We start from the raw sequence: 230686 nt of genomic DNA, 5'->3' as shown, positions 1-230686 counted from the left end.
CAATACCTCAACGCAGGAATATCCTTTGTATACCCCTGCGCCCGATGTTGCCGAACAGGACCCTGAAGAGATTGTGCAAGCAGCCCTCCGCTCTGTGCGAGGAGTCATGGATCAGAGTGGTGTTGCTGCCGAGCAGATTCTGTTCGTATCCTGTAGCTCGGCCATGCACAGTGTCATTGCCATGGATCAGGACGACAAACCCTTAACTCGGTGCATCACCTGGGCGGATAACCGAAGTGCAGCATGGTCTGCCCAGCTGCAAGAGAATGGATTGGGCCATCGCATCTATCTGCGCACAGGTACGCCCATCCATCCCATGTCACCGCTGACCAAATTAATGTGGCTGCGCCACGATGAACCTGAACTTTTTGAGCGCACCGCCAAATTTATTTCGATTAAAGAATATCTGTTCTTCCGTCTATTCGGACAATATGTCGTCGACCATTCCATCGCTTCTTGCACAGGTTTGCTCAATCTGGAACAACTGGACTGGGACGCAGAGGCCCTTGAGATTGCAGGCATTACACCCGACCATCTCTCGAAGCTCGTACCTACAACATATATATTAGAAGGAATGAATCACGAATCGGCTGAAAAAATGGCTCTCTCCCCCTCCACGCCCTTTGTTATTGGCGCAAGTGACGGGGTTTTATCCAATCTCGGCGTAAACGCCATTGAACCTGGTGTTGTCGCAGCAACCATCGGAACCAGCGGGGCCATTCGCACTGTCGTGGACCATCCGGTCACCGATCCCAAAGGTCGAACCTTCTGTTATGCCCTCACAGAGAATCTTTGGGTCATTGGTGGACCTGTGAATAACGGTGGCATGCTGTTTCGTTGGGTACGGGATGAATTCGCTGCGTCTGAAGTGGAGACAGCGAAGCGACTTGGCATCAATTCCTATGATGTGCTGACCAAAATTGCCGAACGTGTCCGGCCGGGATCGGAAGGACTTCTGTTTCATCCGTACCTTTCGGGCGAACGTGCCCCTTTATGGAATCCGGATGCCCGTGGTTCCTTTTTTGGCTTAACCCTCCATCACCAGAAAGAGCATATGATCCGTGCTGTCCTGGAAGGGGTTATTTTTAACCTATACACGGTACTGCTGGCTATGGAAGAACAGATTGGGCAACCTACCTCTATTCAAGCCACAGGTGGGTTTGCGCGTTCTCCTCTCTGGCGCCAAATGATGTCCGATATCTTCAATCAGGAAGTGGTTGTACCCGAGAGCTTCGAAAGTTCCTGTCTGGGTGCAGTTGTGCTTGGTTTGTACGCTACAGGGCGGATCCAATCGCTTCATGCCGTTTCTTCCATGGTGGGTACAACGCATCGGCATACCCCTGTCAAAGAGAATGCTGTACTCTACCAGGAGCTGCTGCCCATCTTTATTCGGATCTCTCGCAAACTGGAAGAGGAATACGCAGATATCGCTGAATTCCAGCGTAAGATGTCCCTTCCCCGTCTCTAAATCATCAATCCATACTTCGTCTCTGCACCAAAAAAAGAGGTTGTCGCCCAAAACTAAAAGTCGGTTTTAGGGGACAACCTCTTTTGCTATACACGCATAATCTATCCTTTGAGATTCATATTATACATTCATACACTTCAACCTCCATATTCGAGCATCAGCTTACCTCTTGATCCTAATAATTCACATACATATGTCTCAAAATGAAGTCATCTATGTCCATTATTCTTATACATTGCCGTCACAGAATTACCATCTGCTCAGAAAATACACCACTGATCTTGTTCAATTAAAAGCATTGAGTTTACTCCCCTTTCCGTCTCCCATCCAGACACTGAATTCGTCGCTTTCATTATCGCCCATTGGCAAGAAAACACGAGGGTGAGGGGTCAGACTTTTTCCGATCGTGATCATGCTCTATTTTCACTTCGCGGTTATCCACAGACAGGTTATTCACAAACGAAGAATACTTTTACACACAATTTGGCATCATTTGACGGATAACCTGTGTATAAAACATTTTTGGTTTTTGGGTCATTCTGTCGAAAATTAAACAGTTTATAAACAATATATTGTGTTGTGACTAAAAATTATACACAAGTTATTGAATTTGTGGATAAAATCACGCGATACGTTGAAATGCGGGGTTTCTTTTGCTATGATTGTATTACTTTTGGATGTGAATATGTGATCTGACCCATAATATTATCAACAGCCTGTGGATAAAGTTGTGAACAATTTTCCGTTGTTCATACTTTTTTTGTTTTCGACCTGCGGGGGTTTGGGGATAAATTCAACAATATATCTCGTATTTCGACACTGCATCATGGCTTAAGCCACACTTGGAACATGTAAAAGGAGTGACAGTCTGTGGACAGCCATACTTCTGATTTATGGCAGCAAATTTTATCAATCATACAAAACAAACTCAGCAAACCCAGCTTTGACACCTGGTTCAAAGCAACCAAAGCCACCAAGCTTAATGATCGTTCAATCGTCATTTCCGCACCAACCACGTTTGCCGTCGAATGGCTGGAGAGCCGTTACACCAAATTGGTTGGCTCGACGGTATACGAGCTGCTTGGCAAGCAAGTCGATGTGAAATTTGTCATCGAAGAGAACAAGCCTGCTGAACCGGACCCGCAACTGCCGGCACCAACGCCTACAGTTGTACAGGAAGAAGCGGTACTCAGCATGCTGAATCCGAAATACACGTTCGATACATTTGTCATCGGGCCGGGCAACCGTTTTGCCCATGCCGCATCGCTGGCGGTCGCTGAAGCGCCCGCCAAAGCTTACAACCCTCTCTTTCTGTATGGGGGTGTAGGTCTCGGTAAAACTCACTTGATGCATGCGATCGGACATTACGTTCTGGAGCATGATCCGGGCAGCAAAGTCGTTTATTTGTCGTCTGAGAAATTCACGAACGAATTCATTAACTCTATCCGTGACAACCGCGGGGAGAGCTTCCGTAACAAATACCGGAGCGTCGACATTTTGCTCATTGATGATATTCAGTTTTTGGCGGGAAAAGAATCAACACAAGAGGAATTTTTCCATACGTTTAATGCGCTGCATGAGGAACGGAAGCAGATTATCATCTCCAGCGATAGACCACCGAAGGAAATTCCGACACTGGAAGAACGGCTTCGTTCTCGCTTTGAATGGGGGTTAATTACGGATATCCAGCCTCCAGATTTGGAGACAAGGATCGCAATTTTGCGGAAAAAGGCACGTGCGGAAAACTTGGATATTCCGAATGAAGCGATGATGTACATTGCCAACCAGATTGACACCAACATCCGTGAACTGGAAGGTGCCCTGATTCGGGTCGTTGCTTATTCTTCACTGACTAATCAAGATGTAACCACTCATCTGGCAGCTGAAGCACTGAAGGATATTATTCCTTCCAGTCGTCCCAAAATGATCACTATTCATGACATCCAACAAAAGGTCGGCGAGTATTATAGCCTTAAGCTTGAAGATTTCAAAGCACGGAAACGGACCAAGGCAGTTGCTTTTCCAAGACAGATTGCCATGTATCTCTCTCGTGAACTGACAGACTTTTCTCTGCCCAAAATCGGGGAAGCATTCGGAGGACGAGATCACACCACTGTCATACATGCTCACGAAAAAATCTCCCAAGCGATTAAAAACGATCAGGATCTCTATAAAGTTATCAACAACTTAACCGAAAAAATTAAGAATCCAACCTGAACAAGTCCCAAGCCTATGCACAACGTATACACATGTGGATAGGCTTGGGTGTACGGGTTTATACCCACTTATCCACATATTCAGTGCCCCTATTACTATTATTACTAAAAAGATCTTAAAGATATCATCTCCAAAATAGCCATTTCGGAGCTTAGCCTACGGCCTTTGAAAAACACCTTTTAACACCCCAACACCCAAAAAATCAGCTAGGAGTGAAACCATGAAAATCAGCATAATGAAAAACTACTTAAACGATTCCATACAGCAAGTATCCAAAGCGATCTCCAGCCGTACGACAATTCCGATTCTGAGCGGTATCAAATTCGACGTGAATCATCAAGGTGTAACATTGACAGCAAGTGACACCGATATATCCATTCAATCCTTCATCCCGCTTGAAGATGGAGATAAAAGCGTAGTTCAGGTAGATCAACCCGGCAGTGTAGTTTTGCCAGCCAAGTTTTTCGTGGAGATCATCAAGAAGCTGCCATCACAGGAAGTACACATGGAAGTCAAAGAGAACTTCAACACCTTTATCTCCGCAGGTGCTACCGAGATTCAACTGGTAGGTCTTGATCCGGAAGAATTCCCGGTACTGCCAAGCATCGAAGAAAATCAAACGGTCTCCATTCCAGGAGATTTGTTGAAAAATATGATCAAACAAACGGTCTTCTCCATTTCCACACATGAGACTACTCCAATCCTGACAGGTGTACTCTGGAGTTTGGGTGACAACGAATTGAAATTTGTGGCAACAGACCGTCACCGTCTTGCTACTCGATCAGCAATGCTGGATAATGCAGAAGGTATCCGCTTCAACAACGTGGTTATTTCCGGTAAAACGCTGAACGAGCTCAGCAAAATTGTTCCGGATCAAAATACCCTTGTGGATATCGTTGTTGCAGATAACCAGGTCCTGTTCAAAATCGACCGTGTATTGTTTTACTCCCGTATTTTGGACGGAACATATCCGGATACTTCTAGAATTATTCCAACGTCATACAAAACAGAACTTGTTTTAGATACAAAAAAATTAAGTGAATCCATTGACCGGGCTTATTTGCTGTCGCGTGAAGAGAAAACAAACATCGTGCGTATGCAAACGATGGATTCTGGATCCGTTGAAATTTCTTCAAGCTCTTCCGAGCTAGGTAAAGTAAGAGAAGAAATCGAACCTGCCGAGTTTACAGGAGATCCGTTAAAAATCTCGTTCAACTCCAAATACATGCTGGATGTGCTGAAAGTTGTTGAAAGTGAGCAGCTGATGATCGCTTTTACAGGAGTCATGAGTCCAATCATCTTGAAACCGCTGGATGACAGTCACAGCCTTTACGTGATATTGCCATATCGGACGACCAACTAACGAAAGGAAGATCACAGTGAACCAAGTTACGATTCGTACGGAATATATTAAGCTTGATCAATTTTTGAAACTGGCTGATTGCATCCCAACTGGAGGTATGGCCAAAGCTCTGCTTCAGGAAGGACTTGTACGTGTGAATAAAGAGCCTGAGGAACGACGGGGACGTAAGTTATACCCTGGGGATATCGTTGAAGTGAACGGAGAAGGCACATTCGAAGTTGCTGCAGAATAAGAAGACCAGTTCGATCCTGCTGCCTCCTGACGGACGGGATAAAAGGGAGGTTACCGCGTGTTTGTGAACAGCATTGATCTGCAGAATTTCCGCAATTATGAACATCTGAGACTGGACTCTTTTGGTCCCGTAAACTTGTTGATTGGGCAAAATGCCCAAGGCAAGACCAATCTTGCAGAGGCTATTTTTGTACTTGCACTCACCAAGAGCCACCGCACATCCCGTGACAAGGAGCTGATTCGTTTCGGTGAGGAACGTGCCAGACTTGCAGCAGAGGTCGACAAAAAGTACGGATCGGTCAAGCTTGAGCTATCTTTGTCGCAACAAGGCAAAAAAGCAAAGATTAACGGCCTGGAGCAGCGCAAGTTAAGCGATTTTGTCGGAGCGCTCAATGTCGTGATGTTTGCTCCGGAGGATCTGGAGATTGTAAAAGGCACACCGGGGGTCCGCCGCCGGTTTCTTGACATGGAGATCGGACAGGTTGCACCAGGTTACCTTTATCACCTGCAGCAATACCAAAAAGTGCTGGTCCAACGAAACAATTTGCTTAAGCAACTTTGGGGACAAGGGGCATCAGCCCAGACCATGCTTGAGGTATGGAATGAACAACTGGTTGAGCATGGTGTTAAGATCGTCAAAAAAAGGAAACAATTCATAAAGAAACTGCAAAAGTGGGCAGAAACGATTCATCAGGGGATCACCGGAGGCGGAGAAGTCTTGCGCCTGGCCTATCTTCCGTCCTTCAGCGAAGCCGCTGAGGAAGATGAAGCTGTCTTAATGGACCAATTTATGATAAAATTATCACAAATGAAAGAGCAGGAGATTCGCCGAGGCACAACCCTTAGTGGGCCGCATCGGGATGACCTGTCCTTTTTCATTAACGATCGGGAAGTACAAACATATGGCTCGCAGGGGCAGCAGCGCACAACGGCGTTGTCCCTTAAACTTGCGGAAATCGAACTGATTCACGAAGAAATCGGAGAATATCCGGTCCTGCTGCTGGATGATGTTCTGTCAGAGCTGGACCCTTTTCGCCAGACGCAGCTGATCGAAACGTTCCAGAGCAAGGTGCAAACCTTTATTACAGCTACGGGGGTCGAGAGCCTGAACGTTGACAAGCTCAAAGATGCCAGTATTTATCACGTTCATGCCGGACAGGTTGAACGCTAAGGAGTGAGGGCTTATGTACATTCATCTGGGCGGTGAGAAGATCATCCGTTCTTCCGAATTGGTCGCTATTTTTGATATATCGATTGAAAAATCCTCAAAGATCTCCAAGCAGTATGTGACGCATGCCGAGCAGGAAAAAACCGTGGAACACATTGGGGAAGAGGAAGCCAAGTCCATTGTGGTGACCAAAAACATTGTGTACTACTCGCCGATCTCCTCAGCCACGCTGAAGAAGCGGGCTCACATTTTTCCTGATCTCTAGCGGTTGTGTGGCATAAAAGGTGTGTCTTTTGCTGCTTGTCTTTAATTTGGACAGCTGGCTGGAATGAAGTACATTGCCTTTTTCAGTAAACATTCTTAGTTAACGCATAATTACGATATTGAATCTTATAGAAGTAGGTGAAAGCATGTCTATGAATCAACCGTCATATGGTGCAGATGAAATTCAGGTTCTTGAAGGACTGGAAGCCGTACGGAAACGTCCGGGGATGTATATCGGTTCCACCAGTTCCAAAGGTCTGCATCATCTGGTCTGGGAAGTAGTGGACAACAGTATCGATGAAGCGCTCGCAGGTTATTGTGACCATATCGAGGTTACTATCCATGAAGACAACAGTGTCACTGTTGTCGATAACGGACGTGGGATTCCTGTCGGTGAACATGCCAAAATGAAACGTCCTGCGCTTGAGGTCGTTATGACCGTCCTCCATGCAGGAGGTAAGTTTGGTGGCGGCGGGTACAAAGTATCCGGTGGTCTGCACGGTGTAGGTGTATCTGTAGTTAACGCACTATCCGAAAAAGTTGTTGTCACAGTTAAGGTTGACGGGCATGTCTATCAACAGGAATACCGTCGTGGTACTCCGCAGTATGACCTGAGAACGATCGGTACAACCGACGAAACCGGAACAACGGTTAGGTTCCACCCGGATCCTGAAATTTTCACGGAAACGAGAGTTTACGACTATGACATCTTGCTTGCCCGTATTCGTGAGCTGGCGTTCCTGAACAAGGGTATTGGTCTTACACTGACCGATGAGCGTACAGGTGCAACCAACTCATTCCTGTACGAAGGCGGCATTATCGAATACGTCTCCTTCCTCAACCAGAAGCGCGAAGTATTGCATGAGAATCCAATTTACGTTGAAGGTTCCAGAGATAACATCCAGGTGGAAGTTGCTCTGCAATACAATGACAACTACACCGAGAACATCTATTCCTTCGCCAACAATATCAATACGCATGAGGGCGGAACGCATGAATCAGGTTTCAAGAGTGCCCTTACGCGGATTATCAATGACTATGCCCGTAAGGCAGGGGTAATCAAGGACAGCACGGGGAACCTTTCCGGGGATGACGTGCGTGAAGGCTTGACAGCTATTATTTCGGTCAAGATTCCGGAACCGCAATTTGAAGGACAGACAAAGACCAAGCTGGGCAACAGCGAAGTGCGTGGGATTGTCGAATCCTTGTTTGCCGAGAAGCTGCAGGAGTTCCTGGAAGAGAATCCTTCCGTATCCCGTCGCATTTTGGAAAAAGGGCTGCAAGCAGCACGTGCGCGTGAAGCTGCCCGTAAAGCCCGTGAACTGACACGTCGTAAAGGTGCACTCGAAGTAAGCTCACTTCCAGGTAAACTGGCAGACTGTTCATCCAAGGATGCTTCAATCAGCGAATTGTACATCGTCGAAGGTGACTCCGCCGGCGGATCAGCGAAGCAAGGCCGGGATCGTCATTTCCAAGCGATTTTGCCGCTGCGTGGTAAGATTTTGAACGTGGAAAAAGCTCGTCTCGACCGGATCTTGGGGAATGCGGAGATTAGAGCAATTATTACAGCAATGGGTACAGGTATTGGTGATGACTTCGATATTGCCAAAGCCCGCTATCACAAAATCATTTTGATGACCGATGCCGACGTCGATGGTGCTCATATCCGAACACTATTGCTGACATTCCTGTATCGGTACATGCGCAAAATCATTGAGGCAGGTTATGTATATATTGCACAACCGCCATTGTTCAAGATTGAGCGTAACAAAGTGATTCGTTATGCCGGTTCCGAGAAAGAGCGCGATGAAATTATTGCAACGCTCGGCGAAAATGCAAAATTCAACGTTCAGCGTTACAAAGGTCTTGGCGAGATGAATGCCGGACAATTGTGGGAAACGACGATGGATCCGGAGAGTCGGACCATGATGCAAGTATCGATTAATGATGCCATCCTTGCTGATGCCATGTTTGACACCCTGATGGGGGACAATGTTGAACCGCGTCGTGACTTTATCCAGGAAAATGCAAAATACGTGAAAAACCTCGACATTTAACTTATTCGAAGAGGCGCCTGCGAGGGCGCCTTTTTATATTAGGGGAAGTATGGAATAGGGAAGGCAGTAGACATAGACTTCCGTATCCCTTTGTTATCTGCGAACACGTTTTTTGGCAGATGAGGCCTGTGCTTTAGGGGATGTACGAGAGCTCTTACTCTTTTTGGAGGGCAAACGACCGTATGCAATCGCATAACGTTTGATCTTCCGGTATGCCTCCTTGTCCGGTAATAAGCCAAAGGCATAAATGCCTGGCAGTGTGTTGACTTCAAGAATCCAGGGACGCCCTGCTTCGTCTAGCGCAATATCAATACCAATCTCTTTGAGCCTTGGAAATGATGTTTGCAATTGCACAGCGGTATGAATACCTAAGCGGTACAGCTCTGTGCGAAGTTTTTTGAAGCCATCCTGGTGAAGATGGGGGAGTACGAGTTCTTCAAAGGTGGCCAATCGTCCGCCACCATGAATGTTGGTGATAATTTTGCCCGGCGCAGCAACACGTCCCAGAATACCTGTTGTTTCCCAGTTGTGTTGCAGATTTTTCTGAGTTAACACACGCAAGTCAAAAGGCAAATCTCCATGCTTCATCAGCGATATTCCCTGTTGAATGATATAATCACGTTCCTGAATGCGATCATTCAGTGCTCGTTCGAGTTCGTCCAGGGAATGAAATGATCTCTCCTCTGTACCGTATTGGAGTTGATATGTTGTTGTGAGATAGGTATCTCTGGAGATAACAGCACTTGCTTCGGGTTCATCAGGCAGGTTCCGATCAGTAGGTTCTTCCGGAACCTCCGCATCTGTGGTGGAATCTTCGGAATGAACGACAGGTTCGTATAAACGGGTTGTTTTTACTCGCATAACGCCATTACCGTAAGTACCACGGTCCGGTTTGATATAGTTTGACTCAAATAATTCAGTCATTCGTTCGAGAGTTTGACGGCTATATTTTCGGGTCACTGGGATATATTCATTCACAATGCGACTGCGTTGTAACACAGCTGTTTTGGCCCATTTGCTGGAGACGCGTTGGATACCCAAGATCCATCAGTCCTTTCATGTTTTGCTCAGTTCTAAAGAGGGACAGACACGGAGAAATCAAAGGACAAGAGACGATTTCAGTGGTATAATAGAGAAATATGGCGTTTTGTGCGATGAGCTGCGTAATTTGCAGTTTAATCGTAGGACGGGAATGGCTTTAGCCTCTGTAGGCACAGTACATATGCCGTTTTTCTAGCATTGTATGTGCAATTGGGGAGGAAGGCAGGGCGTATCCCCAGACACGCAGAAGTTCCCGGAAGAAAGGCTATTGCCCAGCGGACGTTTAATTGTGTAACTTTTGTGAAAGTAATATAATAAAGAGTAACGTTCTTGCGCGGTTTTAGCCTTGTTAGGCTTTTCACATATAATCAATTTTTTGCATGACGGAATGGAACGTTTGTTGAAGGACAAGAAGGAGGTCCAGCATGGCGGAAGAAATGAACTCTCAGATTACAGATCGGGATATAGGCGTCGAGATGCGTGAATCGTTTATGGATTATGCGATGAGCATCATCGTTAGCCGTGCCTTACCTGACGTGCGTGATGGATTGAAGCCGGTTCACCGGCGTATTCTGTACGCGATGTCAGAGCTCGGCATGACACCCGATAAACCACATAAAAAATCAGCCAGAATCGTCGGCGAAGTTATCGGTAAGTATCACCCACACGGTGACTCTGCTGTTTACGAGACGATGGTACGGATGGCACAGGATTTCTCCCTGCGATATATGCATGTAGATGGACATGGTAACTTTGGATCGGTCGATGGTGATATGGCAGCAGCTATGCGTTACACCGAAGCACGTTTGTCCAAGATTGCTATGGAAATGCTCAGAGACATCAACAAGGATACGATTGATTTCCAGCCGAACTATGACGGTGAAGAACATGAGCCAATCGTTCTGCCTGCTCGTTTTCCTAACTTGCTTGTCAATGGGGTCGGCGGGATCGCGGTAGGTATGGCCACCAATATTCCTCCTCATAATCTGGGCGAGGTCATTGATGGTGTACAGGCCATGATTCAAAATCCGGACATTACATCCATGGAGCTCATGGATTACATTCAAGGACCAGACTTCCCTACGTCCGGCTACATTTTGGGCCGTTCAGGTATTCGCCAGGCGTATCAGACTGGACGTGGTTCAGTAACGATGCGGGCCAAAACCAACATCGAAGAGAATAACAACAAGGCGCGAATTATCGTTACGGAACTGCCTTATCAGGTAAACAAGGCGAGACTCGTTGAGAAAATCGCCGAGTTGGTACGTGATAAAAAGATTGATGGCATTACTGACCTTCGTGATGAGTCTGACCGTAATGGTATGCGGGTTGTAATTGAGCTTCGCAGAGACGTGAATCCGGGGGTTGTCCTGAACAACCTGTACAAACATACATCGATGCAATCCACTTTCGGGATTAACATGCTTGCGATTGTTAATAAAGAACCTAAAATCCTGAACTTGCGCGAAGTGTTGTATCACTACCTGCAGCATCAGATTGAGGTTATTCGCAGACGTACGCAGTTTGAACTGAAAAAGGCTGAAGCTCGTGCACACATTCTAGAAGGTTTACGTATTGCGCTGGATCATATCGACGAGATTATTACGTTGATTCGTTCATCCAGTAATGCGGATGCAGCCAGAGAAGGTTTGATTGAGCGCTTCTCACTCAGTCATGATCAGGCTCAAGCTATTCTCGATATGCGTTTGCAACGCCTCACAGGTCTGGAACGCGAACGTATTGAAAATGAATATAACGAACTGATGGTCAAAATCAGAGAGTATCGCGAAATTCTGGCCAATGAGCATCTGGTGCTTGAGATTATCAGTACGGAGCTGCAAGAGATCCGCGACCGCTTCAGCGATGATCGTCGTACGGAGATCACTGTAGGTGAAGAGAGCATTCTGGATGAGGACCTGATTCCACGTGAAGAGGTTATCATTACGATTACTCATACAGGCTACGTGAAACGTCTGCCGGTATCCACATACCGCAGCCAGAAACGTGGTGGACGTGGGGTCGTGGGTATGGATACGAAAGATACCGACTTTGTCGAGCATCTGTTTGTGACCAACTCCCACAATTACCTCATGTTCTTCACTGACAAAGGTAAAGTGTACCGTCTCAAAGCTTACGAGATTCCAGAGCTTGGACGTACAGCACGGGGAACGCCGATTATCAACCTGATCCAGATCGAGCAGGGCGAATCGGTCAATGCCGTAATTCCGGTCCAGGAATTCGAAAGTGACAGATACTTGTTCTTTGCTACCCGCCAAGGGGTTGTGAAGAAGACGCCACTTGAGGATTACACCAATATTCGCAAAGGCGGCTTGATCGGTATTTCCTTACGTGATGATGACGTTCTGATCGATGTTAAGCTGACCGATGGATTGCAAGAGATCATCATGGGTACAGCTCACGGAATGTCTATTCGATTCTCGGAAGGCAACGTACGTTCCATGGGACGTAGCGCAACCGGGGTCAAAGGGATTACATTGGATGAACAGGATGCTGTTATCGGCATGGATGTAGTTGATAAAGAGCTTGATGTTCTGATCGTTACAGCCAAAGGTTACGGTAAACGTACACCTGTCAGTGATTATCGGATGCAGACTCGTGGCGGTAAAGGGATCAAGACTATTAATGTCACAGAGAAGAACGGCTCAGTAGTCAGCCTCAAAATGGTTAAAACCGAAGAGGATCTGATGATTATCACGTCTAGCGGTACGTTGATCCGGATGAGCATGGAAGGCATATCCACTATGGGTCGATACACGCAGGGTGTGAAGCTGATTCATATTCGTGACGAGGATTCAGTAGCTACAGTCAGCCGAATTGACAAAAATGAAGAGGAACCAGACGATGAGTCGCTTGAAGGCTTGGAAGGCGAGGAGTCCCAAGCTCCGGTAGTAAGCTTGGAAGAAGGCACCGTTTCTGACGCTGAGGTTAATGAAGTTGAGGGCGACGACGATTCCGGTTCGGAAGCATAAAATAGAATTTTATAAAGACTGATCTCTTTGAGATTGAAAGAAAATTGCGAGGGCTCCCACGGGGAGCCCTTTTGTTTGTATAAAGGAATCTCTTCTTTTATTCTTCCGAATCTGGGATGTACAGCCTGATTCCTGAGTAATATAATGGGAAATATCATGAAAAACCGGGACTATGGTCTTGTTTGTATTAACATAGAAGAACGATGAGTGAGGGGAATACACATGGGATTAATCACCCTGTCAGAAGTCAAACCAGGACTCAAACTTGGGAGTGATGTGCAAACACTTCGCGGCAACGTTCTGCTTCAGAAGGGGAAGGTCATTTTACCCAAGGATATGGAAGTGCTCAGAGCCTTTATGATTCAACAGGTAGATATTGAACAAGAAAGAATGGTGTCGAGTAGTACAGGGACCAAAGGTGCATCTGTGTCCGCAGGAAGTTCTGCCAATGATAACAATGGTGAACGGGCAGGGAAGACAGGGAACGTCACCACAGCTCCTGTAGTAACGTCTTTGCAGGATGAGTATGAGAAGATGGTCGGACTAACGAAAAATGCTTTCCTGTCCTCTCTGGCGGCTGAATTACCGGTCTATGAGTTACGTACACAGTTGGAGGCTGTGTTTGCACATCTCAAACAATATAATGTGCTTACTTTCAGTCCACGAGTAATGCAAGAACATGATTATGTATATCACCATGCCGTACTGAGTGCGATCACATCCTATCAACTGGCTCAATGGATTGATCTTCCCTCCAAGGATTGGATGCAAGTGGCTTTTGCAGGCTTGTTCCATGATATTGGTAACAACAAGGTAGATCCGCAGATTCTCCATAAACCATCCACGTTGACGGCTACAGAGCAGGAAGAGATTCGTCAGCATACGAAATATGGTTATCAGATCCTTAAACAGGCAAAGGCCATTAATGAGGGAGCCAGACTTGCAGCTTTGCAGCATCATGAAAAAGTGGATGGATCAGGCTACCCGTTGCAGCTTAGTGGGACGCAGATTCATATTTATGCCAAGATTGTAGCTATCGCTGATATTTTCCACGCCATGACGCTGGAGAAGATCTACCGCAAGGCACAATCACCATACCTAGTCCTAGAACAGATCCAAAGTGAGGCATTTGGGAAATTGGATCCTGCAATCGTAAGGGTATTTGTTCAACGGTCGACCCAGATCCATAATGGCATCCGAGTGAAACTCAGCAATAACCAAATTGGAGAGATTGTATTCTCTGATCGAGATCATCCTACACGGCCTATGGTGTCAGTAGAAGGAAACATCATTAACCTGATGCAGCAACGGCAACTTCACATCCAAGAGGTTATCGGATAACAATAAATATTAAAGTAACTTGATGAGGGGGCCTTTCTTTTATAGAGAGGCTTTTTACGTGAGATAAATGTGGAAATGTAGAGAAAACAGAAAGATTATAGAAATATATATAATTACTCAAAAAAAGACTTGCATTCAAAATCTGTACATGGTATATTCTAAGTCCGGCCAAGAAAACACTGTTTACACGGTGCGGCAAGCAAACGAAATAAGCTTCGAAAGAAACTTGAAAAAAGAGCTTGCAAAGTTGGTGCGGATGTGATAAGATATAAAAGTTGCTGAAGAGAACGACATTCGGTAACAAAACAAGTTTGATCTTTGAAAACTGAACAACGAGTGAGTAAACATTCTGCTTGCAGAATGAACGCGAAAGTTTGAAACGAGCCTTGGCTTGGATCAACTGGAGCACAAATGAGATTTTTAATCTCGTCAGATTCAAAATGAGCTTATCGCTCTTTTCAATACTTTATTGGAGAGTTTGATCCTGGCTCAGGACGAACGCTGGCGGCATGCCTAATACATGCAAGTCGAGCGGAGTTGATAGGAAGCTTGCTTCCTTGACACTTAGCGGCGGACGGGTGAGTAACACGTAGGCAACCTGCCCTCAAGTTTGGGACAACTACCGGAAACGGTAGCTAATACCGAATAGTTGTTTTCTTCGCCTGAAGGAAACTGGAAAGACGGAGCAATCTGTCACTTGGGGATGGGCCTGCGGCGCATTAGCTAGTTGGTGGGGTAACGGCTCACCAAGGCGACGATGCGTAGCCGACCTGAGAGGGTGATCGGCCACACTGGGACTGAGACACGGCCCAGACTCCTACGGGAGGCAGCAGTAGGGAATCTTCCGCAATGGGCGAAAGCCTGACGGAGCAATGCCGCGTGAGTGATGAAGGTTTTCGGATCGTAAAGCTCTGTTGCCAGGGAAGAACGCTTGGGAGAGTAACTGCTCTCAAGGTGACGGTACCTGAGAAGAAAGCCCCGGCTAACTACGTGCCAGCAGCCGCGGTAATACGTAGGGGGCAAGCGTTGTCCGGAATTATTGGGCGTAAAGCGCGCGCAGGCGGTCATTTAAGTCTGGTGTTTAATCCCGGGGCTCAACCCCGGATCGCACTGGAAACTGGGTGACTTGAGTGCAGAAGAGGAGAGTGGAATTCCACGTGTAGCGGTGAAATGCGTAGATATGTGGAGGAACACCAGTGGCGAAGGCGACTCTCTGGGCTGTAACTGACGCTGAGGCGCGAAAGCGTGGGGAGCAAACAGGATTAGATACCCTGGTAGTCCACGCCGTAAACGATGAGTGCTAGGTGTTAGGGGTTTCGATACCCTTGGTGCCGAAGTTAACACATTAAGCACTCCGCCTGGGGAGTACGGTCGCAAGACTGAAACTCAAAGGAATTGACGGGGACCCGCACAAGCAGTGGAGTATGTGGTTTAATTCGAAGCAACGCGAAGAACCTTACCAGGTCTTGACATCCCTCTGATCGGTACAGAGATGTATCTTTCCTTCGGGACAGAGGAGACAGGTGGTGCATGGTTGTCGTCAGCTCGTGTCGTGAGATGTTGGGTTAAGTCCCGCAACGAGCGCAACCCTTATATTTAGTTGCCAGCACTTCGGGTGGGCACTCTAGATAGACTGCCGGTGACAAACCGGAGGAAGGTGGGGATGACGTCAAATCATCATGCCCCTTATGACCTGGGCTACACACGTACTACAATGGCCGGTACAACGGGCTGCGAAATCGCGAGATGGAGCCAATCCCAACAAAGCCGGTCTCAGTTCGGATTGCAGGCTGCAACTCGCCTGCATGAAGTCGGAATTGCTAGTAATCGCGGATCAGCATGCCGCGGTGAATACGTTCCCGGGTCTTGTACACACCGCCCGTCACACCACGAGAGTTTATAACACCCGAAGTCGGTGGGGTAACCGCAAGGAGCCAGCCGCCGAAGGTGGGATAGATGATTGGGGTGAAGTCGTAACAAGGTAGCCGTATCGGAAGGTGCGGCTGGATCACCTCCTTTCTATGGAGAATCGTTTCCTGCAACGGAAACATTCAAATATAAAATCTAGCCAGGTCGGCTAGTTACTCACTCGTTGCTCAGTTTTGAGAGCTCAAACTCTCAAAACAGCTTGCTTTTGCATGGAGCTTGTTCTTTGAAAACTAGATATCGAAACGAAACAAACGCGAATTAGAACATTCCTTTTTAGCTGAACTTGTGTTAAACAAGTTTAAATAAAAACGGTAGATTGCACGTACGATGGTATCGAATGGGAGCGACTTTTGGCTTTGCGCAAGCAAAACAAGGGAAGCGAGCAGTCGAAACCGGAGCACGAGGTTAAGCTACTAAGAGCACACGGAGGATGCCTAGGCGCTAGGAGCCGATGAAGGACGTGGCGAACAACGAAACTGCCTCGGGGAGCTGTAAGCAAGCTTTGATCCGGGGGTGTCCGAATGGGGAAACCCAGCTGGGGTAATTTCCAGTTACTCATAACTGAATACATAGGTTATGTAGAGGCATACCAGGGGAACTGAAACATCTAAGTACCCTGAGGAAGAGAAAACAATAGTGATTCCGTCAGTAGCGGCGAGCGAACGCGGAGAAGCCCAAACCAGAGAGCTTGCTCTTTGGGGTTGTGGGACGTCTCACATGGAGTTACAAAGGAACCGGTTAAGCGAAGAGGTCTGGAAAGGCCCGCCAAAGAAGGTAAAAGCCCTGTAGTTGAAAGTTGGTTCCCTCCGAGACGGATCCCGAGTAGTGCGGGGCACGTGAAACCCCGTATGAATCCGGCAGGACCATCTGCCAAGGCTAAATACTTCCTAGCGACCGATAGTGAAGCAGTACCGTGAGGGAAAGGTGAAAAGCACCCCGGAAGGGGAGTGAAATAGAACCTGAAACCGTGTGCTTACAAAAAGTCAGAGCCCGTTTTAGGGGTGATGGCGTGCCTTTTGTAGAATGAACCGGCGAGTTACGTTCCCGTGCAAGGTTAAGGTGAAGAGCCGGAGCCGCAGCGAAAGCGAGTCTGAATAGGGCGATTGAGTACGTGGACGTAGACCCGAAACCGGGTGATCTACCCCTGTCCAGGGTGAAGGTGCGGTAACACGCACTGGAGGCCCGAACCCACGCATGTTGAAAAATGCGGGGATGAGGTGGGGGTAGCGGAGAAATTCCAATCGAACTCGGAGATAGCTGGTTCTCCCCGAAATAGCTTTAGGGCTAGCCTCGGAAAACAGAGTCGTGGAGGTAGAGCACTGATTGGGTGCGGGGCCCGCAAGGGTTACCAAGCTCAGTCAAACTCCGAATGCCATAGACTTACTTCCGGGAGTCAGACAGTGAGTGCTAAGATCCATTGTCAAAAGGGAAACAGCCCAGACCATCAGCTAAGGTCCCCAAGTGTGTGTTAAGTGGGAAAGGATGTGGAGTTGCACAGACAACCAGGATGTTGGCTTAGAAGCAGCCACCATTGAAAGAGTGCGTAATAGCTCACTGGTCGAGTGACTCTGCGCCGAAAATGTAACGGGGCTAAACACACCACCGAAGCTATGGCTTGATGCTTTGCATCAGGGGTAGGGGAGCGTTGTATAAGGGTTGAAGGTGTACCGTAAGGAGCGCTGGACATTATACAAGTGAGAATGCCGGTATGAGTAACGAAAAGATCAGTGAGAATCTGATCCGCCGAAAGCCTAAGGGTTCCTGAGGAAGGTTCGTCCGCTCAGGGTAAGTCGGGACCTAAGGCGAGGCCGAAAGGCGTAGTCGAAGGACAACAGGTCGAAATTCCTGTACCACCGTAAGCCGTTATGAGCAATGGGGGGACGCAGTAGGGTAGTGACGCGGACTGATGGATGTCCGTCTAAGCAGTGAGGCTGATGTGTAGGCAAATCCGCACATTGTAAGGCTGAGCTGTGATGGGGAGCGAAAATTATAGTAGCGAAGGTCATGATCTCACACTGCCAAGAAAAGCCTCTAGCCAGGTGAAGGTGCCCGTACCGCAAACCGACACAGGTAGGCGAGAAGAGTATTCTAAGGCGCGCGGAAGAACTCTCGTTAAGGAACTCGGCAAAATGACCCCGTAACTTCGGGAGAAGGGGTGCCCCGGTAGTGTGAATAGCACGAGGGGGCCGCAGTGAAAAGGCCCAAGCGACTGTTTAGCAAAAACACAGGTCTGTGCGAAGCCGTAAGGCGAAGTATACGGGCTGACGCCTGCCCGGTGCTGGAAGGTTAAGGGGAGTGGTTAGGGAGCAATCCCGAAGCTGTGAACCGAAGCCCCAGTAAACGGCGGCCGTAACTATAACGGTCCTAAGGTAGCGAAATTCCTTGTCAGGTAAATTCTGACCCGCACGAATGGCGTAACGACTTGGGCGCTGTCTCAACGAGAGATCCGGTGAAATTTTAATACCTGTGAAGATGCAGGTTACCCGCGACAAGACGGAAAGACCCCATGGAGCTTTACTGCAGCTTGATATTGAATTTGGGTACGATCTGTACAGGATAGGTGGGAGCCTTTGAAACGTGAGCGCCAGCTTGCGTGGAGGCAACGTTGGGATACCACCCTGATCGTATCTAGGTTCTAACCTGGTACCGTAATCCGGTGCGGGGACAGTGTCAGGTGGGCAGTTTGACTGGGGCGGTCGCCTCCTAAAGAGTAACGGAGGCGCCCAAAGGTTCCCTCAGAATGGTTGGAAATCATTCGAAGAGTGCAAAGGCATAAGGGAGCTTGACTGCGAGACCTACAAGTCGAGCAGGGACGAAAGTCGGGCTTAGTGATCCGGTGGTACCGCATGGAAGGGCCATCGCTCAACGGATAAAAGCTACCCTGGGGATAACAGGCTTATCTCCCCCAAGAGTCCACATCGACGGGGAGGTTTGGCACCTCGATGTCGGCTCATCGCATCCTGGGGCTGAAGTAGGTCCCAAGGGTTGGGCTGTTCGCCCATTAAAGCGGTACGCGAGCTGGGTTCAGAACGTCGTGAGACAGTTCGGTCCCTATCTGTCGTGGGCGTAGGAAATTTGAGAGGAGCTGTCCTTAGTACGAGAGGACCGGGATGGACGTACCGCTGGTGTACCAGTTGTTCCGCCAGGAGCACCGCTGGGTAGCTATGTACGGACGGGATAAACGCTGAAAGCATCTAAGCGTGAAGCCCCCCTCAAGATGAGATTTCCCAGTATGTAAGACCCCTTGAAGACGACGAGGTAGATAGGCTGGGGGTGGAAGTGCAGCAATGCATGGAGCTGACCAGTACTAATCGGTCGAGGGCTTATCCAATTAGCAAGTTGTAATTCGCGTGTTTCGTTTCGAATCTAGTTTTCAGAGAACGATCTCTGAAATGTAAGCTACGCGTTTGGTGGCGATGGCGGAGGGGTTCCACACGTACCCATCCCGAACACGACCGTTAAGCCCTCTAGCGCCGATGGTACTTGGACCGCAGGGTCCTGGGAGAGTAGGACGCCGCCAAGCAAAGAACCACTGCCGATGTTATTCGGTGGTGGTTTTTATTTGTTTATAAGGATTAAATATGATAAGTGGAAGCTCTGACATGATCGATACTGGAAGGTAACATTTTTGTTACGGATAACAGCAGCAAAACCAGTATAATAGGACTATGTTAAATATGCTAAAAGTACCTGACCACAGAGCTGGAATGTGCAGCTGTGAAAAGGAGGGTGTGTGTGTTAAGTTGGCGGAGACTTGGACTACAATCATTTCTGTTGCTTTGTTTGACCGTTGTTCTGGCAGGATGCGGTGAAGCATCAGGATCTGTATGGACTTCATATGAAGGTGCGGTGAACGAGAAGAGTTTTCCGGTGCCTAAAGTAGCGAATAAATCTGACCAGTCTGAAAATAATTCGGATATGGATTATGTTCGATATACGCTGTCTGGTATTAGTGAGAGTACTAGCTTGCCTGAGGTATATCTAGACGAGATTAAAAGCTGGGGTTGGACAGAGAGGCAAGCCAAGGGTACATCCAATGAATCCAGTACCTTGCGTGTATTTGCAAAGGAAGGACATACTGTGCATTTAGCAGTACATGATGGTTCCTTTACACTAATGGTTCCTAGAAATGATGCTACTCAAACGACAGTTAAATCATTGGCTGAAGACGATTGAGCTGCTGTGTGTAGGCTTGGATATGAAAATTAACGCTGTGATGTTCCTTATAATATAGTAAAGCTCCCGTGTACTTGAACGGGGGCTTTTTGTTATTTAGCGAAGTAGGCTTAGTAATGATGGGAGAAGCTATCACGTATGGTGGATCAGAGGTCATAAAGGTACAGAAGGGATGGAGTAGTTTCTTTCGTACATGTATAGGTGGTATGTGTGCTTGAAGCATAGGGAAGTGTAGAGCGCTAAAAGTAGAGGGGGAGAGATATATGTTGGATAAAGGTATTGAGGTAATGAGTGGCTGATGGAAAGCAGCTAGAAGACAGATAGAGCTCAGAGTGAGCAATAGATTTGCTCAAAGGTGTAAGATCTGCGAGATATCTGGAGTTGTGAGGATATGGAACGCCGGAGGAAAAGAGGAGAAGAATGGGGCCTCGAGTGGGGATAACTCATTTTACTATACCCATACTGTGGATAAGGGATAAGACGGGGACGACAAATAAAGGTTATCCACTGTGGATAACCTTTATTTGAGCATGTGAGGCTGAGTCAACTGAACGATACAACGATCATGTTTTTGTATCAGATTATTCGAAGGGCTTAGCGGTTATGTATTACAGTTAAGTGAGGTACATTGAGTATTGCATAAATGAGGGAGCGTTATTGCAGATAGTATGAGACATCTTGTTCATTCAATTTGATGAGTCCATCTTTGCGCTCACGGGAGAGAACCATTACAACATACAAGCGAGGACCCAGCAACCACAAATGCCAGAAGATCAGCGAGAGGGTGAAGGACAATGGCGACCATATCAAACATACTGTAATGATACACAGTCCAATCCAGCTCATGTTAAGGTGTACCCGGACAAACATACGGAAGCTAAAATGCTGATCAGGGATATAACCTAACCAGGGCATACGCATATTCCAGCGCCAGCGTTTGGCGTAAGAGGTACGGACCAGCAGTAATATCGTTCTGGCGATGACATAATGAATCCAGATGGTGATTGGACCTGCCAGTACAAAAAAGAAGAGGCCAGTCCAGGAGAATGCGAGTAGATTGAATAAGAGCATGATGACCGGCAGACACAGATAGCTGTAAATGACACTGCGGGCGATAGCCTTTTTTTTCAGGAGCCGGTATTGATAAAATGTTGCTTTATTCTCCGGTTCGGCGATCATACGATTATATATCCTCCTTCGGATTCACGTTTGTGTGGGGTAGGTATTCGTTTTTCTTACACGATTAAAAGGGAATGAATCATGCATGTATGTATATGAACCTTGTATCTCACGCCATGACGATTGTACAAGATATTGAGATTCGACGGAGCTTATCTCAGTATACTCCCGAATACACGGACTGTCAGGCTTTGATATCGTTATCATGTATTATATATCGGCTGGGATTCCATGTTTTTTTAAGGAAATTGAATATAAGTTTGAGTCAGACCAAGAGATACGTGATGTAGAGGTAAATACGATGGAATGCAGGATAACTGTACATACATAAGCAGGTGAATGTTCTTGTAGGGAGAATGAATGTATTTTTCGGTACAGACACCCAAGAGGGGGTGGGCGAATATATATATTTTATAGAAAGAAAGCACTATGAAAATGTTTAAAATAATAGAAACTGTGCAATACTGATAGTAAACGTAAAACAAGGTGGGATGGTTCATGGAAGAACATGCCGAACACACATGTATTATCTGCGAGCAAAGAAAAAGAGAAGGCATTTTTATTGTATCTGAATTCATATGTGACACTTGTGAAGCAGAAATGGTTCATACCGATGCGCAGGATGCCAAGTACAATTATTTTATTCATCAAATGAAGCAAATTTGGGTACAAAAAAACGCATGAATGTTGCTAATAGAAGTAGAAGCGAAACATCACATTGCAATGATGCTGATGTGTATAGAGGCCCAATGGGCCTTTTTCTGTTTTTAAGAGAGAGATTGTCTTGTTTGCCATCTTGGGAAGGCGTATGCTGATATAATGGTATAGATCATTTGCAGTAGAGCGTGTAGAGATGGGGAAGAAGGGCGTTCCTTGGATTAGGAAGCTTTTGGAGCGCATAGGGCGCACATTATATATGTACAGGATGGTTATTTCATGGAACATAAAAATAAATCAAGTAGAGCCCCTTTATATGAAGCGTTGCTTTCGTATCGTGATTCGAAGCAGCGTTCTTTTCATGTGCCTGGGCATAAGAATGGACAAGCTTACCGACATTTGCTGGAACAAGCAGAAGCAGGGCAATCTCCAGCTAAGGATATCGTTAATGAGGAACAACAGCACGGAGTGATTCAGAGCGATGCAGGAGGGAACGTTAACCGAAGGATAGAGCAATTCAGTTCAGTGGAGAAACATGGGGCTGATCTGAAGAGTGGGGAGCGTTGTGGCGATGAAGGGGTTCCTTCGGAAGTAGGATTGGTACCGGATCGTTCATTCCTGGAGATGATGGAGATGGATGTTACGGAAATTACGGGCACCGACGATTTGCATCATCCAGAAGGTGTGATCCAGGAAGCACAGGAGCTTGCGGCAGATTGTTTTGGAGCGGAGGAGAGTTTTTTCCTTGTGGGAGGCAGTACTGCAGGTAATCTGTCCTTATTGCTCACCGTGTGTGATGAGCCGAACAGTATTGTGCTGGTGCAACGGAATATACACAAATCCGTTATTCACGGGTTAATGCTGGCCGGCGCAAGAGCTGTATTTCTGGAGCCGTGGGTCGATCCTGCGTCTGGACTTGCGGTCATGCCGTCGGTGGAGACGGTGCAGGCTGCTGTCCAGGCCTATCCTGAGGCAAAGGGCGTGTTGGTCACTTTGCCCAATTATTACGGCATGGGCGCAGATCTGACGCCCATAACCGAGGTATGCCACGCCGCTGGCATGCCATTGCTCGTGGATGAAGCGCATGGCGCGCATTATGGGCAGCATCCGGAGCTGCCTGTCTCTGCACTGTCATGCGGAGCAGACGGTGTCGTGCAGTCAACACATAAGATGCTGACGGCCTTCACCATGGGTGCCATGCTGCACATTCAGGGAACACGGTTAAACCGTTCCCTGTTAAGGCAGCGCCTGGCCATGGTGCAAAGCTCAAGCCCATCATACCCGGTGATGGCTTCGCTTGATCTGGCGCGCCGGCTGCTGCACGTGCAGGGCGCGAACACATTCACGGCGGGGCTCACCGCCGTGAATGCCTTTAAGCGCGGCCTCGCGGAGCTGCCGCGCTTCCAGTTGCTGCAGCCTGCACAGCCGCTGCAGCCAGAACCGCCAGCCGGAACAGCGAAGCCGGCTGGCATGTCCGTGTCCGCTGCGCAGCAGACACGGGAGGGCCTGACCGCGGCGGCGATGCCATCTGCCGCGGGGTATACCGCTCAGGACCCATTCAAGGCCGTCATCTATGACGGCACAGGGGTGCTGAGCGGTTATGGGCTACAGCAGCAGCTGGAAGCATGCGGCTGTGTGCCCGAGATGAGCGACGAACGGTACGTCGTCTTGCTCTTCAGCCTGGGCTCAACGGTGCAAGATGCTCAGCACCTGTTGCAAGCTTTACACCATATCAGCTCTGCCGATGGGCATGAGCAGGTCCAATCCAATGCAGCGCCATCACATCAGCTCGTGAAAGGTTCTGCACATTATATTTCCACGTGGAACAATTTACAAGAAAATACTTGCTACTCGGAACCGATCTCCTTTACACTGCAACCGATTGTGGAGACGGATACGATCAATGTCCCGATAGTAGAAAGTGCAGGTTGTCGATCAGCTGAGATGGTAGTCCCGTATCCTCCAGGGATTCCGCTTGTCTATCCGGGTGAACGCCTAAGTCCATCGATGGTGACACGTATACAACTCCTGCGGGATGAAGGAGCAAAGTTTCACGGGGTATCAGATGCATCTCTACAAGTATTGAAGGTTATGAAGGATTGAAAGGAACATATGAAATCTCTGAATGCGTTCACCAATAGGTAGTCTATATGACCAATACGATACCGGACCCTACACATGTGAGGGTCTCTTGGTCATTAATCTAGTTGCTAGGGTGTGTCTTCAAACTCAGGCATGCAATACGTTGAAGGATGTCAGGGTCCAACATCTTGAAGTCAAGGATTGCTTATCCTGGCGAATTGTCCAGACGATTTTCTAAGGAACCGAGGACGTCTTATTTAGCCTTCGAGTCCTCCTTTTATTTTGTAAGGAACCTGAGATACGTTATTAACCAAATTCACCTAACAAACACGCTGTAAACGGCTGGTTATTCCAATATAGCGTGTTTCAGATTCCTTAGATTGCTGCGGGCGCTTCAAATCGCTGAATAAGGCGCGTGACAGGGTCGTTAGCGCTCCCGCTCCGTGCCCTACTCCAGACATGTTCAGTTTGAAGACACGCTCTAGTTCAACTTATAGAGATAGACATAAGAAAGAAGGGAACACTTTGGGTATTCCGCTAAAAAAATATACAGGAATAGTCCTGCAAGTTTTGTTGATGTACGGTTTTTACTGGATTGGCAACTTCATTCAAACTCTATTGCATCTGCCGTTAACAGGAAGTATTGTGGGTATGCTGGTTTTGTTTATTGCCATTCAACTGGGATGGGTCAAAATGAGCTGGGGAGAAGAAGGGTCAACTTGGCTTCAATCCCATTTGCAATTATTGTTCATTCCACCTACTGTGGGCATCATTAATCATTTTGATTTTTTTAGAGCCAACACCTTGTTATTGGTTCTTGGTTTGATCGTTAGCACATTAATCACATGTCTGATATCTGCCAAATTAAGTGAGTGGCTTATGGCATGGAGATCGTCTCATTCAGGCAAAAAGGAGGCGATCACTTGTCAGCATTCATCCTCGGAATTGGAATGATCGCGCTAACCATCGCTGTATACATTCCAGCCACTAGTCTATATAAAAGGCTGAGATGGCCAATACTTATGCCTGTACTTACAACGACTGCCATACTGATCCTGATTTTGGTGATTTCCGGTATAAAGCTGGATACGTACATGCTGGGTGGCAAATGGATACAGGAGCTCTTGGGTCCAGCAGTTGTATCTCTCGCTTTTCCCTTGTCCAGACATCTGCATGTGCTGAAGCAAAATATCATTCCAATTGTGGGTGGAACAATCGGAGGCAGTATTACAGGTGTCTCCACAGGGGCTTTGATCGCCATTCTGCTTGGCTATCCTCAAGAGATGGTCATCGCTTTATTGCCAAAATCAGTGACAACTCCTGTGGCTATTCAACTCGCTAATCAGGTTGGAGGGAATGCCTCATTCACATCGCTGTTTGTGATGATTGCAGGATTCTCAGGGATATTATTGGGGCCGATGCTCTTGAAATGGGCCAAAGTCCGCAGTAAACATGCCTATGGGATTGGACTGGGTTCAGCATCTCATGCCCTCGGCATGGCAAGGTCTTTTGAATATGGAGAGAATGCGGTAGCCCTTAGTTCAGTTTCCATGATTGTCAGTGCCATTGCCGGATCAATGATGCTTCCATTATGGGTGTGGATTATCTACGGTTGAACGCTTTACTTTGTTGTTCATGTTGGAGTAACCGCTGACCTATAGTATTATAGAAAGAAACAAGCTTGTATGATCTTGGTGTTATTAATACGTACCGATATAGCTGTAGCTATACACCTCTGGGCGGGGGATATCATATCTTGTAGCAAGAGGGTCTAAGCATATTCAATTACAGCAGCAATAGATGCAATTATCGACATAGAAAGCAGGGAAGCATATGCAGGGCAGAGGTAAATTCATTACGCTGGAAGGGGGAGAGGGTTCCGGTAAAACAACGATGATCGGTAGAATAGGTTCTTATTTTGAAGAACGGGGTATACCTTACGTAGTTACGCGAGAGCCTGGCGGAATTGAGATTGCGGAGAAAATACGTTCAATTATTCTGGACCCTCTTCATACGGCAATGGATGCTCGAACAGAAGCGCTATTGTATGCAGCTGCACGCAGCCAGCATCTGGCGGAGAAAGTAGAGCCTGCGCTGAGAGCTGGAAAAGCGGTCATCTGTGACCGATTTGTCGATAGCAGTCTGGTCTATCAAGGATACGCCCGTGGACTCGGGATAGAGAATGTATGGGCCATAAATCGTTTTGCGATTGGTGATCTCATGCCGGATGTGACCTTATATCTGGACATTGAGCCTGAAGTGGGGCTTGCCCGGATCGATTCTCATGATGGCCGTGAAGTGAACCGTCTGGATCTGGAAAATCTGGAGTTTCACCGTAAAGTGCGAGAGGGTTACTTCCTATTAAAAGAGCAGTTCCCGGAACGAATCAGAGTTATCGATGCTTCCATGAAGCAGGAGGATGTCTTGGCAGCAATGATTTTGTCGCTGGAGACAGGGATTTTGAAGGATTTTGACGAGTAATTGTCTAATATATAGACAGGGCATTTGATAAAGGTGCTTATTCTAAAGGAGGTTATGCAGGATGAAACTGATTGTTGCGATTATACAGGATAAAGACAGCAACCGATTATCCAGCGCATTGGTCAAAGCAAACTTTCGGGCAACGAAGTTGGCCAGTACGGGCGGATTTTTGAAGGCAGGCAACACGACGTTTATGATCGGTGTCGATGATGGTCAAGTCGAGTCCGTAATGAACGTCATTCGCAGCAGCTGTAAGGTTCGTGAACAGCTCGTGACTCCGGTCACACCGATGAGTGGAACAACCGACTCTTACCTGCCGCTACCTGTTGAAGTTCAAGTAGGTGGAGCTACTGTATTTGTTCTCCCGGTAGATCGCTTCGAACATTTCTAATTTAAACGTTTTGCATGGAACCCATGAGGGTCTTTCATGATCAATAGCATGTTGGAAACGATGGATGCAAGCAGATTTAAAAGAAGTTCGTGTGTGCCACTTATGGAACCGCCTTTCTTGATCAGAAGAATTGGCACACTCTTTCCGAATGAACATTTTCTAGCTGGGGAATGCTCATTCGGAAAGAGGTTGACTACAAACAACAAGTCCTTAATGGTGATGTATATCTACCATTTATATAGAGTGTGATCAGCATATATAGAAGCCTCATCCTCACGCACAGGCGCAACGCGCACTGTGCTGATGGGCGATTAGCTAACTTTGATAGAAAGCGGGCGTACCCATGAAAATCAATCCTGGATTCAGACCGATTCAGAGCGGGATCAGTTCAACTGATTCAGGTTCCAAACCGGTTCAATCCAAAAATTTCTCTGATATGATGAATCACCAGGGGGAACGGGCCTCACAAGCTGAACTGAATCGCCGGTTTAGTGAAATCCAGCTTCAGGGCGATCGCTTGGCACGTTCCATGACGATTCGTGAACTGAAGGCGTATAAGCAACTTGTTAAAAGGTTCCTGGAAGAGACCGTTCGTCGCGGTGTATCCATGAAAGAGACAAGGGGTTGGGATCGTCGTGGCAGAGGCAAGCGTTATAAGCTGATTGATGAAATTGACTCCGCTCTGTTATCCATGGCTGATGAACTGCTGGATACAGAAGAAGGAAAAATCTCTCTATTACAACAAGTAGGGGAAATTCGGGGGATGCTTATTAATTTAAGCTTCTGAGGAGGAAGTATGTCCTTTCAACAGATTATGGGTCAACAAGCGGCCAAGCAAATGTTACAAAGCAGTTTGAGACGTCATGCAATAAGCCATGCGTATTTGTTTAGCGGTCCAGCTGGTAGTGGGCAACGGAAGACGGCAATTACCTTTGCCAAGGCAATATTCTGTACAGAGCTTGAAGATGACGCTTGTGGGCAGTGTCTTGAATGCCGTAAGGTAGATCATGGTAACCATCCGGATCTAACCATGCTTGCGCCAGATGGAAACAACATTAAAATAGATCAAATCCGGGATCTGCAGCGTATTTTTTCATACCGATCAGAGGCAGGACATCCCAAAGTATATATTATAGAACAAGCCGAGAAAATGACGGTGCAGGCAGCAAACAGTTTGCTCAAATTTCTGGAGGAACCGCAGGTACCAGCAGTCGGCATCCTGATTACAGATAATGGACAGGCCATGTTGCCAACGATCCGCTCACGCTCCCAATTGGTGCCGTTCAGCGCACTGAATCCGGAAGAGATGCTGCAATCCCTGATCGAGGAAGGGCACCCTGCCAATCTGGCTCGCTCTGCCGTCCATTTAGCGTCAGGATTGGAAGCATGTAGAGAAATTCTCCAGCAGAATTGGTTTGCAGAAATTAGAAACGTAATGTTACAATTAGGGAAGGAGTCCCTGGGTAGAGGAAGTACATCATTAATCTCTGCACAGCAGAAGCTTTTTAAAACCGGACTCTCTGAACATCTGGACATGTTGCTTAGTTTGTTCCATCTATGGTTTAGGGACATGCTGTATGTTCAGTACGATAGGCATGAACATATCGTTTTTATAGATCAGTTAGACATGTTATCTCAGTTGGCACATACCCGCAGCACAGAGCAGTGGGTCTCCTATATGGATATGGCCGCAGCATGCAGAAAAAAATTGCGTTTCAACGTCAATGGCCAGCTTTGTCTGGAGCAATTTTTGATCGGTTTGGCATAAGACTGGGAGAGGGCAGAGTAAGCTCCAATCATATGCAAACGGTTATAACTTCGGCCGGTTCCCTAAGAAGACGGGGCTTCAGACGAAGTGGGGTTGGCTTACAAGGGGGTTAATTTTTTGTACAGTGTAGTGGGTGTCCGTTTCAAAAAAGCGGGCAAAATTTATTACTTCGATCCCCTGGACCTTCCCATTGAGAAAGAAAACTGCGTTATCGTGGAGACAGCGCGGGGGGTTGAGTACGGTAAGGTTGTCGTAGGTAAGAAGGAAGTGGGCGAGTCCGATGTGGTGTTGCCGCTGAAGAAAGTCATCCGCGTTGCGGGCGAGACAGATGCCCGTGTGGTTGATGAGAACAAGCGTGCAGCCAAAGAAGCATTCGGTACTTGTTTAAATAAAATCAAAGACCATGGCCTCAAAATGAAGCTGGTCGATGTGGAATTTACGTTTGATCGCAATAAAATTATATTTTATTTTACAGCTGAAGGAAGAGTTGATTTCCGGGAGCTGGTCAAGGATCTGGCAAGCATATTCCGGACACGAATCGAGCTGAGACAGATTGGTGTACGTGATGAAGCGAAGATGCTTGGCGGAATCGGACCTTGCGGCCGTGTGTTGTGTTGTTCTTCCTGGCTGGGAGACTTTGAGCCAGTATCAATCAAGATGGCTAAAGATCAGAGCCTGTCACTGAATCCGACGAAAATTTCAGGGTTGTGCGGAAGACTCATGTGCTGTCTGAAATTTGAGCATGATAACTATGAAAGTGTGAGAGAAGAACTGCCAGCTGTAGGCAAATTGGTCGTCACCTCATTGGGTGAAGGAAAAGTTGTCGGAATTAATGCCGGTAGCCGCACAGTCCATGTTCAACTGTTCGACATCAGTAAAGTCAAAGAACTTCCGCTGGATGACGTCGTTATCAAGTAAACCATAAAGGTTGCTTCGGGGTGGAAACTTGGAAAAGAAAAATCTGTTTACGCACATTCATGAAATGGAAACCCAACTGGGTCAGTTGCACGGTGATTTAGGAGAGTTAAAAATGATTGTGAAGGAGCTGCTTGAGGATAATCAGCGGCTTACCATCGAGAATGAGCAGTTGCGCAAACTGCTCAAACGTGAGGCTCCGGCAGATCTGCCGATCTCCTCAGCACTCGCTCCTGTAGCAAGGCCAGCAGGTCCGGCTACAGGCGAGGATGTTGTGGGTGAAGGGTATGATAATCTGGCTCGGTTGTATCACGAAGGCTTCCATATCTGCAACGTCTATTATGGACATTTGCGGACGGAAGGCGATTGTCTGTTCTGCCTGTCTTTTTTGAATAAATGAAGTGACCGTAGGGATCCCCTACGGTTTTTTTTCAAGGTTATAAACCTAAACTAAACGAACATGAGATATAGAGTACCGGAGGATGAGCGTAACATATGAAAGCAAATGAAGTTGTGTTACATGAGTCAGAGCGGATTGATGATCTGCTCTCTCATGATCTGAGAATTATTCAAAGTGATGAAGTGTTTAGTTTTTCGATGGATGCCGTATTATTAGCCCGGTTTGCTTCCGTACCTAAACGGGGTCGTGTACTTGATTTGTGTACAGGTAACGGGGTAGTTCCCATTTTGCTTACAACGCGTACGCAGGCTAGGTTGGAAGGGATCGAGATTCAACCACGTTTGGCTGATATGGCGCGTCGCAGTGTGCAATTAAATACACTGAATGAGTCGATTATGATTCGTGAAGGTGATTTGCGAGAACTGGTGAAAGAAACAGGACATGCTGTATACGATGCAATAACGGTTAATCCTCCATATATGCCTCTGAATGGCAGTGTTCTTAAAATGAACACACATCAGGCAATGGCACGTCATGAGATCGGATGTACTCTGGAAGAAGTGATACAAGCTTGCAGTCGACTTGTACGTAATGGCGGCAAAGTATCGATGGTTCATCGTCCACAGCGCCTTGCAGAGATTATCTCGCTCATGCGCGAATATAAGCTGGAACCTAAACGGATTCGGATGGTACATCCCCGTGCTCATCTGGAAGCCAACATGGTGTTAATTGAAGGAATGAAAGATGGTAAACCGGAAGTTAGGATGCTTCCTCCACTCATTGTCTACAATGAAGAGGGGAAATACTGCGAAGAGATTATGGATATTTACTATGGTCAGCAACATGCTGAGCGTACTACGAAAGGAGGGCTTTAGATGACTTTGCATATTCAAAAAAGCTATGCGGAGCAGCCTGAAGGATCAGGCAAGCTCTATCTGGTTGGAACACCCATTGGTAATCTGGAGGATATGACCTTCCGGGCCATCAAGACATTGCAGAGTTGTGACATCATTGCAGCAGAAGATACACGCCAGACCCGAAAGCTGCTTACCCATTTTGAAATTACACCTTCGATGCTGTTTAGTTATCATGAGCATAATAAGGGGGCGAGTGGACCTGAACTGATACGCTATATAATAGAAGGAAAAAATTTGGCACTTGTCAGCGATGCTGGTTTGCCAGCTATTTCGGACCCTGGTTCTGACCTTGTACAGCTTGCACTGGAGGCCGGAATAACGGTCATTCCCATCCCTGGACCCAACGCTGCGTTGTCTGCTCTGATCGTGTCCGGATTACCGACCGAGCGTTTTACATTCGGCGGTTTTTTGCCGCGGGAGAAAAAGGATATGCGAAAAGTGCTGGAGGCTTTTGACGAATCCAACGGGACTTTGTTATTTTATGAATCGCCTCACCGTATTCGGAAAACATTAGTCCACCTCGAAGAAATTCTGGGTGATCGCTCGATTGTCCTGGCTCGTGAACTAACCAAGCGTCATGAGGAATTCGCAAGGGGCACCGTGAAGGAATGTATAGACTGGCTTGAAGAACATCCGCCTCTTGGCGAGTACTGTTTGCTGGTAGAAGGCATTAAGGAAGAGGAGCGTAAGGCTGAGCGCGAAGCATGGTGGCAGCTCATGTCACTCGCGGACCATGTCAGCCATTATGAGGGTGAAGGACATAACCGCAAAGATGCAATGAAAAAAACGGCTACCGATCGCGGTCTGACGAAACGGGATGTATATAATGCATTAATCGAGTAGTAATCTAACCAAATATCTTCTGTTGAATAACCTGAAAAGAAGCTTATATCCAACCTTAGTGGAATATTAAAAAGAGCAGAGTGGCTCAAAAAAAATTCCAAACAAATTTCATTCTCTTCCGGGCAAAAAAATACCTTCCGCGGTGGGGTTCACACCGGGAAGGTCATTAAGGAATATTAAAAAGGTTAGAAATAACAATTTAGATAAGTCCAGTATACCTGGTTTTTCTTATTTTGTCACAGGTGCAGGGATTTCGGAAATACATTCGTTACAAACAATTTTACCTTTGAAGTAAGTAACGTTCTCTGCATTACCACAGAAGATACAAGCAGGCTCGTATTTTTTCAACATGATGCGCTCGCCGTCAACGTAGATTTCCAGAGCATCTTTTTCACCAATACCGAGCGTACGGCGCAATTCAATTGGAATAACTACCCGTCCCAGTTCGTCCACTTTTCTTACAATACCTGTTGATTTCATCATTATAATCAGTGCTCCTCTCAGCTAACTATCATTGTCATTATTCGACATTATTTTATGTTTTATGATACCCATCATACCAACGATTCCCAAATCAGTCAACCTTAAAATTAGCTTAAAATTAAGGCTGTTTTTCACAAGGTTACTGGTGGTAAGGGATTGGCAGCCGTTTTTCGCATTTAAACCTCAATGTCAGCTTTGTCGATTTGGAAAACGACAAAACTACTTAATTCGACAAAGTTCGTCATATAGTGTCGAATCTTAGGTGAATCGCAGAGCTCAAAGCGTTAATATAAAAGAGATTAAAGGAGTGAGTCGACATGGAACAACGTTTAACGGAAGAGAAAGTATTCAAAGATCCGGTACATAATTATATCCACGTGCAAGATCCGGTTATATGGCAGTTAATTAACACCCCGGAATTTCAGCGTTTACGCCGGATTCGTCAGCTGGGCACATCTTACCTTACCTTTCACGGAGCAGAGCATAGTCGGTTCTCACATTCACTAGGTGTTTATGAGATCACACGCAAGATCATTTCTCAATTTGAAAGAAGTCATTATTCGGATTGGCCGAAGGAAGAAAAGATTGTAGCTCTGTGTGCAGCTCTACTTCATGATCTCGGGCATGGGCCATTCTCTCACTCCATCGAGGAAGCTTTTGACATGAATCACGAAGAATGGACTTGTCGCATTATTACAGGTGATACCGAAGTAGGGGCGATCTTAAGACGGTATGCTCCTGATTTTCCTGAGAAAGTAGCGTCTGTCATTCAAAAAACGTATGAAAAGCCGATTGTGGTGAACTTGGTGACCAGTCCGCTTGATGCAGACCGAATGGACTATTTGCTCAGGGATGCCTATTTTACAGGTGTAAATTACGGCACGATTGACCTTGATCGTATCCTTCGGATGCTGCGTCCTTATCATGGGCGGATTGTAGTCAAGGAGTCAGGCATGCATGCTGTGGAGGATTACCTCATGTCTCGGTATCAGATGTATTGGCAGATTTACTTCCATCCGGTAACTCGTAGTTCTGAAATTATATTGCGGCAAATATTCAAGCGAGCAAAAACACTCATACAGCATGGTTTTAAATTTCGCTTCATGATTGATCCACTCCCTCAATTATTTGCAGGAGAATTATCCGTAGATGAATATTTGCAGTTGGATGAAGCCTTAATTCAGACGGCATTTACGCAGTGGCGCAAGGAGGACGATACTGTTCTAAGTGAGTTATGCGAACGTTTTATGGATCGCAAGTTATATAAGTATGTAGAGCTTGAACAGGTCGACTTGACAATGATGGAAGAGATTCGGGAAGCTTTTGTACAGGCTGGTCTCGATCCCGAATATGATCTTGAAATTGATTTTCCCTCGGATAATCCGTATGATGTGTTTCGTCCGGATGAATCTACAGATAAGCAGATTCTTCTTCTGGATCGACAGGACAATTTACGTGAGTTGTCAGAAGTATCTGACATTGTCCGTTCCATCAGTGGGCTTCACCGAGGGAAACATCATTTGTATTACCCGCAAAACAAGGTGGATGCGATTATTCACGAATTACCGTCACATATACGCCCCTATTTCTTGTAATCGTGTGGGTATAATCCGATGAAGAATTTCGATATCAAAACACTTTCTAAAAGAGCTATTTTTCATGATACAGTAATCTGCTTTAATGGGGCGTATATGTAGATCGACATAATTTTGTAAATGCAAGCAGGAAGAATGAGCACAATTAGCAATATATAGATCAGAATATCCGTATATCTTCTATATATTGTAGTTGTGAAGAAACAAACGTAATGATGTAATACACAGATACCCAAAATGTTTTATGTATGAGTCATTGAATTATTGAATTTTACAAATTTGATTTTGAAAAAGAAGATAGTCGTTATTTCGACATGAAGGGAGATACAGACATGATGCTGTTCGACACACATACACATCTGGATGCACCACAATTCGACGAGGACCGCGAGGACATGATTCAGCGTGCTGTGGATGCAGGAGTTGGTCGCATGATCAACATTGGTTTTAACCGGGAGACAATTCCAACCACAATGAAACTCGCTGAAACATATGACTTTATATATGCAGCTGTAGGGTGGCATCCCGTAGATGCGATCACAATGCAGGAGGGCGATTTGGAGTGGATTGCATCTTTATGCAAACATGAAAAAGTGGTTGCGATCGGTGAGATTGGATTGGATTATCATTGGGATACTTCACCAAAAGAAATACAGCATCGCGTATTACGACAACAAATTGCTTTGGCGCGTGAAGTAAACATGCCGATTGTCATCCATAATCGGGATGCACATGAGGATATCATAAGAATTTTGCGTGAAGAGAAAGCGGGTGAAGTTGGTGGTGTGATGCACTCGTTCTCGGGCAGCTGGGAAACAGCCAAAAGTTGTCTCGATATGGGCTTCCATCTCTCCTTCGGAGGACCGATCACATTCAAAAATGCAAAGCAGCCAAAAGAGGTGCTGGCGAAGGTTCCTATGGACCGGTTTTTCATTGAAACAGATGCTCCATATTTGACACCTCACCCTTATCGTGGAAAGCGAAATGAGACAGCGCATGTACGTCTGGTTGCAGAGGCTGCTGCGGAAATTAAAGGCATTTCGGTGGAGGAAATTGCTGCAATAACAACCAAAAATGCCATGGAACGATTTGGAATTCGTTAAAAAAACGAGCAAATGAGGTGAAAAAGGCAGGTAAGCGGAGGTAATTTGCCCTTTGATCCAAATAAATCAAGAATATTACAATATTTTAACCAAATATTCAGAAAAACGTACTTGATCAACGCTTTACAACATGCATCAAAACAGGATATCATCTTTTCAGTGAATTGTTGTGCGGAAAATTGGACAGATGTTCGGGGGATGAACAAAGGGACACTTTCCGATGAAACAACATTACTTTCATGAATCAGTCTCGCTGAGTCTCCGTTAACGGAGAGCGGGGGAACCAATAGGGCTTAAACATCGGTGTATTTGGCCGATGCGCAACGTTCGCTGACCCAAAAGCAGCGAAGGGAACTGCGAAGTCGTATTTGATTTCTTCTTTGGGTCTCGGGGTGAATTCAAGGGCGTCCGCCATGAGCGGGTGACCCAAGATAGGGCGGCTCTCTTTCGCCCGAACCCGACAGCTAACCTCGCAAGCGGAAAAAGAGAGGCAACCTCGTGCATGAATTTCCGATATTCAAAATCATTCGGAAGCCACGAAAGAGTTCCTCTTACACTCTTTCTTTGGCTTTTTTGTTTTTGAATAAAAGAAATATTGTCATCATACGGTAGGTATTCAGGAGGATGACATCATGTTGCGAAGATTGATTCATGGTGCAGAACCGGATTATGTTGGTCCAATCTGTGTTCTGTAGAAAATTTGGTATAGTCACGTCAAAGACATCATGCATTACTTTAGACGGCGAGGCTATGAAGGAGGACGGAGAAGTGGGCACATTCCAACCAGAAGAGACCCATGAGTCACGATCATCCAGTAAGTCTTTCGCGTTGCGGTGGAAGCATGAGAACATGCGTCAAATGGCATTGATCGCGATTTTCTCAATTGCGCTTACAATCATGATCTTGTTAGTCGTTTACGGTCAGGCCGGGAAACAAATTTCACTGGTTATTGATGGCAAAGCTCAGGTGGTAGAGACTCGTACAGGAATGCTTCAGGAAATGCTGGAGGAGCAGTCGATCACAGTCAGCCCTCACGATAAGGTATCCATGTCCATGAATGGGGCGATTACAGATGGAGACCGAATCGTTATTGAGCGGGCCGTTCCAGTTAACATTACGGCAGACGGAGACACCAAGACTCTGTATACAACCGATTCATCGGTAGAAGATGCAATTCAAAAATCAGGTATTCAAGTTGAAAGTAATGATAAAGTGTATCCGGCGCTTGGAACTTCGATCAAAGCGGATATGAAGATTCGTGTAGTGCGCGTAACAAAGCGTACAGTGGATGTAGAACATCCGATCGCTTACAAAGTAATTAAAACGGCTGACCCTAGCTTGTACAAAGGGGATAACCGTGTCGTTGTGAACGGCAAAGAAGGCAAACTTGTACAGCACATCGAAAAGGTATTTCAGGATGGAGAATTGGTCTCCAAAAAAATGGTCGGCAAATCTGTCGCGAATAATCGTGTAGATAAAGTGATTGCTGTCGGCACCAAAGCAAAACCGGTCGTGAAAGAACCAGAGATTCAGACCGTATCAGCTCAGACTTCAACAACCAAAAAGGCTACAACAACGAACTCGAAGAAAACATCTGCCTCGGGCAGCAAAGTAATTACCGTATCCGGGACTTCTTTTAAATACTCCAAAGTACTTAAAAATGTATCCATGACTGCCTACTCTTCCGAAGAGCCTGGCATTGGAACTAAAACAGCTTCCGGTACTCGTGTAACGGAAGGACGCACCATTGCGGTTGATCCCAAAGTCATTCCAATTGGCTGGTGGGTATATATCGAAGGTCTGGGATTCCGTCGTGCGGAAGATACAGGCGGTGCCATTAAAGGCAACAAAATTGATGTGTATTATGACAGTGTGAAGCATGCCCTGAATTTTGGACGTAAGAAAGGCAAGACGGTCTACGTGATCGGTCCGGTGAAGCCGGAAGCGAACTAAAATCGTTTTACTTTGAAATGGGAATGCTATAAAATAGTTGCATGAATGATTCATGCGGAATATGCGGCGGAGGAGTCTGAATTCAGTCTCCCCCGCCGTTTGGCAGAGAAGAGGATATTCCTCTTCTTTTTGCGTTAGAAAGGAAGAAATGGAACATGATAAAAGAAGTCATTGTGGTGGAAGGCCGTGACGATACGGTAGCCATCCGTCGGGCCGTTGAAGCCGATACAATAGAAACAGGTGGATCAGCCATCAACCAACGCATTCTGAAGCGGATTGCGCTTGCTCAGGAGAGACGGGGAGTCATTGTACTGACAGATCCGGATCATGCTGGCGAACGCATTCGTAAAATTATTGCGAATAAGGTCCCTGGCTGCAAACATGCCTTCATTCCGGAAGCCGATGCAACGCGCAAAGGAGACATTGGAGTGGAGAATGCCTCACCAGAGGCGATCCGTCATGCTCTGGCGCGTGTACATACTTCATACGAAGGTGCTCCGAGCCTGATCGATTGGGAGGACCTGATAGCGGCAGGACTTATTGTGCATCCGCAGGCTGCTGCACGTCGCATGGAGATGGGCAATCTGCTGGGCATCGGATATTGTAACGGTAAGCAGTTCCACAAACGTCTCAGTGTATTTCAGATTACACGGGAAGAGTTCTCTACAGCATTAGCGCAAATTGAACGTGAAGGGTTGTGAGCATATGAAGGACATGGAAGAGACGATAGAAATTGCAACGCCCAAGCGAACCAAAGAAATTATTCAAAGACACGGATTCTCATTTAAGAAAAGCCTGGGTCAGAACTTTCTGATCGATCAAAATATACTGAATAAAATCGTTAATGCGGCCGATTTGGACGAGTCCAAGGGCGCATTGGAGATCGGGCCGGGTATTGGAGCCCTTACAGAGCGGCTGGCTCGGGTAGCCGGTCCTGTCACAGCCGTAGAGATTGATCAGCGCTTGATCCCCATCCTGGGAGAAGTGATGCAGCCTTATTCGAATGTACGTGTTCATCATGGGGACGTGCTGAAGCTTGATCTGGCTGAGTTGTTTAATACGGATTTTGCATCCGTGGACAAAGTCAGTGTCGTGGCTAACCTGCCTTATTATGTAACGACTCCAATCATGATGAAACTGTTGGAAGAGAAGCTGCCGGTAGACAGCATTGTTGTCATGATCCAAAAAGAAGTGGCTGAACGCATGGCTGCTGCACCGGGATCAAAAGACTACGGCAGTCTGAGCATCGCAGTTCAGTACTACAGTATGCCGGAGCTTGTGTGTATTGTGCCTCCTACAGTCTTCATTCCGCAACCTAATGTGGAATCAGCTGTTATTAAGCTGAAAGTGCGTGAGCAACCGCCAGTGGAGATTCCGGATGAAGCACACTACTTCGAAGTGGTACAGGCTTCTTTTGCCCAGCGGAGAAAAACAATCTCAAACAACTTGAAGGCACGCTTCTTCACAAAGGAGAACCGGGAACAGGCAGACATTCTGCTGGAGCAGGCAGGTATTCAACCGTCTCGACGCGGAGAGACATTGAGTCTGCAGGAGTACGCTACACTCAGCACCGTAATGTGGGAAGCAGGGGTACGTGCAGCGCTGTAAAATTTGAATGAACCAAACCGGGTCTTTGCCCATACGATGGGGTAGAGGTGATTACGTTGATGAATATCGGAGACTTGGTCGTTCGGAAGTCATACGGTGGCGATGTGACTTTTCGGGTGGAAGGCCTCCAGTTGGATGCTGCGGTCATTAAAGGGACTGAGTTCCGGCTGCTTGCCGATTCCCCAGTGGACGATTTGATACAGGTTCCCTATGAACCGCAAAGCGCCAAGACCAGACAGGCGCATGTTAAAGCACATCAGACCCTGTCCCGCCTGCAGCAGAATCGTATGGAACAGGCTGAGCGGAATCGTGAAGGTCTGGTACAGGATTGGTCTGCTCAGCAGGAACCGGCTTATTTTGAAATGCCTGGAAAGGTGCTTCATCTGGATGGAGATCCGAACTATTTGAAAAAAAGTATGGATCTCTATGAGCAACTTCGTGTGCCCGCAGAGGGACAATATGTCCATGAATCGGCAATGGCAGATACCTTATACCGTTTATTACCCAAAGTACGTCCAGATATCGTGGTCATTACGGGTCATGATGGGGTGCTAAAGACACGTCAGCCCTATGACTTATATAGTCTTGGTAGCTACAAGAACTCGCAAAATTTTGTGTCGGCCATTCAGGTGGCCAGACAATATGAACGCCATTTGGACGCTCTCACTATTGTGGCAGGGGCCTGTCAGTCCCATTTTGAGGCACTGCTGCGCGCTGGAGCGAACTTTGCCAGTTCTCCAGGCAGAATTCTCATTCATGCACTTGACCCGGTCTATGTGGCAGCCAAGGCCTCCTTCACATCTGTGCGTGATACGGTCAATATGAGTGATGTTCTGCACAATACCATCAGTGGTAGCCAGGGTGTGGGTGGTGTCGAGACACGGGGGAGTTACCGGGTAGGTCTGCCTGGGCTGAATGATTTATCTACGTTAAAAGTGAACCCGTCGGCAGTCTGATGTAGGCCATTTAAAGTCCCAATTTGGGGCTTTTTTTGTTTGCAAAAAAATTCATTGACAACAACTTTTTGATGCTGATATAATAATTAGTTTTGATTTGACAATGACTGTAAAATCCGGTATAATGGACAAGAAAAGAGGTGGTCGTCGACAATGGCTAAAAACACGCTGTTGGATATCAAACGCAATCTCGATGCACATATTGGTCAGAAAATTATGTTGCGGGCTAATGGTGGCCGCCGTAAGACCATTGAGCGTACGGGTGTATTGGAAGAAACGTACCCTTCTGTTTTTATTGTTAAGCTTGATGAGGAGCAAGAAACCTTCAAGCGAGTATCTTATAGTTATGCGGATATACTTACGGAGTCGGTGGAAGTCATGGTTTATGACCCGGGCAGCCAGACGCATAGCTCCTATATGGAGACGTAAGTATCGATTTACAGGCGATTCGCCCCACAAGGCGGATCGCTTTTTTGTTTTTTTAAACACCAATTCGTCCTCTAACGTAACCCATACATACTCAGGAATGAGCGAGGAACGGTCGCGGCATACTATATGGACAGGTGAAGGGACAGTTTCTTAAAGCAATGCAGGAAACTGAATATAGCCTGATGACAAGATGTCCAAAACGTGAACGAACTCATCACATTATGAAGGATACTTTGGAGGAGGATGATTCATGAGTCGCAGAAGAAGAAGTGTCATGTCAGAGGATCTGAAGAATGAGCTTGCGAAAGACCTTGGCTTCTATGATACGGTCCAACAGGAAGGCTGGGGTGGAATCAAAGCCAAGGATGCAGGAAACATGGTGAAAAGAGCCATTCAACTTGCTGAGCAGGCTGCCCGCAAATCTTAATCCGGTTCAAGCAGACTGAAAAGCGGGGAAATCCGTCAGGAACAACCCCGCTTTTTCCCCTTAGATGCGGAATAGAAATGACTTGACAGCCCCATTTTGATATAATATGTTAAGTTGTCTTAGGGAAAAGGTGAGGACGGGTGAACGCCTTGAAAATTTACGAAAAAGCGCCTGCTAAAATTAATTTGATGCTGGACGTTTTACATAAAAGAAGCGATGGATTCCATGAAGTTGAAATGATCATGACCATGGTCGATCTGGCTGATCGGTTGGAAATGTCGGAGCTGCCGCGAGATACCATTTTCATCTCCAGTCAGGCGGGTTATATTCCGCTGGACGAGAAGAATCTGGCTTTCCAGGCAGCCAGACTCATTAAGGAGCGCTATAACGTGCGTACGGGCGTCCATATTCATCTGGATAAAAAGATTCCAGTTGCAGCCGGACTTGCCGGGGGCAGCAGTGATGCAGCAGCAGCGCTGCGTGGATTAAACCGTCTGTGGCGGTTGAATATACCGGATCACGAACTGCAGGAGCTTGGAGCTGAACTTGGGGTCGGATGTTCCATTCTGTATCACAGGAGGGACTGCACTTGCTACAGGCCGTGGTGAGAAGTTAACTCCCATTCCTAATCCGCCGCAATGCTGGGTGATTCTGGCCAAACCTCCGATCAATGTGTCTACAGCTGATGTGTACGGACGGTTCCGCAGTGACAAGATTGTTCGTCATCCGAGTGCGGCTAAAATGGAGCAGGCTATTCGTAACCAATCATTTACGGAAGTATGTAACCAGATGGGCAATGTACTTGAAGATGTAACGTTGAAACTGTATCCGGAAGTTCAGCATCTGAAGGATACCATGATTCGATTGGGTGCAGACGGCGTGTTAATGTCCGGTAGCGGTCCAACGGTATTTGGTCTGGTCTCCAAAGAATCAAAGGTTGCCCGGATATACAATGGTCTGCGTGGTTTCTGTAAAGAAGTGTACGCTGTACGTATGTTGACGTGAAATTCGCTTTTATAATGTACAAACACGTATAAAGGTGGTATATTTTTAAATAATTATTCGGATTTGGATGTTTCCGTGATCGTGAGGATGGATCTCTGTGAAGAAGTTAAAACGAAGCGCAAGGCTGGTTGAAATGACGCAATACTTATTGTCCAGACCGCATACGGTTATTCCGTTGACCACATTTGCCGAACGTTATGGTGCCGCAAAGTCTTCAATTAGTGAAGATTTGGCGATTATCAAAGAAGTGTTCGAAGAAGGTGGGTCAGGAGAACTGCATACACTGGCTGGAGCAGCCGGGGGAGTAAGATGGATTCCGAAGGTATCCCGAGAACTGGCACTGGCATTTGCGGAGCGGCTCTCGACCCAGCTCGCGCAACCTGATCGGATCTTGCCTGGAGAATACCTGTACATGTCCGACTTGCTTGGTCAGCCCGCATTGATGAATGAAGCCGGCAAGATTTTTGCAACGGCCTTTGGCAATATGAATATTGATGTGGTTATGACGGTAGAAACCAAAGGAATTCCACTGGCTTATGCGACTGGAGCCCAGCTCAACCTGCCTGTCGTGCTCGTACGCAGGGACCATCAGGCTACAGAAGGATCGGCCGTAAGTATCAACTATGTATCCGGGTCCCATAAAAGTCTGCATACCATGTCCCTGTCCCGCAGGGCGATGCGTGAGCATTCCAGAGTACTTATTGTGGATGACTTCATGAAGGCCGGGGGTACGGTGCAAGGAATGATCGATCTTTTGGCCGAGTTTAATGCTACAGTTGCGGGGGTAGGGGTACTGGTGGAATCTGGTTCTGTAGATTCAGAAGAACGCCTGCTAACAGATTACGTATCTCTGGCGAAACTGACAGCGGTTGATGCCAAGAGCAGACAGATTTCCGTCAAGCCTGGCAACTATTTTGACCTGTAGAAAGATGACGAATGTTATGTCGGTAAAAGGTCTTTTCCATCGACCTGGCATGAACGATGTCGAATTGTGTATTAAATAAAAAAATTCCTGAAATTAGGAAATTTTTGTGGTTATAAAAAGAAGGAGTTCGTATATGCTGTGTGGAATTATACACCAAGTTCTGATGGAAAAAGGTGGTGAACACACACATGCAAATTACGGATGTCAGACTCCGCCGTGTTAACTCGGAGGGGAGAATGAAGGCTATCGCATCCATTACCATCGATAACGAATTCGTCGTTCATGACATTCGTGTCATTGATGGTAACAACGGAATGTTTGTTGCTATGCCGAGCAAGCGTACTCCTGATGGAGAGTTCCGTGATATCGCCCACCCGATCTCTTCCGGTACGCGTGAGAAGATTCAGGCAGCAGTTTTGACTGAATACGATCGTGCGGCAACTGAGGAAGAAGTCATTGAAGAAGGTGCCTGAGAACATTATTGGGGTTCGAAGGAAAAGAGAGCCATGTCTTATGGCTCTCTTTTCTTTTTGACCGGAATAAGATATATTCAGTATTGAGTTTATTAGCAGAGAACAAAAAGCACATCGTGCGCTTGGTGGCAGGGCGGCATCTTAGGAATCATTGGGATTCGGTTAAGCTCGCAGGTACACGGCGTATACATATAGGTCACGATTCGTTAGTGTCCGCGTTGTTACGTGTGATTACAGAGACAGCAGGCGATGAACAGGACCGGCTTGAAGTCGGCTGAACGATACTCATTGGATATAGATAAGCAATGCATTTCAATGGGATTTTCAGAACAGGAGGTCGTTAATTTTGAAACGAATGGCAATCGTTCTTGCCGCAGGGCAAGGCAAACGAATGAAATCAAAATTGTACAAAGTACTGCATCCCGTATGCGGTAAACCTATGGTTGGACATGTGCTGGATGCAGCACTCAATGCAGGCGTTGAACGCAGTGTAGTTGTCGTCGGCCATGGTGCCGAAGCGGTGCAGTCATTTTTGGGTTCCAAAGCGGAGTATGCACTCCAGGCGGAACAACTGGGCACAGGTCACGCAGTACAGCAGGTTAAATCCTTGCTTGGCGGCGAAGCAGGATCCACAATTGTGGTCTGTGGGGATACTCCGCTCGTGACTCGTGAGACATTGGAAGGTCTGATGAATCACAATGAGAGTCGCGGGGCAGCAGCTACCGTACTTACGGCTCAGTTGGACAATCCCAAAGGTTACGGCCGAGTAATACGTGGAGAAGATGGTTCCGTACAGCGGATCGTAGAACAGAAGGATTGCAACGAACAGGAAGATGCTGTGAATGAGATTAACACAGGCACATACTGTTTCGATAATGCAAAATTGTTCGCTGCGCTGGATAAAGTAACGAACCAGAACGCTCAGGGAGAATATTATCTCACAGACGTAATCGGCATTTTGCGTAATGATGGAGATGTGGTAGAGGCTTATATGTCGGATGACATCGCGGAATCCATCGGGGTTAACGACCGACTTGCACTTTCGCAAGCCGAAGCCTTCATGCGTGAACGTCTTGCCGTACGCCATATGTTGAACGGTGTGACAATCATTGATCCGTCATCGACATATATCGGAGCGGATGTTACGATTGGATCAGATACAGTTTTGTATCCGGGGACGATCCTCAAAGGCACAACTTCCATCGGTGAAGCATGTCATATTGGTCCTCAGGCAGATGTGGAAGACAGCGTTATTCAGGACGGAGTTACGATTAAACATTCGGTAGTATCCAATGCCGAGGTTGGTTCTGATGCAACGGTAGGTCCATTTGCTAATTTGCGTCCAGGGACCAAACTGGGTCGCAACGTAAAAATTGGTGACTTTGTTGAAGTGAAAAATGCTACAATTGATGAAGGTTCCAAAGTATCTCATCTCAGCTATATTGGAGATGCCAAAGTAGGGAAAAACGTAAATGTTGGATGCGGGGCAATAACTGTCAATTATGATGGTTATAATAAAGCTGTGACAACGATTGAAGATGATGCTTTTGTAGGCAGCAACGTCAATCTGATTGCACCGATTACGGTAGGAAAAGGCGCTTATGTGGTTGCTGGTTCCACCGTTACCCATTCCGTTCCCGAGAATGATCTGGCCATTGCTCGTCCACGTCAGGAGAATAAACCTGGTTATGCGGAGAAGATTCGCGGACGTGCCAAAGCCAAGAAACAAAATGCCAAACCCCAATAAGGGGTTTTGATAACAAGATTGCCTCCCGAAGATCGGGGAGGTGCCGACATGTCGCAGACGCTTATTGATTCCAATGAACCAGCACGGAGGGTTTTTATTTTATGACTTATTTTGATTCGAAATTAAAAATATTTACTTGCAATTCTAACCCCAAGCTTGCCCATCAAATTGCTGATTATATCGGGATCCCTATGGGTGAATCTCACACAACCAGCTTTAGTGATGGCGAGATTCAAGTGAAACTCTCCGAGAGTGTTCGGGGTTGTCACGTTTATATCGTGCAGTCCACTTGCTTGCCGGTTAATGATAACCTGATGGAAATGCTCGTTATGATTGATGCACTCAAACGGGCATCTGCCAAGACGATTAACGTCGTTATTCCTTACTATGGCTATGCAAGACAGGATCGCAAGGCACGTTCGCGTGACCCGATTACAGCGAAACTGGTTGCTAACCTTATTGAAAAAGCGGGTGCAACCCGTGTCATCGCGATGGACTTGCATGCAATGCAAATTCAGGGATTCTTCGACATTCCGGTTGACCATTTGCTCGGCGTGCCAATTCTGGCTCAATATTTCCGGTCGAAACAGATCGAAAATCCAGTTGTCGTGTCGCCTGACCACGGTGGCGTAGTGCGCGCACGTAAACTGGCTGATTTCCTGAATGCACCCCTGGCGATTATCGATAAACGTCGTCCTGAGCCAAATGTGAGCGAAGTGATGAACATTATCGGTAACATCGAGGGTAAAACAGCCATCCTGATCGATGACATTATTGACACGGCGGGAACGATTGTACTGGGAGCGAATGCTCTGATGGAAGGCGGCGTAAAAGAAGTATACGCGTGCTGTACTCACCCGGTATTGTCCGGACCTGCGATGGAACGTTTGGAGAATGCACCATTGAAGGAAGTCATCGTAACGGATACTATTCCAATTACGCATGCTAATCCGACAAGCAAACTCAAAGTGTTGTCTGTAGCGCCTTTGCTCGGAGAAGCGATTATCCGGGTTCATGAGGAATTGTCAATCAGCAAGCTGTTTGAAATTGAATAAGGATGTCTGCATAAAGTAGTAGAGGGGTTACGTTTTCCGGTTCAATGGAAAATGTAACCCCTGTCGGCGTGCCGTTTTATTAAAAGTGAAACAGACGCTGGTCAGTCCATATAAGTTTGAACTACTAATTTACACCGGAAGATGTTTCTGCACGCGCAGTGATCCAGTGTAAAATGGTTCGTTCATCTTATATGGTTAATACCCGGGGCGGGAGATAAATCGGAAACGACGCCGATGAAAAAGCGTGTCGGCAATTTCGACGAATTGATTATCGAAACGTGTGATTAGACCAATCTCAATATGGGTGTCGCGGTCGTATACCTGTACAGGTACGTGATATTCGAGATGATAGATAAAATCGCTATGTTGAGTCAGTTGTCCATTGTCTTCGCGCAAAACCCGCTCACCTTCCTGGGTCGATAAAATATGAACTGTACATACTACAGTAAATCGATCTTTACTTTCCTGATATTATATGAAATATAAGATTCGAAGTCTATGCCTCACCTCAGGCTAATCCGAAGGAGGGAACGAGATGAAGTGGATTGTCGGACTTGGAAATCCAGGCTCGAACTATGCCAAAACCCGTCATAATATCGGTTTTATGGCACTGGATCGGTTGGCTGATCGTCATAATATCTCCATTACTCAGAATAAATGTAAAGCGTTGATTGGAGAAGGCAATATTGGCGGTGTGAAAACCGTACTGATCAAACCAATGACCTATATGAACTTGTCTGGTGAATCGGTTCGAGCATATATGGATTTTTATAAAGTTAGTCTTGAAGATCTGATTGTTGTGTATGACGACATGGATACAGAGATTGGCAAAGTCAGATTGCGTTACCAAGGTAGTGCAGGCGGACATAATGGAATCAAGTCCATTATTCAGCATACCGGTACACAGCAGTTTAACCGGGTGCGCATGGGAATATCCCGACCTGAACCAGGACATGCCATTGTTGATTATGTACTGTCGACATTCATGAAGAAAGAAAAAGAAGCCCTTGATCAGACCATTGAGCAAACATGTGATGCTCTGGAGCATAGCTTGACTCACACGTTTGAACAAACAATGGCGAAGTTTAACGGTTAATTTTGTTAGACATACTGATAAAATGATCATTAAAGACGGGTTCGATTCAGCCATACTGGACATACTGGATGTATAAACCATGTTCAGGAGGCATAAACATGTCAGTGAATTACGTATGTAGGCATTGCCGTACCTTTATTGGACGAATCGATTCTGCCCAGATAACGGAAGTAGAGCTCGGCTTTCATTTCTTGACCCCCGACGAGCGGAGGGATATAATAGCGTATAATTCCGGTGGTGACATTACCGTTCGGATTACATGTGATTACTGTAAGGAAGCCCTGGAGCACAATCCGGAGCTCAGCCTGCTCGCGAGTCCGCTTCAGTAGACATCGCCTGTAACAGGATCGAATGACAGTTGAGGGCGGTTGCGTAATAACGCTCCACCTTTTATAGCCTTGGCAGCCTGCTGAGGCTTCTTTTCAGTTGGCATGAAAGCCATGGCTATCTCGAAATCAGGCTCAGCCGCATCAACAGATGTGGCAATGTTGCGAGTAATCCGATATGATGAAACAGGACAAAAAGGAATTTGTATCCATTTTAATAGTGATGCTACGCGTATGCGTGAGATAATCAAGTAAGTTATAAGAGAGGTGCCCCTTTTGTTACAAGCACTTATACAGGCTTTTTCCAAAGATCCGGACTTCGGGTCCATTACAGCCGGAATCAAGTCCGGCATGAAGGAACAATTGGTTTCGGGTCTATCCGGCTCGGCGCGTCAGATTATGCTGGCTGCTCTGCATCAGGAAATGAACCGACCATTGCTCGTAGTAACACATAATATGTTTTCAGCTCAAAAAATTGCAGAAGATTTACAGGAAGCGCTTTCACCTGATCAGGTGTTGATCTATCCTGCCAACGAACTTGTCGCTGCGGAAGCTGCTGTTTCCAGCCCGGAAACATTGGGTCAGCGTATTGATGTGTTGGTCCGCTGCGCCCAGGGATTCAGGGGCGTTGTTGTTATTCCTTTTTCCGGGGTAAGACGTTATGTTCCGCTTCCGGAAGTGATGGCCAATGCTCGAATTTTGATTAAACAGGGCAACACACTTCAACTGGATTCCTTCCTGCTGGAGATGGTAAAGCTCGGATATGAGCGTGTGGAACGCGTGGAATCTCGTGGTGAGATGAGTGTACGCGGAGGTATCATCGACTTCTATCCGGTTACTTCATCGATCGCATATCGGGTGGAGTTATTTGATGATGAGATCGACTCCATTCGGACATTTGATCCAGCGGATCAGCGTTCGATTGAACGGATTGAGGAAATTACGGTTTTACCATGCAAGGAGTTAATTGCAGATCGTGAACGTATGGAAAAGGCTGCCGATGCGGCTGCTCTTTTGCTGGAGCAACAGCTGGAGAAAATGACGGATCGGCAGGCGAAGCTGCGTCTTCGTGAAGAAATTCACCGGGAGATCGAGCTTTTGCGGGAGCACGTGTATTTCTCCGAAATGTATAAATATATTTCTCCGCTCTATCCGGAGAATAAAACGATCTACGACTATATGCCGGAAGATACCCTGCTGGTTCTTGATGAGCCTGCCAGACTATCGGAGACATCGAAACAGCTTGACCGTGATGAATCGGAGTGGAATCTGCATTTGATGCAAAACGGAAAAACACTTCCGGATCTTCCTTTATCCGCAGACGGTGATGAACTCTTGTATGAGCGTCCATTCCAGACGCTGTTTATGTCGATCTTTTTGCGCCAAGTTCCACACACCCAACCACAGAACATTCTGAACTTCATCAGTCGTGGCATGCAGGATTTCCATGGACAGATGAACGTACTGAAGGCAGAGATGGAGCGTTGGCATAAGGCCGGAGTCCAAGTGCTCATGCTGGCGAACGGTGAGGAGCGACTCGAGCGGATGCGCCGGGTACTGATGGACTATGATATTCCAGAGCCAGAGATGATGATCGGTAATTTGCAAACGGGATTTGAAATGCCGTCCATTCATTTGGCTGTCGTGACCGAGGGCGAGATGTTCTCGCAAAAACAGCGTAAAGTACGCAAACCAATTCGGAATGTAGACAATGCTGAACGGATCAAATCCTATAGCGAGCTAAAAGTGGGCGATTATGTCGTTCATCAGAACCACGGGATTGGTAAGTACCTTGGGATCGGCACCCTCGAGGTAGGCGGTATTCATAAGGACTACATGCATATTCTCTATGCGGGTGGAGACAAACTGTCTGTACCTATTGAGCAGATTGATTTGATTCAGAAATATGTTGGTTCCGAAGAAAAAGAACCGAAAATATACAAGCTGGGCGGCAATGAGTGGACACGGGTTAAAAATAAAGTCCGCACATCCGTACAGGATATTGCTGATGATCTAATTAAGCTGTATGCAGAGCGTCAGACCTCCAAAGGGTTTGGATTCGACAAAGATTCTGCGGAGCAGCAGGAATTTGAGGACATGTTCCCTTACGATGAGACACGTGATCAGGTGCGTGCGATCGAAGAAATCAAGAAGGACATGGAACAAAACCGTCCAATGGATCGTTTATTGTGTGGGGATGTTGGTTATGGCAAAACCGAGGTGGCTATTCGGGCTGCATTTAAAGCAGCTATTGAAGGCAAACAGGTGGCTGTACTCGTGCCAACAACCATTTTGGCACAGCAGCATTTTGAGACGTTCCGTGAGCGCTTCTCCGGTTATCCGTTCAACATTCATGTGCTTAGCCGGTTCCGCTCCCGTAAAGAGCAGAATGAAACAGCCAAAGGCATCAAGGCAGGCACAGTGGATATTGTCATCGGGACGCATCGATTGCTGTCGCAGGACCTGGTGTTTAAGGACCTGGGACTGCTCATTGTTGATGAGGAACAGCGCTTCGGAGTAACTCATAAGGAAAAACTGAAGAAGCTGAAAACCAATGTGGACGTGCTGACGCTGACGGCAACGCCGATTCCGCGTACGCTTCATATGTCCATGCTGGGTGTGCGTGATCTGTCCGTTATCGAGACTCCACCAGAGAATCGTTTCCCGGTGCAGACCTATGTGGTTGAACACAGCCAGGCGCTTGTTCGTGAAGCCATTGAGCGTGAGCTTGCCCGTGGTGGGCAAGTATATTACCTCTACAACCGTGTTCAGGGAATTCAGGAGATGGCTGCCGAAATTTCTGAGCTTGTGCCTGAAGCCAAAGTTGGTGTGGGACATGGTCAGATGTCGGAAACAGAGCTGGAGAAAACCATTCTGGACTTCCTGGATGGTGAATATGACGTGCTTGTGAGCACAAGTATCATCGAGACCGGGGTAGATATTCCGAACGTAAATACACTGATCGTACATGATGCGGATAAAATGGGACTTTCCCAGCTGTATCAGCTGCGCGGACGTGTGGGTCGTTCCAACCGTATTGCGTATGCCTATTTTACGTACCAACGGGATAAAGTGCTTACGGAAGTTGCTGAGAAACGTCTGCAATCCATCAAAGAATTCACCGAACTGGGTTCAGGATTCAAAATCGCCATGCGTGACTTGTCGATTCGTGGTGCGGGAAATCTGCTAGGAGCGGAGCAGCATGGTTTCATCGCTTCCGTCGGGTTTGATCTGTATTCCCAGATGCTCGCAGAGGAGATCAACAAACGCAAAGTTACGATGCTTGGCGAAGAGCCGGTACCTTCAGACCAGTGGAATACAACCCTGGATCTCAGTATCGATGCTTACTTGCCGTCCGATTATATCTATGACAGTATTCAGAAGATTGAGATCTACAAAAAAGTGGCGGTCATTGCATCCTTCGACGATGCGATGGAGTTGGAAGACGAATTGGTTGACCGATTCGGTGATCTTCCGGAAGCCGTCATTAACTTGCTGGGTGTTGCGCGGATGAAAGTATACGGCAAAATCTACGGTATTGAGTCCATTTCCCAACGTGGTGAGGACATTACTGTGAAGTTCTATGAAGGGCGTGAACATGCCTTTGAACTCTCAAAAATCGCGCACATTGGAAATCAGTTCGAAAGACGTGTACAATTTGAACAAGGACCCCATATGCTGATTCACGCTAAAGGCAAGGGGCTTGGGGATAAGCAACTGATGGAGCTGGTAGAGAATATTCTGGAGTCCATGAAGACGGCTTTTAAATCAAAGGGGGAACTAAAGGATGTTACCAAAGTATAAAAAAGTAGGAAAAGTACTGTCTGTGAGCATGGTCGCAGTACTATCCTTATCACTGCTTGCTGCATGTGGCAAGAAGGAAGAAGCAAAAACACCGGAATCGACGGATACAAGTGCTGTAGTCGCTACGTATGATGGTGGTACTATTACAGCCAATGAATTTGACATGGAGCAACGTGTCATGAAATTCCTCTATCCGGAGTATGCACAAATGATGGATATGGACGATTTCAAAGAGTATCTGGTGAAACAGGAAGTTGCTTATGAATATCTGAGTGGCAAAGCAAGCGAAGATGCCAAAACAGCCGGTACAAAAGCGGCAACTGAGCAATTCGATAAAATGAAAGCTTCTGTTCAGGCAGATCAGTGGACAGAAATGCTGAAAGCTCAGAACCTGACTGACGATAACATTAAAGGCTACATGACTCGAATCATGACAGTTATCAAAGATAAAGAAACAGGCGTTACGGACGATGCAATCAAGGCTGAGTTTGAGAAAAACAAAGATCAGTTCACAACAGCTTCCGTTCGTCACGTGCTGATTAACTTCACAGATCCAAAAACGCAAAAAGAGCGTAAAAAAGAAGATGCACTGAAGATTGCAAAAGAAGTAAAAACCAAGTTGGATGGCGGAGCTGATTTTGCTGAAATTGCAAAAAAATATTCCGAAGATCCAGGTTCTGCTGAAAAGGGTGGACTGTATGAAAATACACCTGTAGGCAGCTGGGTAGAGGCATTTAAGGAAGCTGCAAAAACATTGCCACTGAACAAAATCAGTGATCCAGTAGAGACAGAGTACGGTTACCACGTCATGAAAGTGGAAGCTCGTACAGAAGCTGACTTTGCTAAATTGACGGCTGAACAAAAAGAAAGTCTGAAGAGCCAATTGGCAGCTGCTGAGATCGATACGTTCATGCAAAATGAGTTGGACAAAATCGTAAAAGAAGTTAAGTTGCCAAAAACAGAAAAAGCTGAAGAAGGCAAAACTGAAGGTACAACGGGTACAGGAACTGAAGGAGAGAAAACAACCGAACCAAAAACGGATGACTCCACAGGTACGGATACCAAGACTGACCAAGGTACGACTGGAACAGACAAAGATGCAACTACAGATGAAGGTACAAGCAGCAAGTAAGCTGGTAAAATTGCTGTGTTAGCATACGTTCAGGGTTGAATTCGCCCGAAATGAATGCCTTGTACTACGTAAATATGGACAACCATACAGAGAAGCAAGGGGAGGACTTAGGACCTCCTTCTTGCTTTTTCTTTTATATATTCAAGCCGTATGGGTACATGGTCGCCTTCTTCAAAAGTTACACAACTATATTCTCCGAAGCATGTATAAGGAAATGGGAACAGATGAATACTATGGTCAAGATATCACACTAAACGTTCTGGGACTTTCCTCTACCCATTAAGGAACAGTAGTTGAAAAATCTTCTCGAGAAAGTGGGGCAACATGTGAAATGAAAGCTACTGGTATTGTCCGCCGTATAGATGACCTTGGTCGTGTGGTCATTCCAAAAGAAATCCGCCGTACGTTACGTATTCGTGAAGGTGATCCACTGGAAATTTTCGTGGATCGTGATGGAGAAGTTATCCTTAAAAAATATTCGCCAATTGGCGAACTTGGTGATTTTGCCAAAGAATATGCAGAATCCCTGTATGAGAGTACAGGACATGTAACAATGATTTCTGACCGGGATACCATTATCACGGTGGCAGGCGGCTCCAAGAAAGAATATTTGGACAAGCAGGTGGGTCAACTGTTGGAAGGTTGTATGGAAAACAGAAAGACCATTTTGGAAACAAACAACGGTTCCTATGAACTTAGCAAAGATCATGACGAGACGTTATCTTCTTTTGTTATTGCGCCGATTATTTCAGGTGGTGACCCCATCGGAACGGTTATCCTGTTCAATAAGGATGAATCGGTGAAGATGTCTCAGATGGAAGTGAAGATGTCTGAGACGGCTGCTGGTTTCCTTGGCAAGCAAATGGAACAATAGACCGCAGATCAACTCCTGGTGCCCTGTCTTGGGCATACGGGAGTTTTTGCATTCTAAGGGAAAACGAAGTTAATCCGGATGATTGTGATGGGGGAGGGTTAGTCTGTGTGCCTTCAGGCAGTTATAATAGCAAGGTATGCTTAAAAGGATTACGCGGGAGGGACTTATGAAACAGCCGTCTACAGGCTCAAGGCTGCTACAGGGTGCATTTATACTTGGGCTTGCTGCCATTATCTCTAAAATCATTGGTGCTTTTCAGAAGATTCCGCTGCAGAATCTGGGGGGAGACGGTGTATTTGGCATCTACAATACGGTGTATCCGTTATATATGCTCATTATCACGCTTGCTGCTGCAGGACTGCCTCTGGCCGTATCCAAATTCGTAGCAGAACAGAACGCACTCGGAAGACCAGACGAGAGCAGAAGAATTATTCGACTATCTTCCCTACTGCTCGGGGGGATTGGAATTATAATGGCGCTCTTGATGTATGCAGGTGCGCCGCTGATCGCTGACATGATTGGCAACCGCCATGTGGTTCCATCGATTCGTGCTGCTTCATGGGCTTTATTGTTCGTACCGGTGATGACAGGGCTGCGTGGATATTTTCAGGGATTACAGCAGATGGTTCCAACAGCGGTATCACAAGTGGTGGAGCAGACGATACGTGTCACCGTCATGATTGTTCTGCTTCTGTGGTTGATGAGACGGGACGCTTCGCTTGAGACTATTGCCTCTGGTGCAATGATGGGCTCCGTTGCTGGTGGAATGGTTGGGCTGTTAACCATGTTAGGCTACATGGTGCGTCATCGGCGGAAAGACAGGGAAGTGGTCACGGGGCAATTGGATTCGGAATGGAGCAGTAATGGCGGAGAGGTTGGATCAGAACGTCAGGAGCATCAAGAGCATAGACCATTTACGCCACAGAGGAAAATGGTGAGTGCTGTTAGCCCCGCTCTGGCAGAACGATCACGATCCAATGGTGAGTGGATCAAGACGCTGCTCATGTACGCCATTCCCGTCTGTCTCGGGTCGCTGGCTGTACCGCTGATGAATCTGGTAGATACCTTCACCGTGCCCCGATTGCTGCGGGGAGAAGGACTGGATGAGCTTCAGTCTATGGTTTCCTTCGGCATCTATAACCGTGGATTACCGCTGGTTCAACTGGTGACGATGCTGGCTACGTCACTGTCTGTACTGTTTATTCCGGCGATGGCGGAAGCCCGGTTAAAGGGCGGGCCAGAAGCCGTCCGGCAGCAAGCAGGCCTCGCGCTGCGCTGGTTCTGGTTGATCGGCCTGGCGGCATCCGCGGGTCTAGCGGTGCTGGCGGAGCCGATTAACCGCATGCTGTACGGAGATGCCGCAGGCACCGAAGCACTGCGGTACATGGCGCTGACGGCTGCGGGCGGCACCGTCAGCATTATTGCGGCGGCGCTGCTGCAAGGCCTCGGCGCCGTGCGCGCACCGGCGTTCAGCATGCTGGCCGCCGCAGGCGTCAAGGCGCTGCTGAACGTCATGTTTGTGCCGGCGCTGGGCATCAGCGGCGCGGCTCTGGCAGGCGCAGTCGCCTACATGCTGGCGGCTGGCCTGAATGTCGCGCTGCTGGCGCGACTTGTCGCCCTGCGCCCTGCCCCTGGCGCCGTCCTGGCGAAGCCGGCGCTGGTGATCGCCGCCATGAGTCTGGCGGCGGTAGGCACGGCCTGGGCCGCCGAAGCGGTACTCGGCGGCATGGGTGTCGCGGCCGATCGCAGGCTGGCCGCGATGGGCGTGAGCCTGCTGGGCATTGCCGTAGGCTCGGCCGTGTTCTTGCTGGCGGCGGCCCGGACAGGACTACTGACCGCCGCAGAGCTGGCGGCCGTGCCCAAGTTGGGGCCTCGCCTTGCCAAGCTGCTGCACAGACTGCGTGTGCTGCGCTAGCTCCATGCTCACGGTGCTACTACACCCAGCACCACCAATATGCAATTATAGGATATCGAATGATTCTGGTATAATACATGTAATTAGTCCTGTTCAGACACGATGATTATGAGCCTGGACAGGGTAGTCCGGATGGAGGTTTATGTAATGAGTGCAGCTCTAACAGTAGTGGGTCTTGGATCTGGAGATGCAGACCAACTGACCGTAGGTATTATCAAAAAAATGAAACAGGCAGCTACGCTGTATGTACGTACCCTGGATCATCCCGTATTGAATGATCTGAAGCAAGAGGGACTAGAGATGACATCATTTGATGGCATCTATGAGGCGAAGTCCTCCTTCCCCGAGGTGTATGATGAGATCGCGAATCAACTGATAGAAGCCGCTCGCAAGGGTGAGGCCGGAACGGAGATTGTGTATGCCGTACCCGGTCATCCGATGGTAGCAGAAGCAAGTGTACGCCTGCTCAAAGAACGTTGTCCGCAGATGGGTATCTCATTGCGTGTCATGGGCGGGGAGAGCTTTCTGGATGAAGCTTTTATACGACTTGGATTCGATCCAATCGAAGGGTTTCAACTCCTGGATGCCAGCAGCCTGAACACAGAACTGGTACAACCACAGCTACATACGTTGATCGGACAAGTCTACGATGTGTTCACTGCTTCGGATGTGAAGCTATGCCTGATGGAGGTTTACCCGGATGATTATCCGGTATTTGTTGGTCACGCGTTGGGTGTACAGGGCCAGGAGGTCATTCACAAGATTCCATTGCACGAACTGGACCGGATCGAAGGGTACGGCAATCTGTCACTGATCTATTTGCCGAAGAACAATGATGATGCCCTGCGTCGCAGATCCTTTGCGCGTTTGCATGAGATCGTCAATATTCTTCGCAGTCCGGGTGGCTGTCCATGGGATCAGGAGCAGACACATCAGTCCATTCGCAAAAACCTGATTGAAGAGACCTATGAGGTCATTGAGACGATCGATGAGGATGACCCCGACCATATGAAAGAAGAGCTGGGTGATCTGCTGCTGCAGATTTTATTGCACTCCCAGATGGAAGAAGAAGTGGGCACATTTAATGTGTATGATGTCATCGAAGGTTTGAATGATAAGTTAATCTTCCGCCATCCACATGTTTTTGGAGATAATCAGGCAGAAGATGCGAATGAAGCTCTTCAGAACTGGGAACAGATGAAGGCAGAGGAGAAGAAGCGAAAAGGCCAGGATCAGCAGAAGGTTTCCGTGTTGGATGGTATACCGCGTGACTTGCCTGCATTGATGAAGGGATACAAGTTACAGAAGAAAGCAGCCAAAGTAGGCTTTGACTGGGATGATGTTGAAGGCGTGTTTGCCAAGATCGAGGAAGAACTGGCGGAGTTGAAAGAAGCGGTGCAACAAGGCCAGTCTGCGGAAGAACGGAAGCTCGAACTGGGTGATTTATTATTCGCAGCCGCGAACGTTGCAAGATTCATCGATACGGACCCGGAAGAGGCGCTTGCTGCGACCAACCGCAAGTTCGTCGGGCGGTTCCAGTACATCGAGGAGCGTTTGCGTGAACAGGGAAGAACACCAGCAGATAGCAATGTAGAAGAGATGGAGCAATTCTGGCAGGATGCGAAGAAGGCAGGATTATAACGGGTTCAATTTTCTGGGAAAAGCCAGATAACTTTATTCCATTCATGCTATGCAGTGTGTTATGATAATACGAACATGTGTTCATCTGTGTAAACTGGAGTTGGTGTTTAGCGACAGATGGTTTCGGGTACTGGTCTTAGACTGTTGCCTGCGGACCATCGACAAAAAGCTAAAAAAAGTCGCGGACCAAGGCAGGATTTCAGATACCAAGCCAGAATACATGTGTAGTGACCTAACGCGAATCAGCGGCAATCGATGCATTGTCAGGAATCGCAGATACTTTTTTTTCAATTTGGGAGGCTTTTAAAAATGAACAAAACAGATCTGATTAACAACATTTCAACCAAAAGTGGTTTGACTAAAAAAGACGTTGAGTCCGTATTGAACGGCTTTTTGGGAGAAATTACAGATGCACTTGCCAGCGGAGACAAAGTACAATTGATCGGCTTTGGCACTTTTGAGACCCGCAAACGTTCCGGTCGTACCGGACGTAACCCACAAACAGGGAATGAAATCGTGATTCCTGAGTCCACTGTTCCTGCATTCAAAGCAGGCAACAAACTTAAAGAAGCCGTAAAATAATGCGTCTTGATAAATTCCTTAAGGTCTCCCGGCTAATCAAACGCCGCACTGTGGCCAAGGACGTCTCTGAACAGGGACGTGTTCTGGTGAACGGACGTGAAGCAAAGCCCAGCGCCGCTGTCAAAGTGGGCGATGAGCTGACGGTTCAGTTCGGTCAGAAACTGGTCACCGTGAGGGTGGAACGAATTGCCGAGAGTACCAAGAAGGATGAGGCGAGTAGCCTCTACACCTTGGTGAAGGAAGAGCCGATCGCCAAGGATAACGGAATGAACTGGTAACAGTACATCTGGTATTAAATATTCATTCAATGCAAGTTGAATCGAAACGTCCTCCTGTAACAGGGAAGGGCGTTTTTGTTTTTTACTGGATACCGGGTTATTTGTTCAACAACGCTGGTTCTATTCCAACCTCCTCATCCATAAGCTAGGTGTAAGAAGGAGGGGTACATGCCATGGTTGAGCACGGTAAGGCCAAACAGCATCATCTGAGCATGCAGAATCGGAAACTGTTGGATCTGACGGGTGTCTCCAACGTGGAGAGCTTCGACAGTGAGGAATTTTTGCTGCAGACTGAACTTGGGCATCTGACCATCCGGGGGCACAATTTACATATCAAAAACCTGAGCCTGGAGGAAGGTCTCTTATCCATTGAAGGCACAGTCAGTTCTCTGCAATATCTGGACCCCGGTTCCCAGAACAAGAATAGTAAAGGCCTGTTTGGCAAGATGTTCCGATGAGTCCGGATACTCAATGGATCACATTGATGTGGATGCTTACTTCGGGGGTCGTGATGGGAATGGCCTACGACAGTTACCGGGTACTGTCCGGACAGCTGCGGTTTCCGAGATGGAGTATTCACACGCTCGATCTGTTGTACTGGGTTGCTTCCGCGCTGTTCGTTTTTCGGATGCTATACGCCGGAAACCACGGACAGTTGCGGTTTTATGTCTTTTTGGGGCTGATTATAGGGGTTTGCTTCTATTTTTGGCTTTTAAGTGTTACAACCCAGCGTTTTGTGGTAATGTTAATTAAACTCGCAAGAACGCTGATTCATTGGTGTGGACATATCCTTAACATCCTGATCGTTATGCCGGTTAAAGGAATTTATAAGTTCATTCGCGTATTATTCGGTTTTGTAATTGCGATACTATTATTCCTGGGCAGGCTGGTACTGCAGTGTTTGGTACCTTTCGGCAAGTTGTTCCGCTGGATGTTTAGGCCGCTCCTGAAACATTGGGTAACGCCACGCTTCATGATCCGTGTGGGTACAAGAATTGCAGCGATGTGGAAACGCTGGTTTTAAGGAGGTCCGTAATGGGTAAAACACCTGTGGGCAGATCAAAGGCTCCAACTAACCAAGGAAAATCTGCCGGTGCAAAAAGGCGCCTCATGCTTTGGATGACGTTTATGATTGTATTTGTAATATGGGCAGGATATACATTCCTTGTGCAGAATGCACAAATTTCGGACAAGAGTTCTCATCTGGCCACTCAGCAAGCTTCAAAGGAAGATACGTTGAAGAAGCTGGAACAGTTGAAGTACGAAGTCAGCCGGTTGAATGACCCTGAATACATAGGACAGCTGGCACGGAAAAAAGGATATTATCTTCCTGAGGAAACGCCGATCCAGGTTGAAGAGTCAGGGAACTGATGGAATTCGGTCTATTACCGAGCTAGGTTTGTTATCCGTGTGTCTGAAGCCGTTAAACCGGAAAAAATAGGCTCTCTGATGGGGTAGTGTTCAGTTGACCTTGGTTTACGGCATAAGGTATAATTACATTAGCGCAGCATTGATTTTGGCATTCAAAAAATCGGGTTGTATATTTTTAAGGGAGGATCATTTTATTCTATGGCAATTGAAGTGGGCACCAAGTTAGAGGGCAAGGTGACAGGAATCACGCATTTTGGAGCATTTGTGGATCTGTCAGGAGGTGTCACGGGTCTCGTTCACATCTCGGAAATCGCCGACAATTACGTCAAAGATGTCAACGACCACCTGAAGCTGAATGACCTCGTTACAGTGAAGGTTATCAACGTTGACAAGGATGGCAAGATCGGACTTTCCATTAAGCAAGCTGTTGACAAACCGGTTGAGCAACAAACCCAATCTAGACCCCCGAGAGCTCCTAGACCGGAACGCAGTGGAGGAGATCGCGAACGATTCAGCGGCGGTGGCCCAAGTGGTGGCCAAGGTCGTGGTGGTGGCGGCGGTGGATTTAACCGTGGTGACCGCGGAGGCCGTTCTTTCAAGCCCGCAGCAGGCAAACCTTCATTTGAGGATAAAATGTCACGCTTCCTGAAAGATAGTGAAGAGCGGATCTCTTCGCTTAAGAAGAACACAGAAGGCAAACGCGGAGGCCGTGGAGCCAAGCGTGTGTAATCTGTCACAACCTGATCTAAACATATAAGTAAAACCGTTAGCCTATGGGCTAACGGTTTTTTTTGCGTTTCTTTCACAGATGAGTAGTTGAATAGCTTTTTTTGTAAGGTGAAGCTCCATATCCCCAGTTTTTCTGCACGGCAAAATGGAACCATAAGAACATTTGTCGTCTACCATTTTTTACCGACAGGTTTCCGTGGCATTCCACAGTTATCCTGCTCAAATGGTGGCGAGACCAAACCATCTCCGGTTCAAAATCAGACATTCCGATTGTCGGAATCAAGTAGGAGAATGAATGAAACTACAATAAGGCCGGGGGTTTCGCTCCACCGCGCCAGGCTCGTTTCTTTTGTCGTAAACTTTTTGGACCATGCCCACCTATTCTGACAAACTACGTCTTCTAATCTATCTATAATCAGAACCATCGAGAACGAAACACGAAAATTCAAATTAATCGAATGGGGTGCCTTGAGGATGATGGAAAAGTGGAATGTCATTCAATTTCCGGGAATGAAAGCAGGTAAAGGAGGTACGGAAGCTCGGGAGGAGCTGTCGGTACGTCTGAAACAATGGCTTGGCTCCCGCAAGGCTGTCCAGATGGTTGCTTCCCGCAAATGGGTACTGCTGCTTACGTTTATGGGATTTTTGCTCGGAAAGGCAATGATCCTGAATGAGTTATCTCCCTTTGCCATTGCTTACTTCGCCGTAATTGCTTTCATGCGCAGGGATTACATCATTCCGGTAGGCGCCGCTCTACTCGCAGGGAGTCTCTTTGCACCGTTTCCGGTACCACTTATTGTTGCATCGGAGATCGCCATCTTTTATCTGCTCTTCCGTGGTCTGGAGTCATATGATCGTGCTGAATTATCTTATGCGCCAACGATGGTTTTTACGACTACATTTATGGTCAAATTATTCGCGGTTGTGATCGGGCCATCCTTCAGTTGGTACGCCATGCTGATGCTCACGATGGATTCCGTACTAAGCTTTGTGCTCACCCTTGTTTTTATACAAGCCATACCGATCTTCACTTACCGCAAAAAAAAGTTCAGCCTAAAGAACGAGGAGATCCTCTGCCTGATCATATTGCTCGCTTCCGTTATGACGGGAGCCGTAGGGTGGACCATTCAGTCCTTATCCGTGGAGCATATGCTCTCCCGTTATCTGATATTAATCTTTGCGCTGGTGGGCGGAGCCCCCCTCGGAGCCTCAGTTGGGGTCATTACCGGCTTGATTCTGAGTCTGGCTGACATGTCAGCAGTGTATCAGATGAGCCTGCTTGCTTTTGCCGGGATGCTGGCGGGTATGCTTCGAGAGGGCAAACGTGCGGCGGTTGCACTGGGCATGCTGCTGGGTTCGTCCATTCTATCCATATATCTGGGCGGACCGGGCGATGTTATGAACTCGTTATGGGAGACGTGTGCAGCTATCGTACTATTCATGTTGACACCTAAAAGCCTGATGACGGCGATATCCAAATATGTACCGGGTACGCAGGATCATACGAAATCCCAGCATGAGTATGCCAAACGGATACGGGATATCACGGCAGAACGGGTAACCCGGTTCTCGCAGGTATTCCGTCAATTGTCACGCAGCTTTGATCAGATGTCCGGTGCAGGGGAGCAGGTACAGAAAGAAGGTGGAATGGACCATTTCATGAATGCGGTTGCCGAGGGCACATGTGCCAGCTGCTTCAAGCGCACACAATGCTGGGATGCGAAGTTTATTCAAACCTACAAATATATGACGGACGTGATGAGTACAATTGAAGGAAACCCGGAGATCTCAGGCAAGCAGATTCCAGTGGACTGGAACAGGGTGTGTGCGAAACCGGAAGAGGTCCTTGAAGTCATGCGTGCCCAGTATGGACTGCATCAACATAACATGCAATGGAAGCGCCAAATTATCGATAGTCGGCAGCTGGTTGCAGAGCAATTGTCCGGTGTATCTCAGGTCATGGAGGACCTGGCCAAAGAAATTCAGCGGGAAAGTGAGGAGATGGTACAGCAGGAGGAGCAGATTAGGGACGCACTGGAGTCACTGGGCTTGTCCATTCACTCCATTGAGATCATCAATCTGGAAGCGGGCAACGTAGAGATTGAAATTGTACATGCATATACACGTGGATTCGATGAGTGCCGGAAAATGATAGCTCCGCTGATCTCGGATGTACTGGACGAGCATATTGCCGTCTTGCATGAGACCATGACCGATCCTCGTCAGGGACTGGCAACCGTCACGTTTGGTTCGGCCAAAACTTTCGAGGTTACCACGGGTGTTGCCGCCGCCGCCAAAGGAGGAGATGTGATGTCAGGCGACAGCTTCAGTACGGTTGAGTTAGGCAACGGTACATTTGCGGTGGCGCTCAGTGATGGAATGGGCAATGGAGAACGGGCACGGATGGAGAGCAGCGCAGCGCTGAACATACTGGAACAGTTGCTACAGTCCGGCATGGACGAGAAACTGGCGATCAAATCCGTGAACTCCGTTCTGATGCTGCGCTCCCCTGAAGAGATGTATGCCACAGTGGATATGGCACTGATTGATGAATATACGGCAGAGACAACGTTTATGAAAATCGGATCGACGCCAAGTTTTATCAAACGAGGACAGGAGGTTATTCAGGTTTCGGCCAGCAATTTGCCAATCGGTATTATTAAAGATATTGAAGTGGATCTGGTGACGGTACAGCTTCAGCCGGGGGATATCCTCATTATGATGACGGATGGCATCTATGATGCACCGGGGTATGCGGTGAACAAAGAGTTATGGATGAAACGGCTCATTCAAGAGATTGATACAGATGATCCGCAAGATTTGGCCGATTGCCTGCTTGAAAGTGTCATAAGATATCAGCAGCATGAGATATTGGATGATATGACCGTCGTTGTTGGAAAAGTAGAGCATTTCCGCCCTGAATGGGCCACACTGCGTGTGCCTGGCATCAACCGAATGGAGCGTCCACGGACCGTCAGTTAATTGCATATTCTTCTGTTTGAAGTCTCTTCATTCTGGCAATGCTAGTCATAGAGTTGGAGAGTAACGAATAACGGAGGGATATCGGATGAAGCAAATCTTATTGATCACCGACGGTTGTTCCAATGTAGGACCAAGTCCGGTGCTGGCAGCGGCCGAAGCACAGGAAGAGGGGATTACGGTTAATGTGGTTGGCGTAATTGATTATGGAACCATTGGTGAGCTGGGCAGCCGGGAGATTGAGGATATTGCCAGAGCCGGAGGTGGAATCAGCCAAATTGTAGGTACACGGCAGCTTGCCCATACCATGCAGATGATGACAAGGAAAACGGTGGTTCAGACCATTCAACAGGCGGTTAATAGAGAGTTAACACAAATTTTGGGAGAGAAGGAGCCCAAAACGGTAACCGATCTGGAGCCTGCACAACGCGCCCGGGTCGTGGAAGTGATGGATGATATGGCTGAAACTACAGCCTTACAGGTTATATTGCTAATAGACGTCAGTGCCAGCATGAAGCCCAAACTGGCTGCGGTGGAAGAAGGCATTCGTGATTTAATGTTAAGTTTGCAGGCGCGTATAGGTCAGAGCAAGCTTTCCGTATTTCATTTTCCGGGGCGACACAGTGGAGAAGATGCGGTAATGGATATTGACTGGACAACGGATCCAGGCCGTGTTCGGTCCCTGTTTGGAAGGTTGCAGATGAAGGGTGCAACGCCGACAGGTCCTGCAATTCAGAAGGTGATTGATTTTTACCGTTATGGTACACTGGAGAAACAGCAGGAAATAGAAGGGAACTATCGCATTGAAAGAGAAGGGATGCTCGGTGACAACGTTGTCTGACGCCTCTTTCCCGCCAGGAACCGTGGTTACAGGGAAATGGAATCGCAGTCGTTACACGATTCGGAAGCTACTGGGCAAAGGAGCTAATGGCATCGTTTTTCTTGTCCAACGGGGTGAAAATGGCAAACACTACGCGCTAAAAATGGGATTTGATCCGGTTGATCTGCAATCGGAAGTCAATGTACTCAAATCTTTTCAACTACAGCGTAATCATGAGGCCCTTCGGCAGAGCGGCATTCCTTCCTATCTTAAAGATGTGGATGATTATGCCGTTCGTGGCCGGGATATTCCCTTTTATGTGATGCGTTACGTTAGAGGTGAGGCACTTCATCACTTCATTCGGCGTCAGGGGACAGACTGGACACTTCTGGTGGGACTTAGACTCTTGCAGAAGCTGGCACAATTGCATCAGGCGGGATGGGTGTTTGGTGATCTCAAACCTCAGAATGTGTTGGTATCCGACTATGGGCAGGTGGAATTGATCGACTATGGCGGAGTTACGTCTATTGGTCGAAGCGTCAAACAGTTCACCGAATGGTATGATCGGGGCTTCTGGAATGCAGGCAGCCGTACGGCAGATGGTACCTATGATGTATTTGCATTTGCACTATTGTTGATTCATGTACTTGAAGCAGACGCGCTCAAGGCACTGGCAGCCGAAGGATTACCGCAACTGCGAAGTGTGAATCAGCTTGTAGCGCTGGTGGAACGCAGTGAACGACTGGGTCCTTTTCGCAATTGGACCAATCAGGCTTTACGAGGTCAGTTTCGTGATGCAGGTCATGCGGCACAAGGGTGGAAGGAAATGATGGCACGCCCCACGCCTCTCCGCCGTCGTTCCAAAAGTACAACACCGCGCTGGCTTAAAAACGCATTTGCTGTATCTGTGATATTACTTATTGGAGTGCTCATCTATGCACTACTTTTTTGATCTGTGAGAGTGCATATACATAACGCAAGGAATGAGGAACAGGTATGGAGGCTTTACGCTGGAACATGCTGGTGAAGAACGTGCTGGATGCAGCGGAAGAGCATCAGTTATGGGTTCCCGGGGATCGGATTGTCGTCGCAGTATCGGGCGGGCCGGACTCGGTGGCTTTTTTGCATATCATGCACGAGATCAGCATGCGGCATGTGCCACTTGAATTGATCTGTGCCCACGTGCATCATGGCTTCCGGAGTGAATCTGATGACGAAGCGGAGAAAATGATGGAACTGGCACAGCAGCTTGGTATTACATTTGAATGGACCAAGGCCGATGTACCTTCATATATGGAGCTTACGGGTCAAGGACCACAGGAAGCAGCCCGCAACAAGCGATATGCCTTTTTGCACGAAGTCGCTTCCAAATATAATGCGGCAAGCATCGCTTTGGCACATCATGCCGATGATCAGGCGGAGACGGTCATGCTTCATTTGCTTCGTGGAACCGGCTTGTCGGGACTCTCAGGAATGAAGTTTAAAAGACGAGAAAAAAATGTGGAACTTATTCGTCCATGCCTTCGTATAAACAAGACAGACCTTGTAGAAGCTTGTAATACCCAGGGTTTTATGTATTTCAATGATGAGAGCAACGCCCTGCGTAAATATCGGCGTAATGCCATTCGCTTGGATGTGCTTCCTTTTTTGGGGCAGTATAATGGACAACTCACGCCGTCATTGAATCGGCTTGCCGAAATTGTGGGTGATGAAGACGATTTCATGGAGCAGAGTGCATATGACACATACAGGTGTCTAGTGCAGGTGAACGGCGGAAGGCAAACCTTTGAGGTGCCTTCCTTCTTGAAGTTACATGTCGCTTTACAACGAAGGTTGATTAAACTAATATTGAATTATCTGCCTTTGGACAGTGATTTTGTCGACTTTACCCGTATAGAAACCATTCGGCACAAGGTCATGGAGACCCATGTGACGACCTGGAGCCTGGATATAGGACAGACACTCGCCTGCACTCGGGAGTATAATCTGATTTCTTTGGGCATACGGACGGACGTACAGGATCAATCTTACGAGTATCGTCTTGCGCAATGGAGTGGAACTTATGAGCTTTCACTCACCCCAATTAACCGGTATATTCGGTTGATGACGGTGAGTCCCGAGGACTATCATGTACCGGAATCGGCGGATCAAGCCGCGTTTGATGCGGATCAACTGCTTATGCCGCTGGTTGTGCGTTCACGGTTACCTGGAGATACCATGAAAGTGATGGGATTAAACGGAAGCAAAAAGGTGAAAAATATTTTCATCGATGAGAAAATCCCCCCATCTGTCCGTCCACGTATTCCTGTGGTATGTGATGGAGCAGGTCATATCATCTGGTTACCGGGTGTTCGACGGTCCAATGTGGCTCCTGTCAGGGAGGGCACTTCCGCAATCCTGTACATGACTGTAGGCGATTCAGCGATTCAGGGGTAGTGGTTATGGTTCAGGTAAGGCTTTCATAGTATAACTTAGGAGGTTCGCACAGTTGCAGAACGACATTCAGGAAGTATTGATCAGTGAAGAAGAAATTCAGAGTAAAGTCAAGGAATTAGGCGCAACACTAAGTGCCGAATATGCAAATCGCAATCCTTTGGTCATTTGTGTGCTCAAGGGTGCGTTTATATTTATGGCTGATTTGGTTAAAAACATAACGGTACCTGTTGAAATGGATTTTATGGCGGTATCCAGTTACGGCGCTTCCACCAAGTCATCAGGTGTTGTCAAAATCATTAAGGATCTGGATGTATCCGTTGAAGGACGGGAAGTTCTGATTGTCGAAGATATTATCGACAGCGGACTTACTCTCAGCTATCTGATTGAACTGCTAGAAAACCGCGGTGCCGAGTCGGTGCGTGTGGTTACGCTGTTCGACAAGCCTTCAGGCCGTAAAGTTGAGTTGGAAGCTCATTACACAGGCTTTGACATTCCTGACGCGTTCATCGTTGGTTACGGTTTGGATTTTGCGGAGAAGTACCGGAACCTGCCCTATATCGGGATTTTGAAGCCGGAAGTCTATAGTAGCTAATATCCTGCCCGACCCAAGCCTTGAGCTGTTCTTGGCTTCTGTTGAGAAGCCATGTCGGGCTATGTTAAAATAATTAAAGTGTCTCGAGAGGAGGTAGGGGATGAATCGGTTCATCCGGAATTCTGGTTTTTATTTGATTCTTTTTTTAGTTGTGGTGGGGATAGTCCAGTTCGTCAGCAATGGCGGCGAAGCCACCGATAATCCTAGATATGATCAGTTGCGTGCAGCGATCAAAGCCAACAATGTCTCTGAATTGACGGTTCAATTCAACGGTCAAACGTATCTCGTGACCGGTCAATACAAGAAGGCACCTGATGGCGCCAAATCAGAAAATTTCTCAACGTATATTCCTCCTACGGATGAGGCAATTAGTGAGCTTGTAGCTGCAAGTGAAACTAACAATTTCCAATATCATCAGGAGCCAATGAAAGGTGACAGCATCTGGTTGACGTTGCTGACTTCCTTTATTCCTTTGATCATTATGTTCCTGCTGTTCTTCTTCCTGTTTAATCAGGCTCAAGGCGGCGGCGGTAAAGTAATGAACTTTGGTAAAAGCCGTGCTCGTCTCTACAACGAAGAGAAGAAGCGGGTTACATTTGAAGATGTTGCGGGTGCTGACGAAGAGAAACAGGAACTTGTTGAGGTTGTAGACTTCCTCAAGGACCCTCGTAAATTCGCAGCAGTAGGTGCACGGATTCCTAAGGGCGTATTGCTCGTAGGGCCTCCAGGTACCGGTAAAACATTGCTCGCCCGTGCCGTAGCCGGTGAAGCGGGTGTACCATTCTTCACTATTTCAGGTTCCGACTTTGTGGAAATGTTTGTCGGTGTCGGTGCATCACGTGTACGTGATTTGTTTGAAAATGCGAAGAAAAATGCCCCATGTATCATCTTTATCGATGAGATTGATGCTGTAGGACGTCAGCGTGGTGCTGGTCTCGGTGGTGGTCACGATGAACGTGAACAGACACTCAACCAGTTGCTCGTTGAGATGGACGGATTCGGAGTTAATGAAGGTATTATCATCATAGCCGCAACGAACCGTGCTGATATTTTGGACCCTGCCTTGCTGCGTCCTGGACGTTTTGACCGTCAAATTACGGTTGACCGCCCTGACGTAAGAGGTCGTGAAGCTGTCCTGAAAGTACATTCCCGTAATAAACCACTGACCAAAGATGTGAAGATGGATATTATCGCGAAGCGTACAACAGGTTTCTCTGGTGCGGATTTGGAGAATCTCTTGAACGAAGCGGCATTGCTTGCAGCCCGTCGTAACCGTAAAGATATTTCCATGAAGGAAGTTGACGAAGCGATTGACCGTGTCATCGTTGGTACGGAGAAGAAAAGCCGTGTCATCAGTGATCGCGAGAAACGAATCGTTGCTTATCACGAAGCAGGTCATACCATTGTAGGATACTTCCTTGAACATGCTGATATGGTACATAAAGTGACCATTATTCCGCGCGGACGTGCGGGTGGATATGTAATCATGTTGCCAAAAGAAGACCGTATGCTGGTTACCAAGCAGGAATTGCTGGATAAAGTAACCGGACTTCTCGGGGGTCGTGTAGCTGAGGAATTGTTCATCGGAGAAATTGGTACTGGTGCATACAGTGACTTCCAGCAAGCGACAGGTATTGTTCGCAGCATGGTTATGGAATACGGTATGAGTGAGAAATTGGGACCTATGCAATTCGGAAGTTCACAAGGACAGGTATTCCTTGGTCGGGATATCGGTCATGAACAGAATTACTCGGATTCCATTGCTTACGAGATTGATCAGGAAATGCAACGCTTTATCAATGACTGTTATGAGAAGTGTAAGGACTTGCTTGTTAAACATTCAAAAGAGATGCACCTGATCGCTCAAACTTTGCTTGAGGTAGAGACTTTGGAAATGGATCAGATCAAGCAATTGATTGAAACAGGTTCTTTGACTCCAAAAGCAGAGAATGACAATGATGGTGAAGGCACACCAACTGAAGGCGGAGAGCCAATCATCGACACCATCGGTGATGTGCGTGTCCGTATTCAAGGTAAAGATGAAACGCCTGAGCCACCAGCCGGAGATATTCCAAACGAAGCTCCGAATCTGGAAAAGGGTAATAACAATAACCCGGATGATGGCGGAACTAAGCCAACGTCTTAATGCACAATACATCTGGCTATGATAGCAGGTGAAATCAAGAGAGCCCTCGAGGCTCTCTTTTTTTATCCATTATTTTAAAAGAGGATAGATAAAGATAAACGGGAGTTAGATGGCGAACCAGTTAGTAAACAGGTGATTACAGCGCTGTTCCGGGCCTTTTTCATTTATTGACAGAGTCGTGAACGTTGTGTAAATTAGTTGTTAAACCGCTTGTGATTCGTTTCTCAAGCGAAGATAACGACTTAGGTTAGCCCACGAAACAGCGCTTGACGCTGTCCCGATAAAGGAGAGGATCACAGGTGGAAGCTCTGGCTTTAGAGCGCAAGGCTGAGATGAACCGCGAGCTGCGTGAGCGGCTTATGGAGTTGAAGAAGGAACGTAATGCCATTATTCTTGCCCATTATTATCAACGTGACGAAGTACAGGAGGTTGCCGACTTCCGTGGAGATTCGTTTCTGTTAGCCCAGAAGGCAGCACAAACAGATGCGGATGTGATCGTTTTCTGTGGTGTTCATTTTATGGGTGAAAGCGCTAAAATTCTTGCGCCAAATAAAACAGTTATTATCCCGGACGAACGTGCGGGCTGCCCAATGGCAGATATGGTGAATGTGGATGGACTACGCAAATTGAAAGCACAACATCCTAATGCCAAGGTGGTTACGTATATCAATTCCTCGGCTGAGATCAAAGCAGAGACTGACATCTGTTGTACATCGGCGAACGCAGTCCGGGTTATTCAATCGGTGGATTCCGACGAAATTATCTGGGTACCGGATAAAAACCTGGGACATTATGTGCAGCAGCATACAGACAAGAAAATGATTATCTGGGAGGGTTACTGCAACACTCACGATATGCTTACAGTCAAAGATGTGGTGGAGATGAGAGCCAAGCATCCCAATGCAGAGTTTGTTGTCCATCCAGAGTGTCGCCCTGAGGTTGTAGAAATGGGTGATTTTGTAGGCAGCACAACAGCTATTCTGGAGTATTGCAAAAATTCATCAGCGAAGGAATTTATCGTAGGTACCGAAGATGGTACAGGATATCAGCTTCGTCTGGATAGTCCGGATAAACAGTTCCACTTTGCTACCAAGTTCCTCGTATGTCCCAACATGAAGGTGAACAACTTGAAGAAACTGGTGAAATGCCTGGAAACGATGAAGCCGCAAATCTACGTGCCACCAGCCGTTGCCGACAAAGCCAGAGAATCACTAGAGCGCATGTTGTTGGTAAAGTAGGATGCGCTACTCTTGCTCCAAGACAGGTGAATAACATGATACCGCAATATTTAGTTGATTTTGATCTGTCTGCGCTACCCATGGTAGAGACGGATGTACTGGTTATAGGCTCAGGGATTGCTGGTTTGTTTACTGCCATTAAGGCAAGTGAACAACAACGTGTATTAATGATCACGAAGAAGTCATTACTTGAAAGTAACACCAGATATGCGCAGGGAGGCATCGCTGCGGTTATTGCTGAGGATGATTCACCTGCTTACCACTTGCAGGACACACTTGTAGCAGGAGCGGGCTTATGCCGCTCCGAAGCGGTAGAGGTATTGGTGAATGAGGGTCCGGACGGAGTGAAGGAACTGATTCGTTTGGGTACTTTATTTGATCTGGAGAACGGCGAGTTGGCGTTGACGCAGGAAGGTGCGCATAGCCACCGCCGTATTTTGCATGCCAACGGAGATGCAACGGGATATGAGATTGTACGTGCGCTTGCTGTTGAAGTGAATGAACATCCCGGGATTGAAGTATGGGATGAGCATTTTGTTGTTGACCTGATTATAGATCGAGATCGAGGGGAATGCATTGGCGCTCTGGTTCAGAAGGATGACGGATCGCAAGTGTTCGTGAAGGCACAGGCAACTGTTCTTTGCTCTGGTGGGGCAGGGCAACTATACCGATACACGACGAATCCGGATGTAGCTACTGCCGATGGTGTAGCCATGGCCTATCGGGCTGGGGCTATTGTTCGTGACATGGAATTTATCCAATTCCACCCCACCTCTCTTTGTTACCCGGGGGCCCCGCGGTTCCTTGTGTCAGAAGCAGTACGCGGCGAAGGAGCACATTTGCGCAATGTGAAGGGCGAGCGCTTTATGGATCGTTATCATGCCCAGCTTGAACTGGCCCCACGCGATATTGTGGCACGAGCGATTGTTAGTGAGATGGAGTCCACCAACAGTACCTTTGTGTATCTGGACATTACGCATGAACAGCCAGAGATGATCAAGCATCGGTTCCCTACCATATATGAGACTTGTATGCGTTATGGATTGGACATGACAACGGACTGGATTCCCGTTGCACCTGCTGCCCATTACATGATGGGTGGAGTGAAAACGGATCTTAGTGGAGAGAGTAGCATCTCCCGATTATTTGCGTGTGGTGAGGTGTCTTCTACAGGAGTGCATGGAGCAAACCGCCTGGCAAGCAATTCTTTATCAGAAGCGATTGTATTTGGGCGGAGAATTGTTGATCGTATTCAATCTCTCCCTCCGCTTGGTTTATTACAAGCAAGAGGGGCTGCGTCTTCATCTGTGGACATGAGTAACAAGATCAACAAGATCACGGAAGAGCAAAAGCCGGTATCCGAAAGACGCTTACGACTACAGAAAATGATGGTTCGTCAGGTAGGTTTGCGCCGGAATGGGGAGGACCTGCAGAGGGCCATGGATAAGCTGCAAAAGGAATTGCAATTTTTTGATCAGACACTCACTCATAAGGAAGAGCTGGAGTATGCCAACCTTCTGACCTGTGCCTGGTTAGTTACCAGCGGAGCATTACACCGCGAGGAGAGTCGGGGGGCTCACTATCGTGAGGATTTCCCGGCACGTGATGATACCGTGTGGCAGAAGCATAGTCTGCAGCAGCGAGAACAAGCGATTGTGGAGGAATTGATGTCATGATACTGAACGGATATAATGAAGGGCTTATCGAATCAATCAAAAACTGGCTTCGTGAAGATGTTGGTGCAGGTGACGTTACAACAAGTGTGACGATCCCATCAGGCAACCAATCCAAGGCCATTATACACGCCAAAGACAATGGTATTATTGCAGGCATGACCGTAGCTGAACTTGTATTTCAAGTTGTTGATCCTGATCTTGTATTTACACCTAAGGTAACAGACGGAGACAAGGTTACCCATGGCACGATTTTGGCCGAGGTAGAGGGAAGTACACATTCACTGCTTACGGGGGAACGACTGGCACTTAACTTGCTGCAACGTATGTCCGGAATAGCTACGCGTACGCGTGCCTATGTGGATGTGCTAGATGGTCTTGAGACCAGGCTCGTGGATACACGTAAGACAACGCCGGGGCACCGATTACTTGAGAAATATGCAGTGCGCGTGGGTGGCGGAGCGAATCATCGATTTGGACTGTACGATGCCGTTATGATTAAGGATAACCACATCAAGGGTGCAGGCGGAATCACCGAGGCGGTACAGCGTGCGCGAACCGTTATCCCACATACGATGACGATTGAAGTAGAGACTGAGAATCTGGAGCAGGTGAGAGAAGCCTTGCAAGCCGGGGCAGATATCATTATGCTGGATAACATGCATCCAGAGCGGATGCGTGAAGCAGTTGAACTTATTCGTGAACAGGCTCCTCATGTGAAGGTTGAAGCATCCGGTAACGTGTCCCTCCAGACCATTCGTGGTATTGCAGAGAGTGGTGTGGATGTAATTTCGGTTGGCAGGTTAACCTATTCCTTTGAGAGCCTGGATATTAGTCTGGATTTAAATGAAAAGAAAGAGGGGTGAACCTCTTTGATTCTAGTTGTAGACGTGGGGAACAGCAATATGGTGCTCGGCGTATATCAAGGCCGGGAATTGCTGCACCACTTTCGTCTGAGTACATCACGTCAGTCAACAGTGGATGAATACGGCGTATTGATTTATAATTTATTTCATATGTCCGGCATCAGGGCAAGTGACATCGAAGGTGTCATCATCTCATCTGTGGTTCCGCCACTGGTGAATGTAATCGAAGCGATGTGTGAGAAGTATGTAGGCAAAAAAGCTTTGCTCGTTGGGCCTGGTATCAAAACTGGCTTGAACCTGCGATACGAGAACCCTCGTGAAGTGGGTGCAGATCGTATTGTTAATGCAGTGGCAGCCGTTGAGAAGTATGGCGGCCCTCTCGTCGTGGTCGATTTCGGTACCGCAACGACCTTTGACTGTATTGACGAGAAAGGTCACTACCTGGGGGGAGCTATTGTACCTGGCATTCAGATCGCCACTGAAGCGCTCTATGAGCGGGCATCCAAGTTGCCTCGTATAGAGCTGGAGAAACCTAAAAAGGTCATTGGCCGTAATACTATTCATGCCATGCAAGCGGGTATTATATTTGGCTATGCAGGCCAGGTAGATGGTATTGTAGAACGTATTCGCGAGGAGATGGGAGCGAAGCCCCGAGTTATCGCGACGGGTGGTCTCGCTACACTTATCGCAGAAGAAACCCGTAGTATAGAGGAAGTTGATCCGCTGCTTACGCTTGAAGGGCTGCGTATTATATATGAGCGGAACCGGGAAAGGTGAGCATAGAGACGGCATACAGCGGGCTGAGATTACAGCTTAAGTGTTGTGCCGTTTTTTCTGTGTTACAACTATTATGGCGATACGCCAAAGGAGGCTGAATGACTTGGAAAACAACAACAAGCATGACCGGTTAATTCGTGGTACAGCAATGAATGGAAAGGTAAGAGCCTTTGCTATCCAGACTACGGAACTGGTTGAGGAACTACGCAGAAGACACGACACGTTTCCCACGGCTACAGCTGCCATGGGGCGTACGGTTACAACAGCAGCCATTATGGGTGCAATGCTCAAAGGTGAAGAGAAGTTAACGGTACAAGTCAACGGTGATGGCCCTATTGGACAGATTGTAGCTGATGCCAATGCCAAAGGCGAAGTACGGGGATATGTTTCTAATCCGCATGTACATTTGCCAAGTAATAGCGTGGGGAAACTGGACGTTGCAGGCGCAGTTGGAACCGAAGGCTTCATCAATATAACGAAGGATTTGGGACTGAAAGAACCATATCGTGGCAGTGTGCCTATTATTTCAGGAGAACTGGGCGAAGACTTCACGTACTACTTTGCGCAATCGGAGCAAACACCTTCTGCTGTAGGCGTTGGTGTGCTCGTTGATACGGATAATTCCGTTATTGTCGCAGGTGGATTCATTATGCAGTTGTTGCCGGGATTGACAGATCCAGAGATCACGGCGATCGAAAACGCCATTAGTACGTTGCCACCAGTGACGACATTGCTGGAGCAGGGGCTTGAATTGGAAGAGTTGCTTCGCCGATTGTTGCCAGATGTACAAGTGATGGAAGGATTGGATATTCATTTTAGCTGTGAGTGTTCACGTGAGCGGGTAGAGAAGACACTAATTAGCCTGGGCCAAACGGAGATGGAGCAATTAATTGAAGAAGAGGGCCAAGCTGAAGTGGTCTGCCAATTCTGTAATGAAGCCTATGATTTTAACAAAGAACAACTTGAGACCATCCTAGAGCAAGCCAAGAACTGATCTATGCGGGGACGGGATGCGGAATGACAAGACAGGAAAAAGGGTTGTGGACGGCTGTAATTGTCTTGACGCTAGGCATGCTGGTCATGGGTACAGTGATGGCTATGCATGGTCTCAGACAGGGCAAAGATGAGGCAGATGCATCCCATGATGCCAACACGGAAGAAGGAAGTACCGTAGCGACGATCAACGGAGAAGTTATCACGGACAAAGAGTGGACCGATGCGCTGAAAAGACGTTACGGCAGTGAGTTATTACTCCAGATGTTAAACCGTAAAGCAGTATATGCCGAAGCAATTGAACGCAAGCTGATCGTCACTCCCCAAGAGATTGCAAGGGAATTGGCTACCGCGATGGATGGGTACGATTCAGAGAAAGCGTATTATGACGAAATGAAGTCTCAATTGGGTCTGTCCAAACAGGAACTTGAATTGGAAGCCGGCTACAGGCTGCTGCTTGAGAAAATCGCAACGATCGGCATACAGATCAAGGATGCAGATATTGAGCATTACTGGACTGAACACCGTGAGGATTACGTCTCCCCCGAGAAATATGACTTGTCCATCATCGTAGTGAAGGAAGAAGAGGAAGCCGATTCCTTACTGGATGCGTTGGAGAAGGGGGAGGACTTTGAAGAAGCTGCTCGCAAGCAATCGACAGACAGCTTCTCTCGTGATGCGGGTGGGAGGCTGGGATGGATTGAGCGGAATGATCCATTCCAGTCAGAAGAAATCCTTCAACTTGCTGCCGGGCTGGATGTAGGCGATATTGCCGGACCGGTTCGAGTGGAAGAAGGCTATGTCATTATCAGACTTAATGATAAAGAAGAACGCCAGGTGCAGTCGGCCGAAGAGGTCCGTGAGGAGATTCGAATGCAACTGGCTCTGAGTCAGGCTGATCCGTTGCCGCAGGTAGAGCAAATGCTGCGTAACAAGTATGAAGCCGTAATCCTGTCCGAGATTCCTGCCTCCTGAATTCAATGGAGAAGATTGTATAGTACTGCTGCATCTTGATAAAAATACTCTGTCTGCGGTCTTAGGGCCAAAGGCAGAGTATTTTTTTTGAGTACTCATATTGACAATAAGGGTTAACGTTGATAAGATGAAAATAATAAATACCTACTCGTTTACTCGGATATAAAAGATTTATTTATGAACAAAGAAACTTTCGGAAACCTCCGCCCTGTCTAGAAATCTTAGCAGTAAGGGATGGGATCAACAGGATTTCCGCAGTTCTTCTATAACAGCTAGAGGCTATCGGCCGCACAGTATAGGTTAACAGGACTCAAGTTTTATTCATCCACTAAGGAGGGCATTCATATGGCTAAAGTAGTTAATAACGTAACAGAACTCATCGGAGGTACTCCGCTTGTTCGTCTGAACCGTATCGTACCAGAAGGCAGTGCTGAAGTATTCGTGAAGCTGGAGTACCAGAATCCAGGTTCAAGCGTGAAAGACCGTATCGCAATTAGCATTGTGGAAGAAGCGGAAAAAGAAGGCAAGCTGAAACCGGGTGATACCATTATCGAAGCAACAAGTGGTAACACGGGAATTGGACTCGCGATGGTGGCTGCAGCCAAAGGCTACAAGTCCGTTATTGTAATGCCTGAGACGATGAGCTTGGAGCGTCGTAACTTGCTTCGTGCGTATGGTGCTGAGCTTGTGCTTACACCTGGAGCTGAAGGTATGAATGGTGCTGTTAAAAAAGCGGAAGAGCTGCTGAAAGAAAACCCTTCCTATTTCATGGCTGAGCAATTTAAAAATAAAGCCAACGTGAAGATCCACCGTGAAACGACTGGCCCTGAGATTGTGGACGCGATCCAATCTGTGGGCGGTACGTTGGATGCTTTCGTTGCGGGAATTGGTACAGGCGGAACAATTACAGGTACAGGCGAAGTGCTGAAAGAAGCTTTTGCTGGTATTAAAATTGTTGCGGTTGAGCCAGCAGCTTCGCCAATTCTGGCGGGCGGCAAACCAGGACCACATAAGATCCAGGGGATTGGTGCCAACTTTATCCCTGAGATTCTGGATCAGGAAATCTATGATGAGATCATTCACATTGAGAATGATGATGCATTCGAGACGGCTCGTCAGGTAGCGAAGGAAGAGGGCATTCTGTCCGGTATTTCTTCCGGTGCGGCGATCCGTGCAGGTCTTCAGGTTGCGAAACAGTTGGGTGAAGGCAAGCGCGTTGTCGTAATCGTGCCAAGTAACGGCGAACGTTACCTCAGCACACCTCTTTACAACTTCGAAGGCTAAGTCTACAAATGACAAAACTAATCCTCCTTGCCCGTATGACGGGTATGGAGGATTTTTGGCGTAATGCTTTTAAAAGGGGCGGCGCTTTAGTATACTATCAGACAATAGAACTAGCGACAGATGGAGGGCGGCACACCGCAATGACACACCTGATGACAACATACGCCGACTGGATGGAGTGGGCTGAACAAGGCTGGACCATGATGCCCTATATCACGAAGTCGGATGAGGGACCGTATCATGGCGGTTTACCGTTATCGTGGGAGGCAGCCTGGGAGCAGGCGTCACCATACGCAATTGTGTTGGAGAATGGCAAAGGCGGGAGATATACATTTCTGGGTTTAGACCCCGTATCCGTAATTTCCGGGAAAGGTCAAGAAGCAGTTATTCATGATGTGACGCAAGGAACGACCTCGACGGACAGCGGCAAGCCGCTTGATGTATTGAAGAGATGGACTGCCCCGTATAGCGCACCCAAGGTTAATGAGGCTCCAGACTTTGGGGGTGGATACGCAGGTTATCTCAGCTACGATGTAGCAAGATCATTGGAGAAGCTTCCAGTCTTGGCTGAAGATAATCCGTCCCTGTCGGATTATTGGTGGATGCGTTTTGAAGAAATATGGGCGTATGACCATCAGCAGCAGGCGCTTTTCTGCATGGTTCATCTGGCTATACAGCCTAATCAGAACGAAACCGATGTCCGTGGTCTATATGCAGTAGCCGAGGCGCGAGCGATAGCGATGCAGCAAAGATGGCTTCATATTATTGGGGTTGCACAGGCCGAGGAACAACAACAGGCACTGGAACGCCGCAACAAGCAGGTCAATCGTACACCGCAGCCTGAAGATGCGGAAAGGGAATCAGAAGGATGGGAGACCTCCTTTCCCCAGAAGGACTTTGAACAAGCTGTACGTACGGTACAGGAATATATCAGGCAGGGCGATGTGTTCCAGGTGAATCTGTCCTTGAGACAGGAAAAGCGGCTTCAATCGAGCGCTGAGCATATTTATGAATGGCTGCGCCTTGTGAATCCATCACCGTATATGGGTATGCTGCGTAGTCCAGACTTTCAACTGGTAAGCGGATCTCCCGAGCTTCTAGTCAAAGTGGAGAATGGCAAAGTCAGTGCACGTCCCATTGCAGGAACCCGAAGAAGGGGCCGTGATGCAGCAGAAGATAATGCTATGGCGGATGAACTGCTCAGCAGTGAGAAGGAACGGGCGGAGCATATTATGCTCGTTGATCTGGAACGTAATGATATCGGACGGATTGCGGCCTACGGTTCGGTTCATGTGCCTGAATTGATGACTATCGAGAAGTATTCCCATGTCATGCACCTCGTTTCCCAGGTGGAAGGCAGGCTGGCAGAAGGGTTATCTGTATTTGATGTGATTGCTGCGACATTCCCGGGTGGGACGATTACTGGAGCGCCGAAAGTCCGCACCATGGAGATTATCGAGGAACTTGAGCCTGTGCGGCGTGGGCCTTATACGGGTTCCATCGGGTGGATGGATTACAGTGGGAATATGGAATTGAACATTGTCATTCGTACACTTGCCATCAAGGACGGTATTGGTTATGTGCAGGCCGGGGCAGGGATTGTTATTGATTCCGATCCATATCGGGAATACAAGGAATGCCGCAACAAAGCAAGAGCGATGATGAGAGCTGTGAATTATAGCGAAGAGGCGGAAGCAAGCAGAGCTGTCGAACAAGAACAAGCGGAGCGAACAGTAGCTGTTAAACTAAAATAAAACGAAGCAACCGTCATTAGCATTGACGGAAGATGAGGAGGAGCAGGCATATGATACTGGTTATCGATAATTACGATTCCTTCACGTACAACCTGGTTCAATATCTGGGTGAACTGGGTGAAACGGTTGAAGTTCGCCGCAACGATGAGATTGATCTGGCAGGCATAGAGGCACTGGCACCTGATCATATTCTGATCTCTCCGGGTCCATGTACACCAAATGAAGCAGGCATTAGCTTGGCAGTCATTGATCATTTCAAGGGAAGCATTCCGATCTTTGGTGTTTGTCTGGGGCATCAGTCCATTGGACAAGCGTTTGGTGGCAATGTCATTCGTGCGGAGCGCATGATGCACGGCAAAACATCCGAGATGCACCACAATGGGACATCGGTATTTACCGGATTGCCATCTCCATTCACAGCTACCCGTTATCACTCCCTGATTGTCGAGCGTAGCAGCCTGCCTGACTGCCTGGAGATTACAGCGGAGACAGCTGAAGGTGAGATTATGGGTCTGCGCCACAAAGAATATGCGATTGAAGGTGTTCAATTCCACCCGGAATCCATTATTACAGACCACGGACATCAGATGCTTCGTAACTTTTTGTCCCAACAAGTGAAGGTATAACATGCAATATGCCGCGATAAACGGAGAGTTGGTCAATATGGCGGCGGCCGTGGTTCCTGTAACGGATCACGGCTTTTTGTACGGACTTGGATTGTTTGAGACGTTCCGGACGTATCAAGGTGTCCCATATCTTTTGGAACGGCATCTGGAGCGCATGGCCTCGGGGTGTAAGGAACTGGGCATTCCTTTTACAACGACCGCAGCAGAGGTGACAGATTGGATTGAACGTCTGATGGATGCGAACGGACTTCGGGATGCGTATGTACGTTATACGGTATCAGCTGGTGAAGCGCCCCTAGGCCTACCTTCTGTTGATTATTCGAAGCCAAATCATATTGTACTGGCAAAAGCATTACCTGAACCTTCGCCCTCCTTATATGAGAGCGGCAAAATGCTTCAACGGTTATCTACACCTCGCAACACGCCCGAAGGAGAAGTTCGGTTCAAGTCGCTGCATTATATGAACAGCATTCTGGCGAAACGGGAGCTTAATGGATACGGGCAGCATGTGCAGGGTGCGGAAGGGTTACAATTAACCCGGGATGGTCATATAGCGGAAGGGATCGTCAGTAATGTGTTTTGGGTACGGGAAAATGTTCTCTACACGCCAGCACTCTCAACAGGCATTCTGCCGGGCATCACGAGAGCTGTGGTACTTGAGATCGCCACGCAGCAAGGAATTCCTTGCATAGAAACGTTAGCTGCTTGGGGGGAGCTCCTGCAAGCAGATGAAATATTTCTAACAGGCTCGGTTGCCGAACTGGTTCCGGTTACGACTCTGCGGGATCAGGACGGAGCCGAAACAATAATCAGCAACGGACATATAGGCCCGGTTACAGCAGTCCTTCTGGGTATGTACCGGCAGAAAGCGGGGTATACTTCATGACACTTACACCTGTCATCTATGAACGGAACTATGCATGGGGGCCAGCTGAGTTGAAGCTGGGTGCAAGAACACAGATTATGGGCATTCTTAACGTCACGCCCGACTCGTTCTCGGATGGTGGACGTTATACCAACGTAGAGTGGGCGGTTGCGCATGCCAAGCAGATGATGGAGGATGGAGCGGACCTGATTGATATCGGCGGAGAGTCTACCCGACCTGGTTCAGCGGTCGTGGGCGCCGATGAAGAGCTCAGCAGGATTATTCCGGTTATTGAAGCATTGCATCAGCAAGCCCCACACATTCCGATATCGGTAGACACGTATAAGGCCGATGTTGCGCGTCAGGCCATTCTGGCTGGTGCCCATATCATTAATGATGTGTGGGGAGCAAAGGCAGACTCTGATATGGCTCGTACGGCAGCAGAACTGGGGTGTCCCATCATTCTGATGCATAATCGGCAGGAGCGAAACTATACTGATTATCTGAGTGATGTCGTGAGCGATTTGCAGGAGAGTATACAGATTGCGTTAACAGCCGGCGTGAAAGCAGATCAAATTATCCTGGACCCGGGTATTGGTTTTGTGAAGGATCTCGGAGAAAATCTGAAGCTCATGTCATCGCTCGGTTTGCTTAATGAAATGGGATATCCCGTTCTGCTAGCCACCTCACGTAAAAGATTCATCCAGAACACCCTGGATGTTGGTGCGGATGATGCGCTGGAAGGAACGGCTACGACCGTTGCATTTGGCATTGCCCAAGGCTGCCAGATAGTTCGGGTTCATGATGTGAAGCCGATTCGGCGGACGGCAGACATGTGTGATGCCATGTTATATGCTTCTCCGGGTCTACGGAGGAAATAATGCTGGCGGGTCCCGAGTGACCCGTCTAGTGGAAGCGTAGCGTTTTTCAAAGGCAAAGCAAAGGGATATCTTCAAATAGATTAAAATTTCAATATATATAGAGGGCAGGCGGATCGTATGGATAGAATGGTTATGCATCGAATGGAGTATTACGGATATCACGGTGTATTTGCCGAGGAGCGGAAGCTAGGGGCACGTTATTATATTGATCTGGAGATTGACATGGACCTGGGTGAGGCTGGGCGTAACGATGATCTGACCAAAACGATCAATTATGCGGAGATCCATGAGCTGGTAAAACAGATTGTTGAGAATAAATCGTTCCAGTTAATTGAAGCTTTGGGCGAACATATTGCATCTTCTTTACTAGACACTTATACTATTATCAATGCATTGACAGTCAAGGTGACGAAGCCACATCCGCCATTCGATATTCATTTTGAGGGCGTAACGGTAGAGCTTCGCCGCACAAGAAAGTGAGAACCGATCATGATTGCACATTCGACCTCTGAATCTTCAGAGGCTTATATTGCTTTAGGGGCCAATTTGGGTGACCGGGAACAGACGCTGCTTGAAGCATTGTCTTTGCTGGATGAACACCCTCATATATCCGTTCTGCGTTGTTCTGCACTATATGAGACGGAGCCTGTAGGATATGTAGATCAGCCTGCATTTCTGAATATGGCAGTCGCCGTACAGGTGATGCTGACACCGGAACAGTTGCTCACGGAATTACTGGATATCGAGAACCGGCTTGGACGTGTTCGTGATATTCGCTGGGGACCGCGCACCGTTGATCTGGATCTGCTCTGGATGCAAGGTGAGACGCGAGATACCGAATTGCTTCAATTGCCTCATCCCCGTATGGGAGAACGGGCTTTTGTACTGGTACCATTGTCGGATATCGTACCGGAGGGCGAGATTTCAGGTTTGTATACCTTTGTACACTCATCGTTGTCTGTACTGGATGGAAAGGATGGAATACAGCTTTGGAAAACATGCAATTGGCCAATCGAATCCGGGCATTCCGGAAGCTGAAAGGTTTAACACAACATGAACTTGCGGCCGAGACCGGCATCTCGCTGGCCATTCTGGGAACCATTGAACGGGGAAACCGTAAGGTATCACAGCAAGAGCTCGATCGAATTGCTGGTGTGCTGGCAATCAGTATCGAGGAGTTGCGGGGCAACTAGGACTGTTTCGGTTTCGTCATGTTACAACAACCAAGATATCGATCGAACTTAATATCGTGATATATACAGAATTAAAAAAGGAGTGGAACGACTACCGTGCTTAACATTGGTGGCATTGAAATGAAAAACCAGGTCGTACTTGCGCCGATGGCTGGCGTATGTAATCCGGCTTTTCGTTTGATCGCAAAAGAATTCGGAACAGGCCTCGTATGCGCGGAGATGGTGAGTGGCAAAGCCATTGTCCATGGCAACCAGCGTACACGTGAGATGTTATTTGTAGATGAGCGTGAGAAACCGCTGAGCCTTCAAATTTTTGGAGGAGATCGTGATTCCCTTGTAGAAGCAGCCAAAATCGTGGATCAAGAAACCAATGCAGACATTATCGACATTAACATGGGATGCCCTGTGCCTAAGGTAACGAAATGTGATGCAGGTGCACGTTGGTTGCTAGATCCGAACAAGATCTATGAGATGGTATCCGCTGTAGTAGATGCGGTTGAGAAGCCGGTAACGGTCAAGATGCGTATTGGCTGGGATAACGAGCATATCTTCGCGGTGGAGAATGCGCTCGCGGTTGAACGTGCGGGTGGACAGGCGGTAAGTGTGCACGGCCGTACGCGTGAGCAACTCTACACAGGCACAGCTGACTGGTCACACATCAAAGATGTAAAAGAGGCTGTCTCTATTCCAGTGATCGGCAATGGTGATGTCCATACACCAGAGGATGCTCGCCGTATGCTGGATGAAACGGGTTGTGACGGAGTTATGATCGGTCGTGCTGCCCTGGGTAACCCATGGATGCTGTATCGTACCATTCAATACTTAAGCACGGGGGAATTGCTTCCTGACCCGAATGGCGAAGAGAAGATCCGTGTTGCCATCCTGCATATGGATCGCCTGATCGCATTGAAGAATGAGACGGTTGCTGTACGCGAGATGCGTAAACATCTGGCTTGGTATTTGAAAGGCTTAAAAGGATCTGCTCGCATCAAGGACATTATTATGGAAGGTACCAAGCGTGATGAGATGGTACAGATTCTGGAGAACTTTGTGAGTCAGCTGAAAAGCGAAGGCAATTTGGAGTCAGAACCGGTAATCGCCGGAAGTGCATCGTAATTAAGACTGTAAAACGTTTACAGCTATAGAGGACGTAACATTGACTTTTCGAGATCGTTCCCCTATACTTTCACAGTATAAATTCGCCATGTGCGTTAATTAAAGGCTAGTCATCAGGAGGAATATTCTATTTCTCTGGAGAACTTCATATAGTTTTGAAGATGTATGCGGGCGGAGCTATGTAATTAGCACTGATTCCGTTGCCGTACAATCCAAATTATTCCCATGACAGGAGAATCGGTTGAGATGAGCGACAAGGAAGTTATCCTTACACCAGAGGGACTTAAGAAGCTGGAAGAAGAACTGGAAACATTGAAATCAGTGAAGCGCCGCGAAGTGGCTGAACGGATTAAGGTAGCCATCGGGTATGGAGATATCAGTGAGAACTCTGAATACGAAGATGCCAAGAACGAACAGGCTTTCATTGAAGGTCGTATTATTACTTTGGAGAAAATGCTTCGGAACGCACGCATTATTAACAGTGATGAGATTGACACCGATGTTGTGAGTGTAGGTGCAACAGTCACTGTGGAAGATTTGGAATTCGGCGACATCACAGAATATACAATTGTAGGTTCTGCTGAATCAAACCCGCTTCAGAACAAGATTTCTAACGAAAGTCCTGTCGGTAAAGCGATCTTGGGCAAGAAAAATGGTACAGTTGTTGATGTAAGTGTGCCTGCTGGCGTAATTCAATATAAAATTGTAGATATTAAAAAGCTATAGTAACGAAGCAGTTGGGCACGGTAAACAAAAGCTTCCTTAGGGAAGCTTTTTCAACATTTGAGGAAGAGTGTCCTTCACGCGATGCCTGCAATGTAAATAAGGAGATGAATACAGATCATGACGGATGAAGTCTTGAATCAGGAAACCGAACTTAGCGAGCTTTTACAAATTCGCCGTGACAAATTGGACGAGCTCCGCAAATTGGGAATCGACCCTTTTGGCCAAAAATACGTACGTACCGAAGAAGCCGGCTCCATTCTGAAGAAGTATGAAGAACTGACCAAGGAAGAGCTGGAAGAGAAGCACATCGAAGTCAGTATTGCCGGACGGATTATGGCGAAGCGGGGAATGGGTAAAGCAAGCTTCGCACATATTCAGGACCTGAGCGGCAGAATCCAGATCTATGTTCGTCAGGATAGCGTGCCTGAAGACAAGTATGCGGCATTTAGCCTGCTGGACCTTGGCGATATCGTTGGGGTAACGGGTGTGATCTTTAAGACCAAAACAGGTGAAACTTCTGTCAAAGTGAAAGATCTTGAAGTGCTGTCCAAATCGCTCTATCCGCTTCCGGATAAATTCCATGGTCTCACCGACGTAGAGTTGCGTTACCGCCAGCGTTATGTTGACCTGATTATGAGCCCGGACGTACAACAGACCTTTATCGCACGTTCCAAAATCATTCAATCGATGCGCCGTTACCTGGATTCCCTTGGATATCTGGAAGTGGAAACACCTACGTTGCATACGATCGCAGGAGGAGCTGCAGCACGTCCGTTTATTACGCATCACAATGCGCTGGATATGGAACTGTACATGCGGATTGCGATTGAACTTCACCTGAAACGTCTGATTGTTGGCGGACTGGAGAAGGTATATGAGATCGGCCGTGTGTATCGGAATGAAGGTATGTCCACACGTCACAATCCGGAGTTCACAATGATTGAATTGTATGAGGCATATGCCGACTACAAAGATATCATGCATTTGACGGAGAACCTGGTTGCTCATATTGCACAGGAAGTACTGGGTACGCAAGTGATCCAGTATGGAGATTATGAAGTAGATCTTACGCCGCAGTGGCGCCGTGTTACGATGGTGGATGCAGTTAAGGAAGTTGTGGGCGTGGACTTCTCCGTACATATGACGGATGAGGAAGCACATAACTTGGCGAAGGAACATAAGGTTCCGGTTGAAAAACATATGACATTTGGTCATATTCTCAACGCGTTCTTTGAAGAATTTGTGGAAGAGACGTTGATTCAACCGACATTCATCATGGGACATCCTCTTGAAATCTCACCGCTGGCGAAGAAAAATGATGTAGATCCGCGCTTCACGGATCGTTTCGAATTGTTCATCGTTGGACGCGAGCATGCCAATGCCTTCACAGAGCTGAATGATCCAATCGATCAACGTCAGCGCTTTGAAGCACAGATGCTGGAGAAAGAACATGGGAACGACGAAGCTCATGAGATGGATGACGACTTCATCCGTGCGCTCGAATATGGTATGCCACCAACAGGCGGATTGGGAATCGGGGTTGATCGTCTGATCATGCTGCTTACCAACTCCCCGTCGATTCGTGACGTACTGCTCTTCCCGCACATGCGTCCTCGTACGCAAGATTAAATAAGGAACGTATGATACGTTCATAATAGAAGAGGAACCTGCCGTTCAGTATCATGCTGGGGCAAGTTCCTCTTTAGGTTTACATAGACGCTAAAAATAAAGTTTGTCAGAAGGCCCTTGCTCGCAGCACACCATTAGGGTAGCACCGCGTCTTGAATTTGTTAGATTAACCTGTTCGTATTTTTGTTAAAAGAGGTGCCCTTCATGAAGTTCAGGCTTCACTTTGCCAAATTCTTATCTCCTCCGTTAATTCTGGTCGGTGGTTTTCTGCTTATCATTGCGATTGGAACCGTGCTTCTCATGTTGCCCATCTCCAACCAAAGCGGTAAACATTTGGCGTTTATTGACGCGCTCTTTACATCAACCTCTGCCGCATGTGTGACTGGATTGGTTGTTGTGGATGTAGGGACAACGTTTAATTTGTTTGGTCAGATCGTCATTATGATATTAATGCAGCTTGGTGGACTCGGCTTCATGACCATGGCTACCCTCTTTGCGCTTGTATTGGGCAAGCGAATCTCCCTCAAGGACAGGCTATTACTCAAAGAAGCCATTAATGCAGATAGTATGGAAGGGATAGTACGCATTATCCGCAAGGTGTTGATTTTCTCCTTTACCATTGAAGGGGTGGCTGCTGTCATACTGGCGCTGCGCTGGGCAACGGAGATGCCATTGGGTCAGGCTGTATACTATGGAATATTTCATTCCGTTTCATTGTTTAATAACGGCGGATTTGATCTGTTTGGTAACAGCTTTCAATACTACACTGGAGATTGGATATTCAATGTGACCGCTTCTGTGCTCGTTGTCTCTGGTGGACTGGGTTTTGTTGTATTAAATGACCTGTTTGAGTATCGCAAACGCCGCCGTCTATCTCTTCAGTCCAAACTGGTGCTGTCTGTATCCGGAGCGTTGATCGGTATAGGAGCGATTGTGTTGTTTGTTTTCGAATTCACCAATGGACATACACTGGCTTCGCTCACCTGGAGCGAGAAGATCTATGCGTCCTTCTTCCAGTCTGTCTCTACACGTTCGTCGGGAACAAGTACAATCGATATCACGGAGATGAGGCAGGCTACCCAGTTTTTCTTTATCCTGCTGATGTTTATCGGGGCATCCCCGGGATCGACCGGTGGCGGGATCAAGACAACTACATTCCTGATCATGATTGGTGCAGTGTATGCCATGATTCGGGGAAATAAGGATATTGTGTTTTTCCGTCAGCGTGTTCCGAAAGAATTACTGATGAGGGCGTTGACCATTATTATGGTTTCTCTGATCATATTCATGATCGTGGTGATGCTTCTGCTTACGACAGAGGATGCGCCATTCCTTTCACTGATGTTTGAAGCTGCATCCGCAATCGGTACCGTGGGTCTTTCCGTGGGAGTGACTGATGAGTTGACCAATTGGGGAAAAATCATTATTACCTTTACCATGTTTGTAGGTCGGATTGGGCCATTAACCATCGCGTATGCCCTTCGTCCGCGCAAAGAGAAGAAACTGTATCGTCATCCGGAAGGCCGGATCATTATCGGATAAAAAGAAAAACCGTCAGACGTTCAGAACTAACTCCTGTTATCGTAACGGGCCTTAGTCACACGAATGTGCTGCGGTTTTTTTGGTTTAACGGCACAAGGAAGCAAGATGCAAAGTGAGAACATCGTCCATGAGCTTGGCATTCATCTGATCCGGTCTAAGCACGGTATGTATGCCTAAGCCATCCACGAGTGCATACAATCTTTCAATCTCCAGTTCTTTGTCCAGATCGGTTCTGGAGAGGTCGAGCTTTATCAGGTAGGTGATAACAGAGCCTACAGCTTGTCTGAGTTCATCATATACGGTATTAGCAAGTTCTTTGAGTGTAGGATCGGTTTTCGATCTGGCTGTAAAAGCGTACCACACCTCCATTTCGGCCAGTTTTTCTTCCGTGTTTGGTAAGAATTCGAGCAATAGGCATTTCATATTGTCCATGGGAGAACCGTTAAAGGACATTTTTTGGACTCGATGAGACACCCGTTCAGATACCAGATTCATGGCATATAGTAGTAGTTCCGATTGAGTAGAAAAGTAGTGGCGCATTGAGCCAACCGAAACTCCAGCTTCTTCAGCGATATTCCGAACAGAGGCTTGTTCCATGCCATCTCTTCGTATAATACGCCAAGCTGCCTCGGCCACGAGCACGCGCTGTTTATCATGATCAACAATTTTAGGCATAGGCATATTATATCACTGTTGATTATTATAGTACATACGTGCTAAATTATATTTAATACATATGTATCAAAAAAGGAGGGGCTGAAATGATTGGTTATTTCATTATAGGTTGTGAGATTGCCTTTTGGGTATTTGTGTTCACGGGTCTGAGTGTCAGGTATCTCCTTGGCATGAAGCGGTTAGGCATCGGTTTGTTAATGGCAACACCGGTTATCGATCTGTTATTGCTGGTAGCTACAGTCATGGATCTACAGCGAGGAGCTACAGCAAGTATGATTCATGGTATAGCTGCGGTGTATATAGGAGCAAGCATTGCATATGGTCACCAGATGATCGCTTGGGCGGGTCGATATTTCCTATATTGGTTCAAGGGTGGAGAGAATCCTCGCAGCAACAAGTTATATGGCAGAGAACATGCGAGTCGTGAACGTAGTGGATGGTTTAGACATCTATTGGCTTGGGCTATAGGAAGTGCTTTTTTATTCGCCATGATATGGTGGATTGGAGATGCTGAACGTACAGCTGCCTTCAATAATCTGATCACAGTGTGGGGAATGATACTCGGAATCGATTTTCTGATAAGTTTTAGTTACAGTTTATGGCCAAGAAAGGTTCCTGCTAGGAATGTTAAACATTAAAGTGAAAATGGACGTGCGTATGAACTTGCTAAGTTGGGAGAGTACCATATGTACGTCTGTATTAGTTCAAACCGATTGTTAATGTAGTTTCAAAAAAAGACTTGCATTCAAAATCTGTACATGGTATATTCTAAGTCCGGCCAAGAAAACACGGTTTACACGGTGCGGCAAGCAAACGAAATAAGCTTCGAAAGAAACTTGAAAAAAGAGCTTGCAAAGTTGGTGCGGATGTGATAAGATATAAAAGTTGCTGAAGAGAACAACATTCGGTAACGAAATAAGTTTGATCTTTGAAAACTGAACAACGAGTGAGTAAACATTCTGCTTGCAGAATGAACGCGAAAGTTTGAAACGAGCCTTGGCTTGGATCAACTGGAGCACAAATGAGATTTTCAATCTCGTCAGATTCAAAATGAGCTTATCGCTCTTTTCAATACTTTATTGGAGAGTTTGATCCTGGCTCAGGACGAACGCTGGCGGCATGCCTAATACATGCAAGTCGAGCGGACTTGATGAGAAGCTTGCTTCTCTGATGGTTAGCGGCGGACGGGTGAGTAACACGTAGGCAACCTGCCCTCAAGTTTGGGACAACTACCGGAAACGGTAGCTAATACCGAATAGTTGTTTTCTTCGCCTGAAGGAAACTGGAAAGACGGAGCAATCTGTCACTTGGGGATGGGCCTGCGGCGCATTAGCTAGTTGGTGGGGTAACGGCTCACCAAGGCGACGATGCGTAGCCGACCTGAGAGGGTGATCGGCCACACTGGGACTGAGACACGGCCCAGACTCCTACGGGAGGCAGCAGTAGGGAATCTTCCGCAATGGGCGAAAGCCTGACGGAGCAATGCCGCGTGAGTGATGAAGGTTTTCGGATCGTAAAGCTCTGTTGCCAGGGAAGAACGCTTGGGAGAGTAACTGCTCTCAAGGTGACGGTACCTGAGAAGAAAGCCCCGGCTAACTACGTGCCAGCAGCCGCGGTAATACGTAGGGGGCAAGCGTTGTCCGGAATTATTGGGCGTAAAGCGCGCGCAGGCGGTCATTTAAGTCTGGTGTTTAATCCCGGGGCTCAACCCCGGATCGCACTGGAAACTGGGTGACTTGAGTGCAGAAGAGGAGAGTGGAATTCCACGTGTAGCGGTGAAATGCGTAGATATGTGGAGGAACACCAGTGGCGAAGGCGACTCTCTGGGCTGTAACTGACGCTGAGGCGCGAAAGCGTGGGGAGCAAACAGGATTAGATACCCTGGTAGTCCACGCCGTAAACGATGAGTGCTAGGTGTTAGGGGTTTCGATACCCTTGGTGCCGAAGTTAACACATTAAGCACTCCGCCTGGGGAGTACGGTCGCAAGACTGAAACTCAAAGGAATTGACGGGGACCCGCACAAGCAGTGGAGTATGTGGTTTAATTCGAAGCAACGCGAAGAACCTTACCAGGTCTTGACATCCCTCTGACCGGTACAGAGATGTACCTTTCCTTCGGGACAGAGGAGACAGGTGGTGCATGGTTGTCGTCAGCTCGTGTCGTGAGATGTTGGGTTAAGTCCCGCAACGAGCGCAACCCTTATATTTAGTTGCCAGCATTTCGGATGGGCACTCTAGATAGACTGCCGGTGACAAACCGGAGGAAGGTGGGGATGACGTCAAATCATCATGCCCCTTATGACCTGGGCTACACACGTACTACAATGGCCGGTACAACGGGCTGCGAAATCGCGAGATGGAGCCAATCCCAACAAAGCCGGTCTCAGTTCGGATTGCAGGCTGCAACTCGCCTGCATGAAGTCGGAATTGCTAGTAATCGCGGATCAGCATGCCGCGGTGAATACGTTCCCGGGTCTTGTACACACCGCCCGTCACACCACGAGAGTTTATAACACCCGAAGTCGGTGGGGTAACCGCAAGGAGCCAGCCGCCGAAGGTGGGATAGATGATTGGGGTGAAGTCGTAACAAGGTAGCCGTATCGGAAGGTGCGGCTGGATCACCTCCTTTCTATGGAGAATCGTTTCCTGCAACGGAAACATTCAAATAAGCAGCTCAGCTGCAAAACACTCACTCGTTGCTCAGTTTTGAGAGCTCAAACTCTCAAACAGCTTGCTTTTGCATGGAGCTTGTTCTTTGAAAACTAGATATCGAAACGAAACAAACGCGAATTAGAACATTCCTTTTTAGCTGAACTTGTGTAAACAAGTTTCAATAAAAACGGTAGTTAAATTGCTTTTGCGATGGTATTGGATGGGAGTGACTTTTGGCTTTGCGCAAGCAAAACAAGGGAAGTGAGCAGTCAAAATCGGAGCAATATGGTTAAGCTACTAAGAGCACACGGAGGATGCCTAGGCGCTAGGAGCCGATGAAGGACGTGGCGAACAACGAAACTGCCTCGGGGAGCTGTAAGCAAGCTTTGATCCGGGGGTGTCCGAATGGGGAAACCCAGCTGGGGTAATTTCCAGTTACTCACAACTGAATACATAGGTTGTGTAGAGGCATACCAGGGGAACTGAAACATCTAAGTACCCTGAGGAAGAGAAAACAATAGTGATTCCGTCAGTAGCGGCGAGCGAACGCGGAGAAGCCCAAACCAGAGAGCTTGCTCTTTGGGGTTGTGGGACGTCTCACATGGAGTTACAAAGGAACCGGTTAAGCGAAGAGGTCTGGAAAGGCCCGCCAAAGAAGGTAAAAGCCCTGTAATTGAAAGTCTGTTCCCTCCGAGACGGATCCCGAGTAGTGCGGGGCACGTGAAACCCCGTATGAATCCGGCAGGACCATCTGCCAAGGCTAAATACTTCCTAGCGACCGATAGTGAAGCAGTACCGTGAGGGAAAGGTGAAAAGCACCCCGGAAGGGGAGTGAAATAGAACCTGAAACCGTGTGCTTACAAAAAGTCAGAGCCCGTTTTAGGGGTGATGGCGTGCCTTTTGTAGAATGAACCGGCGAGTTACGTTCCCGTGCAAGGTTAAGGTGAAGAGCCGGAGCCGCAGCGAAAGCGAGTCTGAATAGGGCGACTTAGTACGTGGACGTAGACCCGAAACCGGGTGATCTACCCCTGTCCAGGGTGAAGGTGCGGTAACACGCACTGGAGGCCCGAACCCACGCATGTTGAAAAATGCGGGGATGAGGTGGGGGTAGCGGAGAAATTCCAATCGAACTCGGAGATAGCTGGTTCTCCCCGAAATAGCTTTAGGGCTAGCCTCGGAAACTAGAGTCGTGGAGGTAGAGCACTGATTGGGTGCGGGGCCCGCAAGGGTTACCAAGCTCAGTCAAACTCCGAATGCCATAGACTTACTTCCGGGAGTCAGACAGTGAGTGCTAAGATCCATTGTCAAAAGGGAAACAGCCCAGACCATCAGCTAAGGTCCCCAAGTGTGTGTTAAGTGGGAAAGGATGTGGAGTTGCACAGACAACCAGGATGTTGGCTTAGAAGCAGCCACCATTGAAAGAGTGCGTAATAGCTCACTGGTCGAGTGACTCTGCGCCGAAAATGTAACGGGGCTAAACACACCACCGAAGCTATGGCTTGATGCTTTGCATCAGGGGTAGGGGAGCGTTGTATAAGGGTTGAAGGTGTACCGTAAGGAGCGCTGGACATTATACAAGTGAGAATGCCGGTATGAGTAACGAAAAGATCAGTGAGAATCTGATCCGCCGAAAGCCTAAGGGTTCCTGAGGAAGGCTCGTCCGCTCAGGGTAAGTCGGGACCTAAGGCGAGGCCGAAAGGCGTAGTCGAAGGACAACAGGTCGAAATTCCTGTACCACCGTAAGCCGTTATGAGCAATGGGGGGACGCAGTAGGGTAGTGACGCGGACTGATGGATGTCCGTCTAAGCAGTGAGGCTGATGTGTAGGCAAATCCGCACATTGTAAGGCTGAGCTGTGATGGGGAGCGAAAATTATAGTAGCGAAGGTCATGATCTCACACTGCCAAGAAAAGCCTCTAGCCAGGTGATGGTGCCCGTACCGCAAACCGACACAGGTAGGCGAGAAGAGTATTCTAAGGCGCGCGGAAGAACTCTCGTTAAGGAACTCGGCAAAATGACCCCGTAACTTCGGGAGAAGGGGTGCCCCGGTAGTGTGAATAGCACGAGGGGGCCGCAGTGAAAAGGCCCAAGCGACTGTTTAGCAAAAACACAGGTCTGTGCGAAGCCGTAAGGCGAAGTATACGGGCTGACGCCTGCCCGGTGCTGGAAGGTTAAGGGGAGTGGTTAGGGAGCAATCCCGAAGCTGTGAACCGAAGCCCCAGTAAACGGCGGCCGTAACTATAACGGTCCTAAGGTAGCGAAATTCCTTGTCAGGTAAATTCTGACCCGCACGAATGGCGTAACGACTTGGGCGCTGTCTCAACGAGAGATCCGGTGAAATTTTAATACCTGTGAAGATGCAGGTTACCCGCGACAAGACGGAAAGACCCCATGGAGCTTTACTGCAGCTTGATATTGAATTTGGGTACGATCTGTACAGGATAGGTGGGAGCCTTTGAAGCAGGAGCGCCAGCTTCTGTGGAGGCAACGTTGGGATACCACCCTGATCGTATCTAGGTTCTAACCTGGTACCGTAATCCGGTGCGGGGACAGTGTCAGGTGGGCAGTTTGACTGGGGCGGTCGCCTCCTAAAGAGTAACGGAGGCGCCCAAAGGTTCCCTCAGAATGGTTGGAAATCATTCGAAGAGTGCAAAGGCATAAGGGAGCTTGACTGCGAGACCTACAAGTCGAGCAGGGACGAAAGTCGGGCTTAGTGATCCGGTGGTACCGCATGGAAGGGCCATCGCTCAACGGATAAAAGCTACCCTGGGGATAACAGGCTTATCTCCCCCAAGAGTCCACATCGACGGGGAGGTTTGGCACCTCGATGTCGGCTCATCGCATCCTGGGGCTGAAGTAGGTCCCAAGGGTTGGGCTGTTCGCCCATTAAAGCGGTACGCGAGCTGGGTTCAGAACGTCGTGAGACAGTTCGGTCCCTATCTGTCGTGGGCGTAGGAAATTTGAGAGGAGCTGTCCTTAGTACGAGAGGACCGGGATGGACGTACCGCTGGTGTACCAGTTGTTCCGCCAGGAGCACCGCTGGGTAGCTATGTACGGACGGGATAAACGCTGAAAGCATCTAAGCGTGAAGCCCCCCTCAAGATGAGATTTCCCAGTATGTAAGACCCCTTGAAGACGACGAGGTAGATAGGCTGGGGGTGGAAGTGCAGCAATGCATGGAGCTGACCAGTACTAATCGGTCGAGGGCTTATCCAATAGCAAGTGATAATTCGCATGTTTCGTTTCGAATCTAGTTTTCAGAGAACAACAACTCTGAAATGAAAGCTAAGCTATGCGTTTGGTGGCGATGGCGGAGGGGTTCCACACGTACCCATCCCGAACACGACCGTTAAGCCCTCTAGCGCCGATGGTACTTGGACCGCAGGGTCCTGGGAGAGTAGGACGCCGCCAAGCAAAGAACCACTGCCGATGTTATTCGGTGGTGGTTTTTATTATATAGATATATTATGCAATATGGGATTAAAATACAGATTGAATTTGGTGATTTATCAACACAATAGGATGTATACATGTAACGTGATTCGATACGAATTGACGTTTTTTTGTGTAATAACTAGACTTGTCCGCTCTGGAAAAACAGTTGTGTTCATCAGGCAATACACCTGATATAACCAAGTACTTTTCCTTGACAGTCTAAATATCGCTTTGCTAAGATGGCAATAATAAATTTTTCAGAAAACGTATTTTCGGCGTAAAATACAGCCTGGAATCTTCGGGTTTTGGACCGTAAAGCTGAGCAAACATAAGGAGGAACACTTGCGTGTGGGAAGATAAATTTGGTAAGGAAGGCCTCACCTTTGATGATGTATTGCTAGTGCCACGGAAATCCGAGACACTGCCTAAAGAAGTAGATGTATCTATTCGTTTGAGCGATAGTGTAAAACTAAATATTCCTTTGATCAGTGCGGGTATGGATACGGTAACTGAAGCGACATTGGCTATTGCCATTGCACGTGAAGGCGGTATCGGTATTATCCATAAAAATATGTCGGTTGAACAACAGGCAGAAGAAGTAGATCGTGTTAAACGCTCGGAGAGTGGTGTTATTACGAATCCATTCTCACTGACGGCAGATCATCTGGTATCTGATGCGGAAGCAGTAATGGCGAAATACCGGATCTCCGGTGTACCTATTATTGAAGGAGATCAGAAGCTGGTTGGTATTTTGACCAACCGCGATTTGCGTTTTATCCATGATTACGGAATCAAAATTAGCGAAGTCATGACTCGTGAGAATCTGGTTACCGCTCCTGTAGGCACTACACTGCAAGAAGCTGAAGGTATCCTTCAGAAGCACAAGATTGAGAAACTTCCATTAGTTGATGAGACGAACACATTGAAAGGTCTTATCACGATTAAAGATATTGAGAAAGCCATTCAATTCCCTCATGCAGCCAAAGACGCTCAAGGCCGTTTGTTGGTTGGTGCAGCGATTGGTATTTCCAAAGATACATTTGAACGTGCAGATGCTTTGGTACAAGCTGGTGTCGACCTGATTACGGTAGACTCAGCTCACGGACACCATATCAATATCATTGAAGCTGTACGTCAGCTTCGTGAACGTTTCCCTAGCCTGACCATCGTTGCAGGTAACGTCGCTACTGGCGCAGCCACTCGTGACCTGATTGAAGCAGGAGCTTCGGTAGTCAAAGTGGGTATTGGTCCAGGTTCGATTTGTACAACACGTGTTATCGCTGGTATTGGTGTACCTCAAGTAACTGCAGTGTACGATTGTGCAACAGTGGCACGCGAATATGGAGTTCCGATTATCGCGGATGGCGGAATTAAATATTCTGGTGAAATTACGAAGGCATTGGCTGCAGGTGCACACGCGGTGATGCTGGGAAGTTTGTTTGCAGGCACAGCGGAAAGCCCGGGAGAAACAGAAATCTTCCAAGGACGTAGCTACAAAGTATACCGCGGTATGGGTTCAATGGCTGCAATGAAACAAGGTAGTAAAGATCGTTACTTCCAAGATGATGACAAGAAACTGGTTCCGGAAGGAATCGAAGGTCGTGTCGCTTACAAAGGACCATTGTCTGATACGATCCACCAACTGATTGGTGGTCTGCGTTCGGGTATGGGATACTGTGGTACAAGTAACTTGGAGCAACTTCGTAACGATACAGGCTTTATCCGAATTACAGGTGCGGGACTGCGCGAAAGTCATCCCCATGATGTACAGATTACCAAAGAAGCACCTAACTACTCGTTGTAATCTGAAGAGAGTTAATCATTTCCAGGACAGGCTCGGTGATTTTCACCGGGTCTGTCTTTTTTTGCAGATACCCCTGTGATAGAATAGAACAAGCGGTGACGATCCATGGGTGGATTAAGGCGTTGCGGTGGCTATTTGACGTGAATCTATGAATATGGTTTTGAAAAGCAAGTGCAGTGCCAGAAAAGGCTGCCAGTTAAACAGAAGCGCGGACGTCCTTTTACATAAGCATTTGGATAATGCGGACTAAGTGACAATCGATAACGAACTTTAGGAGCAATAATATTGCTCGTTCGATACAGCGCATATAAACACACATCTCATACATCAAACACACAGGTTAGGGAACAAGAAAATCGCAGCATAAGCTGCACTGAAGCAATTAATAATGCTTTGGATCGAAGGGAGTATTCATCAATTGAAAGCCAAACACATGAATAAAAAGAAACGCCAAATGCTCAAAAAGAGCGTAGCCTCGGTAATGCTAATTAACATGCTTTGCATGTCTGCAGTAATGCCGGTCATGGCTGCTGCGGATAACTCCGGTCAGCTTCTGACTGCTGCGGCAACAACAACGAAGACGGAGAAAGCCGTACAGGTGCCTGGGGTAGACTCACTTGGGCTTGAAGTTAGATCAGCGGTGCTTATGGAAGCCTCAACGGGACAGATTCTACTAAATGTCGATGCGGATAAAGCGATGCCACCTGCAAGTATGACCAAGATGATGACAGAGTACATTGTCGCAGAACAGGTCAAACAAGGTAAATTCGGCTGGGACGATATTGTAACTGTTAAAAAGAATGCTGCACAAAGTGTCGGATCACGTATCTTCCTGGCGGAAGGGGACCAGCACACAGTCAAGGATCTCTATATTGCAATGGCTGTTGGCTCTGCCAATGATGCTACGGTTGCTTTGGCTGAGTATGTTGCAGGTTCGGAAGAAGCTTTCGTGAAAATGATGAATGATGAAGCGAAGCGTATGGGGATGAAGGATACGTTCTTCATTAACTCTTCCGGTCTTGATCGAGCAGATATGCCTGCCGACTTCCGTCCAGCGGAAGATAAAGAAACAGTAATGTCCGCACTGGATGCAGCGATTCTGTGCAGATATATCATCATGGATCACCCGGACTACAAAGATTTTACAACTATTCAATCCTATAAGTTCCGTCCAAATGATAAAGCTCCAATTATCAACTACAACTGGATGCTGGAAGCGAATAAAAATATAACCAATTTCAAAAGCTATGCCTATGAAGGTCTGGATGGAATGAAAACAGGCCATACCACGAACGCAGGTAATAACTTTACAGGTACAGCAGAACGTAACGGTATGCGTCTAATTAGTGTTGTTATGGGCACAGATTCGGAATCCGCACGTTTCAGAGAAACTAAAAAGGTATTGGACTATGGATTTAACAACTTTGAAGTGAAACAGGCTGTCGCAGGCAAGACCAAAGTGACGGGCTGGGAAGCAGTACCTTTGAAAAAAGGGAAAGAAACAACCGTTCCTGTTGTAACAGATAATGCGGTAAGTTTCGTTGTTCCCAAAGGTACTCAGAACTTGGATGTGACGTTCAAAGCCAACGTAACTGAGGCTGACAAGTTGGTAGCACCAATTAAGGCAGGTACAAAGGTTGGTACAGTAACGTACACGTATAAAGCAGATGGAATTGAGCCACAGGAAAAAACAGTGAACTTGATCACTGCGGAAGAGGCGGAAAAAGGCGGATGGTTCCGTTTGTTCTTCCGTGCCGTGAAGGATTTCTTCGTGGATCTCTTTGACGGGATCAAAAACCTGTTCTAACCCTTAGCAAGCTTCATGGAAAGAGTATGATCTTGATTTTAATGTTTACATGGTCATATCATTGACAAAATACAAGTTATTCCGACCCGGTGGATTGTATATTTACAATTTTTCCGGTAAAATATCAAGTTAGAATTCACGTATGATGAAGTAAAAAAGTACAATGTTCGTTTACCATATGCAAGATCGTGGCTGGTAAGAGAAGGGGAATGAGCGTATGAAGATCGGCGTTTTAGCACTTCAAGGAGCTGTCACAGAGCATATTCGAAGTATTGAACGTGCTGGAGCAGAAGGTATAGCTATCAAACAGGTTCAGCAATTGGAGGACTTGGATGGTCTTATCCTCCCTGGCGGGGAAAGCACGACGATCGGTAAACTGATGCGCAAGTATGGGTTTATGGATGCCATTCGCGCGTTTGCTGCTGAGGGCAAACCGGTATTTGGTACCTGTGCTGGCTTGATCGTTATGGCTAAACACATTGCAGGACAGGAAGAAGCTCATTTGGAGCTCATGGATATGACTGTATCCCGAAATGCATTTGGACGGCAGAGAGAAAGTTTTGAGACGGATTTGCCAGTCAAAGGCATTGAGGAAACGGTAAGGGCTGTGTTTTATACGGGCGCCCTTGATCGAGAGTGTCGGAGACCAGGTCGAAGTTCTCTCCATATACAAGGATGAGATTGTTACCGCTCGTCAGGGGCATTTGCTGGCTTGCTCCTACCATCCGGAGTTGACGGATGACTATCGTCTGCATACTTATTTTGTAGACATGGTGAGATCCTACAAACACACGGTAGACTCTAAATAATGCATGATGTACAACCTATGATCTCCCGGTCATCGGATCACTTCCCCAGAAGCCTTGTAAGGCCGCTGGATGGCAGTTGCATCTGAACGGATGCCTGATGTTGCCTGTATCTGCTTCAAAGCGGGAATCGCAGCGGAGGGTGACACCGGGGATATAGGTTGTTTTTTGGGTTACAGGTTCCGATAAGTATATAGTAAGGTATATACAGTAGAGTTTTGAGAATGGATTTAACATAAGGCTTCACGTTGTGAGGTTATTTAGGAGGGGTATATCGTGCTTGATGTGAAAATATTGCGGAATGAGTATGCGCGTGTAGAAGAAGCATTGACTAAACGTGGCAAATCGCTGGATCTTATCGCTGGATTTACCGAAATGGATGCCAAGCGTCGGGAATTGCTTCAAGAGAGTGAAACGCTGAAGAGTCGTCGGAATACGGTCTCCGCGGAAGTTGCTAGACTGAAGAAGAATCGTGAGAATGCTGATGATCTGATTGTGGAGATGCGCGAAGTGTCTGATCGAATCAAAGCAATGGACGAAGAAGTTCGGGAACTGGAAGTGAAGATCAATGATCTAACAATGGCGATTCCGAACATTCCTAACGAAAGTGTACCTATTGGAGCTTCTGAAGACGACAATGTTGAGATTCGTCGTTGGGAAGAGCCGAAGTCATTTACTTTTGCACCAAAAGCACACTGGGAAATTGCGCAGGATCTCGATATTCTTGATTTTGAAGCGGCTGCCAAAGTAACAGGTTCCCGTTTTACCTTTTATAAAGGTCTGGGTGCGCGTCTGGAACGTGCATTGATCAACTTCATGATGGATCTGCACAGCGATCAACATGGATATGAAGAGATTCTGCCTCCATACATCGTTAATCGGGACAGCTTATTTGGAACGGGTCAACTGCCTAAGTTCGAAGAAGACCTGTTCAAGTTGAAAGATACCGAATATTATCTGATTCCTACTGCTGAAGTTCCGGTAACGAACTATCATCGCGAAGAGATTCTGAATGTAGATCAATTGCCTAAGCACTTTGTGGCCTACAGCTCTTGTTTCCGTTCTGAAGCCGGTTCGGCTGGACGGGATACACGCGGCTTGATTCGTCAGCATCAATTCAACAAAGTAGAGCTGCTCAAGCTCTCTACTCCAGAGACTTCGTATGAAGAGCTGGAGCAAATGACTCAAAATGCGGAGCGTGTGCTTCAATTGTTGGGCTTGCCGTATCGCGTTCTGACATTGTGTACCGCAGATATGGGCTTCACTTCAGCTAAAACGTATGATATTGAAGTATGGTTGCCTGAGAGCAATACCTATCGTGAGATTTCTTCGTGCTCCAACTGTGAGGACTTCCAAGCACGTCGTGCCAATATCCGTTTCCGCAGAGAGCCAAAAGCGAAACCTGAATTTGTTCATACATTGAATGGGTCAGGATTGGCCGTTGGACGGACGGTAGCCGCAATCCTGGAGAACTATCAACAGGAAGATGGTACGGTTGTTATTCCTGAAGCATTGCGTCCTTATATGGGCGGCACCAGTGTGATTGCACGTCGCTCTTAAGAGTTATTTAACCATCCTCATCAAGAGGAGTACACACTTAATCCGTCATTTTGGAATGGCGGATTGGAGTGTTTTGTATAACTGAAAGCAGTTGTCTGATACGGGATCATCATTTTTAATATAAAAAGGTTGCATTATAATGTCGAGATGTGGTATGATACTTTTCGTGGCAAGTTTATAAAAGTTAATTCCCTGGAGAGGTACCGAAGCGGTCATAACGGGGCGGTCTTGAAAACCGTTAGGGGGCAACTCCACGTGGGTTCGAATCCCACCCTCTCCGCCATACTACACTTATAACAAGGACTCGAGCGATCTCGCTCGGGTCCTTTTTTGCGTTGCGAGTTTGTTAAACGTAGTGAGCATACAGGTTGGTGACCGATGTATACGTTGCACAGTACAACGTTATATTTTGAATAAGGTTAATATGTATAAAAACATCTTCATCGCCGCACTTTATAGGAGTGGAGGTGGTAAGATGAACCGCGAGTTAAACATCGATCAGACAGAGCTTGTAGGGGCTTGGCAAGAACGTTTGCCTCAAGTCCTGAATGTTGGAGACCAGGCTCAGGTAATGGCCGATGAAGCCGATCAGCAGGCGATTCGGATACACATTGCTACAGCAGGGCACGAGATGTACTCTTTTGATTTCAAATGTGCATATGTCGATTCCCGTGAAGTCAGCGTACAGCTGATTGATGTGGAACGGGATGGAAGAACGACGGATGAGCGTACAGAACCGATTCAGGAACTGGCTCACGATTATACACGGCACATTCATGAATGCGCCCAGTCGTTACAATCCCAAACGAGACAATAGCCTGATTCTGAAGGAGTGAACTCAATTGACTAAAGCCAAAGCGGGAGTAGACAAAAACCTGCAAAATGTAGTCGATGATCTGGAGCAACCTGCCGTAAACAGTCATCATGCCCAGCAAATTCAGCAAGATATTAATGATCGCCGTCATCAGGATGCACTGAATCATGACAAAACGGAAGACAGGGACCCATCCCATTCCTAACAATGATGAGGGGGCAATAATATGAGCAAACCAAAAACAATTCCCGTACCGGAAGCGCAAGCATCCGAACAGCATCGTCATTCATCCAAACGCTCTTCCATGCAGGAACCATTATCCGGTTCCAAAAAAGTAAAAAATCAAAATCATGTGGATCATTTGAATCCCCAAGGTTAATTGAAGAAACAGATTCACGCAAAAGTCCCTTGTTACCTAACAGGGGGCTTTTGCGTATTCATACATATATAAAGACAGGCGCATGGTTATTCCCAAAGCTGACATAGGTCTTTGTAGCCATTTTAAAGAGGAAAGATCACATTTTTCCCAAATTAGGTTTCGGTATCTGGCGATATGGTATATCATTGATATTGAATTACTTTTTTTGGGGTTATCACGAGAGGAGAGAAACAAATGACTAAACGTATGGGGGCGCTTCTTCTTACGTTGCTGTTGACCGTATCTATGGCATTGACAGCATGTAGCAGCAAGCAGGAACCAAAAGAGGCATTGAAGACGGCTGCGGCCAATGCTTCCAAATTAACTTCGTATGAGATGAGTTCCAACTTTACAATTAATGAATTGAGCTATAAACCTGGGGATGCTTCACAAACTGATCCTACTATGACTCAGTTTATGAGCATGCTGAAGGATGCTCAGTTGAATGTAACAGGTGTATACCAAAGTGAGCCAATGCAGACAGAGATGACTCTTGGCATCGAGCTTAAAGGCGATATGGGTATGACCTTTAACATTCCAATGGTGATGACGGCAGAGAAACTGTATGTGAAAGTGCCGAACATTCCATTCTTCCCAATTCCGGAGAATGTTGTAGGCAAATTCCTGGAACTTGACCTGAAAGAACTGGCTGAGCAAGAGGGTACAGAATGGAACCCGGATGCTATGGATGCAGCCAAAACGCAAAAGCTGAGCAACGAAGTCATGGACGCAGTGCTGAGCGAGTACGATCAAGCTAAATTCTTCAAAAACCTAGACACCAAAGATGCACAACTTCCTGAAGGTGTAGATGCGAAGCAGGTTGTACAATTCTCGGTGAATAATGACAATGTAAAAGAAGCAGTTACTGTACTGGTAACAAAAGCTATGCCTAAAGTATTGGATATTCTGTCCAAAGAGGAATATCGTGAAATGCTGCAAATGGATCAGGCTGATATCGACAAAGCTAAGGAAGATCTGAAGATCACTGAAGCAGATCAGGCTGAAATGGCTAAAGACTTGGATAAATTGAAAGATGTTCTGACAATTAACCAATTCAACATCGATTTCGCATTGGACAAAAACGACTTCCCTGTATATCAAAAGATGGTCGCTGATGTGCTGATCAAGCCAGAAGATACAAAAGACGAAGTGAAATTGGCATTTACCGGTTCCAATACGTACACCAAGATTAATGAAAAAGCAGCATTCAAAATCAACATCCCTACTGGCGATGACGTAATTACTATGCAAGAGTTCGAAGAATTGATGAACGCTTCATACGGATACTAATCTCGCTGAGTTCAAACCGTCTGTGATTCAAGTGAAGGGTAATCTCCTTCCGCTTGGATACAGGCGGTTTTTTTGTTACACAGCGTATGAGGCGGTATCCGCAAAATAATTGATCTTTGATTTTGAATCGTGGCTGGTGATCTTTACAAATAAAACCGCACTTTCCTACATAACTAGGGTAGTGCGGTCTTGAATATTAAATTTGTATATTGTTGAATTAGAAATACAGACAGCTTTGTGTGGGAACTTCTAAATTAATTAATTCGCAAGTTCGCCCAGGTCTTCAGCAAGTACAGCATAGATCTGATGATCCTGATATTTGCCGTTGATCTTGAGATATTTGCGAGCAGTACCTTCAAACTGGAATCCATTCTTCTCTAATACGCGTTGCGAACCTTTGTTGGTGGGTAATACCGCAGCCTGAACCCGATTTAACTTCAGTGCACGGAAGCCATAAGCTACGGCCAGTTTAACCGCTGCTGTCATTCGTCCGCCGCCCTGATAATCTGGATGGATAAAGTAACCCATATCAGCATAATTGGCAACGCCCAATACGACATTATTGATACTTACTTGTCCAATCAACAGGCTGTCTTTAATGGTATAGATTCCAAATTGATATCCTGTACCTTCTTCTGCTGCCTTGACCCGATCCTCAATCCGCCGAGTCTGAGCACCCAGTGTATAGAATTCATCGTCTCGCACGGGTTCTACAGACTGGTATGGGACGCGTGTGATCTGAATCAGGTCAAGATATGACTGTGTATCTTGGGGTGTGAGCAACCGAAGGCTTATGCCATTGGCTGTATCATAGAGTGTTAGTGCCATTACAGCACACTTCCTTTCTAATTGGGATGTTCGTAGTCGGTGACTACTTTAACTTTTGGCGCAGACTTCTGAAAAATTGAGTTAGCATCGTGGAGCATTCAGGCTGAAGGATATCCGGAATCACCTCGGTGCGATGGTTAAAACGAGGCTCCTGTAGCAGGTTCATCAGTGTACCTGCACAGCCTGCCTTGGGATCAGCTGTACCATAGATTACGCGGGGGACCCTGGATTGTACAATCGCACCTGCACACATCGGACAAGGTTCCAATGTGACGTACAGAGAACAATCCAACAAACGCCAAGCTCCGATGGTCTCGCTGGCCTGACGAATAGCCACCATCTCTGCATGGGCGGTGGAATCCAGTGTAGTTTCACGCAGATTGTATCCCCGACCAATGATTTGGTTGTTTTGTACAATTACAGCTCCAATCGGTACTTCCCCAAGAGCCTCAGCCTTGTAGGCCTCGGCAATGGCCTCCCGCATCCAGTGCTCATGCTGAGCTTCCTCAGATAAATGCGCAAGATCGGTCTGAAGAAAATGGTCAGTCATTACTATATAACTCCTTCCAAAATCGTTTATTCAGCGAACAAGCATTCGGGTTGTTAACATGTTGTGTATAGAAATGTGGATAACCGTATAGTTGCTCACATAGTTATAAACAAACTATCCACAAGCCTGTGGGTATGTGGATAAATATAGTGATTAATTTCATTGTAGAGTTCGAAAATGCAAAAAACAACGAATTTCGAGCTTTTCAGTCATTCGGTAACTTTTGGACACAGGTCAATTATCCTTTTCAAAAAGACATACAAGCGTTATGATGGAGATAGGTTTTGCCATATATCGCCAGAGGGTACAAGCCGAGAGGTGAACAAAAAACTTGTCTATTAAAACGAAATTATCCATGATTATGTCGTGCTCAGTGCTCGTTATTTTAGTGTTGAATATCGCACTGAGTTATTATACTACAGAAGAGAATCTGAGGCAGGACAGTGAAACCAAGATGGTGCTCACTGCAAAGCAGATTGCAGTTGCTGTCGAACAGAATCAATACAGTTCGGATTATGTAAAACGGCAGATTGGAAACAATCTGTGGCTTGCTGCTGTCATGGCAGCGGAAGAATTGGACCCGGATATTAATAATATCACAAATGAAGAACTTGTACGCTTGAGCCAAAAGGTCGGCGTTTCGCATATTTCATTAATGGAGCAGACGGATGATGATATTGTGGTTAGCCGCTCCTCAGATCCGAGAGAAATCGGGCTGTCCACCAAATCCATGACTTATTGGTATCAGGCCTTTAAGCAGTTGTTTGAAAAACAACAGGTGACGATTCCCCAAGGGCAGAAGTTGGAGCATTTCTGGTCAGATGGATTCGAATATTCTACATCCAGTCCTTCGGATATTGATATCTGGGGTTACTACCATGATGGAAAGAGAAACTACATAATCAATCCCTTCTATAATAATACGGAAGTTGATGACTATGTGAAAATCTCTAGTCCGGATGAGATTTTGAATAAAATTCGTGAGGTCAATCCCTCCATTCTGGAGATTACAGGCATCAATCCGTTGACTTTTGGCAGCCCGAACATGGGTGATGACGGAAGAGATTCGAACTTTAGCAAGTTGAATAACAGACCGATTCGTTTTGGTACATACCAGTATGGTTCTACGGATGAGGATCATCGTGCTGTGGTGCGCGCCATTCGAACAGGGCAAAATGTATCTTTTGTCAGTGAAACGCACGAACAGAAGGTACTGAAGAGTTTTATTCCGATTTTCACACCCAATCAGTCTTCCTATGTGATCAGTATTGTCATGGATTATAAGCAAATATCCTCCATGGTATCTGAGCAGTTGGTGAGCCATGCCTCCATATCGTTGGTTTTGCTGGAGATCGTCATCTTTGGCAGCTATTTGCTAGCAGGGTATATCACACGTCCGATCCAATCCATATTGGGCAAAGTGAATGAAGTAGCGGATGGGCACTTTGATTTCCGTCTGAAAGTCCGGAGGAAGGATGAACTTGGCCAACTGGCCAATCGTATTAATGCCATGATTCGTAATCTGGGCCATTATACGAGTCGTCTGAAACAGATGTATGAAGAGAATCGGGCGGTGAAAGAGCATCTGGAGTCCATTATCAATCAGACAGCGGATGCCATTCACATTACGGATCTTGAAGGAAAAGTGCTGCGGGTTAACCGGGCATTTGAACAATTATATGGCTTTCGAAGTCGTGAGGTGGAAGGTCGTAATCTGAAGATCATCCCGCCAGAGGCAGAAGAAGAAATGAAACGTCAGCATGCCCAACTCGTTGAGGGAATGTCCATTACGTCCAACGAAACCACCTGGATGAAGAAAGACGGGACCCGAGTAGAGGTCAGTGTCAGTACGGCTCCGGTGCGAGACGAGGCTGGAGAGATTACCGCGCTCATTAGTGTCTCCAGGGACATTACAAGTCGTAATCGGATGGAAGAGCTGCTCAGACGGTCTGAGAAGCTAACAACCGTGGGCCAGCTTGCAGCAGGTGTGGCACATGAGATTCGTAATCCACTGACCACGCTGCGCGGATTCCTACAGTTACAGCAAGAGAGCAACAAGCTGAATCATCGTCATCTGGATCTGATGTTATCAGAGCTGGATCGCATCAACCTTATTGTTGGTGAATTTCTGATCTTGGCCAAACCGCAGGCGGTTCATTTTCAGAATCGGGATATTCGTTTTATTCTTGGCGATGTCATCTCGTTACTGGATAGTCAGGCGCATCTGCATGGTGTAGAATTTGTACTGCGTGCCTCATCCGATTCGGCTATGGTACACTGTGAAGAGAACCAGCTGAAGCAGGTATTCATCAATTTGCTGAAAAATGGTATGGAGGCCATGCCAAATGGAGGAAGCATCCATATCAAGCTCAAGCATGACGAACAGTCGAAACGCGTCAGAATTGAGATCAGGGATGAAGGGATCGGTATCCCGGAAGAGATGATGCCCAAGCTTGGGGAGCCCTTCTTTACGAATAAAGAGTCTGGAACAGGGCTTGGCCTGATGGTCAGTCAGCGCATTATTCAATCACATAAGGGCATGATGGATATTAAAAGCGTCATGAACAAGGGAACAACGGTTATCATTGAACTGCCTGCATCCGAGCAACAACCGGAAGTTATTGAGGCAGATCAGGTAACGGATGAACCAATTACAGATGAAGAGAGATAGATGAGGTGAGATTACCTTTTGCGTATTAATAAATTTATTAGTGAAACAGGTTATTGCTCCCGGCGTGAAGCCGACAAGTTGGTGGATAGTGGTCAGGTAACTATTAATGGAGTTAAGGCTGAACTGGGCAGTCAGGCAGAAGAAGGCGACGATGTACGAATTAATGGCAAACCGATTAAGGAAAAGAGAAAACACGTATATATTGCGTTGAATAAACCGATCGGGATCACAAGCACAACTGAGCAGCATATTCAGGGGAATATCGTTGATTTTGTCGGACACGATGAACGTATCTTTCCAATTGGGCGCTTGGATAAGGACTCAGAAGGTTTGATCCTGATGACCAATGATGGTGATATCGTTAACCGGATTCTTAGATCAGAAGGACGCCATGAGAAAGAGTATATCGTTACTGTTGATCGATCTGTAACCCCGAGTTTCCTTAGAGGTATGAGCACTGGGGTGAAGATCCTGGGTGAAATGACCCTGCCTTGTACAGTGACCCGGATGACGGATCGAGTATTCCGTATCATCCTGACTGAAGGAAAGAACCGTCAGATTCGGCGGATGTGTAGTGCCTTTGGCTACGAGGTTCGTAAGTTGAAGCGTATTCGGATCATGAACATTCATCTTGGAGAAATGGCGACAGGTTCTTGGAGAGAGCTTACCGCTGCTGAAAAAGCAGAGTTGGGCGGTCTGTTGGACTATTCACTGGAATAGTTGACAGGTGAATCTTCCAAAATAGTGTGAAAAAATGTAGAGATAAACCAAGCATAAGCCTTATATAAACCCCAAAGACCGTTCTCCTTGTACCTGGAGAACGGTCTTTGGTTAATGAATCGCTGCAGGCCTCTAGTTTCCTTCGCCAACGGCTTTTACATTTGTATTGTTACTTTGATACTTCCGAATGATAGATACCTCTACACGGCGATTCTGTGCCCGTCCGGTATTAGTGTCATTGCTGGCAATCGGGTGATACTCTCCATAACCACTTGGTGTGAATTTGGAAGGGTCCAATTGCGAGTTCAGCAACAGGATTTTCAGGAAGTTGAGCGCACGATCTGCACTCAAATCCCAGTTATCCTTATATTGGTTGTTCGAAATGGGAATATTATCGGTATGACCGGATACAACCACTTCATATTCAGGGAACTCTTGTAGCATGCTTGAGATTGCTTTGGCCAAGGATCGTGATTCAGGCTTTACATCTGCTCGGCCTGAGGAGAACAGGGCGTTATCACTGATGGTGATCTTCAATTCAGACTGATTCAGCTTGGTGTTCAGCTGGTCCGAAAGTCCGTTCTTCGAGATATACTGGTCAAGCCGTTTCTTGAGCTTCTCCAGATCTTCCTGCTCTTTTTGAGCCATCTGTGCATCCGTTATCTGAGCTGGTGTTTTCTTGGTGATTTCTGTAGGTTCCTGTTTGTTCTTACCCAGATCGGCACCTGGCGTATCCGGATTCATGGACGTATGATCCAGAACACCGGAGCCTCCATTCAATGCACTGCTTAGTGCGGAAGCCATCTGCTCGAACTTGGCTGCATCGAGTGAACTCATGGAGAACAACGTGATAAACAGGGCAAGCAACAAGGTCATCAAGTCAGAATAGGGAAGCAACCAGCTCTCGTCTATATGTTCTTCATGTGGTTCGTGCTTTTTAGCCTTTTTCACCTGATGATCCCTCCTTCTCTTCCAGTTGTTTACGTTCGGAAGGTGTCAGGAATACGGATAACTTTTGGTTGATGGCAATGGTGGATACACCAGACTGTATGGATAACAATCCTTCAACCATCATCAGCTTGATCTCCATTTCTTGCTTGGACATCCGCTTCAGCTTGTTAGACATCGGGTGCCATAACACGTAACCACTAAATATACCAAGGAGTGTTGCGATAAATGCTGCCGCAATCGCATGGGAGAGTTTCTCCATGTCACTGAGATCGGCAAGTGCTGCGATGAGACCTACAACGGCCCCGAGAACCCCGAGCGTTGGCGCGTACATCCCCGCCTGAGCGAAGATCAAAGCACCGCCACGGTGGCGCTCTTCTGTAGCATGAATATCTTCCATCAGTACATCACTTACAAATTCCTGATCGTTGCCGTCGATAATCATACGCATACCGCCACGAAGGAACTGATCGTCAATCTCTTCTACTTTTGATTCCAGTGCAAGCAAACCTTCACGACGGGTAGTGGAAGCCCAATCCATAAACGTGCCGATCAGAGACACTCGATCAATAAGTACTTGATTTTTGAAAATAATCCCGAAAAGCTTAGGGATTTTCTTAACTTCAGACATTGGAAATGCGATAAAGATAGTTCCTGCTGTACCAACAAAGATAATAACGTAGGCTGCCGGATTGTTAACCAGGTTGATTAAGGGCGCACCCTTCAGGAACATACCGAGTACAAGGGAGACCAGTCCAAAAACTAGTCCAATAATCGTTGAAATGTTCATCATACACCTCATCCATGAGATAAAATTGAATCCTTTCAAGCGGCTGTATTCGGGCTTCCGGACGAATTTTTGGCCGCAATCCGTTCAATGTTAGGCATTCCTTACGGTTGCTAAAACAGTTAAAACGGTCATATATGTATTTATCGACCAGAAGGCCTTTTTTTTTAAGGGCTATTTTCAGGTATAATAAGATCAAATCCGCTCCTTAGGGGCCGAATAATAGGAGTGAAAAGCCAATGGGCGTAAAGCATGGACGGGATTATGAAGGAATTTTGACAGATCTGACAACGGCAATCGGACGCATACCGGATCGGTATGTTTTCTTTGAAATGGACGCGGAAGAGTGGGAGAGACTGGCTGCATCTGACCAACTTGAAGTGGATGAGGCGTTGGCGGAGGATTTGTTCTATGCGCTGGGCGAGGAGTCTGTTATTCCGGTTGGAAGTGGCGTGGTCATCCATGATAAGGAACAGCACCGCATTCATATTTTGATCGGGGAAGAAGAGTTGACGTTTGTACCTTTAATTTAGTGCGTTTACATGCATTTTCAAGGGTATGAATGGAACTGGAATTGCCCTCAAAGCCTTATGGTTAGTGGTTCTATGCCACGTAGTTGATTGGATTTTGAAGCTTGTCCGTGGTAAGATGTTAGTCGTGAAATGGGCCAACCGAATGGCGGTGAGCCTGGCCTTTGAGGTTGCTGTTGATAGCGCCGAAGGTGTCGGTGGTTATACGGACTCAAGTCTGTAATGTACCATCCTATGGGGAGGAAGATAACGCATGGTTTTTTCGCAAGAGGAAGTCGAAGCTCATCTGGGAAGGCTGGAAGGCTGGGAACTGGAAGAGGGACGGTGGATTGTACGTAAATTCGTGTTCTCCAACTACATGAAAGGGATTGCATTTGTGGATGAGGTCGCTGCGATCTCGGAAGCATTCAATCATCATCCTTTTATTACGATTGATTATACAACGGTTACGCTGCGTCTCACTTCATGGGATGCGGGTGGTATCACATCTGTAGATATCAAGGAAGCAGGGCAATATAACGAAGCTTATGACAAAATGAGGTCGGAATAACGAGGTCAGTTATTATCGCGCGGCCAGAAGTGAGTGAACCATACATGTCAGACTATAATCAGAAACAACCTCTTATTGCTGTCGTAGGCAGTCTCAATATGGATCTCGTGGTGAAGACAGACACGATTCCGGAAGAGGGAGAGACGGTGAGTGGTGAGGAGCTGCATTATCTCGCTGGTGGAAAAGGGGCGAACCAGGCTGTTGCCGCTGCGCGTCTGGGTGGACAGACTACGATGATCGGTGCGGTGGGATCGGACGGTTTTGGCGAACGTCTGCTGCACAGTCTGACGGAAAGTGGGGCAGATGCCTCGCAGGTTCGCATATTGGAAGACACGGTTACAGGGACGGCTTCCATCTGGCTCTCTCGGGGAGACAACCGGATTATCATTATTCCTGGTGCGAATGGGCAAGTGGTGCCAGCGATGCTGGAAGAAGCGGATACGGTAAAAAGCCTGACTGCAGCCGCAGCGGTGCTGCTGCAGCTGGAGATCCCGCTGCCAGCGGTTACCCGCGCCGCCCAACTGGCGGCTGAAGGCAGCGCACTGGTGGTGCTCAACCCGGCTCCCGCGGTGCCGGGTCTGCCCCAGGAGCTCCTGCGGTGCGTCGACGTTGTCACGCCGAACCGCAGTGAGCTTGCCGTGCTTACCGGCCGGGATCATCTCCGGCCGGAAGACCTGGATGCGGCGGTCGCAGAGCTCGCCGCATCCCTCGGGGCCGCTGTCGTCACGACGCTCGGCCCCGAGGGGGCTGTGTACGCGGCGGCGCCTGGTGGCCGCGTACAAGCAGGGCGTGCCGGCGCGTGCCGTGCGCCCGGCTACGCCGTAAGCGCCGTCGATACGACCGGCGCTGGCGATTGCTTCAACGGCGCGCTGGCGGTAGCCCTCGCGCGCGGTGAGACGTTGGACGCGGCCGTAGGCTTCGCCATGGGTGCGGCCGCGTTATCCGTGACAAAGCTCGGCGCCCAGTCCGGGATGCCGTCCGCACGTGAAGTTGAGGCCTTTCTGGCTGAGCATGCCGCAGAGGCTTAATAATTGATATAACAAAGAGGCTCTTATTCTCCCAAAAGGGGATTAAGCGCCTCTTTGTTATGCGTGTGCAGAGATTATTTCTTCTCTGACAGCCACATGGCAATATTGGCAATCTCTTCATCCTGCAGTTTGCCCTTGAAGGAAGGCATACCACCTTTACCTTTGACAATCGTAGTGTAGATCTTCTCCAGATCATCCTGACTACCGATGTTTGCCAGAGCAGGTCCTACGCCACCTTGAAGCTGATCCCCGTGACAGGAGATACAATTGGCTTTGACCAGTGCTTCAGCCTGTCCGGCATCCAATGTTACTTCCGGCATGGTTGGCTTGGCTTCTTCAGCCACTTCTTCTTTCCCTGGAAGCGTAAACATTAAAACAATAGCTAAAGCGCATGCTGCAAAAAATACTCCGCTCATGATCCATTTGTGCATCCCTTATGTCCCCTCCAGAATGAAAGATCATCTAACCTGAAACTATCCATATCATTATAACGGAACCTGTACTGACATCATAGCATTTTGTGGGAAATTTTTGAACTAATCACATAACAAGGCGCAAATTTGGTTGTTTTGCAATGCATTTTAATCACGAGGCCCTTCATAAACCATACAGTGAAAGGGCTTTAAGCCGTTTGGGGTCTGTCGTTCGTATGTATCCTGGGTGACAAATCCACTCTTCAGATAGACTTGAATGGCACGAGCATTCCAAGTGAGCACTTCCAGATCGATCTCATTCTTCGGATTTCGGCGAATGGCTTCCTGTACAATGGCCGTGACAAAAGCTGTGCCTTGACCCTGACCACACAGCTCTGGATGCATGCCAAGGCCAATCCGGGTTACCCCTTGAAGTGGGAAGTATTGAGCAAACCCACATATACGATCGTTCTGATCCAGGACGATCGCATATTGCTCTTGCCGCAGCTGTGCATCTCCGAATTCCACTTCCAGAGCTTTCATCTGCTCCCAGGGGAGCCAGCTGTAGATATTGTAAGGCGGGTCATACTGCCAACTGCAGATAAGCTCCGCATGTTCTTCTCGCATGGGTACAACGTGAAACGTCACAGGGGTTTCCTTCATACACCTGCATGCTCCTTTCCTTGAAACAGAACTCTTTGTCCACTCTACAAAAGAGATGTTCATTTAGCAAGTCTTCCTTCCCAAGAAAAAAAATGAAACAAAAGTTCCGGTAATTCCGTTTATATTATAACGGGATGGGTAAAAACATCATAAGGGCACGGACAAACGAACGCAAAATGGACTTGCTGATGTCGCAGGATATACCCCGAGTATAACTTGCAATATAAATAAGGATTGAAGCACAAAAAAACCGCCGGATACATTCCTGCGGAGAATGTACCGGGCGGTTCTGTTATGCTTCTTGCTTCGTTCCAGTATGGTTAATGGTTACAGCATCATGTTGCTCAGCTTGTCCCTAGTCAAGGGCCAGTGATTCATATGCGTCCGTGCTCATAATCCGTTTCGCGCCAACATAACGATTGGCCCAATAGTTTTCACTCAATGCACTGATCGTAACGCCTTTGGAAGAAGAGGAGTGTGCGAACTTTCCATCCCCTACAAAGATTCCTACATGGGATACGCCTTTACCTGTTGTATTAAAGAACACCAGATCGCCAGCTCTCATTTCCATGCGGGATACGGAATCGCCCATGTCGAATTGGGAACTGGATTGGCGTGCCAAATCAATACCCAACTTGTCGAATACATACCGTGTAAATCCGGAGCAGTCAAAGCCGTTAAGCGTTGTTCCCCCACTTTTGTATGTAGTTCCCATTGCTGAATCAATTACTGTGTCCATCTTTGAATCTGCGAATGCGCTACCTGCACCAAGCGATAAAGCGAATGTGATGCTAAGTACAGCTGCGGTTAATTTCTTCTTGAACAAGAGATATTCCCCTTCCAACGCCTGCGAGGTTAGCTTAAGGATTCGGTTGAAGGTCCCCTATGATCCCTCTGTAGCAAGATCAATTCACCCATAACTGGTTCCCCCGCTTCCCAGGTGCCAGGAATTTGGCTATGCTAGTTATGCACCTGCGAAATCAAGAAATGACGATTTAATTTTAAGTAGTTACAAATATGAATGTAAAGATTACAAAGTTGTTACTAAAAACTCACTGCGATTATTGTAACAGAGGAGTACGGCTTTGGCAACGTTTAACAACAAATTTAGCAAAAAAAACCTCGACCTTTGACGGGGAAAGGTTGAGGTCTGCCTATTTATAAGTACATATTAGGCCATGAGTTTAACATGTGATGGTAACAATTTTTAAACTATGTGCTCTCACCTTTGGATATTTTGGACTGCCATAATCGGAAATGGCTGCATATTTTCCACAGACTTAATAGACATCTGGCAAGTGGATACGTCTGTTGTAGTATAAGTCCGGTAAGTCCCGTTAATAACCATGAGGCTGAAGTGAATGCCCCAAAGACGAGCAGGTGTACTCCGCCCAGCAGGAGTGCAATGCCGATTACAGCGGTGAGATGACGCAGTGCAATCCAGAGTGCTTTGAGAGTACCGTGAGCCCCGCCTTCTCCTTCTGGTGCCGACACACCGAACTGCATGTAGAGTATGGCATGGTGGATGATCCAACCATATACAATCCAGGCAGCAACATAAGGTATACCAGGCAAAAGTAATTGAAGGGAATGAAATCCGTCCATGAGAATCGAGTAGAGCTTCGGTATGAGCCAGTAGGCGGGCAGAAGTATCAATAAAGTACGTATGGTGTGAAGCAGCAGCATCGGTTTCCACAGATTTTTGATTCCGCGGACAAAGGGGATGCGCTCTTCTGTAGAATTAAAGTGCTGAAGTGAGTAGAGCAGTCCTGCCTGAATGAGGGGGCTGATCAACATGCGAACCAGCAGCATGCCCCCTAGAATCCATAGATAACGATGAACCTCCGGATGGGTAGACAGGTTAAGTTGACTTTCCATTTTGAACAAAAGTGTACTCAGCTCCCCTGCATCAGCATCTGGATAGCGCAGGAGCAGCGGGATGACAGCCGATTGTACCATTCGATAGAAGAAATATCCCCAAATGAGTTGATAGAGAAATAAGAGTGCGGCAATGAACATATGCTGACGGACGAGAAACCAGCCTTCACGTATTTTCGCTTTCACCGTTTCCACCTCACCATGACAGACCTCCGAATATGGCTTCTATTAGTTTGGTTACACTCATGCTCCAGCGGGACTTCGCCCGCTCATCCAGTCCGGATTTCAGGAAATTGTTCATATGGCGGTTCTCCAGCACGATCGAGTACAGGGGATCGGTCATGGCCCAGGATACGGGGGATGTGTGAGTTAATTTATAGGTGATGCGATCTTCTTTACCATTCCATTGCTTGGTGAGGATATGCCCGTCTTCAAAAGCAATGCGAACAGGAACGGCGTTGTAATCACTCCCTTTTTTTGCGATCGTCACGGATGACTCGTACAATGTTTGGCCGTCTTTCTGTACAGGCGTAACACGAATCTTCTCTACAGCAAAGTCAGCCATCCCGTTACCATAGACATATTGATCAAAATAATCAGACCAGGAAGTGCGGGTCACTTGTTCCACAACGTTCTGAAAATCAGCCGAAGTGGGATGTTTGAAGCGGTACTTCTTCACATAGGTAGAGAGAATACGTTCCATCTTTTTTGCACCGACTTGATGTTCGATACCAAGCAACACAAGCTTGCCACGTGTATAGACATTGGCTGCATACTCATTCTGTGAATCAAACTTCCAGGATTCTTGTGTTAAGGATGAAGGAGACGTAATCAGTCCCGATTGTACCGGCAGATTCGGTATCAATCCATATTCCTGCTCCATCAGTTTGTCTTCTGCATAAGAAGTGAACCCCTCATCCAGCCAGGCTTCCTCGAATTCGTTGCTGGCAACCATGCCGTAGAAGTACTGGTGTCCAATCTCGTGGACTACGGTACGTTCCAGGTCATAACCTGGGGTAGTATCATCGGCTCCAAAGGCCGTAACTAGCGTAGGGTATTCCATACCTCCAGCACCGTTCCCCGCTTTGGGTGGAACTACAATGGATAAGGTTGCGTAAGGATACGGGCCAAACCATTTGCTATAATTAGCTAGTGCGGCCTTCGCGGCGTAGAAATAACGTTCTTTCAGATCCTGATGAGCAGGGTCCAGATATAACTTGATTCGTACACCAGGCACATTGGGTGCGGAGAATGGCTCCTCTGCGTACACAAAATCGGGTGAGGCTGCCCATGCGAAGTCATGCACATCATCGGCGTAGAATTGATAGACCTTTTCTCCGTTCTTCACCACGGCTTGCTGCGTTGGAAATCCGGTAGCAGCCACTTTGTATGTTTCAGGCACCCGAATACGTACACTATATATACCGAAGTCAGCGTAAAACTCTGAATTGCCATGGTACTGGTGCAGATTCCAGCCTTCCGTTGTTCGTCCACGTCTGCCCACAGGTTCATAGGCACTTAATTTGGGAAACCATTGACCTGCCATGACAAAATGATCAGCAGTTCCCATCCGGGCAAAAATCTTTGGCAGATTCACTTCAAATCGGGTGTGGAGTGTGATACTTTCCCCGCCTTTGACGGGTTTGGGCAGGCGTACTTTAATGAGGGTGGAATCCTTGATATTTCCGTCATCTGGTTGCACATACTGCATCCGGTGCAGCAGAGAGAGCCCGTCCTCCGTTTTCATTTCGGTAATGTTCATGGAGCCATAACCATTGGTAGGCATGACATCACCCCGAAGCTTTCCACCGGATTCCTTCATAAAGGTGGTGTCAGCAGAAGAGAAAGCGTTGGGATACATATGAAAGTAAAGCTCGCTGACGGTTTTTTTGCCTGGATGAGTCCAGGTGATCGTCTGAGTCCCTTTCAATACGTTTCCATCGACCAGCTTCACATCCATGTGATATTCCACAACACGGTTGCTGTACACTTCGGCTGTAGGGGTCTGTACACTTTCTGGAGGTGCTGGGGTTGGAGCTATTGCCTTGGGCTTGCCCGATTCGGGGGCGAGTACTGGCAATTCGGAATGAGTTGAGCGATTATAACCCAGAGTGATCCATATCCCTCCGGCAAGTACACACAGGGCCAGGGATGCAGTGAGCCAGCTCTTGGCGCGTCGTGGAATCATCGTTAAATACCTCCCGTTGACAAGCATCTAAAGCATGTATATGTTTGCAATGGGACAATTATTAGTTAAAATATTTGTATCAACCCTTGGAGGTTATAAACATGGACCAAAACGAGCAAAACGGCAAAAAACAAATTGCCTTGAATATCGTTAGTGCAAAAAGCAAGCATAAAGGCTTCGGTGCAGGCTCCATTGATCTGAATAACCTTTCCCCGGTCATTATTGATAATGGAGAGGCCAAAATCGATATCGGTGCGATGCATGCGAAGAGCAAGGTGGAACGCAATATCAAGTTCTCTACCAATCGTGAAGATGTGCCCAACGGACGCCAGGTATGGCTGGTGTGGGTAGCTGTCGATCGCACGGAGGAAGGCCAACTGTATGGTGGAGCAACGGCATGTGAGATGTGGATTGATACGGAAGCAAGACGTGGATGGAAACTGCTGGCGGAACATGTGAATCGCATGGATTATGCCTTGAAGCGTCGCTTCATGCTGGATGAGCTTGGACCCGAAGCTCGAGCTGCACTTAAGACACTGTTGATCTCACACAACGAAGAATGGTGGAATGCTTCTCCAGATGAATTGAAAGAAGCACTCGCCTAAGGCAGATCATTCAACACAGTATAAAAGAAAAAAACAAAAGGCCCCTCGACCGGAAAGTTCGGTTGGGGGTCTTTTGCTTGTGCATTAATCGTATTCAACGATCTGAATAATTATGAGTTTTCATCCGAAGTGAATTTCCAAATGCTTAGTATAACCAGGGGTCATAGGTGACGTAACTAAGTCATCGCGTATTTGCGTCATTCTACCCACCAACGTTTGAAATCTCCCCACCAGGAATGTTTCTCTTCCTGTATGCCTTGTTGATTCTGTACCTGACGGGTCTTCTCATCTTCTCCAGAATCCGAATCATCCTTCGTACCATGACATACCTCTGTCGGTTCAGTACCATCAATAAAAACTTCCAATCGTTTTCTCTTCGCAACCGTTGCCTGCCAGCTTGCCGGATTCCGGGTCAATATATACACTTACGACATGATCAGGCACGGTGAAGATTTTGGGTGGTACGCTCGCAAGTGCCTGCTCTGTGAACTGGGCAAAGATCGGCGCAGCCCGGCGGCCATCCGAAGTGGAGATGGCTTTGCCTTGGTCGTAACCAACCCATACCGCGGTGGAGAGCTCCGGTGTGAATCCAACCAACCAGGCATCTGTATTGGTTGTGCCAGTTTTTCCGGCTACCGGACGTTTAATCGCCTTAGACACCCGGTTGCCCGTTCCTCCATTTTCGAAGACACTTTCCATTAAACGAGTTAGGACATAAGCTGCTGCAGGTTCCACGACGGTCTCAGCCTTGGTTTGAGGCGATTCATAGAGCACACGTCCTGCGGCATCCGTCACTTGCAGAATGGCGACAGGTGGCGTCCGTTGTCCACCAGCAGCAATGACGGAAAAGGCCGACGCCATCTCCAACGGGCTGACAGGTGACGTTCCCAGTGCAAGAGAAGGTACGGCGCTCAGGTTGCTTGTAATGCCGAGGTTTTTTGCCATACTCACAACCTGCTCAGGACCGATCTGCATAATGGTGTTCACCGCATAGATGTTGTCTGAAGCGGCGATCGCTTGCCTTAGATCAATCTCACCCAGATACTTGTCTCCAAAGTTGCCGGGTTTATAGGTTTTGCGGTCATTGTCATAGTGAAACAGGGTAGGTTCACTGTTAAATATGGATGCACTGGTGAGCTGCTTGGATTCCAGGGCTGCCAGATACATAATGGGTTTAAACGCCGAACCTGGCTGGCGCGTTGTCGCCAGAACATGGTTAATCTGATTGGTGCGATAATTCTTGCCGCCCACCATGGCTTTGATGTAGCCCGTCCGAGGGTCGATGGACACCAGAGCCGTCTCCAGCTCACTTTTGGCATCCATACCCTTCGCTATGGCGTCTTCAGCTGCTTTTTGAACACGCAGATCCAGGGTGGTGTAGATGTTCAATCCCCCATGATCCAGCATCGCTTCACTGATTCCCAACTCTTTGATCGCCAGATTCCGGATATAGTCACGGAAATAAGGGGCGCTTTCCACCGTTTTACGCTCGCTTTCCGGTTTGAACGATAGCATTTTCTCATAGGCCTTATCCGCTTCGGCCTGGGTGATCTTGCCGATATCAGCCATGGCATTCAGCACAATCTTCTGTCGGTCTTTGGCATTCTTCATATGGTTATAGGGTGAATAGTAGGTAGGTCCTTTCGGGATTCCTGCCAACATGGCACTCTCTGCAAGATCCAACTGTTTGGCTGATTTGCCAAAATACATTCGTGAAGCCGCTTCGATTCCGTACGCACCATGCCCATAATAGATTTCGTTCAGATACATCTGCAAAATTTCATCCTTGCTGTATTTCATCTCCAATTGCGCCGTGTACATGGCTTCCTTGGCTTTGCGAGTCCATGTTTTCTCATGAGACAGATACAGGTTACGCGCCAGCTGTTGAGTCAATGTACTCGCACCCTGCGACATCTGCATATGTTCGAGGTTAACGAGCACAGCCCGTCCCATCCCTTGCACGTCGAACCCGTAGTGATTATAGAATTTGCGGTCCTCTACAGCCAGAGTGGCATTGACCAGATCTGGAGCGATATCCTCCAGTTGAACGGGTACAGAGTCTTTGCCACCTGCAGAGAAGGTAGCGATGACTTCACCTTGACTGTCCAGTAATCTGGAATTCCGATCAGAGTCTGCTAGGGGCAGGCTGGTTGCGTATAGATAGACCAATCCTGCAGCGGTAGCAAGTATGGCGAGCACGGCGAGCAGAGACAGGTTTTTAAACAATTTACGTACACGGAACCCGCGTTTGCGGGTCTTTTGATTTGGCTTGGTCATGGAACGGGCTCCTCTCTTTTCTTCCAGTATGGGACTTGATTGGCAGGGATATTCAATCGGGTGCATAAGCAATCAAAATGTAGCATTTTCGTCGGAAAAACCGTTTTGCAGTATAAACGTCAATCGCGTATAATGCAAAAGGGTAATGAAAAGGTAAGATTCGGCACAAGATACTAAAGCGCGTAAGGACGAACAGGCGAATAGTCATTGATTCATTGATTAGTCAGACGCTCTGCACGCTCAGGTCAATTTAATCTATATAATGAAGTGAACCGCGGACCTTTCCCGCAGGCCAGCAATGATAATGCGATATGGCGCCGAACGCTGGACGTGCTTGGGCGAACCGATTATAGTGCACAACACTTGGTCGGGTATGGCTGATCATTAACTTTACGGAAAGAAGGTAGAGATTATGGAATTGTGGTTTACGGAGAAACAGACCCCGGTATTCGGGATCACCGCGAAGATTAAGCAGACCTATGTTACAGAGAAAACGGATTTTCAAGATTTGGCCATGGTAGAGACCGAAGAATTCGGTAACATGTTGCTTCTTGATGGCATGGTGATGACGACTGTAAAAGACGAATTCGTATATCACGAAATGGCGGCACACCCTGCGCTGAACACTCACCCGAATCCGAAAAAAGTTCTGGTTGTCGGTGGCGGCGATGGCGGAGTCATTCGTGAAGTCATTAAACATGCTGCTGTAGAAAAAGCAGTTCTCGTCGAAATTGACGGTAAAGTTATTGAATACTCCAAAAAATATTTGCCTGAAATCGCCGGCAAGTTGGACGAGCCTAATGTTGAAGTGCTCGTAAACGACGGCTACATGCATATTATTGAACATAAAAATGAATACGATGTGATCATCGTAGACTCTACGGAGCCTGTAGGCCCGGCTGCGCCATTGTTTGAGCGTGGGTTCTATCAAGGCATCTACGAAGCATTGAAAGAAGACGGAATCTTCGTTGCCCAAACGGACAACCCTTGGTTCAAGGCGGATCTGATCCAGAAGGTGAACAAAGACGTCAAAGAAATCTTCCCGATCGTACATGTGTACGGCTGTAATATTCCAACCTATCCAAGTGGTTTGTGGACATTCACTATGGGCAGCAAGAAACATGACCCGCTCGAAGTGGATGAGACTCAAATCCCGGAGATGGATACCAAGTATTACTCTCCGCGTCTGCACAAAGCAGCATTTGTACTTCCTAAATTCGTGGAAGATTTAACGAAATAAAAGGGGAAATCATTAATGAAACTGGATCAAGCTTATTCAGGAAACGTATTTATTTGCAGCTCTGAGGATTATGAGAACTCCAAAGCGGTTATCTATGGCATGCCGATGGATTACACTGTCAGCTTCCGTCCGGGTTCCCGTTTCGGCCCATCTCATATCCGTCAGGCATCGGTTGGACTTGAAGAGTACAGCCCATATCTCGACAAAAGCATTGTAGACATGACGTATTTTGACGCTGGAGACTTGCTCTTACCTTTCGGTAACGCGGGACGCAGCCTTGAAGTAATTCATGAATACATCGGCAGTCTGCTCGCTGACGACAAATTCCCAGTTGGTCTCGGTGGCGAGCATTTGGTTACTTGGCCAGTCATCCAACAGATGTACAAGAAATACCCGGATCTTATCCTGATTCATATTGATGCACACGCTGACCTTCGTGAAAACTATGAAGGCGAGCCATTGTCCCACTCCACACCAGTGCGTAAAGCAGCTGAGTTGATGGGTGGCCAAAACATCTATCAGTTCGGTATCCGTTCCGGTTCCCGTGAGGAGTTCCAGTATGGTCGCGAGAACATCAACTTCTATCCATTTGAAGTGGCAGCTCCGATGAAGGAAGCTCTTCCGAAGATGGGCAACCGTCCGGTGTATGTGACCATCGACATCGATGTGCTTGATCCGTCAGCAGCACCAGGAACAGGTACAGCAGAGGCGGGCGGTATTACGTCCAAGGAACTGCTTGAAGCCATTCATATGATCGCGGGATCTGATGTAAATGTAGTTGGTTGTGACTTGGTTGAAGTTGCACCAATCTATGATCCAACACAACAGACACAGATTGTAGCTGCGAAGCTGATCCGTGAAATGCTGCTTGGATTCGTGAAATAATCACAGAATAATCGATAAGTATAACGCTCTCTGTCTGCGCGGTTTCAGATTTGCGCAGGGGAGGGCGTTTTTGTATTGTTAACTTTTGGACAGAGCTGTGCTATACTGACTACATAAGTATTCAGTAGTATATTAATTGATATATTACATTCGTGAAGTATATGGTGATCGGGTTCGGTCATATACTAAAAAAGAGTCTTCACCGCGTCAACGGTAAAAACTCTTAGGACCCGAAAGGCTGTGGATTGCCACGGCGCGCATGAACTAAATAATGCTATTCAAGCGAAACCCACCGTCAGGCGTCCAACCTTATGAGGTGGGTTTTCGCTTGCTACGAAACTTTTTGCGCAACCAACGGTAAAGCTTTCGCCCACTCAGTACAATACTGAGGATCGCAGCAATCCATCGGATTACATCAAGCAACGCCACAAGTTTGACCATCGACGTCACCCCCTTTCGGGAAGCTGCGCCCGTGGTCGGGAAAACATCCACCGATATTCAAAAGTCCATAACATTAATTATAGCACGTATGTTCCCCTGACTCTACCATTTATTTCATGTGTTAGTATGGACTCTCCTCTTACGCAGATATCGTGCCTTGGTATGACTCTATCTTAATATTTATGTATAATATGGAAATAGAGGAAGGTGAATGTGTATGCGTGTGATTCGGGCTCAATTGAGTATGTATCCCAAGTGGCTAACTGCAGTTTTTATAGTGTTTGTCATCAATTTTGTATTAGCAGTGACGATATTTCTCAACTTCACGTTGATGGTGGCTGATCTGGCCATGCTTTTTGCTGCATATAGTATTCGTGAATATAAATACAACAAAATATATTTTAGTTTATGCCTTTTATTAAGTATCAGTTTTGTTATTCTTGCTGTGGTGACGTATCCCATTTAACTTAGAGTACACAATGTTTGGTGATGAACCACCCTTGCCTACATGATCCAATCATGGGTAAAGGTGGTTTTTTTCTTGCGAAATTGTCATCGGGGTTAATCAGATTGTTACGTTAGAACCATCATATTTGGGTAAAACCATAAAAGGAGGTGTTACAATGACAACCAAGAGTACGATGACATGGAAAGGGATTGGTGCACTCGCATTATCGTTAACGCTGGCTTGGGGGATGGGTCCGGTACATACGCTATCAGGTGCTAACGCCGCATCCTCACAGGTATGTGGAAAGGGAGATCATGGACTATCTGCTACATTGAAAAAGGGCAGCGGTGTGGAAGAGCAACACCTGCAATTTACGGACATTGATTTTCTTAATGATACGACTGGACGAGCTGGGGGTGAGGGCTTCCTGATCGGCACCTCGAATGCAGGATGTACGTGGCAGTCCATATATACCGGGCAGTGGCAATTCACACAGCTTGATTTTCCGAATAATGTGAACGGATATGCGCTGGCGCGAGTGAAGGATTCACCTGCAACCTATCTGGTCCGTACCAACGATGGGGGATCGCACTGGACGCGGATTGATACACCGGGCATTCAATTCAAGCGAATCGATTTTCGCAATAAAGATGTAGGTTATGGTTATACCTATAATGGTGCATATCAGACGAAGGATGGCGGGGTAACCTGGAGTAAAATGAATACACCTGCCAACACGCGTGCAGCTGCCTTTGCAACAGAGAAACAAGGGTATGCCGTCGTGGTTGTACCTGGATCGGGATATCATCTGAAGCAAACGAGTGATGGCGGCAAAAACTGGACCACCTCTCTTCGAGTTGTCTCAGACACATGGAGCGGAGCGGATCTGTATGCACATGGTCAGCAAGTATGGGCCCTTCTGTATGGTGATGCAGGCATGTCCCAACAATCCTACTCCCTCTATGCGAGCGGTAATCAAGGCAAGAACTGGACCCAAGTATTTGCGCAATCCACAGCAGGGGGAGGTCCTGCACCAGGTACAAACAGTACGGGCAAAGGGAACGGACCAGCAAACCCGGGTGGTCATCCCGGCAACATGGCGTTGATTGGTAATCAGACGGCTTATCTGTCTGCGGGTTCACCCGCAGCTGGCAAAGTGGGTATTGGACGTTCTTATGATAAAGGTTCCACGTGGAAAAATATTGACCTGAAAGATCCGGGATACAGTTCTCGTATCTCGTTCCCATCGGCCAAGACGGGTTGGCTCGTGGTAACAAGTGATAACTCTCCTGCGATCTATCAGACTACAGATGGTGGAACGACGTGGACGCAAAAAATGTTGTTGCCTTCAGAGCAGGATTAAGTAGCCTGTTATTCTGAAATAACAATCGAGCAAATCCAAATTAAAAATGAATAAAAATCAATTTGGTATGCCTCTGCATGAATTTCTATAACAAACAAGCCTCTTCCTAATCAATTACACAGGAAGAGGCTTGTTTGTGTAGAAATAAAAACGGTTGAAACCTACTCCAAAACGAGTTATTGTAAGCGATAACAATACAATTTATGGGGGTTGAAATCATGGTTGATGTTATTCTAAAGGCAGATTCAGATCAAGGATTAATAAATCGCAATATATATGGTCACTTTTCCGAACACTTGGGACGTTGTATTTATGAGGGGCTGTGGGTAGGAGAAGATTCACCCATTCCGAATACGGATGGGATTCGAAATGATGTATTGACGGCCTTGCAGAAGCTTAATATTCCAGTACTTCGCTGGCCAGGCGGTTGTTTTGCCGATGAATATCACTGGAAAGATGGTGTAGGTCCGAAGAGTGAGCGTGCTCGTATGATTAATACACACTGGGGCGGTGTGGAAGAGAACAATCACTTTGGTACACATGAATTCTTGAGATTATGTGAGTTGCTCGGCACGGAGCCATATATTAGTGGCAACCTGGGTAGCGGTACAGTGCAAGAGATGCAGGAATGGGTGGAGTACATCACGTTTGACGGCGAATCCCCGATGGCGAACTGGCGTAAGAGTAACGGTAGGGAAGAACCGTGGAAAATGAAGTATTTTGGCGTGGGAAATGAGAACTGGGGATGCGGCGGCAATATGCGTCCTGAATATTATGCGGATGAATATCGCCGGTATGCTACATATGTACGTAACTATTCCGGGAACGAGATTTATAAAATTGCTTGTGGACCCAACGAAGGCAACTATGAATGGATGGAAGTCCTGATGCGGGAGGCTGCTCGCTTTATGGATGGGATTAGTCTTCATTATTACACCATCCCTACAGGAGAGTGGAATGATAAAGGTGCAGCTACAGGATTTGGTGAGGCTGAATGGTTCACCACCTTGAAAAAGACGCTCCATATGGATGAATTACTGGTGAAGCACTCCGAGATTATGGACAAATATGATCCAGAGGGCAGAGTTGGCATTATTGTGGATGAATGGGGTACGTGGTATAACGTTGAGCCGGGAACCAATCCAGGATTCCTGTATCAACAGAACACGATGCGGGACGCTGTGCTTGCAGGTGTTAACCTGAATATTTTCAACCAACATAATAAACGGGTACACATGGCAAATCTTGCGCAGATCGTCAATGTACTTCAATCGCTTGTGCTCACGGAAGGGGACAAAATGCTCCTGACCCCTACGTATCATGTATTTGATATGTATCAGGTTCATATGGATGCGCAGCGACTGGATTTGAATTATGAAAGCCCTGGGTATACCTTCGGAGAAGAAACCATTCCTCAGCTCAGCTTGTCAGCCTCCCGCAACAAGGATGGGGTCATTCATGTGACAGCTTGTAATCTAAGTCACTCGGATGAGTTGGAAGTCGTGTGTCAGCTGGACGCAGCTCAAGCGGCTAAAGTAACGGGGCAGATTCTGCACCATACTGATTTTGGTGCATTCAATACTTTTGAACAGCCTAATCATGTTCAGCCTGTGGCGTGGGATGGAATCACACTGGAGAATAACACACTGCGTTTTGTCCTTCCACCAGCATCGGTTGGGGTGCTCGCTGTAGAGGGATAATGCATGAAAAGACAGGAACCTTGCAAGGGGTGTAATGATCAGTACGATGTGAAGATTAGCGATACCCAAATGGCCAGACTTGTGGAGATTGCCTCGCGTTCGCGTCCGACGGTACAGGATGAGGAATATGAACGTCGGCTATCCATCTGCTCTGCTTGTCCGGGATTGCAATATGGCACAACTTGTCGGCATTGTGGTTGTCTCGTACAGGTGCGAGCGAAGCTGAGTGAGTCAACATGTCCTTTTCCTTATGAATCCCAATGGGCCTGATCGGATGAACGAATCTTATTATAATGAAGCAAAAGGGGGTTGCACTTTACAGGTGCGGCTCTTCTTTTTTGGCTTGATGAGGAAAAAACTCTGAATTTGGATTTGAATTGAGCGAGGGAACTGGATATAGTTATACAGTAGAGTGTAGGATAGCGAGCTATCCGGGAATATGAGCGCGTATAGCGACACAACAATACGGGAAGGGCTGTTCTCACCGGCCGTGCCTGATTTTGCGTCGCCTCGAATATAATGGAGGTTAACATTCATGTCGAACATGCGACCGGTACACATCCGGCTGCACAGCCGTTATGAAGGTGAAGATGTGCTGCAGGAAATGCAGGGTGAAGCTGTGTTAAAAGGGTCCGTTCTTTATGTTCGTTATGAAGAACCGCAGGTTGGACCCGAGGGAGGTACAACCCGTACAACATTGAAGCTGGACGGACAATCCATCAAGATTATACGTCATGGTGAGGTGGAGTCGGAGCAGACTTTTGAGTTGAATCGGAAGCTTCCTGGTTTCTACCGATCACCATACATGTCGTTTGCCCTGTCCACGCATACACAGAAGCTGGAACTTTCCATTCAGGGATTGAGCGCACGCGCAGCGTGGAGCTACGACTTTTACCGCTTTGATGAAGAATCCGGACATTTCGCGATTAGTTTGCATATACAGGAGGAACCAATTTCATGACACGTAATCCACTAGATACGATTAACGAACGGGTAAGTACGGCCATCGGCAACGCCATTGTGGCGGCCGGAATTGTTACGCAGGACGAATTGCCAGCCATCACACTGGAAGTGCCGCGTGAGAAGACACACGGGGACTTGGCGACCAATGCTGCCATGCAGCTGACCAAGATTGCCAAGCGCAATCCGCGTCAGATTGCTGAAGAGATCATTGCCAATCTGAATCTGGCTGAAGCCGGAATCGAGAAGGCTGAGATTGCGGGCCCAGGATTCATTAACTTCAAATTGGACAAGAGTTACCTTTACCCGGTACTTGCGCTTGTGCAGGAGCAGGGTGAAGATTACGGAAGAATTAACATCGGAGAAGGACGCAAAGTCGAGATGGAGTTTGTCAGTGCCAACCCGACAGGCAGCCTGCATCTGGGTCATGCCCGTGGAGCAGCTGTAGGTGATGCACTATGTAACATCCTTGACTACGCAGGATATGATGTAACCCGTGAATACTACATTAATGATGCAGGTAATCAGGTGTTTAATCTGGCTCGTTCCATTGAAGCTCGTTATCTGCAAGAGCTGGGTCAGGATGCTGAGATGCCTGAAGACGGTTATCACGGTGAAGATATTAAAGGATTCGCCAAGCAACTTGTTGCTGAAAAGGGTGACGAATTGCTGTCCATGCATCCGGGTGACCGTGCGGCTTATTTCCGTGACTTTGGCCTGGAGAAGGAACTGGACAAGATCAAACGTGACTTGAATCGCTTCCGTGTTAACTTTGACATCTGGTTCAGCGAAACTTCCCTGTACGACAACGGAGAAGTGCTGCGAGTACTTGATGAATTGCGTGACCGCAATGAGATCTATGAGCAAGATGGAGCAACTTGGTTGAAAACGATGCAGTACGGTGACGACAAAGAACGTGTATTGATCAAGAACGATGGCACGTATACTTACCTGACGCCAGATATTGCTTATCACCGCGACAAATATGCTCGTGGATACGACACGATGATTAACATCTGGGGTGCCGATCACCATGGATATATTCCACGGATGAAAGCCGCGATGCAAGCACTGGGTAATGACCCTGAGAAACTGGTGGTCTTGATTGCACAGATGGTGAGCTTGTTCCAGAACGGTGAAAAAGTGAAGATGTCCAAGCGTACAGGTAAAGCTGTAACGATGGAAGACCTGATGGATGAAGTCGGCATTGATGCCATTCGTTACTTCTTCACAATGCGCAGCATGGACTCCCATCTGGACTTTGACATGGACCTTGCGATTTCGACATCCAATGAGAATCCGGTATTCTACGTACAATACGCGCATGCACGTGTATGCAGCGTATACCGTCAGGCTGAAGAACAAGGTATTGAACTGCTGCCACTGGCACAGATTGACCTGTCCAAGCTGACAACAGAGCACGAGTATGATCTTCTCCGCAAAATGGGAGAGCTGCCTGAAGAAATCTCGGCAGCGGCAACAGGATATGCGCCACATCGTATCATCCGTTATGTATACGAGCTGGCATCCCTGTTCCACAGTTACTACCGTGCAGAACGTGTCATTACGGAAGATGCGCAGCAAACTCAAGCACGTCTTGCGCTGATCGGTGCTGTGCGTACCGTTATCGCAACGGCGCTTCGTCTGGTAGGCGTAACCGCTCCAGACAAAATGTAAATTCCAGGCTCGCGGCCTACCGCCGCTCTGCCTAAGGCAAAAAGTCTCCATGTCCACGTTGAGTGTCTTCAACGTGGTACATGGAGACTTTTTTTGGTTGTGTACCCGGAGTTGAAGAAAACGAAATGCCTGGTCCAAGGTACACTAGCCTGCCCTGACATCACAGCGGGCGTAACCTAGAGTCTCAGCCACTACGTAATACTCCATCATGCGTACTGCCTGGGTCGGGCTACTGCGTTTCGCCACGAGCCTCAATCAAGTGCTGCTGACGGCTGGCAGAGCTGGCTCACTCCCCGCCCTCCTGCATTAGCTTCAGGGCATCAATCTCACCACCTCGCACCTTGCTTTTTGCGGTGGTGGTCTTGCGGGCGCGCAGCGGGATCGTAGCACGTTTGACGAGTGTCTTGATTTCGCTGGGGGACAAACCCGGATGTTTTGAAAGCAGCAAGGCGATAGCGCCACTCACATGGGACGTCGCCATGGATGTGCCGCTCATCTCGTGATGCTTGCCTTGTACCCAGGAGGAGACAATCTTATCACCGGGTGCATAGACATCCACATATGCGCCACGATTGCTGAAGGACGCAATACGTCTGTTTTTGTCGGTTGCCCCAACGGATATGGTTTGCGGATACCTTGCCGGATAATCAATACTGCGGCGTTTGCCGTCATTTCCTGACGAAGCAACAATGACGATTCCGGCATGGTACGCACGGTTGACAACGTCAAGAAGTGCCTTGCTGCGTGTTTTCATGCCAAAGCTCATATTGATGATATCGACCTTGTTACGTACACACCAGTCGATGCCAAGTACAATGTCGGATACATAAGCCGATCCGTTGTGGTCAAATGCTTTCACCGGATAGATCAGGGAGCGTGGAGCTACACCAATCATGCCTGCAGTACTGTTGGCAGCAGCGATAGTCCCTGCAATGTGGGTGCCGTGTCCGTTATCATCATGAGGAAGCAGGCTGCGGTTTAACAGATTGATTCCGCGTGCAAGGGAATAACGAAGATCAGGATGGTGATAATCAGCACCTGTATCAATCACACCGATTTTAATCCGGTGTCCGGTAGACACAGACCATACTTTGGGCGCCCGAATCTGCTTCACTCCCCAGGGTACGCCTTGAGCATTGCTCGGTTTGCTGTGGAGTGCGGTGGCATGAAGGGAGATAGGTACGTCTGCTTCAATCGTAATTTCATCCCCATAGCGGTATAGGTCCTCCGGGCGTTGGACTGGAGCGATAATGGAACGAGCCAGTCGCGAGGAACGGACAGCCCCAAGGTCGGTGAATTCATTCCGCATTCGAGACAATTCTACGAGACAGGCCTCGTACTGCTGCGGTTTGGTAAATCGGATCAAGTATCGCCCTCCCTGCTCTGGTTCAGGGCGTCGCATTCCGTCAATCAATTGATGCAATAAACCAGTATAGTCCATAATGGGCAGCCCCCTTCGGGATGAACATGCTGAGGTATTCTATGAATGCGCTCATCCCGCCGCATGGGGAACTTGCCCTTTTTTTACAAAAACACATTCTCTTCGTGTCAAAACGGGCGCAGGGACATATGATGGATGGAGAGCTAGAGGGCTCTTGCGGGGAACCTGGTGAGGAGTAATCCTCCAAGGGTATACAGTCAGAAGGCGGAGGGGACTCCGTCTTTTTTATTATGGAGTTGTCTCTTTGACAAAAGAGCATATTCTTTTGGGTTCGATGTCACTTCACGTTTAATATATGGACATATTGTTGCTGCTCTCCGCATTTGCGTCACATCCGTACATAAAAACTTGCTTTTTAACGCTAAATAGGTTTTACTTAGGTTTGTTAATGGATATGTTATACGTAACAGTCCAGTTCGTAGGGGTTAAAAAGTGAATTTTGTGTGAGAGGAAGTGTCTGCAGTGAGTACCTCGCTCAATTTGAAAATTGATAAAGAAAAGGTAAAAGAGATCCCTTTGGTCGACCTTGCCTTTATGGTGCTGAAAGCGGCTAATACGCCGTATTACTATCGTGACTTGATGAATGAGGTAGCGAAGCAGCGCGGAATGACTGATGAAGAAATCAACGAGTTTATCGCCCAGCTATATACCGAGATTAATATCGATGGCCGTTTTGCTTGCGTCGGTACAAGTCTGTGGGGCTTGAAGCGCTGGTATCCGGTGGCTGGAACAGAAGATTCCATGACGGGTGCGAAGCGTCCGCGTATCATCAACGATGAAGACGATGATCTGGAAGATGAAGACTTCGGTGAAGAAGAAGACAGCTATAACAGCGATGAAGACTTCGACAGCCCGGATAAAGACGAAGAAGAAGACGAAGAAGATGAAGACGAAGACGACATCTTTGACGAAGAAGACAGCGAAGAAGAAGTGCTGGTTGAAGATGACGATCTGGAAGATGAAGACCTCGAAGAAGACGAAGAAGAGTCCGAAAACGAGGATGAATTTGACGACGATTCTGATAATCGGTAGTCATTTTTGACGTCTATAATTTACCCGTTTCCCCGGAATAGTCAGCCTTGACAGCAGACGGGGTAACGGGTAAACTATTGCATGGGCTTATGAATGAGCGACAATATATTTATGTTTTTTATAGAAGGTGCCCCGTCCTGCGGGAGTACTTTTTTTTGTATTTTTAGAGGCATAATTTTGCAAAATGTTTTCATTTCCGCATGCTCCCGGCCAACATTTCGTGGCCCGTTTTTGTATATCAAAAACACCAAATGGAATGATGGCTACCGGAATGTTTGCACCATTTTTTGCTGTAACACAACGTTTATTTAAACCGTCTTCGCAGAAAGAGCAGTTCGGCAGATGCAGGGAATTTCTGCCATTGCTCTTTTTAACGATGATTACCTGGGAAACAGGTTACGATAACACCATATATCGCCTGAATTTCTGTACTTATATTAGGAGGGTAATAACAGTGACAAAGTATATTTTCGTGACGGGCGGAGTTGTGTCCTCCCTGGGCAAAGGGATTACGGCTGCTTCTCTGGGCAGATTGCTGAAAAACAGAGGGCTTAAGGTAACGATCCAGAAATTTGATCCATATATTAACATCGACCCGGGAACAATGAGTCCTTATCAGCACGGCGAGGTTTTTGTAACGGATGATGGCGCGGAAACGGATCTGGACCTTGGCCACTATGAACGTTTTATTGATATCAATCTCTCCAAAAACAGCAACGTCACGACTGGTAAAGTATACTCTTCCGTCATCAGCAAAGAGCGGCGTGGGGAATATCTGGGTGGAACGGTACAAGTTATTCCACACATTACGAACGAGATCAAAGAGCGTGTATTCCGCGCTGGACGTGAAGCGGGTTCGGATGTGGTTATTACGGAAATTGGCGGAACAGTGGGCGACATTGAGAGTTTGCCTTTCCTGGAAGCTATCCGTCAGATCAAGAGTGATGTAGGTCGCGACAATGTGATGTACATCCACGTAACACTTATTCCTTATATCAAAGCAGCTGGTGAAGTGAAAACAAAACCAACGCAACATAGTGTTAAGGAATTACGCAGCATTGGTATTCAACCGAATGTGATTGTATGCCGTACGGAGTATGAATTGTCTAAAGACATGAAAGCCAAGATCGCTCTCTTCTGCGACATTGATGAGAATGCCGTGGTTGAATGTCGTGATGCAGACACCTTGTATCAAGTGCCTCTGAACCTGCGTGAAGAAGGCTTGGATGAGATCGTGGTAAATCACCTGAAACTGACTACTCCTGCACCGGATATGAGCGAGTGGGAAGGGCTGGTTGACCGGATCAACAAGTTGGAGCATACGGTTGAGATCGCTATTGTTGGTAAATATGTAGCGTTGCATGATGCATACCTGAGTGTTGTTGAGTCGTTGTCTCATGCAGGATTTGCATCCAATGCTGATGTGAAAATTCGCTGGGTTCCTTCTGAAGATATTACGGATGAGAATGTAGGCGACCTGTTGCATGGTATTGGCGGTATCCTTGTTCCTGGCGGATTCGGAGATCGTGGTATTGAAGGTAAAGTATCGGCAATCCGTTATGCTCGTGAGAAACAAATTCCGTTCTTCGGTATTTGCCTGGGTATGCAGGTTTCCGTTATTGAATATGCACGTTCCATCGTTGGTTTGAATGGTGCGAACAGCTCCGAGATTAATCCGGCTACGGAATTCCCGGTGATCGATCTGTTGCCTGAGCAAAAAGATATCGAGAATCTGGGTGGCACGATGCGTCTGGGGCTGTATCCTTGTAAGCTTCAGGAAGGTTCTTTGGCGATGGCTTGTTATGATGACGAGCTGGTGTATGAGAGACACCGTCACCGGTATGAGTTCAACAATGAATACCGTGAAACGATTGAAAAAGCAGGACTGGTTATCTCGGGTACATCCCCGGATGGACGTCTGGTTGAGATCGTGGAACTTCCAGGACACCCATGGTTCCTGGCGGTACAATTCCATCCGGAATTCACTTCCCGTCCGAACCGTCCGCAACCATTGTTCCGTGAGTTTGTAAAAGCTTCTCTGGAGAATGCGCAGAAGTAATACAATGTATTAATGTTAACGTAATAGATATTGGGGATGTTCCTGGCAACCATAGCGGATGCCAGAACATCCCTTTTTTTTGCGTAAAAAGCAGATGGATATGCTTTTTGTCATTTTGTGAATGTAGCAGGATTTTAATGGAAGAGGTAGAATACTTATCATGACGACTATGGGATAGTTATCCAGATTCAAAGATGTACATGCTTTCCTAATTCTAGGAGGTTACAGAGTGGAAGATAAAAAAGTTTTGATTGTTGATGACCAGAATGGTATTCGAATCCTGTTAATGGAAGTGTTCAGCAGTGAGGGGTATAACACGTTTCAAGCACCCAACGGCAAGGTTGCTCTGGAGATTGTGAATAATGACAAGCCTGACCTGGTATTGCTCGATATGAAGATTCCTGGGATGGACGGTCTGGAAATCCTGAAGCATATTAAAGAAATTGATCCGGGTATCAAGGTCATCATGATGACCGCTTATGGTGAACTGGACATGATTAAGGAAGCCACGGATCTCGGAGCGCTCATGCACTTTACAAAACCATTTGATATCGACGAGATGCGAGTGGCTGTGAATATGCAACTTCGCAATGGTACCGCCAATAAATGCAGCTGAATCCTGTTGATACAGGATTTTTTTGCGTGTGGAGAACATAGAAGGTACTTGGTGGGAGAATGGGGTATTTCACTCCTTCGTCCGGGGAATATTGGAAATGGGGAAGTTATAAAGCGGTGTCTATGAAAACTGTGCTGCAAAGCACAGCATTTTTGCAAATGCTTGTTTAGTATTTGACATGGGATGTGGTATAATAAGCCCGTATGTGATTTCGGCTAAAAACCATAGACACAACCCAAACCCCTAGGAGGATTGAAACCATGCCATTAGTATCTATGACAGACATGTTGAACAAAGCACTTGAAGGAAAATATGCAGTTGGTCAATACAACATCAATAACCTTGAGTGGACTCAAGCGATTCTTGGTGCTGCTGAAGAAGAGAAATCCCCAGTAATCCTGGGTGTATCCGAAGGCGCAGCACGTCACATTGGTGGCTTCTACACTGTAGTTAAAATGGTAGAAGGACTCATTCACGACATGAAAATCACCGTTCCAGTTGCAATTCACCTGGACCACGGTTCAAGCTTCGACAAGTGTAAAGAAGCGATCGATGCTGGATTCACATCCGTTATGATCGACGGTTCCCACCACTCCATCGATGAGAACATCGAAATGACTAAAAAAGTTGTTGAATATGCACACGCTAAAGGCGTTTCTGTAGAAGCTGAAGTAGGTACTGTAGGCGGACAAGAAGACGACGTTATCGGTGGTATCATGTACGCTGACCTGAACGAGTGTATCCGTATCGTTAAAGAAACAGGTATCGATACATTGGCACCAGCTCTTGGTTCCGTACACGGTCCTTACCATGGCGAGCCTAACCTGGGCTTCAAAGAAATGGAAGAAGTTCGTGACGCGGTACAAGTTCCACTCGTATTGCACGGTGGTACAGGTATTCCTAAACACGACATCGACAAAGCCATTTCCCTGGGTACGTCCAAAATCAACGTAAACACAGAGAACCAAATTGCTTTTGCAAAAGTGGTTCGTGAAGTGCTTGCAGCTAAACCAGATGCTTACGATCCACGTACATTCATCGTACCAGGCCGTGAAGCAATCAAAGAAACCGTTAAAGGTAAAATCCGCGAGTTTGGTTCTAACAACAAAGCGTAATTTAACTTTACCAGTTCCATACTGTGAAATGGAAAAACACCGCCTAGCCGGTGTCTTTCCATTTTCACACCTTATTTCTACATCGGAAGCCAACAGCACGTATTGCCGTTCATCGGCTGCAAAACACGTAGGGGGACATTAAGCTTTATGGAAAAATTGATGATTAGTGGCGGACGTCCGTTACAGGGAACTGTAACTATAAGCGGCGCCAAGAACAGCGCCATTGCGCTTATTCCTGCAGCATTGCTTGCCGAGTCAGAAGTCGTGTTGGACAACCTGCCGCTTTTGAGTGACGTGGCGGTTTATGCAGAAATTTTGGAGGAACTCGGAGCACGTGTGACTTGGGAAGGCAGTCAGATGAAGATTGACCCTTCTGACATCAAATCCATTCCTATGCCGAATGGTCCCGTGAAGAAGCTTCGCGCTTCGTATTATATGATGGGTGCATTACTAGGGCGTTTCAAAGAAGCGACCATAGGTTTACCAGGGGGCTGTAATTTTGAGCCTCGTCCAATTGATCAACATATCAAAGGGTTTGAAGCGCTTGGCGCAACCGTAACAAACGAACATGGCTCCATTCATTTGCATGCCAAAGAGCTGCGCGGAGCAAAAATCTATCTTGATGTAAGCAGTGTCGGCGCAACCATTAATATCATGCTGGCGGCTACTCGTGCCAAAGGCTCTACAATTATCGAAAACGCGGCTAAAGAGCCTGAGATTATAGATGTAGCAACACTTCTGAATTCCATGGGTGCCAGCATCAAGGGTGCAGGTACCGAAACGATCCGTATTGAAGGGGTCTCGGAGCTTAAAGGCTGCCGTCATTCCATCATTCCGGACCGTATCCAAGCAGGTACGTATATGATCGCTGCAGCGGCGACGCGCGGAGATGTTCTGATTGACAATGTGATTCCCAAACATCTGGAGGCTTTAACGGCAAAGCTGCTGGAGATGGGGGTTGGCATTGAGGAGTTGGATGAAAGTATACGTGTCATTGGTAAACCAAGTTATAACCACGTGGACGTGAAGGCACTTGTATATCCTGGTTTCCCAACGGATCTACAGTCACCAATGACCAGTGTTTTAACACAGGCAACCGGTGTGAGTGTCCTGAGCGACTTTGTATACAGTAATCGGTTCAAGCATGTGCCTGAGTTGGTACGGATGGGCGCAAAGATTCGAGTAGAAGGACGGTCAGCGATTATTGAAGGCAGTGCATTAAACGCAGCCAAAGTAAAAGCATCCGATCTTCGCGCTGGAGCAGCGCTGGTGATTGCCGGTCTCACCGTCAGTGAAGGTGTGACTGAAGTGACGGGGGTCGAATATATCGACCGCGGTTATGATCATCTGGTGACTAATCTGCGCCTGCTCGGTGCAGATGTATGGCGGGAAACTGATTAAATAGGAAGCATTATGCATGATTCAGTCATACACATGTTTATTTTAACTGAACTGCATATCTTTTCGATGATTAGGTAAACCTGTTTTAATAGAGTTCTCAGTCTCTCCGGCATAAGACGAAATGTTTCTGTTTCCTTTACCGGAGGGTCTTTTTTTGAATTAAACTTCATATGGCTGTAAGAACATCATTTCTCATCCCCAACCCCCGGTTTTGTTTGAACTGCGCTCCATAGCCGGTCTATCCGGATTGATCGCCTCAATGCATCGTTCACACAATAGCGGATCTTGCCGAATGTTGGCCATCCCACCCGGAAACTTACACTCAAAGACAAGTATTTGCATTATAACGGTTACATTCCGTACAATGGACAGAAGGGATTGTGGCAGACGCCGCTCTCTATAGCCGGAACATCTAGCGAAACTATCCATTTCACACGGACTTATTAATTGAATAGGTGGTTATTATATGGATCTACAAATTTCCGATTTGGAAGAAATGAAACTAACGGACCTCTACAAACTGGCCAAAAAATATCAGATACCTTACTATGGTACGTTAAAAAAGAAAGAATTAATCTTTGCTATACTACGTGCACAAGCTGAACAAAGCGGCCTGATGTTCATGCAAGGCGTACTCGAGATTTTACCTGAAGGTTACGGATTTCTTCGGCCGATTAACTACTTGCCAAGTACGGAAGACATTTACATCTCAGCTTCTCAGATTCGCAAGTTTGACCTAAGAACAGGTGACCTCGTATCAGGTAAGTGTAGAACGCCTAAGGAAAACGAGAGATACTTCGGTTTGTTGCAAGTCAACGCTGTAAATGGTGAGAATCCATCGGCGGCTGCAGAGCGACTTCACTTCCCGGCACTAACCCCACTGTATCCGCAGAAAAAACTGGTTCTCGAAACATCCCCCAACCATTTGTCCACACGAATTATGGATGTGCTCGCCCCGGTAGGATTGGGACAGCGCGGATTGATCGTAGCACCTCCCAAAGCGGGTAAAACGCTTCTCCTCAAAGAAATTGCCAACAGCATCTCAACTAACAATCCTGAAATTGAACTGTTTGTCCTGTTGATTGACGAACGTCCAGAGGAAGTAACGGATATGTCGCGTTCGGTAAAAGGGGAAGTGGTGGCTTCAACATTTGATGAACTGCCTGAGAATCATATTAAGGTGGCGGAATTGGTGCTTGAACGTGCGCTTCGTTTGGTTGAGGCCAAAAAGGATGTCGTTATCCTGCTGGATAGCATTACACGTCTTGCCCGTGCATATAACCTGGTTATTCCACCATCAGGTCGTACGCTTAGTGGTGGTATTGACCCAGCTGCATTCCATCGTCCGAAACGTTTCTTCGGTTCTGCCCGGAATGTGGAAGAAGGCGGAAGCTTGACCATCCTGGCAACGGCATTAATTGATACCGGTTCACGTATGGATGACGTCATTTATGAAGAGTTTAAGGGTACAGGTAACATGGAGCTCCATCTGGACCGTCGTCTGGCAGAGCGCCGCATATTCCCGGCGATCGACATTCGTCGTTCCGGTACACGTCGTGAAGAAGTGCTGCTCAGCAAGGAAGAGTTGGATACAATCTGGGCGATTCGTAAAAACATGAATGATTCCCATGACTTTGTCGAAGGATTCCTGAAAAAACTTCGTAACAGCAAGACAAATGCAGAGTTTTTGGCGGCATTTGATTCGGCTGGTAATAGCCCGACAAGCAATTCCGGGACAACAACAACCCGTCGCTCACCTAGACAGACAGCTACGTCAGGTACATCGACGTAAGTGTCGTTGGACTAATCACTTTCTTTTTGCAGCATTGCTGTAAATGTTACAATACACTCGTCGTTAGGTTTAACCCATTAGATGTGAGGAGAACATCATGTATTTAGTATACGCAGATGAAAAAGGTAATGTATTTGATCATCCTTCCCTGTACGGGCTTGCCCGCAGTGGAGATATGATCGTTGAGATTATGGAAGACGAACTCATCCCTTTGCCAGAGGGTGCAACGTTGGTTGGACTCCCGAGCACCCGGCCCATTGGTATGGACCCGGATACCGGTGAGATGCTGCCAATGCCAACGGACACACAGGCTGTAGGTGCGTTGCTTCCACAGGGATTCACTCGTTTGTGTCTCCCTGGTTATGTGAAGACAGATAAAGAGTATAAGTTGCCTTTGTTCGGTTATTCCGCAGTAGTTTGGAAAGATGGCGGTTTCTATGTCACGGCTGCGAAGTCGGATAGTCCTGACCAATGGAATCCGCTGAACTGTGATCGTGATGATGTGCGTTCCGGGGTTAAACGGTTGACGGAGCAATATCCTGAGAACCGCCTTTATACTCATCTGTCCAATTGTGCGCTCGGATATGAATGCCTAACTTCGTCGAACACGTTCCTGAATCGTTGGGAAGGTGGAGTACCGGTATCCTATTCTTGCAATGCGGGCTGTTTCGGGTGTATCTCCGAGCAACCGGATGATAGCGGTTTTGTTTCCCCGCAGACACGTATGAACTTCCGACCACGTGTGGATGAGATTGTGGAGGTTATGCTGGAACACCTGAAGACGCCGGAGTCCATCATTAGTTTTGGACAAGGTTGTGAAGGGGAGCCTTCCACGCAGGCCAAGCTGATTATTGAAGCGATTCGCGAAGTGCGTTCCGTAACGGACATGGGGTATATCAACATTAATACCAATGCTGGTCTGAACGATCACATTAGAGGTATTGTAGATGCTGGATTGGATCTGATGCGCGTAAGTACAATTAGCGCACTGGATGACCACTATAACGCCTACTATAAACCGCGTGGTTATACCTTAGCCAATGTTGAGAAATCGATGAAATACGCAGCGCAGCAGGGTGTATACACGTCCATTAACTATCTGATCTTCCCGGGCGTAACAGACCGTGAAGAAGAGATTGAGGCGATGATTGAGTTTGCGAGAAGAACCGATCTACGCTTGATTCAGATGCGTAATCTCAATATTGATCCGGAGAGCTATCTTGAATTAATTCCTCCAGCTCAAGGTGATATCTTGGGCATGAAGCAGATGATTGAGATTTTTGAAGACGAGTTACCTGATGTTGTGATCGGATCGTACACCCATGTTCCACCAGCTGGAATGGCACGTCCAAAACGGTTGATTACCTCTTAACAATAATGGATTGCAACAGGCACAAGGCCGTGTTATAATCTCAGGGTTGTGCCATTTACTCTGGGTCCGCTTGAGGCTCAGGGCGGAAAGAGGTGAAAGGTAATGAAAGAAGCAATTCATCCTAATTACACGATTGGTCAAGTATCTTGCGCTTGCGGGAATACTTTTGAGACAGGTTCGGTTAAAGACGGACTTCGTGTAGAGATTTGCTCCGCGTGCCACCCGTTCTTCACAGGTAAACAGAAGTTTATCGATGCTGGCGGCCGTGTTGATCGTTTCAAAAAGAAATACGGAATCTAATAGGACAATTCTTGGAGTTGTCTGCTAATTGCATCCAACACACCCCTGCTGATCTGGCAGGGGTTTTTATATGTTATATGTAAGCATAGTCGCTTCCTCGTTCCTCTGGTTGCAATTTGGACAACCTTACGTTATACTATTTCTTACCGTGCTAGATGGGGAGGTAGCGGTGCCCTGTAACTCGCAATCCGCTATAGCGAGGTTGAATTCCTGCTAGAGGTTTTGCCGATGTGAGGTTTGGTCCCTAAACGTGGTGTTGACGGTTGGGTCCTCCGCAATGAGTACTCATGAACCTGGTCAGGTCCGGAAGGAAGCAGCCATAAGTGAGATCACTCTTGTGCCGGAGGGTTGCCTAGCCCGAGCTATTGTTTAGGGGTGCCACTTGGATCGCAAATATCGATAGCAGGTGCACGGCTTACCATTTAAATGTAGAGACCTTTGCAGTTGTATGTATGCAGAGGTCTTTTTGATATGTCTTAATAAACCACGCATGAATGAGTCAGATAAAGTTTGGATTCACCCTAGAATATAGTATAATAGGGGAACGACAAAGGACTCGAATGCGAAGTGGAAGGAAGGTAACGCATCATGGAGCATATCGCGTTATACCGGGCTTGGCGTCCCCAGTCGTTTCAAGATATGGTGGGGCAACAGCATATTATTCAGACCTTGCAGAACGCGATTCGTGAACAGCGGACTTCCCATGCCTACTTATTTAGCGGGCCCAGAGGAACGGGAAAGACAAGTGCCGCCAAGATTTTGGCCAAAGCTGTGAACTGCGAACGTGGGCCTGCGCCTGAACCTTGTAACGAGTGTGAAGCTTGCCGCAGAATTACGACTGGCGCTGTGATGGATGTGCAGGAGATTGATGCTGCATCCAATCGGGGCGTTGAAGAAATCCGTGATCTTCGGGAAAAGGTTAAATATGCGCCAACCGAGGTCCGGCAGAAAGTCTATATTATTGATGAAGTGCACATGCTGACAACGGAGGCATTCAATGCTTTGCTCAAAACATTGGAAGAGCCACCACCACATGTGATGTTTATTTTAGCAACAACGGAACCACACCGCCTTCCGGCTACCATTATATCGCGCTGTCAGCGATTTGATTTTCGCCGGGTATCCCTGGAAGAGCAGACAGCAAGACTTACATTGATCTGTGAACAGGAAGGTATGGAGGCTGACCAGGATGCACTCCAATACATTGCCCGTTTATCGGACGGTGGAATGAGGGATGCACTTAGTGTGCTGGATCAGATCTCTTCATTTACGGATGGACGAGTAACGTACCAGCAGGTCATGGACATGACGGGTGGAATTGCTTCAGAGCAATTTGCCAAACTGGCTGCTTCGCTGCTCAAGGGTGATGTTGGTCATATTTTGCAGATGATTGAAGGTTTCATGCATGAAGGAAAGAGTGCAGACAAGTGCATGGAGAATCTACTGTATTATTTCCGTGATTTGCTTATGATTAAGATGGTACCTGATGCAGATAAACTGACGGACCGGGTACTTAATCCGGAGTCTTTCCGTGATATGGCGGAGTCATTCACCAGGGAACAACTGTTCCACATGATTGACACCCTTAATCGGTACCAGAGTGAAATGAAATATGCAGTACAACCACAGACATTATTCGAAGTTGCATTGCTTAAACTGTGTAGTATTCCAGCTCAAGGTGAGGCTTCTGTTCAGGTGGGAGCTTCAGCTCATGCAGCACCTGCTGATGGGGGAGAGATCAACCGCTTGAAGCAGCAGCTTGCTGAGTTGGAGAAGAAGTTGGATCGTGCACTAAAGAGTGGGTTGTCTGGTGGAGAAGGTTCATCGAGTGCTCCATCGCGTCCGGCAACACGAGCCCCTGTATCGAGAGGGAACTCGCCTGCGAAGCTTCCTGCACAGTTGGATCAGTATGTTGCGCGCAAGGGAGCCCCTGAGTTCGCAGAGATCAGCAAAAAATGGAGTCAGATCCTGCAACGGGTGAAGGAAGAGAGGGTTACCGTTCACGCCTGGTTTGTGGATGGTGAGCCGGTATCATTGCTTGAAGACAATGTGTTGGTTGCTTTTAAAAACAACATTCACCGTGAAACAACGGAGAAGCAGGCTAACCGTGAAGTCATTGAGCGGGTGTTGTCCGAGCAGCTTGGGCGTCCTGCGCGATTGGTGACGATGATGCTCAAAGATTGGACCGGAGCAACGGAGGGAGCTTCTGAAACGCCAAAGGAGGACTTTAAGCTTGAACCTGAGCATGAAGACGGCGGTTCAAGCAACAAGCAGCCATGGATTGATGAAGCCATCCAGCTCTTTGGTGAGGACCTTGTAGTGATCAAAGAATAATGCGTATAGCGCGATAACCATAACAAAGGAGATGAACAATTATGAACAACATGAACCAAATGATGAAACAAGTGAAGAAAATGCAGGAGCAAATGCTGAAAGCACAAGAGGAACTGGCGGACAAAACAGTCCAAGGTACTTCTGGTGGCGGTGTAGTGACGGCTGAAGTTAACGGACACAAGAAATTGCTTGCTATCACGATCAAACCTGAAGCGGTAGATCCGGAAGATGTTGAAATGTTGCAGGATCTCGTTATGACAGCTGTTAATGATGCAATGGCCAAAGCCGATGAGATTGCCAACAAGGATATGGGCAAGTTCACAGGCGGCATGAATATTCCGGGATTATTTTAATTAAAAATTGATCCTGTCAAAGGAGACACAATCGATTGTATTATCCCGAACCAATAGCCAAGCTGATTGATGCCTTCACCCGGTTGCCGGGTGTGGGTCCCAAGACGGCAGCGCGTTTAGCTTTTCATGTGCTTAACATGAAGGAAGATGACGTTATCGATTTTGCCAAAGCGCTCGTAAGTGTGAAGCGTAATCTTCATTACTGTTCTGTATGTTGTAATATCACTGATACGGACCCGTGTCGCATCTGTCAGGATAAGTCCAGGGATGTCTCTGTAATCTGTGTAGTTCAGGATTCGAAAGATCTGGTGGCCATGGAGCGCACCAAGGAATTTGATGGATACTATCATGTGTTACAGGGTGCGATTTCACCTATGGAGGGAATTGGCCCAGATGATATTCGTTTGAAGGAACTCCTGATTCGATTAAGTGATGAACGTATAAAAGAGATCATCTTGGCGACAAACCCCAATATCGAAGGGGAGGCTACAGCGATGTACATCTCCCGCTTGGTGCGTCCGTTTGAGATCAGTGTGACCCGGATTGCGCATGGATTGCCTGTAGGTGGCGATCTTGAGTATGCGGATGAAGTGACCCTTTCCAAAGCGTTGGAAGGGCGCAGGGAGATGCGTTAGTGTGATCAATTTGTATTACGCAGCGAACTTCCTTGGAAACTTCGGATGCTAAATAAGTTTCGATGTGCAAAGAGAGCCTTAGGGCTCTCTTTTTTTTGTGAAGAAAATGAATGCCTGAGTTCTAAGTTTGTCCTTTCCCTGATAAGTATGAGAATATACTGTGCTGATCAGGAGGGGGAGAGTTTATGTTTTTGTGGCGAAATACACGGAACTCGGTAGAGAAACACAACAGAATGTTGAAGGAACTTGAGGCGGATCAGATCTATGCAGATATTCAGATGGCTAAGCAGGAATGGGAGCGGGCTATGAGACAGTTCGAAGATGCACAGGGGCAGGATGAGATTGATTATGCCATTTATGTATTAGAGGCAGCTGAGCGGAAGTACCAGATCCACTTGAGAAGAGCAAAGCGAGCCAGAGCGAATGATGATGTTACATCACAGCGAGGGATTAGTATGTAGTCATGTTTACATTAAACACGGAGGTGTAACATATGAAGAGTATCATACTAGGAAGTGTACTGGTTATATCATTACTGGGGCTTATCGTTGTTTTATTCAGAAAGCGGATAGGCTTATCGTTTTTTACGTCATTCGGAATTCATCTGGTGCTGGCTGCAGTAGGGATATATATAGTGAATTATTCCGGATGGATTACAGGAACCTACATCCCACTGAACCCAACAACGATAGGGACTGTAACTGTTTTGGGATTGCCAGGTGTGGGGCTATTATTAGGGTTGAAAATTTCTTTGTTCGGATAGTTGACTCGCGGGATATTTATATGGTACATTATATCTCGTTGCTTTGCTTGCTTGGTTAGATGCTTTAGATGAAATGAAGGAGTTCATTACGAACTTCGAAAAAGAATTTCAAAAAAACACTTGACCAAAACAAACGAAGTATGATATATTATAAAAGTCGCCGCTGAGAGAAAACGGTGACGAAAAAACGAGTTTGATCTTTGAAAACTGAACAACGAGTGAGTAAACATTCTGCTTGCAGAATGAACGCGAAAGTTTGAAACGAGCCTTGGCTTGGATCAACTGGAGCACAAATGAGATTTTTAATCTCGTCAGATTCAAAATGAGCTTATCGCTCTTTTCAATACTTTATTGGAGAGTTTGATCCTGGCTCAGGACGAACGCTGGCGGCATGCCTAATACATGCAAGTCGAGCGGAGTTGATAGGAAGCTTGCTTCCTTGATACTTAGCGGCGGACGGGTGAGTAACACGTAGGCAACCTGCCCTCAAGTTTGGGACAACTACCGGAAACGGTAGCTAATACCGAATAATTGTTTTCTTCGCCTGAAGAGAACTGGAAAGACGGAGCAATCTGTCACTTGGGGATGGGCCTGCGGCGCATTAGCTAGTTGGTGGGGTAACGGCTCACCAAGGCGACGATGCGTAGCCGACCTGAGAGGGTGATCGGCCACACTGGGACTGAGACACGGCCCAGACTCCTACGGGAGGCAGCAGTAGGGAATCTTCCGCAATGGGCGAAAGCCTGACGGAGCAATGCCGCGTGAGTGATGAAGGTTTTCGGATCGTAAAGCTCTGTTGCCAGGGAAGAACGCTTGGGAGAGTAACTGCTCTCAAGGTGACGGTACCTGAGAAGAAAGCCCCGGCTAACTACGTGCCAGCAGCCGCGGTAATACGTAGGGGGCAAGCGTTGTCCGGAATTATTGGGCGTAAAGCGCGCGCAGGCGGTCATTTAAGTCTGGTGTTTAATCCCGGGGCTCAACCCCGGATCGCACTGGAAACTGGGTGACTTGAGTGCAGAAGAGGAGAGTGGAATTCCACGTGTAGCGGTGAAATGCGTAGATATGTGGAGGAACACCAGTGGCGAAGGCGACTCTCTGGGCTGTAACTGACGCTGAGGCGCGAAAGCGTGGGGAGCAAACAGGATTAGATACCCTGGTAGTCCACGCCGTAAACGATGAGTGCTAGGTGTTAGGGGTTTCGATACCCTTGGTGCCGAAGTTAACACATTAAGCACTCCGCCTGGGGAGTACGGTCGCAAGACTGAAACTCAAAGGAATTGACGGGGACCCGCACAAGCAGTGGAGTATGTGGTTTAATTCGAAGCAACGCGAAGAACCTTACCAGGTCTTGACATCCCTCTGATCGGTACAGAGATGTACCTTTCCTTCGGGACAGAGGAGACAGGTGGTGCATGGTTGTCGTCAGCTCGTGTCGTGAGATGTTGGGTTAAGTCCCGCAACGAGCGCAACCCTTATATTTAGTTGCCAGCACTTCGGGTGGGCACTCTAGATAGACTGCCGGTGACAAACCGGAGGAAGGTGGGGATGACGTCAAATCATCATGCCCCTTATGACCTGGGCTACACACGTACTACAATGGCCGGTACAACGGGCTGCGAAATCGCGAGATGGAGCCAATCCCAACAAAGCCGGTCTCAGTTCGGATTGCAGGCTGCAACTCGCCTGCATGAAGTCGGAATTGCTAGTAATCGCGGATCAGCATGCCGCGGTGAATACGTTCCCGGGTCTTGTACACACCGCCCGTCACACCACGAGAGTTTATAACACCCGAAGTCGGTGGGGTAACCGCAAGGAGCCAGCCGCCGAAGGTGGGATAGATGATTGGGGTGAAGTCGTAACAAGGTAGCCGTATCGGAAGGTGCGGCTGGATCACCTCCTTTCTATGGAGAATCGTTTCCTGCAACGGAAACATTCAAATATAAAATCTAGCCAGGTCGGCTAGTTACTCACTCGTTGCTCAGTTTTGAGAGCTCAAACTCTCAAACGTTTGGTGGCGATAGCGAAGGGGTTCCACACGTTCCCATCCCGAACACGACCGTTAAGCCCTTCAGCGTCGATGGTACTTGGACCGCAGGGTCCTGGGAGAGTAGAACGCCGCCAAGCGTAACCCATTTTGGGTTCAAATAGTATATATAATGTGGGCCCTTAGCTCAGTTGGTTAGAGCGCACCTCTGATAAGGGTGAGGCCGGTGGTTCGAGTCCACCAGGGCCCACCATCTATACCTTTAAACTTTATATGGGGCCATAGCTCAGCTGGGAGAGCGCCTGCCTTGCAAGCAGGAGGTCAGCGGTTCGATCCCGCTTGGCTCCACCAAAAATGCTTTACAAGTTTGTTCTTTGAAAACTAGATATCGAAACGAAACAAACGCGAATTAGAACATTCCTTTAAGCTGATCTTGTGTAAACAAGTGAAGTATTTATAAAGGTAGTTAAATTGCTTTTGTGATGGTATCGAATGGGAGCGACTTTTGGCTTTGCGCAAGCAAAACAAGGGAAGCAAGCAGTCGAAACCGGAACAAAATGGTTAAGCTACTAAGAGCACACGGAGGATGCCTAGGCGCTAGGAGCCGATGAAGGACGTGGCGAACAACGAAACTGCCTCGGGGAGCTGTAAGCAAGCTTTGATCCGGGGGTGTCCGAATGGGGAAACCCAGCTGGGGTAATTTCCAGTTACTCATAACTGAATACATAGGTTATGTAGAGGCATACCAGGGGAACTGAAACATCTAAGTACCCTGAGGAAGAGAAAACAATAGTGATTCCGTCAGTAGCGGCGAGCGAACGCGGAGAAGCCCAAACCAGAGAGCTTGCTCTTTGGGGTTGTGGGACGTCTCACATGGAGTTACAAAGGAACCGGTTAAGCGAAGAGGTCTGGAAAGGCCCGCCAAAGAAGGTAAAAGCCCTGTAGTTGAAAGTTGGTTCCCTCCGAGACGGATCCCGAGTAGTGCGGGGCACGTGAAACCCCGTATGAATCCGGCAGGACCATCTGCCAAGGCTAAATACTTCCTAGCGACCGATAGTGAAGCAGTACCGTGAGGGAAAGGTGAAAAGCACCCCGGAAGGGGAGTGAAATAGAACCTGAAACCGTGTGCTTACAAAAAGTCAGAGCCCGTTTTAGGGGTGATGGCGTGCCTTTTGTAGAATGAACCGGCGAGTTACGTTCCCGTGCAAGGTTAAGGTGAAGAGCCGGAGCCGCAGCGAAAGCGAGTCTGAATAGGGCGACTTAGTACGTGGACGTAGACCCGAAACCGGGTGATCTACCCCTGTCCAGGGTGAAGGTGCGGTAACACGCACTGGAGGCCCGAACCCACGCATGTTGAAAAATGCGGGGATGAGGTGGGGGTAGCGGAGAAATTCCAATCGAACTCGGAGATAGCTGGTTCTCCCCGAAATAGCTTTAGGGCTAGCCTCGGAAAACAGAGTCGTGGAGGTAGAGCACTGATTGGGTGCGGGGCCCGCAAGGGTTACCAAGCTCAGTCAAACTCCGAATGCCATAGACTTACTTCCGGGAGTCAGACAGTGAGTGCTAAGATCCATTGTCAAAAGGGAAACAGCCCAGACCATCAGCTAAGGTCCCCAAGTGTGTGTTAAGTGGGAAAGGATGTGGAGTTGCACAGACAACCAGGATGTTGGCTTAGAAGCAGCCACCATTGAAAGAGTGCGTAATAGCTCACTGGTCGAGTGACTCTGCGCCGAAAATGTAACGGGGCTAAACACACCACCGAAGCTATGGCTTGATGCTTTGCATCAGGGGTAGGGGAGCGTTGTATAAGGGTTGAAGGTGTACCGTAAGGAGCGCTGGACATTATACAAGTGAGAATGCCGGTATGAGTAACGAAAAGATCAGTGAGAATCTGATCCGCCGAAAGCCTAAGGGTTCCTGAGGAAGGCTCGTCCGCTCAGGGTAAGTCGGGACCTAAGGCGAGGCCGAAAGGCGTAGTCGAAGGACAACAGGTCGAAATTCCTGTACCACCGTAAGCCGTTATGAGCAATGGGGGGACGCAGTAGGGTAGTGACGCGGACTGATGGATGTCCGTCTAAGCAGTGAGGCTGATGTGTAGGCAAATCCGCACATTGTAAGGCTGAGCTGTGATGGGGAGCGAAAATTATAGTAGCGAAGGTCATGATCTCACACTGCCAAGAAAAGCCTCTAGCCAGGTGATGGTGCCCGTACCGCAAACCGACACAGGTAGGCGAGAAGAGTATTCTAAGGCGCGCGGAAGAACTCTCGTTAAGGAACTCGGCAAAATGACCCCGTAACTTCGGGAGAAGGGGTGCCCCGGTAGTGTGAATAGCACGAGGGGGCCGCAGTGAAAAGGCCCAAGCGACTGTTTAGCAAAAACACAGGTCTGTGCGAAGCCGTAAGGCGAAGTATACGGGCTGACGCCTGCCCGGTGCTGGAAGGTTAAGGGGAGTGGTTAGGGAGTAATCCCGAAGCTGTGAACCGAAGCCCCAGTAAACGGCGGCCGTAACTATAACGGTCCTAAGGTAGCGAAATTCCTTGTCAGGTAAATTCTGACCCGCACGAATGGCGTAACGACTTGGGCGCTGTCTCAACGAGAGATCCGGTGAAATTTTAATACCTGTGAAGATGCAGGTTACCCGCGACAAGACGGAAAGACCCCATGGAGCTTTACTGCAGCTTGATATTGAATTTGGGTACGATCTGTACAGGATAGGTGGGAGCCTTTGAAGCAGGAGCGCCAGCTTCTGTGGAGGCAACGTTGGGATACCACCCTGATCGTATCTAGGTTCTAACCTGGTACCGTAATCCGGTGCGGGGACAGTGTCAGGTGGGCAGTTTGACTGGGGCGGTCGCCTCCTAAAGAGTAACGGAGGCGCCCAAAGGTTCCCTCAGAATGGTTGGAAATCATTCGAAGAGTGCAAAGGCATAAGGGAGCTTGACTGCGAGACCTACAAGTCGAGCAGGGACGAAAGTCGGGCTTAGTGATCCGGTGGTACCGCATGGAAGGGCCATCGCTCAACGGATAAAAGCTACCCTGGGGATAACAGGCTTATCTCCCCCAAGAGTCCACATCGACGGGGAGGTTTGGCACCTCGATGTCGGCTCATCGCATCCTGGGGCTGAAGTAGGTCCCAAGGGTTGGGCTGTTCGCCCATTAAAGCGGTACGCGAGCTGGGTTCAGAACGTCGTGAGACAGTTCGGTCCCTATCTGTCGTGGGCGTAGGAAATTTGAGAGGAGCTGTCCTTAGTACGAGAGGACCGGGATGGACGTACCGCTGGTGTACCAGTTGTTCCGCCAGGAGCACCGCTGGGTAGCTATGTACGGACGGGATAAACGCTGAAAGCATCTAAGCGTGAAGCCCCCCTCAAGATGAGATTTCCCAGTATGTAAGACCCCTTGAAGACGACGAGGTAGATAGGCTGGGGGTGGAAGTGCAGCAATGCATGGAGCTGACCAGTACTAATCGGTCGAGGGCTTATCCAATAGCAAGTTGTAATTCGCGTGTTTCGTTTCGAATCTAGTTTTCAGGGAGCAATCCTTGATGATGTTGAAGATTGTTATTTGGAGAGATACCCAAGTGGCTATAAGGGGACCCTCTGCTAAGGGGTTAGACTGCGTAAGCGGTGCGAGGGTTCGAATCCCTCTCTCTCCGCCATCTTTACCTAAAGATGGACAAGCAATCAAGACACAATTAATATGGCGGTGTAGCTCAGCTGGCTAGAGCGTACGGTTCATACCCGTAAGGTCGGGGGTTCGATCCCCTCCGCCGCTACCATATTACCCAGGAGGCTTAGCTCAGCTGGGAGAGCATCTGCCTTACAAGCAGAGGGTCGGGGGTTCGATCCCCTCAGCCTCCACCATATACGCCGGTGTAGCTCAACTGGTAGAGCAACTGACTTGTAATCAGTAGGTTGGGGGTTCAAGTCCTCTCGCCGGCACCATTAATGCCTGGAACCGTGGTGTAGTTGGCCTAACATGCCTGCCTGTCACGCAGGAGATCGCGGGTTCGAATCCCGTCGGTTCCGCCATTAATCCTAAAAATTAAATATGGCTCGGTAGCTCAGTCGGTAGAGCAGAGGACTGAAAATCCTCGTGTCGGCGGTTCGATTCCGTCCCGAGCCACCTTTAATCCCTGGAGGATTAGCGAAGTGGCCAAACGCATCAGACTGTAAATCTGCTCCCGTACGGGTTCGGTGGTTCGAATCCATCATCCTCCACCAGTTTTATGAGTCATTAGCTCAGTTGGTAGAGCACCTGACTTTTAATCAGGGTGTCGAAGGTTCGAGCCCTTCATGACTCATCTTTAAGAAAAGAGTGATTAATCATTAATTTGATTAGTTGCTCTTTTTTGTTATCTGATTTTAGCTTAATATGGATATTTATTAATGCTGGGCAAGATATGATAAACTAATAGAAAACTTGCAGAGTGGTGACGTTCATTATATGAAGCTCATACCTGATCTAAAACAGCAAATTGAAGTCATTATAGGCACAACTTTGGACGAATATGAAATTACAATACAAGAATGGACGCAATCCGTTGCTAATCTGGTTGGTCATCATGAGAATTTAGAGACCGTTGGTGATGAAGGTGAGAGTCAGGAGTTATCTGTTCAATCTACATCTCCAAGTTCATTCGATGTAATCAGTTTGAATACGGGAAAGCGTATCTTTTTTAAGGTTCGGATGAATGAGCAAGAAGAGACCGTCGTGTGTTGGGGATGCCCTGCAAAATCTATTACCGTGGAAACACGACAATTGATTGAGCTTTTGATCCGTACTAACGCGACTCTACCCGATGAGGTACAACCTGTTGTATATGAGAATGATAGGGAGCAGTATTTGACTGAATTGGGCCTCTGGCTTAAAGAACAGATCGAAGAACCAACCAAGCAGGAATCTCAAACAGTTCCTGATCGCTTTGTGACGCCTGCAGGATTGAATGCTGAGAAGATTCTGTTCTTGCTGCAAGGGGATACACCGGATGCACATCGTTTGCGGTCCAAGGAACTCAACAAGTTACTTGAGAGTTACTTTGGCGAGGAAATAGTCTTGATTCCTTTGGGGGAGCAAGAGTGGATTTTCATGGGTGATAAAGAAATTGTTACAGAAGAAGCCGAGGAAGATACAACAGAAGCCAAAAAGGATTCACTGAACGCTTTTTGTCTGGGGTTGCATGAATTGGTTGCCAGTGAGTGGGCTGGGGTGTTCCATCTGTCTGCATCTCTGCCATGCATTCCTGCACAACAACTTGTATCGGTCACAACTCTTCTTAAAGAAAGTGTTCACTTGGGGAGAGCATTCCATGTTACGCAGCATATTCATCTCCCATGGGATCTTCACCTGGAGCGGTTGGTAGCGAGCATTCCAGATGATCAACGGATACGTTTTATAAAGGAAACTGGCAAAGACACGGTAATCTTCAATGATAGTGAGACACTTGCTACGCTGGAGACTTTTTTTAGCCTGGACTGTAATGTCAGTGAGACAGCGAAACGACTTTTCATTCATCGTAACACGTTGGTATACCGTCTGGATAAGATCAAACAGGAGATTGGCTATGATGTGAGGCACTTTGAAAGTGCTGTTCTAGTGCAGTTTTTACTACTAATGTACAAAGTGACGAAAAAGCATTGATATTTTTGTGCAGTTTGCGAATAGTCAAACCTCACGGTGATAGGGTATTATAAAAATACAAATTGTATTCGATTACAAAATGATCTCTGAGGAGGCAACAATCATGGCTGGAGTACGTTTAGAGCATATTTTCAAAAAATACCCGGGTTCTGATAAAGCAACTGTAGTTGACATTAACCTGGACATTAAAGATAAAGAATTTCTGGTACTGGTAGGTCCGTCCGGTTGTGGTAAATCAACAACACTTCGTATGATCGCAGGCCTTGAGGAAATTTCTGAAGGTAAACTCTATATCGGTGACCGTGTCGTTAATGATGTTGCACCTAAAGACCGCGATATCGCGATGGTATTCCAATCCTATGCCTTGTATCCGCATATGAGCGTATATCAAAACATGGCGTTTGGTTTGAAATTGCGTAAGGTTAAAAAAGATGAGATCGACAAACGTGTACGTGAAGCAGCTAAAATCCTGGATATCGAACATTTGCTTGAGCGTAAACCTAAGGCATTGTCCGGTGGTCAACGTCAACGTGTCGCTTTGGGACGTGCGATTGTCCGTGATCCACAAGTGTTCTTGATGGATGAGCCTCTCTCCAACTTGGATGCCAAACTGCGTGGTCAAATGCGTGCTGAGATCACTAAACTTGCGAAACGTTTGGAAACAACTGTTATCTACGTAACGCATGACCAGATCGAAGCTATGACGATGGGTGATCGGATCGTTGTTATGAAGGATGGTATCATCCAACAAGCAGCTTCTCCGGAAGAGTTGTACAACCTGCCGGCTAACCTGTTCGTAGCTGGTTTCATCGGTTCCCCGACAATGAACTTTATCTCGGGTAAACTGGCTGAGCAAGGTGCTAACCTTCACTTTATTGCTCCAGGCGTGGACGTTGAAATCCCGCAAGGTAAAGCACAAGTGTTGAAATCTAGAGGATACATTGGCAAAGAAGTGATTCTGGGTGTTCGTCCAGAAGACATTCACGAAGAGCCAGTATTCCTGGAAGCATCCCCGAACTCCGTATTCTCTACACACGTAGATGTTACAGAGAACCTGGGTCACGAAATGCTCCTCTACTTGAGTGGTGTTGGTAACGATACAACAATCGCACGTGTAGACGGACGTTCTAACACTCGTGATGGTTCCACAGTTAAAATGGCCATCGACATGAACAAGGTTCATATCTTTGACAAAGAGACTGAAGTGAACGTACTTCTTCAAGACTAATATTACTGGGATTCCTCGGTGACGATGGAACCTGACAGTTAATGCAATTATACATTGTAATGAGAGCCCCTTCCGTTATTGCTGGAAGGGGCTTTTTTTAAGATTATTGGAATTATAAGTTTCGGCGGAGTTGAAGGATTAATAGCCGCAAGAAAAACGGCCGCTAAACTACGATTGTGGTATCCTAAAAGGTGCTTCGATCAGAAGACTTTTCTTACTATTGGTTGTCGGAGGCTGCGATTGCATTCATCCCGGAATTCATTTAAGATTATTTGAAGGTCTGTCTTCATATATTTGAGAGAATCGACTGTTGGAAGGGTATGCAGGCTGTACCCCATGTTGTGAATGCGCTAATAATGGAAATAACGGATACACGATCTGATGTACATAGAAGCACAGCTAATGCTGAAAGGAAGAGACAAATGGCGAAAAAAGTGAAAGTATCTGAACTCGTGCAGCAATTTCAGTTGGAGGTTGTTTCTGGATCTCACGGACTGAAAAGAGTCATTACGGTAGATGACCTGAACCGTCCTGGTCTGGAAATGGCCGGTTATTTTGAATACCACCCACAAGAACGGGTCCAGCTACTTGGAAGAACGGAGTTAGCTTTCTTTGCAATGTTACCTGAGCAAGAGCGGCGCGATCGTATGCAACGTCTTTGTACGGAAGAGACGCCTTGTATCGTTGTCACGCGTGGACTGGAAGTTCCGCAAGAGCTGATTGATATTAGTGAAGAACAGAATCTGGCTGTACTTCGCAGCAACATGGCGACAACGATTCTATCCAGCCGGATTACGGGATTCCTGGAAAAGAAATTGGCACCAACAGCAACCATTCACGGTGTACTTTGTGATGTCTATGGCGTAGGCATGCTGATCACGGGTAGTAGCGGTATTGGTAAGAGTGAAACAGCACTGGAACTGGTGAAACGTGGACACCGACTGATTGCCGATGATGCGGTAGAGATCCGCCAAACGTCAGATTTTCAGCTCCACGGTACTGCACCTGAATTGATCCGCCATTTGCTCGAAATTCGAGGTGTCGGTATTATCAACGTCATGACATTGTTCGGAGCTGGTGCGGTTCGGAATAACAAACGGATTACCTTGGTTGTACGTCTGGAAGCATGGCAGCAGGATAAACAATATGATCGTCTGGGTCTGGATGAAGAGACTACACGTATCATTGATACGGATGTACCTCTGGTTACAATCCCTGTTCGTCCGGGACGGAACTTGGCGGTTATTATTGAAGTGGCGGGTATGAACTATCGTCTGAAACAGATGGGTCTTAATGCTGCATTGCAATTCACAAACAAGCTGACAGCAACCATCTCGGAAGATATGGAAGACATGGATTAAGAAACATTTTATACAAGGAAATGAAGATGAATGGTTGACATGTACTGCTTCTCTTAAGGCGCAGGGCATGCCAACCATTCGTCATGCGTGCGATTGATTGAATAAATAGGAGTGTGAATGAATGGATACATTATTACTGTTGAACCCGATTGCGTTCTCTATTGGAGCGTTAAAGGTTCACTGGTACGGGCTTATTCTTGGTGCCGCGGCACTTATAGGACTCCTGCTCGTGATCCGGGAGGGCAAACGATACAATATTCCACAGGAAGTGTTCATGGATATGGTCCTGCTGGGTGTGCCTTCTGCCATCATTGGTGCCCGTATCTACTACGTAGCATTTAAGTGGGAAGATTATAAGGATAATTTCTGGGATGTCTTTAAAATATGGAATGGCGGTATAGCCATCTATGGTGCCCTTATTGGTGCAATCATCTGTGCAGTTATTTTCTTCCGTCGTAAAGGGTATAACTTCTGGCGTATGGCGGATATCTGTGCGCCTGGACTGCTCGTTGGACAGTTGATCGGACGCTGGGGGAACTTTGTGAATCAGGAAGCCTACGGCGGTCCTGTAGAAGAATCATTTTTGAGAGACAAGCTTCATCTGCCCGACTTTATTGTTAATCAAATGAACGTAGAAGGCGTATTCCACCATCCTGCATTTTTGTATGAATCGATGTGGAGTCTCGTTGGTCTGGTCTTGCTGCTGGTTCTGCGTCGTCAGAAGTTTCTGCGTTCAGGTGAACTGTTCATGTCTTATTTCATCTGGTACTCTATCGGTCGTTTCTTCATTGAAGCTCTACGTACGGACAGTCTTGGCTTCCAGGCTCCGCAATGGGTCGCTTCATTAGTGAACGGGCTATGGTCTCCAATGACTGCAATGGGCTTTGAACAAGGATATCTTGATCCTGTATACGGTAACGTAAGAATCTCGCAACTGCTCGCGATTGGCATCATTATTGTTGCTGTTGTATTCATTGTAGTGAGAAGAGTGACAGGCAAAGCAGATGTTCGTTACAGTGATCCGATTGTATCGTCCAAAGTTCCTGCAGATGATATGGAGCATACGGGAACGGTTGCTGGCAAAGAGAACAAGGTAACACTTCCAGCCAAAGATGAATCCAAGCAAGTTGATGATAAAAAGGAGTAATGCAACATGATTGACACGGTATTGTTTGATCTGGACGGAACGATTATTGATACCAATGAGTTGATTATCAGCTCATTCCAGCATGTCATGGGAGGATGGGAGCATTCAGCTCCATGGACTCGGGAACAGATCATTCCACATATGGGTGGCACACTGGAGCAGCAAATGCGCACCTTCTCTGGCCAGGAGGAAGTCTCCGAGTACGTGAAAGGTTACCGTGCTTATAATGATATTCATCATGAAGCGATGGTTAGACCTTTTCCACATGTCATTGAGGTAGTAGAGGCGCTGCATCAGGCGGGCATTGTTATGGGTGTGGTCACAACCAAAATTCGTCCATCTACATTAAAGGTGCTAGAACGTTTTGACCTACTAAAATATATGAAGACAATTGTAACAGTGACCGATGTGACGAATCCGAAGCCGCACGCTGAACCTGTACTGAAAGCTATGACGGAACTGGGGGCAGATCCTGCCAAAACATTAATGGTGGGTGACAGTCCAGTGGATATCCAATCGGCACAGAATGCGGGCGTGCTCTCGGCGGGGGTTGCATGGTCTCTTAAAGGAGAAACAATCCTGAGCGGATATGGTCCCGATCATATGTTGCATGACATGAGAGATTTGTTGAAACTCATCCATATTGAAACGGGACGTTCATGAGAAAAGTAACCCGCTATCCGGTAGAGGACCAGAATGCACTTTGGCATATCTACAAGACAGTGAGTCCGTGGAAGGGCGTTCGTAATTTTATCTGGATCCAGTTGTCACGCTACTGTCCAATCCTATCGGTGAAGAACTGGATTTACCGCCGAATGCTCGGTATGAAGGTGGGAAAACACACAGCCTTTGGCCTGATGGTGATGGTGGATGTGTTTTTTCCGGAGAAAATAACGGTCGGCGAAAACTCGGTCATCGGTTACAACACAACGATTCTCGCTCATGAGTATCTCATTAAGGAGTACAGGCTCGGTGAGGTGATTATCGGGGAAAATGTACTGATTGGTGCCAATACAACGATTCTGCCCGGGGTAACAATAGGAGACGGAGCCGTTGTGGCTGCTGGAGCTGTCGTACATAAGGATGTTGCACCAGGAGCTTTTGTTGGAGGTAATCCACTTCGTGATTTATCCCGCGCGGCAGCTTCTACGGAAGAAACTGTCTTTAACACGGATGATTCTTCTCAGGGTAGTGTGCATTGAGTCAATAAAGTAATGAATGAAGATGGGTTGAAGTAAAAAGCTGCTTATGGCAGCTTTTTTCGTATATAAATACCCTTTTGTGAGCGTAACGGTGTGTATATAAAACGATATGTCGATCCAAGGGCAATCAAGCTTTGGTATTGTTGACGGTAGTGCGGATTTCATGTTATCATATCCCATATCCTTTAGTTTGTTAGCACTTTACCATGTGAAAGTATCCCTAGAGAAATGAAGCATGATAAAGATTGAACTAAACCAATAGTTGAAGGCGTATGCGATAATATTGTGATTCAAGGTTTATAAGATAGAATGGGGATTTACACTACATAAATCCTGTTGAAATAGAACGAGTACAACTCTTAAATTACTGACTCGGGGTGAATAATACCAATGTCCAAACCAAAAGGTTTTGAAAAACCAACCGGATTTCGCGACTATACACCACATGTAGTATCCAAGCTGCGGACGATTGAACGCAATGTACTGGAATGTATGGAACGCTGGGGTTACCGTCAGATCATCACACCAACGATTGAATATTACGATACGGTGGGTGTAGCAAGCTCTACATCAGATCGCAAATTATTTAAATTGCTAAACAGCCGGGGAACCACACTGGTACTCAGATCGGATCTAACGGCTCCAATTGCACGCGTAGTTTCATCCATGCTCAAAGATGAGCAGTTGCCACTGCGTTTATCCTATCATGCGAACGTTTTCCGTTCTATTGAAGAGGAAGCTGGGCGTGAGGCGGAATTCTTCCAAACTGGCGTGGAGCTGGTAGGGGACGACTCACCTGAGGCGGATGCAGAAGTTGTTGCGCTTGCGATTGCCTCTTTGCAGGCAGCGGGCGTGTCTTCTTTTAAAATAGCGATGGGCCATATGGGATTCCTGAACGGGTTACTGGAGGAAGTCATTCCAGGCCAGACAACGGAGCAGGAGCAATTGAAGGAAGGGCTGCTCGGACGTGATTATGTAGGCTATCGCCAGTCCATTGAAGCATTGAATCTGGAGCCCAAGTTGAAAGAACAGCTCGAAGCGATCCTGCGTCTGCGCGGTGGCAAGGAAGTATGCACACATGCGGTAGAGCTAAGTTCAAGTGCTGAAGCAGCACAGTCGATTGCACATCTGTGTGCAGTATTCGAAGTGTTGGAAGCGTACGGTGTATCCGAACATGTACTGATTGATCTGACGATGATCGGTGATTTCTCCTATTATACGGGTATGACCTTTGAAGGGTATGCAGCGGAACTGGGATCTCCAGTATGTAGCGGTGGACGGTATGATAATCTGTTACAACAGTTTGGTCGCTCATTGCCGGCTACAGGATTTGCACTGAAAACGAACCGTATTATTGATGGTGTTCATGGCATTACGATTGAAGAGAAAAAACCGGTACTTATCCAATATACCCCGAAACGTCGGGCCGAGGCACTAACAGAAGCGGCAAGATTACGCAGTATGGGACAAAATGTAGTGACACTCCTTCTTCCTGAAGACGGGGCTGGGGCAAGTGCCGTATCGGTCGAAGCAAGAAACGCTCAGGCTGAGCAGGTTATTACTTACGGACCTGAAGAAGGAGGACGCTGAGATGTCGGATATTCTGAAGGTGGCCATGCCGAAGGGCCGAATCTATAAAAAAGCCTCCAAATTGTTTCGTGAAGCGGGGCTGGATATTCCAGAAGACGTGGACGATACACGCAGATTGGTCATCGAAGTACCGGAAGCTGGAATGGAATTCATTATGGCGAAGCCAGTAGATGTTCCAACATATGTGGAGTACGGAGTTGCAGATATCGGAATTGTTGGTAAAGACGTGTTGCTAGAGGAAGATCGGGATGTGTACGAACTGTTGAATCTGGGAATCGCTCAGTGCCGTATGTCTGTGATCGGACTTCCAGACTGGAAGCCAGGCATCCAGCAACGTGTTGCAACGAAGTATCCAAGGATTGCTTCACAGTATTTCCGGGAGCAGGGGCAGCAAGTCGAGGTGATCAAGCTGAATGGTTCCATTGAGCTTGCGCCTTTGATTGGTCTGGCAGACCGGATTGTCGATCTGGTGGAGACAGGTCAGACACTGCGCGAGAACGGATTGGTGGAGATGACGGGTATTCTGGACATCACCAGCCGTCTTATCGCGAATCGGGTAAGTTATCGGATGAAAAACGCACGAATCCAGGCTTTGTGTGATGCACTTCAGCAGGTCATTCCGTCATCGAATGAGATTTCGTCAGGAAGCATTCGGGGATAAACTAATGCGTTGGAAACATAGATGAGGAACATGTGAAGCAAGGTAAGAGTAAGAGTAAGAAACACACAAAGAAACGAATCGGCCATAAGTAGGCATTACAGGGGATAAGGAGGTCGTACGCATGAAAATTGTACCTGCACGGGAGTTTGATCTGAAGCGGGAAGTGGAGTATGGCACGCCGGAGCAAAATGAAACGGTACGGCGTATTGTCAGCGACATTCGCCGTGAGGGTGATGCGGCACTGCTGCGTTACACAGAGCAGCTGGACCGCACGAAGCTGACGGCCGCAGAATTGCGCGTGCCGCAGGAAGAGCTGCAGGCGGCTTATGCAGCCGTGGAGCCATCCTTTGTGACGGCGATTCGCCAAGCCGCCGCCAACATTCGTGCGTTTCACGAGAAACAGAAACGCAATTCGTGGATGGATTGGCAGCCGGACGGCAGCCTGCTGGGCCAGGTCATCCGACCGCTGAAGCGGGTCGGCGTCTATGTACCTGGCGGCAAAGCAGCATATCCATCGTCTGTGCTGATGAATGTGATTCCGGCACAGGTGGCAGGCGTGCCGGAGATCGTTCTCGTGACGCCACCGTCAACGAACGGTGGCGAAGGTATTAACCCGTACATCCTCGTTGCTGCTGCGGAAGCAGGCGTGAGCGAGATGTACCGGGTTGGCGGCGCTCAAGCTATCGCCGCCCTCGCTTACGGCACGGAGAGTATTGCCCCGGTTGACAAGATCTGTGGACCGGGCAATATTTACGTGGCGCTCGCGAAGCGCGAGGTGTACGGTGCAGTCGATATCGATAGTATCGCAGGACCGAGTGAGATTGTGGTGCTCGCCGATGATACGGCGAATCCGGTGTACGTCGCCGCCGACCTGTTGTCGCAGGCGGAACATGACGAGATGGCATCGGCCATTCTCGTCACGAATTCGGCCACGCTGGCGGAAGCCGTGCAGGGCGAAGTGCAGCGGCAGCTTGAAGTGCTGCCGCGGCGGGATATCGCTGCTGCTTCCGTGGAGCAGTATGGCGCGATTATTGTGGTCGATTCCATCGATGAGGGAATCGACGTGGTGAACCGGCTTGCACCGGAGCATCTGGAGATCATGGTGCAGGAGCCGATGGCTTACGCTGGCCGGATCGAAAATGCCGGAGCAATCTTCCTCGGCCCGTACAGTTCGGAGCCGGTAGGAGATTATTTTGCCGGACCCAATCACATTATTCCGACGAATGGAACTGCGCGATTCAGTTCACCAGTGGACGTGGATGATTTCATCAAAAAATCGAGTCTGATCTATTATAGTAAAGAAGCGCTGCTGCAGAACGGAGCGGCTATTATAGAGTTGGCCCGTCATGAGGGTCTTGAAGGGCATGCCCGTGCAATCGCTGTACGGTTAGAACAGGAAGGAAAGGCGGAATCGGACAATGGATAAGCAAAATAATGGTGTGGAACTTGAAAACAAAGGTGCAGTGCGGCAAGCAGAGGTTGACCGCAAAACAAACGAGACCAATATTCAATTGGCCTTTACTGTAGATGGCACAGGACAATCCACGATTGAAACGGATGTACCTTTCCTGAACCATATGCTGGATCTGTTCACGAAGCACGGACAATTCGATCTGAACGTGCAGGCCCGTGGAGATATTGATATCGACGATCATCACACGGTTGAAGACATCGGAATATGTCTGGGGCAGACGTTGCGAGAAGCGTTGGGTGACAAACGCGGTATTAAGCGTTACGCCAGTGTTTTTGTACCGATGGACGAGGCGCTCGCCCAGGTCATTATTGATGTGAGCAACCGACCTCACTTTGAATACCGTGCAGAATACCCTTCCCAACAGGTAGGCAGTTTCTCCACGGAGCTGGTACATGAATTCCTGTGGAAATTGGCGCTGGAAGCTCGGATTACGTTACATGTCATTGTGCACTATGGTCAGAACACCCACCACATGATTGAAGCGATCTTTAAGGCATTGGGACGTGCACTGGATGAAGCAACGATGATTGATCCACGTGTAACGGGTGTGCCTTCCACGAAGGGAGTGCTGTAGACGATGGCGATTGCAATTGTCGATTACGGTATGGGTAACCTGCACAGCGTCGGCAAAGCGGTCGAACGTCTTGGCTACGAAGCGCTGGTCACGGGTGACCGGGAAGAGATTCTTGGCGCAGATGGTGTCATTCTGCCAGGCGTAGGTGCTTTTGGTGATGCGATGGTTCATCTGCGGGAGAGTGGACTGGATACGGTGGTGAAGGAAGCTGCTGCCGGTTCTAAGCCACTGCTCGGTATCTGTCTGGGCATGCAATTGTTGTTCAGCTCAAGTGAAGAGCATGGCGAGCATGAGGGACTAGATATTTTGCCAGGTAAAGTGGTGCGCTTTGCACCAGGAGAGCTGAAAGTTCCTCATATGGGATGGAACCGTTTGGAATTCCTGCACGCGGAAAACCCGCTATTTACGGGGCTTGAGGCAGGTCACGTCTATTTTGTCCATTCCTATCATGCGCTTACTGAAAACAGGGACGATCTGCTGGCGGTAACAGATTACGGACATCCGGTGACAGCCATTGTAGGCAGAGGATCCAACTTCGGCATGCAATTCCACCCGGAGAAAAGTGGAGAACTTGGTGTGAAGCTGCTCGGCAACTTTTTGGCTCTGACAGGAGCACCTGTACAAAGGTAAAGCATCATCTCTTCTTAACTATAGAAAGCGTACAAATCTAATTCATATTCAGGAGGCCTTGTATGTCATCTTTTATCCTATATCCGGCGATTGATATCCGGGACGGCAAATGTGTAAGACTGGTGCAGGGAGATTATAATCAGGAGACCGTGTATAACGATGACCCGGTTCAAGTGGCTCTATCCTGGGAGAAGCAAGGCGGTACATACGTTCATCTGGTGGATCTGGATGGTGCGAAAGCAGGGCATCCTGTTAACGATGAGCTGATCGGGCGGATTGCCTCGGCTGTGAACGTACCTGTTCAGGTGGGCGGTGGACTTCGTACGGTAGCGGATGTAGAGCGATTGCTGGGTCTGGGTGTTAGCCGGCTGATCATTGGAACAGCAGCGATTGAGGATCGTGCTTTTACAGAGGAAGTACTGGGACGTTACGGCGACAAAGTGGCAATTGGTATCGACGCTCGAAATGGTTACGTGGCAACCCGCGGATGGCTTGAAACATCGGAAGTGCAAGCAGAGGTACTCGCAAAGGAATTGGCGGCATATGGGGCAGAAACGTTTATCTTTACGGATATTTCCCGTGATGGCATGATGCAGGGTCCTAATGTGGAAGCGATTGTGTCTCTAGCCAAGGCAAGCGGACGGACGGTTATTGCCTCCGGCGGTGTGAGTGTAATGGATGATCTGCTTCGTCTGAGTCGCCACGCGGATGATGGAGTTGGTGGAGCAATCGTGGGTAAAGCACTGTATACGGGAAGCATCGATCTGTCTGAAGCAGTACGTGCGGTAAATAAGTAAGGGATATTCGGATAGAGAGGAAGAGGTAGCATGCTGGCAAAAAGAATCATCCCCTGTCTGGACGTGAAGGACGGCCGGGTCGTCAAAGGCGTCAACTTCGTTAATCTCCGCGATGCGGGTGATCCGGTAGAGCTGGCGGCACTATATGACCGCGAGGGCGCGGACGAATTGGTATTTCTCGATATCTCCGCTTCGGTAGAAGGTCGCGAAACGATGGAAGAAGTCGTGCGGCAGACGGCGGGCGAGATCGCTATTCCCTTTACGGTAGGTGGTGGCATCTCCAAGGTAGAGGACATGAAGCGGATTCTCCGTGCAGGAGCGGATAAAATTGCAGTGAATACAGCCGCGGTACTTAATCCGCAGTTGATTGCAGATGGTGCACGTCGCTTTGGCTCGCAGTGTATCGTGGTAGCGATCGATGCCAAGTATAACGAAGCTTGGGGCGAGTGGGAAGTCTATACACATGGTGGACGAAAACCCTCCGGGATCAAGGCGCTGGAATGGGTTAAACAGGCTGAGAGCTTGGGCGCGGGAGAGATTCTTCTCACAAGTATGGACGCGGACGGAACAAAAGACGGCTTTGATCTGAAGCTGACGGCAGCGGTATCCGAATCTGTGCGTATTCCAGTCATCGCATCGGGCGGTGCGGGCAAGGAATCTCATTTCTATGATGTGTTTACTACAGGCAAAGCGGACGCAGGGCTGGCCGCAACGATTTTCCATTACAAAGAAATCGCCGTACCGGCGTTAAAACAACATTTGAGAGAACAAGGGGTGGAGATCCGTGACTAAAGTGAGCGATGAAATCAAGGAACAGTTGTCCTTGGAACAGGTTGTGGAACACATTCGTTGGAGTGATGGTTTGATTCCTGCCATTGTGCAGGATGTGGATACTCGGGAAGTCTTAATGATGGCTTATATGAATCGCGAATCTCTGAAGTTGTCGCTTGAATCCGGTGAGACGTGGTTCTGGTCACGCTCGCGTCAGGAGTTGTGGCATAAAGGAGCAACATCTGGCAACGTGCAGACGATTACTTCCCTAAAATATGATTGTGACGGCGATACCTTGTTGGTTGAGGTGAAACCGAACGGTCCGGCTTGCCATACAGGGGCGGTAACTTGTTTCCATAATGAAATCATTGGTTTGCCAGAGAAATCGGCAGACAAGGCTTCGGATGAAGCGGGTGCGGCATCTGCTTCTGCAAGTTCCGGTTCCGAAAATCGCTTTGAGGTATTGGCTGAATTGGAATCCGTTATTGCAGAGCGTGAACGTGAGCGTCCTGAGGGTGCATATACAACGTATCTGTTTGATAAAGGTGTAGACAAAATACTGAAAAAAATCGGTGAAGAAGCGTCCGAGACGATCATCGCCGCCAAAAATAAAGATAATGACGAGCTTCGTCTGGAAGTCAGTGACCTGATGTATCACCTGCTTGTCCTGTTACAAGAGCGCAAGCTGCCGCTGGACGACATTATGTCAGAGCTGAGCCGCCGTCATGAACGGCCTCGCCGCGATTAGGAGGCGAGTTTCGTGCGTATAGACTATCATACACACCATGAGCGGTGTGGACATGCCGTTGGCAAACTGGAAGAGTACGTGCAGCGTGGTGTGGAGATCGGACTATCCCAGATTGGATTGTCCGATCACATGCCATTGTTGCATGTCGATCCGGCTCGATATTATCCGGAAATGGCGATGCCTATGGATGAACTGCCGCGTTACGTAGAGGAGTGTTTCTCCCTGAAAGAACGTTACCGTGGGCAGATTGACGTACGTGTTGGTCTGGAAGGTGACTATATCGAAGGCTGGGAAACAGAGATCCGTGCGATCATTGAGCGTTATCCATGGGATTATGTGATTGGCTCTGTGCATTTTCTCGGCGAATGGGACATTACGGATTTCCGCCAGACCCATCACTGGGAGGGCAAAGACATCCTTGAAGTATATCGTCAGTACTATGATGCCGTGAGCAAGGCAGCTACGACGGGCCTGTACGATATTATGGGCCATACGGATGTCATTAAACGGTTTGGCTATGTTCCTTCAGCTGAACAGACAGAAGAACGTATCTCACTGGAGAACGCAGCGCTGCAGGCTATTGCCAAAAGTGGCTGCGCCATGGAGTTGAATGCTTCCGGGTTATCGAAGCCTTGTGCCGAGATGTTCCCTAGTCGCAGAATGCTGACGGAAGCCATTCGCTTGGGGATTCCATTAACCATGGGCTCTGATGCACATGACCCACTGAAGCTGGGGGATTATTTGCCCGAAGCTGAAGCACTTTTGCATGAGTTGGGCTGTACGGAAGTCGCTGTTTTTGAATGCCGTCATCGCTCGTTCATTCCTTTAAATGTATAAGCCAGTAGAGTATAATGAGGGTAGGAAATAACCTTTTAGCTAAGGGATTATATAGGGACTTCAACCCTCGGGAGGGCATTATGCAGCATTCGTTACGTATTTTTTCCGGTTCATCGAACCCTAAGCTGGCAGAACAGGTATGTGACAAGCTGGGTGTACAACTGGGCAAGATCAAGCTGTCCAGGTTCAAGAGCGGAGAAATATACGTTCATTATGAAGAAACGATCCGTAATTGTGATGTGTTTCTGGTACAGTCGTTGTCTCATCCGATCAACGAGCTGTTTGTCGAGTTGCTTGTGATGATTGATGCCGCAAAGAGGGCTTCAGCGCGCACTGTGAACATCATTGTTCCGTATTACGGCTATGCTCGTCAAGAGCGCAAATCCGCTCCACGGGAACCGATCTCGGCCAAGATGGTAGCAGATGTATTAACGACAGCTGGCGCCAATCGAGTGGTAACGATCGACCTGCACGCAGCGGCCATTCAGGGATTCTTCAACATTCCGGTTGACCATATGACATCACTGGATCTGATTAGTGATTATCTGTTAAGCAAAGGAATTGAGAACCCTGTTGTAGTATCCCCGGATGCGGGGCGAGCATCGATGGCAGAGAAGCTGGCGAACCGCCTGGATTCCCCATTTGCCATTATGATCAAGAAACGTCCAAGCCATAATGAATCAGTGATTACCCATGTCATTGGTGATGTAGAAGGACGGACACCGATTATTATTGAGGATCTGATCGACACCGGAACAACCATTCTGAATGTGGTAGAAGGGTTGAAGGAACGCGGGTCCAAAAATGTATATGTATGTGCAACACACGGATTGTTCTCGGATGGGGCAGTAAGTAAGTTGAATCACCCGTCAATTGAAGAGGTGGTAGTTACGGACTCAATCGCACTGCCAGATGACCACCCTGAATGCTTCAAAGTGTTACCTGTTGCGCCAATGCTGGCTCGAGCCGTACGCATTATTGTGGATGGTGGCTCCATGGCCACATTGTTTAAGGATTCTGGCATTTAGAGCATCGAGGATATAACGGTGTGCTGCCAGATGAACTGTTCCGTGTCTGAGTTGTTGTCTGCTCAGCACGGTTTTTTTTGTTTTGGCTCTTGGAATTCAATTCTTGCATTGCTGCTCAGAGGCTTGTGCTATAATAACATAAAATCAGTTATGATAGCGTTATCATTATAGCATTCAGCCCTCAAGGTGAGATGGATGCTGAACAGTAGAACCACGGCTGAGAACATTGGCATCGTGGAGTGAGGAGTGGGGTCTATTGTCTCGTAATTGGTACTACCGGTTACTGTTCTCGTATTTCCCAATTTTTTTTCTTACGGTGACCATACTCATTTTCATCGCGTTTGTTTTCATCAATGACATCTCTAAAGAGGAAACCAAAAAAGCAGACCGGATCTCCTCCAGTTATATGATAGACACGGTGGATCGCACAATCAGGGATATTGAACTATCCATCCTGGAAACGGTACAGAGTCAGCAGGCATACAAACTCTATTTTAATAACACAAACCTGACCAGCTCGGACACGGTGTATGCAATTGCGCAGAATTTACGTGAGTTAACCAATTCGTCCTCATGGATTCAATCCATCTATCTATATGACAAGCGAAATAAACATGTTCTTACCGTAAGTGGTTCCAGAGAAGCGGAAAGTTTCTCGGATAAGGCATGGATTGATCAGATGGCTACCGGGTCTATCGGTTCAGGCTGGCAGCCAGTCCGGGAATTCGATGCGGATTCTGTTCAACGTAACCCGACTCGCGTATTAACCGTGAACAAGGAAATGCCTTTGCCTTTTGGCTCTCAGGGCACATTGGTCATTAATATCAAGATGAGCAGCATTGAACAGAGCGTAGATAGTATGGTTAATGGTCAGCTCTCATTTCTGACGATTACGGATCGGGACGGTAAGGTTGTGTATAATGCACACTCGGACCAAGAGGGCTCGATAGACGGTCAGGAACTGAATAGGCTAGCGCTAGAAAGATTGGGCTGGACAATATCCAGTGGAATTAAGGCCGGCAACTTATTTGGCTGGGTATCTGTCATATCTTATGTATGGGTAATCATTGCCATTGTGACGGTCATCTGTGCGATTGTGTATATCGTGTATATTACTCGTCGTAACTATAAACCCATTCAAATCATCATGAACCGGATTGAGTCTCATCAGATACGGGCGTTTGAACACTCGGGAGCTCGCACGGATGAGATGAAGATGATTGACGGTGTACTTGAGAATCTGATTAATCACATGATGGATTATGACAAGAAAAGCAGGGAAAATGTACTCATGCAGCGTAGCAAGTTGTTCAATGCCCTATTGCATGGTGAACACATCGAAAATGTAGCAGAGCAATTAAAGGAGCTCTCTCCACTGAATGACGTGCATGACTCCTCGCGCTTTGTGGTTGTTGTTGGAGAGATTAACCGTTATGAGAAGGGATTTCAGGAGAGGTACACGAGAGGTGAACAAAATACGCTGAAGTTTGCCTTGATGAACGTTTTACAAGAGCTGTCACGTAATACGGGAGTACAATGCTGGATGGAATGGATTAGTGTAGATCGAATTGCAATCCTTTTTGTGTTCAAAGAACAGAATGATAGCAACTTGGACATGTCTGGGCAGATTCGTATTGTAGCTGAAGAATGCAAATCATGGGTAGAACAAAATCTACGCATTTCCTTAAGCTTTGGTATTGGACCTCTTGCTCAGGGAATCGGTACAATACGAGATTCCTATATGGCTGCGGAAGCGGTAATGCAACGCAAACTGTTGATGAATGGAGATGTCGGCCAAGCAGACTGCGGTGAACCACAGCATCCTTTGCTGGATACCTATACCTATCTGCAGATGATTGCGGACTTTGTTAAGCGGTTCCGGATGTCGAGTGGACAGTGGCGGGAACAGTTGGAGGAGATCTTTACAGCATTTGAACAGAACAAACTGCCAGATGACGAGATTCGTTCTCTGATTCAGGCCATGTTGCAGATGCTCAGCCGAGAGGTGTCCATGATGTCGGAAGGGCTTCAGGAAGAGCTGTCCGAAGAAAATATCAACAGATGGTTAAGTGCTGTGGAAGAGGCAGAGACGCTTACGGATGTGAAAAGTCTTTTGTTCGATGGTTTGACGGACATGTTCAGAACGTATGTGGCAGTAACGGAAACCAAGAGTTACAAAGCCATGGTCAATGAAATGAAAAATTATATCGAAGAACAGTTTGCGAATCCTGATCTTTCATTGAAACATCTGAGCGACCGATTCCAGATTACGGGCAAACATGCGAGTTATTTGTTCAAGACAGAATTCAACATGAAGTTTGTTGATTTTGTTACAGAGCTTCGCATGAAGGAGACAGAGCAGCTTTTGCTCAATACCGATTACTCTCTGCAGGATATTGCCCTGAAGGTTGGGTATGCAAATGGAATTACGTTGGGACGTGTATTTAAACGGGTAACGGGCATTACACCAGGAGATTATCGTCGTTTGAAACGAGAACATCGAGAACCCGAAGAGTAACGCAATTATGATCTTAATCTGAGGTCTGTAGATCATCAGGATAACACAGGGTGAATTTCATGCAGTCACTTTCCACCAGGAGAGCAGGCTTGCAGAGGTTCGCCCTGTTTTCGTTGAACAGTTCTCTGCTGCCCGAGATTGTATGCAACTGTTTTTGCAGGATAACAAGCGTATATTCCTGTTTTTTCCCGTTTACGAATATAGGCAGTGTGTGAAAATGGTTTATCCGAATTGGGGCAGGCAGTTCTGAGTCGTGAGGCGTTGAGAGTCATCTTAGCCTAGTGCAGTGCAGCTTTGGGAAAATAATCAGTCTGCGAAAATGGGCTTATCACATAAACTAAATTCCGTTTGTAAGCGCTTCCGAAACTGGTTTATTGCTAGAGTTCGGGAAGATGTGGAATACTCGGAGCAAGCCTTAAACATTCACGCAAAGTAAAAGGGGATGACAAAATGATTGGAAAAGCAACCAAGGGGAGTAAGAAGAAATGGATGGGTCTGGCACTTACGATGGTAATGGGAGTGTCCTTACTTGCGGGGTGCTCGTCTGCATCAGAAAAAGAATCAGCAGAAGGCGGGGCAACAACGAATGGTGAGCGTGTTACTTTGAAAGTGGAGGTTTTCGATCGTGGTAACAGTCCTTCTCCACATACGATCACTAACAACTACTTAACTAAATTTGTTCAAGAGAAATTCGGCGATCCGAATAACATTGATGTGCAATTCGTACCTGTTCAACGTTCAGAAGAAACAACCAAGCTCAACGTGTTAATGGCCAGCCCCAGCGACGTTCCAGATATTGTGTTTGTATACGACTCCAGTGTGTTCTACCGTTATGCTCAGCAAGGTGGTCTAACTGAAGTAGGTGAACTTCTTAATGAACATGCACCTAACTTAAAAGAATATCTCGGCGAAGACCTGTTGAAATTTGGTCAGCTTGAAGGTCAGCAATTCGCTATTCCGGGTAAACGTGCCATTACTTCCCGCTACAATTCTTATATCCGCCAGGATTGGCTCGACAAAGTTGGAATGAAGGCTCCAACGACAACGGATGAGCTTTACGAAACTCTGAAAGCATTTAAAGAGAAAGATCCGGGTAATCTGGGCAGCAAAAACATCCCAATGGGTATGGCACTTGCCCCAGCCCAGTACGAGACATTGATTTACTCATTTATTAAACCCGTACAAGATGGACTTACTTACAGTCAGCGTTACGAGCTACCATTGCATGATGGCTTCAAAGATGCGATGCAGTTCCTTAACAAGCTTTACAATGAAGGTCTGATCAGCAAGGACTTCAGTCTTGATGAAGAAAAAACGCAATTGGTCAAAGACTTCCAGAACGGTAATATCGGCTACATGTCTGAGGACGTAGGTCAGATTCTGTATGCAGATGGTATGCTTGATAATTTGTACAAAAATGTACCGGATAGCAAAGTTGTAGCAGTTGACGCTTACACCAACTCGAATGTGGACAATAAACACATCAAATCACGCTATGGTAGCAACGGTATGTACATCATGATTCCAAAAAGCAGCAAACGTTCGGTTGAAGCAGTGAAATACCTAGACTGGATGGCTTCTGGAACGAACTTGCTAGAGATGAACACCGGTGTCGAAGGTGAAAATTACGATATGGTTGATGGTGTTCCAGTTGTTAAAGATGATGCACCACAGGATGTCAAAGATCGTATCTACAACGGTGGTGACATGGCCATTATTGCCAACGGTAAAGTTGTTGGAGATCAGGCAGCCAATGAAGCCGCATGGATTGCAGGCTTCCCAGAACGTAACCAGGAGCTGATGAGGCAGTCCATTGATATCGCTAATACGGATACGATCGGCCCGGTTATCTTCAGCAAACCAATTGAAGCAGAATCTAAATATGGTACAGCGCTAAATGATAAGTTGAAAGTGCTTATTGTGAAAACTGCGATGGCTAAACCGGCAGACTTCGAAGCGGTATATGAAAAAGAAATGAATGATTTCATGTCACTGGGTGGCACAGAACTGAAGAAAGAGCTTGAAGCAGCACTTCAGTAAGCGTTATTAAATAAGCAGGTTCATCTTGTGATTACTAAATCAATATGTAATTTACCGCATAACTTTGGAAGGAACGTGTGCCGCCAGTATGGGCGGCACAGCCGTTTCTCTGTTGATAGGAGGAAACCGACTTGACCATCACATACTTGAAAAGGTATTGGCAATTATATGCGCTCATCTCACTGCCTCTGATCTACTTCTTGATCTTTCGTTACGGCCCAATGTACGGGGTTCAGATCGCTTTTAAGGATTTCAACTTGTTTCAGGGCATCAACGGGAGTGAGTGGATCGGTTTCGATGCTTTCCGTGAAGTATTTGGAATGCGGGACTTCTACACCACATTACGAAATACCTTCATGCTAAATTTCCTCGACCTGCTTGTTTCGTTCCCTGCTCCAATTTTATTGGCCATCATGCTCTATGAAGTTCGATTTAAATGGTTTAAAAAAATATCGCAAACGATTCTGTACATTCCTCACTTTATCTCCTGGGTTATCATCGGGGGAATTGTATACCAATTGTTCGGCAATCAATCCGGTATGGTTAACGGTGTGTTGGAAAGTATGGGCTTAAATTCAATACCATTTTTGACAGAGAAAAACCCATGGCTTGTGACGTACCTGTTCACAGGTGTCTGGCAGAGTGCAGGATGGGGTACCATTCTTTATTTGGCTGCATTAACCGGTGTGAACAAGGAATTGTTTGAGGCCGCCGAGATTGACGGAGCTTCAAGACTGAAAAGAATCTGGCATATTACGTTGCCAAGTATTAAACCAACCATTGTGACCTTGCTCATTCTTAATCTCGGACATATGGTCAGCATTGGTTTTGATCGGCCTTATATTATCGGTAACACAGCCGTACGTGAATATTCAGATGTACTTAGTACATTTGTATACAGGGTCGGCCTTGAATCAGGACAATACACGCTGGCAACTGTCGTAGGACTATTTCAGGCTGTTGTAGGGCTAATCTTTGTACTTGGCTCTAACTATATTTCAAAAAAGGCAACCGGCGAAGGGATTTTATAAGTTATCAAAGGCATGAAAGATACGCCAATCGGCTTGTATGTATAGACCATCAGTAAAGGAGCTGTGCGCATATGAGTGAACGCACCTCAAATCGGATTTTTGATATCGTTAATATCTCCTTTATCAGTTTGTTTGTTATATTTTGTCTGGCTCCATTTTTGCACACCATTGCGATATCTCTAAGTTCTAACCGGGCTATTACTTCAGGAGAAGTGACTATTTTTCCTAAAGAATTTAACTGGGATTCGTATATTCAAGTATTCTCTGATCAATCCATGCTATATTCACTGGGCTTTACGACTATTCTGACAGTGGTAACCACAGTGTTGTGCATGTTATTCACACTTGCTGCTGCATACCCGTTAACCAAGAAAAAATTGAAAGGGCGCAAGCTCTTCATGTATGTCATCATCATTACGATGTTCTTCAGTGGCGGGATGATTCCCGAGTATTTGCTCATTCGTGATCTCAATATGCTGAATTCTGTTTGGGCGCTGATCTTACCTGGACTGGTAAGTCCATTTAACCTGATTATCCTGATCTCATTTTTCAGAGGCATTCCTGAAAGTCTGGAAGAATCAGCAGAAATTGACGGTAGCTCACATGTACACACGCTATTTAAAATCATACTGCCATTATCCATGCCTGTACTTGCCACATTAGCGCTATTCTATGCGGTCGGTCGCTGGAATGGATTCCAGGACTCACTGTTGTATATTAATGATCCTAAGTTGTATCCACTACAACTGAAGCTCTTCCAAATGGTTCAAAACAACATGGTGAGTGAGCTTACATTGATGGAAGGTGCTAACCGCACACCACTGACTCCGGAAAGTCTCAAGGCAGCTACTGTTGTATTTGCAACGGTACCCATTCTGCTTGTTTATCCGTGGCTGCAAAAGTATTTTGTCAGCGGTGCCATGCTTGGTGCGGTAAAAGGTTGATATAAACTACCAGGCAAGTACCAGCTATTGGGAAGGAGAGGGAAAACAGATGCGGCACATAGATAAGGGTATATATTCGTTCTCCACATGCTGGAATATCCGAAAACATGATGTCGGGGAAGATATGATTCGGGAGATTGCGGATCTCGGCTTTCGTCGGGTGGAGCTCAATTATAATGTGACGAAGGAGATGCTCACGACGATTGAGCCCATGATTGAGCGTGGAGAGATCGGAATTTCTAGTGTCCACAACACTTTTCCACATGATCCTGATCCAGACTACGGTACGGATTCCATCTTGCTCGGCTTCGAAGATGAAGTGAAACGTAAGCGGGCGATCGAATTACTGGTAGAGTCGGCTGAATATGCCCAACGTTATGGGGGAGAAGCTGTTGTTGTACACCCGGGAGAGGTACCTTTTCCTGAGGATATCAGCAAAGACCTTGGAAGGATCTATAACGAGGAAGGTCCGGACTCACCGAAGTATCGCAGCAAATGGGCTGAATTGATGGAGCGGCGGGAAGCCCTCAGTTCAGGGTATGTGGAGAAAATTATCGCCAGTCTGGATGAGGTATGCAATCGGGCGGCAGCTAAAGGTCTAAATGTTCGTTTTGGCATCGAGACAAGATCGCGACCACAACAGATTCCTACCCTTGCCGAAGCCAAGACCATCATCACGGCCCTCAAAGGGGCTCCGGTTGGTATCTGGTACGATACCGGTCATGCCATCATGATGGACCGAATGGGCCTCTATGACAGTGTGGGAGAAATGCAGGGGCTGATGGATGATATCGTAGGGGTCCATATCCATGAGACACTTGGTCTCTCTGATCACTGGTGCCCGTATGTACACAGTAAGGATATGAACTTCTATGATGCCTATCTGCCGATGATTCGCCGCGCACAGGTGAAGGTGTATGAGTTGAAGTCTGCCTGTAAGGCAGAAGAGATCCATGAGAGTCATGACTTGCTTATGAAAAAGCTTGGAGTGACAGAGTAGGCGTGGTGATTTTGGAAACAGTTGTCGCGTTCATAGGGTGTGTTCAACGACTATTTCCTCAGGGACGAAGACCCTAAATATGTAGTTATACAAGCACGTATTTTCTAGCGACTTTTGTTGTTATATGGTATATACTGACGAGAAAAAATGAACTCACTTACGGCGGTATGCTTATGCCTCCGTTCTGAATTGAAGGCGCTGGAGCAACATACTCCTCACATCGGGAGAATGCATTGGTATGGAGGGACTGCACATGTATAAACAATTGGTGGAGAGTAATGACAGAGCGGTAGAAAGAGGCACATCCCGGCAGATGCTTGACCCGGAAAGCCGTTACTATGGAGGGACTATCGATCCCTACACAGGTGTTGCCTGGGTCAACCATACGACTGGAACGCCCACGGATATGTGTTACTGGGGAGCAGCGCTTTCCAATCCGGACTCTATCTATTACCGGGACGAAGCGTTGTTAAATCGACTGCTGTTAGCTACGGAATATGTACTTCGCTTCCAGCATGAAGATGGTTCAATATCGCCAGGCTGGACTAATTACCATTCCCCTCCCGATACCGCATTTGTAGTTGTGGGGTACTCACAGTTGTATCAGCTTCTTCTACAGCAACAATGGGAGCCACTGCAACCTGTATTGAACAATATGAGGCTATTTCTGGAACGGACAATCCCAACCATGCTTACAGGAGGCTGTCATACGCCGAATCATCGATGGGTGCTATGCGCGGCGCTCGGTTTCTTGCATGAAATTTTTGGTGTGGAGGAAGCTGTGCAGCGCGCAGAGCAGTGGCTGGCGGAAGGCATGGATATTACACCCGATGGGGAGTGGACCGAACGAAGCAACGGGATATACAGCGCAGTTAGCGACATCATGTTAATTCATGCCGCGCGCCTGCTTAATCGTCCTGAACTGCTGGAACCGGTGAGGCTTAATCTCCGCATGATGGTGTATCTGGTCCATCCAACGGGTGAAATTGTTACGGATTATTCAGGGCGACAGGATCTGGGCAGTGTTCATGATCTGTCACCTTACTATCTGCCTTATGCCATTTTGGCTCGGCTGGACGGTGACCCACTCTTTGCAGGTATGGCAGCCTGGGCTGGAGACACATTGATCGATCCGGGAGTATGTTCGGTGAATACACTCATTCGATTAATGCTTGAGCCGGAGCTTCAGCAGACGAATGATACACGTGATGCATTACCGGAACAGTATGAGGTCATGCTGAATGAACATTTTGTACGGGGCGAATATTTGAAACAGATGGACTCAGTAGGGCATCACGGACATATCTCGCACAGTCGGATGCATACGGACTTTGGTGCTCCGGTAGCCCGAATTCGGGATGGCGCTACTAGTGTGACTGTGATGACAGAAGTTCCTTCTTTCTTCGCTCTTCGTCATGGCAAGGTGCGCCTGCTGGCAGTGCAACTGGCTTCTTACTTTAATCCAGGGTATGTACCTATGCAGCAAATGACGAGGCTGTCCGAAGGGTATCGACTAACTGGTGAGCAGAAAAAAGGTTACTACGGCCCAATCCCTGCGAACCTGCTGCCAGAATCGGCTGCATCAGCCATCAGTCCATGGTACTTGTTGCCTCATCAGAGTCGTCAGCTTACTCATGAGCAGACCTTCCGTGTAGGAGCAGAATTACAGCCAACGGAAAACGGATGGACCATGCATCTATCTGGACAGGAACCGGAAGACATTATGATGCAGTTGTCCTTTGTATTCGGAAGCGAAGGTGAACTGACCTGTGAGGACGCAATTGAAACGAGTGAGGGTCATTATTTGTGGAAAGGCGGTACATTACGCTATACCTGCGGAGAAGACTGGCTGGAGATTACCGGGGGCGAGCTGGGGCATCTGGCGGCAACGGTACGTGAGGCAAAACTGCCGGACAAGTGTAAGGTTGTGCTGGTCAATTTCATGACGCCTTTTGATAAAACTATTCAAATTTCACTTTCTCCTTCGATGGGGTTAAAGCTTTAAATCTGTTGGATCTTTAAAGCCATAACATTAGAAGACCGAGCCTATGGAATCGGTCTTCTTTTTTTCACGAATGACGAATGACTGCAATTAGCGTTCTAAATGATATTCCCACTATCGAGCTCAGTCCAGTAATGTATGAACTATTATCATTTCAGTTGCTCTAACGCAGTTTCGATTGGTTTAGTGAACATAGGATTATCTTTGGTTTTGCTCCAGTAAACGATAAAAACATTTCCTTTCTCATATAGAAAAGGGAATGTTGTGAATTGGGCGCTTTCCATATGTTTATTGAATTCTTTTGTCCCGTTGATGCGATCTTTTTCAGAATTGAAAATATAAAAATGTATAAATTCAGGGCTATATGGTTCTTCTTCCACGGGCACTTCAACGGAGTACACCTCAGGTACAACATCATTTAATTTCAAAGGATACCCGGTTATACCAAAGGACACTAAATCCAGTTCTTGAGACTCGAGCGCTCTCAGTACATCATCTAATGTAAACTGATTTTCTATGTTTTCTATATCTTTTGAACATCCATTCAAAGCAAACAAGCAGATTAAGATGAATACAATTGGTTTTATCTTCGAGATCGTCAATATAACATCTCCTTAAAATAATAATGATGTGTCTTTATTTTTAATTACATACGCGAAAAAGAGGCTGACGGACAGAGCTAATATACGTTGTTTGGTTTTTGATGGAGATAAACCACTAAAAAGGACAATAAGGATAATAATACCATAGACTACACTCATCTCATCATAACCGGACCGAATCCAGTTAAACGTCCCGTAAGTGATAAGAATGGACTAATGTAATACTGCAAATAGATCCTTGGCAAGCGAGTGCAGGAGTCTCTAGGAAAAGATGGGTTTCCTTTGAATAAACAACTGAATAAACAACGCTCCAAGGTGATAGGTTTCCGCAAAATGGAATATCACCTTCTTTTGCATTTTTTTCATAAACGACATGAAACTACATATTGAGAAGTGGGCCTTAAGATGTGGTATACTGAAGAGTATGAATGAAATGCAAAGAGGAGGTGCCTTGGAAGATGAAGGGCAAGCTAGTGCGGGCTGAGGGACACCTTGCCAATATTATACCGATTCACTTGGATGCTTCTTTCTTCTTTGAAAGAGCTGTCCGCTCGCTGGACCGTAATCATGTCGACAAGGCATTAAAATATTTTCGCAAAGCTGTTGAATACGAACCGGAAAATCCGGTAAATCATTGTAATATGGCGGGTATATTATCGGAGAAGGGGGATTACGAAGCCTCCAATGCCATTCTGGCTAACGTGCTGGAAGTGGTAGATCCGTCGATGACGGAATGTTATTTTTATATGGCGAACAATTATGCAAATATGGATCGGTTTGAGGAAGCCGAGCAAGCACTTGTTACCTATCTGGAGGAGGACACCCAAGGTCAGTTCATGACGGAAGCCGAAGAGATGATGGAGCTTCTGTATTATGAGCTGGATCGTCCGACCAAACTGAATCGAATCAAATCACGCAAAGGTGTAGTGGAGCACGATCAGGCACGGGAACTGCTGGAAGAAGGAAAATTTGCACAGGCTGCTGAATTGCTCGAAGGCATGTCTTCTGATTATCCTGATTACTTGGCTGCCCGTAACAATCTGGCACTCGCCTACTATTATATGGGTCTGTTTCCCAAAGCAAAAGAGACCATTGCCGAAGTACTTGAACAGGAACCGGGTAATCTGCATGCACTCTGTAATCTGGCCATTTTCCATCAAAATGAGAACCGGGCTGATCAAGTGCTGCTTCTGATCAAAAAATTGCGGGTCATCGTGCCATTCCAGCACGAACAAGTCTACAAACTGGCGACAACAATGGGAATTCTGGGCCAACACGATACGGCTTATGTTCACTTCCGGCGTTTGCTCAAGGACGAAGAGACAGCTGCTGATCCGGCACTTGCTCACTATGCAGCCGTGGCGGCTTATAATACAGAACGGTATGATGCAGCTGAGCGTTTATGGCATCACGTGTCCAAGCTTGATCCGGGTTCCGAAGTATCCCGGTATTATCTGTCAGGTCTTGAGGCTGTGAGACAAGGCGAGCAAGAGCCGGAGAAGCTGAGTTATCACTATCATCTGCCATTTGATGAGCAATTCAGACAGTGGGAGAACTATGGTAGTGGCATACCTGAAGAAATGAAAAATGATCCACTGATTCGCTCATCTTTCTTCTGGGCATTGCGTCATGGTGATCGGGCAACCAAGCTACAGGTTATTCATGCGCTTGGGATGATCGGTGACTATGAGGTGCAGCAGGCTCTGCAATCCTTTATTGAAGAGACTGGAGAAGAACAGGATCTGCTTGAGGCAGCACAAGCTGTACTGAACGGATTGAAATCGGCTGAACATGAGGATCGGAATTCTCAGGTGGTTCGACCCTTTTCTCCTGTAGCCTTGAAGTCTATTGGGAAGGTTCCATCCACATCAGAGCAATCGGACACTGGTTCAACCTCCCATTGGCAGGCTGTTGTTGATCGTGCGTTACAGATGTCTGAAGCAAAGGCTGAGTTGCAGCAAGAGATGGAACGGCTCTGGACGGATTATGTATCCCGGGTACATCCGGAGGTTCCAGGTACGAAGCAGATTGAGGGTTGGGCTGCGGGACTTGAATATTTGGCAGCGAAGAATCACAGTCGGCCCGTTACCTATCAAAGCATTGCTGAGCGTTATGGGATATCGGCATCAACGGTTAGCAAGTATGCTAAACAGATTCATTCGGTTTGTAACAGCAAGCCACCACTTGTATAGAAAGTTCGCTTCAACTCGTTTTCAGAAAGACATCATCAGGTGAAGGATACAACAACCGGGAAAACGGGTAAACTTAACGAATGGGCCTCGTAAACGCCTGTAGGATATCATCTTGGCAAGTTCATCGCTAGTACAACACATTCTCACCTTAATTAAGGAGGCTGTATCTATATGTCTAAATACAGAACGATTGTGATCGGAACGGGACCTGCGGGTCTGACAGCAGCGATATATCTGGCCCGTGCTAATCTGAAACCGCTGGTTATCGAAGGTCTTCAGCCGGGTGGTCAATTGACGACGACAACGGAAGTTGAGAATTTCCCCGGTTTCCCACAAGGTATTATGGGTCCGGAACTGATGGACAACATGCGTAAGCAAGCTGAACGTTTTGGAGCGGAATTCAAAAACGGTTGGGTGGAAGAGGTTGATTTCAGCAAACCGCCCTTCAAGGTCAAAGTTGGAGGAATCGGTGAACTGGAAGCTGAATCGATCATTATCTCCACAGGTGCTTCCGCACGTTATCTTGGTATTCCGGGCGAGCAGGAAAATGTAGGACGTGGTGTAAGTACATGTGCGACATGTGACGGCTTCTTCTTCCGTGGTAAAAAAATTGTGGTCGTTGGCGGTGGTGACTCCGCGATGGAGGAAGCGAGTTTCCTGACTCGTTTTGCAACAGACGTGACATTGGTTCACCGCCGGGATGAATTGCGTGCATCCAAAATTATGCAGGATCGGGCTCGCAGCAATGAAAAGGTGAAGTGGGCACTGAACCGTACTCCTCTTGAGGTCGTACCTGAAGCGCTGGGTGTCAAAGGGCTCAAGGTGCGCAACAACGAGACGGGGCAGGAAGAGTTGCTTGAAGCAGATGGCGTATTCGTTGCCATTGGTCACACACCGAATACCGGATTCCTGGGTAATGCGATCGCACTGGACGAACATGGCTATGTTGTCGTTAAACCGGGAACAACGGAGACCAATATTCCGGGTATATTCGCCTGTGGTGATGTTCAAGATACGAAGTATCGTCAGGCTATTACGGCTGCAGGATCAGGATGTATGGCTGCGATGGATTGTGAGAAGTTCCTTGAAGGAAGCATTGTCCATGATTGGAGCGAAACGTTGGATAAATAAGCATTGCATGCGTGAGGTTAGGCATATGCTAGGAATAAGAGACAACGGGAAGTCTCATGAAATGAGAGAAGCCGGAAGGCTTCTCTTTTTTTGAAACTACAGTGGGCATGAGATCGTATACATATAGGGCATATTAGCTGTGAGGTGAAGATTTTGGGGGAAATGATAAAAGATTGGTTACAGAATGCGACAGTGAGACGGTTTTTGATCCTGCTCTTGTTCTGTTTAATTTTGTTCAGTATGGGGAGTATGCTGCACATGATTCTGCTGTTGTTCCTGGTGACATATGTCATGAACAGGTTACAGCATTTCATTACAGGTGGTTTGAATCGGTTGTTTCCAATCAATTATAAAGTTGTGGTCATCCTGCTCTATATGATTGTGATCGCAGTCATTGTGCTTGGCATTTCCAGATATTCACCACGGATCGTGGATCAGGTCGTTCAGTTGACGAACGAGATTATGAAATTTCTGGATAGTGCAGACGGTGATAATTTTGCATCCAAAATTGCAGGTTATCTTCAATCCTTCGATATTAAAAATTACACCAATGATGCATTGAAATATATTTTCGCTTTGAGCAAATGGCTGGAGTTTATTCTGCTCGTCATCATTCTGAGTCTGTTCTTCTTATTGCAGAAGCAGGAGATATCCAAGTTCACGTCCAAGTTCAAAACTAGTAAAATTGGATGGTTCTACAATGAAGTTGCTTATCTGGGAGACAAATTCGTGTCTTCTTTTGGTAAAGTCATTGAGGCACAGCTTCTTATTGCGGTGTTTAATACGGTACTGACGATACTGGGCTTATGGATTCTGGGTTTCCCGTATCTGTTCGCTCTGACCATTCTGGTGTTCATGCTCAGTCTGGTTCCCGTTGCGGGGGTTATCATCTCACTTGTACCGCTCTGTCTGATTGGGTATCAGATGGGTGGACTGAAATTAAGCATTATTGTGATCATTATGATTATTGTTATTCATGCCTTGGAGACGTACTTCCTGAATCCAAAACTGATGGCACACAAGACCAAATTGCCAATGTTCTACACCTTTATCGTACTAATTCTGTCGCAACACTTCCTGGGGATCTGGGGACTAATCATTGGTATTCCGATCTTTGTCTTCCTGCTCGATATTCTGGATGTGAACAAGATGGAGAAGACAGAAGAGCCGGTACGTGTGGAAACGAAGTTATAACGTAGAAAAATCAACTGAGTCAGCCCAATTTCTACAATTTCAGATTTTCATAAAAGTAAGGGCGCCTTCTAACTATGGAAGGCGCTTTTTTGTTGATAATACCGTCATTCGATAGCTCTCTGTATGAGAATGACAGGTGGCGGGGTGCATAAGACGAGTCACCTATATGAGGGGGCGAAGTTCATCTTTTATGAATGGAACGAGTGAAGATGCAATATCATGAGTTGAGGCTTCCTCTGTTATGGAGGAAGGAATAAAGCGTGCGTTTATAAATGAAGGTAATAAGATTGTATACGTATTCAAAAATGCTATGTGATGTAGTTCACAACCCTGGTGAAACATGATGTATGCAAGGTCTTATCGTCTTGACCCAGGCGTATCCTTCAATTATAGTTGGTACGTAGGACTTAAACTATTTTAGATAGATAAAGGTGGCTTGCAGCATGTCTGAGAAAATCTACGTTGGGGTCGATCTCGGCGGAACAGCAATCAAGGTCGGTATATGCGATGAACAAGGTCAGCTAATGCATACGTATGAAGGACCGACTGAAGTGGATAAGGGCGTAGACACGGTCATCGCCAACATCGAGAAGTATGTCCGACATATCGTAGCCGAATCACCTTACAGTTGGGAACAGCTTGAGGGTGTAGGTGCTGGAGTGGCCGGTTTCACGAATGTACGCGAGGGAATTATCGTTCATGCCCCTAACATCGGATTTCGGAATGTGGCCATTCGTTCGATTCTGGAAGAACGTCTGGGCAAGCCAATCAAAATAGATAACGATGCAAACGTGGCTGCACTGGGTGAAGTATGGGCAGGTGCCGGCAAAGGCGTAGACAACTGCGTATGTTATACACTCGGTACTGGCGTTGGCGGAGGCTTGATCTTGAATGGGAACATCTATCAGGGCTTCTCTGGTATGGCGGGAGAGCTGGGTCATATCAGTGTTGTACCTGATCTGGAGGCCATCAAGTGCGGCTGTGGTAAAATGGGATGTGTAGAAACTGTATCGTCTGCAACGGGTATTATCCGTATGGCGAAGGACGCCGTAGAACGTGGTGATCATACGTCACTGGCTCTCGTCGACAAGATTGCAGCCAAAGAAGTATTTGATGCTGCCAAGGCAGGCGATGAAGTGGCACAGCGCATTGTAAACCGTGCGGCCTTTTACCTGGGCAAGTCCATGGCTACTGTAGCGGCTGTCATTAACCCGGAGATGTTCATCATTGGTGGCGGTGTATCCAAAGCCGGCAATTTCTTGTTCGATGAAATCCGTACCGTATTTGCTAAGCTGACACCAGAACCACTGCAAGAAGGGGTTCAGATTCTGGAAGCTACACTTGGTAATAATGCAGGTATTGTGGGTGCAGCAGGTCTTCTCTTGCGTTCCTAGTGACCTCGTAACAATATATGAAGACAGCAATATGATAAGGAGGGGACATTTATGCTTGAAGGTGAAGGCTCACCAGGCACAGGCGCCACGCTCATTATCATTACGGGCATGTCCGGAGCAGGTAAAACCATTGCAGTACAAAGCCTGGAGGATCTGGGTTTCTTCTGTGTGGATAATCTGCCGCCGGTATTGATTCCAAAATTTGCGGAACTAATTGAACAGTCAAACGGCAAGATTGGTAAGGTTGCATTGGTTATCGATCTGCGCGGGCGTGAATTCTTTACGGCTCTGTCAGAGTCTTTAAACTATATTAAAGATCATTTTACCATTCATTGCGAAATTTTATTCCTGGATGCTACAGATTCTGTCCTTGTTCAGCGTTACAAAGAAAGCAGGCGCAGACATCCACTGGCTCCTGAGGGCATGCCGCTGGACGGCATCCGACTGGAACGCAAGATGTTGGAGGAACTCAAAAACTCTGCGACTCAGGTACTGAATACTAGTACAATGAAGCCTGCTCAACTGAAAGAACGCATCATATCCCGTTTTTCTCATCTGGAGAGCCAAATGCTGTCGGTGAATATTACGTCGTTTGGATTCAAATATGGCATTCCGATTGATGCTGATCTGGTGTTTGATGTACGTTTTTTACCGAATCCGCATTATATTGATCATTTGCGACCGAATACGGGACAGAATAGTGATGTGTACGAATATGTTATGAAGTGGCCAGAGACACAGGCGTTTCTGACCAAGCTGCTGGATATGCTGCATTTTCTGATTCCGCAATACCGGAAGGAAGGCAAAAGCCAGGTTATTATAGGAATCGGCTGTACCGGAGGCAAGCATCGTTCGGTAGCAATATCGGAATATTTGGGCAAGATGTTGGGAAGCAGCGAGACAGAAGCTGTCACCGTGAGCCATCGCGACGCTGACCGGGACCGTCATTGAAGAGGGTGAAGGGATGAAAGAGGCCGGACCACGAAGAGAACGTCCGAGAATAGTTGTAATGGGCGGCGGAACCGGATTATCCGTGATGTTACGCGGTTTGAAAGAAAAGCCGCTGGATATCACGGCCATCGTCACAGTTGCAGATGACGGTGGAAGTTCAGGCATCCTGCGCAATGAGCTACAGATGCCGCCTCCGGGCGACATTCGCAACGTGCTTACGGCACTGGCTGATGTAGAACCATTGCTTTCAGATATGTTGAAGTACCGTTTCAATACAGGCGCGGGGCTTGCAGGCCACAGCTTGGGAAATTTGATTTTGGCTGCAATGACGGATATTTCGGGCGACTTTGTGACCGCAGTGCGGGAGCTTAGCCGCGTGTTTGCCGTTCGAGGTGAGGTATTGCCAGCAGCCGGGCAGGCCGTTGTGTTGCATGCGGAGATGGAAGATGGGACAATTATTACAGGTGAGTCCAAAATCCCTGAGGCGGGTGGACGCATCAAACGTGTTTTCCTTGAACCGGATCACGTGGAGCCGTTGCCAGAGGCAGTAGAGGCCATTCGTCAAGCTGACGCCATTCTGATCGGGCCAGGCAGCCTCTATACAAGCATCCTTCCCAATCTGCTCGTACCTAAGCTTGCAGAAGCTGTGGTAGAGGCTGATGCGGTGAAGATGTTTATCTGTAATGTGATGACACAGCCTGGAGAAACAGATAACTATACGGTAAGTGACCACCTTAAGGCGGTACACGAGCATATAGGTCATCAGCTCTTCGACTATGTTATCGTAAATAATGGTGATATTCCGCTGCAAGTGCAGAATAAGTATGCGGAAAAAGGAGCAAAACCGGTTGTACTGGATATGAATGTACTCGAAAGTGCTGGCTATCAGGTTGTTGCAGATACCCTTGTTCTGTTCAAGACTTATCTGCGTCATGATGCCGACAAGTTAAGTCATCACATCTACCAACTGGTACAAAATTGGATGTTACGGAAGAGGTGAAGTCCCATGTCGTTTGCAGCACAGACCAAAAAAGAGTTAACCATGATCGAGAGCGAACCGTGCTGCGAAAAGGCGGAACTTTCAGCCCTCATCCGTATGCTTGGTGCAGTGCAGTTATCGAATAAAAAAGTGATCTTGGATATTTCGACGGAGAATGCCGCCATTGCAAGACGGGCATACTCTCTGCTTAAAAAGCATTTTCAAGTGCATACGGAATTACTGGTCCGCAAAAAAATGCGGCTGAAAAAGAACAATGTATATATTGTTCGTATTCCAACCATGGTACAGGAGATTCTCAATAGTCTTCACATTGTATCGGAAGGTTTTCTGTTTACGCCAGGAATTAATACGGAGTTATTTCAGCAGAACTGTTGTAAACGGGCCTATCTTCGCGGTGCATTTCTGGCCGGTGGATCGGTTAATAATCCGGAAGGTTCCTCGTACCATCTGGAGATTGCGTCCATGTATGAAGAACACTGTCAGGCACTGGTTGACCTGGCCAATGAATTTCATCTGAATGCCCGGTGTATAGAACGGAAAAAAGGATTCATCCTATACATTAAGGAAGGCGAGAAAATCATTGAGCTGCTCAGCATCATTGGTGCTCATCAGGCCTTGTTCAAGTTTGAAGATGTAAGGATTATGCGAGACATGCGCAACTCCGTTAACCGGATTGTCAATTGTGAGACTGCCAACCTGAATAAAACCATTGGCGCTGCGGTAAGACAAATCGATAATATCCGGTTGTTACAAAAGGAAGTTGGTCTGGAATCGCTGCCTGAGAAACTTCGCGAGGTGGCTGAGGTTCGACTGGCTCATCCAGATATCAATCTGAAGGAAGTGGGCGAACTCCTTAAAGGTACAGTCAGCAAGTCAGGAGTGAACCATCGGCTTCGTAAAATTGATGAGTTGGCTGAGAAAGTGCGCGCAGAACGTTATGGATAAGTTGGCATAGGGTAAAGTAACAAGGTCGGCTGTTTCTGCTGAACAGAAAGGTCGGGAAAGTCAATCGTTAAGGATCTAGAAGACTTACTTAGGTCATTGGATGTGCTGTTCAAAAGATGAAATAGGGCAAGATAACGTCCGTCAAAGCACCCTGAGTTTTTTCTTCTAGTGTCCTGCACGGGTTAATGGTATAATGTTGTATAAATATAATTGTGTATTTAATGTCCAGATTTCATAAAAGGGGGTAAGTTTCCATGACAAAGCACCCGGTAGTTGTCCGTTTGAAAACGGGTCTCCATGCCAGACCTGCGGCACTGTTCGTTCAAGAAGCGAATAAGTACTCGTCTGAAGTGTTCGTCGAGAAGGACGACAAAAAAGTTAATGCAAAAAGTATCATGGGGATCATGAGCCTTGCAATTAGCACAGGTACGGAAATCCAGATTAGTGCAGAAGGCGCGGATGCCGAACAGGCTGTAAACGCTTTAGTTAGTCTGGTAAGCAAGGAAGAGCTCGAAAACCAATAAGATATGATCAATCCAATGAAGAAGTCCCGAAAGGGGCTTTTTTGCGTTTTTCACGTTTATGCTATCGTCAAGTGCAACATTATGGAATTTGTCCCGTCTGTTAAGGTATCAAATCGATTAAAGTTTGAGATGTTAACACATAAGGAGGCTATCGTGATGGGTAAACTATGGATGAAACCGTTTGGTGCGGTGTTGGTGGCAAGTACGTTGCTTGTTGGAGGAACAGCATGGGTTGCACCAGGCAACTATGCTTACGCTGCAGAGGTTCAGGGAGTACAACAGAATGTGATTAATGTTGTGGGTAAAGGTGAGATTCAGGTGAAGCCTGATATCGCTTATCTGTCCATTGGTGTGAACAGTACTGCAGAGACAGCTGCATCTGCTCAAAAAGCGAATGCTGCCAAAGTTCAAAAAGTATCCAATTTGCTGAAGAACACGTGGAAGATCAGTGCAGACGACATTCAAACGAGTCAGTTCTCTGTACAACCCAACTATACGTATAGCGAAAAAGACGGACAGCAAATTAAAGGATATACAGCGCATCATACGCTGACTGTCACATATCGTGAGATGGACAAGATCGGCGAGTTGCTCGATGCTGCTTCGGGGGCAGGTGCCAACAATATTGAAAACGTGCGCTTTACTGTAGAAAATCCGGAAAGTTATGAGTCCCAAGTGATTGAGAAGGCTGTTGCCAATGCAGATGTGAAAGCTGGCGCCATTGCAAAAGCAGTTAAACGTCAACTGGGTGCTGTTCTTTCCGTAAGCCAAGGTGATGCCAATGTGCCTGTGTTCTATGCAAGTGAGGCGTTGATGTCCAAAGCACAAGATACAGCAGGTGGCACTGAGATTGAAACAGGCCAGGTTAAAGTAAGCACAATCCTGAATATCACGTATGAAATGAAATAAACAAGATTGAACTAAGGGTTGTAAGCTCAAGTAACCTTTTCAAGTGTCATTTGAAGGGTACAACGAAATAATGACAAAGACTTTGTCCTGTGGACAGAGTCTTTTTTTGTTGGAAAAGCAAACTTTGATGAAGTTAGATAGGAGGGTACCTTTTGAAGCAACATGGAATGCTGTATATTGGTATCTTTTTTGTATAGTTGTTCGTGACAAAAAGGTCATATCCCCATATATTTTCGGTCTGATATTCATCAACATTGTAACTCGAGCTGTAAACCTTTCCGAAATCGGGTTAATTATAATAGAGAGGTGAGCGTATGAGATATGCGATCAGGTCAGGATTACATACGCAATGATCCCTAATTGTGAATTCAGAGAGGAGTTTTATATATGACATCATGGAAAAAATGGACAAGTGCTTTGCTTGCAGCAGGAATTATTGTAGGTAGCGGTTCGGTGTGGCAGGACAGTTCGGTTCAGGCGGCATCGGTATCCTCGAAAGTGACAACCCCGGCTGAGGTAACTCTGAAATCGGGTGGAAAAACACTCACTCAAAAAGGAGTTCTCCAAGGTGGCTCAACTTGGGTATCTCTTACGGCAGTTAAAGATGTGGCAGGTGGAACGCTGAAATATGATGCGAAAACCAAAGAGTACGCTTTGACAGCAGCCAATAACACGATGACGATCAGCCTATTGGATGGCGAGCCGAGTGTTCGAATTAACAACTATTATCCTCAAGTGGACGCAAAGCTGATCAACGGCAGATTGTATATTCCATTCTCAGCAATGAGAGATTATTTGGGTGTACAGGGGAATTGGGATGGCAAAACCAAAACGTTGACACTCAGCAAGGTGAAACAAAATAACGTTAAAATTAAAGCGGCAACAGTTAATGTCACTGTAAAAAATGCTGAAGTAGATGTTCAATATCCGCAAGTGAGTGGACTTGCCAGCAAAGAAGCTGAAGCGGCAATCAACAAAGTGCTCAAAGACGAAGTGGATGCTTATGTAGCTGACTTCAAAAAACAGACATCTGAATTCGGCAATGCAACAGCCAACCGTCCATATGCATTTGAGAGCTCCTATGTAGTGACGTACAACGAAAAAGGCGTGCTGGGACTCATTACACAACGATACGAAGATTATGCTGGCGCTCATGGTATGACAACCCGTACGGGCCACACCTTTGCACTGGACACAGGCAAGGAGCTTACGTTAGATGATGTGCTGCAAAATAACAAAACCATGCGTGAGACGTTGAGTAAAAAAGTGGGTGAACAACTGAAAGCCCGCGGCGGATACCTCGATGGTTATAAAGGGTTGAATAAAGATCAAGATTTCTATGTGACACCAACGGGTGTGGTCGTGTTCTTCCAGTTGTATGAGTATACGGCGTACGCAGAGGGATTCCCTGAAATGCCATTTACGTATAAAGAGCTTCTCCCTAAAGGCACAGAACCTTTCAGTAATGTAACGGGAACCAAATAAAGAATCATTATTATGCACTCTTAAGTTATCTTTCTTATAAAATGAAAAAAGAAGCCCTCATCATGATTATGATGAGGGCTTCTTCCCGTATAGACAACACAATGAGGTGTTGCTGATTACGTTAGGTGTTGATATATTAACGCGTAGCCCGTGGTCTACATAACACTTAGATGCCTTGGGAACCTACGTTTTCAATAACTTTATCAATGATACCGTAATCGGCAGCTTCAGCAGCGCTCATGAAGTAGTCACGATCTGTATCTTTCTCAATCCGCTCCAGCGGTTGACCTGAACGCTCAGAGATGATGCGGTTCAAGGTATCACGCATTTTCAGGATGCGGCGAGCACGAATTTCGATGTCAGAAGCTTGACCTTGAGCACCACCAAGTGGTTGGTGAATCATGATCTCACTGTTAGGCAACGCAAAACGTTTACCTTTTGCACCGGCATTCAACAAGAATGCACCCATGGAAGCGGCCATACCTACACAGATGGTAGATACATCCGGTTTGATGAATTGCATTGTATCGTAAATCGCCATACCGGCTGTAATTGATCCGCCTGGGCTGTTGATGTATAAGTGAATGTCTTTCTCCGGATCTTCCGCAGCCAGGAACAACATCTGTGCCATAATGGCATTAGCCACTACGTCATTAACATCGCTACCAAGGAAAATAATACGATCCTTCAGCAATCTGGAGTAGATGTCGTAGGCGCGCTCACCCCGGTTGCTCTGTTCAACGACCATTGGAATAAAACTCACGTGAAAAACCTCCTTGGAATGTAAATGTTATTGGTGCTTATACTTAAACTGTTACCGTATTACCCACATAATAAACAATTCCAAACAAAAAGTCAAAGAAAGTCAAACTAACTTGCAAAAAAAAGAAACCTTTCCGGTTTCATTGGTTAAATGGGTTATGAGCTGTTAAATAAAAATGGCGCGCCCGCCAAGAATCGAACTTGGATCTCAGGCTTCGGAGGCCTACGTCATATCCATTGGACCACGGGCGCACATTATGTGACAGCAATAATGATTATAGCTCATGAAATATTTAATTGCAAGCAGTTCGTTGGGTTATTGGTTTGGATTAACCTAAAAATGATCATGATGAAGAAGAGTGGATAAAGAGTGCATTTAAGTAAATGCTATTAGAGGTTTTGGACATGCCGTATGAAATGTGATTCTGGGCGATATGTAGATTAAATTCATTTGTTTCTTCTATATATGGTATGCGTGAGGTAGTCCTTGATCATGGAAGTCTAGGATTGTGAAAATAGGCGCGTACAAACGCTGAATGCGTGTCGAAATAACACGTTGAAACACTTGCATGTCACGTCAGTTTTAGGTAGAATAGACGTGGGACTTAAAAAGTTAACCCGGGACGTTTTAGGGCCACGAAAGAGAGCTTAGAACGAGAACTTGCGGGAGTGGAAAGCATGCGAACGATTTTAGAAGTACAAAAGCAGCTTCTGCCTGATCTCATGGATATCTTGAAAAAGAGGTATACGATTCTGCAACAGATCATGTTATCGGATGTGATCGGACGGAGAACGTTAGCTAATTCCATGCAGATGACCGAGCGGGTTCTGAGGGCTGAGACCGATCTGTTAAAGGCTCAGGGACTTATTGAAATTGACAGTGCAGGAATGAAGATCAGCGAGGCAGGGTATGATTTGCTGCAGCAGTTAGAGCCCGTAGCCAAAGAGTTGTTCGGATTATCCGAGCTGGAAGAGCGTATCAAGCAAGCCTACGGTCTGCAAAAGGTAGTTGTGGTTCCTGGTGATTCGGACGTTTCTCCATTTGCCAAAAGGGAACTGGGCAGAGCCGGAGCGAAGGCTCTCGGCAATATCATGAGTGACAACGACGTTGTCGCCGTTACTGGCGGATCAACAACGGCCGAAGTCGCAGAGCAACTGACTCCGCCAACATCGCTCAAAGGTGTCTGGTTCGTACCGGCACGCGGTGGACTTGGAGAAAGCCTTGAAATTCAGGCGAATACGATTGCATCTACAATGGCAAAACGGGTAGGAGCGCAATACAAACTCCTGCATGTACCGGATTTGCTTAGTGATCATGCCTATGAATCATTAATCCAGGACCCCAGTGTTCAGGAGATTCTGCAGCTGATTCGGAAATCGCGGATTGTTATTCATGGAATTGGTGATGCCGTAGAGATGGCGACAAGACGTAAACTTGCGACGGAGATCATAGATGAACTTCAGGAGCAAGGAGCCGTATCTGAATCTTTCGGTTATTACTTTAATGATCAGGGTAAGGTGGTACATACCATGCTTACACTGGGTATGCGACTTCAGGATATTGAACGAACCGATGTTGTGATTGGAATTGCAGGTGGCAAAAGCAAAGCTGCTGCTATACATTCCGTGTTACGATTTGGACAGGAAGATATTCTGATTATTGATGAGGCAGCTGCCGAAGTCATCGTTGCTGAAATGGGATAAGGGTTTACTTTACATCACAACTATTGTTGTCTTGACGGACTTCACCGTCTGTCTTGAATATATAAGTTTCATAAAAAAATTAATCAAAACTTGGGAGGAACTTACTCATGATTAAAGTAGGTATTAACGGTTTTGGACGTATTGGACGCTTGGCATTCCGCCGTATTCAAAATGTAGCAGGCATCGAGGTAGTAGCAATCAACGACTTGACTGATGCTAAAATGCTCGCTCATTTGCTCAAATATGATACAACTCAAGGTCGCTTCGATGGCGATGTTGAAGTACACGATGGCTTCTTCAAAGTGAACGGCAAAGAAGTTAAAGTATTGGCTAACCGTAACCCGGAAGAACTTCCTTGGGGCGACCTGGGCGTAGATATCGTTCTGGAATGTACTGGTTTCTTCACAACTAAAGAAGCAGCTGAGAAACACTTGAAAGGTGGAGCTAAGAAAGTTGTTATCTCCGCACCAGCTACTGGCGACATGAAAACCATCGTTTACAACGTAAACCATGAAATCCTCGACGGTACTGAAACTGTAATCTCCGGCGCATCTTGCACAACAAACTGCCTGGCACCTATGGCAAAAACACTGCAAGACAAATTCGGAATCGTTCAAGGTTTGATGACTACAATTCACGCTTACACTGGCGACCAAAACACGTTGGATGCTCCACACCCTAAAGGTGACTTCCGTCGTGCTCGCGCAGCAGCTGAAAACATCATCCCTAACACAACTGGTGCTGCTAAAGCAATCGGTCTGGTAATCCCAGAACTGCAAGGCATCCTTGATGGTGCAGCTCAACGTGTACCAGTAGCTACTGGTTCCCTGACTGAGCTCGTAACTGTTCTGAACAAAAAAGTAACTGCTGAAGAAGTTAACGCAGCTATGCAAGAAGCTTCCGATCCAGAAACTTTCGGATACACAGAGGACGAAATCGTATCTTCCGATATCCAAGGAATCACTTTCGGTTCCCTGTTTGATGCAACTCAAACTAAAGTTCTGACTGTTGGCGACCAACAATTGGTTAAAACTGTAGCTTGGTATGACAATGAAATGTCCTACACTGCACAATTGGTTCGCACTTTGGAGCACTTTGCAAAAATGATTAAGTAATATCTGCAATAACATAGAGCGGAAACAGATGCTATATTGTTTCCGCTCTTTATATATCTACATTTTGCAAATTTCTCAAAAACACCAGGATTGACGAGGGATTTTAGCTCTTGATTGGTCCACCAAATACATGGGTGCGGAGGAAATACAGATGAACAAAAAAAGTGTACGCGATATCGAATTGACAGGAAAACGGGCTTTTGTCCGTGTAGATTTCAATGTGCCGCTCGAAGATGGTAAAATTACAGATGACAAACGTATTCGTGCGACGCTTCCTACAATCAACTTCTTGATTGAAAAAGGCGCTAAAGTCATTTTGGCAAGCCACATGGGTCGTCCTAACGGCGAAGTGGTTGAATCCTTGCGTTTGACTCCAGCAGCTGAGCGTTTGTCTGAATTGCTTGGTAAAACAGTTGTTAAAGCTGACGATTCTGTTGGTGACGCTGTTAAAGCTCAAATCGCTGAACTGAACAATGGCGACGTATTGTTGCTTGAAAACGTTCGTTTCCACGCAGGCGAAGAGAAAAACGATCCGGAACTGGCAAAACAATTTGCTGAACTGGCTGACGTTTTCGTTAACGATGCGTTTGGCGCGGCTCACAGAGCACACGCTTCGACTGAAGGAATCGCTCACTTGCTTCCAGCAGTGTCCGGTTTGTTGATGGAGAAAGAACTTGAAGTGTTGGGTAAAGCAATCTCCAACCCTGAGCGTCCTTTCACAGCTATCATTGGTGGATCCAAAGTTAAGGACAAAATCGATGTAATCGACAACCTGCTGAACATTGCAGACAACGTGATCATCGGTGGCGGTCTGACTTACACGTTCTTGAAAGCACAAGGACATGAAATTGGACAATCCTTGTTGGATGATTCCAAACTTGATGTTGCTCTCGGTTTCATCGAAAAAGCGAAAAAACTGGGCAAAAACTTCTACCTGCCGGTAGATATCGTAGTGTCTGACGATTTCAGTGCGAAAGCAAACACACAAATCGTTGACATCGACGGCATCCCAGCAGATTGGGAAGGCATCGACATCGGTCCTAAAACACGTGAGATCTATGCTGGCGTAATCAAAAACTCCAAATTGGTTGTGTGGAACGGACCAATGGGCGTATTTGAAATCGAGCCATTCTCCCAGGGTACTCGTGCAGTAGCGGAAGCTTGCGCTGAGACAGAAGCTTACACTGTAATTGGTGGCGGTGACTCCGCAGCAGCAGCTGAGAAGTTCAAATTGGCTGACAAGATGAACCACATCTCTACAGGTGGCGGTGCATCGCTCGAGTTCATGGAAGGTAAAGTACTTCCAGGCGTAGTGGCGTTGAACGACAAGTAAGTTTTAGTAGTCTATAGCATGAAGGAGTTGAAACCCATGAGAACACCGATTATCGCAGGTAACTGGAAAATGTTCAAAACGGTTTCCGAATCCAATGACTTCATTCAGGAAGTTAAAGGAAAAGCGGAAGTTGAAGGCGTGGAGACTGTAATCTGCGCACCGTTTACAAATCTGCCATCCCTGGTAGAAGCCGTTAAAGGCACAAACATCAAAATTGGTGCACAAAATCTTCACTTTGAAGATAACGGTGCATTTACAGGTGAAATCAGCGGCGTGATGCTGAAAGACCTGGGTGTGGATTATGTCATTATTGGTCACTCGGAGCGCCGTCAATATTTTGCGGAAACCGATGAGACTGTCAATAAAAAGTTGCATGCAGCATTCCGTCACGGATTGACTCCAATCTTTTGCCTTGGTGAGACGCTTGAAGAGCGTGAAGCGAACCAAACAAAAGACGTGTGCAAAGTGCAAACAGTAGCTGCTTTTGCAGGTCTGTCTGCAGAGCAAGCGGCACAAGTTGTTATCGCTTATGAGCCAATCTGGGCGATTGGTACAGGCAAATCCTCGACTTCCCAAGATGCGAATGAAGTTATTGCTTACATCCGTACGCTGGTGAAGGATCTGTATAACGAGACGGTTGCGAATGCAGTTCGTATTCAATACGGCGGCAGTGTTAAACCAGAGAACGTAACAGAATACCTCGGACAAAGCGACATCGACGGCGCACTTGTTGGCGGTGCCAGCTTGCAGCCGGCTTCGTTCATCGCGCTTGTTGAGGGGGCGAAGTAAGATGACAGCTCCAAAACCTGTAGCACTGATCATCATGGATGGCTTTGGTCTGCGTAACACGGTGGAAGGCAACGCGGTAGCGCAAGCCAAGAAACCGAACTACGACCGTTTCATGAGCCAATTCCCACATACAACACTCACTGCTTGCGGTGAAGCTGTAGGTTTGCCAGAAGGGCAAATGGGGAATTCCGAGGTAGGTCACCTGAACATTGGTGCCGGCCGGATCGTATACCAGGATTTGACCCGTATCTCCAAATCCATTCGTGACGGCGAGTTCTACGACAATGAAACACTTGTCAAAGCTGTTCGCGAAGCGAAACAAAGCGGCAAAAAGCTTCATCTCTACGGTTTGTTGTCCGATGGCGGCGTACATAGTCACATCGACCACCTGTTTGCTATGCTGGATCTGGCCAAAAAAGAAGAAATGAACGATGTATATATTCATGCCTTCATGGATGGCCGTGATGTTATGCCAGACAGTGGTAAAGACTTCATGCAGAAGCTGATCGCTAAGATTGAAGAAGTCGGAGTAGGTAAAATCGCAACGGTTCAAGGTCGCTATTACGCGATGGACCGTGACAAACGTTGGGAACGGGTTGAGAAATCATACCGCGCGATCGTTTATGGAGATGGACCAAAATACACCGACCCACTCAAAGCGGTTGAAGAATCGTATGAGAAGTCCGTATTTGATGAATTCGTTGAACCAACGGTTATCGTCAAAGCGGATGGTGAGCCGGTAGGTTTGGTAGAGAGCGGCGATTCCGTTATCTTCCTCAACTTCCGTCCTGACCGTGCGATCCAGTTGTCGCAAGTATTCACAAACCAGGATTTCCGCGGTTTCGATCGTGGTCCGAAGTTCCCTGTGGGCTTGCACTTTGTATGCTTGACTTTGTTCAGCGAGACGGTTGAAGGTTATGTGGCTTATTCGCCGAAGAACCTCGACAACACCCTGGGTGAAGTTCTGGTACAGAACAATAAAAAACAACTGCGTATTGCAGAAACTGAGAAATACCCGCACGTTACTTTCTTCTTCAGCGGCGGTCGTGATGTGGAGCTTCCGGGCGAAACTCGTGTACTGATCAACTCACCAAAAGTTGCAACGTATGATCTGCAACCAGAGATGAGCGCGTATGAAGTAGCTGACGCATGTGTTCGCGAGATCGAAGCAGACAAACATGACGCCATTATTCTGAACTTCGCTAACCCTGACATGGTTGGACACTCCGGTATGCTGGAGCCTACTATTAAAGCGGTTGAGGTAACAGATGAGTGCATGGGCCGTGTTGTGGATGCAGTACTTGCCAAAGGCGGCGTTGTACTGATCACTGCGGATCATGGTAACGCGGATATGGTGTTTGATGAGCAAGGACGTCCGTTCACAGCTCATACAACGAACCCGGTTCCATTCATCGTTACGGATGCAAATGTAACCCTGCGTGAAGGCGGAATCCTGGCAGATATCGCGCCAACGATCCTTGACCTGATGCAATTGCCTAAACCGGAAGAAATGACAGGAACATCTGTCATCGCTACCCGCAAATAAGTTACGCAACAACATATATGAAATTGGGAAGTTTGGAGTTTACCCCTGAACGAAGGAAGCAGAAATTGTCTGAAGAAGAGTTAGCGTTCGCCTTTATCACATGATTCCAACTTATGAAAATAAGTTCAAAGGAATCAGGGGATAACAGCGATCAGAGGACAATTCTGCTAACGTAGTGGAAAAGGGAAAACACAAGTGGTCCTAATTTATAATAAATTTAAATTTAAAGGAGATTATCACAAATGACTATTATTTCTGACGTGTACGCTCGCGAAGTCCTCGACTCCCGCGGTAACCCTACAGTTGAAGTTGAAGTATACCTGGAGTCCGGCGCAATCGGACGCGCAATCGTTCCATCTGGTGCATCCACTGGTGCCCACGAAGCAGTTGAGCTTCGCGATGGCGACAAATCCCGTTACCTCGGTAAAGGCGTTCTGCAAGCTGTTAAAAACGTAAACGAAACAATCGCTCCAGAAGTTATCGGTATGGATGCATTGGATCAACTGGGTATCGACAAATTGATGATTACTTTGGATGGTACGCCAAACAAAGGTAAACTGGGTGCTAACGCAATCTTGGCTGTATCCATGGCAGTAGCTCGCGCAGCTGCTGACGCTCTGGACCTGCCATTGTACGTTTACCTGGGCGGATTCAACGCTAAAGCATTGCCAGTTCCAATGATGAACATCATCAACGGTGGTGAGCATGCTGACAACAACATCGACGTTCAAGAGTTCATGGTTCTTCCAGTTGGAGCACCAAGCTTCAAAGAAGCTCTTCGCGTAGGCGCAGAAATCTTCCACAACCTGAAGTCCGTATTGAGCTCCAAAGGCTTGAACACAGCTGTAGGTGACGAAGGTGGTTTCGCACCGAACCTTGGTTCAAACGAAGAAGCAATCACTACAATCATCGAAGCAATTGAAAAAGCTGGTTACAAACCAGGTGTTGACGTATTCCTGGGTATGGACGTAGCTTCCACTGAGTTCTATAAAGATGGTAAATACACATTGGCTGGTGAAGGTAAATCTTACACTTCCGCTGAGTATGTTGACCTCTTGGCTTCATGGGTTGAGAAATACCCAATCATCACAATCGAAGACGGTATGTCCGAAGATGACTGGGATGGTTGGAAATTGCTCACTGAGAAATTGGGAGACAAAGTACAACTCGTTGGTGATGACCTGTTCGTAACAAACACTGAGCGTCTGGGCAGAGGTATCGACGAAGGTATCGGTAACTCCATCCTGATCAAAGTTAACCAAATCGGTACATTGACTGAAACATTTGATGCAATCGAAATGGCTAAACGCGCAGGATACACAGCTGTAATCTCCCACCGTTCCGGTGAGTCCGAAGACAGCACAATCGCTGACATCGCTGTTGCAACTAACGCTGGTCAAATCAAAACGGGTGCTCCTTCCCGTACAGACCGTATCGCGAAGTACAACCAATTGCTCCGCATTGAGGATCAACTGGGTGAACTGGCTCAATACAATGGTCTTAAAGGATTCTACAACCTTAAAAAATAAGCTGGATATCCAGCTTTTACGGGCAAGCCGGGTAACCGGCTTGTCTTTTTTATTGAAACGGAGTAATGGTATAACGCAAGGATCAAGCAGATGGTGAAATTTAGGGCATTGTATAAACTGTACTACTTGTAGTACAACCATAGCTATGTTACAATTAAAGTAACTGTTTTTATGGTGAGATGTTATGCCCACATGGGTAGGAGGTGGAAAGAATGGATATTGCTTTGAAATTGCTGCTCGTTGTCTTCTCGATCGGTCTAATCACTGTAGTATTGCTGCAGCACGGGAAAAGCGCTGGTTTGGCGGGTGCCATCTCCGGTGGTGCGGAACATCTTTTCGGTAAAACGAAAGCGCGCGGATTGGATCTCTTCCTGCAACGTGCAACGGTGGTACTGGGTGCAGGATTTATGATTTTGTCTATTATTGTTACGGTGGTTTCCAAGTAAGGCTTGGGACTGCTTTGCAAAGAATAGCTTAAGCCAATGGCTTAATTGATAAACCTTCGTTTCGTGGAGAAACGGGGGTTTTTTAATAAATTCTTACACGTCCAAACTTTTCCAATGATTAATAGACTCCATGATTTTGGTCTTCTTCTCAACTTCTGTTCAGAATTCCTTCCTTAGCGTGAAACACCCCTATCATGTATGGTATGTCCATCGCTTATTCGTTACGCGAATTCACTCCTTATAATGAATGTCATGTGTACAGAAAATTTTTCGGGTCTAGTCCTTTTCCAGATGCGTACTGTATATGTGCCGCATAAAATGTCTGTAGAGATATGTGAAAGCGTGATTATAGCGGAGCGTCAGGCCACTGTGGTTTTTTTGCGAGGTACGGATGGTCCGGATTGAATTCGTGTATACTAGGGTATGAGATAGTATGGTTGCACTACTACACTCTACACGACAATGGCAATATGTATCATGAAAATGGTAAGAATTCCGATACATAAAGAGATGACTTGATTACACTTTTATGTTTCCCGAGGTGAATATATTAATGATAACAGAACAAGAATTGCTCGACTTCATGCGGGAAACCGCTTATAAACCCATGACTTATCAGGAGTTGGAACAGCACTTCGCGATCGAAGATGCAGCTGATTTCAAAGCCTTTTTGATTATGCTGAATACGCTGGAGGAATCCGGTAAAGTTTTGCTGACCCGTAACAATCGCTATGGAATGCCAGAGCGTATGGACTTGGTACGTGGACGTTTACAGGCTCATGCCAAAGGGTTCGCTTTCCTAATTCCTGAGGATCGGGAGCACCCGGATGTGTACATTCACGCCAATGATATGAAGAGTGCGATGAATGGTGACACGGTATTGGTTAAAGTCACGTCTCAAGGACCTTCTGGTGGTCGCCTTGAAGGTGAGATCGTTCGCATTGTTACTCGCGCTGTGACACAAGTCGTTGGTGTGTTCCAAAGCCATGAAGTGTACGGTTTCGTTATTCCGGATGACAAACGGATTAATCGCGATATTTTCATCCCGCGCACTAACTTTGCAGGGGCTGTTGATGGACAGAAGGTCGTAGCAAAGATCGTCAGCTACCCAGAGGGTCGTGCTGCAGCTGAGGGTGAAGTGATCGAGATTCTCGGTCATAAGGATGAGCCGGGTATTGATATTTTGTCCGTTATCCGCAAGCATCAGCTGCCTGAAGCTTTCCCGGATGAAGTCGTAGAAGAGGCGGAGAAGGCACCGGACTCCATCACGGATGAAGAGATTGTACAACAGGGTCGCCGTGATCTGCGCGGACTTAACATTGTCACGATTGATGGTGAAGATGCCAAGGATCTGGATGATGCTGTAAATGTAGAGAAACTGCCTAACGGTAATTACCGTCTGGGCGTTCATATTGCCGATGTCGGCTATTATGTACAGGAGAATTCCAAGCTTGATCAGGAAGCCTACAACCGTGGATGCAGTGTGTATCTGGTAGACCGGGTTATTCCTATGCTGCCACAACGTCTATCCAACGGGATCTGTAGTTTGAACCCGCAGGTAGACCGCTTGACCTTGTCTTGTGAAATGGAGTTTAACGACCAGATGAAGGTTGTGAAACATGACATTTTCACGAGTGTAATCAAAACCAAAGAGCGGATGACGTATTCCAACGTCCGTAAAATCCTTGAAGGCGAAGAGCCGGAATTGCTCGAGCGTTATAAGGATCTGGTAGATGATTTCCATCTGATGAAAGAGATTGCATTGAAGCTGCGTGCTATGCGTATGCGCCGTGGTGCAGTTGACTTTGATTTTGAAGAATCCAAAATCATTGTGGACGCAGAATGCAAACCGGTGGATATCGTAAAACGGGAGCGTTCGATTGCAGAGCAAATCATTGAAGAGTTCATGTTGGCAGCAAACGAGACAGTGGCAGAGCATTTCCACTGGTTGAAGGTTCCGTTCATCTATCGTGTGCATGAAGACCCGGATCAGGAAAAACTGCAAAATTTCCTCGCCTTTGCGGCGAATTTTGGACACCAGGTCAAAGGACGGGGCAATGCAATTCATCCACGGGCACTTCAATCGTTGCTTGAAGATATCAACGGAACGAAAGAACAGACCGTTATCAGTACGATGATGCTGCGTTCCATGAAACAGGCGAAGTATGATTCTGAAATGTCAGGTCACTTTGGCCTCGCGGCAGAATTCTATAGTCACTTCACGTCTCCAATTCGTCGTTATCCCGATCTCGTCATTCACCGGGTGATTCGCGAAGTCATTGAAAATAATGGTGCTTTGCCGGAGAACCGTCAGGAGTATTTGGCGGCACGCATGTCTGATATTGCACAGCAGTCTTCTGAACGTGAACGTGTGGCTGTAGAAGCTGAGCGGGATACGGAGAAAATGAAGAAAGCCGAGTACATGCTCGATAAAGTAGGCGAAGAGTTCGAAGGCATGATCAGTAGTGTGACCAGCTTTGGTATGTTCATTGAACTGGAGAACACGGTTGAAGGTCTGATTCGTCTGAGTGCGCTCACGGACGACTATTACCATTTTGACGATCAGCATATGGCTCTGATTGGTGAACGTACCTCGAAAGTCTTCCGCATCGGTGATGAAGTGAAGATCCGTGTGGCACGTGTAAGCATGGAAGAGTATACGATTGATTTTGAAATGGTAGATATGAAACCTCGCGCTGAACGTCCTGGCGGCTTTAGTGGCGGAAGTGGCGGTAAAGGTGGACGTCCAGGTAGCGGCGGCGGACGCGGCGGTGCCAAGGGTGGACCAGGTGGTTTCAGCGGTTCGCGTGGCGGTAAAGGCAGCTCAGCTAGCGCTGGAGCCAACCGTGGTGGCAGATCTACGGAAGAGAGCAGCAAAGGTGGACGCGGTCGCAGTGGAGCAGCGAGTGCAGGCGCAGGCTCATCCGGTGGCTACACAGGTAAAGGCGGCGGCAAACCGAAAGGTGAGCGTCGTGCTGGTGAAGCTGGTGCATCGACTGGCCGGGGCAAAGGCGCTGTAAGCTTTGGTTTTGGCTCAGGTAAAGGTGGTTATGGCTCTACATCGGGTGGACTGGATAGTGGTTCAACCGGTGGACAAGGAAGTGGCCTGAACGGCGGTAGCGGTCGCGGTGAAGGCAGCTTCAAGTCCGGCAAGGGCGGCGGTAAAGGTGGCAAAGGCGGAAGTGGACGTAAAAATACTTCGCCAAGCGGCGTATTTATCGGAGAAGCTGCAACACCTGGTGGTGCTCAGGAAGGCGGAGCACCACGACGCAAGCGGAAGAAGAGCAAAGGTGCAGCTGGTAACGGCACGGCAGCTTTTGTACGAAAAAAGAAAAAATAAAGCTAACGTAACTTGAAGAGATGGATTACAATTCGTTCCTCCAGGTTAAGCGTTGGAGAAAATAGTCACTTCAGCCGGTGTGTTGTTTCGCACAGTCTGGAAGTGGTGTAATGAGGAGGGGCGGCAGAGGTCGCCCCTTTCTTGATTTTAACAGCCGTACTTGCTACAATTAAGGTCTGGCACGTGGTACCTTGGTGCAACATTGGGTGCGCTGCTATAGAGCATGGTTCCGGCTTATTTTACGGAGAAGGAGTGAGGACATGGGCAAGAATGATGGACAGAGTAAAGTGCTCGCACAGAATAAAAAGGCTTCCCATGACTACTTCATTGAAGATACGTATGAAGCGGGCATGGTGCTTACCGGAACGGAGATCAAATCTCTTCGTAACGGCCGTGCGAATATTGGTGATGCATTTGCCACGATTCGAAACGGTGAGATTCATATTCACAATATGCATATTAGTCCTTTTGAACAAGGGAACCGAAATAATCCGCTCGATCCAACACGTACGCGCAAGTTGTTGATGCATAAAGTGCAGATTCACAAGTTGCTTGGGCTGTCGAAACAGGATGGGTACAGCATTGTTCCGCTGAAAATTTATATCCGCAACGGTTACGCCAAGCTTTTGCTCGGACTGGGTAAAGGTAAGAAACAGTTTGATAAACGAGAGACTGCAGCCAAGCGGGATGCACAACGTGATATTCAACGGGTACTGCGCGAGAAGCAGAAGGTTGCACGATAAGTGGAACGCTGGGCGCGAAAGCTTTACTTTAGGTGTATAAGTTAGTTTTCGTGATGAAGCTAGGAAGATTGATGTATGAGTTAAGGAGTCTCAAGGTTTGTCCTGCAATGGGCAAGATTGAGGCTTTTTTATTTTTAGTGGAAAGGGATGTGATGTGAGTTGCTGAAGTGTATTGTGTGGTGATTTCCTTTGATATGTGTTGAATTGAATTCGGTAGGAGCATGGAGCTTGGCGCGTTGATGAATCTAAATTTTTAGCCTTTGCGTAGTTTGCCTCAATCGTGGGTAAGATATTTAGGTGCCGTTGTTCGTGATCTGATCTGGGTAAACTTTACTTCCGATTGGTGACGCGGTATAATATGTAGACGATTGAGCCTGTTGTATTTGGATAACTTTGTACACATGCTCAGCATACTGGGATGTCTTCCAGCAATCTGTACTATTTCGGTGATGTGTCCTGTGTTATGATTACTCATGTAGCAGACAGGAATGCCGAGTTTGAAAGAAGCATCTTTTTACCTTGGAGGAAAAAGATGTGCAGCACCTTTGCTCCGTATTCACGGATTAATCCTGGAGCCCTTCTTCATTGAGGGGGCGTTTATGGATTCGACGGGGATAGTTCGAGCATAGGTAGCGGGTAGTGGGGACGCGTCCGCTTCATCAACGCTAAAGCCTATTAAACGGCAAACAACAAACAAACTACGCTTTCGCAGCCTAAGAAACTGTGTGCGTGCTTCTACCCTGCATCGCCCATGTGACAGGGATAGGGGCTAACTAGTAGTGGGATACGCTGTCACATCTCCGCCTGGGGTGTGCTGAAGAAGAAAATCAGGCTGACCCAACGTATAGCCGGTTACGGGGCGATACTCGGGTGACATCAAAACTGTGACTACACCCGTAGAAGCTTATGTGTCGTTATCTTCGGACAGGGGTTCGACTCCCCTCGCCTCCAAGATGGTACTTAATGAGTAAGTACTATGTTGAAGGCGTTTAGAGAAAATCTCCAAGAAAAAAAGAATCAGACGGTGAGCATTTGAAGGATGCCCCACTTGTCTGATTCTTTTTTATATTATGTATATTTATTTATAAAGAAAAGAGGGGATCGGATGAAGAAGTTCGCAGATTATAAATATGAAGATTTATTCTTTAAACTGAGTTTATACCAGAGAGTTGATATTAACATTAACAATTTTACTAGAAAGACTTCTACAGCTGTTGTTAAACATTATGGTGCATTTGAAATGGATGTTTATGAAACTCATTATTCTTCTGATTTCGCCTTCCGGCGATCACTCAGCGACAGTACCATCAAACGCAAGATCGATGAGGGTATTGAGAGTGTCGGCAATACTTTGAAGCTTATCGGCTTTTTTGAGCAAGACGATGCTGAGTTTTAAAAACGAAAGGAGCGGGGATTTCCCTCGCTTCTTTTTCCATACGCTATATCCGAATTTGACCAAAGAAATAGCCAATGTCATAGGTTTGAAACCTGACCTGGCTATATCAATTCCTAGCTATATTAATGCCACTCTGTGAAATGTTATTTTTCCGCTCTCAATTGTTTATTTGGGTAATTATTAAAGTAGAGTTAATTATAATAATTTATTGACAATATTTAACTAGAGATATATACTTAATACAGTATCAACCAATTAATACATAATAGAGGAATTCGGGAGGAGTTTAATTTTATGAAGAAAAAAAATGCTTTTATTGCGACATTATCTTTAGCGCTGGCAACAACAGGGGTAACTGCTTTTGCTTCACCAAGTACAACTCAGGAGAATGTAAGTCCTGAATCTAGGGTAACAGAAAGTCTTCCAATTAATAATCCTTTTGTGGAAGATCAATTGATAAGCCCAATGGTTATTGATACGAGTAACCCTATTGGCGATAAAGTATCGGGAGGCGCAGTTGTACCAAAGTACTTTAGTGTAAATGCGGGGTATGGTCATATTAAACTTTTGTTGAAAAACTATAGCAGTAAACCAGTTACTGTTACCTTAACACATAATTATAGTAAAAGAGTATATTTCTCTAGAGTAATTGAAGGAAATGGTTCCTTAACATGGAAAAATTTCGAGGAAGGTTACGAACAAGGGATGATTGGTGGAGACTATACGCTTCAATGGAGCGGTGCCGGTAATGCTGTTAATGGTGAATTTTTTGGGAAAACTGGTTCATCCATTTCCGATGTTAGAGATTAATTCAATTTTTGTTGCTCAGAAAGCTCCCGATTTCCGGGGGCTTTTTTTTGCCTAATAATCAAATGATTTGTGAATAGAGTGAACCATAAAGACTATGTATAACATTTTCCTTTCTTTAACACCATGATAATAACTCTCTTTCATTGAAATCTCTCTTTTTATTGTTGTTTTTCGGGAGCTTAATTTGATCCCACTTATAAGGAATCAAATGGTCTCATACAGGCCCCTATAACAAGGAAAGTAATTATAAGCCTATTATTTATACCATTTTGGCAACTGGTAAATAAAATAGTATTTTTGCTTTATTTTGTTACAAAACAAAGGCGACAGAAAAGTTGAACCTACAGAGAACCTATTCTGAACTTATCTTGAGACTATGTTGAACCCCACATGACCATTTTTCCGTGATACATTAGGAGCATAGAAAAAGGCGGGAAGAGTATTTAAGAGAATTGTGTCATCTCCAAATGTTAACTACGATTCTTTATTGACGGCTGCAGGAAGTTCCTCTATTAATTCAACGAGCGATAGAAGAGTGAAATATGAAGAGTTGTTAAGAGGACTTGCATTAGACAATCGTGTTCATTATTCTAGTGACAATTCTAAGTTGTTAAATATATTTAGAATTAACAACGATGGCTTTTTTTCTCATTTTACTTATCTCAGAATTTTTCATTATGCTCAGTCTAATATGAATCTTACTATAGGCAACCTACCTAAAGGTTTTTTTAAATTAAAGGATATGTATAATGAATGTTTCAAATATACGGTTAAAGATATAGATTCGTTTATGGATATATGCTTGTTTTTACAGAAAGAGGGAGCGTTTTTAAATTTAAAGGGAACCATCTCTACCATAAATGGTGAAGACTTTATTATGTTGGGACCAAGCGGGTATTATTATTTAAATTACTTGAAAACGAACCCGTATTACCTAGCATTGGTAGCAATTGATACACCGATTGCAGACCAAGCTACAGCTGATAGAATAGCGGGTCTCTATCAAAGATCACTAAATACAGTAGATTTCCAAAGGAATAGGCGCTTTATTGATATAGCTAAAGTGTTTGCACAGTATCTAGCTGAAACAGAGGCGGAGGAACTTATTGCTTTAAAAAATGCTAATTGCCCGAATATGGATAATCCTATGTTCCAAATTGGTGACGGCATAAAAAGTACATTACATGAAACAGAAAATGAATAAAAAAGATCGACCGTTGCTGGTCGATCTTTTTTATTCAGTACCAAATGGGGGGCGACGCCCCTCGCCTCCATTAGAGTCAAGTCAAAAGCCATCAACCAGTGTTCTGGTTGGTGGTTTTTCTGTTTATGCTATAATCTTTGTAAAATAAGCTGATGCAAGCCCAATTTACTCCGTATCTCCCAAAGGAGGAAAAAAACATGAGCCAAACGCAGCAAGAGATTCGCGAGTTTGTTGCAGGGATACAAGCATATGTGTCGCCAGTAAATGTAATTAATCCTTGGAGAGATTATGTGACGGGCTGTGATATCGGCTCCGAAGCGGTGAAGATTCGTTCTGAACATTTGACCAGATATTTGGAACCAAGAATGTTCAAGGCTCGGTACATTTTTATTGCTGAAGCCGTGGGATATCAAGGGGCGCGGTTCTCCGGTGTACCCTTGACGTCTGAGCGGATGGTTACCGGGAATCACTCGCTGGTGGATCACCAGATGATTTTTCCAGGTGAGCCGGGTGTCCGAACGAGCTTGCCCAATATCGCCAAACCTAACCGCAGTCAGGCGCTGTATGGATTCGCAGAACCGACAGCATCCATCATATGGGGCGAAGTGTTATCCAGTTCAAGGTGGAAACCAACTGACTTTATTTTTTGGAACATCTATCCCTTTCATCCTTATCAATCTTCTGAGAACAGGATGACGAATCGAACGCCGACTTTGGCAGAGTTGGAGGATGGTGTGTTATTCGCCAGACAGCTTATGCAACTGAATCCTGATGCTCAGATCGTGGCTATTGGCAGAAAGTCAGCAGACACATTAAGCGCCCATCTCATTAAACATCATCATGTTCCTCATCCTGCAAACGGAAGAGCAGTACAATTCCGAAAAGCGGTAAGGTCAATAATCTAGCCCATTTGGAACTGGAGAAATGAAGGCTGACACATGTATTCTTATCGTTCAATTGCTCGCACATAACATAATGCCTATCCTATAAAGATTGGTTGGTGAAGCTAAATGAGTGAAAAATACTGGCTTGTGGTGCAATATCCAATGAAGAGCGCGCAGGGCAGCAAACGAGATCATTGGTTGAAGGAAAAGGTGATGGAATATATGGAAACCGTTCTAACCCAGGTGGACTTGGGAGAGGTGGATGGATGTGATCTGGGTAGCCGTGTGGCTGATCCAAAGGAATATGTAATGAACATTTTCTGTGTGGTAACGGACGAGGATCGGAGCATAGCTCTAATTAAAAAAGTGCTGAGGGAAAGCCGGCTCGATTACACCCGCATCCAAATCGCCACGATGCCATATGGCACAGATGGAAGCTACACACTGCAATATGCCTCCAAAAAAGGCGTTACCGAATTCTCGCTTTGATCACGATTCGCTGTTTCCTACCATAACGAACGGTACTTCTCCTGCCCGAGGGCAGTTTGCCCGGCACTTTCCCCACTTAGATCCATCATACGAGAAACGATGATTGAATTTCCCAACCTTAACCATTCGATCAACAGGCTGCAAGCAGTAAGAATTATGCTCGTACATATCGTAATTCTGCTCAAAAGTATGCGCATTTCAAGGTAGATATTCATCAGCGTCTCTTAATATTAAGATCTTCCGCGTCCCCCGCATCACTCTCCATCCAGCACAACTTACAACTAACAACTTACTATCTGTATCCTCCAAAGTTTTATAAAGCAGTGCTCCTTGGGGTTTCAAGTCAAGGGGCCCCATACCCGAAGTATTCACAACATCCGTCTTCTCACATCCTCATTTCTACTTTACTCAGTCATGTCATCCCCAAGCGATAAAAAGAATTGAGCCTCCTCCATACACCGTCCTATAATATACAATTGTATACAATCCAAGAGAGTGGTGGATAACACAACAGGTCATCCGATCCAAACCGTTAAACCCATCACACCTCGGAACCAAAGGAGGGTTACAGTGCAAAACAGAGCAAAGGATGCAACAACAGAGACAGCAGAAGCAGCAGAAGAAGATGCAACGATTGAAGCGACAGCAACAGCATCAGATGTCGAGACCAATGCAGAAGCAAACGAAAATACGAAAGATAACACCAGTGCAATGAAGAAGAATTGGACTCCCCGTTTCAAAGAGTTTATTCGACGTAAACCCAAGACGCTGGCTTTTAAAATCCCGTTTGCCTACTTTGTCATTATTCTGCTAACGGTGGCGTTCAGTGCATTGGTGTTGAATCGAATCTCGGAAAATGACGCGCAGCGAAAGATCAATGAAGCATCACTGCAGACAATCACATCCATTGAGACCAATGTTAATCTGATGATCGGGAACGTAAACAATTATTCGAAGATGATTTTCTCCGATCCCAATTTGCAGAACCTGCTGCGACAGGGCAATGTGTACTCCAATTTACAGACACAGTCCAAGGTTAGCGCGTATTTGACCAATCTTATGCAAGCGGTTCCAATTATTGATTCAGTCTATATTTACGATAATTCGGGTCACCGATTCTCGGTCGGTACACAGGAATGGCCCACGTTTATGGAAGCGAGTGTGAAGGAAGCCCCGTGGTACGAACAGGCTTTGAAGCACAACGGACGATATCTGCTCAGGCTGAATGGTGGCAACAACGACAGCGGGGTCTCGACGACGGGGGAGAATGATGGGCAAGAGGTGGTTTCGTTTATTCGCCTCATTCGGGATCTGGATGATACGTCTCCGCTTGGGTTTTTGGTCATGAACATCAAGGGAAAATCCATTGCTCAAGCCTATGCTAACCTATCTGCACCGGATTCATTTCAGGTCGCCATTCTGGATGAGCATCAGCGGGTGATCGCAACGAACGCAACCGATGGAAAGAAGGCCGTACCTGCTGTATCCGACGAATCCATGTCTGCCGCTTCTGGACAGGAAGGGATGCACGAGATGTTAGAGGCCAATCAGGCCAAGTTAAAACAAGCATTTCAAGAGCAATCCTCCGGCTTCATCACCTTGCAATCGGGGGTTCAGGAATATGCGGTTACCTATCGTTCGGCTGGTGATGATCAGTGGAAATTCATCAGCATGAGTCCATACCGGGCTACAGATACCCGTAATAAATCCATGGTGCTGCTTGCACTGATCCTACTGGCGGTGAATGGGACTGTCTTTTTTGTCAGTTCATTCATCATCTCGCGGAGCGTCATTAAGCCGATTCACAAGTTGCTTCGTTCCATGCAGAAAGCACCAAGCGGCAATTTCCGCAAAGTGACGGTTGAGCTGAACAGCTACGAATTCGCACAGCTATATGGAGGATACAACCAGATGATTGAGCAGATTGACCAGATGCTGAAACGCATCATTCAGGAGCAGCAGACGATCCGCCGAGCAGAGCTGAATACACTTCAGGCGCAGATCAAGCCGCATTTTCTATACAACACACTGGATTCTATTACCTCTCTGGCGATGTCGGGCATGAACGATAAGGTATGTGAGCTGTTAGAAGCGCTCGGAAGTTACTATCGACTGAGTGTCAGCAAAGGTCGTGAACTGATTACCCTGCACGAGGAGGTTGAGATTGTACGCAATTATCTGACGATCCAACAGGTGCGATACCCCGGTATATTTGAGGTGCAATACGATATTGCTCCAGATTGTGAGCGGGTGATGATTCCCAAGCTCGTGCTCCAGCCGCTGGTGGAAAATTCACTGTATCATGGCATTCGTCCCAAAGGCAGCCCAGGCACGATACGCATTCAAGCACGTCGATCCAAGGAAGGGGTACTTCTAACGATTACTGACGACGGAGTCGGCATGTCCGAGGAAGAAGTGCAGCAGCTTCAACGCAAAGAAATAAACCGTTCTAACCGTTTTGACTCAACGAACTCATCTAATTCAACTAATCTTTCCAATCCTTCCGATTTTTCTAAGATTACCTATAACTCTAAACACAATCCAAGCTTTGGCTTATGGGGAACGCTGGAGCGACTTCGTATTTTCTACGAAAGAGAGGATGGACTCAAGCTGGAGAGCGAGGTTGGAAAAGGAACCACCATTATGATAACGATCCCGAAGGGAGCCGATGAATCATGGAATTAACTGTAGAACCTTTAAAGGTATTGATTGTGGACGATGAATACCTCATCCGAAATCTGCTGCGTATGCGTATCGATTGGGAACAGCAAGGCATGGTCATCGTTGGCGAGGCCTCCGATGCACAAGAGGCTTTGGATCAGGTGGAGCTGTTGCGTCCAGACATCGTATTCACGGACATATACATGCCGAAGATGGACGGCATTGAACTGAGCGGCATTCTCATGGAGCGTTACCCGAGCCTGAAAATCGTGGTTGTGACGGGACATGATGAATTTGAGTATGCTCGTCAGAGTGTGAAGCTGGGCATATCCGATTTTATTTTGAAACCCATTCGTGCTTCTGAGTTATTACAGGTTACGGCGAAGCTGCGATTGGCGATTGAGCAGGAGATTGGACGTGAGTACGAGCTGATGAAGTTACGGGAGGAAATGGAGCAGAGCTTGCCTTATCTCAGAGAGAGGTTTGTAAATCAATGGTTAAGTCATGTGGTGCCTGAGGATGAACTATACGAGAAGGCGCGATTCTTCGGCATTCCTATCTCGTCTGGTGAACCTGGATTACGCATCGCATTAATGGAGGTTGAGGTTGCTGTACCGCAAGCGAAGATAGCTGCACCAGAGGTATATCCACATCTGCCCGAGACAGCTCATCAAGTTCATCAAGCTCATCAAGCCCGTCAACCTCACCAACTCAGCCAAGTTCAACGAGAGCCTCAACACGATCAAACCCATTTAAGCTGGCATCAGACAGAAGCCCATCCACAACCCGCTGAGGAAATACATATTCTGCTGCGAATGGTAGGCATGAAGCAGGTGCAGGCTTTTTATCCGCAGGATTCGCAAACCATTATCGTCATGGACCCGCATAACCGGATCGTTGTGCTCTCGCTTGGTTGGGATACGGAATTTGCCAATCAGGTACAGCAGCTTCAGGAAGAACTTCAACATACGCTTAAGCTCGAAGGGTGTGAAGTTGATGTGACCGTAGGGATTGGGCAATGGCAATCAAGATGGGGAAAGGCTTGTGTGGGCTACCGGGAAGCATGTCGTGCACTGGATTATCAGGCATTTGTGGGGAAAAATCAGGTCATTTGCTTCGAGGATCTGGTCATCGAAGGCGGGAAAAGGCCGTACCACTCGGATGCTCAGCTGCTCCAACAACTGCAATTTTACGTCAGTGTTGGTGCGGGGGAAGAAGCCGTATTGTTGCTGGAGCGAATGTTGTCTGTGCCGTTCTCGGACGTTTCACAGTTTCGGATGGCAGCCATGGATGTGGTTACGGAGTGCCAGCGTGCTGCCATAGAGCAGCAGCTTGAGGGAGAGCACGCATTGAACAAAGAGGCCGTTGCGGCCATTTTTACAGCAAATCATCTGCCCGAACTAAAAAGTATGCTGGAGCAGCATATCCGCACCGTATCGGATGTCATACAAGCCAAGCGACAGACCAAGGAAGGCAATCTGATCGATCGGGTGATGGCTTATCTTGAAGAGAATATGGGCAATGCCGAAGTGGGGCTTTCCAGCACCGCGGCTGTTTTTTACGTAAGTTCGGGCCATCTCGGGCGGCTGATGAAAAAAGAAACCGGGCAGACATTTGTGGAATATCTGACCCAACTCCGCATGAAGAAGGCTGAACTGCTGCTGAAACAGACGGATATGAAAGGTTATGAGATTGGGGAACAGGTAGGTATCCCGGACCCACACTATTTCAGCGTCTTGTTCAAAAAACATATTGGCCGATCCATGAATGAATATCGAAATGTAAAACATGAAAAAACGAGATTGTAGTCTGGAGTGTTGGGGGAGTGCGGAGAAGGTCTGAGCGTAAACCCGCTTCCGGTTCCAATTCCACATATGTTCGAAAATTACAAATCGATGCCTGTTTTCTAAATGGAGAACAAAGCACAGTTTGCCTAAAATATGGGCTAGAACAACGAAAACACATAGGGAGGTCCGTATATATGAAAGCGCTATTAAAAAAATCGGCAAGTCTAATTCTGACGCTGGGAATTGTAAGCAGTCTAGCGGCATGTTCATCCGGCTCGTCCGGCGGTGCACAGGGGGAAAGTAATGGGAAGATCAAGCTGACGCTGTGGGATCAATCAGTCGGCAATACCGATCCTTCGGCCAAGCTGCTGCCCGAGATTGTTGAGAAATGGAACAGCGAGCATCCAGACATTCAGGTTGAACGTACGGGCACGACAGGAGAACAGTATAAAACCAAAGTCAAAACATCGATTGCAGCCGGTGAAGCGCCAGACCTGTTCTATGGCATGGGTGGCGGCAGCTTCATGCAGCCGTACATCAAATCCGGCAATGTGCTGGAAATCTCAAGTTACCTGAAGGACGATATCAAAGAACGGATGGGCCCGGGTATGGCTGAGGCAATCAATATGGACGGCAAAATCTACACATTGCCCGTGTACACACATATCGCCAACCTTTACGTGAACACGGGATTGTTCGAGCAGGCGGGTGCCAAGATACCGACCACTTATAACGAACTGCTGGATGCAGTCACCAAGCTGAAAGCGGCAGGCATCACCCCGGCTGTAATTGGGGAAAAGGACCGCTGGCCGGGCATGTACTGGTACGACATTATTGCGATGCGTCAGGCAGGCAATGCTGCGGTGATGGAAGCCTTTAAAGATCCGTCGAAATGGGATTCGCCCGACTTTGTAGCCGCCGCGACTAAAATACAGCAGCTTGCGCAAGCAGGAGCGTTCAACAGCAGCATGTTCAGCATGAGCTATGACGAGATGCTTGGGGCATTTAATGCAGGCAACGGGGCGATGATGTTCCAGGCCAACTGGGTGAATGCAGGAATCGAGGACCCGTCTTCCGCAGTCAAAGGCAAAGTGAAAGTGATTCCGTTCCCGGTATTTGAAGATGGCAAAGGCACAAATACCGAAATCTTCGGTGGAGCCGTCGATGGTTTCTACATCAACCAGAATACCAAGCATCCAAAGGAAGCCGTGGAATTCCTCATGTATCTAAGCGAGCAGCTTGGTACACAAGGTTTCCTGGCTGGAGCCGGCCTGCCAAGCTGGAAAACAGATGCACTCGACACGTCCAGTCTGTCCTCCCTGGATCTTTCTGCGGCAGATATTATGAAAACGGCGACCTCATTCATCGCGTGGTGGGATAACATTCTGCCAGCGGAGTCTGCCGAAGCGCACAAAAACCTGATTGCCCAACTGCTTGCCGGCGATGTAACACCGGAGGAGTTCTGCAAACAGATGGCACAGCTCAAACCAACAGAGTTAAGTCTATAGGAAACAGGTATGCGTGTATGCGTGTGTGCAAGCCTACAAGCTTAAATGCTTACAGGCCCTGGAAGGTCCTTACGCTACAAGTCTTTGCCTATTCCCTGTGAATATCTTACGCATAGACCTTGTGAGCTTGCATGGCTACCGCTTCTAACAATGAAGATGAACCCAAACAAGGCGTGGTCCGGCATATCCCGGTCACGCCTTTGAGAGGAGAACAACAATGAACTCTGTATTTTCCAATAAAGGCACGATAGCCGTCTTTGTACTGCCGACGCTGCTTCTGTTCTGCGGCATTGTGCTTATTCCGATCTCTGTCTCCAGTTATTACAGTCTGCTGGACTGGAACGGCGTAGGCAAGGGTACATTTATTGGCCTGGACAACTATGTAGAGATGTTTAAGGATACCCGTGTGCTGAATTCGATCAAAAACTCTCTGTTATTCGCGGGAGCTTCGGTGTTCATTCAACTGCCGATCTCGCTGGTGCTTGCACTGATATTGGCGTCTAACGTCAAGGGGGAAGGGTTCTACCGGACCGTGTATTTCATCCCGGTGTTGATCTCAACGGTGGTTATTGCCCAGTTGTGGTCAAAAATCTACAATGCTGATTATGGCCTGCTGAACGTGCTGCTGCAAAGTATCGGCTTATCCAGCCTGGCACAGGATTGGCTGGGGCAGAAGGACACCGCCCTGGCAGCATCGTTTATTCCAACCTTGTGGCAGTACGTGGGGTATCACATGCTGCTGATGTACGCAGGAGCGAAATCCGTCTCACAGGATGTGCTTGAAGCTGCAAGAATGGATGGTGCTTCACGTCTTCGCACGGCGTGGTCCATTATGATCCCTTTAATGAAGCCCATCCTGAAGGTAAGCCTTGTATTTTCGGTCATCGGTGCATTCAAGGTGTTTGACCTGATCTATGTGCTGACGGGCGGCGGCCCGTTCTATACCACTGAAGTGCCGAGCACCCTGATGTACGCCACCATTTTTGATACGTTCCGGTACGGGTATGGCAGTGCGATCTCGGTCTTTATCATTGTGGAGTGTCTGGTATGTACGATCCTCATTAATTCATTGTTCAAAACGGAATAGAAGGAGGCATGAGGCATGAGTACCGTAGAAGTCATGTTGCAAAAAAAGCCCAAGCCAAGGTCCATCTCCGGACCAATCGGGAAAGTGTTCCTGCAAGCGTTTCTGATCCTTGTCGCAATTGTGCAGATCTACCCGCTCATCTGGCTGGCGCTGTTTTCCTTGAAGGATAACAGTGAAATCTTTAGCGGTGATGTAGCCGGGTTGCCCAAAGCGTTTCTGTGGAGCAACTACACCAAAGCAATGTCCGACGGCCATGTGCTGACCTATTTTATGAATAGTGTGCTGGTTACTGCTGCCTCCATTGTCTTGGTACTGATCTTGTCTTCGATGACGGGATACGCAATCACAAGAATGAACTGGAAGCTCAGTGGGTTCACGATGACGATTATTTTGCTGGGCATGATGGTGCCGATCCATGCGGCGCTACTGCCATTGTTTATTATTTTGAAGAATCTGAGCCTGCTCAACAGCTACTGGTCACTGATCATTCCCTATGTGGCATTTGGCATTCCGATGGCGGTATTCATTCTGGGCAGTTTTTTCAAAGGTATCCCGAGAGAGATGGAAGAGTCGGCGGTTATCGACGGCTGCGGCATCTACCGGACGTTTTTCTCTATCATTCTGCCTCTGGTAACCCCGGCTATATCAACGGTAGCCATCTTCACGTTTTTGTCGTGCTGGAATGAGCTGATGTTTGCGGTCACGTTTATCAATAACACGGCTTATCAGACATTGACGGTGGGCATGATGTCGATGGTGGGAACGTACATTACGCAATGGGGCATCATTGGTGCGGGACTGATGATTACGACGGTGCCAACGGTGGTCATCTATCTGCTGTTGAACAAACAGGTGCAGAAGAGCATGATCGCAGGTGCGATCAAAGGTTAAATTAGAAGCGTAGGTAAAGGTGTGATCTCTGGACTAGACCGCGGTCTATGAACATGGAATAATAAGAGGTATGTAGCCAGTCAGTTGCAGAGAGGGGTCATTATGGTATGGTCAATATCGCGATGGTAGAGCAGGAGTCTGTTCGGGAAAAGGTTGTGGCGTTTACGTTTGATGATGGGCCGCATCCGGTGTATACACCTCAAGTACTTGAGATATTCCGTCGTGCCGGTGGGCAGGCAACGTTTTTCATGATTGGTAAAGAGATAGAGGCTCATCCGGAGATTGCGGCGGAGGTATACCGTGAAGGGCATGAGATCGCAAACCATACATACACGCATCCGGACCTGACCAAGCTGACTCTGGAGGAAGCCGGGGAAGAGTTGCAACGCGCAGAACATCTTGTTCAAGAAGTTACGGGGCAACCTGCCCGCAGCTTCCGACCGCCGTATTTTGGCGTAAACGATGATATACTGTCTCTGGCAACGGAGCGTGGATATCGCACGATTGGTGCGGTCAACGGTGATGCGAAAGATTGGGATAATCCCGGCGTTGAGCATATCGTGGAGCATACCCGGTCTGCGGTAAAACCTGGCAGCGTGCTGATATTCCATGACGGGTACGGAGACCGTTCCCAGACGGTGGAGGCGGTTCGTATGCTGGTGGAGGAACTGGTCACAGAAGGGTATCGATTGGTGACGGTGAGTGAGCTATTGGACATTTCTCGTGAGCAGGATGAAAAGATAACATAATCAAGTGGACCCATCATTCTTTGAATGACTGGGTCCTTTTTATATATAATTTATATAGGAAGAACGGAGCGGAAGCACAAACTTTGCTTGCCCTCTCAAACTACTTTATAATAATAGGCTAAACTAGATTATGTCAGGAGGAAACAATGGACTTTATCAAAAATCAACTAGAAGAACTCGGCATGAGTGGACCCTCCATTGGTTATCTTTCAAACATCATTATGATTATTTTTATAGCAGTGATCTCGATATTGGCGAATGTGATTGCCAAGCGAGTGGTACTGAAGACGGTGCATCGTATCGTAAGTAACAACCGTTTCAAGTGGGGCCATATTGTAGTTCAAAAAAATTTATTTCAGAAACTGTCGCATCTTGTGCCAGCCATTATAATCTATTATTCGGCTTATATTTTCTCGCCCTATCAGGCCATAATTGAAAAAGCAGCAATGACCTACATGATTGTCATCATGATCACGGTACTGAATGCTTTGCTTAATGTATTCGATGATATCTATCGTACCTATGAGGTGTCGAAGATTCGCCCAATCAAGAGTTACATTCAGGTAGCCAAGATCGTTCTGTTCATTATCGGGGGCATTATCGTCATCTCCAGCCTGATCGGACAGAATCCGCTCATTATCCTCAGTGGACTTGGGGCGTTATCGGCGGTATTAATGCTCGTGTTCAAAGACTCGATCCTGGGCCTCGTGGCTGGCGTACAGCTATCGTCGAATGATATGGTGCGCGTCGGAGACTGGATCGAGATGCCCAAGTATAATGCGGACGGCGATGTCATCGACATTACATTGAACACAGTGAAAGTGATGAATTTCGATAAAACGATTACGATGATTCCAAGCTATGCCCTTATTTCGGACTCGTTCCGGAACTGGAGAGGCATGCAGGTGTCCGGTGGCAGAAGGATTAAGCGGAGTATCTATATTGACATCAGCAGTATTCGTTTTTGTACGGAAGAGATGGTGGCGGAATTTGAGAAGATTCATTACCTGACGGATTATGTCACTTCCAAACTTAAAGAAATTCAAGCGTACAACATGGAGCACCAGGTGAATACTGAAAGCAACGTGAACGGCAGACAGCTGACAAATGTCGGTGTATTCCGGGAATATATCCATCAATATTTGAGAAATCATCCAAAAATCAATAAAGATATGACGATGATTGTGCGTCAATTGGCACCGGAAGATCGCGGGCTGCCTCTGGAAATCTATGCATTCAGCAATGATATCAACTGGGGTGTATATGAGAACGTTCAGGCGGATATCTTTGACCATATCTTCGCGGTGGCGTCAACATTTGGACTGCGGGCCTTCCAGAATCCAACCGGACATGACATTGTGCAACTGAAAGAGGATAAACAATATTCGAGCGGATATTGAGATCCGAAGCACCGTAAAGGTGCTTTTTTTTGTTTAAAAAGTGACATATATACCATTTACAAAAATGGAAATTATTAATAGTATATTTATATGGGTCTGATTCCCATATTCTATTTTTTTATCTTCTCAATCATATGGATATACAATGTACCGCTTTGATTATTGGAAAATTTGATGGAGGTGAGCTTCGTGGCACGTGTGTTAGTTGTGATGATGCCTGCAGAAGGGCATATCAATCCGTCGCTCGGATTAATCAAGGAGTTGATAGAGAGCGGAGATGAGGTCGTCTATTGTTGTACTGAAAAATACCGGACGAAGATTGAAGCGTTAGGTGCTCAATTTAAAGCTTACTCCTTCAGCGAGGCAACCCTACTCAACAACCCCAATATGAAGCCATTTGAAATCAAGCATCCGTACCAATTCTTATATATGATTCTGAAAAAAATAATTCAACGGTTTATTCCGGATGTTCTGAATCTGATCGAAAATGAAACCTATGACTATTTAATTTTTGATTCCTTAATCGGCTGGGGCGGACAAATTTTGGGCGAAAAGCTGGGGATACCCACGATCTGCTCGACCAGCACCTTTGTTTTTGTAGAGCCTCTCGGGTCAGGTAGTCATAATCTGAAGGATGACAATGAGGAGGTTCAGGAGCTATATAATCGAATCATGGAGATGTCCAAGCAATTGGCTGCCCAGTTCAATGTAGCTGTGCCTTCTTTGAAAGATCTTTCAGGGCATTCAGGACAACTGAAGATTGTCTATACAAGCCGCTATTTTCAACCCATGGGGGACAAGCTGGACGACAGCTTTGTGTTCACTGGCCCCTCCATTATTCCTCGTAAGGATGCGCCTGCTTTTGCATACGAGTCTCTTCGAGCTATGTATAAACAGGCGGTTTATATTTCGATGGGGACCATTTTAAATAGAGACCTTGATTTGTATAAGCTCTGCTTTGCAGCCTTTCGTGATTTGCCTGTGCAATTTATATTGGCTTCGGGAAAGGATACCGATCTGGAGCCGATTGCGGATCTTATTCCCGACAATTTCATCATTAGACCGTACCTGCCTCAGTTGGAAGTGCTGCAACATGTCGATGCGTTTCTGACACATACAGGTATGAACAGTGCAAGCGAAGCGTTGTATTACCATGTGCCGTTGATCATGCTCCCGTTAACCTCGGATCAGCCTCATGTAGCAAGCCGTGTGCAGGAGCTGGGAGCGGGGGTCATCGTGGATAAAAACAACCTTACACCTGAGGTGCTGAGAACCGCGGTGTTAGAGGTGCTCGGCAATGATTCCTACAGGGAACATGCAGGAGTGATTGGGAACACACTGCATGATGCTGGCGGGTATAAGCGGGCAGCTGCTGCCATCAAAGACTTTTTGGGCAATCGACCTTTATCAGCCAAGACTATCTCTTCCCTCGAATGAAGAGGCGACTTTCCTCTTATTAGAGAGGTTGGCTTACCGTGTGAACAGAGCGAGAGGTCGAAGGGATTCTCGATGATGATGTACAATTGATTCAAGCGCTTGAGGAAAGGTTAGAGATAACCGAGAGCACATGTCATTTTGTCGCATTAAAATAGGAAGCATACCTTTCACAAAGGAGAGTTCTCACATGAATCATCACATTCCGGAATATACATTGAACGATGGCTTGAAAGTACCTGCAATTGGATTTGGTACCTATAGTTTGAAAGGTGAGGAAGGCGTTAAATCGATCGCGTCTGCCATGGAGGCGGGGTATCGATTAATTGATACGGCGTATAACTATGAGAATGAGGCAACCGTGGGCAGAGCAATCAAGCAAAGCTCCATCGCCAGAGAAGAACTGCTCATTTCCTCGAAGCTGCCGGGGCGTTATCACGCTCATGATAAAGCACTCGTGGCGATCCAGGAATCCCTGTACAGAGCGGATCTGGATTATTACGATCTGTATCTGATTCACTGGCCCAATCCGAAGAAGGACATGTATGTCGAGGCATGGCAAGCGCTGATCGAAGCCAAAAAGCGTGGATATATCCGGTCCATTGGAGTGAGTAACTTCCTTCCTGAGCACAATGAACGGCTGATCAAGGAAACGGGCATAGCACCGAGTCTGAATCAGATTGAGCTGCATCCATTCTTCGACCAAGCCGATCAGCGGGAACAGGATACGAAGCATGGCATCGTGAACGAATCCTGGAGTCCGATTGGACGTGGCAATGATGCCGTACAGGATATTCTCAAGGATGAGAACATTCTTCGGATCGCGGAAACGCATGGCAAAACACCAACCCAGATCATTCTGCGCTGGCATGTTCAGCTGGGTTCCATTCCAATTCCGAAGGCGGGCTCCTTGCAGCATCAGCAGGAAAATATCGATATATTCGATTTTGAGTTGAGCACAGAAGAGATGCAGGTCATCTCTGCATTTAATCGTCCGGATGGACGGTTGTGGGATCAGGACCCAAGCGAGTACGAAGAATTTTAAAGAAGGACAAGTGAAGGGCTGCTCCCATGTCAGATATGACAGGAGGCAGCCCTTTATTGTTGAAGCATATTAAGCATTGTTGCAGTTTTCCATGTTACGTAAGTTCTGTTTAGTGTCCGGCAGGGATACGGAAGGTCAGAATCTCATACGGTTTGATATCAAAAGTAATTCGACCATTTTCCACGGCGCATTCTGCTTCGTTGTTCTCGAGCAAATCACACGCATACGCCGTAGCACCTGCTCCCTCAGGCAATTGCAGGGAAGCACGGCTGCGGCGGCCGTGTGCTTCATAGAGACGGATGATCATATCATCATTGTTCTCGGCTTTTTTGATAACCTCCAGCACGACATTATCCTGATCTACCGATGCCAGTGACCATATTCCCGGCAATGTACCGGTTTGCGATGCAATCTCACGGGCAACCAGAGGACGGTTGAGATCATAAGCGGCTTGGATGACACGTCCTTCACGGAAGTCGCCCTGATGCGGATAAAGTGCGTAGGTGAATACGTGCTGCTCTTTGTCGGCATTTTCATTCGGGTACGTTGCGCTCTTGATCAGTGATAGTCGCATCACGGAGTTATGAATGTCATATCCGTATTTGCAGTCGTTCAGCAGAGCAGCACCGTACCCGTTCTCCGCCAGATCGGCCCACTTCTGCCCGCATACTTCAAACCGGGCTTGATCCCAGCTCGTATTACGGTGGGTAGCACGCTCAACGTTGCCGTACTGGATTTCGTAGACTGCTTTCTCACTCCAGATATCGAGCGGGAAGGCGGCTTTCAGCAGCAAATGTTCCTGTTTCCAATCCACTAACGTACGGAAATCAATCCGGCGTGTATGCGCGTAGAAGATGATCGTTTGCTCAATGACAGAGTCCAGGAACTGCCGCTTCACTTGCAACACGGAACGCACCGGCCCGCTTTCAACCCACTCCAGTGACTGCAGGTCATTAATCTCCCACATATGCTGTTCATAATAGTCGTCAATGTTCCATGCCTCGTATTCCGCAGGTCGATCCTCGAATACTTGCAGTGCATTACCACGCTTGCCAGACTGAAGCAGCTCACGACCCTCCAACTTGTCCCATACGGATATGAATTCGGCACTTTCATTCAGGTGAATATCGTACCAAGGTGTATGGATGTGGCGCTGATTGGCTTCCCACTGTGCAACCGATACGCCCGCGACAAGTTCGTCTGTCAGATCCGGTGTGATTCGGAAAGATTTATACCCGGATGCAGGCACGTTCTCTGCAAGGAACACGAGTCCGCCTTCGGGAGTACGTTGGCTGGGTACAGGGCGATCTCCATCATGGACGGTCACTTTTCTCGCAAAAGCAGGCAGTTCAACCACATCCGTCCGTACGAATCCGGTGGTGTTGAATACCACAATGGCTTCGCCATCAGATGTAATTTGGCTTGCAATGCCGTTCAGTGCGCTGTCTTTCAGCTCATCCGTGACACGCAGAACTTCTTCATATTGCTCCTTGGAATCCACATATACCTGCTCAATGGAGCTGCCCGGGAGAATATCATGGAACTGGTTCAGCATCGTCAGCTTCCATGCATGCTCCAGTGCATCGGTTGGATAGGCCGCCTGTGCATTCGCCTGACGATGAATCATGGCATACAGTTCGGCATCGGCCAGTGCAAATTCGCTATGACGGTTGTACCGTTTGTTGCGCGCCATGGACGTGTAGGTACCCCGGTGATACTCCAAATACAGCTCACCCGACCAGCGGGGAACGGAAGGGACCTCCGCCAGATTTTGCTCCAGCTTCTCGAAAAACTCGCGTACAAAGGTACGTTTCACCGCGGGTACACCCGGCAATCCGACATCAAATCGTCTGCCATGCTCCAGCATCTCCTCGGTTGGTCCACCGCCGCCGTCCCCGAAACCGAAACATTGCAGGACATCTGCATTGATGTTTTTGTTCTGGTATCGCTGCCACGTGCCTTTCACTTGCGAAGCATTAAACCGTCCATTATAAGTCGTTTCGAAGCGACGCTGCCTGAAATCAGGATGTTTGTCATAGTCTGTTGCTGTGATGAAATGGGTCAGGACCTCTGATCCGTCGATTCCTCTCCAGTACATTGTGTCGTTCGGAATCTGGTTTGTATCATTCCAGGCAATTTTGGTTGTCATAAAATAATCAATGCCACTCTTGCGCATAATCTGCGGCATCGCTGCACTATAACCAAACACATCCGGCAACCAGAGCACACGGTTCTCTACGCCGAACTCTTCCTTGAAGAAACGTTTCCCGTATATAATCTGACGGATCATGGATTCGCCGGAGATCAAGTTACAATCAGCTTCCAGCCACATCGAACCTTCGGCTTCCCAGCGGCCTTCGGCCACCTTTTCCTTGATTTTTTCATAGAGAGACGGGTAGTCTGCTTTCAGGTACGCATATAACTGGGGTTGCGAGGACATGAACGTGTATTCTGGAAACTTGTCCATCAGATACAATACACTCGCAAAGCTGCGAATGACCTTCTCCCGGGTCTGATCCAATGCCCATAGCCATGCCACATCGATATGCGTGTGTCCGATACAGTGAACGGTTGGGATGTGATCACCAGCAGGGCGGACATCACCATAGACATGATCTTGCAGATATTGGCGCGCTTCCGGTACCGACGCATGGAATTCTGCGCTGTTCTCCTGACGCAAATCCAGCAGATTCACGGCTTTATTCAGATGTTCAACCAAATTCAGCCGCTCCAGATCATCCTCACGCAGCAGATCCGCAGCATCGAGCGCAGCCTTAAGATCGTAATATAGATCGGTGACAGGCTGATGATGCTCAGCTACATAGACATTGAGAAAGACATCGGCCGCCGAAGTACTACAGTACGCATATAAAGCCAGTTCGAATTCTTCCCCTTTTGCCGCGGCAGGTGTCAGGTCAATTTCCGTATGGTTCACATCCAGACCACAGATCAATTCCCCATTGAGGAATGCCAGGAATTGCGGATTATCATAGTTCCAGATATCATCCGCACCGGTGACAATGGTACATACGACTTTTTTCCCTTCCATATGATCCGGGATGCGAATCCGGGTTTTGAAGCAGCTGTGTACATCTTTACCGCCCCAGCCATCACCTTTACGAAATACGTTCCAGGAGGAAGGGTCTTCATGCACCAGTTCCCAGGAGTGGTAACCACTTTCTTTATGATAAAGCTCCGGTATATATGTCTTTGAGGTCAGTCGTGCACGTTCCAAGTGTTTAACTATGGTATGGATCCGAGTATACAAGGAATTCATTTTCATGTTGGTTTCCCACCTTGGTTTGTAGTAAGTACAGGCTGTAGTCGTCGTTGGAGCAAGAATACTGCAAGCGCTAACATATCAACTCTATCATAACAAAGGGGAAAGGGAGCAAACTACGTAATGTATGCTGAAAAAGACGTCTTTTTATTGCATTTCATGCTAAAATAAAATCATTAGTATCGGGATAGGGGGCATGTCCATGACAACATCCGTTTTGACATACGAGAAGGGATATGTAATCCTTGTCAATCAGCCTGGAGACGAACTTTTTTATCATCTGGACTATGACGAACGCTCCCATGACTTGAATATGGAGTTTCAGCACTTTCATGATTTTTATGAAGTCTGTATTCTGCTGGATCGCACGGCTGCGCATATTATTGAAGGCAGTTTATATGAGATTCATCCATTGGATATCGTGCTGCTGCGACCTTCTTTGCTGCATAAGACGCAGTATCCGAAAGGTACACCGCCAAAACGCTTGATGATTAATTTTGCGATGCCTCGCCATATGCCAGGACTTGAGAGCGGTTACAATGAACTATTCTCCATATTTGATGAAGAGGTTCCGATTTTCCGCTTCCCGGAAGAACGGCGCAAAGAAATCCTCGCGCCCATCAATGATATTTTTGCCATATCCCAGCAGCGATCTACGCTTCAACCGGTTGTGATCCATCATAAATTTGTAGAATTTCTATGTGCAATTCATCGTTACGCGGCAGAGAACGGGTATGTGCGAGAAGAGACAGGATCATCGATGTCCCGGCGCATGTATGCCATTGCATCCTATATTCACAGCCACTATCAGCAGGATTTATCTTTGGACGAGGTGTCCAGGCGGTTTTATGTAAGTGCCCACCACTTGTCCCGCCAATTCAACAGGGTCACTGGTTTTACCTTCACGGAGTATGTGCAGATGACCCGTACTCGAAATGCCCAGCAATTGCTGCTGAATTCGAGTGAAAAAATTACGGACATTGCTGCACAGTGTGGTTTCGCCAGCTTTTCCCAGTTCAATCGCATCTTCAACAAACAGAGCGGTATGTCACCAAGTGCCTATCGACGGAGCAGACCATCGCAGAGCAAACATGAAATGGTGCTTGTGGGTGAAAGACCCGAGTGACGTTAGCGCCTAGCGTGAGATAACAAGCGGAGTGATGGACAGGCTTAAATTGCTAGTTAGTTGGCTATTTTTTCTGGACAGGAGATTTTCATGAAAATAATAGTTAAGGACACGGTATAGGGTTGGGACCATATATTTATGATTTAGCTAGGGACAAACCGCCATCATACATCCGATATACCTTATCACAATATTCAAGCATGCGCTCATCATGGGTAACCATAATGGCCGCTTTTTGGCGTGATTTCACTTCTTGCGCGATTAGACTAACCACTTCATGGGCTCGTTTGGTGTCCAAACTGGCGGTTGGTTCATCGGCTAAGATGATGTTGGGATTATTCATTAACGAACGCGCAATGGCTGTCCGTTGTTTCTCACCACCGGATAACTCTTCGGGAAAACTTTTTAACTTCAAACCCAGCCCCAGTTCTTCCAGCAGTTTGGTGGCAAATGCCTTATCCTCTTTTTTGACCGTTCCCGCCATTCTTCTTACAACTAGCAGTTGATCGAGAACATTTAGATAGGGAACTAGATTGGAAGATTGCATAATAAATCCAACTTCTTGCAGCCGTATAGTAGATAGCTCTTTCTCCGTAAGCTTCGAAATATGATTTCCGTTTAGTTGAATATCTCCTTCGGAGGCTTTCAGCATAGCCCCAGCAATAGACAAGAATGTACTTTTACCAGAACCAGAAGGTCCAACGACAGCAACAAACTCCCCCGGTTCCACGGATATGGATACATGATCGAGCGCGGTGATCCGATTGTTTCCTTCGGCATAATACATGGTGACTTCCCGCATGTGCAATCCCTTACTCATTATTCAACCCTCCCGAGCGCCTTAAGCGGATCAATCTTTGTAATTTTGCGAACAGATACCAGTGAACTTAACATAGCGATAACCAGCAAGATAATAGAATAATTGAAGACAAGACTGGTTTCTAGCTTAAATGGCATTCCTTTTGGCATAATTGCTGCTGTCCCATAAGTCAGCAAGATTCCAACAACAATGCTAGTCAGCGAAAGTACAAACACTTGCGAGATAATGGCTTTTCCCAAGAAACGGTTACTAGCGCCTATCGCTTTCATAATGCCAAACTGGTTGGTTTTTTGCATCGTAATGACATAGAAGAATACCCCGAGTACAAATGCAGAGATCGCGAGCAGAAATGCAAGCATCATCAGGATCGTTCCGTTCTCTTCTTTGTATCCTGGCATGCCTTGCACAGCTTCCGACCGGGTAACTGTATCCGTACTGGATAACTCTTTATTTATAGCTTCTGGATCAATATTTTCGCCTTGTAACATGATCGCATTAACCGGTCCGGCCATTCCTTTATCTGAACCTGGAGCCGCAAAGGCAATCTTCCGCCATTCAGCCATTGGGGTAAATACGGATGCAACGTGGTTATAGGTCTGATTCTCCACAAATCCGATAATTGTCAATGATTCCGTCGTGCCATCCAGTTGAAAGGTGTCCCCGATATTATAGCCCTCATCTTTTAGGGTCGAATTCACAACCACCCCGGTGGGATTCTCGGAAGACAGGTTTTCACCTTCTACAATAGCTGGTTCCAGGAAGCTTCCTGGGTTAATTCCTATAATCGCTATATCGACTTTATCTTCATTCTTGGTACTCGTCTCTTTCATTGCTGTTGCCATCGTACTTCCCATAGGTGATGCAGCATCCACATTAGGAAGTTGTTCCGCCTTCGCCACCAGTTGATCTGACAGCAGTGACTTGCTCATGGAAGACTGAGCCCCTTCTTCAAAGATGACATAATCAGCCTTCATGGTCTTGAATGTTGATGCGGCTAGCGTGGACAATCCATTCCCCAGACCGGATAAAATAAATACCAACCAAGCCATTAGTACGAAGATAATGATAATCATCAAAAACTTCATTTTACTATGCATTAACTCCTTCATCGCTAAAAACATGATCTGTTCAACTCCTTCTCTCTTTTTTTTGACACATGTGTCAAAATAGATGCGCGGCCACGCGGTCTTCATCATTAAACGACATAAATGACACTTGTGTCAAATTAAATCCAAGAACAAACTTAGCTCTTGGCTCCTCCGATCCACATTTGGAACAGCAGCTTTCCCCAATCAGGCGTAGGGATATTCATCATGTTAGGCGTATTAATTAAGTTGAAGAATACACCAACAAGTACAGGTAGAGGGATATCTTGCCGGAGGGCCTGATCCTGCTGTGCGCGTTCAAATAAGCGTGATAATTGAATTTTGAGGGTCTTATGTGCTTCCTCAATAAATTCAAGATCTCTCGCTGCCGCAGCAGAATTAGTCGTATTAATTTTACTGGCATCTCCCAGAAGTTGATGGAGCGTCGATTCTTCTGCGTAGATCAGAAGCAGTTGCTCAAGAGCATCCATGGGATCAGTCTCATCAACGGCTAATGAATTCTCCAACACGGTTGCTATTACACGCTTCATACAAGCAGCAACAATCTCTTCTTTATTAGCGTAATATTGATATATCGTGCTCCGGGCTCCAGATAGATGCTGTGAGAGCAGCTTAAGATGAAAACCGTCGTAGCCATGCTCAAGAATTAATTTCTTGGTCGTATCCAGTAGCTCTGTTTCGGTAAAAGATTGTTTTCTTCCCATTGAATCTCTTCCTTTTTCTCATTTAAAGTTAGTGTGAACTTCACGTAATCGAGGTTGTACTTTAGGTCTACAGGGGTTCTACACTTCCCTTGTTTATTATGATCAGTTTAGCATATGTTTGATGTCCATAATACCAACCAAGACGATTGGTCTGAATAAATGGGTGGACATATACAAAAAGGCAAACCCTTGAACTTACAAGGGTTTGCCTTTTTCTTTCTATTCATCGAATACCGACGATATACCGATACATCTGCAATTGATCTTACGATCAGACTCACGCATGTACCAGATGAATCTTGGTGTTATCCCTGATCCTTCGGTGCCAGCTCAATGGCGGAGCGGATGGCTGCCAGCATGCTTTTGTCATCGGCGATGTTCTTGCCAGCGATATCGAAGGCTGTACCATGATCGACAGACGTACGAATGATGCCGCCCTTCAGACCAACGGTGATGTTCACGCCTTCCTCGATGCCCATTACCTTAATTGGTGCATGGCCTTGGTCGTGGTAGCAAGCTACAACGATATCGAAGTCGCCGCGGCCAGCGCGGAAGAAGAGTGTGTCCGCCGGGAGTGGACCAACAACGTTAATGCCTTCCTGCTGCGCACGCTCAATGCCGGGCTGCAGTTTTTCTTCTTCTTCCCCGTTGCCGAACAGTCCGTTCTCTCCGGCATGAGGATTGATTCCGCATACGGCTACGCGCGGATTCTCAAAGCCTGCTTTTTTCAGCGTATCATGGGCAAGCTTCACAACGGTGTAGGTTCTTTCCGGGTTGATACTCGCGATGGCATCAATCAGACCCATGTGTGTCGTCAGGTGAATGACTCTCAGATTAGGCGTCGTCAGCATCATCGAGAAGTCCTGTGTATCCGTCAGGTCCGCCAGAATTTCGGTGTGTCCTGGATACAGGTGCCCCCCTTGATGCAAAGCTTCTTTGTTCAAAGGTGCTGTGCAGATGGAGTGAATCTGGTGTTTTTTGGCGAGATCAATGGCTTTGGCGAGAAACTGGAATGCTGCATCCCCAGCCACGGCAGATACTTTGCCGTATTCCAAGTCCGCAGGGACAAGGTTCAAATCAATCACATCTACAGTACCGAATTCATACTTGGCTTCGGAAGGCTCTTGAATCGCGTTAACGGTCAGACTTGAGCCGATGACCGGCAGCACGCGCTCCAGAATCTTCGCATCACCGATAACGAGTGGATTGCACTGATCGTACATCTCTTGATGACCCAGTGCTTTCATAATAATCTCCGGTCCAATGCCTGCTGCGTCGCCCATCGTAATTCCAATTGTAGGTTTCATACAAGAATACCCCCTTTTAATTTTTGAATCGCATGGATAAAGACATCAGGTTTGCCGAATCCGCCTGCTTTGGTAATCACATGCAGATTATCAATGCCTATAAACTTGGAGATCGGCACGCCGATTTCAAGCTCATCCAGCAGCTCGAAGCCGCTAATATTCCATTTCAGACAGATTTGTTTTGCCGTATCGCCACCGGTCATGGAGACACCCTTGAACAGTCCCTCCTCCAGCAGTCTGGCGCAGATCTCACCCATCGCGAGTACAATTTCATTGCTAACTTCGGTGTGATTAAGCCCCCGAACTTCGCCCGTGGCACGAGCCAGTTCGATATCAATCTGTTCAGCGGTGGAGTAGAGGACAACATCTTGTCCTTCCAGCGCTTTGTCTCGGACCTCGTTATAGACACGTTCCATCTCTTCCGCTCGGTCTGCGGTTGCGGATACCGCTTTGAAGGAATGGAAGGAGACAGAAGCTACACGGGATTTGCGCAGCAAGCGACTCAATTGCTCGCGCGAGTTTTTGTTCACGCTGCCGACTACCGTCAGGATTGGACCCGGATTCTCGGGTATGGTTAGCTCGGTAGACTTGGATTCAAGAGCAAAGTGAGCAGGGAGGTAGTTGGCAATACCAGCTGAGCCTGCCCAGGCAAAGGTATAATCCAACTCACGAGTCATCTGCAGTACCAGCTCCAGATGGCTTTCCTCGGTGGAGTCCACCAGCACGTAAGGAATATTGTTTTCCTTCAACTGCTCCAGCTTGGCACAAAGATGATGCTGCCCGGCTTCCAGATCGGCGACGGTGATCTCGCCAACTTCGTACTTGGTTTGTAGTTTCAATAAGTCCGGAAGGTAGGAAATCGTTACAGGTGTCTTCGGATCATGGGCAATTTCAGTATCTGCCAGCGGAACGCCGTTCAGGTAATGAATGCCGTCCAGAATAGTCCGGTTATTTTTCGGATATCCTGGAGCAATCATCATAAAATCAGGCTTAACTACATCATATACAGCATCAATCTCGATGCCGATATTGCCGCGCATGGTGGAGTCCATCTTTTTGAAAATGGTCTCAAATCCATTATTCGTTAGCAATTCAGCAGCCCGATATACACGATCATACGCATCCTGCGGGGATATGGAACGACTATCTGTATCAAAGACGACAGCATCGTATTGTGTAAGAGGTTCTTCATTCATATTAAAAAGAACACTGGTCTTCAAGCCATGGCGGGCAAGCTGCACCCCGCTGTCATTGGCACCGGTCAAATCATCTGCAATAATGGCTAATTTCATGCAGTCATCCCTCCTTGTAAGCACAATTTTATAAAAGTCCGTTCGGATTAGATTGTCAATTAAATTCATCAGATCAGATCAAAACCATTTATGTGGTTGGTCGTTCATTATATTTGGCGACTCCGCCTGATTTCTCCAGTCGTTTGGAGAGAAACCCGATGAAGATGGGTAAGAGGATGGCCGTCGTTACAACGCTCGCCGCAATCTGTACCGTAGCAATCTCGGCAATCGGGCCAAATGAAGCATTAGCAGCCACGATGGCAGCAGGTGTACCTACCGCATTCCCGGCAGTTGAACCTTCGGAAGCACCAACGATAGGGTTCCAGCCAATGGCTTTGAACAACAGGAATCCAATTCCGCCGGTAAGGAGCACGGTTAGAACACCAAGCAGAATTCCGCCAAGTCCACCTTGGATGATCGAAGAGAAGTTGATCCCCATACCCAGTGAGAAGGCGAAGAATGGAACAAGTTTGTCACTGCCTTTGTGCAGCCACTCCGCCAGATTGCGGTCCAGATTACCAATAATGACACCAACGATGAGCGGAAGCAATACTGCGACAAAGGACATTGGGGAGAACATGCCGTTTGCAAAGCCCATTGCACCAAAGATCGAGAGCGCTACCATGGTTAGGAACGGTCCATCACTGAGCGCGAGGAACGGGTAAGCTGCCTTGTCATCTTCTTTACCGTATTGACCAGCGAGTGCGATGTAAAGACCACCGTTAGAGTTGGTCATCGCAGCGATAATGGCAAGTGGGGCGAGTCCCAGGAATAAGCCGCTTGAATCCGCAAACAAAATAGCGATAAAACCAAGGGCTGCACCAATCCCCCATTTGAACGTGAGCAAGGTCAAACCTTTACCGACAGAGGAGCCTGCCGTTTTGAACGTTATCTGTGTACCGGCAATTAACAGGAACAGCGCAATCAACGTACTGGAACTGTTAACGAAGAGAGCTTCCGTGAATCCGCCAATGCGCAGAGCATTCGGGAAAAATGTATTAATAGTTGCACCAAGCAACAGGGGGACAACCATCATACCGCCAGGGATGCGATCTAAAGTTGCTTTAATGTTCATAGTAGTTAGCTCCTTATGAAGTAATCGTTTTTATGAAGCGCTTGCAGGGATTATATTATCCCATATCGTTTAATATAGCAACACTAAATTATTGTAAATTTAAAATACATGCTAAACTGTTTAAATATGCAACACATAAAGGCGATAAAAAAGACGTAAACTTAAAGAGTTAATCTTTAAGTTTACGCCATAATGTGGCCCGGTTAATCCCGAGACGCTCTGCGGCCTTTGATTGATTGTTATTTTCCTCCTGAAGCACGATCTGAATCACTTCCTTCTCGATCTCCTTCAGCGTACCGTTCAACTTCATTGGGCTTAAAGAAGGTTGCTGATCCAGCAAGCGGGTTAAGGTAGCGGTGGTGATTACATACTCCTGTTCATTGAGTGCAGCCTGTTTGATCAGATGTTTCAGCTGATTGACATTCATATGTGTGATCTGTTCTTGGATCAGCTGCAGTGCCTCTTCTTTTATTCTCACCGCAGTAGTTCCGTACTTCTGGTAGTAACCTGTAAGAAAATGCTGCATCAGTGGAGCCAGATCTTCTGGTCTATCCGCAAGATTTGGCATCATGATCGTATTAAGCTCCAGATCGAGTGACCAATATGGGTTCAATGCCTGCTCCCCGAGTATAAACACCCCAATCTGGCTTTGAAGACAGCTCTGGATAAAGGAGAGCAACTCCGGATCTTCCATACGTGTCTCCATGTGGTTAATCTCTACATTTCGAACCTTGGCGAGTGGTATCTTGTGCAAATGGCCGAGCGGAACTTGCGAGAGATCGATCTGTAATAACAGTCCGCCGGCAGAGTACATCTGATGAATATGTTTGACCAGAAAAGATTTACCGGAATCCGCTTCACCCAGCAGATAGATCGGTTCATGATTTTCGTAAAGTGCTCGAATGTTCCTTAATACCATCTGCATGGCAGGGGATTCGGCAACGATAGGCTCCATCGATGCATCCGTAAACGTTGTTATGCCGAATTGTGCAAAGGCATAGGGTTGTCCTTTTTCCAGCATGTATACCTTGTAGTTTTTGTTGTCCAGGGTCGTTTCATAGGCGTTAACCGTGAGCTGGTAATCGTCCACCATGAACACATTTTGAATCTGAGATTGATGGAATTCCAGACTCGTGTTGGTCAGATACATGTGATTATCGGTCAGCGGATTTTTCTCAAAATCGGTCATGTTCTCGAATACGACTTCATTCCGTTCATTTAAAATAAGTAGATTGGGATGTTCCCGTGTAACCAGGTCATTCAGGATAATCGATATCGCATGATTTTTGCTCAAATAAAGGTAGACCAACTGCGCATCTTCCATCGCTCTAAGGATGGATTCCTGACCGGATTGGATTAACAATCCCTCCAGACCATAAGTCTTCGCGGTGTTGACGGTAATCACATCTCCGACAATCTGCCGATACCCGGAAGCTTTCAACTCCAAAAGCAACCGTGCCACATCTTCCGAGCTATGTATGGTATAGACCTTGAGGGGCAGATCCATCAGATCAATAATGGATTGTGCACCAGAGGTGATGTTGGAGAAACCAACAATGGCTGTTTGGCCATTAAACTGGCTTGCCAGGGTAAGTGAACGAATCATATCATAACCCGATAACTGCACATCAATGACGGGAATGGTCACTGCTTTTTTAATCAATTGGGCGGTTCCGCCGCGGCTGATGATAATCTCTGCCCCGTTTTTCTCAGCTTGGGTTGCTAGCTCCACGCCTTTTGCCAAGTCGCCCACGTCTGTCTGAATGGTTAACTGGGGAAAGCGGGGAATACACTCTTGTATAATAGAAATCATCGATTCGTAGGGAGCAATAAAGTGAACTCGTGTACGCATAATTTTCCTGCCTTTATCGAAAACTTTGATCCCCTTATTATAGCCAACTTGCGAAGGAATGGCACCTATGGGGGGATCAACACTTCTACATCTGAAAAACGGCTGTGGATACACGCCTTAACTCTCCGAGAGGAATGTGATGAAGTACACTGAATGGAACCGTTATCTATTTGAAAATTAATACATAATTGCACACGTTAAGTATAGAGAAATGAGGAGATTTCATATGGGAGACATTCATAAAGTAGCTGAGCCGGATCACATTATTAAAGATGTTGTCGGAAAGTTTTCTTGCAGGGTGCTGTGGAGTGAGGGCCGTCCATGTCTGTAGTATCAAAGGGAGGAGAATGTGGCGTTAATAACTGAATACGTCCATAAAACGTATAACGTTGAATTATTGGATGTGTTTTTCACAGCGGTGGAGAGCCTTCCGGTTGAGCCATAGATTAGGTAGGGATTTGTGGATTGCGAGAAAAGGATTAAAACCCATACACCTTCCAAAGTACATGGTAAAATAAATAGAAGTGTACATCATGTTGGAGGGGAACCAATGAGAATTGTGTTGAAGAGATTGGGGTATGGTGCCTTGGCACTATTGGGTGTCATGCTATTGTTCATTGTAATTAGTTTCACGAATCATACGATTAAACTCAAGAGTGAGTTGACTATTCTGTCGCCGCCAGGTGCAATGGTTAACGTGAATAATCACCAAATGCATGTCTATACAGAAGGTTCTGGGGCACAGACGCTGGTCTTTCTGTCAGGTGGGGGTATATCCGCTCCTGTATTGGATTTCAAGGCGCTCTACTCCAGATTATCGGAACAATACAAAATTGCTGTGGTGGAGAAGGCAGGGTATGGCTTCAGTGAAACGGCCAAGGTGTCCCGTGATATCGATGCGATATTGGAAGAAACTAGAACAGCTCTTACTTTAGCTGGCCAAAGTCCACCGTATGTGTTGTTTCCACATTCCATGTCAGGCGTTGAAGCACTATATTGGGCACAACGGTATCCTAACGAAGTGAAGGCGATCATCGGATTAGACCCTGCCATTCCGGAAGTTTATGAAGCATATCCTTTGCCTTCGAAAGGCATGATGAGTCTGACAGGTTTGGGAGCACGCATAGGGATTACACGCTTTTTCCCCGGGATTGTGGATTCATCGGCTGCGATTAAGGAGAATCGATTGTCTCCTCATGAAGAGGAACTTTATCGGGCGTTGTTCTATAAGAACACGCAAACATCAAATATGAATGATGAAGTCAAAATGATTAAACAGAATGCAGCAAAAGTTGCCACACAGGGGATTCCGGATGTGCCGATGTATTTTTTCATATCTAATGGTGAAGAGTTGCCGATTGAGAATTGGCAAACGTACCTAATACGTTATATCGAGTCTGTGAAGATTGGGCAATATCAGGTTTTAAATAACGGCCATTACATACATAATACCGATCCAGATCGGATCGCAGATGAAAGTATGCAATTCATTAACGAACTGTGATTGAGGAAGAATGATACTGATAAGTACGAGAAATTTTTTGGATTATAAGGCGACACTATAGGTGTTCGTCTTTTCTTTTATTACTCATCATTACCCGACTTTGAATCGTAGTAA

Annotated in this window: 191 protein-coding genes, 12 tRNA genes, 9 rRNA genes, 2 other RNA genes, 3 pseudogenes and 2 riboswitches (1 of these 219 cut by a window edge); of the genes and pseudogenes, 188 read left to right on the top strand and 29 right to left on the bottom strand. The window is 47.0% G+C overall.

What is annotated here, in order from left to right:
• The 7 genes from gntK to gyrB form a co-directional block, all read left to right on the top strand.
• Positions 1-1468 carry the 3' portion of a gluconokinase gene (gntK, locus tag QF049_RS23420; RefSeq protein WP_307540931.1) on the top strand. The gene continues 80 nt to the left of window position 1, outside the view, so only the last 1468 of its 1548 coding nucleotides appear in the window; its start codon lies off the left edge, out of view; the stop codon is at positions 1466-1468.
• Between the two features lie 870 nt (positions 1469-2338).
• On the top strand, positions 2339-3685 hold the full coding sequence (gene dnaA, locus QF049_RS23415; protein ID WP_036611990.1) for a chromosomal replication initiator protein DnaA: 1347 nt from the start codon (positions 2339-2341) through the stop codon (positions 3683-3685).
• A 220-nt stretch (positions 3686-3905) separates the two neighbouring features.
• Positions 3906-5048 (top strand): DNA polymerase III subunit beta, encoded by a 1143-nt coding sequence (dnaN, locus tag QF049_RS23410; protein ID WP_017691408.1) that lies wholly within the window; start codon positions 3906-3908, stop codon positions 5046-5048.
• A 16-nt stretch (positions 5049-5064) separates the two neighbouring features.
• A complete protein-coding gene (gene yaaA / locus QF049_RS23405; protein ID WP_307540928.1) occupies positions 5065-5280 on the top strand; it encodes a S4 domain-containing protein YaaA in 216 nt (71 codons plus the stop codon).
• 57 nt (positions 5281-5337) lie between these two features.
• Positions 5338-6450 (top strand): DNA replication/repair protein RecF, encoded by a 1113-nt coding sequence (gene recF / locus QF049_RS23400; RefSeq protein ID WP_307540925.1) that lies wholly within the window; start codon positions 5338-5340, stop codon positions 6448-6450.
• A gap of 13 nt (positions 6451-6463) precedes the next feature.
• On the top strand, positions 6464-6712 hold the full coding sequence (remB, locus tag QF049_RS23395; protein WP_017691405.1) for an extracellular matrix regulator RemB: 249 nt from the start codon (positions 6464-6466) through the stop codon (positions 6710-6712).
• Positions 6713-6857: 145 nt separating this feature from the next.
• On the top strand, positions 6858-8768 hold the full coding sequence (gyrB, locus tag QF049_RS23390; protein WP_124118706.1) for a DNA topoisomerase (ATP-hydrolyzing) subunit B: 1911 nt from the start codon (positions 6858-6860) through the stop codon (positions 8766-8768).
• Positions 8769-8861: 93 nt separating this feature from the next.
• On the opposite strand, the gene QF049_RS23385 is transcribed toward gyrB, so the two are convergent.
• A complete protein-coding gene (locus tag QF049_RS23385) occupies positions 8862-9809 on the bottom strand; it encodes a YheC/YheD family protein (RefSeq protein WP_307540922.1) in 948 nt (315 codons plus the stop codon).
• A gap of 425 nt (positions 9810-10234) precedes the next feature.
• On the opposite strand from QF049_RS23385, the gene gyrA reads away from it, so the two are divergent.
• From gyrA to QF049_RS23355, 6 genes are all read left to right on the top strand, one after another.
• The gene (gene gyrA / locus QF049_RS23380) at positions 10235-12799 is read left to right on the top strand and encodes a DNA gyrase subunit A (RefSeq protein WP_036671890.1); all 2565 of its coding nucleotides are present in this window, start codon (positions 10235-10237) and stop codon (positions 12797-12799) included.
• A gap of 222 nt (positions 12800-13021) precedes the next feature.
• Entirely contained in the window at positions 13022-14140 is a 1119-nt protein-coding gene (locus tag QF049_RS23375) for an HD-GYP domain-containing protein (RefSeq protein ID WP_307540918.1), read from the top strand.
• A gap of 466 nt (positions 14141-14606) precedes the next feature.
• Positions 14607-16159: ribosomal RNA gene (locus QF049_RS23370) — 16S ribosomal RNA — on the top strand.
• Between the two features lie 313 nt (positions 16160-16472).
• A 23S ribosomal RNA gene (locus tag QF049_RS23365) occupies positions 16473-19400 on the top strand.
• Between the two features lie 75 nt (positions 19401-19475).
• A 5S ribosomal RNA gene (rrf, locus tag QF049_RS23360) occupies positions 19476-19592 on the top strand.
• The 16S, 23S and 5S rRNA genes sit together here, the layout of an rRNA operon.
• A gap of 212 nt (positions 19593-19804) precedes the next feature.
• The gene (locus tag QF049_RS23355) at positions 19805-20245 is read left to right on the top strand and encodes a hypothetical protein (RefSeq protein ID WP_017691399.1); all 441 of its coding nucleotides are present in this window, start codon (positions 19805-19807) and stop codon (positions 20243-20245) included.
• A gap of 654 nt (positions 20246-20899) precedes the next feature.
• Here the strand turns inward: QF049_RS23355 and QF049_RS23350 are convergent.
• Positions 20900-21424, bottom strand: coding sequence for a hypothetical protein (locus QF049_RS23350; RefSeq protein WP_036606136.1), 525 nt, complete (start codon positions 21422-21424; stop codon positions 20900-20902).
• A 498-nt stretch (positions 21425-21922) separates the two neighbouring features.
• On the opposite strand from QF049_RS23350, the gene QF049_RS23345 reads away from it, so the two are divergent.
• The 12 genes from QF049_RS23345 (at position 21923) to rsmI (ending at position 31878) form a co-directional block, all read left to right on the top strand.
• Complete coding sequence (locus tag QF049_RS23345; RefSeq protein WP_017691396.1) at positions 21923-22108, top strand: sigma factor G inhibitor Gin; 186 nt, start codon at positions 21923-21925, stop codon at positions 22106-22108.
• A gap of 252 nt (positions 22109-22360) precedes the next feature.
• Positions 22361-24184, top strand: a complete 1824-nt coding sequence (locus QF049_RS23340) for an aminotransferase class I/II-fold pyridoxal phosphate-dependent enzyme (RefSeq protein ID WP_307540915.1) — start codon at positions 22361-22363, stop codon at positions 24182-24184.
• 504 nt (positions 24185-24688) lie between these two features.
• The gene (locus tag QF049_RS23335) at positions 24689-25117 is read left to right on the top strand and encodes a CidA/LrgA family protein (RefSeq protein WP_307540913.1); all 429 of its coding nucleotides are present in this window, start codon (positions 24689-24691) and stop codon (positions 25115-25117) included.
• A complete protein-coding gene (locus QF049_RS23330) occupies positions 25087-25779 on the top strand; it encodes an LrgB family protein (protein WP_307540911.1) in 693 nt (230 codons plus the stop codon). Before QF049_RS23335 ends, QF049_RS23330 begins: the two co-directional genes overlap by 31 nt.
• A gap of 217 nt (positions 25780-25996) precedes the next feature.
• Complete coding sequence (gene tmk / locus QF049_RS23325) at positions 25997-26644, top strand: dTMP kinase (RefSeq protein WP_150364164.1); 648 nt, start codon at positions 25997-25999, stop codon at positions 26642-26644.
• Between the two features lie 61 nt (positions 26645-26705).
• Entirely contained in the window at positions 26706-27035 is a 330-nt protein-coding gene (locus tag QF049_RS23320; RefSeq protein ID WP_017691391.1) for a cyclic-di-AMP receptor, read from the top strand.
• A gap of 343 nt (positions 27036-27378) precedes the next feature.
• Positions 27379-27822: a YaaR family protein gene (locus tag QF049_RS23315; protein ID WP_017691389.1), complete on the top strand. Its 444-nt coding sequence runs from the start codon at positions 27379-27381 to the stop codon at positions 27820-27822.
• A 9-nt stretch (positions 27823-27831) separates the two neighbouring features.
• Positions 27832-28803, top strand: coding sequence for a DNA polymerase III subunit delta' (gene holB, locus QF049_RS23310; RefSeq protein ID WP_076216771.1), 972 nt, complete (start codon positions 27832-27834; stop codon positions 28801-28803).
• A gap of 117 nt (positions 28804-28920) precedes the next feature.
• The gene (locus QF049_RS23305) at positions 28921-29721 is read left to right on the top strand and encodes a PSP1 domain-containing protein (RefSeq protein ID WP_053778939.1); all 801 of its coding nucleotides are present in this window, start codon (positions 28921-28923) and stop codon (positions 29719-29721) included.
• 28 nt (positions 29722-29749) lie between these two features.
• Positions 29750-30118 (top strand): DNA replication initiation control protein YabA, encoded by a 369-nt coding sequence (gene yabA, locus QF049_RS23300; protein WP_017691386.1) that lies wholly within the window; start codon positions 29750-29752, stop codon positions 30116-30118.
• A gap of 95 nt (positions 30119-30213) precedes the next feature.
• Positions 30214-30993, top strand: coding sequence for a tRNA1(Val) (adenine(37)-N6)-methyltransferase (locus tag QF049_RS23295; RefSeq protein WP_307540907.1), 780 nt, complete (start codon positions 30214-30216; stop codon positions 30991-30993).
• Positions 30994-31878 carry a 16S rRNA (cytidine(1402)-2'-O)-methyltransferase gene (gene rsmI, locus QF049_RS23290; RefSeq protein ID WP_307540904.1) on the top strand — a complete coding sequence of 295 codons (885 nt, stop codon included), beginning with the start codon at positions 30994-30996 and terminating at the stop codon, positions 31876-31878. It begins immediately after the preceding gene.
• 228 nt (positions 31879-32106) lie between these two features.
• On the opposite strand, the gene QF049_RS23285 is transcribed toward rsmI, so the two are convergent.
• Complete coding sequence (locus tag QF049_RS23285; protein ID WP_024633700.1) at positions 32107-32361, bottom strand: AbrB/MazE/SpoVT family DNA-binding domain-containing protein; 255 nt, start codon at positions 32359-32361, stop codon at positions 32107-32109.
• 317 nt (positions 32362-32678) lie between these two features.
• Between QF049_RS23285 and QF049_RS23280 the strand changes: the two genes are divergently transcribed.
• From QF049_RS23280 to QF049_RS23215, 14 genes and pseudogenes are all read left to right on the top strand, one after another.
• On the top strand, positions 32679-33956 hold the full coding sequence (locus tag QF049_RS23280; protein WP_307540902.1) for an HD domain-containing protein: 1278 nt from the start codon (positions 32679-32681) through the stop codon (positions 33954-33956).
• 332 nt (positions 33957-34288) lie between these two features.
• Positions 34289-35059 carry a TatD family hydrolase gene (locus tag QF049_RS23275; protein WP_190945000.1) on the top strand — a complete coding sequence of 257 codons (771 nt, stop codon included), beginning with the start codon at positions 34289-34291 and terminating at the stop codon, positions 35057-35059.
• Between the two features lie 241 nt (positions 35060-35300).
• Positions 35301-35554: riboswitch (cyclic di-AMP (ydaO/yuaA leader) on the top strand.
• A 273-nt stretch (positions 35555-35827) separates the two neighbouring features.
• On the top strand, positions 35828-37012 hold the full coding sequence (locus QF049_RS23270; RefSeq protein WP_124118798.1) for a resuscitation-promoting factor: 1185 nt from the start codon (positions 35828-35830) through the stop codon (positions 37010-37012).
• Between the two features lie 155 nt (positions 37013-37167).
• Positions 37168-37713 carry a ribonuclease M5 gene (gene rnmV, locus QF049_RS23265; protein WP_017691379.1) on the top strand — a complete coding sequence of 182 codons (546 nt, stop codon included), beginning with the start codon at positions 37168-37170 and terminating at the stop codon, positions 37711-37713.
• A 4-nt stretch (positions 37714-37717) separates the two neighbouring features.
• The gene (gene rsmA / locus QF049_RS23260; protein WP_272907837.1) at positions 37718-38620 is read left to right on the top strand and encodes a 16S rRNA (adenine(1518)-N(6)/adenine(1519)-N(6))-dimethyltransferase RsmA; all 903 of its coding nucleotides are present in this window, start codon (positions 37718-37720) and stop codon (positions 38618-38620) included.
• Between the two features lie 59 nt (positions 38621-38679).
• On the top strand, positions 38680-39576 hold the full coding sequence (yabG, locus tag QF049_RS23255) for a sporulation peptidase YabG (RefSeq protein WP_091018332.1): 897 nt from the start codon (positions 38680-38682) through the stop codon (positions 39574-39576).
• Between the two features lie 153 nt (positions 39577-39729).
• Positions 39730-40005 (top strand): biofilm formation stimulator Veg, encoded by a 276-nt coding sequence (veg, locus tag QF049_RS23250; RefSeq protein ID WP_017691376.1) that lies wholly within the window; start codon positions 39730-39732, stop codon positions 40003-40005.
• Positions 40006-40255: 250 nt separating this feature from the next.
• Complete coding sequence (locus QF049_RS23245) at positions 40256-40432, top strand: small, acid-soluble spore protein, alpha/beta type (RefSeq protein ID WP_017691375.1); 177 nt, start codon at positions 40256-40258, stop codon at positions 40430-40432.
• A gap of 149 nt (positions 40433-40581) precedes the next feature.
• Positions 40582-41437: pseudogene (ispE, locus tag QF049_RS23240) on the top strand (4-(cytidine 5'-diphospho)-2-C-methyl-D-erythritol kinase).
• Positions 41438-41534: 97 nt separating this feature from the next.
• Positions 41535-42362 carry a pur operon repressor gene (gene purR, locus QF049_RS23235; RefSeq protein ID WP_017691373.1) on the top strand — a complete coding sequence of 276 codons (828 nt, stop codon included), beginning with the start codon at positions 41535-41537 and terminating at the stop codon, positions 42360-42362.
• 188 nt (positions 42363-42550) lie between these two features.
• Positions 42551-42835, top strand: coding sequence for a septation regulator SpoVG (gene spoVG / locus QF049_RS23230; protein ID WP_017691372.1), 285 nt, complete (start codon positions 42551-42553; stop codon positions 42833-42835).
• Positions 42836-42918: 83 nt separating this feature from the next.
• Complete coding sequence (locus QF049_RS23225; RefSeq protein ID WP_307540894.1) at positions 42919-43113, top strand: hypothetical protein; 195 nt, start codon at positions 42919-42921, stop codon at positions 43111-43113.
• 77 nt (positions 43114-43190) lie between these two features.
• Positions 43191-44582 (top strand): bifunctional UDP-N-acetylglucosamine diphosphorylase/glucosamine-1-phosphate N-acetyltransferase GlmU, encoded by a 1392-nt coding sequence (glmU, locus tag QF049_RS23220; protein ID WP_373428360.1) that lies wholly within the window; start codon positions 43191-43193, stop codon positions 44580-44582.
• 101 nt (positions 44583-44683) lie between these two features.
• Entirely contained in the window at positions 44684-45637 is a 954-nt protein-coding gene (locus QF049_RS23215) for a ribose-phosphate diphosphokinase (RefSeq protein ID WP_017691370.1), read from the top strand.
• A 195-nt stretch (positions 45638-45832) separates the two neighbouring features.
• Here the strand turns inward: QF049_RS23215 and QF049_RS23210 are convergent, their stop codons facing one another.
• Positions 45833-46033: a hypothetical protein gene (locus QF049_RS23210; protein ID WP_024633712.1), complete on the bottom strand. Its 201-nt coding sequence runs from the start codon at positions 46031-46033 to the stop codon at positions 45833-45835.
• Between the two features lie 139 nt (positions 46034-46172).
• On the opposite strand from QF049_RS23210, the gene pth reads away from it, so the two are divergent.
• Both pth and fin read left to right on the top strand, forming a co-directional pair.
• Positions 46173-46733: an aminoacyl-tRNA hydrolase gene (gene pth / locus QF049_RS23205; protein WP_036606126.1), complete on the top strand. Its 561-nt coding sequence runs from the start codon at positions 46173-46175 to the stop codon at positions 46731-46733.
• A gap of 98 nt (positions 46734-46831) precedes the next feature.
• Complete coding sequence (gene fin / locus QF049_RS23200; RefSeq protein WP_210110415.1) at positions 46832-47062, top strand: anti-sigma-F factor Fin; 231 nt, start codon at positions 46832-46834, stop codon at positions 47060-47062.
• On the opposite strand, the gene QF049_RS23195 is transcribed toward fin, so the two are convergent.
• Positions 47056-47310 carry a hypothetical protein gene (locus QF049_RS23195; protein ID WP_307540888.1) on the bottom strand — a complete coding sequence of 85 codons (255 nt, stop codon included), beginning with the start codon at positions 47308-47310 and terminating at the stop codon, positions 47056-47058. The genes fin and QF049_RS23195 overlap by 7 nt on opposite strands.
• A gap of 25 nt (positions 47311-47335) precedes the next feature.
• Between QF049_RS23195 and mfd the strand changes: the two genes are divergently transcribed.
• The 35 genes from mfd (at position 47336) to QF049_RS23020 (ending at position 86496) form a co-directional block, all read left to right on the top strand.
• Complete coding sequence (gene mfd / locus QF049_RS23190) at positions 47336-50863, top strand: transcription-repair coupling factor (RefSeq protein WP_307540885.1); 3528 nt, start codon at positions 47336-47338, stop codon at positions 50861-50863.
• Positions 50847-51995 carry a peptidylprolyl isomerase gene (locus tag QF049_RS23185; protein ID WP_124118805.1) on the top strand — a complete coding sequence of 383 codons (1149 nt, stop codon included), beginning with the start codon at positions 50847-50849 and terminating at the stop codon, positions 51993-51995. The genes mfd and QF049_RS23185 overlap by 17 nt, the downstream gene beginning before the upstream one ends.
• 331 nt (positions 51996-52326) lie before the next feature.
• A complete protein-coding gene (spoVT, locus tag QF049_RS23180) occupies positions 52327-52869 on the top strand; it encodes a stage V sporulation protein T (protein WP_036606123.1) in 543 nt (180 codons plus the stop codon).
• A gap of 166 nt (positions 52870-53035) precedes the next feature.
• Positions 53036-54784 carry a putative polysaccharide biosynthesis protein gene (locus QF049_RS23175; protein WP_307543387.1) on the top strand — a complete coding sequence of 583 codons (1749 nt, stop codon included), beginning with the start codon at positions 53036-53038 and terminating at the stop codon, positions 54782-54784.
• Between the two features lie 147 nt (positions 54785-54931).
• Positions 54932-56425 carry a bifunctional methyltransferase/pyrophosphohydrolase YabN gene (gene yabN, locus QF049_RS23170; RefSeq protein WP_307540882.1) on the top strand — a complete coding sequence of 498 codons (1494 nt, stop codon included), beginning with the start codon at positions 54932-54934 and terminating at the stop codon, positions 56423-56425.
• Between the two features lie 309 nt (positions 56426-56734).
• On the top strand, positions 56735-57007 hold the full coding sequence (locus QF049_RS23165; RefSeq protein WP_017691362.1) for an HU family DNA-binding protein: 273 nt from the start codon (positions 56735-56737) through the stop codon (positions 57005-57007).
• Complete coding sequence (locus QF049_RS23160) at positions 57007-57285, top strand: RNA-binding S4 domain-containing protein (protein ID WP_017691361.1); 279 nt, start codon at positions 57007-57009, stop codon at positions 57283-57285. Before QF049_RS23165 ends, QF049_RS23160 begins: the two co-directional genes overlap by 1 nt.
• A 173-nt stretch (positions 57286-57458) precedes the next feature.
• Positions 57459-57743, top strand: a complete 285-nt coding sequence (gene yabP, locus QF049_RS23155; protein WP_105602444.1) for a sporulation protein YabP — start codon at positions 57459-57461, stop codon at positions 57741-57743.
• A complete protein-coding gene (gene yabQ, locus QF049_RS23150; protein ID WP_076329917.1) occupies positions 57740-58309 on the top strand; it encodes a spore cortex biosynthesis protein YabQ in 570 nt (189 codons plus the stop codon). The genes yabP and yabQ overlap by 4 nt, the downstream gene beginning before the upstream one ends.
• Positions 58310-58320: 11 nt before the next feature.
• Positions 58321-58656: an FtsB family cell division protein gene (locus QF049_RS23145; RefSeq protein WP_076254642.1), complete on the top strand. Its 336-nt coding sequence runs from the start codon at positions 58321-58323 to the stop codon at positions 58654-58656.
• 198 nt (positions 58657-58854) lie between these two features.
• Positions 58855-59385, top strand: a complete 531-nt coding sequence (locus QF049_RS23140) for a S1 domain-containing RNA-binding protein (RefSeq protein WP_017691357.1) — start codon at positions 58855-58857, stop codon at positions 59383-59385.
• 474 nt (positions 59386-59859) lie between these two features.
• Positions 59860-62367, top strand: coding sequence for a stage II sporulation protein E (gene spoIIE, locus QF049_RS23135; RefSeq protein WP_289390810.1), 2508 nt, complete (start codon positions 59860-59862; stop codon positions 62365-62367).
• A gap of 85 nt (positions 62368-62452) precedes the next feature.
• Positions 62453-63205, top strand: coding sequence for a VWA domain-containing protein (locus tag QF049_RS23130; RefSeq protein WP_091018321.1), 753 nt, complete (start codon positions 62453-62455; stop codon positions 63203-63205).
• Entirely contained in the window at positions 63189-64136 is a 948-nt protein-coding gene (locus tag QF049_RS23125) for a serine/threonine protein kinase (protein WP_091018319.1), read from the top strand. Before QF049_RS23130 ends, QF049_RS23125 begins: the two co-directional genes overlap by 17 nt.
• A gap of 44 nt (positions 64137-64180) precedes the next feature.
• Positions 64181-65620 (top strand): tRNA lysidine(34) synthetase TilS, encoded by a 1440-nt coding sequence (tilS, locus tag QF049_RS23120; RefSeq protein WP_307540873.1) that lies wholly within the window; start codon positions 64181-64183, stop codon positions 65618-65620.
• Positions 65621-65672: 52 nt separating this feature from the next.
• Positions 65673-66212, top strand: a complete 540-nt coding sequence (gene hpt, locus QF049_RS23115) for a hypoxanthine phosphoribosyltransferase (RefSeq protein ID WP_017691352.1) — start codon at positions 65673-65675, stop codon at positions 66210-66212.
• Positions 66213-66312: 100 nt separating this feature from the next.
• The gene (ftsH, locus tag QF049_RS23110) at positions 66313-68358 is read left to right on the top strand and encodes an ATP-dependent zinc metalloprotease FtsH (RefSeq protein WP_036606115.1); all 2046 of its coding nucleotides are present in this window, start codon (positions 66313-66315) and stop codon (positions 68356-68358) included.
• Positions 68359-68657: 299 nt separating this feature from the next.
• The gene (gene nadA / locus QF049_RS23105) at positions 68658-69596 is read left to right on the top strand and encodes a quinolinate synthase NadA (RefSeq protein ID WP_017691350.1); all 939 of its coding nucleotides are present in this window, start codon (positions 68658-68660) and stop codon (positions 69594-69596) included.
• 35 nt (positions 69597-69631) lie between these two features.
• Positions 69632-71272 carry an L-aspartate oxidase gene (nadB, locus tag QF049_RS23100; RefSeq protein ID WP_307540869.1) on the top strand — a complete coding sequence of 547 codons (1641 nt, stop codon included), beginning with the start codon at positions 69632-69634 and terminating at the stop codon, positions 71270-71272.
• Complete coding sequence (nadC, locus tag QF049_RS23095; protein ID WP_307540867.1) at positions 71269-72135, top strand: carboxylating nicotinate-nucleotide diphosphorylase; 867 nt, start codon at positions 71269-71271, stop codon at positions 72133-72135. Before nadB ends, nadC begins: the two co-directional genes overlap by 4 nt.
• A 6-nt stretch (positions 72136-72141) precedes the next feature.
• Positions 72142-72912 carry a type III pantothenate kinase gene (locus QF049_RS23090; protein WP_026081372.1) on the top strand — a complete coding sequence of 257 codons (771 nt, stop codon included), beginning with the start codon at positions 72142-72144 and terminating at the stop codon, positions 72910-72912.
• A gap of 103 nt (positions 72913-73015) precedes the next feature.
• A complete protein-coding gene (gene hslO / locus QF049_RS23085; protein ID WP_307540865.1) occupies positions 73016-73906 on the top strand; it encodes an Hsp33 family molecular chaperone HslO in 891 nt (296 codons plus the stop codon).
• Between the two features lie 23 nt (positions 73907-73929).
• Positions 73930-74880, top strand: a complete 951-nt coding sequence (locus tag QF049_RS23080) for a peptidyl-prolyl cis-trans isomerase (protein ID WP_307540863.1) — start codon at positions 73930-73932, stop codon at positions 74878-74880.
• Positions 74881-75225: 345 nt separating this feature from the next.
• Positions 75226-76164 (top strand): cysteine synthase A, encoded by a 939-nt coding sequence (gene cysK, locus QF049_RS23075; RefSeq protein ID WP_169483011.1) that lies wholly within the window; start codon positions 75226-75228, stop codon positions 76162-76164.
• 140 nt (positions 76165-76304) lie between these two features.
• A complete protein-coding gene (locus QF049_RS23070) occupies positions 76305-77918 on the top strand; it encodes an anthranilate synthase component I family protein (RefSeq protein ID WP_307540857.1) in 1614 nt (537 codons plus the stop codon).
• Between the two features lie 50 nt (positions 77919-77968).
• Positions 77969-78544, top strand: coding sequence for an aminodeoxychorismate/anthranilate synthase component II (pabA, locus tag QF049_RS23065; RefSeq protein ID WP_307540855.1), 576 nt, complete (start codon positions 77969-77971; stop codon positions 78542-78544).
• A gap of 1 nt (position 78545) precedes the next feature.
• The gene (locus QF049_RS23060) at positions 78546-79430 is read left to right on the top strand and encodes an aminotransferase class IV (protein ID WP_307540853.1); all 885 of its coding nucleotides are present in this window, start codon (positions 78546-78548) and stop codon (positions 79428-79430) included.
• Positions 79427-80290, top strand: a complete 864-nt coding sequence (gene folP / locus QF049_RS23055; protein ID WP_307540851.1) for a dihydropteroate synthase — start codon at positions 79427-79429, stop codon at positions 80288-80290. Before QF049_RS23060 ends, folP begins: the two co-directional genes overlap by 4 nt.
• Before the next feature lie 117 nt (positions 80291-80407).
• Positions 80408-80770 (top strand): dihydroneopterin aldolase, encoded by a 363-nt coding sequence (folB, locus tag QF049_RS23050; protein ID WP_150364151.1) that lies wholly within the window; start codon positions 80408-80410, stop codon positions 80768-80770.
• Positions 80771-80779: 9 nt separating this feature from the next.
• Entirely contained in the window at positions 80780-81328 is a 549-nt protein-coding gene (gene folK / locus QF049_RS23045; RefSeq protein WP_307540848.1) for a 2-amino-4-hydroxy-6-hydroxymethyldihydropteridine diphosphokinase, read from the top strand.
• A complete protein-coding gene (locus tag QF049_RS23040; protein WP_036668438.1) occupies positions 81289-81483 on the top strand; it encodes a helix-turn-helix domain-containing protein in 195 nt (64 codons plus the stop codon). Before folK ends, QF049_RS23040 begins: the two co-directional genes overlap by 40 nt.
• 96 nt (positions 81484-81579) lie before the next feature.
• Positions 81580-82599, top strand: coding sequence for a tRNA dihydrouridine synthase DusB (gene dusB, locus QF049_RS23035; protein ID WP_307540846.1), 1020 nt, complete (start codon positions 81580-81582; stop codon positions 82597-82599).
• A gap of 246 nt (positions 82600-82845) precedes the next feature.
• Positions 82846-83325: a transcription elongation factor GreA gene (greA, locus tag QF049_RS23030; protein ID WP_076216743.1), complete on the top strand. Its 480-nt coding sequence runs from the start codon at positions 82846-82848 to the stop codon at positions 83323-83325.
• Positions 83326-83442: 117 nt separating this feature from the next.
• Positions 83443-84954 (top strand): lysine--tRNA ligase, encoded by a 1512-nt coding sequence (gene lysS, locus QF049_RS23025; protein ID WP_307540842.1) that lies wholly within the window; start codon positions 83443-83445, stop codon positions 84952-84954.
• Positions 84955-85158: 204 nt separating this feature from the next.
• Positions 85159-86496: a TrkH family potassium uptake protein gene (locus tag QF049_RS23020; RefSeq protein WP_307540840.1), complete on the top strand. Its 1338-nt coding sequence runs from the start codon at positions 85159-85161 to the stop codon at positions 86494-86496.
• An 84-nt stretch (positions 86497-86580) separates the two neighbouring features.
• Here QF049_RS23020 and QF049_RS23015 read toward each other — a convergent pair whose 3' ends face one another.
• Positions 86581-87171 carry a TetR/AcrR family transcriptional regulator gene (locus tag QF049_RS23015; protein WP_150364148.1) on the bottom strand — a complete coding sequence of 197 codons (591 nt, stop codon included), beginning with the start codon at positions 87169-87171 and terminating at the stop codon, positions 86581-86583.
• Between the two features lie 86 nt (positions 87172-87257).
• On the opposite strand from QF049_RS23015, the gene QF049_RS23010 reads away from it, so the two are divergent.
• The 13 genes and pseudogenes from QF049_RS23010 (at position 87258) to QF049_RS22950 (ending at position 101756) form a co-directional block, all read left to right on the top strand.
• On the top strand, positions 87258-87809 hold the full coding sequence (locus QF049_RS23010; protein WP_307540838.1) for a hypothetical protein: 552 nt from the start codon (positions 87258-87260) through the stop codon (positions 87807-87809).
• Positions 87810-88247: 438 nt separating this feature from the next.
• A 16S ribosomal RNA gene (locus QF049_RS23005) occupies positions 88248-89800 on the top strand.
• Between the two features lie 310 nt (positions 89801-90110).
• Positions 90111-93038 (top strand): 23S ribosomal RNA (locus QF049_RS23000).
• Positions 93039-93119: 81 nt separating this feature from the next.
• A 5S ribosomal RNA gene (rrf, locus tag QF049_RS22995) occupies positions 93120-93236 on the top strand.
• Between the two features lie 367 nt (positions 93237-93603).
• On the top strand, positions 93604-95061 hold the full coding sequence (guaB, locus tag QF049_RS22990; RefSeq protein ID WP_062838151.1) for an IMP dehydrogenase: 1458 nt from the start codon (positions 93604-93606) through the stop codon (positions 95059-95061).
• Positions 95062-95479: 418 nt separating this feature from the next.
• Entirely contained in the window at positions 95480-96868 is a 1389-nt protein-coding gene (locus QF049_RS22985) for a D-alanyl-D-alanine carboxypeptidase family protein (protein WP_307540835.1), read from the top strand.
• A 217-nt stretch (positions 96869-97085) separates the two neighbouring features.
• Positions 97086-97677 (top strand): annotated as a pseudogene (gene pdxT / locus QF049_RS22980) (pyridoxal 5'-phosphate synthase glutaminase subunit PdxT).
• Positions 97678-97950: 273 nt separating this feature from the next.
• A complete protein-coding gene (gene serS, locus QF049_RS22975; protein ID WP_076216992.1) occupies positions 97951-99234 on the top strand; it encodes a serine--tRNA ligase in 1284 nt (427 codons plus the stop codon).
• Between the two features lie 194 nt (positions 99235-99428).
• Positions 99429-99517 (top strand) — tRNA-Ser (locus QF049_RS22970).
• Between the two features lie 192 nt (positions 99518-99709).
• A complete protein-coding gene (locus QF049_RS22965) occupies positions 99710-100051 on the top strand; it encodes a hypothetical protein (protein ID WP_124118848.1) in 342 nt (113 codons plus the stop codon).
• A gap of 25 nt (positions 100052-100076) precedes the next feature.
• The gene (locus tag QF049_RS22960) at positions 100077-100253 is read left to right on the top strand and encodes a hypothetical protein (protein ID WP_017691325.1); all 177 of its coding nucleotides are present in this window, start codon (positions 100077-100079) and stop codon (positions 100251-100253) included.
• A gap of 21 nt (positions 100254-100274) precedes the next feature.
• Positions 100275-100427 carry a small acid-soluble spore protein P gene (locus QF049_RS22955; protein WP_036607296.1) on the top strand — a complete coding sequence of 51 codons (153 nt, stop codon included), beginning with the start codon at positions 100275-100277 and terminating at the stop codon, positions 100425-100427.
• A 234-nt stretch (positions 100428-100661) separates the two neighbouring features.
• Positions 100662-101756, top strand: coding sequence for a hypothetical protein (locus QF049_RS22950; RefSeq protein WP_076216993.1), 1095 nt, complete (start codon positions 100662-100664; stop codon positions 101754-101756).
• Between the two features lie 258 nt (positions 101757-102014).
• Here the strand turns inward: QF049_RS22950 and QF049_RS22945 are convergent, their stop codons facing one another.
• Positions 102015-102584 carry a GNAT family N-acetyltransferase gene (locus QF049_RS22945; RefSeq protein WP_307540830.1) on the bottom strand — a complete coding sequence of 190 codons (570 nt, stop codon included), beginning with the start codon at positions 102582-102584 and terminating at the stop codon, positions 102015-102017.
• 43 nt (positions 102585-102627) lie between these two features.
• Positions 102628-103134 (bottom strand): tRNA adenosine(34) deaminase TadA, encoded by a 507-nt coding sequence (gene tadA, locus QF049_RS22940; RefSeq protein ID WP_017691321.1) that lies wholly within the window; start codon positions 103132-103134, stop codon positions 102628-102630.
• Between the two features lie 331 nt (positions 103135-103465).
• On the opposite strand from tadA, the gene QF049_RS22935 reads away from it, so the two are divergent.
• Together QF049_RS22935 and QF049_RS22930 are read left to right on the top strand one after the other, a co-directional pair.
• Positions 103466-105805 carry an ATP-binding protein gene (locus tag QF049_RS22935; RefSeq protein WP_307540826.1) on the top strand — a complete coding sequence of 780 codons (2340 nt, stop codon included), beginning with the start codon at positions 103466-103468 and terminating at the stop codon, positions 105803-105805.
• A gap of 18 nt (positions 105806-105823) precedes the next feature.
• On the top strand, positions 105824-106525 hold the full coding sequence (locus tag QF049_RS22930; RefSeq protein ID WP_124118853.1) for a pseudouridine synthase: 702 nt from the start codon (positions 105824-105826) through the stop codon (positions 106523-106525).
• Between the two features lie 132 nt (positions 106526-106657).
• Here the strand turns inward: QF049_RS22930 and motB are convergent, their stop codons facing one another.
• Positions 106658-107476: a flagellar motor protein MotB gene (motB, locus tag QF049_RS22925; protein ID WP_124118854.1), complete on the bottom strand. Its 819-nt coding sequence runs from the start codon at positions 107474-107476 to the stop codon at positions 106658-106660.
• On the bottom strand, positions 107463-108263 hold the full coding sequence (motA, locus tag QF049_RS22920; protein ID WP_017691317.1) for a flagellar motor stator protein MotA: 801 nt from the start codon (positions 108261-108263) through the stop codon (positions 107463-107465). The genes motB and motA overlap by 14 nt, the downstream gene beginning before the upstream one ends.
• 236 nt (positions 108264-108499) lie before the next feature.
• Here motA and QF049_RS22915 point away from each other — a divergent pair, with 236 nt between their 5' ends.
• The 4 genes from QF049_RS22915 (at position 108500) to rbsK (ending at position 110368) form a co-directional block, all read left to right on the top strand.
• Complete coding sequence (locus QF049_RS22915) at positions 108500-108793, top strand: hypothetical protein (protein WP_074092938.1); 294 nt, start codon at positions 108500-108502, stop codon at positions 108791-108793.
• 64 nt (positions 108794-108857) lie between these two features.
• On the top strand, positions 108858-109013 hold the full coding sequence (locus QF049_RS22910; RefSeq protein WP_307540821.1) for a hypothetical protein: 156 nt from the start codon (positions 108858-108860) through the stop codon (positions 109011-109013).
• Positions 109014-109043: 30 nt separating this feature from the next.
• Entirely contained in the window at positions 109044-109340 is a 297-nt protein-coding gene (locus tag QF049_RS22905) for a 4a-hydroxytetrahydrobiopterin dehydratase (protein WP_062838136.1), read from the top strand.
• A gap of 44 nt (positions 109341-109384) precedes the next feature.
• Complete coding sequence (gene rbsK, locus QF049_RS22900) at positions 109385-110368, top strand: ribokinase (protein ID WP_307540817.1); 984 nt, start codon at positions 109385-109387, stop codon at positions 110366-110368.
• A gap of 74 nt (positions 110369-110442) precedes the next feature.
• Here rbsK and QF049_RS22895 read toward each other — a convergent pair whose 3' ends face one another.
• The 5 genes from QF049_RS22895 to QF049_RS22875 form a co-directional block, all read right to left on the bottom strand.
• Entirely contained in the window at positions 110443-110799 is a 357-nt protein-coding gene (locus QF049_RS22895) for a c-type cytochrome (RefSeq protein WP_124118856.1), read from the bottom strand.
• Between the two features lie 150 nt (positions 110800-110949).
• Positions 110950-111444 (bottom strand): GNAT family N-acetyltransferase, encoded by a 495-nt coding sequence (locus QF049_RS22890; RefSeq protein WP_307540813.1) that lies wholly within the window; start codon positions 111442-111444, stop codon positions 110950-110952.
• 355 nt (positions 111445-111799) lie between these two features.
• Entirely contained in the window at positions 111800-112270 is a 471-nt protein-coding gene (locus tag QF049_RS22885) for a C40 family peptidase (RefSeq protein ID WP_036607285.1), read from the bottom strand.
• 3 nt (positions 112271-112273) lie between these two features.
• Positions 112274-112411, bottom strand: a riboswitch (cyclic di-AMP (ydaO/yuaA leader).
• 245 nt (positions 112412-112656) lie between these two features.
• Positions 112657-113508: a hypothetical protein gene (locus QF049_RS22880; RefSeq protein ID WP_307540811.1), complete on the bottom strand. Its 852-nt coding sequence runs from the start codon at positions 113506-113508 to the stop codon at positions 112657-112659.
• Positions 113509-113518: 10 nt separating this feature from the next.
• Complete coding sequence (locus tag QF049_RS22875; RefSeq protein ID WP_307540809.1) at positions 113519-115510, bottom strand: M1 family metallopeptidase; 1992 nt, start codon at positions 115508-115510, stop codon at positions 113519-113521.
• A gap of 101 nt (positions 115511-115611) precedes the next feature.
• Here QF049_RS22875 and QF049_RS22870 point away from each other — a divergent pair, with 101 nt between their 5' ends.
• Positions 115612-116115: a YwhD family protein gene (locus QF049_RS22870; RefSeq protein ID WP_124118860.1), complete on the top strand. Its 504-nt coding sequence runs from the start codon at positions 115612-115614 to the stop codon at positions 116113-116115.
• Between the two features lie 197 nt (positions 116116-116312).
• Here QF049_RS22870 and QF049_RS22865 read toward each other — a convergent pair.
• A pseudogene (locus QF049_RS22865) lies at positions 116313-118392 on the bottom strand (transglycosylase domain-containing protein).
• A gap of 412 nt (positions 118393-118804) precedes the next feature.
• Between QF049_RS22865 and speE the strand changes: the two are divergent.
• Both speE and speB read left to right on the top strand, forming a co-directional pair.
• Positions 118805-119632 (top strand): polyamine aminopropyltransferase, encoded by an 828-nt coding sequence (gene speE, locus QF049_RS22860; protein WP_017691306.1) that lies wholly within the window; start codon positions 118805-118807, stop codon positions 119630-119632.
• A gap of 15 nt (positions 119633-119647) precedes the next feature.
• On the top strand, positions 119648-120517 hold the full coding sequence (gene speB, locus QF049_RS22855) for an agmatinase (RefSeq protein ID WP_017691305.1): 870 nt from the start codon (positions 119648-119650) through the stop codon (positions 120515-120517).
• Between the two features lie 309 nt (positions 120518-120826).
• Here the strand turns inward: speB and QF049_RS22850 are convergent, their stop codons facing one another.
• Complete coding sequence (locus tag QF049_RS22850) at positions 120827-120958, bottom strand: hypothetical protein (RefSeq protein WP_017691304.1); 132 nt, start codon at positions 120956-120958, stop codon at positions 120827-120829.
• Positions 120959-121581: 623 nt separating this feature from the next.
• Here QF049_RS22850 and QF049_RS22845 point away from each other — a divergent pair.
• The 5 genes from QF049_RS22845 to argS all read left to right on the top strand — a co-directional run bounded on the left by QF049_RS22845 (position 121582) and on the right by argS (position 127106).
• Entirely contained in the window at positions 121582-122769 is a 1188-nt protein-coding gene (locus QF049_RS22845; protein WP_307540805.1) for a WD40/YVTN/BNR-like repeat-containing protein, read from the top strand.
• A gap of 218 nt (positions 122770-122987) precedes the next feature.
• On the top strand, positions 122988-124469 hold the full coding sequence (locus QF049_RS22840) for an alpha-N-arabinofuranosidase (protein WP_307540803.1): 1482 nt from the start codon (positions 122988-122990) through the stop codon (positions 124467-124469).
• 3 nt (positions 124470-124472) lie between these two features.
• Positions 124473-124739, top strand: a complete 267-nt coding sequence (locus tag QF049_RS22835) for a DUF6171 family protein (RefSeq protein ID WP_307540802.1) — start codon at positions 124473-124475, stop codon at positions 124737-124739.
• Between the two features lie 265 nt (positions 124740-125004).
• A complete protein-coding gene (locus QF049_RS22830; protein ID WP_307540800.1) occupies positions 125005-125430 on the top strand; it encodes a YwiB family protein in 426 nt (141 codons plus the stop codon).
• The gene (gene argS, locus QF049_RS22825; protein ID WP_237178609.1) at positions 125427-127106 is read left to right on the top strand and encodes an arginine--tRNA ligase; all 1680 of its coding nucleotides are present in this window, start codon (positions 125427-125429) and stop codon (positions 127104-127106) included. Before QF049_RS22830 ends, argS begins: the two co-directional genes overlap by 4 nt.
• A gap of 286 nt (positions 127107-127392) precedes the next feature.
• On the opposite strand, the gene QF049_RS22820 is transcribed toward argS, so the two are convergent.
• On the bottom strand, positions 127393-128547 hold the full coding sequence (locus QF049_RS22820) for a S8 family peptidase (RefSeq protein WP_307540794.1): 1155 nt from the start codon (positions 128545-128547) through the stop codon (positions 127393-127395).
• Positions 128548-129009: 462 nt separating this feature from the next.
• Between QF049_RS22820 and rpoE the strand changes: the two genes are divergently transcribed.
• The 49 genes from rpoE to QF049_RS22575 all read left to right on the top strand — a co-directional run bounded on the left by rpoE (position 129010) and on the right by QF049_RS22575 (position 173530).
• Positions 129010-129579, top strand: coding sequence for a DNA-directed RNA polymerase subunit delta (gene rpoE, locus QF049_RS22815; protein WP_307540792.1), 570 nt, complete (start codon positions 129010-129012; stop codon positions 129577-129579).
• Positions 129580-130033: 454 nt separating this feature from the next.
• Positions 130034-131638, top strand: a complete 1605-nt coding sequence (locus QF049_RS22810; RefSeq protein ID WP_076217010.1) for a CTP synthase — start codon at positions 130034-130036, stop codon at positions 131636-131638.
• A gap of 229 nt (positions 131639-131867) precedes the next feature.
• Positions 131868-132254 (top strand): response regulator, encoded by a 387-nt coding sequence (locus QF049_RS22805; protein WP_017691292.1) that lies wholly within the window; start codon positions 131868-131870, stop codon positions 132252-132254.
• Between the two features lie 260 nt (positions 132255-132514).
• Complete coding sequence (gene fba / locus QF049_RS22800) at positions 132515-133369, top strand: class II fructose-1,6-bisphosphate aldolase (RefSeq protein ID WP_307540789.1); 855 nt, start codon at positions 132515-132517, stop codon at positions 133367-133369.
• A gap of 147 nt (positions 133370-133516) precedes the next feature.
• Positions 133517-134770 (top strand): UDP-N-acetylglucosamine 1-carboxyvinyltransferase, encoded by a 1254-nt coding sequence (locus QF049_RS22795; protein WP_017691290.1) that lies wholly within the window; start codon positions 133517-133519, stop codon positions 134768-134770.
• Between the two features lie 466 nt (positions 134771-135236).
• Positions 135237-136562: a transcription termination factor Rho gene (rho, locus tag QF049_RS22790; protein WP_036607258.1), complete on the top strand. Its 1326-nt coding sequence runs from the start codon at positions 135237-135239 to the stop codon at positions 136560-136562.
• 97 nt (positions 136563-136659) lie between these two features.
• Positions 136660-137934 carry a radical SAM family protein gene (locus QF049_RS22785; RefSeq protein WP_091039190.1) on the top strand — a complete coding sequence of 425 codons (1275 nt, stop codon included), beginning with the start codon at positions 136660-136662 and terminating at the stop codon, positions 137932-137934.
• Between the two features lie 102 nt (positions 137935-138036).
• On the top strand, positions 138037-138234 hold the full coding sequence (gene rpmE, locus QF049_RS22780) for a 50S ribosomal protein L31 (protein WP_036607255.1): 198 nt from the start codon (positions 138037-138039) through the stop codon (positions 138232-138234).
• Between the two features lie 146 nt (positions 138235-138380).
• Positions 138381-138648, top strand: an RNA gene (gene ffs, locus QF049_RS22775) — signal recognition particle sRNA large type.
• 174 nt (positions 138649-138822) lie between these two features.
• The gene (dnaX, locus tag QF049_RS22770; protein ID WP_124118870.1) at positions 138823-140568 is read left to right on the top strand and encodes a DNA polymerase III subunit gamma/tau; all 1746 of its coding nucleotides are present in this window, start codon (positions 138823-138825) and stop codon (positions 140566-140568) included.
• A 41-nt stretch (positions 140569-140609) separates the two neighbouring features.
• Positions 140610-140921, top strand: a complete 312-nt coding sequence (locus tag QF049_RS22765; protein ID WP_036607248.1) for a YbaB/EbfC family nucleoid-associated protein — start codon at positions 140610-140612, stop codon at positions 140919-140921.
• Positions 140922-140956: 35 nt separating this feature from the next.
• On the top strand, positions 140957-141556 hold the full coding sequence (gene recR, locus QF049_RS22760) for a recombination mediator RecR (protein ID WP_062838113.1): 600 nt from the start codon (positions 140957-140959) through the stop codon (positions 141554-141556).
• A gap of 233 nt (positions 141557-141789) precedes the next feature.
• A complete protein-coding gene (locus tag QF049_RS22755) occupies positions 141790-142017 on the top strand; it encodes a DUF2508 family protein (RefSeq protein ID WP_083657421.1) in 228 nt (75 codons plus the stop codon).
• A gap of 32 nt (positions 142018-142049) precedes the next feature.
• Positions 142050-142319 carry a pro-sigmaK processing inhibitor BofA family protein gene (locus QF049_RS22750; RefSeq protein ID WP_307540783.1) on the top strand — a complete coding sequence of 90 codons (270 nt, stop codon included), beginning with the start codon at positions 142050-142052 and terminating at the stop codon, positions 142317-142319.
• Positions 142320-142667: 348 nt separating this feature from the next.
• Positions 142668-144220 (top strand): 16S ribosomal RNA (locus QF049_RS22745).
• Positions 144221-144326: 106 nt separating this feature from the next.
• Positions 144327-144443 (top strand): 5S ribosomal RNA (gene rrf / locus QF049_RS22740).
• 36 nt (positions 144444-144479) lie between these two features.
• Positions 144480-144556: transfer RNA gene (locus QF049_RS22735), tRNA-Ile, on the top strand.
• Positions 144557-144578: 22 nt separating this feature from the next.
• A tRNA-Ala gene (locus tag QF049_RS22730) sits at positions 144579-144654 on the top strand.
• A 208-nt stretch (positions 144655-144862) separates the two neighbouring features.
• Positions 144863-147790: ribosomal RNA gene (locus tag QF049_RS22725) — 23S ribosomal RNA — on the top strand.
• 80 nt (positions 147791-147870) lie between these two features.
• A tRNA-Ser gene (locus QF049_RS22720) sits at positions 147871-147962 on the top strand.
• 43 nt (positions 147963-148005) lie between these two features.
• A tRNA-Met gene (locus QF049_RS22715) sits at positions 148006-148082 on the top strand.
• Between the two features lie 9 nt (positions 148083-148091).
• Positions 148092-148167 (top strand) — tRNA-Val (locus QF049_RS22710).
• A 5-nt stretch (positions 148168-148172) separates the two neighbouring features.
• Positions 148173-148248, top strand: a tRNA-Thr gene (locus QF049_RS22705).
• 9 nt (positions 148249-148257) lie between these two features.
• Positions 148258-148335 (top strand) — tRNA-Asp (locus tag QF049_RS22700).
• Positions 148336-148356: 21 nt separating this feature from the next.
• Positions 148357-148429 (top strand) — tRNA-Phe (locus QF049_RS22695).
• 12 nt (positions 148430-148441) lie between these two features.
• Positions 148442-148527: transfer RNA gene (locus QF049_RS22690), tRNA-Tyr, on the top strand.
• A 7-nt stretch (positions 148528-148534) separates the two neighbouring features.
• Positions 148535-148607: transfer RNA gene (locus QF049_RS22685), tRNA-Lys, on the top strand.
• A gap of 143 nt (positions 148608-148750) precedes the next feature.
• On the top strand, positions 148751-149944 hold the full coding sequence (locus QF049_RS22680; RefSeq protein ID WP_307540781.1) for a PucR family transcriptional regulator: 1194 nt from the start codon (positions 148751-148753) through the stop codon (positions 149942-149944).
• Between the two features lie 103 nt (positions 149945-150047).
• A complete protein-coding gene (locus QF049_RS22675; protein WP_124118337.1) occupies positions 150048-151172 on the top strand; it encodes an ABC transporter ATP-binding protein in 1125 nt (374 codons plus the stop codon).
• A gap of 422 nt (positions 151173-151594) precedes the next feature.
• Positions 151595-152533, top strand: a complete 939-nt coding sequence (gene hprK, locus QF049_RS22670) for an HPr(Ser) kinase/phosphatase (protein ID WP_017691278.1) — start codon at positions 151595-151597, stop codon at positions 152531-152533.
• Positions 152534-152654: 121 nt separating this feature from the next.
• Entirely contained in the window at positions 152655-153680 is a 1026-nt protein-coding gene (gene lgt, locus QF049_RS22665; protein ID WP_307540779.1) for a prolipoprotein diacylglyceryl transferase, read from the top strand.
• Positions 153681-153686: 6 nt separating this feature from the next.
• Entirely contained in the window at positions 153687-154343 is a 657-nt protein-coding gene (gene ppaX / locus QF049_RS22660; RefSeq protein ID WP_307540776.1) for a pyrophosphatase PpaX, read from the top strand.
• Positions 154340-154882 carry an acyltransferase gene (locus tag QF049_RS22655; protein WP_036616162.1) on the top strand — a complete coding sequence of 181 codons (543 nt, stop codon included), beginning with the start codon at positions 154340-154342 and terminating at the stop codon, positions 154880-154882. Before ppaX ends, QF049_RS22655 begins: the two co-directional genes overlap by 4 nt.
• Before the next feature lie 390 nt (positions 154883-155272).
• Positions 155273-156472 (top strand): ATP phosphoribosyltransferase regulatory subunit, encoded by a 1200-nt coding sequence (locus tag QF049_RS22650; RefSeq protein ID WP_307540774.1) that lies wholly within the window; start codon positions 155273-155275, stop codon positions 156470-156472.
• Between the two features lies 1 nt (position 156473).
• Positions 156474-157133: an ATP phosphoribosyltransferase gene (hisG, locus tag QF049_RS22645; RefSeq protein ID WP_307540772.1), complete on the top strand. Its 660-nt coding sequence runs from the start codon at positions 156474-156476 to the stop codon at positions 157131-157133.
• Between the two features lie 121 nt (positions 157134-157254).
• Positions 157255-158559 carry a histidinol dehydrogenase gene (gene hisD / locus QF049_RS22640; RefSeq protein ID WP_074092955.1) on the top strand — a complete coding sequence of 435 codons (1305 nt, stop codon included), beginning with the start codon at positions 157255-157257 and terminating at the stop codon, positions 158557-158559.
• Positions 158552-159181, top strand: a complete 630-nt coding sequence (hisB, locus tag QF049_RS22635) for an imidazoleglycerol-phosphate dehydratase HisB (RefSeq protein ID WP_197997954.1) — start codon at positions 158552-158554, stop codon at positions 159179-159181. The genes hisD and hisB overlap by 8 nt, the downstream gene beginning before the upstream one ends.
• A 3-nt stretch (positions 159182-159184) precedes the next feature.
• The gene (gene hisH / locus QF049_RS22630; RefSeq protein ID WP_307540768.1) at positions 159185-159811 is read left to right on the top strand and encodes an imidazole glycerol phosphate synthase subunit HisH; all 627 of its coding nucleotides are present in this window, start codon (positions 159185-159187) and stop codon (positions 159809-159811) included.
• A 62-nt stretch (positions 159812-159873) separates the two neighbouring features.
• Positions 159874-160608 (top strand): 1-(5-phosphoribosyl)-5-[(5-phosphoribosylamino)methylideneamino]imidazole-4-carboxamide isomerase, encoded by a 735-nt coding sequence (gene hisA / locus QF049_RS22625; protein ID WP_047841450.1) that lies wholly within the window; start codon positions 159874-159876, stop codon positions 160606-160608.
• A 30-nt stretch (positions 160609-160638) separates the two neighbouring features.
• Positions 160639-161400 (top strand): imidazole glycerol phosphate synthase subunit HisF, encoded by a 762-nt coding sequence (hisF, locus tag QF049_RS22620; protein ID WP_017691268.1) that lies wholly within the window; start codon positions 160639-160641, stop codon positions 161398-161400.
• Between the two features lies 1 nt (position 161401).
• A complete protein-coding gene (hisIE, locus tag QF049_RS22615; protein ID WP_307543383.1) occupies positions 161402-162127 on the top strand; it encodes a bifunctional phosphoribosyl-AMP cyclohydrolase/phosphoribosyl-ATP diphosphatase HisIE in 726 nt (241 codons plus the stop codon).
• A gap of 12 nt (positions 162128-162139) precedes the next feature.
• Entirely contained in the window at positions 162140-162964 is an 825-nt protein-coding gene (gene hisJ, locus QF049_RS22610) for a histidinol-phosphatase HisJ (RefSeq protein WP_307540766.1), read from the top strand.
• Between the two features lie 80 nt (positions 162965-163044).
• Positions 163045-163992, top strand: a complete 948-nt coding sequence (locus QF049_RS22605; RefSeq protein WP_036616184.1) for a ribose-phosphate diphosphokinase — start codon at positions 163045-163047, stop codon at positions 163990-163992.
• A gap of 256 nt (positions 163993-164248) precedes the next feature.
• Complete coding sequence (locus tag QF049_RS22600; protein ID WP_307540764.1) at positions 164249-166510, top strand: helix-turn-helix domain-containing protein; 2262 nt, start codon at positions 164249-164251, stop codon at positions 166508-166510.
• Between the two features lie 450 nt (positions 166511-166960).
• Positions 166961-168550, top strand: a complete 1590-nt coding sequence (locus tag QF049_RS22595) for an extracellular solute-binding protein (RefSeq protein WP_150364654.1) — start codon at positions 166961-166963, stop codon at positions 168548-168550.
• Positions 168551-168681: 131 nt separating this feature from the next.
• The gene (locus tag QF049_RS22590; RefSeq protein WP_124118325.1) at positions 168682-169581 is read left to right on the top strand and encodes an ABC transporter permease; all 900 of its coding nucleotides are present in this window, start codon (positions 168682-168684) and stop codon (positions 169579-169581) included.
• A gap of 71 nt (positions 169582-169652) precedes the next feature.
• Positions 169653-170525, top strand: a complete 873-nt coding sequence (locus tag QF049_RS22585; RefSeq protein WP_307540761.1) for a carbohydrate ABC transporter permease — start codon at positions 169653-169655, stop codon at positions 170523-170525.
• 49 nt (positions 170526-170574) lie between these two features.
• A complete protein-coding gene (locus QF049_RS22580; RefSeq protein ID WP_307540759.1) occupies positions 170575-171525 on the top strand; it encodes a sugar phosphate isomerase/epimerase family protein in 951 nt (316 codons plus the stop codon).
• Between the two features lie 253 nt (positions 171526-171778).
• On the top strand, positions 171779-173530 hold the full coding sequence (locus tag QF049_RS22575) for a hypothetical protein (RefSeq protein WP_307540757.1): 1752 nt from the start codon (positions 171779-171781) through the stop codon (positions 173528-173530).
• 146 nt (positions 173531-173676) lie between these two features.
• On the opposite strand, the gene QF049_RS22570 is transcribed toward QF049_RS22575, so the two are convergent.
• The gene (locus QF049_RS22570; protein ID WP_307540754.1) at positions 173677-174129 is read right to left on the bottom strand and encodes a hypothetical protein; all 453 of its coding nucleotides are present in this window, start codon (positions 174127-174129) and stop codon (positions 173677-173679) included.
• 458 nt (positions 174130-174587) lie between these two features.
• Between QF049_RS22570 and QF049_RS22565 the strand changes: the two genes are divergently transcribed.
• From QF049_RS22565 to QF049_RS22520, 10 genes are all read left to right on the top strand, one after another.
• Complete coding sequence (locus tag QF049_RS22565) at positions 174588-176321, top strand: tetratricopeptide repeat protein (RefSeq protein ID WP_307540752.1); 1734 nt, start codon at positions 174588-174590, stop codon at positions 176319-176321.
• Between the two features lie 171 nt (positions 176322-176492).
• Entirely contained in the window at positions 176493-177452 is a 960-nt protein-coding gene (gene trxB / locus QF049_RS22560; RefSeq protein WP_307540749.1) for a thioredoxin-disulfide reductase, read from the top strand.
• A gap of 162 nt (positions 177453-177614) precedes the next feature.
• The gene (locus tag QF049_RS22555) at positions 177615-178646 is read left to right on the top strand and encodes an AI-2E family transporter (protein ID WP_036616412.1); all 1032 of its coding nucleotides are present in this window, start codon (positions 177615-177617) and stop codon (positions 178644-178646) included.
• Positions 178647-179089: 443 nt separating this feature from the next.
• Positions 179090-180040: an ROK family glucokinase gene (locus QF049_RS22550; RefSeq protein WP_062837749.1), complete on the top strand. Its 951-nt coding sequence runs from the start codon at positions 179090-179092 to the stop codon at positions 180038-180040.
• Between the two features lie 51 nt (positions 180041-180091).
• On the top strand, positions 180092-180991 hold the full coding sequence (gene rapZ, locus QF049_RS22545) for an RNase adapter RapZ (protein WP_017691251.1): 900 nt from the start codon (positions 180092-180094) through the stop codon (positions 180989-180991).
• Positions 180992-181004: 13 nt separating this feature from the next.
• Positions 181005-181991: a gluconeogenesis factor YvcK family protein gene (locus QF049_RS22540; protein WP_017691250.1), complete on the top strand. Its 987-nt coding sequence runs from the start codon at positions 181005-181007 to the stop codon at positions 181989-181991.
• Between the two features lie 6 nt (positions 181992-181997).
• Positions 181998-182936 carry a DNA-binding protein WhiA gene (gene whiA, locus QF049_RS22535; RefSeq protein WP_076216883.1) on the top strand — a complete coding sequence of 313 codons (939 nt, stop codon included), beginning with the start codon at positions 181998-182000 and terminating at the stop codon, positions 182934-182936.
• Between the two features lie 254 nt (positions 182937-183190).
• Complete coding sequence (locus QF049_RS22530; RefSeq protein ID WP_017691248.1) at positions 183191-183460, top strand: HPr family phosphocarrier protein; 270 nt, start codon at positions 183191-183193, stop codon at positions 183458-183460.
• Positions 183461-183616: 156 nt separating this feature from the next.
• Complete coding sequence (locus QF049_RS22525; protein WP_307540746.1) at positions 183617-184369, top strand: SIMPL domain-containing protein; 753 nt, start codon at positions 183617-183619, stop codon at positions 184367-184369.
• 387 nt (positions 184370-184756) lie between these two features.
• On the top strand, positions 184757-185854 hold the full coding sequence (locus tag QF049_RS22520; RefSeq protein ID WP_307540744.1) for a stalk domain-containing protein: 1098 nt from the start codon (positions 184757-184759) through the stop codon (positions 185852-185854).
• A gap of 166 nt (positions 185855-186020) precedes the next feature.
• Here QF049_RS22520 and clpP read toward each other — a convergent pair whose 3' ends face one another.
• Positions 186021-186617: an ATP-dependent Clp endopeptidase proteolytic subunit ClpP gene (gene clpP / locus QF049_RS22515; protein ID WP_017691245.1), complete on the bottom strand. Its 597-nt coding sequence runs from the start codon at positions 186615-186617 to the stop codon at positions 186021-186023.
• A gap of 176 nt (positions 186618-186793) precedes the next feature.
• Positions 186794-186868: transfer RNA gene (locus QF049_RS22510), tRNA-Arg, on the bottom strand.
• A gap of 426 nt (positions 186869-187294) precedes the next feature.
• Here QF049_RS22510 and QF049_RS22505 point away from each other — a divergent pair.
• From QF049_RS22505 to QF049_RS22390, 24 genes are all read left to right on the top strand, one after another.
• Positions 187295-188320, top strand: coding sequence for a sugar-binding transcriptional regulator (locus tag QF049_RS22505; protein ID WP_307540742.1), 1026 nt, complete (start codon positions 187295-187297; stop codon positions 188318-188320).
• A 107-nt stretch (positions 188321-188427) separates the two neighbouring features.
• Positions 188428-189435, top strand: coding sequence for a type I glyceraldehyde-3-phosphate dehydrogenase (gene gap, locus QF049_RS22500; RefSeq protein ID WP_017691243.1), 1008 nt, complete (start codon positions 188428-188430; stop codon positions 189433-189435).
• A gap of 151 nt (positions 189436-189586) precedes the next feature.
• Entirely contained in the window at positions 189587-190768 is a 1182-nt protein-coding gene (locus tag QF049_RS22495; protein WP_307540739.1) for a phosphoglycerate kinase, read from the top strand.
• Positions 190769-190804: 36 nt separating this feature from the next.
• Positions 190805-191557, top strand: a complete 753-nt coding sequence (tpiA, locus tag QF049_RS22490; protein WP_036616221.1) for a triose-phosphate isomerase — start codon at positions 190805-190807, stop codon at positions 191555-191557.
• Between the two features lies 1 nt (position 191558).
• Positions 191559-193103, top strand: coding sequence for a 2,3-bisphosphoglycerate-independent phosphoglycerate mutase (gpmI, locus tag QF049_RS22485; protein WP_062837742.1), 1545 nt, complete (start codon positions 191559-191561; stop codon positions 193101-193103).
• Between the two features lie 242 nt (positions 193104-193345).
• Complete coding sequence (eno, locus tag QF049_RS22480) at positions 193346-194632, top strand: phosphopyruvate hydratase (protein WP_062837741.1); 1287 nt, start codon at positions 193346-193348, stop codon at positions 194630-194632.
• A 212-nt stretch (positions 194633-194844) separates the two neighbouring features.
• Positions 194845-195078 carry a preprotein translocase subunit SecG gene (secG, locus tag QF049_RS22475; RefSeq protein ID WP_062837740.1) on the top strand — a complete coding sequence of 78 codons (234 nt, stop codon included), beginning with the start codon at positions 194845-194847 and terminating at the stop codon, positions 195076-195078.
• Between the two features lie 553 nt (positions 195079-195631).
• Positions 195632-198418, top strand: a complete 2787-nt coding sequence (rnr, locus tag QF049_RS22470) for a ribonuclease R (RefSeq protein WP_307540736.1) — start codon at positions 195632-195634, stop codon at positions 198416-198418.
• Between the two features lie 260 nt (positions 198419-198678).
• Positions 198679-199161 (top strand): SsrA-binding protein SmpB, encoded by a 483-nt coding sequence (gene smpB / locus QF049_RS22465; RefSeq protein ID WP_076254288.1) that lies wholly within the window; start codon positions 198679-198681, stop codon positions 199159-199161.
• A gap of 589 nt (positions 199162-199750) precedes the next feature.
• Positions 199751-200113, top strand: a transfer-messenger RNA (tmRNA) gene (ssrA, locus tag QF049_RS22460).
• 153 nt (positions 200114-200266) lie between these two features.
• The gene (locus tag QF049_RS22455) at positions 200267-200557 is read left to right on the top strand and encodes a hypothetical protein (protein WP_307540734.1); all 291 of its coding nucleotides are present in this window, start codon (positions 200267-200269) and stop codon (positions 200555-200557) included.
• Between the two features lie 294 nt (positions 200558-200851).
• On the top strand, positions 200852-201367 hold the full coding sequence (locus QF049_RS22450) for a hypothetical protein (protein WP_307540732.1): 516 nt from the start codon (positions 200852-200854) through the stop codon (positions 201365-201367).
• A 454-nt stretch (positions 201368-201821) separates the two neighbouring features.
• The gene (locus QF049_RS22445; protein WP_307540730.1) at positions 201822-202571 is read left to right on the top strand and encodes a hypothetical protein; all 750 of its coding nucleotides are present in this window, start codon (positions 201822-201824) and stop codon (positions 202569-202571) included.
• A gap of 197 nt (positions 202572-202768) precedes the next feature.
• Positions 202769-203476, top strand: a complete 708-nt coding sequence (locus QF049_RS22440; RefSeq protein ID WP_307540728.1) for a uracil-DNA glycosylase — start codon at positions 202769-202771, stop codon at positions 203474-203476.
• Between the two features lie 105 nt (positions 203477-203581).
• Positions 203582-203944: a hypothetical protein gene (locus QF049_RS22435; RefSeq protein ID WP_307540727.1), complete on the top strand. Its 363-nt coding sequence runs from the start codon at positions 203582-203584 to the stop codon at positions 203942-203944.
• Between the two features lie 570 nt (positions 203945-204514).
• Positions 204515-206629, top strand: coding sequence for a cache domain-containing sensor histidine kinase (locus tag QF049_RS22430; protein WP_307540724.1), 2115 nt, complete (start codon positions 204515-204517; stop codon positions 206627-206629).
• Complete coding sequence (locus tag QF049_RS22425) at positions 206620-208413, top strand: response regulator transcription factor (RefSeq protein ID WP_307540722.1); 1794 nt, start codon at positions 206620-206622, stop codon at positions 208411-208413. The genes QF049_RS22430 and QF049_RS22425 overlap by 10 nt, the downstream gene beginning before the upstream one ends.
• Before the next feature lie 173 nt (positions 208414-208586).
• Complete coding sequence (locus tag QF049_RS22420; RefSeq protein ID WP_307540720.1) at positions 208587-209900, top strand: extracellular solute-binding protein; 1314 nt, start codon at positions 208587-208589, stop codon at positions 209898-209900.
• 217 nt (positions 209901-210117) lie between these two features.
• Positions 210118-210987 (top strand): carbohydrate ABC transporter permease, encoded by an 870-nt coding sequence (locus QF049_RS22415; RefSeq protein ID WP_307540718.1) that lies wholly within the window; start codon positions 210118-210120, stop codon positions 210985-210987.
• Positions 210988-211002: 15 nt separating this feature from the next.
• Positions 211003-211878, top strand: coding sequence for a carbohydrate ABC transporter permease (locus tag QF049_RS22410; RefSeq protein WP_307540716.1), 876 nt, complete (start codon positions 211003-211005; stop codon positions 211876-211878).
• A gap of 107 nt (positions 211879-211985) precedes the next feature.
• Positions 211986-212627, top strand: coding sequence for a polysaccharide deacetylase family protein (locus QF049_RS22405; protein ID WP_307540714.1), 642 nt, complete (start codon positions 211986-211988; stop codon positions 212625-212627).
• Positions 212628-212773: 146 nt separating this feature from the next.
• On the top strand, positions 212774-214027 hold the full coding sequence (locus QF049_RS22400) for a mechanosensitive ion channel family protein (RefSeq protein ID WP_307540712.1): 1254 nt from the start codon (positions 212774-212776) through the stop codon (positions 214025-214027).
• Positions 214028-214216: 189 nt separating this feature from the next.
• Positions 214217-215464 (top strand): macrolide family glycosyltransferase, encoded by a 1248-nt coding sequence (locus tag QF049_RS22395; RefSeq protein WP_307540710.1) that lies wholly within the window; start codon positions 214217-214219, stop codon positions 215462-215464.
• A gap of 187 nt (positions 215465-215651) precedes the next feature.
• On the top strand, positions 215652-216506 hold the full coding sequence (locus QF049_RS22390; protein WP_307540708.1) for an aldo/keto reductase: 855 nt from the start codon (positions 215652-215654) through the stop codon (positions 216504-216506).
• Positions 216507-216615: 109 nt separating this feature from the next.
• Here the strand turns inward: QF049_RS22390 and QF049_RS22385 are convergent, their stop codons facing one another.
• Positions 216616-219789, bottom strand: coding sequence for an alpha-mannosidase (locus tag QF049_RS22385; protein WP_307540706.1), 3174 nt, complete (start codon positions 219787-219789; stop codon positions 216616-216618).
• Positions 219790-219988: 199 nt separating this feature from the next.
• On the opposite strand from QF049_RS22385, the gene QF049_RS22380 reads away from it, so the two are divergent.
• The gene (locus QF049_RS22380) at positions 219989-220912 is read left to right on the top strand and encodes a helix-turn-helix transcriptional regulator (RefSeq protein WP_307540704.1); all 924 of its coding nucleotides are present in this window, start codon (positions 219989-219991) and stop codon (positions 220910-220912) included.
• A gap of 136 nt (positions 220913-221048) precedes the next feature.
• On the opposite strand, the gene QF049_RS22375 is transcribed toward QF049_RS22380, so the two are convergent.
• The 7 genes from QF049_RS22375 to QF049_RS22345 all read right to left on the bottom strand — a co-directional run bounded on the left by QF049_RS22375 (position 221049) and on the right by QF049_RS22345 (position 229068).
• Positions 221049-221732 carry an ABC transporter ATP-binding protein gene (locus QF049_RS22375; RefSeq protein ID WP_307540703.1) on the bottom strand — a complete coding sequence of 228 codons (684 nt, stop codon included), beginning with the start codon at positions 221730-221732 and terminating at the stop codon, positions 221049-221051.
• Positions 221732-222853, bottom strand: a complete 1122-nt coding sequence (locus tag QF049_RS22370) for an ABC transporter permease (protein ID WP_307540701.1) — start codon at positions 222851-222853, stop codon at positions 221732-221734. The genes QF049_RS22375 and QF049_RS22370 overlap by 1 nt, the downstream gene beginning before the upstream one ends.
• 122 nt (positions 222854-222975) lie before the next feature.
• A complete protein-coding gene (locus QF049_RS22365) occupies positions 222976-223542 on the bottom strand; it encodes a TetR/AcrR family transcriptional regulator (protein WP_124118296.1) in 567 nt (188 codons plus the stop codon).
• Between the two features lie 305 nt (positions 223543-223847).
• A complete protein-coding gene (gene pdxA, locus QF049_RS22360; RefSeq protein WP_307540696.1) occupies positions 223848-224849 on the bottom strand; it encodes a 4-hydroxythreonine-4-phosphate dehydrogenase PdxA in 1002 nt (333 codons plus the stop codon).
• Positions 224846-226141 (bottom strand): four-carbon acid sugar kinase family protein, encoded by a 1296-nt coding sequence (locus tag QF049_RS22355; RefSeq protein ID WP_307540694.1) that lies wholly within the window; start codon positions 226139-226141, stop codon positions 224846-224848. Before QF049_RS22355 ends, pdxA begins: the two co-directional genes overlap by 4 nt.
• Before the next feature lie 88 nt (positions 226142-226229).
• Positions 226230-227216, bottom strand: a complete 987-nt coding sequence (locus QF049_RS22350) for a 2-keto-3-deoxygluconate permease (RefSeq protein ID WP_307540692.1) — start codon at positions 227214-227216, stop codon at positions 226230-226232.
• A 169-nt stretch (positions 227217-227385) separates the two neighbouring features.
• A complete protein-coding gene (locus QF049_RS22345; RefSeq protein WP_307540690.1) occupies positions 227386-229068 on the bottom strand; it encodes a sigma-54-dependent transcriptional regulator in 1683 nt (560 codons plus the stop codon).
• 550 nt (positions 229069-229618) lie between these two features.
• Between QF049_RS22345 and QF049_RS22340 the strand changes: the two genes are divergently transcribed.
• Positions 229619-230572, top strand: coding sequence for an alpha/beta fold hydrolase (locus tag QF049_RS22340; RefSeq protein WP_307540688.1), 954 nt, complete (start codon positions 229619-229621; stop codon positions 230570-230572).
• Positions 230573-230686: the final 114 nt, after the last annotated feature.

Source organism: Paenibacillus sp. W4I10 (genome assembly GCF_030816325.1).
GTDB classification, from domain to species: Bacteria; Bacillota; Bacilli; order Paenibacillales; family Paenibacillaceae; genus Paenibacillus; species Paenibacillus amylolyticus_B.
Note: the sequence above shows the minus strand (reverse complement) of the source record. Positions and strands in the feature narration are given on the sequence as shown.

Bases quoted from the DNA above. Each gene is read 5' to 3' on its own strand.
- dnaN (WP_017691408.1), top strand. From the start codon at position 3,906: ATGAAAATCAGCATAATGAAAAACTACTTAAACGATTCCATACAGCAA.
- remB (WP_017691405.1), top strand. From the start codon at position 6,464: ATGTACATTCATCTGGGCGGTGAGAAGATCATCCGTTCTTCCGAATTG.
- gyrB (WP_124118706.1), top strand. From the start codon at position 6,858: ATGTCTATGAATCAACCGTCATATGGTGCAGATGAAATTCAGGTTCTT.
- gyrA (WP_036671890.1), top strand. From the start codon at position 10,235: ATGGCGGAAGAAATGAACTCTCAGATTACAGATCGGGATATAGGCGTC.
- QF049_RS23375 (WP_307540918.1), top strand. From the start codon at position 13,022: ATGGGATTAATCACCCTGTCAGAAGTCAAACCAGGACTCAAACTTGGG.
- QF049_RS23350 (WP_036606136.1), bottom strand. From the start codon at position 21,424: ATGATCGCCGAACCGGAGAATAAAGCAACATTTTATCAATACCGGCTC.
- QF049_RS23345 (WP_017691396.1), top strand. From the start codon at position 21,923: ATGGAAGAACATGCCGAACACACATGTATTATCTGCGAGCAAAGAAAA.
- QF049_RS23340 (WP_307540915.1), top strand. From the start codon at position 22,361: ATGGAACATAAAAATAAATCAAGTAGAGCCCCTTTATATGAAGCGTTG.
- tmk (WP_150364164.1), top strand. From the start codon at position 25,997: ATGCAGGGCAGAGGTAAATTCATTACGCTGGAAGGGGGAGAGGGTTCC.
- QF049_RS23320 (WP_017691391.1), top strand. From the start codon at position 26,706: ATGAAACTGATTGTTGCGATTATACAGGATAAAGACAGCAACCGATTA.
- QF049_RS23315 (WP_017691389.1), top strand. From the start codon at position 27,379: ATGAAAATCAATCCTGGATTCAGACCGATTCAGAGCGGGATCAGTTCA.
- holB (WP_076216771.1), top strand. From the start codon at position 27,832: ATGTCCTTTCAACAGATTATGGGTCAACAAGCGGCCAAGCAAATGTTA.
- QF049_RS23295 (WP_307540907.1), top strand. From the start codon at position 30,214: ATGAAAGCAAATGAAGTTGTGTTACATGAGTCAGAGCGGATTGATGAT.
- rsmI (WP_307540904.1), top strand. From the start codon at position 30,994: ATGACTTTGCATATTCAAAAAAGCTATGCGGAGCAGCCTGAAGGATCA.
- QF049_RS23285 (WP_024633700.1), bottom strand. From the start codon at position 32,361: ATGATGAAATCAACAGGTATTGTAAGAAAAGTGGACGAACTGGGACGG.
- QF049_RS23280 (WP_307540902.1), top strand. From the start codon at position 32,679: ATGGAACAACGTTTAACGGAAGAGAAAGTATTCAAAGATCCGGTACAT.
- QF049_RS23275 (WP_190945000.1), top strand. From the start codon at position 34,289: ATGATGCTGTTCGACACACATACACATCTGGATGCACCACAATTCGAC.
- rnmV (WP_017691379.1), top strand. From the start codon at position 37,168: ATGATAAAAGAAGTCATTGTGGTGGAAGGCCGTGACGATACGGTAGCC.
- rsmA (WP_272907837.1), top strand. From the start codon at position 37,718: ATGAAGGACATGGAAGAGACGATAGAAATTGCAACGCCCAAGCGAACC.
- yabG (WP_091018332.1), top strand. From the start codon at position 38,680: ATGAATATCGGAGACTTGGTCGTTCGGAAGTCATACGGTGGCGATGTG.
- veg (WP_017691376.1), top strand. From the start codon at position 39,730: ATGGCTAAAAACACGCTGTTGGATATCAAACGCAATCTCGATGCACAT.
- QF049_RS23245 (WP_017691375.1), top strand. From the start codon at position 40,256: ATGAGTCGCAGAAGAAGAAGTGTCATGTCAGAGGATCTGAAGAATGAG.
- spoVG (WP_017691372.1), top strand. From the start codon at position 42,551: ATGCAAATTACGGATGTCAGACTCCGCCGTGTTAACTCGGAGGGGAGA.
- glmU (WP_373428360.1), top strand. From the start codon at position 43,191: ATGGCAATCGTTCTTGCCGCAGGGCAAGGCAAACGAATGAAATCAAAA.
- QF049_RS23215 (WP_017691370.1), top strand. From the start codon at position 44,684: ATGACTTATTTTGATTCGAAATTAAAAATATTTACTTGCAATTCTAAC.
- pth (WP_036606126.1), top strand. From the start codon at position 46,173: ATGAAGTGGATTGTCGGACTTGGAAATCCAGGCTCGAACTATGCCAAA.
- fin (WP_210110415.1), top strand. From the start codon at position 46,832: ATGTCAGTGAATTACGTATGTAGGCATTGCCGTACCTTTATTGGACGA.
- QF049_RS23185 (WP_124118805.1), top strand. From the start codon at position 50,847: ATGTTACCAAAGTATAAAAAAGTAGGAAAAGTACTGTCTGTGAGCATG.
- spoVT (WP_036606123.1), top strand. From the start codon at position 52,327: ATGAAAGCTACTGGTATTGTCCGCCGTATAGATGACCTTGGTCGTGTG.
- QF049_RS23175 (WP_307543387.1), top strand. From the start codon at position 53,036: ATGAAACAGCCGTCTACAGGCTCAAGGCTGCTACAGGGTGCATTTATA.
- yabN (WP_307540882.1), top strand. From the start codon at position 54,932: ATGAGTGCAGCTCTAACAGTAGTGGGTCTTGGATCTGGAGATGCAGAC.
- QF049_RS23165 (WP_017691362.1), top strand. From the start codon at position 56,735: ATGAACAAAACAGATCTGATTAACAACATTTCAACCAAAAGTGGTTTG.
- QF049_RS23160 (WP_017691361.1), top strand. From the start codon at position 57,007: ATGCGTCTTGATAAATTCCTTAAGGTCTCCCGGCTAATCAAACGCCGC.
- yabP (WP_105602444.1), top strand. From the start codon at position 57,459: ATGGTTGAGCACGGTAAGGCCAAACAGCATCATCTGAGCATGCAGAAT.
- yabQ (WP_076329917.1), top strand. From the start codon at position 57,740: ATGAGTCCGGATACTCAATGGATCACATTGATGTGGATGCTTACTTCG.
- QF049_RS23145 (WP_076254642.1), top strand. From the start codon at position 58,321: ATGGGTAAAACACCTGTGGGCAGATCAAAGGCTCCAACTAACCAAGGA.
- QF049_RS23140 (WP_017691357.1), top strand. From the start codon at position 58,855: ATGGCAATTGAAGTGGGCACCAAGTTAGAGGGCAAGGTGACAGGAATC.
- spoIIE (WP_289390810.1), top strand. From the start codon at position 59,860: ATGATGGAAAAGTGGAATGTCATTCAATTTCCGGGAATGAAAGCAGGT.
- QF049_RS23130 (WP_091018321.1), top strand. From the start codon at position 62,453: ATGAAGCAAATCTTATTGATCACCGACGGTTGTTCCAATGTAGGACCA.
- tilS (WP_307540873.1), top strand. From the start codon at position 64,181: ATGGAGGCTTTACGCTGGAACATGCTGGTGAAGAACGTGCTGGATGCA.
- ftsH (WP_036606115.1), top strand. From the start codon at position 66,313: ATGAATCGGTTCATCCGGAATTCTGGTTTTTATTTGATTCTTTTTTTA.
- nadB (WP_307540869.1), top strand. From the start codon at position 69,632: ATGATACCGCAATATTTAGTTGATTTTGATCTGTCTGCGCTACCCATG.
- nadC (WP_307540867.1), top strand. From the start codon at position 71,269: ATGATACTGAACGGATATAATGAAGGGCTTATCGAATCAATCAAAAAC.
- QF049_RS23080 (WP_307540863.1), top strand. From the start codon at position 73,930: ATGACAAGACAGGAAAAAGGGTTGTGGACGGCTGTAATTGTCTTGACG.
- cysK (WP_169483011.1), top strand. From the start codon at position 75,226: ATGGCTAAAGTAGTTAATAACGTAACAGAACTCATCGGAGGTACTCCG.
- QF049_RS23070 (WP_307540857.1), top strand. From the start codon at position 76,305: ATGACACACCTGATGACAACATACGCCGACTGGATGGAGTGGGCTGAA.
- pabA (WP_307540855.1), top strand. From the start codon at position 77,969: ATGATACTGGTTATCGATAATTACGATTCCTTCACGTACAACCTGGTT.
- QF049_RS23060 (WP_307540853.1), top strand. From the start codon at position 78,546: ATGCAATATGCCGCGATAAACGGAGAGTTGGTCAATATGGCGGCGGCC.
- folP (WP_307540851.1), top strand. From the start codon at position 79,427: ATGACACTTACACCTGTCATCTATGAACGGAACTATGCATGGGGGCCA.
- folB (WP_150364151.1), top strand. From the start codon at position 80,408: ATGGATAGAATGGTTATGCATCGAATGGAGTATTACGGATATCACGGT.
- folK (WP_307540848.1), top strand. From the start codon at position 80,780: ATGATTGCACATTCGACCTCTGAATCTTCAGAGGCTTATATTGCTTTA.
- QF049_RS23040 (WP_036668438.1), top strand. From the start codon at position 81,289: ATGCAATTGGCCAATCGAATCCGGGCATTCCGGAAGCTGAAAGGTTTA.
- greA (WP_076216743.1), top strand. From the start codon at position 82,846: ATGAGCGACAAGGAAGTTATCCTTACACCAGAGGGACTTAAGAAGCTG.
- lysS (WP_307540842.1), top strand. From the start codon at position 83,443: ATGACGGATGAAGTCTTGAATCAGGAAACCGAACTTAGCGAGCTTTTA.
- QF049_RS23020 (WP_307540840.1), top strand. From the start codon at position 85,159: ATGAAGTTCAGGCTTCACTTTGCCAAATTCTTATCTCCTCCGTTAATT.
- QF049_RS23015 (WP_150364148.1), bottom strand. From the start codon at position 87,171: ATGCCTAAAATTGTTGATCATGATAAACAGCGCGTGCTCGTGGCCGAG.
- QF049_RS23010 (WP_307540838.1), top strand. From the start codon at position 87,258: ATGATTGGTTATTTCATTATAGGTTGTGAGATTGCCTTTTGGGTATTT.
- QF049_RS22965 (WP_124118848.1), top strand. From the start codon at position 99,710: ATGAACCGCGAGTTAAACATCGATCAGACAGAGCTTGTAGGGGCTTGG.
- QF049_RS22955 (WP_036607296.1), top strand. From the start codon at position 100,275: ATGAGCAAACCAAAAACAATTCCCGTACCGGAAGCGCAAGCATCCGAA.
- QF049_RS22950 (WP_076216993.1), top strand. From the start codon at position 100,662: ATGACTAAACGTATGGGGGCGCTTCTTCTTACGTTGCTGTTGACCGTA.
- QF049_RS22945 (WP_307540830.1), bottom strand. From the start codon at position 102,584: ATGGCACTAACACTCTATGATACAGCCAATGGCATAAGCCTTCGGTTG.
- tadA (WP_017691321.1), bottom strand. From the start codon at position 103,134: ATGACTGACCATTTTCTTCAGACCGATCTTGCGCATTTATCTGAGGAA.
- motA (WP_017691317.1), bottom strand. From the start codon at position 108,263: ATGAACATTTCAACGATTATTGGACTAGTTTTTGGACTGGTCTCCCTT.
- QF049_RS22915 (WP_074092938.1), top strand. From the start codon at position 108,500: ATGGGCGTAAAGCATGGACGGGATTATGAAGGAATTTTGACAGATCTG.
- QF049_RS22905 (WP_062838136.1), top strand. From the start codon at position 109,044: ATGGTTTTTTCGCAAGAGGAAGTCGAAGCTCATCTGGGAAGGCTGGAA.
- rbsK (WP_307540817.1), top strand. From the start codon at position 109,385: ATGTCAGACTATAATCAGAAACAACCTCTTATTGCTGTCGTAGGCAGT.
- QF049_RS22895 (WP_124118856.1), bottom strand. From the start codon at position 110,799: ATGCACAAATGGATCATGAGCGGAGTATTTTTTGCAGCATGCGCTTTA.
- QF049_RS22890 (WP_307540813.1), bottom strand. From the start codon at position 111,444: ATGAAGGAAACCCCTGTGACGTTTCACGTTGTACCCATGCGAGAAGAA.
- QF049_RS22875 (WP_307540809.1), bottom strand. From the start codon at position 115,510: ATGATTCCACGACGCGCCAAGAGCTGGCTCACTGCATCCCTGGCCCTG.
- QF049_RS22870 (WP_124118860.1), top strand. From the start codon at position 115,612: ATGGACCAAAACGAGCAAAACGGCAAAAAACAAATTGCCTTGAATATC.
- speE (WP_017691306.1), top strand. From the start codon at position 118,805: ATGGAATTGTGGTTTACGGAGAAACAGACCCCGGTATTCGGGATCACC.
- speB (WP_017691305.1), top strand. From the start codon at position 119,648: ATGAAACTGGATCAAGCTTATTCAGGAAACGTATTTATTTGCAGCTCT.
- QF049_RS22850 (WP_017691304.1), bottom strand. From the start codon at position 120,958: ATGGTCAAACTTGTGGCGTTGCTTGATGTAATCCGATGGATTGCTGCG.
- QF049_RS22845 (WP_307540805.1), top strand. From the start codon at position 121,582: ATGACAACCAAGAGTACGATGACATGGAAAGGGATTGGTGCACTCGCA.
- QF049_RS22840 (WP_307540803.1), top strand. From the start codon at position 122,988: ATGGTTGATGTTATTCTAAAGGCAGATTCAGATCAAGGATTAATAAAT.
- QF049_RS22835 (WP_307540802.1), top strand. From the start codon at position 124,473: ATGAAAAGACAGGAACCTTGCAAGGGGTGTAATGATCAGTACGATGTG.
- QF049_RS22830 (WP_307540800.1), top strand. From the start codon at position 125,005: ATGTCGAACATGCGACCGGTACACATCCGGCTGCACAGCCGTTATGAA.
- argS (WP_237178609.1), top strand. From the start codon at position 125,427: ATGACACGTAATCCACTAGATACGATTAACGAACGGGTAAGTACGGCC.
- QF049_RS22820 (WP_307540794.1), bottom strand. From the start codon at position 128,547: ATGGACTATACTGGTTTATTGCATCAATTGATTGACGGAATGCGACGC.
- fba (WP_307540789.1), top strand. From the start codon at position 132,515: ATGCCATTAGTATCTATGACAGACATGTTGAACAAAGCACTTGAAGGA.
- QF049_RS22795 (WP_017691290.1), top strand. From the start codon at position 133,517: ATGGAAAAATTGATGATTAGTGGCGGACGTCCGTTACAGGGAACTGTA.
- rho (WP_036607258.1), top strand. From the start codon at position 135,237: ATGGATCTACAAATTTCCGATTTGGAAGAAATGAAACTAACGGACCTC.
- QF049_RS22785 (WP_091039190.1), top strand. From the start codon at position 136,660: ATGTATTTAGTATACGCAGATGAAAAAGGTAATGTATTTGATCATCCT.
- rpmE (WP_036607255.1), top strand. From the start codon at position 138,037: ATGAAAGAAGCAATTCATCCTAATTACACGATTGGTCAAGTATCTTGC.
- dnaX (WP_124118870.1), top strand. From the start codon at position 138,823: ATGGAGCATATCGCGTTATACCGGGCTTGGCGTCCCCAGTCGTTTCAA.
- QF049_RS22765 (WP_036607248.1), top strand. From the start codon at position 140,610: ATGAACAACATGAACCAAATGATGAAACAAGTGAAGAAAATGCAGGAG.
- QF049_RS22755 (WP_083657421.1), top strand. From the start codon at position 141,790: ATGTTGAAGGAACTTGAGGCGGATCAGATCTATGCAGATATTCAGATG.
- QF049_RS22750 (WP_307540783.1), top strand. From the start codon at position 142,050: ATGAAGAGTATCATACTAGGAAGTGTACTGGTTATATCATTACTGGGG.
- QF049_RS22680 (WP_307540781.1), top strand. From the start codon at position 148,751: ATGAAGCTCATACCTGATCTAAAACAGCAAATTGAAGTCATTATAGGC.
- QF049_RS22675 (WP_124118337.1), top strand. From the start codon at position 150,048: ATGGCTGGAGTACGTTTAGAGCATATTTTCAAAAAATACCCGGGTTCT.
- hprK (WP_017691278.1), top strand. From the start codon at position 151,595: ATGGCGAAAAAAGTGAAAGTATCTGAACTCGTGCAGCAATTTCAGTTG.
- lgt (WP_307540779.1), top strand. From the start codon at position 152,655: ATGGATACATTATTACTGTTGAACCCGATTGCGTTCTCTATTGGAGCG.
- ppaX (WP_307540776.1), top strand. From the start codon at position 153,687: ATGATTGACACGGTATTGTTTGATCTGGACGGAACGATTATTGATACC.
- QF049_RS22655 (WP_036616162.1), top strand. From the start codon at position 154,340: ATGAGAAAAGTAACCCGCTATCCGGTAGAGGACCAGAATGCACTTTGG.
- QF049_RS22650 (WP_307540774.1), top strand. From the start codon at position 155,273: ATGTCCAAACCAAAAGGTTTTGAAAAACCAACCGGATTTCGCGACTAT.
- hisG (WP_307540772.1), top strand. From the start codon at position 156,474: ATGTCGGATATTCTGAAGGTGGCCATGCCGAAGGGCCGAATCTATAAA.
- hisD (WP_074092955.1), top strand. From the start codon at position 157,255: ATGAAAATTGTACCTGCACGGGAGTTTGATCTGAAGCGGGAAGTGGAG.
- hisB (WP_197997954.1), top strand. From the start codon at position 158,552: ATGGATAAGCAAAATAATGGTGTGGAACTTGAAAACAAAGGTGCAGTG.
- hisH (WP_307540768.1), top strand. From the start codon at position 159,185: ATGGCGATTGCAATTGTCGATTACGGTATGGGTAACCTGCACAGCGTC.
- hisA (WP_047841450.1), top strand. From the start codon at position 159,874: ATGTCATCTTTTATCCTATATCCGGCGATTGATATCCGGGACGGCAAA.
- hisF (WP_017691268.1), top strand. From the start codon at position 160,639: ATGCTGGCAAAAAGAATCATCCCCTGTCTGGACGTGAAGGACGGCCGG.
- QF049_RS22605 (WP_036616184.1), top strand. From the start codon at position 163,045: ATGCAGCATTCGTTACGTATTTTTTCCGGTTCATCGAACCCTAAGCTG.
- QF049_RS22595 (WP_150364654.1), top strand. From the start codon at position 166,961: ATGATTGGAAAAGCAACCAAGGGGAGTAAGAAGAAATGGATGGGTCTG.
- QF049_RS22585 (WP_307540761.1), top strand. From the start codon at position 169,653: ATGAGTGAACGCACCTCAAATCGGATTTTTGATATCGTTAATATCTCC.
- QF049_RS22580 (WP_307540759.1), top strand. From the start codon at position 170,575: ATGCGGCACATAGATAAGGGTATATATTCGTTCTCCACATGCTGGAAT.
- QF049_RS22575 (WP_307540757.1), top strand. From the start codon at position 171,779: ATGTATAAACAATTGGTGGAGAGTAATGACAGAGCGGTAGAAAGAGGC.
- QF049_RS22565 (WP_307540752.1), top strand. From the start codon at position 174,588: ATGAAGGGCAAGCTAGTGCGGGCTGAGGGACACCTTGCCAATATTATA.
- trxB (WP_307540749.1), top strand. From the start codon at position 176,493: ATGTCTAAATACAGAACGATTGTGATCGGAACGGGACCTGCGGGTCTG.
- QF049_RS22555 (WP_036616412.1), top strand. From the start codon at position 177,615: ATGATAAAAGATTGGTTACAGAATGCGACAGTGAGACGGTTTTTGATC.
- QF049_RS22550 (WP_062837749.1), top strand. From the start codon at position 179,090: ATGTCTGAGAAAATCTACGTTGGGGTCGATCTCGGCGGAACAGCAATC.
- rapZ (WP_017691251.1), top strand. From the start codon at position 180,092: ATGCTTGAAGGTGAAGGCTCACCAGGCACAGGCGCCACGCTCATTATC.
- QF049_RS22540 (WP_017691250.1), top strand. From the start codon at position 181,005: ATGAAAGAGGCCGGACCACGAAGAGAACGTCCGAGAATAGTTGTAATG.
- whiA (WP_076216883.1), top strand. From the start codon at position 181,998: ATGTCGTTTGCAGCACAGACCAAAAAAGAGTTAACCATGATCGAGAGC.
- QF049_RS22530 (WP_017691248.1), top strand. From the start codon at position 183,191: ATGACAAAGCACCCGGTAGTTGTCCGTTTGAAAACGGGTCTCCATGCC.
- QF049_RS22525 (WP_307540746.1), top strand. From the start codon at position 183,617: ATGGGTAAACTATGGATGAAACCGTTTGGTGCGGTGTTGGTGGCAAGT.
- QF049_RS22520 (WP_307540744.1), top strand. From the start codon at position 184,757: ATGACATCATGGAAAAAATGGACAAGTGCTTTGCTTGCAGCAGGAATT.
- QF049_RS22505 (WP_307540742.1), top strand. From the start codon at position 187,295: ATGCGAACGATTTTAGAAGTACAAAAGCAGCTTCTGCCTGATCTCATG.
- gap (WP_017691243.1), top strand. From the start codon at position 188,428: ATGATTAAAGTAGGTATTAACGGTTTTGGACGTATTGGACGCTTGGCA.
- QF049_RS22495 (WP_307540739.1), top strand. From the start codon at position 189,587: ATGAACAAAAAAAGTGTACGCGATATCGAATTGACAGGAAAACGGGCT.
- tpiA (WP_036616221.1), top strand. From the start codon at position 190,805: ATGAGAACACCGATTATCGCAGGTAACTGGAAAATGTTCAAAACGGTT.
- gpmI (WP_062837742.1), top strand. From the start codon at position 191,559: ATGACAGCTCCAAAACCTGTAGCACTGATCATCATGGATGGCTTTGGT.
- eno (WP_062837741.1), top strand. From the start codon at position 193,346: ATGACTATTATTTCTGACGTGTACGCTCGCGAAGTCCTCGACTCCCGC.
- secG (WP_062837740.1), top strand. From the start codon at position 194,845: ATGGATATTGCTTTGAAATTGCTGCTCGTTGTCTTCTCGATCGGTCTA.
- rnr (WP_307540736.1), top strand. From the start codon at position 195,632: ATGATAACAGAACAAGAATTGCTCGACTTCATGCGGGAAACCGCTTAT.
- smpB (WP_076254288.1), top strand. From the start codon at position 198,679: ATGGGCAAGAATGATGGACAGAGTAAAGTGCTCGCACAGAATAAAAAG.
- QF049_RS22455 (WP_307540734.1), top strand. From the start codon at position 200,267: ATGAAGAAGTTCGCAGATTATAAATATGAAGATTTATTCTTTAAACTG.
- QF049_RS22450 (WP_307540732.1), top strand. From the start codon at position 200,852: ATGAAGAAAAAAAATGCTTTTATTGCGACATTATCTTTAGCGCTGGCA.
- QF049_RS22440 (WP_307540728.1), top strand. From the start codon at position 202,769: ATGAGCCAAACGCAGCAAGAGATTCGCGAGTTTGTTGCAGGGATACAA.
- QF049_RS22435 (WP_307540727.1), top strand. From the start codon at position 203,582: ATGAGTGAAAAATACTGGCTTGTGGTGCAATATCCAATGAAGAGCGCG.
- QF049_RS22425 (WP_307540722.1), top strand. From the start codon at position 206,620: ATGGAATTAACTGTAGAACCTTTAAAGGTATTGATTGTGGACGATGAA.
- QF049_RS22420 (WP_307540720.1), top strand. From the start codon at position 208,587: ATGAAAGCGCTATTAAAAAAATCGGCAAGTCTAATTCTGACGCTGGGA.
- QF049_RS22415 (WP_307540718.1), top strand. From the start codon at position 210,118: ATGAACTCTGTATTTTCCAATAAAGGCACGATAGCCGTCTTTGTACTG.
- QF049_RS22410 (WP_307540716.1), top strand. From the start codon at position 211,003: ATGAGTACCGTAGAAGTCATGTTGCAAAAAAAGCCCAAGCCAAGGTCC.
- QF049_RS22405 (WP_307540714.1), top strand. From the start codon at position 211,986: ATGGTCAATATCGCGATGGTAGAGCAGGAGTCTGTTCGGGAAAAGGTT.
- QF049_RS22400 (WP_307540712.1), top strand. From the start codon at position 212,774: ATGGACTTTATCAAAAATCAACTAGAAGAACTCGGCATGAGTGGACCC.
- QF049_RS22390 (WP_307540708.1), top strand. From the start codon at position 215,652: ATGAATCATCACATTCCGGAATATACATTGAACGATGGCTTGAAAGTA.
- QF049_RS22385 (WP_307540706.1), bottom strand. From the start codon at position 219,789: ATGAAAATGAATTCCTTGTATACTCGGATCCATACCATAGTTAAACAC.
- QF049_RS22380 (WP_307540704.1), top strand. From the start codon at position 219,989: ATGACAACATCCGTTTTGACATACGAGAAGGGATATGTAATCCTTGTC.
- QF049_RS22375 (WP_307540703.1), bottom strand. From the start codon at position 221,732: ATGAGTAAGGGATTGCACATGCGGGAAGTCACCATGTATTATGCCGAA.
- QF049_RS22370 (WP_307540701.1), bottom strand. From the start codon at position 222,853: ATGTTTTTAGCGATGAAGGAGTTAATGCATAGTAAAATGAAGTTTTTG.
- QF049_RS22365 (WP_124118296.1), bottom strand. From the start codon at position 223,542: ATGGGAAGAAAACAATCTTTTACCGAAACAGAGCTACTGGATACGACC.
- pdxA (WP_307540696.1), bottom strand. From the start codon at position 224,849: ATGAAACCTACAATTGGAATTACGATGGGCGACGCAGCAGGCATTGGA.
- QF049_RS22355 (WP_307540694.1), bottom strand. From the start codon at position 226,141: ATGAAATTAGCCATTATTGCAGATGATTTGACCGGTGCCAATGACAGC.
- QF049_RS22350 (WP_307540692.1), bottom strand. From the start codon at position 227,216: ATGAACATTAAAGCAACTTTAGATCGCATCCCTGGCGGTATGATGGTT.
- QF049_RS22345 (WP_307540690.1), bottom strand. From the start codon at position 229,068: ATGCGTACACGAGTTCACTTTATTGCTCCCTACGAATCGATGATTTCT.
- QF049_RS22340 (WP_307540688.1), top strand. From the start codon at position 229,619: ATGAGAATTGTGTTGAAGAGATTGGGGTATGGTGCCTTGGCACTATTG.